The 230,686-nt window shown below is 36.7% G+C and carries 191 protein-coding genes, 1 tRNA gene and 2 pseudogenes (1 of these 194 only partly in view); 80 read left to right on the top strand and 114 right to left on the bottom strand.

What is annotated here, in order from left to right:
- Together uvrC and pgsA are read left to right on the top strand one after the other, a co-directional pair.
- Positions 1-38, top strand: partial view of an excinuclease ABC subunit UvrC gene (uvrC, locus tag WCP78_RS03255; RefSeq protein ID WP_336279056.1) — the 3' portion only. 1,999 nt of this gene lie to the left of the window's left edge; only the last 38 of its 2,037 coding nucleotides appear in the window; its start codon lies off the left edge, out of view; it ends in the stop codon at positions 36-38.
- A gap of 74 nt (positions 39-112) precedes the next feature.
- Complete coding sequence (pgsA, locus tag WCP78_RS03250; protein ID WP_336279055.1) at positions 113-694, top strand: CDP-diacylglycerol--glycerol-3-phosphate 3-phosphatidyltransferase; 582 nt, start codon at positions 113-115, stop codon at positions 692-694.
- Positions 695-791: 97 nt separating this feature from the next.
- Here pgsA and ndk read toward each other — a convergent pair whose 3' ends face one another.
- From ndk to WCP78_RS03235, 3 genes are all read right to left on the bottom strand, one after another.
- Positions 792-1,214 carry a nucleoside-diphosphate kinase gene (gene ndk / locus WCP78_RS03245; protein WP_336279054.1) on the bottom strand — a complete coding sequence of 141 codons (423 nt, stop codon included), beginning with the start codon at positions 1,212-1,214 and terminating at the stop codon, positions 792-794.
- A 356-nt stretch (positions 1,215-1,570) separates the two neighbouring features.
- Entirely contained in the window at positions 1,571-4,261 is a 2,691-nt protein-coding gene (gene bafA / locus WCP78_RS03240; protein WP_336279053.1) for a BafA family autotransporter, read from the bottom strand.
- Between the two features lie 399 nt (positions 4,262-4,660).
- Positions 4,661-6,622: an autotransporter outer membrane beta-barrel domain-containing protein gene (locus WCP78_RS03235; RefSeq protein WP_336279052.1), complete on the bottom strand. Its 1,962-nt coding sequence runs from the start codon at positions 6,620-6,622 to the stop codon at positions 4,661-4,663.
- 2,287 nt (positions 6,623-8,909) lie between these two features.
- Here WCP78_RS03235 and WCP78_RS03230 point away from each other — a divergent pair.
- Positions 8,910-10,199, top strand: a complete 1,290-nt coding sequence (locus WCP78_RS03230; protein WP_336279051.1) for an MFS transporter — start codon at positions 8,910-8,912, stop codon at positions 10,197-10,199.
- Positions 10,200-10,203: 4 nt separating this feature from the next.
- On the opposite strand, the gene WCP78_RS03225 is transcribed toward WCP78_RS03230, so the two are convergent.
- Positions 10,204-10,473 (bottom strand): hypothetical protein, encoded by a 270-nt coding sequence (locus WCP78_RS03225; protein WP_336279050.1) that lies wholly within the window; start codon positions 10,471-10,473, stop codon positions 10,204-10,206.
- Between the two features lie 169 nt (positions 10,474-10,642).
- Positions 10,643-11,089 (bottom strand): DNA polymerase III subunit chi, encoded by a 447-nt coding sequence (locus WCP78_RS03220; protein ID WP_336279049.1) that lies wholly within the window; start codon positions 11,087-11,089, stop codon positions 10,643-10,645.
- A 384-nt stretch (positions 11,090-11,473) separates the two neighbouring features.
- Here WCP78_RS03220 and lptF point away from each other — a divergent pair, with 384 nt between their 5' ends.
- The 6 genes from lptF (at position 11,474) to rsmA (ending at position 18,996) form a co-directional block, all read left to right on the top strand.
- Complete coding sequence (gene lptF / locus WCP78_RS03215) at positions 11,474-12,664, top strand: LPS export ABC transporter permease LptF (protein WP_336279048.1); 1,191 nt, start codon at positions 11,474-11,476, stop codon at positions 12,662-12,664.
- Complete coding sequence (gene lptG, locus WCP78_RS03210) at positions 12,661-13,752, top strand: LPS export ABC transporter permease LptG (RefSeq protein WP_336279047.1); 1,092 nt, start codon at positions 12,661-12,663, stop codon at positions 13,750-13,752. The genes lptF and lptG overlap by 4 nt, the downstream gene beginning before the upstream one ends.
- Entirely contained in the window at positions 13,753-16,101 is a 2,349-nt protein-coding gene (locus WCP78_RS03205; protein WP_336279046.1) for an LPS-assembly protein LptD, read from the top strand. It abuts the gene before it with no gap.
- Between the two features lie 104 nt (positions 16,102-16,205).
- Positions 16,206-17,159 (top strand): SurA N-terminal domain-containing protein, encoded by a 954-nt coding sequence (locus WCP78_RS03200; protein WP_336279045.1) that lies wholly within the window; start codon positions 16,206-16,208, stop codon positions 17,157-17,159.
- Positions 17,159-18,175: a 4-hydroxythreonine-4-phosphate dehydrogenase PdxA gene (pdxA, locus tag WCP78_RS03195; RefSeq protein WP_336279044.1), complete on the top strand. Its 1,017-nt coding sequence runs from the start codon at positions 17,159-17,161 to the stop codon at positions 18,173-18,175. The genes WCP78_RS03200 and pdxA overlap by 1 nt, the downstream gene beginning before the upstream one ends.
- Entirely contained in the window at positions 18,166-18,996 is an 831-nt protein-coding gene (rsmA, locus tag WCP78_RS03190) for a 16S rRNA (adenine(1518)-N(6)/adenine(1519)-N(6))-dimethyltransferase RsmA (protein ID WP_336279043.1), read from the top strand. Before pdxA ends, rsmA begins: the two co-directional genes overlap by 10 nt.
- 36 nt (positions 18,997-19,032) lie before the next feature.
- Here rsmA and gmk read toward each other — a convergent pair whose 3' ends face one another.
- The 7 genes from gmk to WCP78_RS03155 all read right to left on the bottom strand — a co-directional run bounded on the left by gmk (position 19,033) and on the right by WCP78_RS03155 (position 25,197).
- Positions 19,033-19,698, bottom strand: a complete 666-nt coding sequence (gene gmk / locus WCP78_RS03185) for a guanylate kinase (RefSeq protein ID WP_336279042.1) — start codon at positions 19,696-19,698, stop codon at positions 19,033-19,035.
- 77 nt (positions 19,699-19,775) lie between these two features.
- Positions 19,776-20,807 (bottom strand): endolytic transglycosylase MltG, encoded by a 1,032-nt coding sequence (gene mltG, locus WCP78_RS03180; protein WP_442895297.1) that lies wholly within the window; start codon positions 20,805-20,807, stop codon positions 19,776-19,778.
- 173 nt (positions 20,808-20,980) lie between these two features.
- On the bottom strand, positions 20,981-22,246 hold the full coding sequence (fabF, locus tag WCP78_RS03175) for a beta-ketoacyl-ACP synthase II (RefSeq protein ID WP_336279041.1): 1,266 nt from the start codon (positions 22,244-22,246) through the stop codon (positions 20,981-20,983).
- 96 nt (positions 22,247-22,342) lie between these two features.
- Positions 22,343-22,579, bottom strand: a complete 237-nt coding sequence (locus WCP78_RS03170; protein ID WP_317993046.1) for an acyl carrier protein — start codon at positions 22,577-22,579, stop codon at positions 22,343-22,345.
- 258 nt (positions 22,580-22,837) lie between these two features.
- Positions 22,838-23,575: a 3-oxoacyl-[acyl-carrier-protein] reductase gene (gene fabG / locus WCP78_RS03165; RefSeq protein WP_336279040.1), complete on the bottom strand. Its 738-nt coding sequence runs from the start codon at positions 23,573-23,575 to the stop codon at positions 22,838-22,840.
- A gap of 18 nt (positions 23,576-23,593) precedes the next feature.
- Complete coding sequence (gene fabD, locus WCP78_RS03160; RefSeq protein WP_336279039.1) at positions 23,594-24,538, bottom strand: ACP S-malonyltransferase; 945 nt, start codon at positions 24,536-24,538, stop codon at positions 23,594-23,596.
- Between the two features lie 71 nt (positions 24,539-24,609).
- Entirely contained in the window at positions 24,610-25,197 is a 588-nt protein-coding gene (locus WCP78_RS03155; protein WP_336279038.1) for an undecaprenyl-diphosphatase, read from the bottom strand.
- 358 nt (positions 25,198-25,555) lie between these two features.
- Between WCP78_RS03155 and rpsF the strand changes: the two genes are divergently transcribed.
- From rpsF to WCP78_RS03110, 9 genes are all read left to right on the top strand, one after another.
- Positions 25,556-25,963, top strand: a complete 408-nt coding sequence (gene rpsF / locus WCP78_RS03150) for a 30S ribosomal protein S6 (RefSeq protein WP_336279037.1) — start codon at positions 25,556-25,558, stop codon at positions 25,961-25,963.
- Positions 25,963-26,211, top strand: a complete 249-nt coding sequence (gene rpsR / locus WCP78_RS03145; protein WP_336279132.1) for a 30S ribosomal protein S18 — start codon at positions 25,963-25,965, stop codon at positions 26,209-26,211. The genes rpsF and rpsR overlap by 1 nt, the downstream gene beginning before the upstream one ends.
- 149 nt (positions 26,212-26,360) lie before the next feature.
- The gene (locus WCP78_RS03140; protein WP_336279036.1) at positions 26,361-27,341 is read left to right on the top strand and encodes a hypothetical protein; all 981 of its coding nucleotides are present in this window, start codon (positions 26,361-26,363) and stop codon (positions 27,339-27,341) included.
- A 25-nt stretch (positions 27,342-27,366) separates the two neighbouring features.
- Complete coding sequence (gene rplI, locus WCP78_RS03135) at positions 27,367-27,963, top strand: 50S ribosomal protein L9 (protein ID WP_336279035.1); 597 nt, start codon at positions 27,367-27,369, stop codon at positions 27,961-27,963.
- 553 nt (positions 27,964-28,516) lie between these two features.
- Complete coding sequence (locus WCP78_RS03130; RefSeq protein ID WP_336279034.1) at positions 28,517-30,034, top strand: replicative DNA helicase; 1,518 nt, start codon at positions 28,517-28,519, stop codon at positions 30,032-30,034.
- Between the two features lie 6 nt (positions 30,035-30,040).
- Positions 30,041-31,417 (top strand): DNA repair protein RadA, encoded by a 1,377-nt coding sequence (gene radA / locus WCP78_RS03125; protein ID WP_336279033.1) that lies wholly within the window; start codon positions 30,041-30,043, stop codon positions 31,415-31,417.
- Positions 31,418-31,564: 147 nt separating this feature from the next.
- The gene (locus tag WCP78_RS03120; protein WP_336279032.1) at positions 31,565-32,146 is read left to right on the top strand and encodes a CvpA family protein; all 582 of its coding nucleotides are present in this window, start codon (positions 31,565-31,567) and stop codon (positions 32,144-32,146) included.
- A gap of 78 nt (positions 32,147-32,224) precedes the next feature.
- Positions 32,225-33,715, top strand: coding sequence for an amidophosphoribosyltransferase (gene purF / locus WCP78_RS03115; protein WP_336279031.1), 1,491 nt, complete (start codon positions 32,225-32,227; stop codon positions 33,713-33,715).
- Positions 33,716-33,717: 2 nt separating this feature from the next.
- On the top strand, positions 33,718-34,464 hold the full coding sequence (locus tag WCP78_RS03110; protein ID WP_442895296.1) for an SDR family NAD(P)-dependent oxidoreductase: 747 nt from the start codon (positions 33,718-33,720) through the stop codon (positions 34,462-34,464).
- A gap of 83 nt (positions 34,465-34,547) precedes the next feature.
- Here WCP78_RS03110 and pssA read toward each other — a convergent pair whose 3' ends face one another.
- From pssA to cysS, 4 genes are all read right to left on the bottom strand, one after another.
- Positions 34,548-35,387 (bottom strand): CDP-diacylglycerol--serine O-phosphatidyltransferase, encoded by an 840-nt coding sequence (gene pssA, locus WCP78_RS03105; protein WP_336279130.1) that lies wholly within the window; start codon positions 35,385-35,387, stop codon positions 34,548-34,550.
- Between the two features lie 8 nt (positions 35,388-35,395).
- A complete protein-coding gene (locus tag WCP78_RS03100; protein WP_336279030.1) occupies positions 35,396-36,094 on the bottom strand; it encodes a phosphatidylserine decarboxylase in 699 nt (232 codons plus the stop codon).
- A 107-nt stretch (positions 36,095-36,201) separates the two neighbouring features.
- Entirely contained in the window at positions 36,202-38,085 is a 1,884-nt protein-coding gene (locus WCP78_RS03095) for an ABCB family ABC transporter ATP-binding protein/permease (RefSeq protein WP_336279029.1), read from the bottom strand.
- Between the two features lie 815 nt (positions 38,086-38,900).
- Positions 38,901-40,409, bottom strand: coding sequence for a cysteine--tRNA ligase (cysS, locus tag WCP78_RS03090; RefSeq protein WP_336279028.1), 1,509 nt, complete (start codon positions 40,407-40,409; stop codon positions 38,901-38,903).
- Between the two features lie 490 nt (positions 40,410-40,899).
- Between cysS and WCP78_RS03085 the strand changes: the two genes are divergently transcribed.
- Positions 40,900-41,271 (top strand): TIGR02301 family protein, encoded by a 372-nt coding sequence (locus WCP78_RS03085; protein WP_336279129.1) that lies wholly within the window; start codon positions 40,900-40,902, stop codon positions 41,269-41,271.
- Between the two features lie 116 nt (positions 41,272-41,387).
- On the opposite strand, the gene WCP78_RS03080 is transcribed toward WCP78_RS03085, so the two are convergent.
- The gene (locus tag WCP78_RS03080; RefSeq protein ID WP_336279027.1) at positions 41,388-42,716 is read right to left on the bottom strand and encodes a dihydroorotase; all 1,329 of its coding nucleotides are present in this window, start codon (positions 42,714-42,716) and stop codon (positions 41,388-41,390) included.
- Positions 42,717-42,779: 63 nt separating this feature from the next.
- Here WCP78_RS03080 and ygfZ point away from each other — a divergent pair, with 63 nt between their 5' ends.
- Both ygfZ and WCP78_RS03070 read left to right on the top strand, forming a co-directional pair.
- The gene (gene ygfZ / locus WCP78_RS03075) at positions 42,780-43,646 is read left to right on the top strand and encodes a CAF17-like 4Fe-4S cluster assembly/insertion protein YgfZ (protein WP_336279026.1); all 867 of its coding nucleotides are present in this window, start codon (positions 42,780-42,782) and stop codon (positions 43,644-43,646) included.
- Positions 43,646-44,266 (top strand): YfbR-like 5'-deoxynucleotidase, encoded by a 621-nt coding sequence (locus WCP78_RS03070; RefSeq protein WP_336279025.1) that lies wholly within the window; start codon positions 43,646-43,648, stop codon positions 44,264-44,266. Before ygfZ ends, WCP78_RS03070 begins: the two co-directional genes overlap by 1 nt.
- A gap of 424 nt (positions 44,267-44,690) precedes the next feature.
- On the opposite strand, the gene panB is transcribed toward WCP78_RS03070, so the two are convergent.
- The 11 genes from panB to rpoZ form a co-directional block, all read right to left on the bottom strand.
- Positions 44,691-45,512 carry a 3-methyl-2-oxobutanoate hydroxymethyltransferase gene (gene panB, locus WCP78_RS03065; RefSeq protein WP_336279024.1) on the bottom strand — a complete coding sequence of 274 codons (822 nt, stop codon included), beginning with the start codon at positions 45,510-45,512 and terminating at the stop codon, positions 44,691-44,693.
- A gap of 2 nt (positions 45,513-45,514) precedes the next feature.
- Positions 45,515-46,369 (bottom strand): pantoate--beta-alanine ligase, encoded by an 855-nt coding sequence (panC, locus tag WCP78_RS03060; RefSeq protein ID WP_336279023.1) that lies wholly within the window; start codon positions 46,367-46,369, stop codon positions 45,515-45,517.
- Positions 46,370-46,411: 42 nt separating this feature from the next.
- Positions 46,412-47,143, bottom strand: a complete 732-nt coding sequence (gene recO / locus WCP78_RS03055; RefSeq protein WP_336279022.1) for a DNA repair protein RecO — start codon at positions 47,141-47,143, stop codon at positions 46,412-46,414.
- A gap of 1 nt (position 47,144) precedes the next feature.
- The gene (gene era, locus WCP78_RS03050) at positions 47,145-48,050 is read right to left on the bottom strand and encodes a GTPase Era (protein WP_336279021.1); all 906 of its coding nucleotides are present in this window, start codon (positions 48,048-48,050) and stop codon (positions 47,145-47,147) included.
- A complete protein-coding gene (gene rnc, locus WCP78_RS03045) occupies positions 48,043-48,750 on the bottom strand; it encodes a ribonuclease III (protein WP_336279020.1) in 708 nt (235 codons plus the stop codon). The genes era and rnc overlap by 8 nt, the downstream gene beginning before the upstream one ends.
- Positions 48,731-49,543 carry a signal peptidase I gene (gene lepB, locus WCP78_RS03040; protein WP_336279019.1) on the bottom strand — a complete coding sequence of 271 codons (813 nt, stop codon included), beginning with the start codon at positions 49,541-49,543 and terminating at the stop codon, positions 48,731-48,733. The genes rnc and lepB overlap by 20 nt, the downstream gene beginning before the upstream one ends.
- 67 nt (positions 49,544-49,610) lie before the next feature.
- The gene (gene acpS, locus WCP78_RS03035; protein ID WP_336279128.1) at positions 49,611-50,012 is read right to left on the bottom strand and encodes a holo-ACP synthase; all 402 of its coding nucleotides are present in this window, start codon (positions 50,010-50,012) and stop codon (positions 49,611-49,613) included.
- Positions 50,009-50,611 carry a DUF2062 domain-containing protein gene (locus tag WCP78_RS03030; protein ID WP_336279018.1) on the bottom strand — a complete coding sequence of 201 codons (603 nt, stop codon included), beginning with the start codon at positions 50,609-50,611 and terminating at the stop codon, positions 50,009-50,011. The genes acpS and WCP78_RS03030 overlap by 4 nt, the downstream gene beginning before the upstream one ends.
- Positions 50,612-50,734: 123 nt before the next feature.
- On the bottom strand, positions 50,735-51,313 hold the full coding sequence (gene pyrE, locus WCP78_RS03025) for an orotate phosphoribosyltransferase (RefSeq protein ID WP_336279017.1): 579 nt from the start codon (positions 51,311-51,313) through the stop codon (positions 50,735-50,737).
- Between the two features lie 15 nt (positions 51,314-51,328).
- Positions 51,329-53,557 carry a RelA/SpoT family protein gene (locus WCP78_RS03020; protein WP_336279016.1) on the bottom strand — a complete coding sequence of 743 codons (2,229 nt, stop codon included), beginning with the start codon at positions 53,555-53,557 and terminating at the stop codon, positions 51,329-51,331.
- A gap of 93 nt (positions 53,558-53,650) precedes the next feature.
- Positions 53,651-54,049: a DNA-directed RNA polymerase subunit omega gene (gene rpoZ / locus WCP78_RS03015; RefSeq protein ID WP_336279015.1), complete on the bottom strand. Its 399-nt coding sequence runs from the start codon at positions 54,047-54,049 to the stop codon at positions 53,651-53,653.
- Positions 54,050-54,511: 462 nt separating this feature from the next.
- Between rpoZ and WCP78_RS03010 the strand changes: the two genes are divergently transcribed.
- A complete protein-coding gene (locus WCP78_RS03010; protein ID WP_336279014.1) occupies positions 54,512-55,180 on the top strand; it encodes a uracil-DNA glycosylase in 669 nt (222 codons plus the stop codon).
- Between the two features lie 51 nt (positions 55,181-55,231).
- On the opposite strand, the gene smpB is transcribed toward WCP78_RS03010, so the two are convergent.
- Positions 55,232-55,708 carry an SsrA-binding protein SmpB gene (gene smpB, locus WCP78_RS03005; protein WP_336279013.1) on the bottom strand — a complete coding sequence of 159 codons (477 nt, stop codon included), beginning with the start codon at positions 55,706-55,708 and terminating at the stop codon, positions 55,232-55,234.
- 18 nt (positions 55,709-55,726) lie between these two features.
- The gene (dapA, locus tag WCP78_RS03000) at positions 55,727-56,611 is read right to left on the bottom strand and encodes a 4-hydroxy-tetrahydrodipicolinate synthase (RefSeq protein ID WP_336279012.1); all 885 of its coding nucleotides are present in this window, start codon (positions 56,609-56,611) and stop codon (positions 55,727-55,729) included.
- A 231-nt stretch (positions 56,612-56,842) separates the two neighbouring features.
- Here dapA and WCP78_RS02995 point away from each other — a divergent pair, with 231 nt between their 5' ends.
- Complete coding sequence (locus WCP78_RS02995; RefSeq protein ID WP_336279011.1) at positions 56,843-58,948, top strand: lytic transglycosylase domain-containing protein; 2,106 nt, start codon at positions 56,843-56,845, stop codon at positions 58,946-58,948.
- 126 nt (positions 58,949-59,074) lie between these two features.
- Here the strand turns inward: WCP78_RS02995 and WCP78_RS02990 are convergent, their stop codons facing one another.
- A complete protein-coding gene (locus WCP78_RS02990) occupies positions 59,075-59,845 on the bottom strand; it encodes an energy transducer TonB family protein (RefSeq protein WP_336279010.1) in 771 nt (256 codons plus the stop codon).
- Between the two features lie 243 nt (positions 59,846-60,088).
- On the opposite strand from WCP78_RS02990, the gene WCP78_RS02985 reads away from it, so the two are divergent.
- From WCP78_RS02985 to WCP78_RS02965, 5 genes are all read left to right on the top strand, one after another.
- Complete coding sequence (locus WCP78_RS02985) at positions 60,089-62,272, top strand: TonB-dependent hemoglobin/transferrin/lactoferrin family receptor (protein WP_336279009.1); 2,184 nt, start codon at positions 60,089-60,091, stop codon at positions 62,270-62,272.
- A 256-nt stretch (positions 62,273-62,528) separates the two neighbouring features.
- On the top strand, positions 62,529-63,569 hold the full coding sequence (locus tag WCP78_RS02980) for a hemin-degrading factor (protein WP_336279008.1): 1,041 nt from the start codon (positions 62,529-62,531) through the stop codon (positions 63,567-63,569).
- A 15-nt stretch (positions 63,570-63,584) separates the two neighbouring features.
- Entirely contained in the window at positions 63,585-64,487 is a 903-nt protein-coding gene (locus WCP78_RS02975; RefSeq protein ID WP_336279007.1) for a heme/hemin ABC transporter substrate-binding protein, read from the top strand.
- A 4-nt stretch (positions 64,488-64,491) separates the two neighbouring features.
- On the top strand, positions 64,492-65,613 hold the full coding sequence (locus tag WCP78_RS02970) for a FecCD family ABC transporter permease (protein ID WP_336279127.1): 1,122 nt from the start codon (positions 64,492-64,494) through the stop codon (positions 65,611-65,613).
- Positions 65,610-66,404, top strand: a complete 795-nt coding sequence (locus WCP78_RS02965) for a heme ABC transporter ATP-binding protein (protein ID WP_336279006.1) — start codon at positions 65,610-65,612, stop codon at positions 66,402-66,404. The genes WCP78_RS02970 and WCP78_RS02965 overlap by 4 nt, the downstream gene beginning before the upstream one ends.
- A gap of 426 nt (positions 66,405-66,830) precedes the next feature.
- Here WCP78_RS02965 and bgtC read toward each other — a convergent pair whose 3' ends face one another.
- On the bottom strand, positions 66,831-67,817 hold the full coding sequence (bgtC, locus tag WCP78_RS02960; RefSeq protein ID WP_336279005.1) for a gene transfer agent tail collar protein BgtC: 987 nt from the start codon (positions 67,815-67,817) through the stop codon (positions 66,831-66,833).
- 1,926 nt (positions 67,818-69,743) lie between these two features.
- Between bgtC and thiC the strand changes: the two genes are divergently transcribed.
- The 9 genes from thiC (at position 69,744) to WCP78_RS02915 (ending at position 81,101) form a co-directional block, all read left to right on the top strand.
- Entirely contained in the window at positions 69,744-71,576 is a 1,833-nt protein-coding gene (thiC, locus tag WCP78_RS02955; protein ID WP_336279004.1) for a phosphomethylpyrimidine synthase ThiC, read from the top strand.
- Complete coding sequence (locus WCP78_RS02950) at positions 71,573-72,523, top strand: FAD-dependent oxidoreductase (RefSeq protein WP_336279003.1); 951 nt, start codon at positions 71,573-71,575, stop codon at positions 72,521-72,523. Before thiC ends, WCP78_RS02950 begins: the two co-directional genes overlap by 4 nt.
- A gap of 3 nt (positions 72,524-72,526) precedes the next feature.
- Positions 72,527-72,724 (top strand): sulfur carrier protein ThiS, encoded by a 198-nt coding sequence (gene thiS / locus WCP78_RS02945; RefSeq protein ID WP_336279002.1) that lies wholly within the window; start codon positions 72,527-72,529, stop codon positions 72,722-72,724.
- A gap of 4 nt (positions 72,725-72,728) precedes the next feature.
- Complete coding sequence (locus WCP78_RS02940) at positions 72,729-73,502, top strand: thiazole synthase (RefSeq protein WP_336279001.1); 774 nt, start codon at positions 72,729-72,731, stop codon at positions 73,500-73,502.
- Positions 73,499-74,104 (top strand): thiamine phosphate synthase, encoded by a 606-nt coding sequence (locus WCP78_RS02935; protein WP_336279000.1) that lies wholly within the window; start codon positions 73,499-73,501, stop codon positions 74,102-74,104. Before WCP78_RS02940 ends, WCP78_RS02935 begins: the two co-directional genes overlap by 4 nt.
- Positions 74,095-74,838, top strand: a complete 744-nt coding sequence (locus WCP78_RS02930; RefSeq protein ID WP_336278999.1) for a hydroxymethylpyrimidine/phosphomethylpyrimidine kinase — start codon at positions 74,095-74,097, stop codon at positions 74,836-74,838. The genes WCP78_RS02935 and WCP78_RS02930 overlap by 10 nt, the downstream gene beginning before the upstream one ends.
- A gap of 134 nt (positions 74,839-74,972) precedes the next feature.
- Positions 74,973-75,800, top strand: a complete 828-nt coding sequence (locus tag WCP78_RS02925) for a uracil-DNA glycosylase (RefSeq protein WP_336278998.1) — start codon at positions 74,973-74,975, stop codon at positions 75,798-75,800.
- A 75-nt stretch (positions 75,801-75,875) separates the two neighbouring features.
- Positions 75,876-78,503, top strand: a complete 2,628-nt coding sequence (pepN, locus tag WCP78_RS02920) for an aminopeptidase N (RefSeq protein ID WP_336278997.1) — start codon at positions 75,876-75,878, stop codon at positions 78,501-78,503.
- A 270-nt stretch (positions 78,504-78,773) separates the two neighbouring features.
- Positions 78,774-81,101 carry an ATP-binding protein gene (locus tag WCP78_RS02915; protein WP_336278996.1) on the top strand — a complete coding sequence of 776 codons (2,328 nt, stop codon included), beginning with the start codon at positions 78,774-78,776 and terminating at the stop codon, positions 81,099-81,101.
- Positions 81,102-81,378: 277 nt separating this feature from the next.
- On the opposite strand, the gene WCP78_RS02910 is transcribed toward WCP78_RS02915, so the two are convergent.
- From WCP78_RS02910 to WCP78_RS02860, 11 genes are all read right to left on the bottom strand, one after another.
- Entirely contained in the window at positions 81,379-82,215 is an 837-nt protein-coding gene (locus tag WCP78_RS02910; RefSeq protein ID WP_336278995.1) for an outer membrane protein, read from the bottom strand.
- A 1,246-nt stretch (positions 82,216-83,461) separates the two neighbouring features.
- Complete coding sequence (locus WCP78_RS02905) at positions 83,462-84,844, bottom strand: sensor histidine kinase (RefSeq protein ID WP_336278994.1); 1,383 nt, start codon at positions 84,842-84,844, stop codon at positions 83,462-83,464.
- A complete protein-coding gene (locus WCP78_RS02900) occupies positions 84,828-85,526 on the bottom strand; it encodes a winged helix-turn-helix domain-containing protein (protein WP_336278993.1) in 699 nt (232 codons plus the stop codon). Before WCP78_RS02900 ends, WCP78_RS02905 begins: the two co-directional genes overlap by 17 nt.
- 79 nt (positions 85,527-85,605) lie before the next feature.
- Positions 85,606-87,123 carry a Do family serine endopeptidase gene (locus WCP78_RS02895; RefSeq protein WP_336278991.1) on the bottom strand — a complete coding sequence of 506 codons (1,518 nt, stop codon included), beginning with the start codon at positions 87,121-87,123 and terminating at the stop codon, positions 85,606-85,608.
- Between the two features lie 171 nt (positions 87,124-87,294).
- Positions 87,295-87,762 carry a cytochrome c-type biogenesis protein gene (locus WCP78_RS02890; RefSeq protein WP_336278990.1) on the bottom strand — a complete coding sequence of 156 codons (468 nt, stop codon included), beginning with the start codon at positions 87,760-87,762 and terminating at the stop codon, positions 87,295-87,297.
- A 1-nt stretch (position 87,763) separates the two neighbouring features.
- Entirely contained in the window at positions 87,764-89,746 is a 1,983-nt protein-coding gene (locus WCP78_RS02885; protein ID WP_336278989.1) for a heme lyase CcmF/NrfE family subunit, read from the bottom strand.
- Entirely contained in the window at positions 89,736-90,212 is a 477-nt protein-coding gene (gene ccmE / locus WCP78_RS02880; RefSeq protein WP_336278988.1) for a cytochrome c maturation protein CcmE, read from the bottom strand. The genes WCP78_RS02885 and ccmE overlap by 11 nt, the downstream gene beginning before the upstream one ends.
- A 178-nt stretch (positions 90,213-90,390) precedes the next feature.
- Positions 90,391-91,098, bottom strand: a complete 708-nt coding sequence (locus tag WCP78_RS02875) for a tetratricopeptide repeat protein (protein ID WP_336278987.1) — start codon at positions 91,096-91,098, stop codon at positions 90,391-90,393.
- 275 nt (positions 91,099-91,373) lie between these two features.
- Entirely contained in the window at positions 91,374-92,795 is a 1,422-nt protein-coding gene (locus WCP78_RS02870) for an ATP-binding protein (protein WP_336279126.1), read from the bottom strand.
- Positions 92,795-93,460, bottom strand: coding sequence for a response regulator transcription factor (locus tag WCP78_RS02865; protein WP_336278986.1), 666 nt, complete (start codon positions 93,458-93,460; stop codon positions 92,795-92,797). Before WCP78_RS02865 ends, WCP78_RS02870 begins: the two co-directional genes overlap by 1 nt.
- 21 nt (positions 93,461-93,481) lie before the next feature.
- The gene (locus WCP78_RS02860) at positions 93,482-93,718 is read right to left on the bottom strand and encodes a hypothetical protein (RefSeq protein ID WP_336278985.1); all 237 of its coding nucleotides are present in this window, start codon (positions 93,716-93,718) and stop codon (positions 93,482-93,484) included.
- Positions 93,719-94,028: 310 nt separating this feature from the next.
- Here WCP78_RS02860 and WCP78_RS02855 point away from each other — a divergent pair, with 310 nt between their 5' ends.
- From WCP78_RS02855 to WCP78_RS02840, 4 genes are all read left to right on the top strand, one after another.
- Positions 94,029-96,179 carry a transglycosylase domain-containing protein gene (locus WCP78_RS02855; protein WP_336278984.1) on the top strand — a complete coding sequence of 717 codons (2,151 nt, stop codon included), beginning with the start codon at positions 94,029-94,031 and terminating at the stop codon, positions 96,177-96,179.
- Between the two features lie 13 nt (positions 96,180-96,192).
- Positions 96,193-96,789, top strand: coding sequence for a DUF1214 domain-containing protein (locus WCP78_RS02850; protein WP_336278983.1), 597 nt, complete (start codon positions 96,193-96,195; stop codon positions 96,787-96,789).
- Complete coding sequence (locus WCP78_RS02845) at positions 96,782-97,321, top strand: DUF1254 domain-containing protein (protein WP_336278982.1); 540 nt, start codon at positions 96,782-96,784, stop codon at positions 97,319-97,321. The genes WCP78_RS02850 and WCP78_RS02845 overlap by 8 nt, the downstream gene beginning before the upstream one ends.
- A 496-nt stretch (positions 97,322-97,817) precedes the next feature.
- Positions 97,818-98,603, top strand: coding sequence for a DUF1499 domain-containing protein (locus tag WCP78_RS02840; protein WP_336278981.1), 786 nt, complete (start codon positions 97,818-97,820; stop codon positions 98,601-98,603).
- Positions 98,604-98,766: 163 nt separating this feature from the next.
- On the opposite strand, the gene WCP78_RS02835 is transcribed toward WCP78_RS02840, so the two are convergent.
- Positions 98,767-98,841, bottom strand: a tRNA-Gln gene (locus WCP78_RS02835).
- An 822-nt stretch (positions 98,842-99,663) separates the two neighbouring features.
- Here WCP78_RS02835 and WCP78_RS02830 point away from each other — a divergent pair.
- Positions 99,664-100,266 (top strand): superoxide dismutase, encoded by a 603-nt coding sequence (locus tag WCP78_RS02830; RefSeq protein ID WP_336278980.1) that lies wholly within the window; start codon positions 99,664-99,666, stop codon positions 100,264-100,266.
- Positions 100,267-100,345: 79 nt separating this feature from the next.
- Here WCP78_RS02830 and WCP78_RS02825 read toward each other — a convergent pair whose 3' ends face one another.
- Positions 100,346-102,439, bottom strand: a complete 2,094-nt coding sequence (locus WCP78_RS02825; protein ID WP_336278979.1) for a S9 family peptidase — start codon at positions 102,437-102,439, stop codon at positions 100,346-100,348.
- Between the two features lie 876 nt (positions 102,440-103,315).
- On the opposite strand from WCP78_RS02825, the gene WCP78_RS02820 reads away from it, so the two are divergent.
- Positions 103,316-103,753 (top strand): Ros/MucR family transcriptional regulator, encoded by a 438-nt coding sequence (locus tag WCP78_RS02820; RefSeq protein ID WP_336278978.1) that lies wholly within the window; start codon positions 103,316-103,318, stop codon positions 103,751-103,753.
- Between the two features lie 90 nt (positions 103,754-103,843).
- On the opposite strand, the gene WCP78_RS02815 is transcribed toward WCP78_RS02820, so the two are convergent.
- Together WCP78_RS02815 and WCP78_RS02810 are read right to left on the bottom strand one after the other, a co-directional pair.
- The gene (locus WCP78_RS02815) at positions 103,844-104,254 is read right to left on the bottom strand and encodes a SufE family protein (protein ID WP_336278977.1); all 411 of its coding nucleotides are present in this window, start codon (positions 104,252-104,254) and stop codon (positions 103,844-103,846) included.
- A gap of 105 nt (positions 104,255-104,359) precedes the next feature.
- Complete coding sequence (locus WCP78_RS02810; RefSeq protein ID WP_336278976.1) at positions 104,360-104,716, bottom strand: DUF5330 domain-containing protein; 357 nt, start codon at positions 104,714-104,716, stop codon at positions 104,360-104,362.
- Positions 104,717-105,483: 767 nt separating this feature from the next.
- On the opposite strand from WCP78_RS02810, the gene WCP78_RS02805 reads away from it, so the two are divergent.
- Complete coding sequence (locus WCP78_RS02805; RefSeq protein ID WP_336278975.1) at positions 105,484-106,302, top strand: peptidoglycan-binding domain-containing protein; 819 nt, start codon at positions 105,484-105,486, stop codon at positions 106,300-106,302.
- Between the two features lie 184 nt (positions 106,303-106,486).
- On the opposite strand, the gene ppdK is transcribed toward WCP78_RS02805, so the two are convergent.
- Positions 106,487-109,153 carry a pyruvate, phosphate dikinase gene (ppdK, locus tag WCP78_RS02800; RefSeq protein WP_336279125.1) on the bottom strand — a complete coding sequence of 889 codons (2,667 nt, stop codon included), beginning with the start codon at positions 109,151-109,153 and terminating at the stop codon, positions 106,487-106,489.
- A gap of 125 nt (positions 109,154-109,278) precedes the next feature.
- On the bottom strand, positions 109,279-109,929 hold the full coding sequence (locus tag WCP78_RS02795) for a DsbA family protein (protein WP_336278974.1): 651 nt from the start codon (positions 109,927-109,929) through the stop codon (positions 109,279-109,281).
- A gap of 745 nt (positions 109,930-110,674) precedes the next feature.
- Here WCP78_RS02795 and mutY point away from each other — a divergent pair.
- On the top strand, positions 110,675-111,724 hold the full coding sequence (mutY, locus tag WCP78_RS02790; protein ID WP_336278973.1) for an A/G-specific adenine glycosylase: 1,050 nt from the start codon (positions 110,675-110,677) through the stop codon (positions 111,722-111,724).
- 60 nt (positions 111,725-111,784) lie between these two features.
- On the opposite strand, the gene WCP78_RS02785 is transcribed toward mutY, so the two are convergent.
- Positions 111,785-112,915 (bottom strand): site-specific DNA-methyltransferase, encoded by a 1,131-nt coding sequence (locus WCP78_RS02785; RefSeq protein WP_336278972.1) that lies wholly within the window; start codon positions 112,913-112,915, stop codon positions 111,785-111,787.
- Between the two features lie 331 nt (positions 112,916-113,246).
- Between WCP78_RS02785 and WCP78_RS02780 the strand changes: the two genes are divergently transcribed.
- The 4 genes from WCP78_RS02780 (at position 113,247) to WCP78_RS02765 (ending at position 120,685) form a co-directional block, all read left to right on the top strand.
- Positions 113,247-113,948, top strand: a complete 702-nt coding sequence (locus tag WCP78_RS02780) for an HAD family hydrolase (RefSeq protein WP_336278971.1) — start codon at positions 113,247-113,249, stop codon at positions 113,946-113,948.
- Positions 113,949-114,663: 715 nt separating this feature from the next.
- On the top strand, positions 114,664-116,061 hold the full coding sequence (gene thrC / locus WCP78_RS02775) for a threonine synthase (RefSeq protein ID WP_336278970.1): 1,398 nt from the start codon (positions 114,664-114,666) through the stop codon (positions 116,059-116,061).
- Positions 116,062-116,143: 82 nt separating this feature from the next.
- Positions 116,144-117,418: a M16 family metallopeptidase gene (locus WCP78_RS02770; protein WP_336278969.1), complete on the top strand. Its 1,275-nt coding sequence runs from the start codon at positions 116,144-116,146 to the stop codon at positions 117,416-117,418.
- Positions 117,419-117,805: 387 nt separating this feature from the next.
- Positions 117,806-120,685, top strand: a complete 2,880-nt coding sequence (locus WCP78_RS02765; protein ID WP_336278968.1) for an EAL domain-containing protein — start codon at positions 117,806-117,808, stop codon at positions 120,683-120,685.
- 53 nt (positions 120,686-120,738) lie between these two features.
- Here WCP78_RS02765 and WCP78_RS02760 read toward each other — a convergent pair whose 3' ends face one another.
- Complete coding sequence (locus WCP78_RS02760; RefSeq protein WP_336278967.1) at positions 120,739-121,323, bottom strand: YqgE/AlgH family protein; 585 nt, start codon at positions 121,321-121,323, stop codon at positions 120,739-120,741.
- 71 nt (positions 121,324-121,394) lie between these two features.
- Here WCP78_RS02760 and WCP78_RS02755 point away from each other — a divergent pair, with 71 nt between their 5' ends.
- Entirely contained in the window at positions 121,395-122,273 is an 879-nt protein-coding gene (locus tag WCP78_RS02755) for a protein-disulfide reductase DsbD domain-containing protein (protein ID WP_336278966.1), read from the top strand.
- A gap of 24 nt (positions 122,274-122,297) precedes the next feature.
- Here the strand turns inward: WCP78_RS02755 and rnhA are convergent, their stop codons facing one another.
- From rnhA to cyoE, 4 genes are all read right to left on the bottom strand, one after another.
- On the bottom strand, positions 122,298-122,765 hold the full coding sequence (rnhA, locus tag WCP78_RS02750) for a ribonuclease HI (RefSeq protein WP_336278965.1): 468 nt from the start codon (positions 122,763-122,765) through the stop codon (positions 122,298-122,300).
- Positions 122,766-122,770: 5 nt separating this feature from the next.
- The gene (locus WCP78_RS02745; RefSeq protein WP_336278964.1) at positions 122,771-123,730 is read right to left on the bottom strand and encodes a homoserine kinase; all 960 of its coding nucleotides are present in this window, start codon (positions 123,728-123,730) and stop codon (positions 122,771-122,773) included.
- 32 nt (positions 123,731-123,762) lie between these two features.
- The gene (gene ispH, locus WCP78_RS02740; RefSeq protein WP_336278963.1) at positions 123,763-124,785 is read right to left on the bottom strand and encodes a 4-hydroxy-3-methylbut-2-enyl diphosphate reductase; all 1,023 of its coding nucleotides are present in this window, start codon (positions 124,783-124,785) and stop codon (positions 123,763-123,765) included.
- 206 nt (positions 124,786-124,991) lie between these two features.
- The gene (gene cyoE, locus WCP78_RS02735; RefSeq protein ID WP_336278962.1) at positions 124,992-125,909 is read right to left on the bottom strand and encodes a heme o synthase; all 918 of its coding nucleotides are present in this window, start codon (positions 125,907-125,909) and stop codon (positions 124,992-124,994) included.
- Positions 125,910-126,248: 339 nt separating this feature from the next.
- Here cyoE and WCP78_RS02730 point away from each other — a divergent pair, with 339 nt between their 5' ends.
- Positions 126,249-126,791, top strand: a complete 543-nt coding sequence (locus WCP78_RS02730; RefSeq protein WP_336278961.1) for an invasion associated locus B family protein — start codon at positions 126,249-126,251, stop codon at positions 126,789-126,791.
- A 104-nt stretch (positions 126,792-126,895) separates the two neighbouring features.
- Entirely contained in the window at positions 126,896-128,314 is a 1,419-nt protein-coding gene (gene tldD / locus WCP78_RS02725; RefSeq protein ID WP_336278960.1) for a metalloprotease TldD, read from the top strand.
- Between the two features lie 52 nt (positions 128,315-128,366).
- Here the strand turns inward: tldD and WCP78_RS02720 are convergent, their stop codons facing one another.
- The 8 genes from WCP78_RS02720 to WCP78_RS02685 form a co-directional block, all read right to left on the bottom strand.
- Entirely contained in the window at positions 128,367-129,620 is a 1,254-nt protein-coding gene (locus tag WCP78_RS02720) for a class I SAM-dependent RNA methyltransferase (RefSeq protein WP_336278959.1), read from the bottom strand.
- Positions 129,617-130,363, bottom strand: coding sequence for a TlyA family RNA methyltransferase (locus WCP78_RS02715; protein WP_336278958.1), 747 nt, complete (start codon positions 130,361-130,363; stop codon positions 129,617-129,619). Before WCP78_RS02715 ends, WCP78_RS02720 begins: the two co-directional genes overlap by 4 nt.
- A gap of 1 nt (position 130,364) precedes the next feature.
- Complete coding sequence (gene dxs, locus WCP78_RS02710; protein WP_336278957.1) at positions 130,365-132,287, bottom strand: 1-deoxy-D-xylulose-5-phosphate synthase; 1,923 nt, start codon at positions 132,285-132,287, stop codon at positions 130,365-130,367.
- Positions 132,288-132,525: 238 nt separating this feature from the next.
- Positions 132,526-132,780, bottom strand: coding sequence for an exodeoxyribonuclease VII small subunit (locus tag WCP78_RS02705; RefSeq protein ID WP_336278956.1), 255 nt, complete (start codon positions 132,778-132,780; stop codon positions 132,526-132,528).
- A gap of 7 nt (positions 132,781-132,787) precedes the next feature.
- A complete protein-coding gene (gene ribB, locus WCP78_RS02700) occupies positions 132,788-133,900 on the bottom strand; it encodes a 3,4-dihydroxy-2-butanone-4-phosphate synthase (protein ID WP_336278955.1) in 1,113 nt (370 codons plus the stop codon).
- A complete protein-coding gene (gene aroC, locus WCP78_RS02695; protein WP_336278954.1) occupies positions 133,897-135,006 on the bottom strand; it encodes a chorismate synthase in 1,110 nt (369 codons plus the stop codon). The genes ribB and aroC overlap by 4 nt, the downstream gene beginning before the upstream one ends.
- Before the next feature lie 138 nt (positions 135,007-135,144).
- A complete protein-coding gene (gene fabI / locus WCP78_RS02690) occupies positions 135,145-135,963 on the bottom strand; it encodes an enoyl-ACP reductase FabI (RefSeq protein WP_336278953.1) in 819 nt (272 codons plus the stop codon).
- A 121-nt stretch (positions 135,964-136,084) separates the two neighbouring features.
- Positions 136,085-136,984: a DnaJ C-terminal domain-containing protein gene (locus WCP78_RS02685; RefSeq protein WP_336278952.1), complete on the bottom strand. Its 900-nt coding sequence runs from the start codon at positions 136,982-136,984 to the stop codon at positions 136,085-136,087.
- Positions 136,985-137,317: 333 nt separating this feature from the next.
- On the opposite strand from WCP78_RS02685, the gene pdxH reads away from it, so the two are divergent.
- The gene (gene pdxH, locus WCP78_RS02680; RefSeq protein WP_336278951.1) at positions 137,318-137,941 is read left to right on the top strand and encodes a pyridoxamine 5'-phosphate oxidase; all 624 of its coding nucleotides are present in this window, start codon (positions 137,318-137,320) and stop codon (positions 137,939-137,941) included.
- A 424-nt stretch (positions 137,942-138,365) separates the two neighbouring features.
- On the opposite strand, the gene ubiA is transcribed toward pdxH, so the two are convergent.
- Positions 138,366-139,376: a 4-hydroxybenzoate octaprenyltransferase gene (gene ubiA / locus WCP78_RS02675; protein ID WP_336278950.1), complete on the bottom strand. Its 1,011-nt coding sequence runs from the start codon at positions 139,374-139,376 to the stop codon at positions 138,366-138,368.
- A gap of 94 nt (positions 139,377-139,470) precedes the next feature.
- On the opposite strand from ubiA, the gene purD reads away from it, so the two are divergent.
- Positions 139,471-140,754: a phosphoribosylamine--glycine ligase gene (gene purD / locus WCP78_RS02670; RefSeq protein WP_336278949.1), complete on the top strand. Its 1,284-nt coding sequence runs from the start codon at positions 139,471-139,473 to the stop codon at positions 140,752-140,754.
- Between the two features lie 383 nt (positions 140,755-141,137).
- On the opposite strand, the gene WCP78_RS02665 is transcribed toward purD, so the two are convergent.
- The 7 genes from WCP78_RS02665 to WCP78_RS02635 all read right to left on the bottom strand — a co-directional run bounded on the left by WCP78_RS02665 (position 141,138) and on the right by WCP78_RS02635 (position 148,148).
- On the bottom strand, positions 141,138-141,665 hold the full coding sequence (locus tag WCP78_RS02665) for a DUF6101 family protein (RefSeq protein WP_336278948.1): 528 nt from the start codon (positions 141,663-141,665) through the stop codon (positions 141,138-141,140).
- Between the two features lie 148 nt (positions 141,666-141,813).
- Positions 141,814-143,223 carry an FAD-binding oxidoreductase gene (locus WCP78_RS02660; RefSeq protein ID WP_336278947.1) on the bottom strand — a complete coding sequence of 470 codons (1,410 nt, stop codon included), beginning with the start codon at positions 143,221-143,223 and terminating at the stop codon, positions 141,814-141,816.
- A gap of 2 nt (positions 143,224-143,225) precedes the next feature.
- Complete coding sequence (locus tag WCP78_RS02655; protein WP_336278946.1) at positions 143,226-144,188, bottom strand: L-threonylcarbamoyladenylate synthase; 963 nt, start codon at positions 144,186-144,188, stop codon at positions 143,226-143,228.
- A complete protein-coding gene (gene rnhB, locus WCP78_RS02650; RefSeq protein ID WP_336278945.1) occupies positions 144,185-144,850 on the bottom strand; it encodes a ribonuclease HII in 666 nt (221 codons plus the stop codon). The genes WCP78_RS02655 and rnhB overlap by 4 nt, the downstream gene beginning before the upstream one ends.
- 238 nt (positions 144,851-145,088) lie before the next feature.
- The gene (locus WCP78_RS02645; protein WP_336278944.1) at positions 145,089-146,006 is read right to left on the bottom strand and encodes a 4-(cytidine 5'-diphospho)-2-C-methyl-D-erythritol kinase; all 918 of its coding nucleotides are present in this window, start codon (positions 146,004-146,006) and stop codon (positions 145,089-145,091) included.
- Between the two features lie 259 nt (positions 146,007-146,265).
- A complete protein-coding gene (locus WCP78_RS02640; protein ID WP_336278943.1) occupies positions 146,266-147,117 on the bottom strand; it encodes a S49 family peptidase in 852 nt (283 codons plus the stop codon).
- A 242-nt stretch (positions 147,118-147,359) separates the two neighbouring features.
- The gene (locus tag WCP78_RS02635) at positions 147,360-148,148 is read right to left on the bottom strand and encodes a tRNA1(Val) (adenine(37)-N6)-methyltransferase (protein WP_336278942.1); all 789 of its coding nucleotides are present in this window, start codon (positions 148,146-148,148) and stop codon (positions 147,360-147,362) included.
- Between the two features lie 192 nt (positions 148,149-148,340).
- Here WCP78_RS02635 and WCP78_RS02630 point away from each other — a divergent pair, with 192 nt between their 5' ends.
- From WCP78_RS02630 to glyS, 4 genes are all read left to right on the top strand, one after another.
- On the top strand, positions 148,341-149,417 hold the full coding sequence (locus tag WCP78_RS02630; protein ID WP_336278941.1) for a polyprenyl synthetase family protein: 1,077 nt from the start codon (positions 148,341-148,343) through the stop codon (positions 149,415-149,417).
- A gap of 97 nt (positions 149,418-149,514) precedes the next feature.
- Entirely contained in the window at positions 149,515-151,209 is a 1,695-nt protein-coding gene (locus WCP78_RS02625; RefSeq protein WP_336278940.1) for a tetratricopeptide repeat protein, read from the top strand.
- Positions 151,210-151,321: 112 nt separating this feature from the next.
- A complete protein-coding gene (locus tag WCP78_RS02620; RefSeq protein ID WP_336278939.1) occupies positions 151,322-152,266 on the top strand; it encodes a glycine--tRNA ligase subunit alpha in 945 nt (314 codons plus the stop codon).
- A complete protein-coding gene (gene glyS, locus WCP78_RS02615) occupies positions 152,266-154,488 on the top strand; it encodes a glycine--tRNA ligase subunit beta (protein ID WP_336278938.1) in 2,223 nt (740 codons plus the stop codon). Before WCP78_RS02620 ends, glyS begins: the two co-directional genes overlap by 1 nt.
- Positions 154,489-154,688: 200 nt before the next feature.
- On the opposite strand, the gene WCP78_RS02610 is transcribed toward glyS, so the two are convergent.
- From WCP78_RS02610 to WCP78_RS02575, 8 genes are all read right to left on the bottom strand, one after another.
- On the bottom strand, positions 154,689-155,183 hold the full coding sequence (locus tag WCP78_RS02610) for a F0F1 ATP synthase subunit B (protein WP_336278937.1): 495 nt from the start codon (positions 155,181-155,183) through the stop codon (positions 154,689-154,691).
- A 10-nt stretch (positions 155,184-155,193) separates the two neighbouring features.
- Positions 155,194-155,760 (bottom strand): F0F1 ATP synthase subunit B, encoded by a 567-nt coding sequence (locus WCP78_RS02605; RefSeq protein WP_336278936.1) that lies wholly within the window; start codon positions 155,758-155,760, stop codon positions 155,194-155,196.
- Positions 155,761-155,861: 101 nt separating this feature from the next.
- The gene (locus WCP78_RS02600; protein ID WP_004855165.1) at positions 155,862-156,092 is read right to left on the bottom strand and encodes a F0F1 ATP synthase subunit C; all 231 of its coding nucleotides are present in this window, start codon (positions 156,090-156,092) and stop codon (positions 155,862-155,864) included.
- Between the two features lie 54 nt (positions 156,093-156,146).
- The gene (locus WCP78_RS02595; RefSeq protein WP_336278935.1) at positions 156,147-156,905 is read right to left on the bottom strand and encodes a F0F1 ATP synthase subunit A; all 759 of its coding nucleotides are present in this window, start codon (positions 156,903-156,905) and stop codon (positions 156,147-156,149) included.
- 7 nt (positions 156,906-156,912) lie between these two features.
- Positions 156,913-157,338 (bottom strand): AtpZ/AtpI family protein, encoded by a 426-nt coding sequence (locus tag WCP78_RS02590; protein ID WP_336278934.1) that lies wholly within the window; start codon positions 157,336-157,338, stop codon positions 156,913-156,915.
- 571 nt (positions 157,339-157,909) lie between these two features.
- Complete coding sequence (der, locus tag WCP78_RS02585; RefSeq protein ID WP_336278933.1) at positions 157,910-159,340, bottom strand: ribosome biogenesis GTPase Der; 1,431 nt, start codon at positions 159,338-159,340, stop codon at positions 157,910-157,912.
- A 4-nt stretch (positions 159,341-159,344) separates the two neighbouring features.
- Positions 159,345-160,016: a tetratricopeptide repeat protein gene (locus WCP78_RS02580; RefSeq protein WP_336278932.1), complete on the bottom strand. Its 672-nt coding sequence runs from the start codon at positions 160,014-160,016 to the stop codon at positions 159,345-159,347.
- 602 nt (positions 160,017-160,618) lie between these two features.
- Complete coding sequence (locus WCP78_RS02575; RefSeq protein ID WP_336278931.1) at positions 160,619-162,391, bottom strand: SLC13 family permease; 1,773 nt, start codon at positions 162,389-162,391, stop codon at positions 160,619-160,621.
- 377 nt (positions 162,392-162,768) lie between these two features.
- Between WCP78_RS02575 and WCP78_RS02570 the strand changes: the two genes are divergently transcribed.
- Both WCP78_RS02570 and nhaA read left to right on the top strand, forming a co-directional pair.
- A complete protein-coding gene (locus WCP78_RS02570) occupies positions 162,769-164,505 on the top strand; it encodes an aq_1923 C-terminal domain (protein WP_336279124.1) in 1,737 nt (578 codons plus the stop codon).
- Between the two features lie 101 nt (positions 164,506-164,606).
- The gene (gene nhaA, locus WCP78_RS02565) at positions 164,607-165,968 is read left to right on the top strand and encodes a Na+/H+ antiporter NhaA (protein ID WP_336278930.1); all 1,362 of its coding nucleotides are present in this window, start codon (positions 164,607-164,609) and stop codon (positions 165,966-165,968) included.
- Between the two features lie 541 nt (positions 165,969-166,509).
- Here nhaA and WCP78_RS02560 read toward each other — a convergent pair.
- Complete coding sequence (locus WCP78_RS02560; RefSeq protein ID WP_336278929.1) at positions 166,510-167,766, bottom strand: aspartate kinase; 1,257 nt, start codon at positions 167,764-167,766, stop codon at positions 166,510-166,512.
- A gap of 193 nt (positions 167,767-167,959) precedes the next feature.
- On the opposite strand from WCP78_RS02560, the gene ubiG reads away from it, so the two are divergent.
- Entirely contained in the window at positions 167,960-168,706 is a 747-nt protein-coding gene (gene ubiG / locus WCP78_RS02555) for a bifunctional 2-polyprenyl-6-hydroxyphenol methylase/3-demethylubiquinol 3-O-methyltransferase UbiG (RefSeq protein WP_336278928.1), read from the top strand.
- A 17-nt stretch (positions 168,707-168,723) separates the two neighbouring features.
- Here ubiG and grxC read toward each other — a convergent pair whose 3' ends face one another.
- Both grxC and WCP78_RS02545 read right to left on the bottom strand, forming a co-directional pair.
- On the bottom strand, positions 168,724-168,987 hold the full coding sequence (grxC, locus tag WCP78_RS02550; RefSeq protein ID WP_336278927.1) for a glutaredoxin 3: 264 nt from the start codon (positions 168,985-168,987) through the stop codon (positions 168,724-168,726).
- Positions 168,988-168,997: 10 nt separating this feature from the next.
- Positions 168,998-169,782, bottom strand: a pseudogene (locus WCP78_RS02545) (ComF family protein).
- Between the two features lie 178 nt (positions 169,783-169,960).
- Between WCP78_RS02545 and WCP78_RS02540 the strand changes: the two are divergent.
- Entirely contained in the window at positions 169,961-170,845 is an 885-nt protein-coding gene (locus WCP78_RS02540; protein WP_336278926.1) for a methyltransferase domain-containing protein, read from the top strand.
- A 14-nt stretch (positions 170,846-170,859) separates the two neighbouring features.
- Here WCP78_RS02540 and WCP78_RS02535 read toward each other — a convergent pair whose 3' ends face one another.
- From WCP78_RS02535 to WCP78_RS02520, 4 genes are all read right to left on the bottom strand, one after another.
- Positions 170,860-172,215, bottom strand: coding sequence for an L-cystine transporter (locus WCP78_RS02535; protein WP_336278925.1), 1,356 nt, complete (start codon positions 172,213-172,215; stop codon positions 170,860-170,862).
- A 384-nt stretch (positions 172,216-172,599) separates the two neighbouring features.
- A complete protein-coding gene (gene mutT / locus WCP78_RS02530; protein WP_336278924.1) occupies positions 172,600-173,013 on the bottom strand; it encodes an 8-oxo-dGTP diphosphatase MutT in 414 nt (137 codons plus the stop codon).
- A 133-nt stretch (positions 173,014-173,146) separates the two neighbouring features.
- Positions 173,147-174,385, bottom strand: coding sequence for a bifunctional glutamate N-acetyltransferase/amino-acid acetyltransferase ArgJ (gene argJ, locus WCP78_RS02525; protein ID WP_336278923.1), 1,239 nt, complete (start codon positions 174,383-174,385; stop codon positions 173,147-173,149).
- 118 nt (positions 174,386-174,503) lie between these two features.
- A complete protein-coding gene (locus tag WCP78_RS02520; RefSeq protein ID WP_336278922.1) occupies positions 174,504-175,463 on the bottom strand; it encodes a peptidylprolyl isomerase in 960 nt (319 codons plus the stop codon).
- A 410-nt stretch (positions 175,464-175,873) separates the two neighbouring features.
- On the opposite strand from WCP78_RS02520, the gene secA reads away from it, so the two are divergent.
- The 4 genes and pseudogenes from secA to prmC all read left to right on the top strand — a co-directional run bounded on the left by secA (position 175,874) and on the right by prmC (position 181,114).
- Positions 175,874-178,558, top strand: a complete 2,685-nt coding sequence (gene secA, locus WCP78_RS02515; protein ID WP_336279123.1) for a preprotein translocase subunit SecA — start codon at positions 175,874-175,876, stop codon at positions 178,556-178,558.
- Positions 178,497-178,990, top strand: a pseudogene (locus WCP78_RS02510) (Fur family transcriptional regulator). Before secA ends, WCP78_RS02510 begins: the two are co-directional and overlap by 62 nt.
- A 182-nt stretch (positions 178,991-179,172) precedes the next feature.
- Positions 179,173-180,252 (top strand): peptide chain release factor 1, encoded by a 1,080-nt coding sequence (gene prfA, locus WCP78_RS02505; RefSeq protein ID WP_336278921.1) that lies wholly within the window; start codon positions 179,173-179,175, stop codon positions 180,250-180,252.
- Positions 180,245-181,114 (top strand): peptide chain release factor N(5)-glutamine methyltransferase, encoded by an 870-nt coding sequence (prmC, locus tag WCP78_RS02500; RefSeq protein WP_336278920.1) that lies wholly within the window; start codon positions 180,245-180,247, stop codon positions 181,112-181,114. Before prfA ends, prmC begins: the two co-directional genes overlap by 8 nt.
- Here prmC and nrdF read toward each other — a convergent pair.
- The 4 genes from nrdF to nrdH are packed head-to-tail and all read right to left on the bottom strand — an operon-like array spanning position 181,111 to position 184,850.
- Entirely contained in the window at positions 181,111-182,085 is a 975-nt protein-coding gene (gene nrdF / locus WCP78_RS02495; protein ID WP_336278919.1) for a class 1b ribonucleoside-diphosphate reductase subunit beta, read from the bottom strand. The two genes, prmC and nrdF, sit on opposite strands and share 4 nt — an antisense overlap.
- Positions 182,086-182,095: 10 nt before the next feature.
- A complete protein-coding gene (gene nrdE, locus WCP78_RS02490; RefSeq protein WP_336279122.1) occupies positions 182,096-184,246 on the bottom strand; it encodes a class 1b ribonucleoside-diphosphate reductase subunit alpha in 2,151 nt (716 codons plus the stop codon).
- The gene (nrdI, locus tag WCP78_RS02485; RefSeq protein WP_336278918.1) at positions 184,228-184,626 is read right to left on the bottom strand and encodes a class Ib ribonucleoside-diphosphate reductase assembly flavoprotein NrdI; all 399 of its coding nucleotides are present in this window, start codon (positions 184,624-184,626) and stop codon (positions 184,228-184,230) included. Before nrdI ends, nrdE begins: the two co-directional genes overlap by 19 nt.
- Positions 184,626-184,850, bottom strand: a complete 225-nt coding sequence (gene nrdH, locus WCP78_RS02480) for a glutaredoxin-like protein NrdH (RefSeq protein WP_336278917.1) — start codon at positions 184,848-184,850, stop codon at positions 184,626-184,628. The genes nrdI and nrdH overlap by 1 nt, the downstream gene beginning before the upstream one ends.
- Positions 184,851-185,410: 560 nt before the next feature.
- On the opposite strand from nrdH, the gene WCP78_RS02475 reads away from it, so the two are divergent.
- The 7 genes from WCP78_RS02475 to WCP78_RS02445 all read left to right on the top strand — a co-directional run bounded on the left by WCP78_RS02475 (position 185,411) and on the right by WCP78_RS02445 (position 192,580).
- The gene (locus WCP78_RS02475; protein ID WP_336278916.1) at positions 185,411-186,163 is read left to right on the top strand and encodes an ABC transporter ATP-binding protein; all 753 of its coding nucleotides are present in this window, start codon (positions 185,411-185,413) and stop codon (positions 186,161-186,163) included.
- 3 nt (positions 186,164-186,166) lie between these two features.
- The gene (locus WCP78_RS02470; protein WP_336278915.1) at positions 186,167-187,048 is read left to right on the top strand and encodes a metal ABC transporter permease; all 882 of its coding nucleotides are present in this window, start codon (positions 186,167-186,169) and stop codon (positions 187,046-187,048) included.
- Between the two features lies 1 nt (position 187,049).
- Entirely contained in the window at positions 187,050-187,967 is a 918-nt protein-coding gene (locus WCP78_RS02465) for a metal ABC transporter solute-binding protein, Zn/Mn family (RefSeq protein WP_336278914.1), read from the top strand.
- A gap of 393 nt (positions 187,968-188,360) precedes the next feature.
- A complete protein-coding gene (gene ugpB / locus WCP78_RS02460) occupies positions 188,361-189,686 on the top strand; it encodes a sn-glycerol-3-phosphate ABC transporter substrate-binding protein UgpB (protein ID WP_336278913.1) in 1,326 nt (441 codons plus the stop codon).
- 107 nt (positions 189,687-189,793) lie between these two features.
- Complete coding sequence (ugpA, locus tag WCP78_RS02455; protein ID WP_336278912.1) at positions 189,794-190,678, top strand: sn-glycerol-3-phosphate ABC transporter permease UgpA; 885 nt, start codon at positions 189,794-189,796, stop codon at positions 190,676-190,678.
- A 10-nt stretch (positions 190,679-190,688) separates the two neighbouring features.
- Positions 190,689-191,540: a sn-glycerol-3-phosphate ABC transporter permease UgpE gene (gene ugpE / locus WCP78_RS02450; protein WP_336278911.1), complete on the top strand. Its 852-nt coding sequence runs from the start codon at positions 190,689-190,691 to the stop codon at positions 191,538-191,540.
- A gap of 2 nt (positions 191,541-191,542) precedes the next feature.
- Entirely contained in the window at positions 191,543-192,580 is a 1,038-nt protein-coding gene (locus WCP78_RS02445) for a sn-glycerol-3-phosphate import ATP-binding protein UgpC (RefSeq protein WP_336278910.1), read from the top strand.
- A gap of 111 nt (positions 192,581-192,691) precedes the next feature.
- Here the strand turns inward: WCP78_RS02445 and WCP78_RS02440 are convergent, their stop codons facing one another.
- The 3 genes from WCP78_RS02440 to WCP78_RS02430 form a co-directional block, all read right to left on the bottom strand.
- Complete coding sequence (locus WCP78_RS02440; RefSeq protein WP_336278909.1) at positions 192,692-193,429, bottom strand: glycerophosphodiester phosphodiesterase; 738 nt, start codon at positions 193,427-193,429, stop codon at positions 192,692-192,694.
- Positions 193,430-194,329: 900 nt separating this feature from the next.
- Positions 194,330-195,886 (bottom strand): glutamine-hydrolyzing GMP synthase, encoded by a 1,557-nt coding sequence (guaA, locus tag WCP78_RS02435; RefSeq protein WP_336278908.1) that lies wholly within the window; start codon positions 195,884-195,886, stop codon positions 194,330-194,332.
- Between the two features lie 131 nt (positions 195,887-196,017).
- Positions 196,018-197,304, bottom strand: coding sequence for an RsmB/NOP family class I SAM-dependent RNA methyltransferase (locus tag WCP78_RS02430; protein ID WP_336278907.1), 1,287 nt, complete (start codon positions 197,302-197,304; stop codon positions 196,018-196,020).
- 467 nt (positions 197,305-197,771) lie between these two features.
- Here WCP78_RS02430 and WCP78_RS02425 point away from each other — a divergent pair, with 467 nt between their 5' ends.
- A complete protein-coding gene (locus WCP78_RS02425; protein ID WP_336278906.1) occupies positions 197,772-197,921 on the top strand; it encodes a hypothetical protein in 150 nt (49 codons plus the stop codon).
- Between the two features lie 174 nt (positions 197,922-198,095).
- Here WCP78_RS02425 and guaB read toward each other — a convergent pair whose 3' ends face one another.
- The 3 genes from guaB to WCP78_RS02410 form a co-directional block, all read right to left on the bottom strand.
- Positions 198,096-199,595 (bottom strand): IMP dehydrogenase, encoded by a 1,500-nt coding sequence (gene guaB / locus WCP78_RS02420; protein WP_336278905.1) that lies wholly within the window; start codon positions 199,593-199,595, stop codon positions 198,096-198,098.
- Between the two features lie 142 nt (positions 199,596-199,737).
- Positions 199,738-201,255 (bottom strand): phospholipase D family protein, encoded by a 1,518-nt coding sequence (locus tag WCP78_RS02415; protein WP_336279121.1) that lies wholly within the window; start codon positions 201,253-201,255, stop codon positions 199,738-199,740.
- Between the two features lie 394 nt (positions 201,256-201,649).
- Positions 201,650-203,032: a sigma-54-dependent transcriptional regulator gene (locus tag WCP78_RS02410; RefSeq protein ID WP_336278904.1), complete on the bottom strand. Its 1,383-nt coding sequence runs from the start codon at positions 203,030-203,032 to the stop codon at positions 201,650-201,652.
- Positions 203,033-203,287: 255 nt separating this feature from the next.
- On the opposite strand from WCP78_RS02410, the gene omp10 reads away from it, so the two are divergent.
- Positions 203,288-203,659, top strand: coding sequence for an outer membrane lipoprotein Omp10 (omp10, locus tag WCP78_RS02405; RefSeq protein WP_336278903.1), 372 nt, complete (start codon positions 203,288-203,290; stop codon positions 203,657-203,659).
- A gap of 258 nt (positions 203,660-203,917) precedes the next feature.
- Here the strand turns inward: omp10 and WCP78_RS02400 are convergent, their stop codons facing one another.
- On the bottom strand, positions 203,918-204,913 hold the full coding sequence (locus WCP78_RS02400) for a KpsF/GutQ family sugar-phosphate isomerase (RefSeq protein ID WP_336278902.1): 996 nt from the start codon (positions 204,911-204,913) through the stop codon (positions 203,918-203,920).
- 39 nt (positions 204,914-204,952) lie between these two features.
- Positions 204,953-205,843 carry a UTP--glucose-1-phosphate uridylyltransferase gene (locus WCP78_RS02395; RefSeq protein ID WP_336278901.1) on the bottom strand — a complete coding sequence of 297 codons (891 nt, stop codon included), beginning with the start codon at positions 205,841-205,843 and terminating at the stop codon, positions 204,953-204,955.
- 250 nt (positions 205,844-206,093) lie between these two features.
- Here WCP78_RS02395 and WCP78_RS02390 point away from each other — a divergent pair, with 250 nt between their 5' ends.
- Together WCP78_RS02390 and WCP78_RS02385 are read left to right on the top strand one after the other, a co-directional pair.
- Positions 206,094-207,350, top strand: coding sequence for a lytic murein transglycosylase (locus tag WCP78_RS02390; RefSeq protein ID WP_336278900.1), 1,257 nt, complete (start codon positions 206,094-206,096; stop codon positions 207,348-207,350).
- A 15-nt stretch (positions 207,351-207,365) separates the two neighbouring features.
- On the top strand, positions 207,366-208,433 hold the full coding sequence (locus WCP78_RS02385; protein WP_336278899.1) for an SGNH/GDSL hydrolase family protein: 1,068 nt from the start codon (positions 207,366-207,368) through the stop codon (positions 208,431-208,433).
- Between the two features lie 119 nt (positions 208,434-208,552).
- Here WCP78_RS02385 and WCP78_RS02380 read toward each other — a convergent pair whose 3' ends face one another.
- Positions 208,553-210,580: a M3 family metallopeptidase gene (locus tag WCP78_RS02380; RefSeq protein ID WP_336278898.1), complete on the bottom strand. Its 2,028-nt coding sequence runs from the start codon at positions 210,578-210,580 to the stop codon at positions 208,553-208,555.
- Positions 210,581-210,924: 344 nt separating this feature from the next.
- Here WCP78_RS02380 and mgtE point away from each other — a divergent pair, with 344 nt between their 5' ends.
- The 3 genes from mgtE to ppa all read left to right on the top strand — a co-directional run bounded on the left by mgtE (position 210,925) and on the right by ppa (position 215,000).
- A complete protein-coding gene (gene mgtE / locus WCP78_RS02375) occupies positions 210,925-212,301 on the top strand; it encodes a magnesium transporter (RefSeq protein ID WP_336278897.1) in 1,377 nt (458 codons plus the stop codon).
- A gap of 279 nt (positions 212,302-212,580) precedes the next feature.
- Positions 212,581-214,407 carry a translational GTPase TypA gene (typA, locus tag WCP78_RS02370; RefSeq protein ID WP_336278896.1) on the top strand — a complete coding sequence of 609 codons (1,827 nt, stop codon included), beginning with the start codon at positions 212,581-212,583 and terminating at the stop codon, positions 214,405-214,407.
- Between the two features lie 68 nt (positions 214,408-214,475).
- Positions 214,476-215,000, top strand: a complete 525-nt coding sequence (gene ppa, locus WCP78_RS02365; RefSeq protein WP_336278895.1) for an inorganic diphosphatase — start codon at positions 214,476-214,478, stop codon at positions 214,998-215,000.
- Positions 215,001-215,040: 40 nt separating this feature from the next.
- Here ppa and WCP78_RS02360 read toward each other — a convergent pair whose 3' ends face one another.
- The 15 genes from WCP78_RS02360 to WCP78_RS02290 all read right to left on the bottom strand — a co-directional run.
- Positions 215,041-215,391: a DUF167 domain-containing protein gene (locus tag WCP78_RS02360; RefSeq protein WP_336278894.1), complete on the bottom strand. Its 351-nt coding sequence runs from the start codon at positions 215,389-215,391 to the stop codon at positions 215,041-215,043.
- A 23-nt stretch (positions 215,392-215,414) separates the two neighbouring features.
- Positions 215,415-215,708: a YggT family protein gene (locus tag WCP78_RS02355; protein ID WP_336278893.1), complete on the bottom strand. Its 294-nt coding sequence runs from the start codon at positions 215,706-215,708 to the stop codon at positions 215,415-215,417.
- A 350-nt stretch (positions 215,709-216,058) separates the two neighbouring features.
- Positions 216,059-216,634, bottom strand: coding sequence for an invasion associated locus B family protein (locus WCP78_RS02350; RefSeq protein WP_336278892.1), 576 nt, complete (start codon positions 216,632-216,634; stop codon positions 216,059-216,061).
- Between the two features lie 116 nt (positions 216,635-216,750).
- Entirely contained in the window at positions 216,751-217,272 is a 522-nt protein-coding gene (locus WCP78_RS02345; protein ID WP_336278891.1) for an RNA pyrophosphohydrolase, read from the bottom strand.
- A 40-nt stretch (positions 217,273-217,312) separates the two neighbouring features.
- Positions 217,313-218,623 (bottom strand): S41 family peptidase, encoded by a 1,311-nt coding sequence (locus WCP78_RS02340; protein WP_336278890.1) that lies wholly within the window; start codon positions 218,621-218,623, stop codon positions 217,313-217,315.
- A complete protein-coding gene (locus tag WCP78_RS02335) occupies positions 218,613-219,905 on the bottom strand; it encodes a murein hydrolase activator EnvC family protein (protein ID WP_336279120.1) in 1,293 nt (430 codons plus the stop codon). Before WCP78_RS02335 ends, WCP78_RS02340 begins: the two co-directional genes overlap by 11 nt.
- A gap of 88 nt (positions 219,906-219,993) precedes the next feature.
- The gene (gene rlmH, locus WCP78_RS02330) at positions 219,994-220,476 is read right to left on the bottom strand and encodes a 23S rRNA (pseudouridine(1915)-N(3))-methyltransferase RlmH (RefSeq protein WP_336278889.1); all 483 of its coding nucleotides are present in this window, start codon (positions 220,474-220,476) and stop codon (positions 219,994-219,996) included.
- A 1-nt stretch (position 220,477) separates the two neighbouring features.
- On the bottom strand, positions 220,478-220,921 hold the full coding sequence (gene rsfS / locus WCP78_RS02325; protein ID WP_336279119.1) for a ribosome silencing factor: 444 nt from the start codon (positions 220,919-220,921) through the stop codon (positions 220,478-220,480).
- A gap of 53 nt (positions 220,922-220,974) precedes the next feature.
- Positions 220,975-221,568: a nicotinate-nucleotide adenylyltransferase gene (locus WCP78_RS02320; protein ID WP_336279118.1), complete on the bottom strand. Its 594-nt coding sequence runs from the start codon at positions 221,566-221,568 to the stop codon at positions 220,975-220,977.
- A 35-nt stretch (positions 221,569-221,603) separates the two neighbouring features.
- Positions 221,604-222,860, bottom strand: coding sequence for a glutamate-5-semialdehyde dehydrogenase (locus WCP78_RS02315; RefSeq protein WP_336278888.1), 1,257 nt, complete (start codon positions 222,858-222,860; stop codon positions 221,604-221,606).
- A 44-nt stretch (positions 222,861-222,904) separates the two neighbouring features.
- Entirely contained in the window at positions 222,905-224,044 is a 1,140-nt protein-coding gene (proB, locus tag WCP78_RS02310; protein WP_336278887.1) for a glutamate 5-kinase, read from the bottom strand.
- A gap of 14 nt (positions 224,045-224,058) precedes the next feature.
- Positions 224,059-225,069, bottom strand: coding sequence for a GTPase ObgE (gene obgE, locus WCP78_RS02305; protein WP_336278886.1), 1,011 nt, complete (start codon positions 225,067-225,069; stop codon positions 224,059-224,061).
- Between the two features lie 174 nt (positions 225,070-225,243).
- Positions 225,244-225,972, bottom strand: coding sequence for an RlmE family RNA methyltransferase (locus WCP78_RS02300; protein WP_336278885.1), 729 nt, complete (start codon positions 225,970-225,972; stop codon positions 225,244-225,246).
- A 523-nt stretch (positions 225,973-226,495) separates the two neighbouring features.
- On the bottom strand, positions 226,496-227,092 hold the full coding sequence (locus WCP78_RS02295; protein ID WP_336278884.1) for an invasion associated locus B family protein: 597 nt from the start codon (positions 227,090-227,092) through the stop codon (positions 226,496-226,498).
- Between the two features lie 1,252 nt (positions 227,093-228,344).
- Positions 228,345-230,686: Vomp family autotransporter (locus tag WCP78_RS02290; protein WP_336278883.1), on the bottom strand; the 2,342-nt coding region annotated here is incomplete at its 5' end.

Raw genomic sequence — 230,686 nt, 5'->3', positions numbered from 1 at the left:
TTGCACAAAAAATTTACAACCATTTTAATGAAAAATAGGACTTGTTTCATAATCTTTGCCTTGTTACGTTTATAAAATAAATTGTCTTTCACAAAGAACTGAAAATAGCTCTATGAAAAATCATACTTTTTCTTTTCCTAATATTCTGACTTATGCTCGGATTGTTGCAGTTCCAATGGTTGTTGCGTGCTTTTTTTTAGAAGGACGGCTACAATCAAGCGATATCACACGTTGGGTTGCTGTTTCCATTTTTGTGATTGCATCCATTACTGATTTTTTTGACGGATATCTTGCCCGTATTTGGGAACAAACATCCAATATCGGTCGCATGTTAGATCCAATTGCAGATAAACTTCTCGTATCTGCTTGCTTACTACTGCTTGCCGCAGACAGCACTATTGCTGGGTGGACACTGTGGGCAGCCATTATTATTCTTTGCCGAGAAATTCTTGTGTCAGGATTACGTGAATATTTAGCTGAATTAAAAGTAAGTGTTCCTGTCTCTCGTCTTGCAAAATGGAAAACTTTTGTACAAATGGTAGCTATTATCTTTCTTTTAGCAGGACCAGCTGGCAACAAAATTATCCCTTACACAATAGAGTTTGGGATCACTATGTTGTGGATTGCAGCTCTTCTCACATTATGGACAGGATGGGATTATTTTCGTGCAGGATTAAAACATGTTATCACATAAAAGAATGATCTCCACGCACTTTTAAAGCATTTTATAACTTTTTTAAAAAATCCCGAAACACACTGCTCGGGATTTTCTGCTTTTTATTCTATTTCTGTCAACCAACAATTTCCATCTCGGAAAACCAGAAAGCAATTTCTATTTTTGCAGTTTCAGAACTATCTGAACCATGAACAGAATTTTCGCCAATCGACAAAGCGTGTATTTTACGAATTGTCCCTTCCTTTGCATTCATAGGATTTGTATCACCCATCACTTCACGGTTTTTTGCTATTGCATTTTCACCTTCTAAAACTTGCACAATAGTTGGACCAGAAGACATAAACTCAACCAATTCGCTAAAAAATGGACGTTCTTTATGAACAGCATAAAATTTTTCAGCTTCGCGTTGGTTCATCCATACACGCTTAGAAGCTACAACACGTAACCCTGTATCCTCGAGCATTTTGGTAATTGCTCCTGTCAAATTACGACGTGTTGCATCCGGTTTAATCATTGAAAAAGTACGTTCTACAGCCATTTGATCACCTTTATTTATAATAATCTGGCCGTTCTATAGCGAGCAGGCAACCTCTTGCCAAGTAATTAGAACAAAAAATCCGCACTAATTTTAAAAAGTATAGAAATTATAGAGAAAATCTCAATCAGAATCACCAATCCAACACTATGATTATTGGCCTATCGTAGTCAGATCAATACACCTTCTGCAAAACAATATTACATCCTTTATCTTATCCCAAAGTTTTAAAACAAAAAATGTAGTATAAATAAACTCTCCCCGTACAAACAGAACTTACCTCCCCAAAATGCTTTCCAAATACTGTGAGCTTAAGCCCCCTAATCAATTACACATTAAGCTTTAACAAAAAACAAGCATTAAAAACTATAGCGTACGCCCAAAATACCTTGAAGTGACTGTTTAATTTTATGACCTTTTGCATAATTAGCTTCCACATAAAACGATAATTTATCATTTATAAAGCTACTTAAACCAATTCCTAATTTGCCCGCATTTCCAGATAAGTCTGTGATAAATTTATGCTCTTTATTGATCGTCGTGTGATTTTTATCTATATTCTCACGTAACCACGCTCCCGTAATATAAGCCATTGATGGAGTATTTGAACCCGATCCAAATTCATACCCTATAGATAACCCAACCTCACTACGCAACGAAGTCGATCGACCCATATTACCTATCATTCTATTAGAAAGCTTTATTTCCTTCCCATCAACTTGCAGCCAAGTTAATTGAGCATAAGGCTGCATCCAACTGCTCTCTGCCATCTTAAAGCGATAACCCGTTTCAAAGGATGTACCCACTGCCCACTGATTATAATCACCTTTAATAGCCGAACCATTCGTTGAAACAGCCTGAAGATTATTTTGATAATAATTATATTTTATAACACCATCTAAATACCATCCACTGTGATCAAAATACGTTACATAAGTCCCTATACTATAACTTTTTATACCACTTGTACCACCTCGTGCATGAGCAACACGTGCCTGATCATAACTACCAAAACCACCAATATAAAGCTCTCCACTTATCAGTTCACTTAAACCATTAATACCTAACACGACTCCCGTCTGCTCAAGCTTGAAATCTGTATGAGCTGTCGCAATATGTTCTTTATGCTTGATCGCTTGTGTCCACAAAGCAGAATTTTTCTTACTTCCGCTTAAAACTCCTCTCCCAGCACGAACAGCTTGTAGCTCATTACCAAAAATAAGACCAGGATTCACAGACATAGATAACACCGCATCCGTAGAGGGAGTTGTTAAAAAGCCAGACCCCTGAATCTCCTGCTTTGCTTGTGAAAGACGTTGATCCTGATCATCTGAACGCTTCACAACTTGATCAAATAAAGATGTAGGAACTGGTGGCCGTTTTGAATTTGAAGACTGAGAGCGACTATCCACACCCGATGCTTCATGAACTTGATCTCTCAGAGGTAAAATAATAGGAGGAACAGGAGGTATCTGCTCCAAATCAGGATATTTATAACCACCGTTTATATGTGACGCTTCATCAGTCTGACCTTCCGAAGAAAGAGAAATCATAGAAACAGAAGGATGCTGATCTTCTTTTAAATGCCGTGGAGGACGCTTCTTCTGTGTTGACGTGTTACCGTATGCACCACTGTTGTTATTTTTTTCCTGAGAACGAGAAGGTGATTTTCTACGAGATCCCTCACTCTTACCTGCACCAGAAAGAACAGTAGGAAGACTTCTCTCTCCTGTACTCACACGCCGAGAACGACTATCCAAAGAATCCGACCCATGGCTTTTTAAACCCAAATACCAAATCGTATAACGGCTACTACCACCTCCTCCGTTTTTAATCTCTTCCTCTCTACTATATAAACCATACATAAAAGTCCCACCATCAATAGCTGTAGTTTTTTGACCAAAAGAATTCGCTAAAGAAAATTGAGCTCTTCCATTTCTGCTTCTATCAGTAATTAAAACAAGAGGATGCTGGATATCTGTGATTTCAGAACCAGAATCTGTAACACTTATTTTGTGATCACCACTCCCATTACCTATCAATAAATAATTCCTGTGTTGATGACTTCCTTTAATGACATCTAAATTAAAATGCAGACTACCTGAAAGGTTCTCAATACGAAGCGGAAAATGGCGCTTATCATATTGAACAGAAGGAAAACTAACATCTCCTTGACCATCTAAGTTTTCAATCAAAAACCAAGGAGCATTCTTGCCACTCCGCACACCAACAAAAAATAAGTTTTCATCACTCCGGCCATTTATGGAAAGTTTGCCTTTTGTAATGCGATTTGTGTCATCTCCGGCATACAAATATAAATGCCCACCACTCTCAACCTTGACCTTCCCATGTGATAAATTTGCTCCCAGATATATCCAAGAGCTTGCACCGTTGCCAATTGTAAGACCATTGACTATCCCACCAGGATACACAACCTGAATAGAACCATCACCTTGCAAAGTAGTATCCTCAGCTTTTCCTCCGTCTAAAACGTTTTGCCTACCACCTACAATCTTAGTACCCGATGCAAAACCACCCTCTTTTTGACTTCCCTTATAAAGATTTTGTTCTCCTCCCTTCTTAACTTCTGTAGACCAAGACTGCCCACCATCATACACATTTTGCTGTCCCCTCGTCTCATCCGTCCCCAAGATTTTAGTATTATAAGCAGAGCTTTTCCTCCCAGTACTGATACCTAAATCCATATCACCCGTTTCCTCAAAAACAAATTGCCAACCGCCATTGATAGTAGCGTTTATGGAAGACCCTCCGCGCGTAATCACCTGCATACCTCCTTCCTCAACAGCAGTTCCCGTTGAGCTCCCTTCAACAATCTCAGCAGCACCGTTCAAAATCTTCACATTCTGACTTACCGGCTTACTGATCAATGCTGATCCCTTCTCCACCGTGACTCCGTTCATCATTCCGACATTATTCGATATATTTTTTAATCCCTCATTCCAATTTTTGCTTTCATCAGCGCCCGCAACTTGCACTAAACAACTGCTGACCATTAATATTGAAAAACCTAATTTGCATTCACACCGCATAATCCACACTCCATGTTAATAAAGATAAGAAGCCTGCAACTCTACAGGTGACTGCAATTAGTTTCTGTTATAATGTGTTTTATTTATGTCGTATAAAATACATTTGTATCTTAATGTATTTTATTCTGCAACATCATAATCTCTAATTATCCGGTATAAATGTGTGCATGAATAGCTTAATATGCGATGAAAACTTAATAAAAATGCAAATTATGTCCTCTACCCAAAACATAATTTGCAAAAATTTAAAATAGTAAAAAAAATTAGATTGTCTTTAAAGAATGAGAGCATAAAATTATTTTCGATATCTATGCGCTCTCAAGAAATATAGCCTAAATATTTTCAGCTTTAGCTCATAAAAATAATTATACTTTCAGATCACTCAGAAAGTGAAACATATTAAAAACTATAGCGTATGCCTAAAATCCCCTGAAGAGATTGTTTAATTTTATGTCCTTTTAAATAATGAGCTTCCGTATGAAGTGTTAACTTATCATTTATGAAACTATTCAAACCAATTCCTAATTCCCCCGCATTTCCAGATAAATCAGTGATAAATTGATTCTCTTTATTAATAATCGTATAATTATTATTCATATTTTCACGCAAAAAAGCTGCAGTAATATAAGCCGTTAACGGAATACCTGTACCAACAATAAACTCATGCCCCGCAAATAATCCAACTTCACTACGAAGTGAAGTAAATGGGTTTATATCACCTATCATTCCATTGGAAAGATTGATTTTTTTACCTTCAACCTGTAACCCAGTCATCTTAATATAAGGCTGCATCCAACTGTCTTGAGAAGCCTTGAAGCGATAACCTGTTTCAAAGGATGTACCCACTGCCCACTGACCATAGTTTCCTTGAATAGCTGAGCCATTTGTCGAAATGGCCTGAAGATCATTTTGATAATGATTATATTTTAAAACACCATCTAGATACCATCCGTGATCATCAAAATAAGTTGCGTAAGCTCCAATACTATAAGTATTTAAATTGCTCAAACCACCCCGTGCATGTGCAACACGAGCTTGATCATAACTGCCGAAACCACCAATATACAAGTCTCCATGCATTAATTCATTTAATTTATCAGCTCCTAACATTACACCTGTTTGTTCAAGCTTAAAGTTTGTATGACCTGTAGCAACGTTTTCTTTGCTCATAATTGCAGATGTCCACAAAGCAGTATCTGTTCTGCTTTTATCCAGAAATCCTCTACCATTACTACCGCCACCCATAGTAGTATCTATTCTGCTTTTATTCAGAAGCCCTCTACCGGCACGAACAGTTTGCAGCTCATTATTGAAAATAGCTCCGGGAGATACTGCTGTAGAAAGTACTGCATCAGTTGAAGGAGTTGTTAACAAACTATTAGAAGAGGAAACTGCTTGATTAGGAATAAAAGGTTTTGGCTGATTGACATAGTCCGCAGACAAAAACCAAGTTTTTCCATTGTCATCCTCTCTATTTTTAAAACTATACATATAGGTTCCACCATCGATTGCATTAATTTCTGCACCCGAAAAATCTGTTAAAATAAAATGAGCGCCCCCACTTTGATCAGTAATTAAATCACGCTTTTTTGAAACAGGATCTGTAATTTCAACTCCAGAATCAGAAACGCTCACTGTGTGGTTACCTTCCCCATTTTGAATAAAGAGATAATCACCACGATCATGAGCAATAGTAGTATTGAACTTGAAATGTAAATTCCCTGAAAGGTTATTAACATAAAGCTGAGAGTAATAAGGATCAGATCCATTAAATGAAAAAATAACACTGCCTTTACCACTTAATTTCTTAATCAGAGAACGTTTCCCATCAGATTCACTGGTAACAGAGTACAGTTTTGTATCTTTTCCCTTTAAAATGACTTCTTCTGCTGTAGTATGATTCAGCTCACTTCCAGCATCAAGATAAAGCTCTCCCGACCTGTTTATCATTGTCGTGCTTTTTAATACAGCACCAGAACGTACTAATAATTTTTCTTTATCATTAACCATCAGATTTTGTATTTGACCATAAATCACAGCATCAGGGGAAATGCTACTTTTGGCCTCTTCTCCAATATTAATATCTTTTAAAATATGCTGTTCATCACCATAAATTTTGGCTCTATCTGCTGTTCCTCCATCACGAACAGTTTGCTTCCAATCTTTTTTGACTACAGCATTTTTTGAAAAATCTTGTTTTCCTTTTTGTGCCTGAATAATTTTAGTTCCATCATTTTCAATTTTTCTATTTCCACTGAAGCCTTTTGCATCACCATAAATTACCGCATTATTCTTAACCGTGTTATCGCTGTATTTTTCTGCATTCTCTGTCTTACCATTACCCGCAACCGCGGACTGCATAAAACAGCTGCTGAGCATGATAGCCCAACAATTTAATTTCCATTTATGTTGCATGGCTATATTTTTTCCCCTTCATATTTAGGCTAAAGCGTCATTAGCTTTGCAAAATGCACCTTAAATCTAAAATTTTAAAAATTAATTCTAATAAATTGTTAAAATTGAAAAAATAAATTTTACATTATACCAAATTTCTCGTTTTTTAATAAAAACAACACTTACATTGCTTTTATTAACATTCCCCAAAAATTTTAAATCAAATGAAAAGGGGAAAAAAGCTGATGGTTGTTTTAACTTGAGAACTGAGAACGACTGCCCAAACCGAATACCTCTCTCAGCTTGATCCTTCCAGAGATAAGATAATAGGCAAACAGGAAGTTCCTGCTTCAGATCAAAATATCTATGATCATCACTAAAAGATTTATCCCTCTATTCTCTTCAGAAGAAGAAATAAAAGTAGAATCCAGCAGATTTAAATACCGTGATAATCATCTCTTGAGTTTTTATTTTAGAGCTATCATTATTCTGTACGTCATTTATTCTACGATTTTTGTCCTAAAAATGAAGAGACTTTCTACAAAACTCTTACCTTCTCTTACTTACACAGAGATAAAACAGGAATCTTTCCTATATCCACGCACCTAAAACAAGCATTAAAAACTTCAAACCAGTCTTTTTACCAAATGTCAGATTGTAGAATTACCATTAAGATTATGCCTTTATTTCTTTTGCAAATTCTACGAGTACCAACATCGACAACTACGATTTGTGGTTCTAAGAGAATTGCCAAAGTAAATGCAATTCTTCACTTTTATCAATAATTAAATCGTGATTTATTCTAATAAACAGAATTGTCAATCTCATTACTCAATTCTGTTACAGCACTGTATCGGTACCGAAGCTATCCTGGATAAAGAAATATTTTTTTGCAAGACTAGCATTAAAACCAAAACGTATATTTCTTGAAAGATCGCTAACATAAATTTAAGGATAGTACTATCAAGAATCATCCTATAAAAATAAACTCACCCACACCGCCAGTTTCTCAATCTTATACATTTTGTCATCACACTAACAGAAATAAAATATAGTGAATAATCCCTCTATTTAAATCATTGTTTTTACTATAATTTGATAATTCTTTTTCTCCCGCGTAAAGATAGGGATAACTCCAATCATAAATTTTCACGTTTTTTTCTAATATAGGATCAGTAAAATTGATAAATCAATTTTATATTCAGTCATTAAATTTTTTGCATAAAATCTGTATATTACATTATTTGCCTTTTTCCTGTAATGATATCATAGTTTATCGCCAGAAAATTTAGTACTTTATGACAAAATACTATTTTTGATAATAAAAACATTAGATCTAAAACCATATCTCGTAAGATTTTGTAGCTCTCCGCTCATAATCTTCACCCGCCAATTCTACCATCATAAAAAACGCGGCTATTTTATCATAAGTTATCGCATTATAGGTACAAGCCATTCTCCTTAAGACAAACAGTTTACCATCTCCATAAATTTTATCATTTTTTTCTCATTCATATTTAATATTTTGCAATTCATATACGTAATAAAGGCACCAGTTAAAATAGTTTCATCCTTGAGAATCTCAACTTTATTACTCTCGGTATGAGATTTTTTTATTTCTCTTAGCTATTATATTAATAATGTTGATAACTTTTCTGATAAGCTATCTTTATCTCATACCTACAGCCTATACAAAAAATTACTGGTCGTTAATATTATAAAATCAATGTTAAATACGTATTGTATTATTTTGTTTCATATTCTAAAGAGAGTTTCGTATATTCGCATACTTAAAATTTTAAAGTTGCATATATAAAAATAATGTATATTGCGTGTGTACTTTAAAACTTAAATACAACTAGTGGTGGAAAAATTTCAAAAAAAACTAAAAAGTGTTTTAATTACACTCGTAAAATTCTAGACATTTTAGAGATACAAAAATCTACGAAACTAAGATTAATCTTTAACAGATAAAAATAGTGTCGTGTACTAAAGAAGGAAAAAACATTAGATTAAAGGAGTTATTGCACCGTCTATAAGAATATATTTTATTTTTCATTATATTAAATACAGCGTCTTTATTGCACTCAAATCAGGCAGTCTATAGCACAATTATCCGCGCTTAGTACATTGTAAATTGCTTTAATGCGCTGGAACCATGATAACATTGACTCGACACTCATATGAAGTTTTTATAGTTAGGATGTCGGTTTTGTAATTTGATTTGTTATACATTTAAAGGGACATTATATTCATGTCTACAAACTTAGAAAGACAAGACACAAACAAGAGAAATTCTCCTTATCGAATTTTGTTTGCAAGCCTTATTGGCACAACAATCGAATATTTTGATTTTTATGTTTTTGGAACCGCCGCAGCTATTATATTTCCCTATTTATTTTTTCCAGCTGAACGTGATGAATTAGCCATTTTACAATCTTTCCTTATTTTCGGAACAGCTTTTTTTTCGCGCCCATTTGGATCAATTCTTTTTGGACATTTTGGAGATAAAATTGGAAGAAAAGCAACCCTTATAGCCGCTCTTCTCACGATGGGTCTATCAACAGCTGTAATTGGTATTCTTCCTACTTATGAAACAGCTGGTTGGTGGGCACCTATCCTTTTAACGGTATGTCGTATTGGACAAGGAATAGGATTAGGAGGCGAATGGGGTGGAGCTGTTCTTCTTGCAACAGAAAATGCTCCGCCAGAAAAACGCGGCTGGTATGCGATGTTTCCTCAATTAGGCGTTCCAATCGGTTTGTTTTTATCTGTTATAGTGTATTTAGGTCTTATGTACTTCCTTGATAAGGATGAACTTTTAGCATGGGGATGGCGCATTCCATTTATTTTTTCAATCATTTTAATGATTGTAGGGTTATGGGTTCGTCTTTCAATCAATGAAACAGCAGAATTTAAAAAAGCTGTTATACGTCAAGAACGTGTTAACTTACCTGTAATAGACGTCTTTTTTAAATGTTCACGAATCTTATTTCTTGGCACATTTGCAGGCATGACAACATTCGTTTTATTTTATTTGGTCACCGCATATTTGCTAAGCTATTCAACGCACCATTTAAAATTGCCGTTTGAGGAAGCTCTTAAAGTAGAAGGAATTGGTGCTATTTTTTGCGGAATTTTTACCATCATAACTGGGAAATTTTCTGATCTTATTAAGCGAAGAACTTTGATGATTTGGGTTACAATAATTACTGGTATCTACTCTTTCGCAATTCCTTATTTCTTAAATTCTGGAATTTTGGGAGTTTTTGCAATGTCTGCCATTGGTCTATCGATCATGGGTATGATATATAGTCCTTTAGGTGCTGTTTTGGCTTCACCATATCCAACGTCAGTTCGGTACACCGGTTCCTCTATAACCTTTAATTTAGCTGGCATCTTAGGTGCATCTCTTGCACCCTATATCGCAGAATACCTGGTACAACATTTTGATACCTCTTATATCGGTTATTATTTGCTTCTTTCTTCTTTTATTTCACTAATTTGCTTCATTGGATTTACAGATGATGAAATATCCAACTAAGCAACTAAAAGTATGCAATGAAGAAAAATAAAATAAATGCTGGCGGCAGAAATGCTGCCAGTTTCATTTTCAAAGACATAGGTTGAGGTACACTCCACCACAATATTCCGGAAAATAGCGCGCTGAGAACAAAAAATAACGTATCCGCAATGTTGCTAATATATGCAACAGAGAAGATTTGTGATAGAATATGCGTTGTACCCAACCACGAAACGCATAAAAAGGCTAATATCACAGCCCATGAAATAAGCAAAATTCGATCAATGATTATCATTATTCTACTCAAACGTTTTGATTATAGATCACACATTGTTTCTTCCAAAGATAAAATACTAAAAAGACTCTATCACTTTCCAGACACTCTTCAGATTTTTCTCGATAAAGGCGGTGTCAACTTCATCGTTTCTATTTAATAAAAATTAAAATAATAGATGTGATGTACATCAAATTTGCTTTTTCCAACAGCGATCTTCAGTCTGCTGCCAATAAGTTAAATTATAATTTTCCATTTTATATTTTTTCCATTGCATACGAGCCAAGTTCAACTGCTCATCATTTCGGCCATCAAATATCACCACAAGCCGTTGATAAACATTGATATCAGAACAAATTGCCCCTTCTACTAAAAAGCGTATCTTTGAAACATTAGGATTGTCCTGTGTTGTAGTAATGAATACGGGCTGCAAATCTGGATATTGATCACACTCAGTCCCATGCCCGATGAATGCATCATCAGCATAGATCCATAAACGAACATCTATAGCATCACGTTGCTCTTTACTTACACACTGTATTGTTGCCCTACCAAAACATGCCAATGCACGTTCTACAAGTTTTGGTAAAATATCTTCCAACGTTGATTGCATCATATGATAAAAAAGAATATCCACCCTCTTCACCCTTATCAATCTTTATAAATTAGCCAACATCCTAAACAAGATTCTATATCCCCAATATAAAAAATTGTTACAATAGATGATTCCTTCTTTTCTAATTATTGATATGTATCACATTTCATGTGCATAAAGATGGAACAATCACTATTTTCAAGTTAATAACAGAGCTCTTTCCGAGCTTTTCTGTGAACTACACTTGAAAATACAATAATATCTGGCAAAATGAATTACAATCGGTTGGTTGTCTTCCATTACTTTTTGGCACAAACGTGCACCGTATATAAAAGCAATTTTAATTTGTTGTATTTTTAAACCAAAGAGTTAACCTAAGACGTTTTTAGAGTATTAGTTTTTAAGATTGAGGATGTTACCTAATCTATGCGTATTATTGAGTTATACATCCTGAAACGTATTTTTATTTTGTTTAGTGCCGTAATGATTGTAGCAATTGCTATTAGTTGGACTATACAAATTCTCGCACGCATTGATTTTCTTACAACAAGCAGACAGACATTCCTAACAGTTTTGCACTTTTCATTTTCATTGGTTCCTTCTGTTATTTTTCTTGTTATCCCATTTGCATTGGTGATTGCGATCACAACCATCCTTTCAACAATGAATCAAGATTCAGAGCTTGCTATCATTAGTGCCTCTGGTCTTCCTAAAAGTACCATTTGGAAACCAATTCTTCTTCTTGCTATTATTGCATCGTGCACATCCTTTTTTATAGCAAATTTTGTTGCTCCTCAAGCACGTCTTAATATGCGACAAATGCTAGCGAACGCTAACTCTGACCTCATTAATATTTTTATTCGTGAAGGAAGCTTTCACAAATTAACAAATAACCTTTACATAGAAATTGGTGAACGAAATCCAAATGGAACCATTGAACGTCTCTTCATTGTTGACCAACGCGATCCCAATATTCATACCTTTTATTATGCAACAAAAGCATCCATTGTTAATAATAAAAGCGGTAGTTTTTTACTCCTTAATAATGGTGAAATAGAGAGAGTTAATTACCACAATGATAGTGCTTCAATTATTCAATTTAGCTCTTATACATTTAGCCTAAGTGAATTTATCCCCAATGATAAAACAGCTACTATTTATCCTAAAGATAGACCTCTTTCTTATTTGCTACATCCTGACCCAATGGATTCCTACTATCAGCGCAAACCACTCCAATATAGAGCCGAGTTCCACCGCAGACTTACGGAATGGCTTTATCCAATTGTTTTTGCATTAATTGCAATAGCAGCAGCAGGAGACACAAGTTCATATCGACAAGCGCGTATATCTGCAAATTTTTCTGCGATTGCTTTTTCTTTACTAGTTTATTGGGTAGGGTATTTTTTTTCTGAAAAAACAAAAAGTGATCTAGCGTATGTCCCTCTTCTTTATATGACTCCAATAGGGGTGAGTGCGATAATTTTTTTCATGCTCTTAACAAATCGCAGAATTGATATCTTCACAACACTTAATGAAATTATTCAAAACATTTTTCAGAAAATGCTGAAAAAATTTAAACAACGTAAATCTCAATATCCACCGAGTGATCTATCATGATTGGATTGACGCTTGGGCGATACTTTTTTATACGTTATTTAAAGGTGACTTGTTATTTTTTCTTAGGTACTTTTATTCTTGCTTTTCTAATAGATTTTACAGAAAATTCCGGTCGATTAGCCTATCTTCCCTACTATACGGCAAAAAATGCGCTTTTTATCTCACTTTTGCGAACTCCTTTTATCATGCAAAAAATTGTCCCCTTTATTGCGCTATTTTCAGCAATGGCAACATTGATCTCATTTAATAGGAAATTTGAACTTGTTGTGACCCGTTCAATTGGTATTTCTGCATGGCAATTTCTTATGCCGTTTTGCTTTGGTGCTTTCCTTTTTGGATTATTTTCTATTGTTCTTATTAATCCGCTTGCCGCATGGGGATCTTCTCAAGTAGAAAAAATGATGGCTCAGTTACGCAGTAATAGTACATTAACATCTCGTCATAACCCTCGCATCCCGTGGTTAACGCAACGTACAAATTTAGGCAGAACAACTATTGGTGCTAGATCTATCGCAGATCAAGGGCTTTCTCTTATCGATGCAACCTTTGTACAATACAACGATAATGCAACTATCAAAAATTGGATTAATACCAGAAAAGCAACCCTAACAAACGGTGCTTGGCTATTAACCAACGGAACAATCTATAAAACAGGTCATGCTCCTAAAAAATTTGATAAATTGCAAATAAAAACAAATCTTAAACCAGAATTCTTAACTGAATATTTAGTGGATCCCGCAACGATCCCATTTTACCAATTGCCAACTAAAATTATGATTGCACGCTCATTTGGCTATTCTGCTAATAGCTTTGATATGTATTTACAATCTTTGATTGCATTACCAGCATTGCTTGTAGCAATGACTCTCATCGCAGCGACTGTATCCCTAAATTTTACGCGCTTTGGACAATCTAAGCTATTGATTCTTGGTGGAGTAATAGCAGGATTTATACTTTATGTCATTTCTGTACTTGTTCAAGCTTTTGGTAATGCTGGATACATTCCACCGATCATAGCTGCCTGGTCACCAGTTTTTATTGCATTATTCTTGGGAATCTCCTTTTTACTTCATAAAGAGGATGGCTAAATGAGATTACCAATAAATAAGAGAATCACAAAGAAACTGAGCACTTTAACTTTTAAGAATTTTATTGGCTTTATATTGCTAAATGTTTTCTTGTCCTGCTATGCATTCGCACACAACCCTACTCCTCTTAATCAAAGCTTAATTAAAAACCCTATAAGCCCCTTCTTACTCGCTGCAGATGAACTTATCTACAATCGCGATACCAATATTATCTCCGCACAGGGAAATGTTCAAATCGAATATGACGGCAATAAAGTTGTCGCCAAAAAGGTCACTTATAACCAAAAAACAGGCCGTATCATAGCGCAGGGAGATGTTGAAATTATCCAAAAAAATGGAAATAAGATCTATTCTAACCAGATTGATATGACTAAAGATTTTGGTGAAGGATTCGTAAGTTCTTTGCGCATTGATACAGCCAGCAATATTCATTTTGCAGCAGAAAGCGCTAGACGTAATAATAGCCAAATAACAATCTTCGATAATGCTAGCTATACAGCGTGTGAACCTTGTTCATATAAAACAGATAAAGAAATCTTGTGGAAAATTAAAGCAAGAAAAATTATATGGAATGGTGCTGTCAAAAAAATCCGATTTGAAAATAGTCGTTTTGAAGTTTTCGGTACACCAATTATAAAACTTCCTACTTTTGAGATCTATGATCCGACTGTGAAGCGGGCTAGTGGTGTTCTCATTCCTCATTTTTTTTATACTGACTATCTCGGCATAGGCATAAAAAATTCTTATTTTTGGAATTTAACTCCTCATTATGATTTTACGCTTTCCTCGACAGTCTATACCCAACAAGGGCTTTTAACTGAGGGTGAATGGCGTCAACGTTTAGAAACAGGCAATTACAATATTCGTTTCGCGCATATATATCAAATCAGACCTCATAATTTTGACAATAACGCGATCGATGCACAATATAAAAACCGTTATATGCTAGCAACAAAGGGTGATTTTCGCATTAATTCACGATGGACTTATGGATGGAATATTCTGACACAGTCCGATCGAGATTTTAGTCGGACATATAAACTTGAAAACTATAATAACCCTACGCAACTTTCTCAGCTTTATTTAAATGGTCTTGCAGGTAAAAACTACTTTGATATGCGATTTTATCACTTTAAGATTCAAGATATGTTAAACAATACCTACAATGAACGTAGCTCTCAACAAGCGCGGGTTTTTCCCCGCATAAACTATTCTTTTATCCCAAACGATTCGGTTTATACTGGATTGCTTAGCTTTCATAGCAATATGCAATCAATTTACCGTCGGCATACGGATCCCAGCTCTATTGACTGGAACAATCATCCGATTCAAGCTGCTCGACTATCTGGTATAGCTAGAAATAATTTTCGTTTAACAAGTGAACTCGAATGGAAAAAGCGATTCAATACCCACAGTGGATTAATATTAACCCCTATTTTAGCTTTACGTACTGATATTATTACAACAAATGCACACGAAAACCATGCTAATCATACCATAAACAGTTCTTCATCAACTATTCGCGGCATGGCAACTGCAGGTTTAGAATTAAGATATCCCTTCCTTATTACATCTAGCAGCTCTACGCATATAGTTGAACCAATAGTACAAATTTTTATACGCAACAATGAACAAAATATTGGGCAAGTTCCAAATGAAGATGCACAAAGCTTTATATTTGACGCAACTACTCTATTTCAACGCGATAAATTTTCTGGTTATGATCGTGTAGAAGGAGGAACAAGAACCAATATAGGTCTGAGATATTCCGGAAACTTAAACCATGATTGGTCTCTTAATGGCCTCATTGGACAATCCTTTCATCTTGCAGGAAAAAATTCTTTCTCAAGAAAAAACTTTATTAATGTAGGGATTCATTCTGGTCTTGAAGCAACACGTTCAGATTATGTTGCAATGCTTGGTGCAAACCATAAGAGTGGCCTTTCTCTGGAGTTTCGTGGACGATTCGACCACAAAACAGGAAAAATCCGCCGTAGTGAAATTGAAGCGTCGCAAAAATGGAAAAATTTTTGGGCATCTGCACAATATGCTTATATTCCAGGCCAACATAATTATGAATATTCACAAAATCGCCAAGAAATTTCTTTTCAAACCGGTATTAAATTGGCAAACTATTGGTCTATAGGTAGCAATGCTGGTTACGACTTGGTCTCCGGTAATTTTATTAAAAGGGGAATAAACTTAAATTATGCAAATGAATGTTTCGATTTGACATTAGGCTATCAGCAAGTAATCAATCCAGGAAAAACAACGCCTTTGCAAAATTTTAATTTTTCTCTTTCATTACGTACTATTGCAGATATTGGAAAAAAGATACCAAATTTATAAAAAGAGGATATATAGAGAATTTAACTTATCATTGTTTTTATACAAAAAAACATATATCTTAAGGAACCAATAAGAATTGATAAGCACTGCGAAAGTTTACTCACATGAACAAATTTAAAAAAGGCGTTCTTGCTTTATTTTATGTCGCCACTTTTAGCATAAGTGGTTTAATGGTGAATAATTTTATCTTGCCGGTTTCTGCGCAGGTCACAGTCGTTGCTACTGTTAATGGCAGTCCTATCACAAATTACGACATTCAAAGACGTGTTGCTTTTCTAAAATTGCAACAAAAGCAAGGTAATCTCACTATACAAGCTAAAGATGAGCTTGTTAATGAAGTGCTTAAAAGTAACGAGGTAAAGCGCCGTAATATTGAGGTTAGCAATAACGAAGTTGATAATGCTTTTGAGAATTTTGCAATGCAAAATAATATGACCATTGATCAACTCAGTCAGATTCTGATTCAAAATGATATCACAGTGCAGCACTTTAAAAATTACATTCGTGGACAAATAGGATGGGGACGTCTTATTAATGCTCGTTACCAAGCTGAAACTGGTATGATTAGTGAACAAGAGGCTGTGCGTAGAATATTAAAAAATGGTGGTGTAAAACCTTCAACAAATGAGTATACACTACAACAAATTATTTTTGTCATTCCTTCACATCGCCGCTCACAAATCTTTGAAAGACGTCAGAAAGAGGCAAATAATTTTCGCGCACATTTCCAAGGATGTGCTAATACCAAAAGACAAGCAAAAGGTATTTTAGATGTTACTATACGCAATTTAGGAAGATTTTTGGAGCCCCAACTTCCTACGGAATGGGAACAGGATATCCGAGCAACAGCTACTGGACAAATGACCAAACTACGCGAAACATCATACGGCATTGAAGCTCTTGCTATTTGTAAAATAAAAAGAGTTTCTGATGATCATGTTGCCCAATTAATATTTTCAATTCAAGATAATAAGAAAAAGGGTGTAAAAGAACTTGAAAACTTAAGCGAAAAATATTTGAAAGAATTGCAACGTGAAGCCCATATTCAAAGTTTATAATGGCTATACTTGTCGTTAGTAGTGGCGATCCTGCTGGTATTGGTCCTGAAATAGCTTTAAAAGCATGGAGCTTACGCTCTATGTACCAGGTTCCTCCTTTTGTTCTTTTAGCTGATCCAGATGTTATTCGCTCGCGTGCTCGCCTTTTACAGATTCATGTTGAACTCGAATTATCTGTTTTTATGGATAATGCTGTAAAAAATTTTCAAACAGCTCTTCCAATAATACCACTAAAAAATAGGCAAAGTCATCAATTAGGCATGTCTTCCCCGAACAATGCTGCTGGAATAATTGAAGCAATTGAACGTGGTGTTCAATTGGTTCAAAGTAATCATGCATGCGCGCTCGTTACTTGTCCTATTGCAAAAAAAAGCCTTTATGAAGCTGGATTTGAATTTCCAGGCCATACAGAATTTTTGGCTCATCTAGCTCATAAAACCTATGATAAATACTATCATCCAGTCATGATGTTATCTGGACCTCAATTGAAGACAGTTCCAATTACTGTTCATATTCCTTTTAATGAGGTTCCTTCACGTCTTACTAGTAACTTCATCATTCAGACTGCATTTATTATTGAAAATGATTTGAAAAAACGATTCAAAATTGCTTCACCACGACTAGCTGTTGCTGGTCTTAATCCCCATGCTGGAGAAAAAGGTGCTATAGGAAAAGAAGATATAGAAATTATTACTCCTGCTATTGAATATCTTAAAAATAAAGGGCTAAATATTGTAGGCCCACTGCCTTCTGATACAATGTTCCATGCATGTGCGAGAAAAGCATATGATGTTGCGCTTTGTATGTATCATGATCAAGCTCTTATCCCTGTTAAGACATTAGACTTTGATACTACTGTCAATGTCACTTTAGGATTGCCTTTCATTCGCACTTCTCCAGATCATGGAACTGCTTTTGATATTGCTGGTAAAGGTATAGCCTCTCCAAAAAGTTTCATTGCTGCTCTTAAACTTGCAAACCAACTTGCAGAAAATAGTTTGATACCATGCCAATAGATAACTTACCGCCTCTCCGTGAAATAATTAATGTATATGGATTGCGAGCGCATAAATCTTTGGGACAAAATTTTCTTTTTGATCTTAATTTAACCTCTAAAATTGCTCATCAAGCAGGAAATATAGAAGGAAAACACGTTATTGAGGTTGGGTCAGGACCTGGAGGACTTACACGTGCCTTGCTTGCAAAGGGTGCTATTGTAACGGCGATAGAACGAGATGAACGTTGTTTACCAGCCTTATTGGATATAGAAAAGCACTATCCGAAAAGACTAAAACTTATTTGCAACGATGCGTTAAAACAAGATTTTTCACAGCTTTTTAAAGCATATCCAGAAAAACCACATATTATTGCAAATCTTCCCTATAATATTGGAACACAACTTTTGTTAAATTGGCTTTTGGTTGAACCATGGCCTCCTTTTTATGAATCAATGACATTGATGTTTCAACGTGAAGTGGCAAAGCGTATTATCGCCACGCCTAAATCTCATCATTATGGGCGTCTTAGTGTATTAGCCGGTTGGCGCACTATTGCTAAAATTACTTTTGATGTACCTCCTCAAGCCTTCATACCAGCGCCTAAAGTAACTTCTTCTGTTGTTCATATCATTCCACGCACACACCCTCTTTCTTGCTCTACACAAAAATTAAGCTTTATAACAAAAATTGCTTTTGGACAAAGGCGAAAAATGCTGCGTCAAAATCTTAAAATTATCGGAGGTGAAATGCTTTTAAAAAAAGCTGGAATCGACGGAACACGCCGAGCCGAAACACTATCGATTTCTGAGTTTGTGACTTTAGCTAATTTAATGACTTAAAAAGTCGAAATCTCTTTTTTTTCAATAATAAATATATTAATCAATCTTTTCAGTAATAAGCCCATCAACGAAGGGTTTAAGGAAATAACACCGCTCACGCTTCATTGTTTCTGCTAAATAAATTGATTTAATAAGTGATACGGAGAGATTTAAATCTTCATTAACCACGACATAATCGTAAGAATTCCAATGCTGCATCTCCTTTCGAGCATTTTTTAATCGCAGATCAATGATATCTTGGCTATCTTCTGCCCGACGATGCAAACGAGAGGTGAGCTCTTTCATTGATGGTGGAAGAATAAAAACAGATACAGTATCCCTCGGCATCTTATTTTGAAGCTGCTCAGCCCCTTGATAATCTATGTCAAATAACATATCTCGGCCGGCAGCTAAAGCATTTTCAACGCTTTCACGTAAAGTTCCATAATAATTTCCGTGGACTTCTGCCCATTCAATAAACTCATCTCCATTACGCCTACGTTCAAATTCTTTTTTTGAAACAAAGTGATAATGAAGACCATCCACTTCACTAGGACGTCTTTGTCGTGTCGTCATACTCACAGAAAGCTCTAATTGCCCATTTTTCAGAAGTAATCGAGAAAGAGTTGATTTACCAGCTCCTGAAGGTGAAGAGAGAATAAATAAAAAACCACGACGTCGCTCTGTTTTTTTTACATTCAACCCACTCTCAAAGAATGTCATAACACCACTCTACTCTTCTAAAATTCTCTCTAAAACTATACATCCTAACTTTACTCATCAATTTTCTTTATCAAAATTTAATGTGCTCGCTTAAATGCACGCCATTTACGAACATTCGTATTATGTTCCTCCAAAGTTTTAGAAAAAACATGACCTCCTAAACCATTAGCTACAAAGTAAAGTGCATCACTACTCGGTGAATGTGCCACTGCTTTTAAAGAATCTCGACCTGGATTAGCAATAGCTGTTGGTGGCAAACCATCAATTTTATAAGTATTATATGGTGTTTCCTTCTCAAGATCTGAGCGATAAATCGCACGACCTGAAGGCTTCCCTTTTCCACCAAAGAGACCATAAATTACTGTGGGATCGGATTGAAGACGCATATGTTTAGCCAGTCGATTATAAAATACTGCAGCAACCTGCGATCTTTCCGCTGCAATCCCCGTTTCTTTCTCAACAATCGACGCCAATATAACAAATTCATCAATGGATTTTATAGGCAAATCAGGAGAGCGAGTAGCCCATATTGCATTAATTAATTTTGTCTGTCCTTCACTCAATCTCTTTATAATTTCTTTACGCGTTGTACCCCTAATAAAACGTACAGTATCAGTCATTAAACTGCCTTCCGGTGGCAAAACTTCTGGAAGATCTCCAACCAACACTTTATTAGCAGCTAATCGATCAAAAACCTGCTGAACCGTCAAACCTTCTGGTACCGTAAATGTATGCTCAATAGACTTTCCTTTAACAAAAATATCCATAATATCCCGCATTGAAGCGTGTGCTGGAATTAAATATTCACCAGCTTTCAAATGCGTTGTTTTTTGATGGTAACCAACTCCATAAACAAAAATATCTGCTGATCCAATGAGTCCATGTTTTTCAAGAAGTGAAGCAATTTTACGAATTCCCATCCCAGGAGAGATAAGAACAACTTGTTCTTTTTTAGCTGTCCCCTCCCTTTCAAAGATACTTTTTCCAATATAAAGGGGAATACCTATGCCTAACATAACCACCACAATTAGCATCAGAAAAAAATGACTAAGAATGACTAGTGGATTGCGTACTATATATGAATTTTTTCTTTTCTTATGCGTCGACATATCATTATTATCCACCAAATACCCCGGAAAGGAATTATTTATGCCCTTTTATGGCTGCTTCATTTATATCGGATATAACCATCAACCTCAAAGACTTTCGGATACTATACTATAATTTTACCCAAACTATAAATAAAAAGAAAACTAAAAAGCAGAGAAAAAGACTTAAATAACTATTTTCCCTCAAAACGTCGAAACACCAAAGACGCATTCGTCCCTCCAAAACCAAAAGAATTGGAAAGAGTCGTATCAATTTTTCGTTCACGCGGTTTATGCGGAACAAGATCTATTTTTGTTTCAATAGATGGGTTATTTAGGTTAAGCGTTGCCGGAGCTATATTATCTCTTATAGCTAAAATACAAAAAATAGCCTCAGCCGCACCAGCAGCACCGAGTAAATGACCAATAGACGATTTTGTTGATGACATAGACACTTGTGATGCATATTGTCCAAAAATATGCTCAACAGCTGCCAACTCTATGGTATCAGCCATCGTTGAAGTACCGTGAGCATTAATGTAATCAATATCGCTTACATTTACTTGCGCGCGCTCAAGAGCCGCCATCATACTGCGCATTGCACCTTCACCGCTCTGTGGAGGAGCTGTAATATGGTAAGCATCGCCAGATAAACCATAGCCTATAACCTCAGCATAAATACGAGCCCCCCGTTTTTTTGCATGCTCAAGCTCCTCTAAAACAACAATCGCAGCTCCCTCCCCCATAACAAAACCATCACGATCAATATCATAAGGGCGAGATGCCTTCTCAGGATCATCATTACGACTCGTAGAAAGAGCTCGACAAGCAGAAAAACCAGCAAGGGATATTCGATTTATTGGAGATTCAGTGCCTCCTGCAACGATTACATCCGCATCACCAAACGCGATCAAACGTGCTGCATCACCAACTGCATGCGCACCCGTTGAACAAGCTGTCACAACCGAATGATTAGGACCGCGTAAACCATATTTAATAGAAACATAGCCGGAGGCAAGATTAATTAAACGCCCAGGAATAAAAAAAGGAGAAACACGCCGTGGACCCTTATCACGAAGCGTATAACCAGCCTCCACAATGCCTTCAATACCGCCAATCCCCGAACCAATTAATACACCTGTACGAATTTGATCCTCATCGCTCTTTGGATGCCATTCAGCGTCTGCAAGCGCTTGATCAGCAGCAGCCATCGCATAAACAATAAATGCATCAACTTTACGCTGTTCCTTTGGATCCATATGCAAATCAGCGTTATATGTACCATTTGTCCCATCCCCCAAGGGGATACGCGCTGCAATCTGACACGGTAAATCAGATACATCAAATTCACTAATACGCCGAACACCACTTCTTCCTTCAAGAAGCCGTTTCCAACTGTATTCAACATCACCAGCTAATGGAGATACCAACCCCAAACCAGTAACAACAACACGCTTCATACTTCCACCCCTGAATCGAGAGTATATACCTCTCAAAGCTATATTTTTAAAAACTCTAAAGAATACAAGCAAGAGTGTCTTATGATTTTTCCTTAATCATGCGGAAGCTTTATCAATAAACTTGACTGCATCACCAACTGTGAAAATTGTTTCAGCAGCTTCATCTGGGATTTCCACACCAAATTCTTCTTCAAAAGCCATAACGAGCTCAACCGTATCAAGGCTATCAGCTCCTAGATCATCAATAAAGCTTGCATTTTCCACTACCTTATCCGCATCAACTCCAAGATGCTCCACGATAATCTTTTTAACGCGCTCTTCTGTATCACTCATGTTGAAATCCTCAAAATTTTACATTATCTTTCTATAATTGGTTATCTATATCGGGTCACCTAATCAAGCGATAGATGCATTGCTTTTAAAAAATCCAGTGGTAATTAGAAACATCCTGTGGATATCCTCTACAAAATGAATTAGCCTGATATTCTGACATAATTAAACTACCAATAAAAAAACAGACGCACCCTTTCATTTTATTCGTTATTACTAAAATAATACGAACTATAAATCAATGTAGAATAAAGCAAATACTTAAATCATTGCCATACCGCCATTGATATGCACTGTTTGGCCAGTCACATATGCAGCTTCATCACTCGCTAAATAAACAGCAGCAAAAGCTATATCTTGCCCCATTCCCATACGTTTCATTGGAATTGCTGCCATAATGCTTTCTTTTTGCTTTTCATTAAGTTTGTCGGTCATTGCAGATTTAATAAATCCTGGAGCAATACAATTGACAGTAATATTTCGTGATGCAATTTCTTGTGCCAATGCCTTAGAAAAACCTATTAAACCAGCTTTTGAAGCACAATAATTTGTCTGCCCATGATTGCCAACAACACCCACAATAGATGTTATATTAATAATCCGCCCATAGCGACGCCGCATCATAAATTGTGCCAGTCCACGTGTCAAAAGGGCAGTAGCAGTCAGGTTAATTGCTAATACATCATCCCAATCTTTATCTTGCATACGCACCAAAAGACCATCTCGCGTGATTCCAGCATTGTTCACGAGGATATCGACACCGCCCATTTCTTCTTCCGCTGTTTCAGCCAACTGCTTAATGGATTCGTGCTCAGAAAGATTAGCAGGAAAAACAAAAACGTTTTGCCCTAACTCTGTTGCTATTTGTTTTAATTTATCTTCATGCGTTCCATGGAGCCCAACAATTGCTCCTTGCGCATGGAAGCAACGCGCAATTTCCTGACCAATTCCTCCCGATGCTCCTGTCACAAGAACTTTACGACCTGTTAATTTAAACATTTTTAAACTCCTTACAGATTAAATGCCGAGTATTTGTAATGCCCCTTCTATCTCCTCAGCCGTACTAATTGTTAATCCCTTGATATTTTTATTAATACGACGAGCTAAACCTGTTAACACTTTTCCAGAACCAACTTCAAAAAGCGTATCAACTCCATTGGCACTGACCCACTCTATTGTTTCACGCCACCTAACTCTTCCTGTTACTTGCTGAACAAGAAGCATAGCAATACGCTCTGGATCACTTTCTGGTGTAACAGAAACATTTGCCACCAAAGGAACAGTAGGAGCCATCTTCTTAACAGACAAAAGAGCATCCTTCATGACATCAGCAGCAGGCTGCATTAAAGACGAATGAAAAGGTGCAGAAACTGGAAGAAGAAGAGCACGTTTAGCACCTTTTTCTGATGCAATCTGTACTGCTGCATCCACTGCTTTTTTTTCACCTGAAACAACAATTTGCCCGCCACCATTATCATTCGCGATTTGGCATAACCCATCTTTCAAAACAGCTTCACAAATTTCTTCAACGTCTTGTTCATCTAAACCAATAAGTGCGGCCATAGCTCCTTCACCAACGGCAACAGCATTCTGCATAGCATTTCCACGAATCCGCAAAAGCCTTGCAGTATCAGCAAGACTAAATGTGCCAGCAGCACAAAGAGCCGAATATTCTCCTAAAGAATGACCTGCAACAAACTTTACCTTTGATTCTAAATTAAGACCTAAATTTTCCATTACACGAATGATCGCCATGGATACAGCCATTAATGCTGGTTGCGCATTTGCAGTTAATGTCAAAATATCCCCTGGTCCTTCAAAAATAACATCTGATAATTTTTCATTTAAAGCATCATCTACTTCCTCAAAAACCATACGCGCTACAATAAATTGCTCCGCAAGCATTTTGCCCATGCCAGCTAATTGACTCCCCTGCCCTGGGAATGTAAACGCTGCAACCATCAATCATCTCCTAAATTGTTTATTTAATCATGTGCTTTTTTATTCATAAGCACGAATCAAGACAAAGTAGCTTATTTAGAACGGATATCTATTTTGAAATTATATCTCAATGGCGGGATTTGATACAAAAACTTTGGAAAATACGGTGCTATAAACCGGATAACTCCCCAACTTATAAAAACTCCTAAAACCACACCAGCTAAAATATCAAACGGATAATGCACACCTACAAAAATACGAGCCCAACAAATTAAACACAAAAATACCACTGCAAATTTAGAGGCAACTTTATATCGATATAAATAAAGGTTTGCCATATAGGAGGCAATAGTCAAAGCATGATTACTAGGAAAAGAAGCTGTTGCACGATGCCTAATTAACGGTGATGTCAAGCCCACAACAAATGGGCGTGGATGAAAATAAACAAGAGAAATAAGATAGCCTACGAAAAGAGCTGCACAAATACTTACGCAAATGCTCAACACTACGCGTCGTTCCATATTTTCTCCACAAAACCACAACACACAAAGATGTATAGGAATGCTGTAAATCAAAAATTTTGCACAAAAGATACCAAAAGGAACTAAAATTGACCATGATTGATGATTACTAGAGAGCACTTCAAAAAGCGCAACATCAATCTTGTTTAAAAAACTCATTCTTATCTCCTTAATCTCACAGTTACATCATCATTCTCTGGAGAAATCGTACAACGCATAAAAATACATCAGAATTCAATAAATCATATTTAAAATCACATTTTTTATAAGGGTAAACTTGCTATTTTAAAAGATAAGCTGTAAGTATCAAATGTTCGTTACCGGTGTTTTGGCTGGGGGTTGAACGGAGGACTGAAAAATAATCAGTAGGAAGTACAATGCTTCCGGCCTCCCGTGTCTCCGCTCTCGAATGTCTCGAATCGCAAAAGCATCCTTTCTTCTTTGGATCACCAAAAAGACAAGTTGCAGAGGCTTTGCGCTGAACTCGGTAAAGTTTAATTTGAAGAAAGGAAAAATAATGGCTCTTTATGAACATATGTTCCTTGCTCGACAAGATATTGCACCGCAGCAAGTTGATGAAATTGTGAGTGTTTACAAGGGTGTTATTGAAGCGCATGGTGGAAAAGTTGGGCGTGTAGAAAATTGGGGTCTTCGCTCCCTCGCTTATCGTATTCGCAAAAATCGTAAAGCTTATTATGTATTAATGAATATTGACGCACCAGCAGCAGCAATTTTCGAGGTTGAACGCCAAATGCGTATTAATGAAGATATTTTGCGTTATATGACTATTCGTGTAGAAAAGCATGAGAAAGAAAAGTCTGCTATGCTTTCACGTATTGATCGCAATAATCATATTGGTCAAGATGAAGAGCGGTCTCGTTATTCGCGTCAGCAACGTGAAAATGTCGTAAAAGGAGTAGAATGATGACTGAGATTAATCAAACTGCAGTGCGTCGCCCTTTTCATCGTCGCCGTAAGATATGTCCTTTTTCCGGTGCAAATGCTCCAAAGATCGATTATAAAGATGTCAAATTATTACAGCGTTATATTTCAGAACGCGGAAAAATTGTTCCTTCACGGATTACAGCTATCAGCCAGAAGAAACAACGCGAATTAGCTAATGCTATTAAACGTGCTCGTTTTCTTGGCTTGCTCCCATATGTTGTAAAATAAACTATGAAGTACATTGAGCAACGAAAGTATCTTTTTAGCTATTTTTCTCTGGTAGTTCAAAAGTATATTGGTTAGTTGTATATATGTTCTAAGATATTAGAGTTGGGGCATTACAGTGCCCCTAACTGCAGTAAGCAGGACAGCGGCGGATGGAAAATTTTAATGCTTATAAGATAATGGCCGGTATTTTAGCGGGGCTGTTTGTTGTTGTTATCAGCATGGCAATCGTTAGCATTGCAAATATTGCGCCTTATTTCTCTTTCCTTCTTGGTTGCTTTCTTTCACTACCAATCTTTATTGTTGCATTTTGTTACGGAACTTTAGCCAGCATTATTGCCTTAATAAGTGCCACTCTTGTTCTTGTCATAACTACTAATGCTTATTTTGGTTTTGGCTTTATGTTACTGCTTTTTCTCCCCGCAGTCTATGCCTCTTGGCTTCTGGGGTTGGCAAGACCTGCACAAAAAGAAAATTCATTGATATGGTATCCGTTATCATCGGTTATTTTTCATTTAACCAACTTTATCGCTCTTATATCAAGCCTTATCGGACTCTATATTCAGACTCGCCCATCCACGCCTGTAATTGCAAAAAAAATCGTTGCAAACATAGTACAAGCGATGCAACAATCTCAGTCTATAAAAGAAGTTGATATACTTGCCTTTAGCGAACTTTTAATGATGCACACCGCGACTTTAACGGCTATTGCGCTGACTGTTTATAGTTTAATTTTTCTCATTGGTAATCTTTATTTTTCTACGATAACAGCACAACATATAAAATGGCTGAAAAGACCCCGTGATGATTGGAGATGCTCTTTCCATCTCCCAATTTATGGGCTTATTATTTTTATCATTGTTTGTATAGCATCAATGATTGAATTGGGGTTTGCCCTTAATTTAGGGGTGCGAGTTTTTACCACCGCATATACTGTTGTAATATCAATCAGCGGATTAGCATATCTCCATAACATTACAAAAGGGGTAAGTGGGCGGATCATTATACTTTCTCTTGTATATATTGCTATTTTAACAGTTATTTTTGCTCCACCTATTACTTTCATGATGCTGTTAATGGGGATTTGGGCAACTATTCAATCTAAATTTCAATCACCTAACAAACTTCGCTAAATTCATTTATTCGAAAGGAAAAACTATGGATGTTATTCTACTTGAGCGCATTCCCCGTCTTGGTCAGATGGGTGATATTGTCTCAGTTAAAGATGGTTATGCACGCAACTTTCTTTTACCTCAGGGGAAAGCTTTACGCGCCAATGAAATTAATAAAAAACATTTTGAAACACAGCGTGTACAACTCGAAACTCGTAATCTTGAACGTAAAAATGAAGCACAAAAAATTGCTGAAAAACTTGATGGTAAATCATTTATTGTCGTCCGTTCAGCTGGTGAAACGGGACAACTTTATGGATCTGTATCAACACGCGATATTTCTGAAATTATAACAGCTGAAGGCTTTTCTATTGGACGCAATCAAGTTGAGTTAAATCAGCCCGTAAAAACTATCGGTCTCCACGCTATCACTATTCGTCTCCACCCTGAAGTTCAAATTTTTGTTACAATCAACGTTGCACGCTCAGCCAGTGAGGCACAACGTCAAGAAGAAGGTGAAACTCTTACATCGGCTGAAGCAATATATGATATTCATGATGACTCTTCAACCAAGAATCAAGAAGAACTATTTTCAGAAAAAACAACTGACAAAGATGCAAACGTCGTTAATGAAGATTCCTAATTGCTGTTTTTTTTGTCTGTTTTCGATTTTTTATTTTTTCGTCTAACATATTAGCAATATATCAAAAATACTCAGCTCACAGAGTTGAGTATTTTATGTGCCCACAATCCAAGAACTGAATTTTGTAGAAAAATTGGTACTTCTTGTACCTATAAAACATTATAAAAAATGGTGAAATTTTTTAATATATTACTTCCTCAAAGAAGAAAAAAGAATCGCTCATAATCCTAAAATTAAGAAGAATAGATTTTTACATACTATAATTTTTATATTCCCACATCAAATATGATTTAGATTATAAAAAACCTTATTAGCGCTAATATTGAAATTTTGAAATCACGTAGTACCAAGATATAATATGTGCTCTTAAAGACTTAAATGCAACTTTCAAAAATCACTCTATAAAATGTAAAGGAATATGTTACATATAGACAGTAGACATATTATCAAATGAGTGGTTGGATACAAAATCCTGAAAAATTAAAACTGTAATTTTAATTTCAAACAAAGATTTCTAATCCTATCCTTTTAAAATAATGGTGGAAAAACTGTTATGGAAGAAACAAGCGTTATCAATTTCAGCTCTTCACAAAAAGAAGATCCCCCTTCTTTTCAACAGCTTCCACATAATATTGAAGCTGAACAAGCATTGCTTGGTGCAATTCTCATTAACAATGATGCACTTGATCTTGTTTCGGATTTTTTGAAACCAGTGCATTTTTTTGAACCATTACATCAAAAAATCTACGATATTTTGTCGCAAATTATTGAAAAAGGAAGGCTTGCAAATCCGGTCACTATAAAGCCTTTCATTCCAGCTGAAGAAAAAATTGGGGATATCACCGTATTTAATTATGTTATTCGTTTAGCCAAAGAAGCGATAACAATCATTAATGCTGAAGATTATGGACGGGTCATCTACGATCTTTTTATCCGACGATCTCTGATTAATCTTGGCAACCAAGTGGTAAATACAGCCTTTGATGTTTCTACAGAACTTACCACAGCTCAACAAATTGAAACTATTGAACATCACTTGTTTGAATTGGCAGAAAAAGGAAAATACGGTGGTGGATTTGAGAATTTTGATGAAGCTATCAAAAAAGCCGTTGACATGGCAGGTTCTGCAAAAAAACGTTCTTCACGATTATCAGGAATAGCCACCCACATTAAAACTCTTGATGAACAAATGGGAGGATTACAGCCATCTGACTTGATCATCTTAGCTGGACGACCTGGCATGGGGAAAACCTCACTTGCTACCAACATTGCCTTTAATATTGCCAATGCTTATAATCGTAGTACAAAAGCCAACGATTCTTCACAAACAAACGAAGGAGGCATCGTTGGTTTTTTTTCTCTTGAAATGTCATCAGAACAACTTGCAACGCGTATTATTTCTGAACAAATAGAACTTTCTTCTGCTGATATTCGACGCGGTAATATTTCGGATGAACAATTTTCAAAAATAATCCGTGCAATGCATCGCTTACAAAAAGCACCTCTTTATATTGATCAAACAGGAGGGATATCAATCGGGCAATTGGCGGCACGCGCACGGCGTTTGAAAAGACAACATGGTTTAGATGTATTGATTATTGACTATATACAGTTAATGACAAGTAAATCGAAGCGTTCATATGAAAACCGTGTTCAAGAAATTACAGAAATTACTACAGGTCTCAAAGCATTAGCTAAAGAACTCAATATTCCCATTATTGCTCTCTCACAGCTTTCACGCCAAGTTGAAAATAGGACAGATAAACGACCACAACTTTCAGATTTAAGGGAATCTGGTTCCATTGAGCAAGATGCTGATGTTGTTCTTTTCGTGTATCGTGAAGCATATTACTTCAAAAATGAAGAACCTAAAATAGGAATTACCGAACATGAAAAAACAAAACACGAAGCATGGCAAGATCAAATGGATCTCCTTGAGCGACAAGCTGAAATTATTATTGCAAAACAACGTCATGGGCCAACTGGATTAATTAAGCTTGCTTTTCAGCCTGATTTCACGCGTTTCAGCGATTTAGCAGACAGTAAATACCTTCCAGAACAAATTGGTTAAATCACTATGGCACGTATACGTATTCAATTTATCTGCCAAAATTGCGGTACTGTTCATTCACGATGGGCTGGAAAATGTAACTCTTGTGGAGAATGGAATTCCCTTATAGAGGAAGATACAAATAATGGTATAGGCAGTGGGCCTGTACAAAATGCTCGTAAAGGATGTGTAATCACTCTTACATCCCTTTCTAAAGGTGTTGAAGATGTTCCACGCATCCAATCTGGTATTGCTGAGCTTGATCGTGTTACTGGAGGTGGCTTTGTTCGTGGATCAGTATTGCTTGTTGGTGGCGATCCAGGTATTGGTAAATCAACATTGCTAACGCAAGCAGCAGCCGCTTTATCTCGCAGTGGACACCATGTCATTTATGTTTCAGGTGAAGAAGCCATTGCTCAAATCTGCTTACGTGCACAAAGGCTTGGTGCAGCAAATACAGAAGTTAAACTTGCAGCTGAAACAAATGTCGAAAATATTCTTGCAACTTTAAGCGAGCATAAAAAACTTGATATGGTTATTATTGATTCAATTCAAACCCTATGGTCAGATGCGGCAGATTCAGCACCTGGTACCGTCACACAAGTGCGCATTAGCGCTCAAGCAATGATCCGATTTGCAAAAAAAACAGGAGCGGCTGTAGCTCTTGTCGGCCATGTTACAAAAGATGGACAAATCGCTGGGCCTCGAGTTGTCGAACATATGGTTGACGGTGTTTTTTATTTTGAGGGTGAAGGTGCTCACCATTACAGAATCCTTAGAACTGTAAAAAATCGCTTCGGTCCAACTAATGAAATTGGTGTTTTTGAAATGTCTGACAAAGGATTACGTGAAGTTGTCAATCCATCAGAACTTTTTTTGGGTGAACGCAATGAAAAAGCGCCTGGAGCTGCTGTCTTTGCAGGAATGGAAGGAACACGTCCAATATTAGTAGAAATTCAAGCGCTTGTTTCTCCTTCATCACTTGGAACACCACGGCGCGCTGTTGTTGGGTGGGATGGAAATCGTCTTTCAATGATTCTAGCTGTCTTAGAAGCTCATTGCGGCGTTCGCTTTGTGCAACATGATGTCTACCTTAATGTTGCGGGTGGATATCGCATATCAGAACCAGCAGCAGATTTAGCCGTTGCAGCAGCTTTGGTTTCTTCTCTCGCAAACATCCCTCTACCAACTGATTATGTATATTTTGGGGAAATAGGTCTTTCAGGATCTATTCGCACCGTTGCTCATTCAGGACAGCGTATCTATGAAGCACAAAAGCTTGGCTTTCAAGGATCTGTTCAACCTACAGCAACAACTACAATGGAAAAATTACCAGCTTTTCAACAAAAAACATTTTCTCACCTTGCTGAACTCGTTGCCTCTATTGCTGCAAATAAAAAATAACCCTGCGCCTATGCGCGTGATAGTACTGAAAAAACTCTACAAACTACAAAATATCCTTGCTATAAGATTAGAAAATAGCATAACCGGAATATATTTGTATGCTAACTGCTCAAATAAAACGCAATTTTAGGTATAAGGAATAAACAAATGACTGTAACAATCCTTGATGGAATTGTCGTAGCGATCGTCCTGTTGTCTGCTTTTCTTGCTATGCTCCGAGGATTTTCACGCGAAGTGTTATCGCTAATTTCTTGGGCAGTTGCAGCTGTTGCCACGTTATTTTTATTTAAACCCGTATTACCCTTCTTTGAACAATATCTATCTAATAAAACGATTGCATTAATCGCAACACTGTCTACAATTTTCGTTATTATTCTGATTATTACTTCTATTATTACAGTAAAAATCTCCGATTTTATCATTGATAGCCGAATTGGTATACTTGACCGCACTATCGGTTTTATTTTTGGAGCGCTACGTGGCTTATTAATTATGGTTATTGGCATGTTGCTCATTAATGCACTCATTAAACCTGAACAACAAGCTGATTGGCTGAAAAATGCAAAAACAAAATCCATTTTAGATTCGTTGGGCACACAAGTTTGGAATATACTTCCCAAAGATCTCGACTATATCCTCGAACAAGCAGAGAAACTTTTTAAAAGAAATAGTGTAAGCATAAATGATAAACACTTTCATGAAAATATATCTCTGCAGAACAAAAAATAGTTTATTTTAGGACAAAAGTTCAAATAATTGTACAATAATGATATTAACCGTTCGCTACATCATGACAGAAAGAATATAATGACAGAAATCAACATTCCCTCTCATGAATTTTCATTGGATGACGATACTCTTCATGAAGAATGTGGGGTTTTTGGGATTCTTGGGCATGAAGATGCAGCAACGTTAACAGCTCTTGGGCTTCATGCACTTCAACATCGTGGACAAGAAGCAGCTGGAATCGTCTCCTATCATAATAAAATATTTCATCAAGAAAAACATCTTGGTCTTGTTGGTGATCACTATACAAACCCCTCAACACTCGCTCGTTTACCTGGCAATCTCGCTATTGGGCATACCCGTTATTCTACAACTGGAGAAGTAGCGTTACGTAATGTACAGCCTCTTTTTGCTGAGCTAAAAGCTGGAGGTATCGCTATTGCTCATAATGGTAATCTTACAAATGGTCTTACATTACGTCGCCAACTTATTGCCTCTGGTGCTATTTGTCAGTCAACATCAGACTCTGAAGTTTTTCTTCATCTTATTGCCCGCTCACGTTATGAATCGTCATCTGATCGCTTTGTTGATGCCATTCGACAAGTAGAGGGTGGATATGCCATGCTGGCGTTAACGCGCACCAAACTTATTGCTGCACGTGACCCGACAGGGATTAGGCCTCTCGTAATGGGTGAGTTGGATGGCAAACCAATCTTTTGTTCAGAAACCTGTGCACTCGACATCATCGGAGCTAAATATATTCGCGATATTAAAAATGGAGAAATCATTATATGTGAAATACAAAAAAATGGGGAAATCACTAAAAAAGTGATAAAATCAGAGATAGAAAAACCAGAAAAAATTTGTATTTTTGAGTATGTTTACTTTGCTCGTCCTGATTCAATCGTTGGGGGGCGTAGTGTTTACACGGTACGTAAAAATATGGGAATCCATTTAGCACGGGAAGCACCCTGTGATGGTGATGTTGTGGTTCCTGTTCCTGATGGTGGAACACCCGCAGCGATTGGCTACGCACAAGAAATTGGAATTCCTTTTGAACTTGGGATTATTCGTAATCACTATGTCGGCCGTACTTTTATTGAACCAACACAACAAATTCGTGCTTTTGGAGTTAAATTAAAGCATTCTGCAAATCGCCCAATTATCGAAGGGAAACGCGTTATTCTGATTGATGATTCTATTGTACGTGGAACAACGTCCGTCAAAATTGTCCAAATGCTCCGAGAGGCAGGGGCAAAAGAAGTTCATATGCGTATTGCTAGCCCTATGATTTTTTATCCTGATTTCTATGGTATTGATACACCTAAAATGGAAAGTCTTTTAGCTAATCAATATCCAGACTTAAAATCTATGTGCAATTTTGTAGGAGCAGATTCATTAGAGTTTCTTTCAACAGATGGTTTATATCTTGCTGTAGCAGGTGAAAAACGGAATAATGCAGACCCACAATTTACTGACCATTATTTTACTGGACACTACCCTACGCATCTGGTTGATCAAGAAAGCATCCCGAGAATTAGTCAATCATCTGTTCTTAAAACAAGAGATTAATATTGATAAAAGATTTTAGTCTTCATAACCGTGTTGCTCTGGTTACAGGTGCTTCAAGAGGAATTGGCTATTATTTAGCCTTAGAGCTTGCAGCGCGTGGTGCTCACGTTATTGCCCTTGCAAGAACAGTCAGTGCATTAACTGAACTTAATAATCAAATCCAAGCAATAGGTGCTTCTGCAACGCTCGCCCCACTCGACTTACACAACATGGAAGGTATTGATACTCTTGGTATTTCTATTGCTGAACGCTGGAAAAAACTCGATATCATAGTTGCAAATGCAGGAATCCTTGGATCACTCTCACCAATAACTCACATTGAAAATACGGCTTTTGAAGATATTTTTCAAATAAATCTTATCAGCCAATGGCGCTTAATGAAAATAGTTGAGCCGTTATTGCGTCAGTCTGATGCTGGACGAGCTGTTTTTTTGTCCTCAAGCGTTGCCCATATTGCACGTGCTTTCTGGGGACCTTATGCAGCCTCTAAAGCTGCTTTAGAAATTATTGCTCGCTGCTGGGCAGAAGAACTAAAACACACTCATATAAAAGTTAATTGTGTCAACCCAGGTGCAACACGTACTGCCATGCGTGCACAAGCCGCACCTGATGAAGACCCTCAAACCCTGCCCTCACCGCAAGAAGTTGCAGCAAAGATAGTCCACTTATTATCACCTGATCTAAATGAAACAGGGAAGCTCTTTAATGTCCGAAAAAATCGGTTTACAGATTATCACGCACCCGACTAATTTACAGCTGTAATAATCGCTGTTCTAAATTATTTCTAAACCTTTATCCTTCTTTATATTTGTACAAGAAAAATATAAAGACTTTATGATTCTTGGATAGCTTTCACATTTGTCTTTTCTTCTTCCAAAGCAGCTCGTTTATTATATGCTAAAACACTACAGGGTAGAAAAATCATATAGCCAATAGCCGTGATTAATAAAGTATACCATGTATAAGTTGCGAGAAAACCTACATAAATCACAATGATCAACATGCAGGGTATAACGATATCCCGCCTCAGATTTTGATCAATAGTTTTTGCATTCCATACTGGCAAGCGACTGACCAAAAGAAAAGCAATAACCACAGTATAAAGACTAAAAAATAGCGCCCACCTCCAACTTGGTATCAAACCAAGAGCTCCCAGATAGACAGGAAATAAAAGTAATAATGCCCCTGCTGGCGCAGGAACTCCGACAAAATAATTGCCCTGCCATTTTGGTATATCAATATTATCCAACATCACATTAAAACGCGCTAGCCTCAAACAACAAGCAACACAATAAACAAGTGCTGCAATCCAACCAACATGGTGAACCTGAGTCAAAATAAATGAATACACAATAAATGCAGGAGCAACGCCAAAATTTACAACATCAGCAAGAGAATCCATCTGCGCTCCAAAAGATGAACTTCCATCCATTAAACGAGCAATACGACCATCAGCACCATCTAAAATGGCTGCCAACAATACCATTAAAATAGCAGCTTCATAGCGATGTTCAAAAGCCAAACGGATACTGCTCATCCCTGCACAAATAGCCAAAATGGTAATAATATTGGGAATAACATACCGCATTGATGTAGATGAACGCCATCGATTTGCAATATCATCATGATGTCCTTCAGGATTAAATGAAGAAAATGGCGAAAAATTTTTCATCATCCACCTTAATCAAATCTGAAATTAATTGCAGCGCTCTTATCGTCAAAAGATCCTAAAACAGTTTCTCCAGCAATTGCCGTCTGGCCAACTGCAACACGCAGATTAACTTCGATTGGTATATAAAGATCAAGCCGAGAACCAAAACGAATCAACCCAAAGCGTTGTCCAGTAATCACAGAATCATTTTCTTTTGACCAACAGACAATCCGACGAGCAATCATTCCTGCTATTTGTACCATAGCAATTTTACCATGTTCGCTGTTAATAACCACGCCATTCCGCTCATTAAACTGACTGGTTTTATCAAGCTCTACATTAGCAAACTTACCCGGATGATAAACAACAGACTCTACTGTACCACCTATAGGAATACGGTTTATATGACAAGAAAAAACATCCATAAATATAGAGATACGGATCATTTCTTCATTACCCAATCCTAACTCTTCAGGTGGAACGGATGATCCAACAAATGAGATACGCCCATCAGCAGGAGACATAACCCAATTTGAATTAAGAGGGATTACACGATCTGGATCACGAAAAAAGTATATACACCAAACCGTTAAAACAAGACCGAACCAAAACAAGGGACCCCATACCCAACCAAGAATAAGAGAAACGACAAAGAACAATACAATAAAAGGGTAACCTTCTTTATGAACTGGCACAACACTATTATGGATAGATTGTAGAATACTCATATAATTTCCTATTCACAGATATAAACTAACAAGTAATAAATTTTTGTTTTTCCCTCTCCCTTTATGTATTGCATTAACTACTCCATATAAAGGCCGTTTTATGTGACTTATTTTTTACGATCAACAACACCTAACTCATCTTCTTCACGCATTTTACGTAATTTTTCTTCAGCCTGCGATGCCTCAAGTTGTTTATTCCACATTGAAGCATATAGACCTTTCTTATATAAGAGCTCATCATGCGTTCCATTTTCAATAATACGACCATTTTTGAGAACCAAAATTTCATCAGCATTAATAACAGTAGAAAGACGATGAGCAATAATCAATGTCGTACGTCCCCGACTTACTATGTCTAATGCCTGCTGAATCTCTTGCTCCGTCGTTGTATCAAGAGCTGCAGTTGCTTCATCCAGGATAAGAAGTGGAGGAGCTTTTAATAATGTTCTCGCGATAGCCACACGTTGTTTTTCACCACCAGAGAGTTTAAGACCACGCTCACCCACCATAGATTGAAAACCTTCTGGAAGCGTCTCAATAAATTTCGATATCTGTGCCATGTCAGCAGCTTTGCGCATTTCCTCATCTGTAGCACTTGGGCGCCCATAACGAATATTATATGCAATTGTATCATTAAATAAAACTGTGTCCTGTGGCACCATGCCAATGGTTTCACGTAAACTTTTCTGAGTTACATCACGAATGTCCTGTCCATCAATTGTGACTGAACCCTCATCAACATCGTAAAATCTAAAAAGTAATCGAGAAATAGTTGATTTACCAGCACCCGATGGACCAACAATTGCTACTGTTTTACCTCCAGGAACTTCAAAATCAATATCTTTGAGAATCTGGCGGGTCGAATCATAAGAAAATCTTACTTTATTAAACCGAATAGTTCCAACATCTACCGCTAATGGTTTGGCATCTGGTTTATCAACGATTTCTTGCCGAACATCTAAAAGATCAAACATAGCTTCAATATCAGTCAAACCCTGTCGAACTTCACGATAAATTGACCCAATAAAATTCAGAGGCATGGAAAGCTGCATTAAAAGTGCATTAATAAAAACAAAATCTCCTAAAGTTTGCGTTCCACGAAGAACTTCATAAGCCGACATCACCATCAGGATAGTCATTCCAATACCAAAAATAAGAGCCTGACCAAAATTAAGCCAACTTAATGATGTCCAAATTTTTGTAGCAGCTTTTTCATAATCTGCCATAGCCGAATCAAATTGATGTGATTCTAAATTTTCATTGCCAAAATATTTAACTGTTTCAAAATTCAAAAGAGAATCAACAGCACGCGTATTAGCTTCAGTATCTGCTGCATTCATTTTTTTTCGAATACCGATGCGCCAATCACTAGCTTTGATTGTAAACAAAGTGTATAAAGCAATCGTTATCACAATTATGAGAAAATAATGCCATCCATAGCTTATGTAAAATACAAGTGCAGTCAGCAAAAACTCCAAAATCGTTGGTACTGTATTAAGAATTGAAAATCTCACAATAGCTTCAATTCCTTTTGTACCACGTTCAATTACACGGGAAAGCCCACCGGTTCGTCTTTCTACATGAAATCGTAAAGAGAGCTCATGAATATGCACAAAGGTCTTATAAGCTAAGCGACGAATAGCGTGTTGACCAACGGTTGCAAAAAGGAAATCGCGTAACTGATCAAGTCCACTCTGAATAATACGTGCAATATTATATACCAAAACCAGCATAATGGGTACAATCCAACTGGATGGTAACCATGTAGACAGATGAGATCTCGCATCAAGTGTATCCGTGGCGTATTTAAAAAAATACGGAACAGATACGAGAATCATTTTAGCTAAAAGAAGATAAAACATTGCCCACATAACGCGCATTTTCAGATCTCTCCGATCTGCTGGCCATATATAAGGCCATAAATTATAAATTGTGCGCAAAGTCTGACCTGTATCTGACGACACAGTCTTCATCATTTTATTCTGTTTCATAAAGTCCTTACTTCTCTATCATATACTTAACAGACATAACGAGCCTCCCCTTAGCATCTTTACAGATCAGAACACTCTTTTATACGTTTCCAGAAAGCTATGCTTATATTACTAATATCTCAGGTTAGACTGTTTTTAAAAAAGGGACAAGAATTAATCTGCTATAATACATTACTCTGCCTGTACACTTATGCTATTTGTTAAAGACAAACTCTTATTTTACATACCTTTTTTCAGGATTTTTTAATTTTTTTTGAAACAGTTTTTTGACTTACTAATCCCTTTAAGGTGTTTGTAAATTTTTGCATCCTGTACCAGAGACGCGTCTTTTTTATTTTCTCCCTTTTTATAATAAAACAATCGCCATTATTTCTAAACAAGCAAGAGCAGATTCATGTATGCTCACCTATTAATCAAATTTTTTAAGTGAACCTACAACCCTTAATCTGATTATTTAAAACACAACACCTAAAACCAATCGACATTTTTCTTTACAAATGAGATTATTAAACACGATGAATAAGACTGTTAAAAAACATAAGAATGCCATCAAAATTTGACTAAATAGACAGTTTTCACAGTAATTTAAATGCTGTGAACATTTGGATCTATAAACAATACCTTCAATAATATGACTCATCACAAAAATTTATCAACCCAATCACTGCTATTCTGAAAAATATTACTATGATCTACAGTTCTTAAAGTTTTAAAATAGGCAAGTAAAAAACTTAAGCGAGATATACCCGTATTGATATGAAATGCTATTAAAACTTTTTCCTTTATGTATTATAAAAGCCGTCGGAATATGGAAACTAAAACCGTCTTATTTCCCACACAGTTATACGCTCACCAGTTTTAGGATCTTTACTGTCTTTTAGAGAAATTCCTTCAACTGCAAGCTCATCACGAATTGTATCTGCAGCTGTCCACTCTTTATTATGGATAAGCCGTAATCTTTCGGCAATGCGTTGATCAATAAATTGTGCATCAAGGGAAATTTTCTTCACAAATAGTGGACATTTTACTTCTTTAACCCATTCCTGTCGCAATAACCCCAATAAATTCATCCCATTTGCGAGAGATACAGAATTACCTGCTTTATAAAATTTTCGCAAAAGAGCAAGTGCATTGGGAGTATTAAGATCATCGCTTAATGCTTTTATGAAAGAGGCATCAAGACTTTCATTCTTATCCAGGCACTCTTTTTCACAACGCAAAAATTCATACCAACGATACAGTTCGCTACTAGATTGAGCTAAACGTTGAGCTGTCCAATTTAACGGTTCACGATAATGCGTTTGTAGCATCGAAAAACGCGCAGATAAACCAGCCCAGTTTTGCTTCAATTCATCTATTACAGCATCATTAAATTCAAGAAAATTACTCTCTAAAATAGAACGAATAGTGATGAAATTGCCAAGGCTTTTTGACATCTTCTTACCTTCAACCTGCAAAAAGCCGTTATGCATCCAAAAATTTGCCATTCGCTCAGTCCCAAAAGCTGAACAACTCTGTGCAATTTCATTTTCATGATGAGGAAAAATCAAATCAATACCACCACCATGAATATCAAAAATATTTGCTGTCGGATTATCACACATTAAACCGCCACCATAGGGAGTTAACAACTTTGCCATTGACATTGCAGAACATTCAATATGCCAACCTGGACGACCTAAAACAGAAATTCCTGCAGGTGATACCCAACCTGGCTCTCCTTCTGCAGAAGGTTTCCATAAAACAAAATCCATCTCTTCCCTTTTATAAGCCGCAACATCAACACGCGCACCCGCTCTCATTTCATCTAACGATCGTTTCGCAAATGTACCATAATGAGGATGTTTTTTTATGCTGCTTACAGAAAACAATATATGATTTTCCACTTTATAGGCGTGACCTTTTTCAAGCAACCTCTCAATCAAAGAGCGCATCTCCTCTAAATGATCAGTTGCGCGTGGCTGGCTGGTTGGGAATAAACAACCAAGTGCCTGTGTATCTTGTTGAAATTGAAAATATGTACGCTCAGTCAATTGGCGAACAGCATCGTTAAGAGCTAAATTGGGATACTCACAAGCTGCTCGTGCAATAATCTTATCATCTACATCTGTAATATTACGAATATATATAACATGATCATTACCATAGGTATAACGCAATAAACGAAATAGAACATCAAAAACAATTACAGGACGTGCATTACCTATGTGAGCATAATCATAAACTGTCGGACCGCAAACATAAAGACGCACCTTCATAGCATCTATTGGTTTAAAATTTTCCTTTTTACGTGTTAGCGTATTATAAAATCGCAGCTCTTTCATAATTATACTCCATTAGCGATATTCTTCGCTGCTTTTCTAATTAAACCTCATCTAAGGCCATTGAGTTACACCGGCTCAGATCAAAATTTATATATCTCTTATGTCAAATTTTTATAACCATTTTACTTTATTTATGCTGTATCCATCTCATAAAAGTAATTTTGTTTTACTCTTATTAAGTAAAAATCTTCTATTGGTAAAATTTATACCACTCTTCTTTCTAACAGAATTATTAAAGAAAAAAATCTTCATGCTAAAATACGAGGTAAATTTACTCAAAAATGGATTGCGCGCAAAAAATTAAAATTTTTAATTTCCCATGAGCATTTTTTACCGCCTCGCATGACCTATCTTTAGTATATCTGCTATTAAGTAATGATGCACAGATCATTCGCGTCATATCCTCAACATTGTAGCTCAATAGTAAGATGATTTTGTCTGCGATAATAACCGCACAAAAATTTAAAAAATAAACGGGAATAATAAAATGATGCGCAATAAATTAATTCAAATCAATATCTTAATATTATTCTTAACCTCAACGCCAACTTTTTCACAGCAATATCCACCATATGATACAAAATTATTAAGACTGGCAGAAATTTTGGGCTCCCTGCACTATCTGCAAAACCTTTGTAGTATTCCAACAAACAAATGGTATGATCACATGGCTACACTAATCGAAGCAGAAAAACCAACTCCACAAAGACGCGCTTATTTTTATGAAGCGTTTAACGAAGCTTATCATGCCTTCTCAATAAATTATCATCATTGTACACTATCAGCAATTGAAGCAAACCACAGATACATTAAAGAAGGTAGATCCTTATCCGAAAACCTTCTTACGCACTTTAGCAATTAAAAACATAAATAAAATTATCAAATTCTCAATCATCCATATTCATGAGCGATAAAGCTCATTACAGCATCTTTAGGCTCACAAAATCATTTCGTAAGGCACATCTATTTTCAATCTGATTACGCCAAAGATTCTATAAATTTAACAGGTTCTCCCTGTGAAGGTGTGACAACTTCACCTTCCCACATAACACGCATACCACGAATGATAGTTCCAACGGGCCAGCCTTTAACCTTTTTACCATCATAAGGTGTCCAACCTGCACGCGAACCAACCAATGCATTCGTAATAGTCTCTTCCCGCTTAAGATCAACAATAGTTAAATCAGCGTCATATCCAACAGCAATACGCCCCTTGCGGCTTATGCCAAAAATGCGACTAGGACCATGTGAAGTAAGATCAACAAAGCGTTCAATAGATAGTTTTCCGGCATTGACATGTGTCAGCATAATTGCTGCTGTTGTTTGCACACCTGTCATCCCTGAAGGTGAAAAAAAATAAGGTTTACTCTTTTCTTCAAGTGTATGGGGAGCATGATCAGATCCTATTACATCAACAATACCTTGCTGAACCCCATACCAAAGTGCTTCACAGTGATAACTCTCACGGATAGGTGGGTTCATTTGAACCAACGTGCCAAGCCTCTGATAATCATCAGCAGTTAGAGTCAAATGATGTTGAGTAACTTCAATCGTTGCTACATCCTTATGATTTTTTAGAAAGTCAACTTCTTTTGCTGTAGAAAGATGTAACACATGGATGCGTGCCTTCGTTTCGTGTGCTATTTTAACCAAACGTTGAGTACATTTTAATGCTGTGACCTCATCACGCCAAACTGGGTGCGATGATACATCCCCTTTAATACGCAATACCTTCCGCTCATTGAGTCTTGCCTCATCTTCAGAATGAAAAGCTACACGGCGGCGTGTATTCTGTAAAATAAGACGCACACTTTCATCATCATCCACTAAAAGATCGCCTGTAGAAGATCCCATAAAAACCTTAATTCCTGCAGCACCAGGAAGTTTTTCTAACTCAGCCAATTCGTGTATGTTCTCACGCGTTCCTCCAACCCAAAATGCAAAATCACAATGCATCCGATGAAATCCGCGTTTAACTTTATCGGTCAATGCTTCTTCTGACGTCGTTAATGGATTGGTATTAGGCATTTCAAACACTGCTGTAACCCCTCCTAAAACCGCAGAGTATGAACCACTTTCCAAATCTTCCTTATGTTCATAGCCTGGCTCACGAAAATGAACTTGACTATCGATGATACCGGGTAAAATATGAAGACCTGTACAGTCAATTATTTCACCAGCAGATGCATATGTAAGATCGCCAATTTCAGCAATACGACCATTCGTGATACCAATATCACGCTTGCTATTTCCATCGTGATTTACAAGTGTTGCACCTTTTAAAATTGTATCAAATGTTTTAAACATAATCGTACTCCTACATATCTCCTCGTTACCGATTATGTAACTTTGGGCAGAAAGGCAATAACCATGAATGAAAAACAAAATGCCATTCGCTTACAAAACCGTAAAATTATTAGGGTTACGGGGGAAGATGCAACAAGTTTTTTACAAGTTCTTATAACAACAGATGTAAAAAAAATCGGTCTACAAGAAACTTTTCCTGGCGCTCTTTTGTCTCCACAAGGAAAAGTTATCGCTGACTTTTTAATAGGTAAAATAAATGATGGCTATCTAATTGATATCACTTCTTCTTTAGCTGATAGCTTACAAAAACGCCTTCTTCTCTATAAGCTACGTACAAAAGTAGAAATTACACAACCCCTGCAAGAAATTGTTACGATTTTTTGGAATAAAGAAACAGATCTTCTAAATTGTGATTCAATTTTTACTGATAAACGATTTCCACAAAAAGAAAAAATATTACGATTCTATGGAGAAATACCTTCTTTTGCTCCTGAATATAACGATAATTGGAACCTGTTGCGTATCCGTTATGCAATCGCAGAAAGTGATCAAGATTATGAAATAGGAAAAGTCTTCCCTCACGATATCAATTACGACCAAATTGGCGGATTAGCATTTAATAAAGGTTGTTATATTGGACAAGAAGTTATTTCACGAGTTCATCATCGTCGCGCAGCGCGTCGTCGTGTCTTGAAAATAAAAGGACAAAATAAATTAAACCCAGAATTTAATGTTCAAGCAGGAACCAAAGTACTTGGTAGCTTAGGAACATGTGTTGGAAATGAAGCCTTAGCTCTCATGCGCATTGACCATATTCAAGATGCTATGAATAACAATATTCCATTTACAGTAGAAAATACTCCTGTCACAATAAGCATTCCTGAAAATGTGAACTTTACCTTTCCTGAAAGTAATATGGAAACTAACTAATGGCTAAAGCTGAATTATCACCAAATGGAGAAATACGTGCTTGGCAAAGAATGCTTTCTGGCCGACGGCTTGACTTGTTAAACCCCTCTCCTTTTGATGTTGAGATTAAAGATATTGCTCATGGACTGTCCCGTGTTGCGCGTTGGAATGGGCAAACATTAGGAGAACATGCTTATTCTGTCGCACAACATTCACTTTTAGTGGAACAAATATTTCAAAACCTTTATCCACAATCGCCTAGCAATGAATGTCTTTGTGCTCTTCTCCATGACGCACCAGAATATGTTATTGGTGATATGATTTCTCCCTTTAAAGCTGTTATAGGAAAACAATATGAGCTCATCGAAAAACGTATACAAGATGCTATCCACATGCGCTTTTCTCTGCCTATTGATCCTTCTCAGAAACTTTTAAAAAAAATCAAACAAGCTGATCGCATTGCTGCATTCCACGAAGCTGTTACTCTTGCCGGCTTCAGTTCAGAAGAAGCCCTTCATTATTTCGGATCTCCAAGTCATAGCTTATCCGATCAACTTGATCTACAACCGAACTCCACACAACAAATTGAAAATGCTTTTTTAACCCGTTTTTATGACCTTGACTCTCAAAGAGCATACTAGTTTTCCTTGTCGTTATCCTTTGCACTGCAGATAAAGATTATGAATATATTTGAGTTATCTATTGCTTTTCCCCATTCATATTTACTTGAGTATAGTAATAACAAAAATGCAGAAAGTATATTTTTTTAATAATGATCATACAAATTGCAAATATTGATACTTTACAATCGCTACCTTTTAAAATGAATCGCAGCTCAAAACCTGCAAAAGAGCGGTCATAGCTAAATTAAAACACTAACCTGTAATGAACTTCAAAAATATACCAAAAAATTTCTAAATTTATTGATGACATACAACTGAAACAAAGCACAAAAAAAATAACTTACGCTGTGCACAAATAAAATATCTATAAAGGAATATAACTAATTCCTAAGCTTCATAACAAATACTCTTTCTTTTCAAAATTGTATATTCAATTAAATTTTTATTTAAGTTTATAAATTTCTGTATCTCCTGGGAAAGTACGTAATTTAACGTCATTTGCATAATTTTTGATCGCAGTATGTGCTGCTTGTTCAAGAGCACCATAACGGCGCACAAACTTAGGCACATAGGAACCATAACCCAACATATCTTCCATAACCAATATCTGTCCATCACACTGATTAGACGCACCAATACCAATAGTTGGAATAGAGAGTTTTTCTGTAAGCCTTACCGCTAAGGGTTCAACAACCCCTTCCACAACAACAGCAAAAGCACCTGCTTCTTCAATCGCCATCCCATCAGCTTCAATCTTTTGCCAATCACTCTCCTTACGACCTTGTGTTTTAAAACCACCAAGACTATTCACCGCCTGTGGAGTAAGACCAATATGCCCCATAACTGGGATACCGCGTTTACACAAAAAAGAAACTGTTTCTGCTATATAAACACCACCTTCAAGCTTAACTGCGCCACACCCTGTTTCTGCAAGAATCCTTGACGCACTAGAAAAAGCTTTTTCTTGACTTCCCTCATAAGAACCAAAGGGCATATCAACAACAACAAGCGCCTGCTGAGATCCACGCATAACTGCCTGCCCGTGTAAAATCATCATATCTAAATTAACAGGAATCGTTGTATCAAACCCATGTACAACCATCCCAACGCTATCGCCTACCAAAAGTATATCGCAATATGGATCAGCAATCCGTGCAGTATAAGCCTGATAAGCTGTAAGAGAAACGATCGGCTCTTGCCCTTTTCTTGATCTTATTTCAGAAGCAGTAGTACGCTTTATGATTTTATTTTTATGCACACTCATTTTCAGTCTTTCTGTTGCAATATATATTGATCAATAAGCCGAACTTCACCAAAGCGAACAGTTAATAATAAAACTGCAGGTTTATTCAGTTTTCCTTTGATCACACATAAAGTTCTCATATCCCGTATATCTATCGATTCAATGATCGCACGTGATTCTTGTTGTAAAATATCACGAACAATTTTGCATAATTTATCAACTGACCGTTCCCCTTGGTAATAAAGTTTCCCAGCAGCTTTACCACTCTTAGGAATAATTCTGGCAGCTTTGCGATCTTCTAATGTTAAAAATTGATTACGTGAAGAGCTGGCAACACCGTCTGCTTCTCGTAAAATGGGCACTCCAACAATTTCAACAGGAAAAGCCATATCTTCTACCATACGACGAATAATCAAAAGCTGTTGAAAATCCTTTTCCCCAAAAAAAGCCTTATCTGGCTGAACGATATTAAAAAGCTTAGCAACAACACTGGTAACACCATAAAAATGGCCTGGACGTAATCTTCCCATCAAAGTACGCGACAATTTTTCTACTTTCACAACTGTCTCATTCCCTGGTGGCCACATTTCTTCTGTAGAAGGTGCAAAAACATATTCAACACCCACCTTTTTCAATAAGGCGCAATCACCTATCAAATCTCTTGGATATTTATTAAAATCCTCATGAGGACCAAATTGCTTCGGATTGACAAAAATAGAAACCAATATTCGATCACACATTTTCCTTGCTTGTTGTACTAAGGCGAGATGACCATCGTGCAATGCTCCCATAGTTGGAACAAAACCAATCGAAAATCCTAAACTTCGATCTTGTGCTATATAGTGGCGTACTTCAGAAATTGTTCTTAAAATTTGCATTTTTGCATTCTATTTATTTTAGTTAAGTCAATATGAAAATTCTTACATACAAAATCGTCGTTTAAATAACTGCATCAAATTAACGCGTACTGATGGTTGTTGTATATTACGTGGTTCCCAAACATGGCGCATCAAAAAAAAACCTGTTAAAATAAAACCATCTATTACATCATTAAAATCAACGGGATAAGCAGTTCTTTGTACGAGAAACTGTGGTAAATTTAGAAGCTTTTTTTTCCAAGGACGTCCTGCTTCCTCACATATAGCACGTCCTGATTTTGGCGATACATAACAAAGCTTTTCTTGAGTTCCTGTTGCAGCACAATGAGATAAGTCAAGTCCGAAGCCAAGCTCTTCTAGAAGCCGCATTTCAAAACGTACAAGTAATACCGCATTTACAAACGGCTCACTAAAGTCTTGCATAAAAATATGTAAAGTATCATATAGAATGGGATGCGGATCACGCTCAGGAAGAAGACGTAAATGAAAAGCTATCAACTGCAAAGTATAAAGCGCTTCTGGTATGAGGATTAATCGTGCAGCGTGCAAATTAAGTGCTTCAATCCGAAAAAGTCCCAAATGTTCATCTAAACGTGCCCACCATTCAGCTTCTACTAAATTACCAGGTTGAAGAATCGCCGCCATACGGCGCGAACGCCCTCCTTTTACCACTCCCATATAACGACCATGTTGACGCGTCATAATTTCAAGAATAACACTCGTTTCACCATGCTGGCGTGTACCAAGGATAATAGCTTGTTCTTTCCATTTCATTTTATTTTAAAAAATCTAGCCCAATTTCGCGGTAACGTTCTGGATCGGTATCCCAATTATCACGCACTTTTACAAATAAAAAAAGATGAATCTTTTGACCCGTAATTTCCATTAACTCTTTACGTGATGCCTGACCAATTGCTTTAATTGTATGACCTTTTGCTCCTAAAACAATCTTTTTCTGACTATTGCGTTCTACATAAATAACTTGATTAATTTTAACCGAACCATCTGGACGTTCTTCCCAATTTTCTGTTTCAACTGTTGAAGAATAGGGAAGCTCATCATGGAGACGAAGAAAAAGCTTTTCACGTGTAATTTCAGCAGCGAGCTGACGCATGGGCATATCTGAAATCTGATCCTCTGGATAATACCACGGTCCCAGCTGCATCATTGCACTTAACGCGGAAAGCAAATCCTTGCAACCAGAACCGTTGAGAGCCGAAATCATAAATGTTTGCAAAAAACTCACCCGTTCATTAATTTTAGCCGTCAGTGCTAAAAGGGATGACTTCTCAACTGTATCAATTTTATTCAGAACAAGAATTTTATCCTGTTCGATATTTTGTACAATATCTAACATCGTACAAATCTCATCTGAAAGACCACTTTGAGCATCGATCAAAACCAAAAGGATATCCGCACTCTTAGCGCCACTCCAAGCCGCAGATACCATAGCGCGTTCTAATCGTTTATGGGGACGAAAAACACCTGGTGTATCAATTAATACAATCTGTGTATCATTATGAATGACAATACCGCGAATCAAAGTTCGTGTTGTTTGCACCTTATGTGTTACAATTGAAATCTTTGTTCCAACTAACTGATTAACCAATGTCGACTTACCAGCATTAGGCATCCCAATAAGCACAACAAACCCGGAACGTGTTTTGATAGCATCATCCATTATCATTTTTCCCCACAGTTTCCCATACGCCTTCTCGTCGCAAAATCTTCTCAGCAGCCATTCTTTCAGCATACCGCTTAGAGCTGCCCTGCCCAATTTCCGACGCAAAGCCAGAAATGCTTACCTCTACCATAAAAACAGGATCATGATCTGGACCGTAGCGTTTTATAACTCGATAATGTGGCTGTGCACCACCCTGTATATGAGCCCACTCTTGCAATTCTGTCTTAGCATCACGACGACCGGCTTCCATCTTTTTCGCACGATTTTGCCAATATCTTTGAATAAAGGGCTTAACGCTTTCCAACCCTCCATCGAGATATATTACAGCAATTAAAGCTTCAACTACATCAGCATGCATATTCGTAAGCCGACGACCCTCTAAGTTTTTTACCTCAAAACCAACGTGAATCATATCAGGTAAACCAATTTCTAGTGCGATATCAGCACATGTCTGTGCATTTACCAAACCATTTAAGCGTACTGATAGTTCTCCTTCACTTGCCTGAGGAAAAAACTGATATAGCATTTCTGCAATTAAAAGCCCAAGAACCCGATCGCCTAAAAATTCCAACCGTTCATAGTTTCCTCGCTTAAAATCTTGCACACTAGAATGCGTTAATGCTCTTTTTAACCTATCTTCATTTTTAAAACGATGTCCCGTTAGTCTTTCAAGTTGATCAATGACTGAACGATTCATTGTTGATCTCCTGCTTATCAAGCGGTAAATCATGAACAGTGTTAATAAAAGAAAACAAACGATTCCAACGCACATCAAATGGCCAACGCCAAACTTGCCAAGCACTTGAACCATTACTGATAGAGAAAAAAATTAAACTTGCTCGACCAACAAGATTTTCCTCTGGAACATAACCAACATCCAAACGACTATCATCTGAATTGTCGCGATTATCACCCATCATAAAGTAATGCCCTAAAGGAACTTCAAAGACTTTTGTATCATCAACTTGCGGGAAAAAACCTAAATCAAGTGTATCATAACTCATACCATTAGGCATTGTTTCGCGATAAACATCAACAGGATAATTGACTTCTGTTATATCGGGATTATTAACCTTTCCCATAAAGTGACGCGGAACAGCCTTATCATTAATATACAGAACACCTTGACGAACCTGGATACGATCACCCGGCAAGCCAACAACACGCTTTATGTAATCAATATCTGGATTGCTCGGTAAGCGAAAAACCACAACATCTCCACGCTGAGGCTGAGAAGACAAAATACGTCCCGAAAAAATAGGAGGAGAAAAGGGTATAGAGAAACGAGAATATCCGTATGCATACTTAGAAACAAACAGATAATCACCAACTAACAAAGTAGGACGCATTGAACCAGAAGGGATGCTAAAAGGCTGAAAAAAAAGCGTACGAATGAGCGCAGCCAAAAATAGAGCCTGTATCAAAACGGAAATAAATTCAATAATTCCGCCTTTTTTTTTCTGCTTATGAATTTCTTCTTTCTGGATCATTACAGACTACCTTCCCATCAAAGATATAACCAGCTTTTCATCGTAATATTATACTCTTCCACAATATCTATCCACGTGGAAGAGCTTCAATAATAATAAATGCCTGCGCCCAAGGAAAATCATCCGTCAAACTGAGATGAATGACAGAATGATAATCAGGAGGCAACAACTTTTGTAAATGAAGTTGTGCGCGATTTGTTAATTTCATAACTGGTTTGCCAGATGGTAAATTAACCACCCCCATATCCTTCCAACTCACACCACGAGCGATTCCTGTGCCTAAAGCTTTAGCACATGCTTCTTTGGCAGCAAATCTTTTGGCGTAAAAAGAAGATTTTTTTTGGAGATTTTTAGATTTACTCTGTTCAATATCCGTAAAAATACGTTGAACAAATCGGTCACCATGACGAATTAACATTTTTTCAATGCGCCTTATATCAATCAAATCATTTCCAAGACCAACGATCATACGATAAGATCCGAATTTTCTTGCCATAAACGCCTTTTTTTCATAATCTTTTGACGTCGTTTTTGTTGAAAACGAGCTATCGCTCTATAAACGCCTATATAAGATAGACCACCACAAATAAAACCTAAAATAGTTCCTCCTACAATCATCGGCCTCATAATCGAATTCCAAGCATTCTTAAAAAGTAAAGGCATATTCGAAAGCGTTAAACCATCAAACACAGTACGGATTTGAGAAAGAGAAATTTCATCCACATTGCTGAAAAATGATAAACATAAATAGCCTATCTTATAGTCTGCCATAACGATGAATAAAAATGTAAGTGGATTAGAAAAAATAGTTCCGATGATTGCTGCCGCAAAATTTCCACGCAAAACCCAAGAAAAAAACACTGCTAAAATTATATGAACCCCAAGAAAAGGAGAACAAGCTAAAAAAATTCCAATAGCAAAACCCAACGCCACTTTATGAGGCGTTGCTGATATACGCAAAATACGTTTACGTATATAACAAAATGAGCGAGAAAATGAACGACGTGGCCACAACCAAAGTCGTATACTCTTTATAAAACCTATTGATTTTCGACGACGAAAAAGCATATGATTCTCACTACACACCTTCTTAAAATAAAATATCCGCGTAACTTTAATTAATCGTATTAGTTTAATTAATCGTATTAGTTTTTTGCACCAAAACAGACAACTGTAACGTCATTAAAAATTTTAAATATTTCGACTTCCTGGCTTGACTGGTGGAAGCTTAGCAAGCTCAGCAGGAAGTGCATCACTAGCATAAGATTCTATCTCATATTCAGCAAGTGCAATCAACGGAACTCCGACATCAACCTTACCGTTAGAACGATCAAGAATACATGCACTGGCCACCACATCTGCTTCAACTGCAACCAAAGCATCAATTGTTTCACGAATTGAAAGACCTGTTGTCACAATATCTTCAACGATCAAAACCTGCGCGCCTTTCTCAATTTCAAAACGACGTAATTGAAATATACCATTTACACGTTCTACCCAAAGAGAAGGAACACCAAGATGACGTGAAGTTTCGTATGATAAAATAAGACCACCAATCGCAGGACCAACTACATAATCAATTTTTTTCTTAACACATCTCTTAATTTTTTCAGCTAACCCACGACACAATGTTTCTGTTAAGTCAGCATGCATAAATACTTTCGCTTTCTGCATATAAATAGCACTATGGCGGCCTGATGTTAAAATAAAATGCCCTTCCATAATAGCATCTGCCTGTTTAAAAATATCAATCACATCTTGTGTATTCATTGGCAAATCCCTCATTTATCCATAAACTCGGCGTACTGAACTAACCGAATCGGCCTCTTTTAACTGAGAAAAAATACGATTTAAATGTTTTAAATCCCAAACTTCCAGATCAATCATGATTTCTGTAAAGTCTGGCGCAGTACATATAAAAGATAAATTTTGGATATTAGCGTCATTTTCTGAAATAACTTGAGTAATTTCAGCCAAAGAGCCAGGACTATTCACAGCCAAAATATTCACCCGAGCAGGAAAACGTTCACTCATTTGAGCATCGATGTCCCAGCGTACATCAATCCATCGCTCTGGCTGATCATCATACGCCATCAAGGCTGAAGACTGTATCGGATAAATAACAATTCCTTCTCCTGGTTGTATAATACCAACAATTCGATCTCCTGGTACAGTTCCCTCAGGAGAAAACCGAACTGAAACATCCCCGCGGATTCCCCTAATAGGTAATGCTTTGTATTGGTGTTTATTATCTGAAATTGCACTCTTTTGATTTTCTGGAACTTTGAAAATCATACCTTGAGCATTTTCAATGTTAAACCACCCTTCTTCTGCAGATTTAAAAGACAACTTTTGTACTGTACGGTGATCTTGATATTCAGGATCAATAGCTTTAATTACATCTACAGAAGGCACTTCACCACGACCAACAGCTGCTAATACATCTTCTACATCTTTATGTGCCAAACGTGGTAAAACTTGCTTAAGAAGATCTTTTGAAAATTGTTTTCCCATATATTCAAACGAACGCTCAAGAATACGATATCCCAAACCCGAATATTGCTTACGAACCTCTGCTCGAGTTGCTTTCCGAATGGCTGAACGTGCTTTTCCAGTTACAACCAAAAACTCCCATGCTGCTGGCGGAATTTGAGCTTGTGAACGTATAATATCGACTTCATCCCCATTTTTTAATTTGGTTACTAAAGGCATAATGCGGCCATTGATTTTTACCCCTACACAAGAATTCCCAATATCGGTATGGACTGCATAAGCAAAATCAATAGGTGTAGCACCTTTAGGAAAGGCAATTAACCGACCCTTAGGGGTAAAACAGAAAACTTGATCTTGGAAAAGCTCAAGCTTTGTGTGTTCTAAAAACTCTTCCGGATTGTCTCCATCTGATAAAGATTGAATCGTCTGACGCAACCATGCATAAGCATTGGTTTCGTTTGATAACTTTGAAATCGAGTAATTAGAACCACGATCTTTATAAATGGAATGTGCTGCAACACCGTATTCAGAAACTTCATCCATAGCAGCAGTTCTAATCTGTAGTTCAACGCGTTGTCCCGAAGATCCTACAATTGTTGTATGGATGGAGCGATAATCATTTTGTTTTGGGATAGAAATATAATCTTTAAAACGACCAGGAACCATCGGCCACGTGGTATGGATCACACCAAGAGCACGATAGCAATCATCTACTGTTTCAACAATAACACGAAATCCAAAGATATCAGATAATTGTTCAAAAGATAATGCTTTACTTTCCATTTTACGAAAAACTGAATAAGATTTTTTCTGACGGCTTTTAACATAAGCTTTAATACCATTCTCAGAAAAAAGTTTTGTCAATTCATTTTCAATAGTGGAGAGTAAATCACGATTGCGCTTCGATAATTCAGAAAGCCGGTTAGTAATAGCACGATAACCTTCTGGATTTAAATGAAAAAAAGAAAGATCTTCTAACTCTTCGCGCATATCCTGCATACCCATACGTCCAGCAAGCGGCGCATAAATATCCATTGTCTCTTCTGCAATTCGTCGACGTTTATCATCACGCATAACCGAAAGGGTACGCATATTATGAAGACGATCTGCAAGTTTGACTAGAAGAACACGAATATCATCAGAAATTGCGATAAAAAGCTTACGAAGATTCTCTGCCTGTACTGTTTTTTTCGACACAAAATCAAGCTTATTAAGCTTTGTAAGCCCTTCAACTAACTTACCAATTTCAGACCCAAAAAGATGATCAATTTCTACCCGCGTAGCACTCGTATCTTCAATTGTATCATGCAAAAGAGCAACAGCAATTGTTGCTTCGTCTAATCGCATATCTGTTAAAATAGCGGCTACTTCTAAAGGATGGGAAAAATAAAGATCGCCTGAAGCACGCTTTTGATGACCATGCTTCCGCATCGCATAATCATAAGCCTTATTTAGCAGATCCTCATCCACGTCAGACTTGTAACGCTGAACACGCCCAACAAGTTCACACTGACGCATCATATCAGCATATCCCTTATATCGTCAAACCTTAACCCTTGAAGACGACTATTCCATCACAACGTACACTAATCTCATAATAATGAGCTGCAAAAATTAATAATCGTCACTTTTCTCCGGAACAACCAAACCTTCAATACCTGCTAACAGATCTTCTTCGGACATATAATCAAATGAAGATCCTTCTTCCTCTGATGAGACACCAAAAACACCTTCAGATTCACCTGAGTGAGAGATAAATTCACTCGCTACTTCTGGCTCATCAACTTCCACATGCTTTTGCAATGAATGAATAAGATCCTCTTTTAAATCGGCAGGTGATAACGTTTCCTCAGCTATTTCACGTAAAGCAATAACTGGATTTTTATCATTATCACGATCAACTGTAATTTGCACACCCTGTGAAATTTGACGTGCTCGATGGCCAGCTAAAAGCACCAATTCAAAGCGGTTATCAACTTTATCAATACAATCCTCTACCGTTACGCGAGCCATTTATGCCTCTTTCTGAAGGTTTAAAAATTTCAATGGGTACGCAGTATATACAACAATCAAAATAAAACACAAGAAAAACAGTATGATTATCAATATTTTTTTTGCGAAAGCAACTTAATTTTATAACTCTTAAAATATATGAAAGACACTTATCCCACTGAAATCGACCACGAATGCTGATTTTAAACAAAAGGTTCATAGTCTGGATTCAAACAAAAAACTCCCCGCACACTTTTTATGTCATAAATTAGAAATCAAAAATTTTAATTCTATTACATACGGTATCAATTAATGCTTTTTCCTCTAATAAATGCTAAGAATTGCATCTTTTTGCACAATAATCAGCAATGATTTTATGTTTAAGCTATGTTATAATTTGTTTATATTAAGATGAGATCGTTTAAAAAGGTAATGTCTCATAAGAATTTCAAAAAAAAATTTTAAAAATTTATGCCTGCCACTATGAATAGCCAATTAACATCGCTTTGCCCAGAACCTCCTAAAAATTGCAACTTATGCCCCCGCTTAAACAAATTTATCGCTGACTGGCGCACAAAAGAACCAACTTGGCATAACGCACCAGTCAACCCATTCTTTCCTTATAAAGGCGCAGTTACAACACGCCTGTTGATTATCGGCCTTGCCCCTGGATTACGTGGAGCGAACCGAACTGGGCGTCCCTTCACTGGAGACTATGCTGGACACTTACTCTACTCTACATTAAAGAATTTTGGGTTTGCCAGAGGCACCTTTGAAGAAAAAGCAGATGATAATCTTGAATTAATTGATACAGCAATTGTCAATTCAGTCCGTTGTGTTCCGCCAGAAAATAAACCCACTGGTGCCGAAATTAACACTTGCCGATATTTCTTTTCTCCTCTTTTAACAAGCCTTCCTAAACTTAAAGCCGTTATCACTCTCGGCACCATAGCACATCATTCAACCATCCGCGCTTTAAATGCAAAAGTTTTAGATCATCCTTTTGGACATGGAAAAATAAGTAATATCGGCAAATTACGTATTTTTTCGAGCTATCATTGTTCACGCTATAATACGAATACTGGTCGATTGACAGACGCTATGTTTCATCAAATTTTTCAAGCAGCAAAAACGTATTTAGATCAATGCTAGCACCCTCCTTTTAGCAACCCTATAAAATCAGGGATGTATAGACTCAATTCGTTACCCATATCTTTTTAAAAGTCTTGCTTTTTCACGCCCCCAATCACGCTTTTTTTCCGTTTCTCGTTTATCATGAAGCTTTTTCCCACGCGCCAAAGCAATCTCTAACTTAGCACGCCCCTGCTTATTAAAATAAAGCTTGAGTGGAACAAGCGTCATTCCTTCACGAGAAGTCGCATTAAAAAAACGCGCCATCTCACGTTTTGAGATTAACAATTTACGCAAACGACGTGGTTCATGGTTAAAACGGTTAGCTTGTGTATATTCAGGAATATAGCTATTAACTAACCATAATTCTCCATTTTCAAAGCTCGCATAACTCTCAGCAATATTAGCGTTATTGGAACGCAAAGACTTCACTTCTGCTCCCTGAAGGACAAGACCGGCTTCAAAATTATCAAGAATTTCAAAATTGAAACGAGCCTTACGATTATCAGCAATTATTTTATATACTGGAGCACTCTTTTTTTTGTTCATGGCTACATTAATTATATTTTACTCTTTAATAAGACCCGCATACCGTAGAGCTGAATCAATAAGCTTCTTTGTATCATCCGTTAATGGCACAATTGGTGAACGAACAGTATCACCACAAAGCCCTAGTTTTGCAGCAGCATATTTAATACCTGCAGGACTTGGCTCAATAAATACTGCACGATTAAGGGGCATCAAACGATCATTTAATTTTAGCGCTGTTTTATAATCACCATAGGCACAAGCAGTATGAAGTTCTGCACAAAGCTTGGGAGCAACATTAGAAGAAACAGAAATGCACCCTACACCCCCATGTGCATTAAAGCCTAGTGCTGTACGATCATCACCGGAAAGCTGTATAAAATCCTTGCCACATTTTTCACGCTGTTCAGTGACACGCTCGATTCTACTTGTCGCATCTTTAACACCAATAATATTTCTAAAGTCTCTACGAAGATTTCCCATAGTTTCTACGGACATATCGATAACAGAACGCCCAGGAATATTATAAATTATAATAGGGATAGAAATAGCCTTCGCAATAGAAGAAAAATGCGCGTATAAACCAGACTGATTAGGTCTATTATAATAAGGCGTTACAGCCAAAACCATATCCGCCCCTGCCTTTTCTGCATGTTGAGCAAGTTCTACAGCTTCACTTGTACTATTCGATCCAGCTCCAGCAACAACAGGAACACGTTTGGCCACCTGCTCAACACATAATTCTATAATCCGCTTATGTTCTTTATGACTTAAAGTCACCGATTCACCCGTTGTCCCAACAGGACTTACGCCGTTAATACCTTGTGCGATCTGCCACTCAATAAAATTGCAAAATGCCTGCTCATCAATAGCTCCATTGTCATCAAACGGTGTGATAAGTGCAGTCACGGCTCCTCTGAGCATGATGAACTCCCTTGTAATAGTTAGCTTTATTCTAAAATGGCCTTAATAGAACATAATCTCGCTCTATTATTGAAGCAAGATGAATTTCAAAAAAGTCCCAACAAGATTTAGCATGTGTTTTATTCAATTTTTAACTTAAAGATATTAGTCATAAATTAACCCGTTCTTCATGCTTCTACTTTAAGCATTTTAGAGTGTTCACAAAAAGCAAGGTCTCAAGGTCTTTTTTCTATGCGTGCATTCTTCACCCTCTTTTTCGTACCAAATTTTACTGCATTTATGCTGATAATAACACCTTTGTTTTCAAATGCATTTGCACAAAAAATACTTTTGCACGAAAAAGCACCAATCCCTTTGGATAGGCCTAGTACATTTCCTACCCCCAAAAAAATTCAAATACCACGAAAACAGATTCTCAGGATAACTTATAATACTCCTACGATCGGCAATATTACTACACTTACTCAACTGAAAGCTGGCCTGGATGCACTTTCAAATAATAATATCACAAAAACAATAGCTCTTCGTAATTCAATGCAAAGAGATAACCTCGATCGTCATATTTTAACATGGGCAATCGGTCTATCAAACAAGGACAACATACCGAGTACTGAAATATTCAATGCAATTAATGAGCTACCAGGATGGCCAGCTATAACCGTTATGCAGCGCAATGCTGAACGCGCTTTTATTAATGAAACCCGTTCTGCGCACGCAATCATCCAAAAATTTTCTCACCATCCTCCCCTTACAGCAGAAGGTATGGTGGTTTTCACTAAAGCCCTTATTATAACGAGGCAAATCACACGTGCGCGACAAATCATCGCACCATGGTGGCATAAAACGAAGCTCAATGAAAAAGAAGAAGAGCTTATTCTTAACAATGTAAGTTCTATATTAAAACCTATTGACCATTTGAAACGCATGAAATTTATGCTTTATGCAAAGCGAATAGATTCAGCAAAGCGAGTTGCCAAATTGGCTCATGCTCAATCTCTCTTTAACGCATTTGCTGCCGTTGAAAGAAATGATCCTAATGCTGCCCAAAAATTACGATCTGTTGATCGCTCATGGCGAAAAGATCCTCTTTTACAATTTGCTCAAATTCGCTATCTTCGAAGAGCTGGGCAATATAGTGCTGCAGCAGCACTTATGATGAAAGCACCAAGAGATGCATTAAGCTTAATTAACCCTGATGCATGGTGGGTGGAACGGCGTGTTCTTTCTCGTGAAACACTTGATTTAAATAAACCCCAAATTGCTTATCAACTTGTTGCAACGCATATTGATACAACATCTTCGTTAACTATTGATGCTGAATTTCATGCAGGATGGTATGCACTACGATTTCTTCATAATCCTAAATTGGCAATGCGCCATTTTTCACGCATCCCTCAGTTATCCTCCACACCTATCTCAGCATCTCGTGGATACTACTGGATGGGCAAAACAGCAGAAATCTTAGGAGAGCATAAAAATGCCCAATATTATTTTCACCGTGCCGCCCATTTTGACACAACTTATTATGGCCAATTAGCTGCTTCACGTCTTAACCGAAAAAAGCTCAACATCTCTTTCCCCAAACCAACAACCACTGAACGCCAGAATTTTAATGCACGAAAAACCATTAAAGTAATTAAACGGCTTGAATTAGCTGGCTACGGAAATCTTGCCAAAATTTTTTACAAAGATCTTGGAAAAAAAATAAAAAGTCCTGGAGAATTAGCTCTTCTGGCTGTCATGGCAGAAAAAAATGGTGACTATTATACCAGTCTTAAAATCGGGAAAACTGCTGTTTTCCAAGGTAAAAACGTCGGTGCACTTGCTCATCCGATTGGTGCCATTCCAACGTCAGCAAATATTTCCACAACAAAACAAGCTCTTGTTTATGCTATTGCACGCCAAGAAAGCGAATTTAATCCGAGAGCTATATCGAGAGCAGGTGCACAAGGTATGCTACAATTGCTACCTTCAACGGCAAAAGAACTTGCAAAAAAATATTCTATCGCGTGGTCACCTCAAAAGTTTAGCAGTGACGCGGATTATAATATTACATTAGGTGTTCATTTCCTCGGCGAACAATTGGAACATTTTAATGGATCCTATATATTAACTCTCATCGGTTACAATGCAGGATCCCGCCGCGCCAGTGAGTGGATAAAGCGTTATGGTGATCCTCGGGGGCAATCTCTTGATCAAGTCATCGATTGGATTGAGCGCATCCCCTATCCAGAAACACGTAATTACGTAATGCGTGTCATGGAGAATTATGAGGTTTACAAAGCTAGACTTACAGGAATAACAGATATAAAGGCTGATCTTATTGCTGGCCGATAAAAAATTATAAAGCATCTTCTTTCACTAGGAAAATGCTTTAATTTTTCTGTCTATTTATCAACCACCGTGTCATAACAATTCACGAAATGAGCAGTAACAAATTAAGCAAAAAAAATCTTGCACGAATTAGCTAAATATCAAGGATATTCTCATAATTTTATTTACCTTTGAAGGTGGTGGAAATGGAAAAGTTCCGACACGTTTTAGTGCTGCCATAGCTAACCGATCAAGTTCTTGGTTACCAGAAGAAAGTGAAATACGGCTAGAAAAAATACCCCCTTGTTCGTGCACTCTAAACTCTAATTGTACCGTTCCTTTTGCTCGGCTGGTATACTGTCGCACAACATAGTTTTTTTGTTTTTCTAATTGTGCCTGTACTTTTGCCAACCATTCCGCTAACAGTGCACTCTCGAGAGCCGCAGTATCTCCACCACGACTAAAAGTAGACTGACTTATTACTTTTGCATTGAGCTGTTTTACGACAGGTTTTGGTTTCTGTGTAGTTTTTTTGATACGCTTCTTTTTTTCTATTTTAGGAATAGACATTATAAAGTCATTTTTTTCTGCAATACTTTGAGATTCTTCTTGAACTTCTTCTTTCGGTTCCAGTACCTCTGGATCTTGTTCTGAAAAATCAGAGGGTAATGCTTTTGAATCTGAATCAGCATTAAATATATTTTCTGTATCGGTGTTTTCTGAAGTTATATCAGTATCTGGATATGCTATTTCTTGATCTTGTGCAAAAGTCAGCATAACCGTCTGCGAAAGCATACCATTACTTACACTAGGATTATCCCAAAAATAAAACTGTGCTCCCAATCCAATATGCAGAGAAAAAGCGCCAAGAAAAGAGCCAAACCAAAGAGTTAATGATCGCCCAATATTTGCAAAGTTCATAGTTTTTCACCGCTAACCCAAGCTTAAAACTAGTATTCACTACTATTAAAACAAGCTGTCTCGAAATTGCAATTTTTTTCTTGATTGATTTCCTCACGTTTAATATGGTTTTTTAGTGATTTTGTATTAATTTCAAATCATTCCGCTTGACTGGCTAATTTTATCATCGGCAAGTCAAATGTTTTGTATGTTAAAATTTTAAGCCCATGGAGGGGGGCGTTTAAGAAAAGGTTATGATGTATCATGCTAATGAAACGAAAAAATATCTACAGAAATTACGTGATTTTAAGTGCACTGTCGGTCTGTATACCTTCATTTGCTTTTGCACAAGGTAGTGATAAGGATTCTGTAACTGAGCTCAAGCCAATTATTATTGAGGGAAAAAAAACAGAAGACGCTTTTGGTTCAGTGACCATTCTAACTGATCGTATAACTGCTAAGGATATTAATGCAAAGCAAATAAATGATATCTATGATATTAATCAGCTTGATCCATCTGTATCCTACAATCCCAAAAATAATAGTATCGTGATTCGTGGTTTGGATGCAGACCGTATCCTCACAACAATAGATGGCATTACTCTTCCATGGTTTGCAGATATAGTGCGTGGGCAAGGTGGAAATACAACATTTGACTTCAATGCGCTTTCTACCTTTGATATTATTCAAGGATCAGATTCTAGTCTTTACGGGTCTGGTGCATTAGGAGGAGTTGTTGCTTTGCGCACCCTCAACCCTGAAGACCTTATTACAGGAGAAAAGAATTGGGGAGGTCTTATAAAAGGGGGTTATAATTCCGTTGATAACAGTTGGCGTGTAGATCAAGCTGTTGCAGTGCGTAGCCACCAAACGTTCTTGCTTTTCCAAGGATCTCGTTCAGAAGGACACGAACGCAAAAATATGGGAACCATAGAGGGTTATGAAAATCGGTCACGTAAAAACCCCGCTAATTTTAACCAAAATAATTTGCTTTTTAAAGTTCACCAATACTTTGGAGACGATCATAGGCTTGGTTTTACAGCAGAACGTTTTGGCTATAGTAATAACACCCACTCATTAAATGCGTCTACAAGATATGCCCCAGGTTCCGTTTATGATCAAGACCATAAACTCCGTAGCCGCCTTTCTCTTTCTTATGATTATAATGGCAATGAAGACACTATTTTTGATGCTTTTCATGGACAGATTTATTGGCAAAAGCAATCAAATAACCATATCCTGAGCGGGCATCGTGTTAGAGCTCCCAAAGGAGAATACCTTAGAGATAATATTGTGCATGATACTAATTATGGTTTAAATGCAAATACTCTTAAAACAGTGAATATTGGTACTGTTACTCATACAATAAAGCTAGGCATAAATGCTTTATCATCTAAATTTCACCATTACATGTTAGGTAAAGATAATTGTCATTTACCAGAAAATGCTCAAGGATGTGCTTTTTTGCCAGCCAACCAATCAGAGTCACCAGATACCGATAGCTATAACTTTGGTTTAGCTTTCGAAGACAAAATAGGCTTTGTGGATGACCGTTTCCGTATAACGCCTGGGATCCGTTATGATTGGTATAAGCACACCCCTCAAAAAACAGCATCTTATGAAAAAGCCCTTGTTACTGATGGATATCCTCCAGAAAGAGATGGCTCTCATTTTTCTCCTAAATTACGTGTAGAATGGGATGCTCGTGATAAAGTGACATTTTTTGTTCAGTGGGCACAAGCTTTCCGCGCACCACGCGTCTCTGAACTTTACCTTTCTTATATCAAACCTGGTCTTTATTATGTGAAGGGAGCTTCTGATCTTAAACCAGAAACAAGCAATGGCTATGATGTCGGTATAAAATATGGAGATAAAAATTTTGGTGGTTCTATCAGTACCTTTATCAATCAATATAAAGATTTTATCGACACTCTAGATAAAGGACCATCAGAAGAATTTAAATTTTCACGCCGACACTACATGAATCGTGCAAGTGTCCGTATTTGGGGTATTGAAACAAAAGCGCATTGGGTCTTGCATAGTGGTTTTCATAGCAACTTCTCCGTTTCCTATTCGCAAGGAAAAGATCTTGATAAAAATGAATATCTGAACTCTATCCCACCGTTGAAAGCAATCGTAGGATTAGGATATGCAAAAGAAGAATCTTGGGGAGCAGATGTTATGCTTACTTTCGCGGCTAAACGTGATAAGGTTGCTGCTAAAGAATCTGAATATCATCAAATTCCAGGATATAAAGTAGTTGATATCTCAGGTTGGTGGAAACCATTCGGTGAAAAAGGGCTTATTATAAGAGCGGGTGTTTATAATCTATTTAATCAAAAATATTGGAATGTATCAGATTTTCCTAGTAGCAAAGGAACAACACCAAAGGATTATTACACCCAACCTGGTCGGAACTTTAAGGTATCGTTTGTGCAAAGATTTTAGTCTTTATTCTTCAACCATTCGACTATTTTAAAAAATCATACCGATGAAATAAGTTGACTGTGTTTTTGTCATTTTTGTAGCTACAAAAAATTGAGACAAAAGCTTTAGTTATTCTTGATTTATCGGTTCCTGGTTACTCTGCTGTTGATAGTAGTATTTGTGATAGGTTGAACTGTTAGTTAATAATAGTTCAACTTGTTATTTTTGAATTATAACATTAAAAAGTTAATTCTTGTAATAATATAAGGGAATGCTTATGTCATATACAGCTGAGAAAATCATTAGCCTGCATAAAGAAAAAAAAGAAATGCGTAACCGTGATTTTGCGGTGTCGATTGGCATATCTGAAGCAGAGCTTATTGCAGCCTATTGTACAATTGGGAAAGCAAAAAGACTAGACGTTGATGTCAACACTCTTTTAGAAAATGCGCCTAAACTTGGAACAGTTATGGCGTTGACACGTAACGAACACGCCGTACACGAAATAACAGGATGTTTTGAAAAAATTGTTCAAAGCCAACATGTTCCCCTCACGCTTGGTGAAATTGACTTGCGTATTTTCCTAAAACAATGGAAATTTGGTTTTGAGTACGACATGATGATCCTTGGAAAGCCTACGAAAAGTTTGCAATTTTTTGATCCATATGGTGTAGCTGTTTTCAAACTTTATTCCAAAGACACAACCAATATGGAAGAGTGGAACTACATTGTTAACAAATTGCTTCATAAAGAGCAATCATCTGTTCTAAATATATCTTCTCCTCCTCAAACACAGTATAACACAACAAAATTAGATGTTGAAAAATTCCGAGATTCCTGGCGAAACATGACCGATGTGCACCAACTTCATGAAATTATCTCTCAACTAAAAATTAACAGACACGATGCTGTAAAATATGTTGGAGACGAATTTGCCAACGAAGTAAAAATAGACGCTATTGAAACTATGCTCAATCAGGTTGTGCGACAGGAAATACCGATTATGTGCTTTGTTGGAAACAAGGGATGTATACAAATTTTCAGTGGACAAGTCAAAAACATTAAGAAAATGGGATCTTGGATTAATATTCTGGATGAAAAATTTCACATGCATTTATTGGTTTCTGAAATTGAGAATGTCTGGTGTGTTCGTAAACCTACACGTGATGGCTATATTAGCTCACTTGAAGTTTTTAATAAAAATGATGAGATGATTATTCAATTCTTTGGCATTCGCAAGGAAGGTCAAAAAGAACGTGAAGATTGGCGCTCTTTATTAGATAGTTTTTCAAAAAGCCAAGAAATAGCAATAACTTAGAAAAGGAAACCGGATATGTTCGCATCTCTTTTGCATAGATCTTCTAGCCTTTTTTTTGTTTGTGCGCTCTTCTCTTTTGCTTGCTTTTCCAAACAAGCGATTGCTGAACTCACAGCTCATTTTCCTGAGAACGCACGAATCGTTTCTATTGGTGGATCACTGACAGAAATTGTCTATGCATTAGGAGCTCAAGATCGGCTTGTAGCTCGTGATAGTACAAGTGTCTATCCACGAGAAGCACTCAAGCTTCCTGTACTTGGCTATATGCGAACCCTTTCACCTGAAGGAGTTTTATCCCTTGCTCCAGAGGGTATATTGCTTGTAGAAGGAAGTGGCCCTCCTTCAACAATCGATATTCTCAAAAAAACGTCTATCCCTATGGTTATTGTGCCAGAAAATTATTCCCGTGAAAGTGTAATAGAAAAGATCCGTATCGTTGGAAAAGCAATTAACCGAGAGGTGCAGGCAGCTGCATTAATTGAAAAAGTGAATCGCGATTTTTTGGATAACGATACACTGTTGGCAAAAGTAACCAAACCAAAACGTGTTCTTTTTATTTTATCTGTACAAAACGGGCGCGTCATGGCATCTGGAACAGGAACAGCGGCCGATGGTATGATTAGACTTTCAGGTGGTATCAATGCTATATCAGATTATAAAGGATATAAACTCTTAAATAATGAAGCATTATTGAAAGCAAATCCTGATGTTATTCTTCTTACAAAATATGGTGGAAAATCCACTAATATTGATAAAGTTTTAGCTATACCAGCAATTCAAGCAACAACTGCAGCAAAAAATCATGCCATTAAACAAATGGATGCTATGTATCTTTTAGGATTTGGTCCACGTACTGCAAATGCATCGAAAGAAGTTATTAATATACTTTATGGCGTAAATGAAGACGGTAAGAGCTAATAAAATGGCAGATGGTACATCGATGGTGCGTACACCTGAAATACGAGAAAATAAAAGGATAGATCGTGCAAATTCAGGAAAAGTTTTATTATTAAGCTTAATATTATTTTTGACTTTTAGTATTTTTAGCGGGCTCCTGAATGGTGCATCAAATGCTTCTTTTATTGATCTGCTTCGTGTAATGCTTACGCAAGACTTTTCAGTAAGCAGTAAAACTCGTGATTACCTCATACTTATTGAGATAAGGCTTCCCCGTATTATTTTAGGAGTATTAGTTGGCGCAGCTTTGGCTGTCTCTGGGGTTCTCATGCAGGGTCTTTTCCGTAATCCCCTTGCAGATCCTGGCATTGTAGGTGTATCAGCAGGAGCAGGTCTTGGAGCTGTTTTAGCGATTGTCGTTGGTATTACTTTTTCCTCTTCATTTATATCTTTTCTTTCCTCTTCATTTATATCTTTTCTCGAGTCATATAAAGTTGTCATAGGTGCCTTTTTAGGTGGGCTTTTATCAACAATCACTCTCTATGCAATAGCTACGCGTCATAATTGCACCTCTATTGCAACAATGCTGCTTGCAGGAATTGCGCTTGGTTCTTTAAGCAGTGCTGTTATCGGCATATTAATTTTTATGGCAAATGATCAGCAATTACGTGATATTACCTTTTGGAATCTTGGCTCTCTTGCGGGTACAACATGGTTGAAAGTTTGGCTCGTTTTACCTTTTATCTGTGTTGGTCTTCTTTTTTCTCCTTTTTTATCACGAGCGCTTAATGCTCTTACTCTTGGAGAAGCCGTTGCTGGTCATATTGGTTTCCATATTCAGCGCATTAAAAATATTTCTATTCTTCTTGTTGCACTTATGTGTGGTAGTGCAGTTGCGGTCAGTGGTGGTATTGGTTTTATAGGAATTGTTGTTCCACATATTTTACGTCAACTGATTGGCTCTGATCATCGCTACCTTATTCCCTGTTCTGCTCTTTTGGGAGCATCATTACTTATTTTTGCTGATACGTTTGCACGCTTAATCGTTGCCCCTGCAGAATTGCCAATTGGAATTGTTACAGCACTCTTTGGTGCACCTTTTTTCCTTTGGATCCTCATATGCAAACGAGAGGCAAATTCTCCATGATAGAAGCAATTGATATCTGCGTTCAACGCGGAAAAAAACAAATCCTTAATAATATTAATCTTCACGCTAAAAGTGGTGCTCTTACCATCATTATTGGTCCTAATGGATCCGGTAAAAGTACTTTTGTTAAAGCGCTCAGTGGAGAAATTCCTTATAGCGGAAAAATGACCTTAAATGGCCATGATATCATCCTGACAAAAACTTATAAAATGGCAATGATGCGTGCAGTGCTACCGCAATCAACAACATTAGCATTTCCATTCTTAGTTCATGAAGTAGTAGAACTTGGCCTCTCCACAAATCAATTTACTATAGAAAAAACTGAATTGCGAAGCCTCCCCCAAAAAGCTTTAGAGCATGTTGGCCTAGCTAATTATGGTAACGAATATTATCATAAGTTATCGGGTGGAGAACAAGCTAGAGTACAGCTTGCTCGTGTACTGTGCCAAATATGGAAACCTGTTTATAATGGGATCCCCCGTTGGATGATATTAGATGAGCCTATTGCTAATCTCGATATCCAGCATCAGCTCATTGTTATGGATATCGCTAAAAACTTTGCCCGTTGTGGCGGTGGCGTTCTCGCTGTGCTGCATGACCTTAACCTTTCTGCACATTATGCAGATAAACTCATATTATTTAGGGAAGGAAAAATTTACTGTGAAGGCAATGTCTCTGATGTTTTAACAACGAAAAATTTGCGCGATGCCTATCATTGTTCTTTAAGAGTATCTGAATTACCCAAAGAGGATATTCCTTTTATATTGCCACAGACAGCATCCTTTCTATAGAGTGAAAATCTGTTCAATGTCAAAAAATAGTCTTTCATATAAAAATGCAACCTAGGTTGTGTTATTTTAAACTTAACCCCTTCCTTCTTTATAACAACGTTAATATTATAAAAAGTGTGCTTCTTTTATTTTATAGCTCTAAGAAATACACTATCCAAAAAGAAATCTTAAACGAAACATTTAGTGCTAAATTTTCAATGATTTCATTAATCTCTCCCCATGACATTACAAAAAATAACTTTCTACTGTTCATTCATAAAATTACATTCACCATTATAGATATTTCCAGTTTTCAATTGCAAAAAATACTGAAATATCGTTTCATAAGATTAAAAGCGCATAAATCTTTATGCGCTTACATAAAAATAACGCGAATTTGCTCCGCGTTAATAATCTCAACAGCCAATAAATTATTAATCAAAAAACTCATGATTTTATAGCATAAACAACCGTTGCATTCACAGGTCGTGTTTCTTCTCCACCTGTTGAAGAAATGGTTGCTTTATGCGTATGGGTACCAGAAGAATGTGTTTCCTTTGCCCACGGGCTGTAGTTAAAAGCAGGATTTCTCCCACCAAGTGGACCACCGAATTGGTTACGACTAATGTTCGTGTCACTATAGTCGTGTTTATGCTCTCCCTCCTCTTCAATGGTACAATCATGTGTATGTGATTTTATGCTATCTTGTTGCTCATTTGCAAAGTTTCTATTTGGATCTAAACCCCGACCATCATCAAAGCCACGTAAAAACATCCCTCTAAAATCAGGAACTTTAAAAGTTGTATCACTGTCTTTACCCCATTGATCACCTATTGCCTTGAAAAGCTCCGGATAATCTTCACGTTCATAGGTAGCACCGTTGCATAAAAGCCAGCCTCCTGGCACTTCTTGCATAGCAAATGTGGCAATAAATCCAGAAGGAAAAATTTTTATTTTGGGTAATGGAATAGGCGTAGGATTTAATAAATACCAACCATCATGATCTTCCATTGAAGCATTATCATTATATACCATTTCATAAATACCACCTGCCTGTAGTTCACCTCCTTTTAATGGTATAACACCTGTATCGGTTGCTTTATAAATAGGCTTCTCCCCTAAATTATTAACGGCGACTGTCGTCGTACCAATATTTTCTCCACTTGCCTTAAAACGTACAATGATATCATTTTTATATTGAGCTATAGGTGAAACCGTTTTCAAGATGATCGATGTTGTCTTCTCTTCCGTATTAATCATAAATTTTGAGTCAATAGAACCGCCATTATCTGCAAGATATTCACGCACACGCTGCATCATCGCACGTGCACTATCATTGACAGAACTAGGCGGCTGACCCTCTGCCCAATTAATGATATCATCTGAATTAGCATTTTTATCAGCCATCAGCGACCAATCGTAAATATCAGACATTATAAAAGCCCCCGTTCTTCTTAATAATTCTCTAATAACTTTTTTCTGATTATATGAGGCAACCAATTGCCTTCTTAGTAGATAAAAAATAATAGCGTTTACTCGAAAATACGCATCAAAGTGCAAACACTTCTTCTCTTATTGGTTTGTGGTATATCATTCTCTGTCATACCGAGTATATTATTGGTTTATTTTTGTTCTCTTCGATAAATAATACTAAGCTCATCTCCCCCTTTTTTACTAAAATTAATATGAATATATTCGTTTACAATATAATCGTCTCATTTTGTATTTACTTCTTATTATTACCTCACTGGAGCTACATAGTAGCATTCTGACATCTTCTAATCTTGTTGTAAAACTTATCAATATGGCTTATAAAATTCCTTGCTATAACAATATAATCATCATTGTATGTATTTTTCTATGATCCAAATAAGAAGCTTTAATACATTGGTACAATCTTAATGAAGTTACTTGTATTACTGACATTTTTAATGCTTCAAAAACTATTTAATCAATAATATCTTGGCGCCGTCTGTGCGTATGTTTTACCTATATACTTTGAAAATTATATAAATAACCCGCTCTCTTGACTTTGCATAACAAGACTTTCATGAGTTATTTCGCTTTGTCTTTATCAAAACAGCTTATAACTTTTATTGACAATTATTTGGATTAAAAAATCTAAGAAAATTTTCTTCAGCTTTTTAAATTACCACTGATCACATTTGCTTCTACACGCAAATATCTCTTTCAAATATATCCTTTTTTCATTAAGCCTATTTCCTAAGGGCTAACTTCCACTTGGTTTACACCCTCTTGAACGCTTCTTTCTCTTCGATCTAACAGATACCGAAGAAACCTTATAAGTAAAGCACACTTATGGAAATGATGCACTTAACATTTGAAAGACACATCACACGTTTTTCCTCTTAAACTAAAAGTATTTGATTATAATGATAAACGCTTACCCAATACTAATCTTGTAAGAAATAGATATGCCTCTTCTCCCCGAAGATTAGCTTACCACACCTATTCATCCTACATCTCGCTCATCATTTGTAAGTATTCTACTATATTTAGAATTTTTTTGCAAGGGAAATAAACCAATTCTTTTAAGTAGCATCTGCAGTTATTGGAACTTTTCCTAATCACATAATGTTGAAGTAAATGCTTACCAAACCATCCTTATAACTGCTTCTACCGTTATTAATCTAGAAACACAAAATGAATTTATAAAAATGCCATAAAGGGAAACAAATAACCAGGAAATTAAACCTATTTTTAAGTCAAAAGATTTTATACCTCTGTTTTGACTTTCCAACGCAGCATTTTGATCTCTATCTTTTTTATTATTTTCACGACTTATAAAGATCCCAATGATATCTCTTTCGATCAGCTTACTTTCACGTTTCAAATTAAATTTTTTACACAACAACAGCTGCAATAACTGTCGCTTGATTAACTTTTAATATTTTTGTGATGTTTAACGATATTTTGATAATATCTTATAAAAACAAAAGAAAGCGACTCCACGCTTCCCTTCTTTTCAATCTAACTCTTTTTACTTAAGAAAACAGACATTTTTTTGAATATTTTAAATATCTTTTAAACCACACAATCACTTTTTTTACAAAAGTTCATCAAAATCGTTTAAAATGTGTCTTTGTGATTGACAATATAGGTATTTAAGCCAAACATGTCAGTACTAACAAAATTTTTAAGGGGGGGATGTTAATGCAAATACTATTAAAACTATTGCATCTATTTTCAGTGAAATTTCTTAGACTTTATAAAGTATGTTCTTGCATAGTGAGATATTTATTCACTTTTAAGCCCAAGCACACATGATCGATATTTTAAATATATTTCCATTAACATCTTAACCTGTTTTTGAACTATGTGTCTATAAGGAAAAAGTTTGTGCAAAAAAATACTCCATCAATCAGTTGCAACCCCTTTCCCGCTTCACGCAAAATTTATCAACAGAGTCTTCTCTTTTCTGATGTACGCGTCCCATTTCGTGAAATTTCATTAACCGATAATAGTGGTGAAAAACCTTTAAATATCTACGATACTTCTGGCCCCTACACTGATAAAAATATAATAATTGATATTACAAAAGGTTTGCCAGCAATTAGCTCATCTTGGCTCTCTAAGCGTGCTGATACTGAATCTTATCCTGCTCGAGTGGTCAAACCTGAAGATAATGGATTTGCCTATAATAAAAATTCTACACCAACTTTTGAACAAAATCGACCTATTTTACGAGCAAAAAAGGGTAAAGCTGTTACACAAATGGCCTATGCACGTGCAGGCATTATTACCGCAGAAATGGAATATGTTGCTATCCGAGAAAATGAAGGACTAGCAGTAAAAGACCAGCAAAAAACACAATCATCTGAAATATATAATGGATCAATTCCAGAAATTTACACTGCAGAATTTGTTCGCAATGAAATTGCTTGTGGACGCGCCATTATCCCCCAAAACATTAATCATCCAGAATGTGAACCTATGATTATTGGGCGCAACTTTCGTGTTAAAATTAATGCCAATATTGGAAATTCAGCAGTTACTTCATCTATGGCAGATGAAGTAGATAAAATGGTTTGGGCTATTCGTTGGGGAGCAGATACAGTTATGGATCTTTCAACAGGTCGAGGGATTCACAATATTCGCGAGTGGATTATTCGAAATTCTCCTGTTCCCATTGGAACTGTTCCAATTTATCAAGCACTTGAAAAAGTACAAGGTATTGCTGAAAATTTAACATGGGATATTTTTCGTGATACCCTTATTGAACAGGCAGAACAGGGTGTTGATTATTTTACCATTCACGCCGGATTAAGATTACCTTTCATTCCTCTTACCATTAATCGCACAACAGGGATCGTTTCACGAGGTGGTTCTATTATGGCAAAATGGTGCCTGCACCATCACAAAGAAAGTTTTCTGTATGAATATTTTGATGAAATTTGTGACATTGCACGCATGTATGATATTTCTCTTTCATTAGGAGATGGATTGCGCCCTGGCTCCATTGCTGATGCAAATGATGAAGCTCAATTTGCCGAACTTAAGACATTAGGAGAATTAACAAAAGTTGCATGGGAAAAAGACGTACAGGTTATGATTGAAGGGCCAGGCCATGTAGCAATGCACAAAATTAAAGAAAATATGGATAAACAGCTAGACCTCTGTCATGAAGCACCTTTTTACACTTTAGGCCCCCTTACAACTGATATAGCTCCAGGATACGATCATATTACCTCAGCAATTGGTGCAGCTATGATTGGGTGGTTTGGCACTGCCATGCTGTGTTACGTAACGCCTAAAGAACATTTAGGACTGCCCGATAAGGATGATGTTAAAACAGGTGTGATAACTTATAAAATTGCGGCTCATGCTGCTGATCTTGCTAAAGGCTTGCCTAGAGCACAATTGCGCGATGATGCTCTCTCACGCGCACGATTTGATTTCCGATGGCATGACCAATTCAACCTTTCTCTTGACCCAGAAACAGCCTGCGCTTTTCATGATGAAACAATGCCTAAAGAAGCTCATAAATTAGTACATTTTTGTTCTATGTGTGGTCCAAAATTTTGTTCTATGCGCATTTCTCACGATATTCGTGATGCAGCAGCAAAAAAAACAAAAGATGAAGGTATGGTTGCAATGGCCGAAAAATATAAAAAGAATGGTAAACTTTATGTAGAGACTGTTCCTACTCAAAAAGAGAACATAAACAATTGAAGAAGATTCTTATCAAAGGTGCAGGTGTAGGTGGTTTAACAGTTGCCTTTATGTTACAACAAAAAGGTGTTTCTGTTACTGTATCAGCTCCACCTCATTCTCCTATTGGCACTGCGAGTTGGTATGCAGGAGGAATGCTAGCACCTTATTGTGAAAGAGAAAATACTGAACAAATTGTTGAAGATCTTGGTATACAAGCTGTGCAATGGTGGAGCGAAATACTTCCCAATCTTGTAGAACAAAAAGGCACTTTGGTCGTTGCACCTATGCGGGACATGATAGAACTCGAACGATTCTCGGCACATACACACAATCATAGAACCATAAATAATACAGAAATAGCTCTTCTTGAACCAGATCTTGCAGAACGTTTCAACTGTGCTCTCTTTTACGAAAGTGAAGCACATATTGATCCTCGCAAAGCGCTTATCACTCTAAAAGAGAATCTCATAAAAAATGGAGCGTATTTTGTTGATATAGAAGTATCTGAAACAAATTTTGATATTATCATTGATGCAACGGGTATAGCGCGTTTAAAGAAAGATAAAAATATACGAGGTGTGCGTGGGGAAATGTTACTCGTCCGCAGCACAGATATTAAAATTTCTCGTCCAATTCGCCTTCTTCATCCACGTATTCCACTCTACATCGTACCCCGACAAGATAATATTTTTATGGTTGGGGCTACAATGATTGAAAGTGATTTCAATGGTGCTATTTCGGTGAGATCCATGATGGAATTACTTAATGCTGCCTACACTTTACACCCCGCTTTTAGTGAAGCAGAAATTATTGAATCTGGAGTTGGCATACGACCCAGCTACCCTGATAATTTTCCTCATGTATACAAACATGATAACCATATTTTTATTAATGGATTTTATAGACATGGTTTTCTTTTATCTCCAGAAATGGCAAAACAAGCGATAAAATTGGCATTGGAGTAGAACATGCAAATATTTGTCAATGGTGAAATAATTCAAACAGAAATTATTTATCTCAATTTATTGCTTGAAGAATTGGGTTATGAAGGGGATTGGCTGGCCACCGCTGTTAATTCTGAAGTTATTTCCGTAGATGCACGACGCCAATTTATCTTGCATGAAGGAGATAAGATTGAAATTTTAAGTCCAATGCAAGGAGGCTAAAATTATGCTAAATCTTTATGGATGCAAATTTTCTTCCCGTCTTATGTTAGGTACAGCTCAATATCCTTCACCCAAAGTTCTTCGTGAAGCCATTCATAAATCTGGTACAGAAATTGTGACAGTTTCATTACGCCGGGAAACTGCAGGAGGAAAGCAAAGTGGACAGTTTTGGCAATTTCTTGCAGAACTTAATGTTACAGTACTTCCCAATACTGCTGGTTGTTACACCGTTAAAGAAGCTGTTACAACCGCCCAATTAGCACGAGATCTTTTTAAAACGGATTGGATTAAACTTGAAATTATAGGAAACTCCGATACCTTACAGCCGAACGTCTTTTCCTTAATTGAAGCAGCACAAATTTTAAACAAGGAAGGTTTTAAAATTTTTGCTTATACAACAGATGATCTCATTGTAGCGGAAAAACTTTTAGATGTGGGCTGCCGAGCTATTATGCCTTGGTGTGCTCCTATTGGTTCTGCTAAAGGTCCTCAAAATACTGATGGACTGCGTTCTATCCGCGCTTATCTTCCAGATATTACCCTTGTTATTGACGCTGGTATTGGGCGCCCATCGCATGCTGCTATTGCTATGGAACTTGGTTATGATGCAGTACTACTAAACACTGCAGTTGCTAAAGCAAATGACCCTGCCCTAATGGCTGAAGCCTTTTCTAAAGCTGTTCAAGCAGGACGTATGGGATATAAAGCAGGCATTCTTGAAGCGCGCAATATAGCTGTTCCTTCAACACCAGTCATTGGCAAAGCAGTGTTTTCATGAAATTAGATCCTTTTTATCTGATAGTTGATAATGCTGATTGGGTTGAACGTTTAGTTCCTTTTGGTGTCAAACTCATACAATTACGTATGAAAAATGAAAGTCACAAAACTATCAGTCAACACATCAAACGAGCTCAAAATATATGTGATAAATTCAAAGCACAATTAATTATTAATGATCATTGGACTATAGCAATTGATGAAAAATGCAATTTTATTCATCTCGGACAAGAAGATCTTAAAAATGCTGATCTTTCCGCAATTCGTAGAAATGGTATAAAATTTGGCCTTAGCACACATGATGAACATGAATTAGATATTGCATTGTCTGTTAATCCTGCATATATCGCACTAGGTCCTGTTTATCCAACAATTTTAAAAAAAATGAAATGGATGCCTCAAGGCTTAGAAAAAATCAAAAAATGGAGAAAACGGATCGGTGTTTTACCTTTAGTTGGCATTGGTGGTTTAACACCGGAACGCGCAATTGGTGTTTTACAAGCAGAGGCAAATAGCGCTGCTGTTGTAACTGATATTATTCTTCATAAAAAACCTGAAAAACGTGTCCAACAGTGGATAAAGGCAACACAAGCATGGCGATAATGCCTTCCATTCTTATTGTAGCAGGTACTGATCCAACAGGGGGAGCTGGTGTTGTTCGTGATATAGAAACAGCTGCCCACTTTCAAATAAAAGCAAGTTTAGCTATAACTTCCATTAACGTACAAGATGATAATCATGTTGTTGAAATTGTTCCAATGAGTGGAAAACTTATTGCCGCGCAAATGCGCATAGCTCTAGAAGCTAATCCGATCAGTGCAATAAAAATCGGTATGACAGGTACCCAAGAGATTATAGAAGAAATCTGTAATGTATTAAAAGACTATCCTCATATTCCAGTTATTTTTGATCCTGTGCTTGTCGCCTCTTCAGGAGGAAAACTGACAACAGAAACAATTATAGACGTTATAATTAATGAACTTCTTCCTCACGTTGATCTCTTAACACCCAATATGGGAGAACTTGCCCTCCTCAGCCAAAACTCATTAGCATTTCATCATGAAGAAGCGATACAACAAGCAAAAAAACTTCTGTCATTTGGTTCACGCTATATATTGGTAAAAGGTGGACACGCAAATGATCCTCTTGCCATTGATAGTTTAGTTAATAAATCTGAGGTGATAAACATTTCTACTCCACGCTTAACAGTAACAATGCGTGGAACCGGTTGCATTTTATCAAGTGCTATTGCAGCACATTTAGCTTTAAATGAATCTATAATTGAATCCGTAAAAAAAGCAAAAACATATGTTCATACATTGCTTTTAAACCATTAAATTAGCGTCATATCTCTTCTTAATGCATACTTTATTAGTTATTCTCATTAAAGATTGGTAATAAACTATCATAAGACTTGAAGAATAGTTCTGTCTGGTCTATTCATTGATGGATTGATTATCAAAAAAATGCAATGTTAAACCAAACACAGTCCACGATTTCCTATGAAGAACTTTTAAGCTTTTATAAAGAAAGTGGTGTTGATGCTGTCTTAAGTGATACACCTATTAACCGCTTTGGCCAAGCTGTTTTTTCCGAAAAAAAATTCAAACCAGCAATTAATATTTCCCATCATCAACAAGCTCCATCAGCCATAAAAAAGCATAATGATCTGCCGCATAAGCCCGATATTAAGCAGCACACGCTTTCAGCTATAGAGATGGCAAAAAATGCTAATACACTTGATGAATTGAAATCTGCACTTCTTGCCTTTAATGACTGCTCATTAAAATTAACAGCCAAAAATACCTGTTTTGCAGATGGAACAGCAGGAAGCCCACTTATGCTTATTGGAGAAGCGCCAGGACGCGAAGAAGATATACAAGGTATTCCTTTCGTAGGAAAAGCAGGTATATTGCTTAATAAAATATTGGCATCAATTGGTCTAACAAGGCAAAATGTTTACATAACAAACACTATCCCATGGCGTCCACCAGGAAATCGCACACCAACACCAAGAGAAGTCGCCTTATGTCGCCCTTTTGTTGAACGACATATTCAACTCGCTAATCCTCGTATCCTTATAGCATTAGGGGGAGTTGCTACACAGTTTCTTACTGGAGCTCAAACTGGAATTATCCGAACGAGAGGAAAATGGCTCACTTATGTAGGAGAAAGAGAAATAAAAATTCCTGTTATGCCAACCTTTCACCCAGCCTATCTTCTACGAACGCCCAGTCAAAAAAAGCTAACCTGGATAGATTTTTTAGAAGTAAAAAATTATTTAAATGAGCTCTCATAATTATCTAATCTTACTTTACCTCAAAATATAAATCACTTTTTTATTTATACTCTTAAAATATAGTTAGGAAATATTATGGAACAAGTTAAAACACCTGTTTATCGTTTGGAAGATTATCAGCAAACCCCCTATGTTATTCCAAAAACAAAGCTTCGCTTCTGTTTAGAACCAACAAAAACTTATGTGACAGCAACATTACTGATTGAACCTCGTCAAAACACAAAAGAAACAAAACCTCTTGTCCTTTCTGGTGATGATCTTACATTAATTTCTGTCGCCATTAATGGGCAAAAACTAGATAAAAGCGCTTATAAAAGCACTCCTTCAAATCTAGAAATTACATCTCCACCCGAAACTCCTTTTACATTGGAATTGGTCACAGAACTTAATCCTGAACGCAACCGTAAACTTATGGGACTTTATCTTTCAAATGGTGTCTATTGTACACAATGTGAATCAGAAGGGTTTCGTCGTATTACTTATTTTTACGATCGCCCAGATATTCTTTCTACTTACACAGTAGAAATTGAAGCAGATTCTCAAACAATCCCCATTTTGCTTTCCAATGGTAATCTTATCAAAGCGGGAAATCTTGATAATAACCGCCATTTTGCTGTCTGGGAAGATCCTCATCCCAAACCATCCTATCTTTTTGCATTAGTTGGCGGAAACCTTGATAAATTGGAAGATCATTTTACCACTGTATCTGGCCGCCGTATCAAACTTGGTATTTACGTGGAAAAAGGAAAAATTAAACGAGCAATCTATGCAATGGATGCACTCAAACGTTCCATGCGTTGGGATGAACAGTGTTTTGGACGCGAATATGATCTTGATGTTTTCAATATTGTTGCTGTCTCAGACTTTAATATGGGTGCAATGGAGAATAAGGGACTTAATGTCTTTAATGATAAATATATTCTTGCAGATTCTGAAACAGCAACCGATCAGGATTATAGAAATGTTGAACGCGTCATTGCACATGAATATTTCCATAATTGGACTGGAAATCGCATTACCTGCCGTGATTGGTTTCAACTTTGTTTAAAAGAAGGACTAACAGTTTATCGTGATCAAGAATTTTCTTCAGATCAAAATGTCCGTAGCCTACAGCGCATTGAAAACATAAGAACATTGAAAGCTACACAGTTTGCCGAAGATGCTGGCCCCCTCGCTCATCCCGTACGTCCTCGTCAATATAGCCAAATCAATAACTTTTATACCACGACTGTCTATGAAAAAGGAGCCGAAGTCGTCCGAATGATACACACTATCTTAGGTTCCACTTTATTCCGTAAAGGTATGGATCTCTATTTTAAACGTCATGATGGACAAGCTTGCATAATTGAAGATTTTATAGCCTGTTTTTCTGAAGTCTCTGGTAAAGACTTCTCACAATTCATGTTATGGTATGAACAAGCTGGCACACCCCATGTGAAAATAGATAGCCATTATAAAGATGGTGTTCTAACGATTCATGCACAACAACATATACCAGCAACACCACAACAAAGCATAAAAAAAGCGATGCTTATCCCTATTGCGTTTGGTCTATTAGGACATAACGGGGAGCCACTAATTTATGAATCTGATACAGATATTGAATCAGATGTTATGCTTCTATCCAAAGAAAACCAGACATTTACATTAAAAGGACTTCGTGAAAAACCTGTTTTATCGCTGCTCAGAGACTTTTCTGCACCTATCATTCTAGAAACCCCATTTAATGAAAGCGAGCTGATCTTTCTTGCTCAAAATGATAGTAATCAAGTTAATCGCTGGCAGTCGCTTAACCGTTTAATGACACAAGCATTAATTCAAGTCATTCAAGATAAAACGCTAGAAAAAGCGGCCATGCCCTCTACTTTGCTAAAATTGATTGAAACTATTGTCACAGATGAAAGACTTGAGCCAGAGTTTCGCGCATTTTGCTTAAGCTTACCTAGTGAAGTTGAGCTCGCTAACATAATTAGTGAAAATATTGATCCAGACCGCATTCATTATGTGCGCAATCAGTTTTTAGTTTCTATCGCACATACCCATCAGGAGCTTTTCACAAAAATTTATGCACAAATGCAGATTACAGAGCCCTATTCACCACACACTGTGCAAGCTGGGAAACGAGCACTACGAAATATTATACTTGATTATCTTTCTATTGCAGAATCTAAACCAAATCGTGCTGCCACACAATATGCGATAGCTGATAACATGACTGACCGTATGGCCAGTATAACCATTTTAATGAAGCACTTTAGTGAAAGTGAGCAGGCACAAAATGCCTTAAATGATTTTGAAAATCGATATAAACATGATCCTTTGGTTATGGATAAATGGTTTTCTATTCAAGCAATGGTTGCTGGAGCATCAACTCTTGACCGTGTTAAAAAACTTATGCAGCATCCGCTTTTTTCACAAGATAATCCTAATCGTGTACGCGCTTTAATCGGTGTCTTTGCATCTAATAACCCCACAGGCTTTAACAGAGTTGATGGAGCATCTTACCATTTTCTTTGCCAAATTATTTTAGAAATTGATAAAAAAAATCCACAGCTTTCTTCACGATTGCTAACAATGATGCGCTCTTGGAGACAATTAGAACCTATTCGGCGACAAAAGCTTGAAACTGCATTAAAAACAATTGCAGATACTTCTCATTTATCAAGTGATGTGGCAGATATAGTCAGTCGTATACTCGCTTAAAAAATATTTATAATCAATATGTTATAATATTACTTTGAAAGTTCTTAGATAACAGTAAACCCATAAACAGGAATTTTAAACTTGTTTATGGGTCACAGTTGATGTTTGTGTCTATTTTCATATATCATATGCCCATAAGGGTAAAATTATTTTTCCCAAAAAAAAGACTGGACAGAAGACTCCTGTTTTGATTCATTATACCTATGGAGTTACTAATAAATGTTGAAGCAGTCTTTTAGTCACATTATTTTATAATTAGAGGAACCAGAAATGGCTAAATTGGACGCATATAATGCGCCAACAGAATTGCATGCCGCTTCAAAATCGAGCGCTCAAAACCGCAAGATGCGGGCAGCATACGTCAATCTGCTTTTTGGTTCAGCTTATAAAAAACTTTTATTTATTGAGCCTTGGCTGCGGCGTTCTATTCCAATCGTAATTATTTTATTCCTTGTTGTGCTCGCAATTATACGTTTTGTTCTAATCTATGATTGGCGCCATACAATTGATAAAAATACGCACTCGACCATAGCACTTTTAGCTACTCATGTTGCTAACCTAATTGACCGCGACTTACTTGCTACTCCTCAACCAGAAAAGGCTGCTGTTCTTTCTCACAATCATTTGCAGAGTATCCTTACTAATTTTTATAATCAAGGCCTCATTAATACCAGCATTGTTATCGCTATAGTAGATAAAAAAGGGATCGTTTTAGCGTCATCAAACTCAGAGATAATTTTAGGAAAACCTTTACAAGACTTTATCTCTGATAGTATTGCTTTACGATCTTTAGGGAAACATGCTGGCACAATGCAAATCACAATCGAAAAGGATAATCCAGTACTCGCTTCTTTTAGCCAAACAAAAAATGGACAATATGGTGTATTTGTCGGTGAAAAAACGCAACATACCTATATGGAATGGCGCAAAACTTTTTCATTAAATATGACCCTCTTCATAGCAACTGCTGGTATTATTCTGGCTCTTCTTTATGCTTATTACAATCAAATTGTACGAGCACGCAATACGGATATAATTTCAGAAAAAATCCAAAACCGCATTGATATGGCAATGATGCGTGGACGCTGTGGACTATGGGACTGGAATATGGCAAGTGGACGTGTGTATTGGTCACGGGCAATGTACGAAATGCTTGGCTATGTGCCTCAGGATGCACTACTATCAATTTCCCAAATTACCGCCATTATTGATCCAAATGATGCTGATTTTTTTGATCTTGCTCAAGAATTAATGAGCGGTAAAAAAAGACATATCGATATTAATGTTCCCATGCGTCATGCTGATGGTCATTATGTATGGATGCGTATCCGTGCCGAAGTTACTGAAGAGGAAGAGCCACATTTAGTTGGTATTTCCTTTGATATTAGTGAACAGCGTCAATTAGCTGAACAAACAGCACAAGCTGACCTCCGTATACGCGATGCTATTGAAAATATTTCAGAGTCTTTTGTATTATGGGATTCAGAAAGACGCTTAGTTATGTCCAATAGCAAATTTTGCGAATATGCAGCTATCCCTAAACAAATTTTACAATCAGGTATTCAACGTGCAACCGTTGAAGCCATGGCGCGCCCTGCAATCAGTGAGCATCTCCTTAAAGATGATGGTGCTGGTAACTTAACCAGTATTCGCCAAACTGCAGATGGCTGTTGGCTTAAAATTAATGAACGACGTACACAGGATGGAGGACTTGTTTGTATTGGCACAGATATTTCTGAACTTAAACAACAACAAGAAAAATTTGAAGACAGTGAAAAGCGCCTTTTTTCTTTTATTCAAGAACTGAAACGTGCGAGAGGAAATGCTCAGCAACGTGCAACAGAAGTCGAAAAACTTAACAAAAGCTTGAAAGAAGAAAAAGAGCGCGCAGAAAGTGCAAACAAAGCAAAATCAGAATTTTTGGCTAATATGTCTCATGAATTGCGTACTCCACTTAATGCCATTCTTGGTTTCTCGGATATCATGTTGCAATCCACTTTTGGTTCTCTTGGCTCACCACGTTATAAGGAATATGTACATGATATTTATAGTTCAGGAACCCACCTTCTAACCCTTATCAATGATATTCTTGATATGTCAAAAATAGAAGCTGGAAGATTTACCCTTGATTGTAAAAATATAGATCTTGAACCCATCATAAGTGAAGCAGTACGAACACTCACGCCACAAGCACAAGAGAAAAATATTTCCGTCACAACTAATATTGTTCCAGAATTGCATGCTGAAGTTGATAGCCGCGCCATGAGACAGATTTTTCTTAATATCATCTCTAATGCTGTTAAATTTACACCTTCTGGTGGCAGTATTGATGTCTGCGCTTTTCAGAAAAAAAATAATCTTATTTTTATAATTAAAGATACAGGTGTTGGCATCCCTCAGTCAGCAATCAAAAAACTCGGTCAACCATTCGAGCAAGTTGAAAATCAGTTTACTAAAACTCACACCGGTTCAGGCCTTGGACTAGCCATTTCACGCTCTCTGTTAGAATTACACAAAGGAAGTCTAGAAATTACCTCTAAAGAGATGAAAGGAACAACTGTAACCATTACCATGCCAATTCAACAAAATACATCTTAAAAAAAAATTACATTTTTTTATTATCATGGTATCTATTACATAACGCTAAAATAATAACTTAAAATTATCTCAGATTCACTCTATCTTAAGCCATATAATCAAATTTTATCTGAATGAATAAGCCACCATCTACAGTACTGATATAAATAAAAGGATACCTTGTGGAAGTAGATAATAAATTTATAAACGTATTGGTTTACTCTCTTTTCCACCTTCAAAAATAAAAGCCCCATTGAAATGGGACTCTTTAAAATCTTATCCTGTTGTAAACAAACTACTAAAATTTATAAGCTACACCAATACGAAAATCATTCGTTTTGTAGCCAATTTTCATTTTTTCATGCGAAAATTTTTTCTTACCAAAATCTGAATAGCGATATTCCGCACGTAAAATAACGCTATCAGTCATTGCAAAATCAACACCACCCCCAACGGTATAACCAACCATTGTCTTTTTCTCATCATACAATGTATCAGAAAAATCAGCTGCTCTGTTTACTGCATCGGATTCTACTCCATAGATACTTTGAAGATGCGTATAGGCAACACCTCCCGCAATATAAGGCATCATACGATCAGAAACAAAACCAACGCGCACCCGTGTGGCACCAAACCATTTTTGTTTTAAAGTATGATGTATCATCCCCAACGGTAATGGTACCGGATCACCATTCTGAGGTTTTACTTCTAACTCCGCATTATCATCAGCTCGCACCAATTTTTTTTGATTTTTTTGATTCACTTCCACAAGATTGATATTCTTTGTATCTTTTTTATCAGACCACATTATATCTGTATCGACACCGATAATAAAATTATTATCAATATCAATATTAGAGCCTACATAAATACCACCTATAATACCAGAAGGTTTTGGTACAATCTCCTTTTTAGCTGAATCCCATTTCTCTGTATTTTCATTTTTTAGGTAACTTAAAGTGGTCTTACTTGAAAAACCACCCAATTGCCCCCCAAGATACCATCCTGTCCAAGAAAAAGATGGAGTTACAACGACAGGCACTAAGTGTTCAGGAACTGTAATATCCGCTGCTTGTGCTACAGAAACTAAAATTAAAGATACAATAGATGTTGTACTTAAGTATTTTGTAATCATAATTGCTCCCCAATAGCTAATGACACATATTGAAGAATATTTTCATATTTTTTTCAAAAAATCTATAGTAAAAATGGTACAGTTATAAAAAAATAAAACCTAATTTAAAATATCAATTAAACGTTAAGATATCATATTGTATAAATCAGTCACATTTTTTGTATATTATAAAAAAGTTATCGTGTTATAAGATTTTATAAACATTATATTTATCATTAATACTTAAAAATATATAAATATTTTAATATAACTTAGGTAATAAAATTATATTTTTTACTTAAGTGAGAAATATTTTAGATAAATTTGCTAAATATTCTTCTGTCATTAATTATTAAAAATATTATATATCAGAATGATATTTAAATCATTTCATATAAATTTATCATAAAAAGATAAATACTTGTTCTATTATGAAAAAAACTCTGTATCAGCTTTCTAATATATATGAATCTGCCTGATCTGATATGACCTCTATATAAACATATGATATGTGTTATTATGGCTCATTTCAAATTTTAAAAAATCTCATTTTTATATTTTTAAGCTTGAGAATTTAGTATGATAGTACTGCCTTAATTAACTATAAAAACTTATTGAAAACAGCTTTAATCATCTCTTTCTGTAAGATAGATGACTAGATAAAAGTTAAAAAAATAAATAATATTTTATTAATAAGTATCAAAAATACATTTACTGTTTCAGTACCTTCGTAAAATTGAAGATAGCGACTCTCCTGTTTCTTTAATTCAATTTTTAAACAAAGAAAACCATGTTCTTCCAACACTACTTATTAGAATAGAAATTGTTTATCATGCAGATTATTTCATAAGGTCAACTAGAAATAAATATTCATGAGTGGATTCACTCATATCAATAAGACATACCGTCTATAATTTAATCTCACATCTATATCAGCATTTAAGAAAAGACTAAGATAATACAATTTAGAAATCAAAGTTTCATCAAAAAACAATGAGATTATAACTGCACTTATAAAATTAATCTGCTTTTTTCTTTATGAAAAGCCAATAAGTTACTATTCACTATTCCTGTATTTTTTTACTTATTCCTCAATTTCCTCTAGTCAATGAAAGCTAACTTCAGCAAAAGAATATATAGAAAACTCTGTTTTACAAAATAGGCTTTACACCTAAATTTCTTTAAAGAAACATTATACCTTCCATTTATTATATTAGCTCGCTCCTAAATAGTCGTTACGTTTACAAATAAAAGGAAGCAAATATAATTAAGGAAATAATAAAACAGCTCTGAGCCCTGGATTTGCACTTTCAAGCAACAGTTCACCTCCATGAAGTTTCATGACAGCTTTTGTTATACTTAAACCAATGCCAAAACCAGGCTGTGTACGACTTTCTTCAAGACGAACAAATCGTTCTGTTACTTTTTCAAACTTATCCTCCGCAATTCCCGGGCCGTTATCACTAACAACTACCAATAAATGTTCGCCACGACATTCCATCGATAAACAAACCTCTGCATCTCCTTTATCTTTAGATGCATATTTAATAGCATTATCAATAAGATTAAAAATTGATTGTGCAATGAGCTCACGATTCAACTTAAGCTCTTTATCAAATGTATTTCCTAATCGAAGCAGAACTCCTGATTCTTCAGCAAAAGGTTCATAAAGCTCAACAGCATCTTCAAGAATGAGCTTCATATTCATAACCTCAAGATGTTCAATTGCACTACTCGCTTCAATGCGCGAAATCATTAAAATAGCATTAAAAGTGCGGATAAGTTGGTCTGATTCAGTAATGACACCATCAAGAGCCTGTCTATATTCAAGCTCTGTCTTTTTCCCAGAAAGAGCTTCTTCAGCTCGATTTCTAAGACGCGTTAGTGGTGTTTTGAGATCATGAGCAATATTATCTGATACTTGGCGCAAACCAATATTTAATTCTTCAATGCGATCTAACATAACATTAAGATTAGCCGATAATCGATCAAACTCATCACCTACCCCAGAAACGGGTAGACGTCCACTAAAATCACCTTCCATCAAACGCTGAGAGGCAGCTGTTACACGATCAATCCTCTGCAATGCTCTTCTGCCAACAAAAAACCAAATTAATAAAGCTCCACCAACCATTGCTGCGAGAGCAATCATAACTGCTTTACGAATAGCTACTGCAAAACGTTCTGGCTCATCTAAATCACGCCCGACAAGAATCTTCATGGCATTTGGTAAATCAACAATAATTGCTAAAGCACGATGTTCACTTGTTTTGTCATGTTCTCCAAAACGCGAATACAGAAAAGAACTCGAAAGAAAACCATTATTATTCAAAAGACCAACTTCGATGCGTGCAACATTACCTGCTAAAATGCGTCCCATAGGATCAGTAACAAGATACAGAAAAGCTCCTGGCTGTCGCGAACGATAATCAATAGTACGCATCAATAAAGGCAACCCACCATAGTTATAAGCATTTTCAACCCGTCTTAACTCTTCACGCAAAGCTTGCTCAGTTTGTTTTGTTAACAATGAGGCAGAAAACGCCGTCATATAAATAGAAAGCCCTATTGCAACTAACCCAAACAATAAAATATAAAGTGCTGAAAGTCTTAGCGCAGTTGTGCGCATTATATTAATCAAACGATTCATGTCTATTATCTGGTGCTTTCAGCATATATCCAGCTCCACGCACAGTATGGAGAAGTGGCGCATCAAAATCTTTCTCAATTTTTGATCTTAACCTCGATATATGAACATCAATTACATTTGTCTGCGGATCAAAATGATAATCCCATACATTTTCTAACAGCATAGTTCGTGTCACAACTTGACCAGCATACCTCATCAAATATTCAAGCAAACGAAATTCGCGTGGCTGCAATGTAATATTCCTATTACCACGCTTTACTGTATGCGCTAATCGATCAAGCTCAAGATTTCCTACACGATAAACGGTTTCTGGTTTTTGATGATTTTTCCGTCGCTGCAATACTTCAACACGAGCAAGAAGTTCAGAAAAAGCATAAGGCTTCGTTAAATAATCATCACCTCCTGCACGCAAACCCGTCACACGATCATTAACCTGCCCCAAAGCAGAAAGGATAAGAGCTGGGGTTTTATTACCTTTAGCGCGCAACTCAGAGATAATAGAAAGACCATCACGATGCAAAAGCATCCTATCAACAACCATCACATCGTAATTTTCCGTTTCAGCTAAAGCATACCCCGTATCTCCATCATACGCAACGTCAGCTAAATGCCCTGCCTCTAAAAAAGCTTTTTCTAGGTAACGCCCCGTTTCACGATCATCTTCGATAACAAGTATCTTCATAAAGCGAGTCTCCGTTTTATATTAAACAGAAATATAGGATAGAAACTTACAAAGCTTCCATCCTATTACTCAATGAGTGCTATTTTTTAAAAATTGGAAGGACAACAAAACGATTTAGATCATTTGTTCGCATTTGCAAAAGTACACTAGGTCGTCCTAGCTTTTGTGCATGATTAATCATATCGGTAATATCAGATGCCTTTTTAACAGGTTTATTATTTACTGTCACAATCACATCACCAGGACGTATTCCTTTATCTGCAGCATCTGAATCTGGATCTACGTCAGTTATGACTAAGCCTATACCATCATCGGAAGGAGCAACAATTAAACCATAATCTTCCAATGTCTCATCTGCATCACCACGCTCACTTGAATCCTTAGAATTCTTTTTGATATCTTCATCTTCAGGCATTGAATCAAGCTTTACCTTGATCATATTCTCTTTTCCAGATCTAAAAACACCTAAAGTCACTGTTTCCCCTGGTTTAATATTTGCAATACGTTTTGCTAAACCACGAACATCATTAACGACTTCGCTATTTATTGAAAAAATCACATCACCGGCTTTAATCCCTGCTTTTTTTGCTGGGCCATCTAAAGGATCAGTAACTAAAACACCTTTAGCTTCTTTTAAACCAATTGAATCAGAAATTTCCTTTGTTACTGACTGAATCTGAACCCCAAGCCAACCGCGCTGAACTGAACCTGTTTCAATAAGTTGCTGCACGACCTGTTTAGCTGTTTCTGCTGGAATAGCAAAAGCAATACCCACATTGCCTCCAGAAGGAGAAAAAATTGCTGTATTAACTCCAACAACCTTTCCATTAAGATCGAAAGTTGGACCACCAGAATTTCCCTTATTAACAGCCGCATCAATCTGAATAAAGTCATCGTAAACACCAGCGCCAATATCACGTCCACGCGCCGAAACAATACCTGCTGTCACAGTTCCACCTAAATCAAATGGATTACCAATAGCAACAACCCAATCACCAACACGCAACTTGGAATCATCACCAAAATCAACATATGAAAATTTTCTTTTGTCATCTACTTTCAATACTGCAAGGTCAGTCCGCGGATCTTTCCCAATAAGTTTTGCACTTAGTTCTGTACCATCATCAAGAATAACAGAATAACTAGTACCGTTAGCAATTACGTGATTGTTAGTCACAACATAACCATCAGACGATATAAAAAATCCCGATCCAAAAGCGACAGGACGCAGCTTACCTGAGTGCTGTGAAGACCTGTTGCCCTGCTTACCATGCTCATAAAACTCTTTAAAAAACCTTTTTAACGGATGATTATCTGGTAATAATTCAAAACTTGGGCCGCTAAACAAATCACTCAAAAAACGCTTTTCTTTCTTTTTAGTACCCTTCACCTGCACTGAAACAACAGCTGGTTTTACTTGAGCCACAATATTTGCAAATCCCTGCTGTTGCACTAATGAAGTAAATATAGAATTTGCATGAGCCGCTGTCGTCCCCAACTCTAAACTTGAAACACCTCCGCTAAAGAACAATGCCGCCTCTAAAACCGCATAAAAACCTGCTGCAGCGAATGTTCTAGAAAAAGTTTTTTTTACCATTTTCTATGCGCTCCTATTCCGTTAGTAATCTTTTGATTGCGCTTAATATAAAATAATAGACCTTACCGTTTTCTGTCTAAATTGTTAAAGTTTTGTAAGGTTAGATAGACAACACTCATAACTATAAATATAGTTAAGTAATTGATTTAAATGTATTAAATTTTAATTTTTTTATAAATTTTTATTACCTGAATGATCTTTTTGCCCATCTTTATTAGCATTCCAGTGATCACTTTTAAAAGCTCTTATCATTCGTCCTCTCCAAAGTACAACGCTTATACTAAGGAGAAGAATAATCAAAGGTGAGAGCCATAAGAACCACGTTATTTTATTAAAAGGCGGTTTTAATAAAATAAATTCACCATATCGCTCAATAAGAAAATCAATAATCTGCTGGTTACTATCGCCCATTTTCAATCTTTCACGGATCAAAATCCGCAAATCACGTGCCAATGGAGCATTAGACTCATCAATTGATTGATTTTGACAAACGGGACAACGCAAATTTAATGAAATATCACGTGCACGCGCTTCAAGAACTGTATCTTTTAAAACTTCGTCTGGTTCTACTGCTAGTGCTAACGACAGAGAAAAGATAGTAATTAAAAAAGGCAAAGTCCTAAATAGTATCTTTTTCATTTTAATGCCTTTTTAGAGCAAGTTTAAAGCGGGAAGCTATTTGTTGATGCAACCCAACGCGAGACAAAGAACTTAAAAGGGATAGACATCCACCTATAGCCATCATTAATGCACCTAACCAAACACAAATTACGTAAGGCTTCCACCATATATGAACAGCAAGTCTTTGATCATCTAAACGTCCCGGCACAATATATAATTGAGATAAGCCATGACTTTGTATACCAACTTCCGTTGTTGACGTATTTTGACTTGGATAAAACCGCTTTGATGCAGTTACATTGCGTACAGTGTTTCTATTTTCATATACTGCAAAATTAAATTCTATTTCAAAATAATTTGAACCAGCGCCTTCATGCACTTTCTCAAAGCGAATGACTTTATCCGCTATTGTAATGACGTCTCCTACGCGCATAGTTAAAATACGCTCTTGCGCGAAAGTCGAAACACTAACAATACCAAATAACGTAACACCTAACCCCATATGCGCCATTGCTGTACCAAAAGCTGACCATGGCAACCTAACAAATCTCTTAATCCGTATAAAGAAAGCTGTCTTGTGATATCCGCTCTTTCCCCAGAGATCAGCCAAACTGCCTAAAACAACAAAAGCTGAAAGTCCAACTCCTAAAGCTGCAGAAATATCACGTAAAGATACTACATAAAATGTTATAAAACAGATGATAAAAACTAATGCAAAAACGAGCCACAACCGCTCAAAAACTGCGAGAAAATCACCGCGTTTCCATGCCATCATCGATCCAAATGGAACCAGCAACAACAATAACACCATTAAAGGCCCACAGGTAAGGTTAAAAAAGGCAGCACCGACAAAAATTTTTTCCCCAGTTAAAACCTCAATACAATAAGGATAGAGTGTACCAATTAATATTGTTGCTGCTATTACTGTCAACAATAAATTATTTAGAACAATAAAACCTTCACGCGAAATTGGCTGAAATAATCTGCACATTTTTAAAACAGGCGCTCGCCAAGCAAAAAGAATATAAGCCCCTCCTGTAAAGAAAAATAGAATAGCAAGAATTGCCCACCCACGCGCTGGGTCAAGAGCAAAACTATGAACAGACATTAAAAGACCTGAACGCACAAGAAAAGCGCCCATAAGAGAAAGAGAAAAAGTAAGAATAGCTAAAAATAAAGTCCAGTTTTTCAATGCCTCGCGCTTTTCGAGAATGAGAGTAGAATGCAAAAGAGCTGTTCCTGAAAGCCAAGGCATAAACGAAACGTTTTCAACTGGATCCCAAAACCAATAACCTCCCCACCCTAGCTCATAATAAGCCCAGTAAGATCCAACCATAATCCCCAATGTCAAAAAAAACCAAGAAAGGAGGATCCAAGGGCGAACCCAACGCGCCCACATCCTACCGACATGACCCATCACCAATGCAGCTATTGCAAAAGAAAAACAAATAGAAAAACCAACATAGCCCAAATAAAGAAGTGGTGGATGAATTGCTAAAGCGATATCTTGCAAAAGAGGATTAAGACCATTTCCCTGCAACGATGGTGGGGTAGCACGTAAAAACGGATTAGATAAAAAAAGAAGAAATAAAAGAAAAGCACTTGTGATCAAATTTTGGCAAATTAAAATTAATGACTTAAACTGTGTAGGCAAATGCTGGCTAAATAAAACCACCAATGTATTTAAAAAAGCTAAACTTAAAACCCATAAAAACATGGATCCTTCGTGATTACCCCAAACGCCAGTAATTTTATAAAGTATTGGTTTTTCCGAATGGCTATTCTCGACAACAGTTAAAACAGAAAAATCAGACTCCATATAAGCAAAAACAAGGATTAAAAAAGACAATAAAACTAATATGAAGGTAATATACGTCAGTGGTTCTCCTATCTTCATTAATGCATAATCTCTACGCAAAACACCCAAAGTAGATAAGATGACCTGTAGAAAACTAATTGCAAACGCTGCAGCTAAAAAAATATGACCTAATTCAACGAGCACAATCTAATTGCCCTCCTCTATTGCAGCGTTTTTTAGGCATATAAGTTTCATCATGTTTTGCCAAAACACGTGTACCAATAAAAATCTCTCGCTTATCAAAATATCCTTCCACTATAACACCCTGTCCTTCACGAAAAAGATCCGGCAAAATACCATTGAACACAACTTTTTGGTGTTTTGTATGATCAGTAATGAAAAAAGTCACTTTCATATTATCAATATGCTGAACTGTTCCCTTTTCAACAAAGCCTCCTAAGCGTAAAGGACGCCCCATTAAGATATCTTCTTTTGTGATTTCAGACGGAATTCGAAAAAAATTCACAGTATGGCGCATTGCATACATAATAAGACCTGTCGCAACGAACATAATGAAAAGGCATAACAAGACCATCAACAACCGCTTTCTTTTTCGCTGCGTTAAAATTAAATTCAATGAAGAACTGTTTTTAAAAGATTGACTGTTCATAGACTATCTACAAAAATCATTATAAATATCAATTCACTATTGATATGCTTCATCTTTTAGAGAAGAGCTTCGCATATCTTACATATAGACACAAATTCTTACCCAATATTTCCACCCTCCCCAATAATTTCCTATGGCTTAATAATCATAAACTAGTAACAATCCTTTTCTAAGCATTTTAATTAGGTGAATCACGTAACCGAATGATCATTGCTTCAACACGTGATCGGCCTGTAAAATCCTCAGGCATTGTATCAAGGAAATTTTGTAACAACTCTACCGCCTGTCTAGATTTTCCAGCTTGGCGAAATGCATCAGCTAATAATAACCGAGAGTAAAAATCATTTGGCTCCAAATCCGCCGCTTTTTGAAAAGCATTTTGAGCTTCTTGTGTAATTGTTCCTTCTTCATAACCAACCAATGCTAAACCATATCCCACAAGTCTTGGAGCCGACTCTCCATTCAAACGAAGCGCATCTAAATAAATATTTACTGCATCTTGAAAGCGACCTTCTTCAAGGTATCCTACCGCTAACTCATCAGCTAGCTTACCATCATGAGGTGTACGAAAAAAAAGAACTTGTAGACGAACAAGCTTCTCATGCCTATTCAGTATATCTGGATCTTTATCCATTAATTCTCTAAAAAAATAACTTTTAGCTTCTGGATTACCCGTCAAACTGTAAATGCCCAACGTCATAAGAATAACAAACAAAGCACTAAAAACTTTAAGAGCATATTTATTTTCAAAATGTATATAACTTCCACCAATATCAATGGCTGAATTGCATCTGTCTTTTTTTGGTTCACAATTAGAACTCAGCAAAAAAATAAGAACAATTGCTAAACATAAAAGAAAAATTGCAGCCAAAATTAAAAATAGCATATCACTTTAATACCAAAACAAAATAAAAAGTCAGATCCCACCATCCCAACCATTATTCGCAAAAACACGATGAAAATGATAAAAAGTATTTTTCATGTATAGTATTGTAAATGTTTATCATATTTTTAAAAGATGTATAAAGGCACAAAAACAAAACTTTGTTTTTATATTTTGATTACAAACATGAAATAATTTTTTCTGTACGTTTTATATACAGACATAACTCCTAGTTTATCAGTTTTAATATATATTGCGCTCTTAGAAAAGAAAAATATCTATTGCCTTGGTAAAACAACTTTTGCATATAGACCACCTAAGTCAGAACGCGATAAGAAAAGACTTCCACCATATTCATTGGCCATATCTAAAACAATTGCTAAGCCTAAACCTGCTCCTGGCTTACTTTCATCAAGCCGACGACCTCTTTTCAAAGCTTCATCAATTTGTTCTTCTGTTAAACCAGAGCCATCATCTTCTACGATAATACTAAAAAATTCTTCTTTACTATTATCTGATAAGCGGCAGGATATCACTACCTTGGTTCGAGACCACCGAGCAGCATTTTCAATCAAATTACCCACCACTTCCTCTAGATCTTCTCTTTCACCAGAAAAAATAATATCATCAATATCCATTACAAATTGAAACTGTTTTTCAGGATTAAGCTTTTTCATAACCCTCACTAAACGGTCAACCGCTTCGCGAACAGATGCATGATAAACGATACTATCGCATTGTGCTGCAATCCTAGCGCGTTGCAAATAATGATTTATTTGATCCTGCATCATTTTGGTCTGTTCTCTCAATAAAACGGCCTGTTCTCCGCACATCTTATCGGCCTCATTCATAATAACTGACAAAGGCGTTTTCAATGAATGAGCAAGATTACCAACCTGCGTTCGAAATCGTTCAATAATATTCTGGTTATTATTAATAAGAGCATTCATTTCCCGTACTAACGGCATGACCTCACTTACTAAATCCGTATTCACGTAATTAACTCTACCCTCGCGAATATCATTCAAAGCTTGTCGAATAAGCCTCAAGGGTTGAAAACTAAAAAAAATGACAGCAATGTTGATAAAAACACTACCTATACCAAAACACCAGAGAAAAATTTGCAAAATTTGTTTAAATTCCTGCACTTGTGCATGCACTTCATCTATATTCCCCACAAGATGAAAACGCGCAATATGGTTCTGATCGTCAAGAACAACATCACTCTCAATCACTTGTAAATTCTGATTATTTTTTCCCTTTATCCGATAAAATCGAAAGAACTTGTTATCAAAAGATATATCAGATATATTAGCATCGCTGGATGATAATATTGTTCCATCTCCTAAAGATGGGGATGTCAAGCTCCCCTGTAAATTAGGTGATATAGCAACCACTTCCCAGTACCAACCAGATGCGGGATCTGAATAACGAATATCATTAACTCCAAATCCTCCCCCTCTTAAATTTCCATCAAGGGACACAGTCACTGTTGCGATGAGACTATAAAGCTGAGCAGAAAGGATATGCTTTAAACTTTGTTCACTTGAGCGCCGATAAAATAATATACTAACTGTAGAAATTGATGAAAGAGAAATAACAACCCACAGTGTTGACAAAATCATAACGCGTAAACTGAGAGATCTACCGACAAGAAATAATATCTTCCTCAACCAGTTATCTTTCTTCAGAACCATTATTAATCACCCAGAGATCTTGCTCGATAGCCCATTCCCCGAATAGTCTCAATTAAATTGACCCCAAGCTTTTTACGCAATCGTCTTACAAAAACTTCAATAGTATTAGAATCTTTATCAAAATCCTGATCGTAAAGATGCTCAATAAGTTCCGTTCTTGATACCACCCTATTACAATGATGCATCAGATATGATAGAAGTCTGAATTCGTGTGATGTTAGCTTAATCAAATGATCATCGACAAAAACACGGAAAGTTTTGGTGTCTAACGAGACATTACCGCAATGTAATATATTTGTTCCGTGACCTGCGGTGCGACGGATTAGTGCTCGTAGCCGTGCTATTACTTCCTCTAAGTGAAATGGTTTAACAACATAATCATCAGCTCCTGCATCAATACCGAGAACCTTATCAGACCAGCGATCTCGTGCTGTTAACATTAAAACAGGCATGAGATACCCTTCTTTACGCCATTTTTCCACAACACAAATTCCATCTAAACGGGGCAAACCAATATCGAGAATCACAGCATCATAAGATTCTGTGATCCCTAGAAAATGCGCTTCTTCACCATCAAAAGCACTATCTGAAACATAGCCAGCATTTTTTACAGCTTCAACTAACTGATGATTGAGCTTCCTATCATCTTCAACAATCAAAATACGCATTACATTACCTGCTCAACACGATTAATAGACGGGGACAGAAATTTCAACACGACGCAACTTTTCACCATCATGAGCAGGCACAATAACTACAACCACACAGACATTTCTTCCATTCTGAATCACAGGTGTTGAACGCACTAACACTCCACGCCGTTGGGAAGCAATCTTGCTGCCAATTCTAGCACACTCAGAAGCTAGGACAGAATTTGCACCTAATAAAATGACTATAATTATAAACAATAAAGCTTTTTTCATCATAGATATCTTATAATCTATTTTAGATGAACATAAAATGAATAGCATTTTGTATGTCTATTCAAAAATCATACAAGAGAATAACATATCCTTATGTAACAGGATAATGAATATATAAATTTAACAATAAGATTTTTTAAAGTATTGCACAGTAATTAAAAAAAAATTTTAAAAATCATAAGATATGGGAAAGATTTGTAATTATAAAATAAGTTATTTCTTTGTTAAGACTATAGCAAAAAAATAATTTTACTCCATATAGTTACTTTAGATTTATTAGTGCACCATTTTATCATAGGCTTGTTCTCTTTATATGTTTGATTTTTTTAAAAAAAAGCAAGCACAATACAATAAGCTATTCCGCAGTCCTACGCTTATTGAATTAGATGCGCGATTAGATACAGCACTCTATCACATCCGATCTGCCAACAGTTGCTTCTGGAATAAAGCAAAAATTATCTCACAATATCTTCATATACGAGGATGGAAACGATTTATAGTCGAAGTTCTTGATGAAACACTGACCTTAGGATTGATTGGATTTATTCTTTTTACCATAGGTGGCATTTCTATTTTTAAATTAACTTCAAAAGATTGGTACTTTCCTAAAGATTTTTCCATTCTTTTTTTAGATCGATATGGCAACCCCATCGGTCATCGTGGTGCACGATCAGCTGCCCCTGTTCCTATTGAAGAAATGCCTGAATACCTTATTAAGGCGGTTCTCGCAACAGAAGACCGCCGTTTTTTCGATCATTGGGGTATAGATCCGTATGGCCTTACCCGAGCAATTTTACAAAATATGCAAGCCAAAAATGTTGTTCAAGGTGGCTCAACTATTACACAACAGTTGGCTAAAAATTTGTTCTTAACAAATGAAAGAACCATAACACGTAAAATTAAAGAAGCCTATCTTTCCCTTTGGCTAGAAGCAAATTTCAGCAAAAAACAGATTTTGCAACTTTATCTTGATCGCGCATACATGGGAGGAAATAATTTTGGTGTCGCAGCAGCTGCACAATTTTATTTTGGTAAAGATATACGTAATGTATCCCTTAGTGAATCCGCCATGTTAGCAGGACTCTTCAAGGCTCCAACAAAATATGCTCCTCATAATAATCTGCTTGCTGCCCAACAACGTGCCAATGTAGTGCTTTTTAACCTTGTTAATAGCAAATTCATGACAGATAGCCAAATTATCAATGCTTACCGTCACCCTGCCAGAGCTATTACAAAAATAGAAAATAACCAGTCTGGTTATTTTCTTGATTGGGCATTTGACGAAATCAAAAAAATGAGCAATCAATTTCCCACTCGTACTTTGATTGTTCAAACCACTCTTGATCCGAATATCCAAAAAGCAGCAGAAGAATCAATTACATATTATCTACAAAAATATGGTCAACAATATCGTGCAACACAAGCAGCTACCGTTATTATAGACAATAATGGAGCTGTACGTGCAATTGTCGGAGGACTAGATTATAGTAAAAGCCAATTTAACAGAGCAACACAAGGAGGACGGCAACCTGGTTCTTCATTCAAACCTTATGTTTATGCAGCTGCAGTAGAACGTGGTCTGTCTCCCTCAACAATAGTTCTAGATGCTCCTATACACTGGGGAAATTGGTCACCTAGAAATAATTCTGGTCGCTATCTCGGAAAAATCGATTTAGCAACTGCTTTGGCATTTTCTATCAATACAGTGGCTGTCTATATTACACATCAATATCTTAATCGGGATACCCAACCAATCATAAATCTGATCAAAAATATGGGTATTAATGCTCATATTTTATCCCATAAAACTATGGTTCTTGGAACATCTAATATGACACCAATGGATCAAGCAACTGGCTTCAATGTCTTTGCAAATGGTGGCATGGCTGGAAATCGCCATACTTTTATAAAAATAAGCACAACAGATGGGCATGTTTTGTGGGATTGGGAGCATAACGGCAATAAGCCACATCGGGTTATAAGCAAACAATCAGCAGCCTATATGAACCAAATGATGGTTGGCGTTACAACACGAGGATCAGGTAAACGTGCTGCTTTACCTATGACTCTTGTGGCTGGAAAAACTGGAACATCACAAGCTTATCGTGATGCATGGTTTGTTGGTTTTACTGGTAATTACACTGGCGCTGTATGGATGGGGAATGATGATTTTTCATCAATGAATCGTGCTTTTGGCGGCGGCGTTCCAGCCATGATATGGAACCGTATCATGCTCTCTGCACATAAAAATATAATGATTAAACAGCTTTATGGAGTCAAAGATTCCCTGCTTCCTTATAAACCAGAAACACTTCACTTTAATAATGATTCCGAACTTACACCCCAAATATCCTACACGCTTTCACCTGAAACATTGAAGATTGTTCGATTGATTCACAAAGATCTAAAAGAGCTATCTACAATTTCTTTTAAGACAGAAACTATTGGAGCTTCAACATTTTAAAGTCGAGATAATAATGCTTCTTAATATTCATGTACTCTTTTTAATCTTTGTATTTTCCATTTTATGTGGAACACTTAGCGTCAATTATATGCTCAATTCCTTCAGCAATTTTGAACGATTCACAATTGAGGGATGGAATGCTTATCCATACTTAGGAACCATTAAAGGTGATCCCTATACCCGAGCATACGCTGCTAAACGAGGCCATATTTCACTTGGACGTACAGAAGGTGTTATTTTTCAAATTTGGAAAGATAGCCACGGACATCCACTGTCCTCCCATTGTAATTATTTGCTTAAAGGTAATATTCCTAAAACCCGTCTTTTTACTCTTTATACAGCCAATAAATTCCTCAGACCCTATACTTCATCAAAAGCAATCCCTTTTGAACTTCACACCAACAATATTATCTATGAAAGTGATGGCTCATTCCGCATCAATATCTCACCACAACCGCAAATCGGCAATTGGCTTGCAACGGTTAGTCAAAAAAAATTCGGACTTATTCTAACGTTATATGATACCTCAATTATCTCTGCGACATCATTAAAAAGCCTCACGATGCCATCTATAGAAGCAATTCCATCAGGACAGAAAAACTGTGACTAAGTTTATTTATGCCATACTTCTTACAAGCATTGGCACTCTTATTGTTCATATTTGTGTTTTATTTTTAATTCCTTATTGGACACAAAATGACATATGGATACCGCTAAAAAAATCAGGAGTTCCTTATCAATTTTTTGATTTGAATCCCAATAACCCTATTCAACAATCGGCTGATCCGCTCTTTCTTCTTAAGGTTTGCAGATTTGATCTCAAAGATGGCCCTGTTCATTTAAAAACTTTCAAGACAACACAATTTTGGTCACTAGCAGCCTACACACGTAATGGGATTATTTTTTATAGCCTTAACGATCGAACAGCTCCTCATTCTAAACTCAATCTTATCATCGGAAAACCTGTACAAATAATAGAGCTTAAGAAATTAAAACCTAAAAATAATTCGGATTCAATTTTAGTAGCCAAAAATTTGAATGAAGGTTTTGCTATCTTACGTGTCTTTACCCCTTCTTTACTTGCAAAGAAAGAAAGTGAATCCTTCCTTGAATCTGCAACTTGTCACATATTCAATGGATAAAAATCATTCCAGCCTTTAATTGTCCACCTATTTCATTGCTCCATAAAATGAAACGGAAACTTTAACCTTAATCAACTGAACATCGGGGATTAAGACGTACCGTCATTTAAACTTTTAGAAAGATAGTTTTCATTGAGAAAAAAGCCATTTAAATGATTTTCTGTTAAAGCATAAACCTGCTGAAATACGTAATAACTGTACATATAAAATAGCTTCATAAATTCAATATCAAAGTTATTAATCTCAATAATTTATTTATCCTAGATTCAATACTATTCCTCACAAAATTTAATTCAGTTACATGATAAGTCTGATAAAGAAGATTAAGTTTCTCACATAAATTAGATAAAATAACCACTAGCAATTAATGTAATCAGAGTTCCTTGACCTAAAAAATAAGTGCTTTACTTTTGTTATATAACCAGAAACTTCCTGCAAGATATAAAATCTGAGGAGAACTTTTCTTATGATCTATAGTTGAGGAAAAAAGAGTTTAATGAGAAAGCAATATGTTTGGTTAATCTCAAGAGCAGCGATATGGTCACCCCGGTTTGGTGGTCTTGCGTTCTTGATTTTGTTATTTTCTGCACTTTTAAAGCATTTTTCTATAATTTACGTAGCTGATTTTATGATTTTAATAGCAATCTCTACTTTCTTTGTTGGTGTTTCTATTTTTCTTGCTGTAAAAGCACTTTACAATTTATGGATGTATGGTGCTCAAGGAGGAATGCAAGCTTTAAAAGGTATCATTTATTCATCAATAACTGCCACGCCATTGGTATTATTTTGGGGACTTTGGCTTACTTTACCAGCTATTCATGATGTTTCTACAGATACTCAGAGACCTCCAGCTTTTTTCCGTAATATACGTCCCAGCAGTGCTGTACCAATTAAAAGTGTTTTACTTGAACAAACAGCATTACAGCTGTCAAAATGGCCTGAAATGTCAGGACGTCGTTATGATGGCTCATCTGATTATATTCGCCAATCGGTTCTTAATGTTTTAAAAGCTTATGATTGGCCTGTTTTAGCTCAGCAGGAGTTCAAAAATAAAGAAAATGAGCTTTACATTGCAGCAATAGCAAAAACTTTTTATCTTGGCTTTATTTCAGATATTGTAATTCGTTTAATCGATGAAGGGAACACAACATTTGTTGATATGCGCTCTACTTCACGTTATATGTCAAGAGATCTAGGTGTAAATGCTGCCTTCATTATTAATTTCATGAACGCACTTGATACGGAAATGGCTTCTCTTCCCCTTTCTCAAGATAATGAGTAAAAAACGGAAACTATATGGCATACTAACTTATTACGATATCTTACTTTAAAATTCGATAACACCCAAAATAACAAAATAATAAGATTAGTTCTCATCCATTAAGTACACTGAATTGATTCCTATCAATCACAAAACAACCTACTAATGCTTGATCCATGAAGCTTGGCTGGGGTACCTGGATTCGAACCAGGGAATGCCGGTACCAAAAACCGGTGCCTTACCGCTTGGCTATACCCCAAAAAAGAACGTGCTTATTCTAACGTTTTGCACCTTATAGCGATTCCCGTAATCGTACGCAATATCTGAAAATAACAGCTTTTACTTTTTATTGTAAAGCTTTGAAAGCTTGTTAGTGTCACATCGATATACAATTTGCAACAGGTAACAGATATTTCTCACATAATAAACTAAAAAAGTGCTGATTATCCAACAGTTATTGTAATTTTTTTTGTTATTATATTTGTTTATTTCATTAACAATATGAAATATAAGCTTTACACTTTACCCATGGGCTTAACATATCATCGGTATAAGCTATCACAATATATTTTCCTTTCAAACCCTGTAGTCGTTCAAATGAAGCGAAGAAACGACTGAAAAAAGCCTTTTATGCGTTGATGTTTTGCACCTTCTTTGATTTAGCGTTTGTTTTTAAGCTACTCAACATACAGTGATACATGACTCTAAATTTATAAATTAGGCAGATAGTGCATAATCAACATAATCATATTATCATGGGGAACAAGATTTTTGCCTATAGGACAAACTGTCAATTACAATTTCCCTGATGAAATATTGCTAAAGCCTGTGTAAAAAATCAAAAATCTTTGCGAAAAATAGTCTCCTATACCTTTATTTCTAACTACAGGTGAATAAGAGCAATAACGCACTTAGAGAAGAATTTATGTAAAGTAAATGCATCCAGAAAAAGCTATTTGAAAAATAGAATCATTAAAATTAATTAACGAAAATCAGTATTCAACATTTGCTTTTAAATGTCGTAAGTGGCAGATTAAGTTTATAGAGTAAGCTTAATAATCAGAATCGAGGAGATTTTTAAATGGCTTTTCAATTGGCTGAACTGCCTTATGATTACGACGCACTTGCGCCTTATATGTCTCGCGAAACGCTTGAATATCATCATGATAAGCATCATCTTGCTTATCTTCTTAAGACCAACGATTTGGTAAAAGAATTAGGTTTAGAAAATGAAAGTATTGAAAATATTATAAAACAAAGCTTTGGCAAAAATATTGGTTTGTTTAACAATTCAGCTCAATATTATAATCATCATCATTTTTGGTATTGGATGAAAAAAAATGGTGGTGGTCAAAAACTGCCAGAAAAATTAGCAAAAGCTATTAAATCTGATTTAGGTGGCTATGATAAGTTCCGTGCAGACTTTATTAATGCTGCTAGTACCCAATTTGGCTCTGGGTGGGCATGGGTTGCGGTTAAAGATGGCAAGCTTGAAATTATGAAAACATCTAATGGTGAAAATCCTTTAGTTTATGATGCTCAGCCTATTCTGGGTGTAGATGTGTGGGAACATTCCTATTATATTGATTATCGCAATGCACGTCCCAAATACCTCGAAGCTTTCATGGATAATTTAATTAATTGGGATTATGTTTTAAAACTTTATGAAGAGTGCGGATTTTAAGCTCTCTGCATAGTTTTGTACTGCATTAATAGCTCCATAATTAATAGATTATGGAGCATATATAAAGAGATTGTTCGAGTTAACAGAAATTTTTTCCTACTGTTTTTAGAATATATGCGTAAATATATGCGACTTCTTCTAACTTTGAAAAACGTCCAGATGCGCCTGCATGACCTGAATCCATATTAATACGTAATAAGATCGCATTATCATCTGTTTTTAAATCGCGCAACTTTGCTACCCATTTTGCAGGTTCCCAGTAAGTTACACGAGGATCAGTTAATCCAGCTATGACAAGAATAGAGGGATATCTTTGAGCTTTAACGTTATCGTAAGGTGAATAAGATGCGATAAGATCGTAGTCTTCTCGTGATTCAAGAGGATTCCCCCACTCAGGCCATTCTGGGGGTGTTAATGGCAATGAAGAATCCAACATAGTTGTTAAGACATCAACAAAAGGCACATTAGCAACAATTCCAACAAAATCCTGTGGAGCTATATTAGCAACAGCTCCTGTCAACATCCCTCCTGCCGAGCCACCATAAGCAATAAGCCGATCATGAGAAGTGAATTTATTATTTACAAGATAGCGGCCACAGGAGATAAAATCTGTAAAAGTATTATATTTAAATAGATGTTTTCCTTTTTCATACCACTCAACTCCTTTTTCTTTTCCTCCACGAATATGGGCAATTGCATAAATAAAACCTCTATTAACCAAAGAAAGGATGTTGCTATTGAAATTAGCAGGTACGGAGATTCCATAGGCTCCATAACCATATAGCAAGCACGGTGCACTGCCATCAAGAGGAGTAGTTTTATGATAAAATAGCGAAATAAAGATTTTTTCACCATCATCTGCAGTTGCTGTAATACGTCGTGTTATATACTCATCCTTATTATGCCCAGAAGGAATTTTTTGCGTTTTTAAAAGCATTCGTTTGCGGCTTTTCATATCATAGTCAAAAACTTGATCAGGTGTTGTCATAGATGAATAGGAAAAGCGAATAGTTTGGCTATTATATTCTGCAGCACCTTGTAAACCTAAGGAGTATGCCTCTTCTGTAAAAGCAATAGAATGAATTTGCTTTGTAGTACGCTCCATCACTTGGATACGAGGTAACCCCTCAAAGCGTTCAAGCCAAATAAGAAAGTCTTTATAAGCATCATGAGATATGATCAAGCGTCCAAGCTGATGTGGCACAAGCTCAGACCAATTTTCTGATTGTGGAGATGAGCAAGGCACTACCATAATTTTAAAGTCTTTGGCATTATCTAAATTGGTGAGAATATAAAAGACATCCCCACCCTCTATAAGTGAATATTCAATACCTTTTTGTCTTTTCCGTACACATTGAGGAGTACTAAGAGGCGATTCAGCAGGAATAAGCCAAACTTCTGAGGTTTCATGATCATGAATACTAATGTAAATAACATCATTAAGCTTAGAACCGCTTACATGTAAAAAAAATCCTGGATTATCTTCACGAAAGATCAACTTATCCTGAGATTGATCAGTACTTAATCGGTGATAATACAGCTCAGATGGTCGGTGATTTTTATCCATCTTGATATAAAAAAAACCTTCAGATTTAGCATCCCACGCAATCTGTCCGGATGTATCGGTAATTATATCTGTGCAATCAGACAATGTTTCTAAGTTGCGAACTTTAGCTATGTAAAACTCTGACCCTTTATCATCATAGGTCCACACAGCATGGGTATGATCAGGAGATGCTTGAACCATCCCAAAGTTAAAATATTCTTTACCTTCAGCCAAATCATCACCATTAAGATAAAACTTTTTTTCTCCTCCATTTCTTGGCATACGAAAATAATGTGGCTGTTGCCCTCCAGTAACATAAGAGAATCCATAGGCAAAAGATCCATGTTTTATAGGAACTGAATCATCATTTTCTTGAATACGGCTTTTCATTTCAGCAAAAAGCAAATCTTGTAATGGTTTTGTATCAGCCATCTGAGCAGCTTGATACGCGTTTTCCTTATCAAGATAATGCCTAATATTTTCATCAAGATAACTTGGATTTTTAAAAACATCTTGCCAATTAGATGCACGAAGCCAATGATAAGGATCTTCACGACAAATTCCGTGATACATTTCCTTATGAATGATTTTGCATGCTTTAGGGGGAAGTACAGAAAGACGGATCATACATAGTCCTATGTAAAAAATGTTTATGGTTTCGTTTATATTTTAGAATCATGCCATCATTACACAATAGTGTAAATTTATAAGTTTCACTTACTTATAGAAATATGGTTTCTATAATTCCTAAACCACACTATGCTCTTCTATTTATCTAATATCACCAAATAGCTACGCAACATGATGCAAATTTCATAAATAGTTTTTTAAGTCAATCTTTTTGCAATAGCATGGAACTTTTCAAACACTAGAATCGATTATTGAGTATACATAACAAAATGTATTTAAGATAGCTTTGCTAAAAGCTGAAAAGGAAAAGGTCTTTCAATTCTATTCTGATATGTGGTTATATATTATCCACTGTTAATTTTTTTATGATATTTTGTGTCTATTATACACATTTTGATCTTTTATGTTGTTGACTGTATTTTTTGCTAAGTTTTAAAACTCGTTTAAGATATTTTTATGCTCATAAAAGATTATCTCATAATATAAAAATTAAAAATTTGTAAAATAAATAATTAAATTGTAACATTATTAACATATAAAACCTAAGACTTATTTTATATGTTACAGTTTTTAATTTAATAAATTCATTTCTAAATTTTATATAATATAACTCAGTTTACGATATATTCTATTTTTATATGTTATATACTGTAATAAAAAACTATACTTGAATAAAAATAGTTCAGTTTTTCTTATTATATATTATGACAAAAAAGAGGAATTTATTTGATTTTTTTGTGTTTAAGCAATTTTATAGAATAATTGAATTGACAAAAAAGATTTTTGTACAATATGAAACCTACGTGCATGGGATCTCTGTATCATGAGTATGAATGCGAATGATGTATCGACTTTAAATTAAAGGAAATAAGAATGGAACATCGTCCAGTCTTAGAGACTGAAAGCAATTTAATTATTACATTAGTTGCTGATATTGTTGCTGCTTATGTGAGTAATAATTCGATCCGACCGACTGAAGTGCCAAGTTTAATTGCTGATGTTCATGCTGCTTTTCTCAAAGTAGGTAATATGGAGTTGGCAGAAGTTGAAGCTGAAAAGCAAAGACCTGCTGTTAATCCAAAACGCTCAATCTTTCCCGATTACCTTATCTGTCTTGAAGATGGAAAAAAGTTTAAATCTTTAAAGCGGCACCTTATGACACATTATGGAATGTTGCCTGAAGAATATCGTGAAAAGTGGCAATTGGATAGTTCTTATCCTATGGTTGCACCTAATTATGCAAAAGCACGTTCAGCTTTAGCAAAAGAAATGGGGCTTGGACGCAAAAGCCAACAGAAAAAAAACAAATAATATTTTTTAAGAGTTGCATAATTTAGTATGTCAAGGTGTTTTTAATAGGTGTGTTTCTTGTTTTGTATAATTTTTATGAGAATCTGGTATTCAAAAGTGACTCTCGTTACGAATTTGTTCAATCATCGATTTAAGACCATTCGACCGTTGTGGTGTGAGGTTTTCACTTAAACCAAGAGTTTCAAGAAGTCCTTCAGCATCGGCGTCACGGATTTCAGAAGCTTTTTTACCTGAATAAAAGGCGAGAAGGATATAAATAAGCCCGCGCACAATATGGGCATCCGAGTCACCTTGAAATGTTAATGTTGGGTTTTCTGAGTTATCACGTGAAGATAAAAGCCAGACTTGACTAACACAACCAGGTACTTTATGGGCATCATTTCGAGCGCTTTCCGGGAAAGGCGATAATTCACGGCCAAGTTCAATCACATAACGATAACGATCTTCCCAGTTATCTAAAATAGAAAAGTTTTCTATAATATCATCAATCGTTTCTGCCATAATTTCAGCCTCATTTAATTTTATGATTATTAATTTTTAAGGTTTACTCTTAACATAAAGCTAGTAAAAAATGTTCAAAACTTTTTCTTTTAAGATAATATGTTTTTATTGAAGTTTTAGTTTTTGTGCGTTGGCTTTAAAGGAGCTATTTTCAGGGGAGTTTTTATTTTTATCATTCGAGACGCGTCTAAAATATTCGTAAACCGCTTTTGCACCATAACGTGCACGTTCACTCAATGAATTAAAAAATGATTTTCCAATTTTGCAGGTTTCTGTATTACGTTCACAGAATGTTCCAAAGTCACTTATAGTTTCCTTAAAAGCAATAATTACGTCACTTATTGTTGTATTTTTTTCTATTGGTGTAGAAAAATGATGTCCATTTGGCTTTTCTGAAAAGAATGAAATGGCTAAAAAAATAAAAAACAAAAAAAATGATAATTTAATTAAAAGACGTATCATGAGCAGCTAACATACCGCAGTCGTAAATAAAACTAAATTAATAATCTATGTTCTTTCTATTTATAAAAGATTTATAAAGTTAATATTTTATAAAATAAAACATACATTTACTAGAGCTGTGTCATTAGTTATATGTTGCAAAAATACACGACAAAGTTGCGCACAAGCGGAATATATTATTTTTGAACATCAAAAAGATCATAAAATATGTCACTTCTCTGAAAGCTTATGAAGAACCATAAAAGATCAGATAAAATCTCATTTTTCTTTAAAACAATTAATAAATTAATAAAATATAGTGGAAAAAAATCCATTTATGTAAAACTGTATTCATTACACAGATAGTCATTTAAATAAATTAATAATTTTTAAAACATAACGGGTTTATATCAAGATATGATGCAACTCCGCGCTGACCATACTGTTTGTATGAGCACCTAAATTCATTTGTATAGAGCATATGCTGTTATTAACTTTGCCAATGATAAAGTATCTTAATTAAAATTTCAAACGTTTAGGTATATGAAAAAGGGTATGATAAGACAGTGTATGTACCATTATTTAAGTAATTATGTGCAATAATATAATTGGAAGTGGAAAAATGGTACTGTGCCATTCGGTGCTTTACATTTTGTGCACATTGAAAATGTATGCAGAATATGAGATTAAGCAAAATGAATGAAAAGCTATTATTTCTTTATAACTTTATGCACTGACAAAATAATCTTATTTATTTCAACATTCGAAATTGGAAATAAAAATAAATAATGAAAAAAAAACCAAAGACACGAAAATCAAAATCTGCAAAACGAAGTAAACATTATAGTATTGTTATAATATTTTTTCTCATAATTTTTCGCTTTATTTTTTGGTTAGTAAGACATCTCTATTTTTATACGCGAAAAAATACTTCTCTAGTTATTGGATTAATTATTTTCACTCTTAGTTTTATATTTGTGTCATTTAATGCTTTGTTTTTACAAACAGAAATGCGTCAAGATGTATTCCCTCCCATAAAGTTTACATCTATTTCAAGCATAGAGCAAGATCTCACTTTGTTTCCTCCAAGAACAAAACTTCAAGGGAATGCTCACATTACTCCTATATCTACTCAAAATGATTTGCTCAAAAACTCATCTTCAAGTTCTCTGTCAGAAAGCACGCTGAAGATGCAAAAAAAATTGGCAAAATTAAAATTTTACGATGGTTCTTTAGATGGAGTGGACGAACCTAAAACACGCCGTGCTATCTGGAAAAAACAAACTACCAATGAAAAACAAAACACTACTTTATCAAAACCCGAAACAGATGAAATTGCAATATTAATTAAACGCAGTGAAAGAGAAATGGCTAAAGATTTAGCTCATTCAAAAACAGCTGTTTTAAAGCCTCGTGTTGCAGACATTGTACGAGTACAAAAAGCTTTACGCCTTTTTGGAAATCAGGAAGTAATTGTCACAGGAGTAGAAGATCCAAAGACAATAGATGCTTTAAAACAGTTTCAAAAAATGTTTCATCTTCCTATCACTGGTAAAATTGATCAGCAAATTTTACTAAAAATGCGTGAAGTCGGTCTGTTGAATTGAAAATAAATTTCTTTTTATAATACATTAAATTTATGAATAGCATACGTCATGCACTATTTTCTCTTCTCTGCATACAATATCTAACAATGTATTTTAAAAATCTCCTTTTCTCTTTTAAAAAGATCAATAAAAAATAATTTTTTAATCATATACCCGTCACATAATAACAATGATCTCAAAAACTTTATGTCCTTTTTATAATTGCTGACTGTGCAGCAGCTAAACGTGCAATTGGCACCCGAAAAGGAGAACAAGACACATAATCTAGATTATTTTCTTCACACAAAGCAATCGAAGCAGGATCGCCTCCATGTTCACCACAAATTCCCAATTTAATTTTCGCACGCTGTGAACGCCCACGCTGCGCAGCAATAGCAATCAGTTCCCCTACTCCATCACGATCAATGGATATAAAAGGATCTTGCTCTAAAAGTCCCTTTTGAAAATAAGTTGTCAAAAAAGGAGCAGCATCATCACGCGAAATTCCAAAAGTTGTTTGCGTCAAATCATTCGTCCCAAATGAAAAAAATTCTGCAGTCTCTGCAATTTCACCTGCCCGAAGTGCGGCTCTTGGAAGCTCAATCATCGTCCCAACCATGTATTGAATATTGATTCCCTTTTCCTTCATCACCTTATCAGCAACCTGGTCAATACGTGCTTTCACAAAATCTAGCTCGGACTTAAGTGCAACAAGTGGCACCATAATTTCTAGCATAACAGGAGACTCAGATTTTTGAGAAGCTTCCACCGCTGCCTCAAAGATCGCCCTTGCTTGCATTTCTGCAATTTCGGGATAAGTAATAGCTAAACGGCATCCCCGTAACCCAAGCATAGGATTAAACTCATGCAACTGCTGAGCACGCTCTATAAGTGCTTCAGCAGAAACTCCCATAGCTGTTGCAACCTCAAAAATTTCTGCATCTGTTTTGGGTAAAAATTCATGTAATGGTGGATCCAAGAATCGTATAGTAACGGGAAGACCACACATAATTTCAAATAACTCAGTAAAATCTGAGCGCTGCATTGGCAAAAGCTTATCTAATGCTTTACGACGCCCACTTTCATCATTACTTAAAATCATTTCACGCATAGCGACAATACGCTCATTGGAAAAAAACATATGCTCCGTGCGACAAAGACCAATGCCTTCAGCTCCAAAAGAGAGCCCCATACGTGCATCAGATGGTGTTTCAGCATTGACACGAACTTTTATACGCCGCATTCCATCAGCCCATTCTATCAATTTTGCGAAATCTCCGCAAAGCTCAGGTTGCACCATTGCAATCTTTCCTTCACAAACCTCCCCACTTCCACCATCAATCGTAATGATATCTCCTTTTTTAAAGCTATGCCCTGAAGCAAGCATTGTGTTCGTATTATAATCAATTCGTATATTGCCTGCACCTGAAATACACGGTTTTCCCATACCACGCGCTACAACAGCAGCGTGACTTGTCATACCACCACGTGTTGTTAAAATTCCTTCTGCAGCATGCATCCCATGAATATCCTCTGGGCTTGTTTCTATGCGCACTAAGATAACTTTACGACCTTCCATTGATGCAGCTTCAGCTTCTTCAGAAGTAAAAACAATCTCACCGGTTGCCGCTCCAGGAGAAGCAGGCAAACCACAGGCTACAACAGAACGCGTCGCATTAGGATCAAGTGTCGGATGTAAAAGTTGATCAAGTGACTTTGGATCAATTCTCATTACCGCTTCTTCACGGCTAATCAACCCCTCCTCAACCATTTTAATCGCCATCTTTAATGCTGCACGTGCTGTTCGCTTTCCAGAGCGAGTCTGCAGCATCCACAATTTACCTTTTTCAATTGTAAATTCAAGATCTTGCATATCACGATAATGCTGCTCAAGCTTCTGCGCGATTTGACATAATTTCAAAAAAGCCTCTGGCATAATTTTTTCCAAAGATGGTTTATTTGAACCCGCAACAATACGTGCACTTTCCGTAATATTTTGGGGAGTCCGAATGCCTGCCACAACATCTTCGCCCTGTGCATTCACTAAAAATTCACCATAAAGCTCTTTTTCCCCAGTCGATGGATTTCGTGTAAAAGCAACACCTGTTGCGGAATCCTCACCCATGTTTCCAAATACCATTGCCTGTAAATTAACTGCTGTTCCCCAATTTTCAGGAATATTATGTAAACGACGATAGGTAATTGCACGTGCTGCCATCCAACTCGAAAAAACCGCTCCAATCGCACCCCATAGCTGTTGTTCAGGATCTTGAGGAAAAGGTTTTCCTAACTTGTCTTCAACATATGCCTTATAAGAAACAATCACACCCTTCCAATCAGCTGCTGTCATTTCTGTATCTAAATCGTAACCATTACGCAGCTTTGATTCATCAAGAATTTTTTCAAAGTGCAAATGATCCAATCCTAAAACAACATTAGAATACATTTGGATAAAACGGCGATAACTATCATAAGCAAAGCGCTCATTATTAGTTTGTAAAGCAATCGCTTGCACAGTTTCATCATTCATACCAAGATTAAGCACCGTATCCATCATTCCTGGCATAGAAACTCGAGCACCTGAGCGAACAGAAAGTAGAAGTGGCCTTTTTTTGTCACCAAATGCGCGTCCTGTTTGTTCGCCAATGCGCTTAAGAGCCTGTTTTACAGTTTCCTGTAATTCTTTTGGATACGCCCCTCCATGTGCATAATAAAAATTACAAACTTCTGTTGTAAGAGTAAACCCAGGAGGTACAGGCAATCCAAGATTACTCATTTCTGCTAAATTAGCTCCTTTCCCACCGAGAAGATTACGCTCATTCATACTTCCTTCAGCATTGCCATCACCAAAACTATAAACCCACTTTGTCATCATACAACTGCTCCCATATCAAAACATCATTTGATCTGAACTAATCGTCAACAGCAATGATGCACAAAACCTATTGTTCTTGTAGAAAAAAGCATCAATATTTATCTTCTAAAAGAAAATTGCTTTTAAAGAAAACTATCAATAATCGAAGAAAAGGTTTCTACTGACATTGCGCCTTCATATTTATTACCATTAATGAAAAAGGTAGGCGTAGCAGAAATACCAAGCTCCTTCCCACGTTCAAAAGATGCGTTAACTTCATCTAAAATGGACTGGTTTTTTAAGCAAGCATTAAAACCTTCATCAGTAAGGCCTGCCATTAAGGCAATTCTTTTTAATGGTTTCAGAGCATTTTGCCTCCAGGCCCACTCCTGCTGCTTCTGAAATAAAACCTCTATCAAAGGAAAATAACGATCTTCTGACACACATTTTGCCAACATAAAACCTGCAGTTGCCCGAGGATCAAAAGCAAAATCCCTAAAAATGAATCTTACTTTTCCTGTTTTGATATATTTTTTACGAATCGCGGGGAGTATATTGTTATAAAAATGCGCACAATGGATACAAGTTAATGAAGCATATTCAACAATTGTTACTGGTGCATTTTCTTCTCCCTCAATCTTATCCTTAACCTTGGTGGATTGAAGAACCTTACTCATATCAACAGTTGCAACTGGCTTAGGTTTACTAGCTAAAGCAGCTGTTGTATTAATTTGTACAGTTATCATCAAAATAACAATTATCGTGGAAGATAAAAAAGTACGACAGTTTATCATAAAAATAATAATTCTCTTTTCTTAATTAAATGAACAAAAACTCAACGCCTTCTCATCTATAGTATAAACGTGCTAGAGATTCTATTTTATTTATTATTCTTTTCTGTAAAAATGCAATAACCAAATTTGTAAAGTGGGTTAGTACAAATTTTCGTTTTTAATCCTCTCAATATTTTCTCATACGTTTTTTGTCTTTTTCGCTTATAATTTTTCCAAACCCATGAAAATGAGTGTATATTTTTGTCCGATCTTAATGAAATTGATAGTAATATCTACCCCAAAAACATTAATTCTACGAGGTATTGATTTCATAAATCACTTTTAATATCGTATGCTTTTTACAACCTGTAAAAAATATTACATGTTAAAGAATTTCATTTTAATTTACATGATTTTTCTAAATAATTTGCAGCAGGAGTAGTGTAATGACCTTCTATATCATGCCCTGCAATCTGTGATTAATGTTTTAAACGTTACATTAAAACCGCTCACTTGTGACAACTAGTTCAAGCATTTAAGATACAGCTTTAATACAAATTAAGAATGGAATTTTAAAATTGTGTACTCATTTTATTTCGTTACCAAAACACTTATTAAATTATCAAAATTCCATTTTAAGAATTATCATCCTAAAAAATTAATCCAAATATAGATACAATTAGTAATCATACAAAAAGGATCATAAACCACATATCAAAACAAATACTTTTTTTGCATTTTATATTCTCTATGATTAAAGGTAATCATGCATAAGATTTCATCACGCCTTCTTTCTTGGTACGATCAAAAGCACCGGCATTTACCGTGGCGGATTAGCCCTAAAGAACAAATGAAAGGGATCAGCCCTGACCCTTATCGAGTTTGGTTGTCTGAAATTATGCTTCAACAAACCACTGTCGAAGCCGTAAAATCTTATTTTCAAAAATTTTTGAACCTTTGGCCCGATCTGCCTTCTTTGGCAAAAGCTTCACAAGACGATATTATGAAAGCATGGGCTGGTCTTGGATATTACTCGCGTGCACGCAATCTTAAAAATTGCGCTCAAAAACTTATGAACGATTATGGAGGACAATTTCCGCAGTCCGTCAAGATACTCCGTACTCTACCAGGTATTGGAGACTATACTTCTGCAGCCATTGCTGCAATTGCTTTTAACCATCCTGTAGCCGTTGTTGATGGAAATGTTCAACGCGTTATAACTCGTCTATTTGCTATCTCCTCGGTTTTACATAAGGCAAAAACTGAAATTAAAGAAAAAACGCAAAAAATTATTGCTTTAAATCGCCCTGGCGACTTTGCTCAAGCCATGATGGATTTGGGAGCGACAATTTGTACGCCGAGGAAACCATCTTGCCTACTCTGTCCTCTTCACAGTTTATGTCAAGCAGCGAAAATGCAAGCTGTAGAATCTTTCCCAGTAAAAGCTCCTAAAAAAGAGCGCCTTTCAAAAACTGGTGTTGCTTTTGTTGTCCTTAATGAAAATAACCAAATTTATTTGGAAAAACGACAGAATAAAAAACTACTTGGTGGGATGACCCAAATACCTAATAATATCGGGAGCAATGATGAAAATGGACTTCAAAACGCACCCTTTCCTGCCAATTGGCAATTCAAAGGGCAAATTACACATGTTTTTACTCACTTTTCTCTGAAACTTGATATTTATTATGTCAATGGTATCTACGAAATGAAAAATGAAAATGGCTGGTGGTGTGACATCCAACACCTTGCAGAAGAGGCACTTCCCACTGTTATGAAAAAAGCCATTTCTGTAGCAATCCCCAATTCCTTTTAGAGTTAGAATACCCCTACTGTAACAATAAAATTAGCCAATTTAAAGAAAACTAATTTATTTTCACATGACACCAGTTTTTAACATCTGTGAGCGTATTATCATCCTTAACTCATCTATTGATTTTAACTGTTTGTTGTCTTCATAATACCAAAATGTCCAACCATTACAGCTTTGTGAATCTTGAGCCTTTCGTCCCATTGCATGAATAGAACCAGCTTCACCACCATGCATAATAGTACCATCAGCTCTTACAATAGCGGATACTTGCTTTTTCCTGTCATAAAGTACTTCTCCAGCACGAAGTAAACCAGATTCAAGTAAACTATTGAATGCTACACGCGGCTCTGCTTTTTTTCTATCAAAAATCGCTAATTCTGATTTATTTAAAGGTTTAACTGCAGTGATCCTCTTATGTGCTGCATCAATGTAGCGTTGCTCACGTTCAATACCTACAAAATCGCGTCCCAGAAGTTTAGAAACAGCTCCTGTTGTTCCTGAACCAAAAAACGGATCAAGAATAACATCACCTGGCTTACTAGAAGCCATAATAATACGCGCCAATAACGTTTGTGGTTTTTGTGTTGGATGCAATTTTCGTCCTGCTTCATCTTTTAAACGCTCAGCACCAGTGCAAAGAGGAAAAAGCCAATCTGAACGCATTTGTACATCTTCATTTGCAGCCTTTAAAGCGTCATAATTAAATGTGTACTTTTTATCCTTTTGATCTCGAACAGCCCAAATTAGTGTTTCATGAGCATTTTGAAAGCGTCGCCCCCGAAAATTAGGCATGGGGTTATTTTTACGCCAAATGATATCATTAAGCACCCAAAAACCTAAGTCTTGTAATGCCGTACCAACCCGAAAAATATTATGGTAAGATCCAATAACCCAAAGTGTTCCGTTGGGTTTTAATACACGGCGACAAGCAAGCAACCATGCGCGCGTAAAAGCATCATAAGCAGCAAAATTTTCAAACTGATCCCATTCATCATTAACTGCATCAACAAGTGAATGATCTGGACGATATAAAGTGCCATCCAATTGTAAATTATAAGGAGGATCCGCAAAAATCATATCAACTGAATGTTTTGGAAGTTTTTCCAATACTGCGACACAATCGCCTTTTAAAATTTTATTACGCCACGGCATTTGTGAGGAAACTAAATCTTTTTGAATCTGAACAACTGTCATAAAATACCCAACGAGACAAAACAAAATTGCCTTATAATCAGAATGATATAGGCCCGCATTATTGATTTTATATTTACAAAAATAGAGTAAATGGATCGTTAAACTCATACAAAATTGATACTTGTTTTTTCTTCTTCAGAAAAAATAAAACAATGTTCTACGCACAAATTTTTATTTTTCTTTCCTTAAACACCTTGTCACATATCCCTTTTCTTTGTTCTATTAAGTGAATAGAAATCATTTTCGAAATATATATTTTATGAATAAAGTCTTTTCCGCATCCTTATTCACAAAAGCTTCAAGCTATAAGCAACATATAAAGGAATATTTAATGCCTCAGATAGATCTCGTTATTTTTGATTGCGATGGAGTTTTAGTAGATTCTGAATATCTCTCAGTAAAAATTGGATCTCAATTGCTAAAGCAAATAGGTTATGAAATATCACCTGAAGAATTTAGTAAACACTATGCAGGATTAACCTTTATTGATCTTCTTAAAAAAGTTGAACAAGAAACAAAAAAAATAATCTCTGCTCATCTTATAGACCAAATGTCAGAACTTTTTCGAGCACAAATAAAAACTGAATTACGTGCCATCGATGGTATAAGAGAAGCGTTAGAAGTTATTAAATCTCGCTATCCTTATTGCATTTGTTCTAATTCAGGAAGCGTAGATATACAAGAGATGCTTACCATCAGTGATCTCTATGATCTTTTTGATGATAAAAACAAAGTATTTTCTGCACCTGAAGTGGGAACAAAAAAAGCTAAACCTGCTCCTGATGTTTTTCTTTTTGCCGCACAGCAATTGCATGTAAAACCAACAAATACTATCGTTATAGAAGATTCTATTCATGGTGTAACTGCTGCGAAAACGGCAGGCATGCGTGTTGTTGGTTTCACTGGAGGATCACACAGCTATCCTAGCCATTCTAATGCACTTGTAGATGCTGGAGCAGAAACATCTATCACCACACACGCTCATTTACCAGAAGTCTTAGAAGCAATGGCTGTATGGCAAGATTTATCATAATTTCTTAGATTTAACAGCTAACGTATAAGCTCTATTACTTAGCAACCACTTCTTAATCAATATATTGATTGGAATTTAAATATATCTTTAACATAGTCAATTGGTAAGGTAGGATTGCAACCGTGGAAAATCACTTTTAATATCGCCTGATTTTGATTAGATGAAAAGTAGATTATCAAGCTATAAATCGTGTTATTTATTCACTGACTGTACTATATTACAGAAATCAACTAACTTTAAACTGCGATCTGAAAGCACATATCCTACAGTAAACTCTTACGTTAGAAAGAGTCTATAAGATGTATGATATGTACATTATGAATGCGATGCCTTATACGTTTTTATCCAAACCATAGAGTTGAGGTTGAAAAAATTATTGTAATAAATTGTTACCGTATAAATAACACGAGATTCTAAAAGTTAAACCTATGGCGAAGAAACCTCTGTGAAATCATTATTATCTTATGACATAAATTTTAAAGAAATCTGATGAATTATAACAAGACCCCACAATAAACAAAAAATAAATCGCTTGAAACTAAGTTATTCATGAAACTTCAGTAATCTATATAGAACACTGGGCAATTTTAATATCATCATTTTTTATAATAAAAATAAACAGACAAAACTTCCATTCATGAAATAATTTTTATATCGTTAAAGACGTGAAAAATAACTTCACCAACTTACAAAAAATAAACAAAGGAAAAAATACATGAAGTATATTAGCACGAGAGGTGAAGCTCCTGCTTTAGGATTTACTGAAACTATCATGGCTGGATTAGCCAGTGATGGTGGCCTTTATCTTCCTGAAAAGTTTCCTCAATTATCACGAGAAGCATTACGAGCACTTCGCGGACAATCCTATACAACAATCGCTAAAACCGTTCTTTGGCCTTTCGTGGACAATGAAATCGAATATGCATCTTTTGAGAATATAATTGCAGAATCTTACGCCTCTTTCCGTCATCCAGCAACTTGTCCGTTACTGCAAACTGACTCCGATGAATTTATCCTCGAGCTTTTTCACGGCCCTACTTTGGCATTTAAGGATATTGCAATGCAATTTCTTGCTAGGTTGATGGATTACACGCTAACTAAAAAAAACAGATGCGCAACAATTATTGGAGCCACATCTGGTGATACAGGTGGTGCAGCGATTCAGGCCTTCGCGGGAAGAACACACTCAAACGTTTTTATTTTGTTTCCTAAAGGACGTGTGTCACCAGTTCAACAACGACAAATGACGACCAATCAGAGCTCGAATGTGCATGCTATAGCAATTGAAGGAAATTTTGATGACTGCCAAGCGCTTGTTAAAGCAATGTTTAATGACCATGACTTCCGTCAAAAAAGATCGCTTTCAGGAGTTAATTCTATAAATTGGGCGCGGATTATGGCGCAAATTGTTTATTATTTTTCATCCGCACTTGCCTTAGGTGCCCCTGATAGGCCTATCTCATTTACTGTCCCTACTGGAAATTTTGGCGATATTTTTGCTGGTTATGTTGCTGCTCGTATGGGATTACCCATTGCAAAATTGGTTATTGCAACGAATGATAACGATATCCTCGTACGCACATTAACCAGCGGTATTTACGAAACACAGCCTATAATCCACACAATATCACCTTCTATGGATATTCAAATTTCTTCTAATTTTGAACGCTTACTATTTGAAAGTAATAACCGTAATTCAACGTGGATTTGCAATGCGATGAAAAATCTACAAGAATCAGGACATTTTAGTCTTGATGAAAATCAACTCAAAAATATTCGTTCCCTGTTTTCTGCTGGGAAAAGTAGTACTGCTGAAACAACGCAAACAATTCACAATATTTATCAAGAAAACGGCTATCTTGCCGATCCACATACAGCTGTGGCTCTTAAAGTAGCTCGTGAAAATAAGCAACAGCATATTCCTATGGTCATTCTTGCTACTGCCCATCCCGCCAAATTTCCTGATGCAATGAAAAGTGCCTGTGGTCTTTGTGCTCCATGGCCGTCTTGTTTAAAAGATTTAATGAAACGTGAAGAAAATTTTATAAGTCTTGCGAATGACGAAAAAATAGTAAAAGATTACATTTCTTTGAAATCGCACGCATCTTATTAAAGTTAGCTGCGTTAATTCAAATAAAAATATTTCAATGCTCTTGCAGTAAAGCATTTGACGTATTTAATGGAGTCGTTAATACATGAGTGTAGATATTAGTCGCCTTAGCAATGGTTTGACCATCGCCACACACACAATGCAACAAATAGACAGTGTAGCACTCGGGATATGGGTTAAAGTCGGCTCACGCAATGAATCTTTCACACAACATGGTATCGCACATCTTCTTGAACACATGGCTTTTAAAGGAACAGAAAACCGCACAGCCTTTCAAATTGCGGCTGATATTGAAGATGTAGGCGGTGAAATTAATGCTACTACCAGCGCTGAAACAACAGCCTATTTTGCGCGTGTACTCAAAAATGACCTTCCACTTGCCATTGATATTCTGGCCGATATTTTGATGTATTCAAAATTTGATGAAAATGAATTAGAACGAGAAAAACAAGTAATTTTTCAAGAAATTGGTGCTGCTCGTGACACTCCTGATGATATTGTGTTTGATTATTTTACAGAAACAGCCTTTCGTCATCAATCTCTTGGTCGCTCAATTTTAGGAACACCCAAAACAATTCAATCATTTACATCTGCAGATCTTCATAATTTTATGAATAATCAATATAGTGCAGATCGTATGATCGTAGTTGCTGCAGGAGCTGTACAGCACACAAACTTTCTACAGGAAATTGAAAGCCGTCTTAGCACTTTTCGCTCTCACTCAACGGCACCTCTCACCAGTCTTGCTAACTATGTCGGTGGAGATTTTCGTGAATATCGTGATTTAATGGATACACAAGTTGTTCTTGGTTTTGAAGGACGCGCTTATCACGCACGTGACTTTTATGCAGCTCAGCTTTTATCAATTATTCTTGGCGGCGGCATGTCATCGCGCCTCTTCCAAGAAGTAAGGGAAAAACATGGATTATGTTATTCTATCTATGCTTTTCACTGGGGTCTTTCAGATACTGGGCTCTTTGGCATCCATGCCGCAACTGGACAAGAAGGGTTGAGAAAACTGCTTCCTGTAATTATTGGTGAACTCTCTAAAATAGGTAAAAACATCCATATCAATGAACTCCAACGAGCACAAGCACAATATCGTGCTAGCCTCATAATGTCACAGGAAAACCCCTCTAGTAAGGCTCACCTCATTGCCCGCCAAATGCTCCTTTATGGTAGACCAATTCCAATATCTGAAACAATTGAACGCTTAGAGCTTATTACTCCTACAAGGTTAACTGACTTAGCTAACCGCCTTTTTATCAATTCCGTTCCAACATTAGCAGCTGTTGGCCCTGTTGGCCCTCTCATTAACTTTGATGATTTAACATCAAACCTTTCATATGGTACAAAATAAGATTAAATACAGTTTGTCCAAATATTTTAGTGCGCGTCTGGCATATGAAAAAATTCTCCTTATTGAATAAATTTTGGAAAATATTTCTCAAAAAGATATACAGAACTATCTAATTTACACTTCATATGATAAATAATCTGATACGGAAAAAATATGTATGCAAAATCTGAAAATTAATAGTTTTATTTTAACCTTTCAAAGTATAGAATCTGTTAGTTTTAAGCTTCATTAAGATAAATGGATATTTGCTCTGCCTTTATTAAATTATATAAACTATTCAAAAAATAATAGCCGCTTGTTATGTAAAGTGAATTATAAAAAGTGGACACGTTTTTTCGAAAATCTAAATAAAAGTATAACATCCTAAGATACTGAAAGTGGTACATTGTGAAGAGTTTGCGTAAAATAATTGACATCATTTTTGTTGTAGTTGTTACCTCTTTTGTCCATATTATATCAGCACAAGCAATTGAACCAGTTAAAATTTCTTCTCAGGATGCTGCTCTTGACCTTTCAAAAGCAATAGAAATTCATCATACTAATAATTCCATTTTTCAAACAAGTACGGCGCCAGGACCAGATGGCATTGTATGGCGTATTGAAGTAAAAGCAAAAAATGAAAATTTTTCTGGGAACTGGGCAGTATTTTCTCTTGCAAATCCAACAAACGAACAGATTGATCGTCTCATCGTTGCACCCCATTACCGCATGGCTCATTCAGGATTTCTTTGGCCAGACCTCGGATCAGCACGGATTCAATCTATCACACCAAGCGAGGGTTTTTCTCTCGACCGCCAATCTAGTGCAAATTCAGATATCTTTAGTATTACGCTTAACCCTGGTGCTGTTGTTACATTTGTTGCTGAACTTAACTCAGAAAATCTACCACAAATTTATTTATGGAAACCTGAAGCTTATAAAGATGCAATCAATTCTTATACACTTTATCATGGTATCCTTCTTGGGATATCAGGTCTTTTAGCACTTTTGTTAACTGTTCTTTTTGTTGTTCGTGGGACAGGTCTCTTTCCTGCAACCGCCGCTGTCGCTTGGGCGGTTCTTTTTTATATTGGTATTGATTTCAATTTTTTAAATAAATTCTTTGCAGTGACACTAACAACGCAACCAATCTGGCGTGCTAGTACAGAAGTAGCACTTGCTGCTACACTTTTCATTTTCCTTTTTACCTACCTACGTCTTAACCGTTGGAATTATCATTTCAGCTATGGTGCAATTGCATGGACCATAGCTCTTTGCAGTCTTGGAGCATTTGCTATTTATGATCCAACAAGAGCAGCTGGTATTGCCCGTCTGTCAGTTGGTCTTACTACCATAATTGGTATGCTTTTGATTGGTTATTTTTCAATACGCAACTATGATCGAGCCATTATGCTTATTCCAACATGGTTATTAATTAGCTTCTGGTGTCTTGGAGCGTATGCCTGCATAGCAGGATATTTAAATAACGATATTATCCAACCAGCCTTGGCAGGAGGACTAGTACTTATTGTTCTTCTCATCAGCTTTACTGTTATGCAACAAACTTTTTCTAATGATGCTTTCCATGAAGGTATATTCTCCGACCTTGAACAACAAGTTCTTGCAGCAAAAGGAGCAGGAAATATTATTTGGGACTGGGATATAGAACGTGATAAAATTGTTGTTCACCCAAACATGGCAACCCTTTTTGGAACTGAAGCCCATAAACTCAATGGTACTATGCGCAACTGGATTTCAGCCTTGCACTACGATGACCGTGAGCGCTTTCAAGCTGTATTAGATATCATTCTCAAAAATAAAAAAGGACGTATTGACCAAATTTTTCGACTTTCTTCTGGGGGAGGCTATTATCATTGGTTTTCTCTTCGTGCCCGCCCAGCTATGCAAAAAAATGGAAAAATTACGCGTATCATTGGAACCATTGTTAACATTACCAACCACAAAAAAGCTGAAGAACGCTTATTGCATGATGCAATTCATGATAGCCTAACTGGTCTACCTAACAAACAGATTTTTTTCGATAGATTACAAAATTATACTTCGTTAGCAAAAGCAAATATACAAATTAGGCCAACCGTCTTTATGATCGATTTTGACAATTTCCGTCAAATTAATCGCAAATTGGGCATAGCGGTTGGTGATACTGTGCTGCTTATAATTGCACGCCGTTTAAATCGTCTCATTAATTTTCAAGATACCTTGTCACGCCTTTCTGCAGACCGTTTCGCAATCATTTTACTCAGCGAAACTGAACCGCAAAAAATTGCAATATTTGCAGACCACCTACATAAAACAATATCAGCACCTATTTCACTTTCAGAGCAAAAAATAACACTTTCAACATCAATTGGCCTGGTTACATGGAATGAAAGTAGATCAACTGCAAAAGATATTTTAAATGATAGTGAATTGGCCATGATCCACGCGAAACAAAAGGGGGGTAATTATATTGAACCTTTTCGTCCTAATTTTCGCACTTTTGGTCTTGAGCACAATAGTATGGAACAAGATATTCATCACGCTATAAAGCGTAATGAAATGAAAATCCTTTATCATCCTATTCTTAACTTATCAGATGGACAGGTTATAGGTTTTGAAACAATTATAGAATGGCATCACCCTAATTATGGGAATTTAAATGTCAGTGATTTTATTAAAACAGTAGAAAATGAACAGATCGTTATGGATTTAGCGCAATTCATCATCGATAATGCTGTTGTTGATCTTATAAATATACAAGAAAAATTTTTCCAACAATCTTTCTTCACTTCGATCAATTTACCAAGTACAGAAATGGTTCATCCCAGTTTCATAAGTCAACTACGCTCTACTCTACTGCGCCACCCACTTAACAAGGGAAGCTTAATGATAGAGATATCTGAATTTGTCTTAAGAAAAAACCCTGAACAATCAGCACATTTTTTTGAACAAATTAAAGCACTTGGAATAAATCTTGCACTGGATAATTTTGGAACAGATTATTCGTCACTTTCTTACTTGGTTCGTTATCCATTCGATATGGTTAAATTGGATCGCTCACTTATCTCAATCGATTCGCCTAAGAAAAAACTCGTTCTCAAATCTATTATTAATATGGCAACTGATCTTAATTTACAAATCATCGCAGAAGGCGTTGAAAATGAGAAAGCAGCTATTTTCCTACGACAAGAAGGCTGTAAATATGTCCAAAGTACTCTTGTCACCAAACCAATCGCTATCGAAGAGTTAATCACTCTTATTCAAAACCACTTTCCTTATAAAAATTAAAGTATAATCAATAGATAATTGCAGAGTATTAAAAAGAAAAATAGTACAACCCTTTATGCATGCCCCATTTCAGAAACAAGATAAGTAGGGTTAATTCCCATGCGCGTTAGGCTTTCATCATATTTACGATCTAAGTTGCTTTCAAAAAGAAAGCTAGGAGATGTGTGGCTAATCAACCAACTGTTCGCGGAAATTTCAGCTTCAAGCTGTCCGGCTTTCCATCCAGCATAACCTAATGCTATAAGTGCATGTTGAGGACCTTGCTTACAGCTTATCGCTTTTAAGATATCAATAGTTGCAGTAAAGCAGACCTTGTCTGCAACAGGAATGGTTTCTTCGCTAATATAATCATCTGAATGGAGAACAAAACCGCGTGAAGGCTCAACAGGCCCACCATAACGCACAGGAAAATTTTTTATTGGCTCAGAAAGATATCTTTTTTGCGCACTATTTATTACACCGAGATGAAGTAAAAGTTCTGGAAAATTAATATGGTGCAGTTGATTAAGAATAATCCCCATAGCACCGGCGTCAGAATGCTCACAAACATAAATAACAGAACGAATAAAGTATTTGTCATTCATTCCAGGCATTGCTATGAGTAATTGTCCACCCAAAAAGTCATCACACTGATTCATTAATCTGCTATTCTCCATACTTTACATGTTCAAATTCAACTCAATTAGTACAAAAAGAAAATAAAGCTCAAATGAAAAAAACTCAAATCTCTATAAATTCACAAAGGATTTCAATTTTTTTTTATAAAAAACTTTTAGCTGCCTTAAGCGTAACATTTATATTTTTAGGATTACTTAATTCCTCTGTAAGTGCTCAACAAAACCAAAACTCATATCTTTTTGCAACACCTTGGTATAAATCAGATGGTGGACAGGTTAGATTAGCTATAACCAAACCATCTTTTTCTGGAGCAAGAGATGGTATCATTAAAATTGTTCTTAAACCAGGATGGAAAACATACTGGCGTAATCCAGGAAATTCAGGTATGGCACCATTTTTTAACTTCAATCAACAGGTTTCTTACGAAATATTTTATCCCGTACCACAACTTTATGAAACAGAAAATGACTGGTCATTAGGCTATAAAGGGGAAGTCACCCTCCCCTTTACTATCTCTGATTCAAAAGAAAATTTAAATGGCTCTTTAACTCTTGGATTATGTAATAAAATCTGTATTCCATTTACTGTGAACTTCGATTTTTCATCATCTGCTCTCAAAAATGAACGTCTTCCTATATCCTTATTAAAAGACGCTCGAGATTCCCTTCCCTATACAACGCATCCTCAATTTAAAATAAGTGCTGAAAAAGATTCAAATACCCTTTTCATAAAAATACAAAATAGCAATGATACTATCCCCTCATCTCTTTTTTTAGATGGAGGAGAAATGCAACTTGGACCAGCAAAAAAAATCAATGATAACGTAAAATATACGCTCTTTAGTGCGCCCATCCATTTCATACCAGATCAAATAGATCAAACAGTTTTTTATACAGTTTCTTTTAAAGATTACGCTTTAAGTGGAACATTCACCTTCCATACACAATCAAATAAAACTGCTAATCCATAAAAAAGAAAGATTTTTAAACAAAAACTATGCTGAAAAATATCCATTCTCACGATATTCAGCAATTGCTTTGCGTGCAAGTGCATCTGCACGTTCATTATCAGGATGGCCAGCATGCCCTTTTACCCAGTGCCATCTGATAGTGTGACGAGAACAAGCCTTTTCAAGATCTTGCCATACTTCCATATTTTTAACAGGTTTTTTTGATGCGGTGCGCCAATTGTTTTTTTTCCAACCTTCGAGCCACACAGATATACCGTTGCGCACGTAAACTGAATCCGTATAAAGATCAACCGAACAAGATTCTTTAAGTGCCTTCAATGCACAAATTGCTGCCATCAGTTCCATTTGATTATTAGTCGTATACGCTTCTCCACCATAAAGTTCACGTTCATGACCATTCCAGCGCAAAATTGCTCCCCACCCTCCAACTCCAGGATTACCTGAGCAAGCACCATCTGTATAAATTTCAACAACTTTCTGTTGCTTTAACATACAATTCAAAAACCTATTTCATTCAGCAGACTTATATTACTAAAAAAATAAAGCTTGTGCCAATATTCCCATGGATCTTTCTTAACCACAAAGCCATCAGATGGTGTATTGAACCAATCATAAAGGCGTGTCAGTAAAAAGCGCAAAGCAGCACCACGCGCCAATAGAATTATTGCATCCAATTCTAGAAGCACCAATGGCCTTATTCTTTGATAATTTTCCAACAATTTACGTGCTTTTGTAAGATTATAAGAATGATCATGCTCAAAGCACCACGCATTCAAACAGATCGCTAAATCATAAGCCCAAAAATCATTACAAGCAAAGTAAAAATCTATCATCCCAGAAAGACGATGGTTTAAAAAAAATACATTATCATTAAATAAATCAGCGTGAATGATACCTGTTGGTAAATTTGATGGCCAATTTTTTTCTAAAAAATCTAACTCTGCATTAATTTTTTTTCTAAACTTTTCAAGCAACTTATCTTCCACCATTTGGCAACGTTTCCACAATAGTTTCCAATCTACGAGAGAAAGAGTATTTCTACGGCTAAGTGGAAAATCCTGCCCTGCTAAATGCAATCGCGCTAAACTACTCCCTACTTCGCAACAATGATACACATTGGGTTGACGCATCCAAACTCCTTCCAAGAAAGTAATAATAGCAGCAGGACGCCCTGCTAATTCACCGATCATCGCTCCATCATTTTGACTTACTGGTTGAGGACATGGAATTTCACGCTGATTCAAATACTGCATAAGACTACAAAAAAAAGGCAAGTCATCTTTTGAAATACGCTTTTCATAAAGCGTTAAAATGAACTTTCCCTTTGTTGTATGCAGAATAAAATTAGAATTTTCTATACCATCCTCTATACCTTGATAAGATAAAAGTGAACCTATTGAATAACGTGTCAAAAATTCCTTCAAATCATTTGGGTGAATATCTGTATAAACCGCCATTATTTTTCTTTCGTTTTAGGCATTTATATATCCTAATTTTTATTCTTTATTGTCTCAGCCCCACCATTAACAAAAGCCATATCTTGAGGAGTTAAGATAACGTCACGTAATTCTCGATTAACCAAAAATGTTTCCATTTCTACCACTGTTTCAGCCAACTCGATTGTAACATCGTAACGCTCACGAAAAGCTGCTATAATTTCGTCGACAATTATTTCAGGAGCAGAAGCTCCTGCCGAAAGGCTCACAACAGAAAGAGGCCCTAAGCTATCAAAATCAATTTCATTAGCTCGCTGAACTAAAATAGGCTGCCGTGCACCAAACCTCTCAGCAACTTCTACTAGGCGTCGTGAATTAGAAGAATTCGGCGCACCAACAATCAAAAATAAATCACTTCCCTGTGCCGCTGCTTTAACAGCATTCTGGCGATTCGTAGTAGCGTAACAAATTGATTCTGCAGCTGGCGCTTGCAACGCAGGAAAGCGCTTTTGTAACACATCAAGAATCCCTGCAGTATCTTCAACAGAAAGTGTTGTTTGTGTTACAAATCCCAAAAGATCTGGGTCATCTGGCTGATAATGCAAAGCATCTTCTATCGTTTCAATTAATGTAACAGCACCTTTTTCAAGCTGTCCCATAGTTCCTATTACCTCAGGATGACCAGAATGGCCAATCAATATAACATGACGACCATGGCGCTGATGCCGTAATGCTTGTTTATGGACTTTAGAAACCAAAGGACATGTTGCATCAAGATAAAACATATTATAGTAACGCGCTTTTTCTGGTACAGATTTCGGCACACCATGAGCAGAGAATACCACAGGTTGATTACGATGTTCTTCTGGAATCTCGTCAAGTTCTTCCACAAAAACAGCTCCTCGTTGCCGCAACCCCTCAACCACATAGCGGTTATGTACAATTTCATGACGAACGTATACTGGAGCACCATATTTTTTTAAAGCAAGAAGCACAATCTGAATAGCTCGATCAACTCCTGCACAAAATCCACGCGGACCACAAAGACGCATTGTTAAAGAAGGAAGTACAGACATACACCATCCTTAATATCTATAACTCTAACCATATATCTAACATCGTTATTACGATATAAACAGCGCATAAAACAGCTGTAAATACGGGTTTTCTCCTATCATAGAACTGCATATATGCAGTGCACCCTTATAATATTTATGCAGGTGAAGCTATCCAAAATTTACTCTTTAATCTTACTATACGAGAGTTAGAGGATGATAAAATACTAAATAAGGGATTCAATTAGCAGGATTCCGAATATAGCAGCCAAATAACATAGCGAAAAGAAAAACATCTTTTTTGCAAAAAAAATAGTTTCATCTTGTGTATCAGTTTTCCACAAACGATAAGCAAAATAAACGAAAATAACGCTTAAAATCGTCGAAAAAACACCATAGAAAATTCCTGAAAAACCGATGATATAAGGACCTGCAGCACATATTGCCGTAATAATGGAATAAAATAAAATTTGTTTTTTTGTTGAATACTCACCTCGCACATTAGGCAACATAGGAATACCTGCTGCGTCATAATCAAGAGATACAAATAAAGAAAGAGCCCAAAAATGGGGGGGAGTCCACATAAAAATAATTAAAAATAATAAAAAACTCTCGAAACTTACTGTACCTGTTGCTGCAGCCCATCCAACCATGGGTGGAAAAGCTCCAGCAGCACCACCAATAACAATGTTCTGCGGCGTTATACGCTTGAGCCAAATTGTATAAATCACAATATAAAAGAAGATTGTGAATGCAAGAAGAAATGCCGAAAACCAATTAATAAAAGTGCCCATAACCAGCACAGACAGCACAGAAAGAACCATGCCAAAAACAAACGCCTTCTTAGAACTGATTTTACCAGTAGGAATGGGACGGTTTTTTGTACGTTCCATTACTGCATCGATATCAGCATCATACCACATATTAAGTGCTCCCGCACCACCACCACCTATAGCAATACACAAGATTGCTAAAAACCCATATAATGGGTTCATAGAAGTAGGTGACACGATCAATCCAACTAAAGCTGTAAACACAACAAGTGACATAACGCGCGGTTTTAATAACGTTATATAATCATAAACACCCGATTTTGGCGGGGTCGATTTACCACTTGCAGCTGATAATTTTCCTGAAATAGACATTCCGCTCAAAGACCTTTTTATCTCTATCAATATAAGAAAAATATTGTTTGGCATATGGAACAACAAAAATGCCTATCAATACTCTTTAAGACTACAGACTTTTAGCACATATATAGTACCCCTCTTACACGCACCTATTTATATTGCATCATAAAATAATGCCAAAAGCTTTGTCTCCTACAAAATATTGTTTTTTTCACCTTATTCTTTTTATTTGTGCATATGAATTAATATATTTGGGTAAATAATGGTTTTGTGTTATACTTTTCGTTTTGAAATTTGCTTTTTATGAAAATCTATGCATAAGAATGCGGTATTGATTCGGATAGGGACTTTTCTGTGGTAGTTTGTCAATTTTTTAAAAAAACTTTCCTTGTTGGTCTTGCTATTCATGCACTTTATAATGTCTTTATCTCCCATGCTTTTGCACAAACACCCAATACGGAAGATGTTCCTGCTCCTCAAACCTATGGTGCGTGGACAAAAGTTTGTTCTCTACCACCCGGAACGCCTAATATACAATGTGAAGTTGTGCAAAATGTGCACACAAAAAATCGTAATGATATTACTCTTCGCGTTACATTTTATAAACTCCCCAAAAACCAAGGAGCTTTGATGCGTGTTTTCGCTCCTATTCGAGTTGAATTGCGCCCTGGAGTTGGTATTAAAATTGATAATAAAGATATAGGAAAAATAGAGTATCGGCGCTGCCTTGGTGATACTTGTGTTGCGGAATCTCTTCTTAAAGAAGATACATTGCGACTCTTTTTAGAAGGTAAAGCGGCAACCTATTTTATCTTTACAACGCCTGAGCAAGGTATTGGAGGTCTTGTTGACCTCCATGGTCTTAGTGATGCCTATACAAACTTACCAACGTGGTAAAATTTAAACAGGTTAACTAATCAAAAAAGCTCACAGCTTATTGTACAGATTCTTAAACAAAACAAATAGAAATTCTAGACACCAATGAAAATAGGATAACCGTTATGAAATCGCTGATTGACCATTTTGATATTTCTTCATCTAAGGTACAGTCTCTCGTACAAGAGTCACTCCATCATGCTGATGATGGTGAACTTTACCTCGAGTATACAGAAAGCGAAACACTCTTATTTGATAATGGACAGCTTAAAAACGGCTCATTTCAGCAAGATATGGGGTTTGGTTTACGTGTTGTTGTAGGAGAATCTACTGGATATGCGCACTCTAGTGAATTATCAGCTGCTGCACTTAAACGCTCTAGTGAAGCTGTTAAAGCTGTTACCTATAATAATCACGCAAGATCTTATAGCGCAGCTCCTCAAAAAACAAACAAAATACTTTATCAACCACATAATCCTCTTGATACTCCATCATTCGAGGAAAAAAGTATACTTTTACAAACGATTGACGCTTATTTACGCAAAAAAAATGATAAATTACATCAAGTTACAATTTCACTTTCAGGTTCATTACAGCATGTTGAAATTTTACGTGCTGATGGATATCTTGTTCGTGATATCCGTCCTCTTGTTCGACTTTCTATATCTGTAGTTGCTGCCAATGGTAACCGACGTGAAAATGGCTTCTATGGATGTGGTGGACGGCAAACATTTAGCCAATTCATTAGTGAAGAAAACTGGAAAAAAGCCGCCGATGAAGCGCTGCGTATGGCTTTAATAAACTTAGAAGCAGCACCAGCACCAGCAGGAACATTTGATGTTGTCCTAGCTAATGGATGGCCAGGTGTTATGCTTCATGAAGCCGTAGGACATGGCTTAGAAGGTGACTTTAACCGTAAAAAAACATCTGCTTTTTCTGGACTTTTAGGAAAACAAATTGCAGCAAAAGGTGTTACGGTCGTCGACGATGGAACAATTCCCCAGCGCCGTGGTTCACTCACTGTTGATGATGAAGGAACTCCATCAAGATGCAATGTTCTTATTGAAGATGGAAAGCTTGTTGGTTTTATGCAAGACAGGTTAAATGCTCGACTTATGGGTGTCAATCCAACTGGAAATGGACGGCGTGAATCTTATGCACATGCGCCAATGCCGCGGATGACCAATACGATGATGTTGGGAGGGGATAAAACGCCTGAGGAAATTTTATCCTCACTAAAAAATGGTATTTATGCTGTTTCATTTGGTGGAGGACAAGTTGACATTACTTCAGGAAAATTCGTATTTGAATGTACTGAAGCATACCGAATAGAAAATGGCAGAATTGTAGAACCAATTAAAGGCGCCACTCTCATTGGGAATGGACCAGAAGCAATGAAACGTATTACAATGATCGGTAATGATAGCAAACTTGATAATGGTATAGGCATGTGTGGAAAAGCTGGGCAAAATGTTCCTGTTGGCGTCGGACAACCCCACTTACGAATCAATAATATGACAATTGGTGGAACAGCACTTTCATAAAAGTAATCTAACATATTTCATTTGAATGATTTTTCGCTTCTTCCCCCATGAGCTAAAGCTTCCAGCCTCCCTTCACTCTTTGTTTTCTTAAAATAGCGACAATCTCAACATGTGGAGACCATAAAAACTGATCAATCGGTATAACCTTCTCTAGTGTATAACCACCTGCAATAAGAATAGATAAATCACGAGCAAATGTAACAGGATTGCACGAAATGGCGACAACATATGGAATAGCTGTTTTTGCTAGTTCACGCACCTGTTCTTTCGCACCAGCGCGTGGAGGATCAAAAACAACCATATCAAAAGATTTAAGTTCCTTCACAGAAAGTGGACGACGAAAGAGATCGCGTTTTTCACAAGTTACTGTTTTTAAATTGGTTGCAAATCGTGTTGCCCGATTTAAGCTTGCTAATGCTGCTTCATCATTTTCTACTGCGTGAACATTCACCTTTTTTGCCATACGTAACGCAAATGTTCCCACTCCTGAAAATAAATCAACAGCATTCTTTGCTTTTTTTAAATGGGCTAAAATAATATTGCCCATAATACTTTCTGCCTCAAAAGTTGCTTGGAGAAACCCGCCTGTGGGAAATTCAATACAAACATCTCCAAAGTGAATCAGTGGTTTTACTTGTTCAACTAAAACTTCACCCCCAACAGATAAGCGCGCAATTCCACGTGAAAGAGCTATATGAATCATTTTTTGACGAATGTGTTCATTTTGAATAACACACCCATTTAAAGCAACATCTAAGCCATTTTCAACAGATGTTATCGTCACATGAAACCGTTTGATATTATTGCTTATAAGAGCACAAAGCATCTTAATATCATTTAGTTTAGACATAATCTCTAAACGCGTAACCGGACACTCCTCAAGCTCTATAACATCATGAGATAGATAACGATTAAAACCAATGATATGGCCTTTGGGAGTTGCAATAACTGTTAAAGTGATTCGTCGACGACTGTGATAGCCACATTCAATTAAAGGTGAAACAAAAATATCAATTCCAAACTTCTTAAGAGCATCAACAACTAATTGCCTTTTCCAAGAACGATAAGCATCAGCGCGCCAATGCTGAAGCACACACCCTCCACAATTCTCAAAGTGCTGACAAATAGCATCGACCCGTTCTGGTGAACTCTTTTCTAAAGTAATAAGTTTCCCATATTTACCATGGAGAGCAATGGTAGCAATTTCTCCTGGTAAAGTAAAAGGAACATAAACAGAGTCACGGAGTGTATTGGAAATACCAAAGCCATTCACTTCAATATGGTCAATTACCACCCTGTTGTTCACTCTTCTTTTTCTCCGAATAGTAAATATTCCAAATTGCCATCACTGCCTGCAATTGGTGAAGGAAGTAAACCTTTCGCAGTCCACCCTGTTTGAATATTCAACCAATCAAATACTCCTTCAGCAGTTTTTTGAGCGACTGATAAATCTCTTATTAACCCACCCTTACCAAGACCTTCTCGACCAATTTCAAATTGTGGCTTTACCAATAAAACCGCTTGAGCTCCTTTTCTAGCTAAAGCCAAAGGAGAAGGTAATGCAAGTTTAAGAGAAATAAAGCTGACATCCGATACTATGAGATCAATTTTTCTACCACCTAAATGTTCCTGTTTTAAGTCCCTAACATTTAGACCTTCTAATAAGGTTACAGTACTATTCCCAGATAAACGTGTATCAAATTGATTATGACCAACATCAACAGCGATAACATGAGCTGCTCCACGTTCTAAGAGAACTTGTGTAAAGCCACCTGTCGATGCACCAATATCAATAGCAGTTACTTTATCCGTTATAACCGGAAACACATCAAGTGCACTCATCAATTTTAACGCTGCACGTGAAACATAATTCCGTGCTGGATCACAAACTACAATTTTCGCGTTATCATAAATAGCTTGTCCAGGTTTTAAAATTATTTCACCGTCAATTTTAACAGTCTGGCGCATAATGGCGTCACGTGCCCGTGAACGGGTCGTAAAAAACTTTTTTTCAACCAAAAGAACATCAAGTCTTTTTTTAACGACCATCTCATACTCGAACTTTGCGCATTGTCCGTACTTCGCATCCCAAAGCGGTGAAAACGGTATTAACAATACCAATAGAATCAAGCCCTATACGTGAAAGAACCTTTTTTTGTGAACCATGGTTTAAATACTCATCAGGCAATTTTAATGTACGTATTTTTAAACCATGCTCTAAAAGTCCCTCTTGCGCTAAAAATTGTAATAAATACGCTCCAAATCCGCCCATTGCCCCTTCTTCAATTGTTACCAGTACTTCATGCTCACGCGCTAAACGACGCATTAAATCTTTGTCTAAAGGTTTCGCAAATCGTGCATCCGCAACAGTTGTAGATAACCCCTCTGCTTCCAACTTTTCTGCTGCTATTAGCGCTTCAGATAACTGCGTTCCAAAACAAACGAGAGCTACCCTATTTCCCTCACATAAAATGCGCCCTTTTCCAATCTCGAGTAACTCACCTCGTTGTGGTAATTCCATACCAATACCTTCACCGCGAGGATAACGAAAAGAAATAGGCCCCTGATCATAAGCTGCTGCAGTGCGCACCATATGCATCAGTTCAACTTCGTCAGAAGGAGCCATCACCACGAACTCAGGAAGAATCGTTAAAAAAGCAATATCAAAACTTCCAGCATGTGTCGCACCATCTGCACCAACAAAACCTGCTCGATCAATCGCAAAACGCACTGGTAATTTTTGAATCGACACATCATGAACAATCTGATCATAAGCACGTTGCAAAAAAGTAGAATAAATTGCAACAAAAGGTTTATACCCTTCACAGGCAATACCTGCGGCAAAAGTTACCGCATGTTGCTCAGCAATACCAACATCAAACATCCTATTTGGAAATTGTTGAGCAAAAGCATCAAGACCTGTCCCCGTTGGCATTGCCGCAGTTATGCCAACAATTTTATCATCATTCCTAGCTTCTTCTATTAAAGCATTAGAAAACACTTTAGTATAAGGAAGCACTGTGCTTTGCGCTTTAACCTGTTTTCCTGTAATAACATTAAAACAATTCACTCCATGATATTTATCAAACGCTGCTTCTGCAGGTGCATATCCTTTCCCTTTATGAGTAATAACATGAACTAAAACAGGACCTTTGGAATATTCACGAACATTTTTCAAAACAGGCAACAAATGATTTAAGTTATGACCATCTATCGGTCCAACATAATAGAAACCAAGCTCCTCAAACAAGGTTCCTCCCATCAAACAAATCCTTGCAAATTCTTCTGAACGATGTGCTTGATCCAAAAAGAATTTTGGCAATTTTTTGCTAAACATCTTCACCCGTTCACGCAAACTACGGTAAGAAGGATGCGAAACTAATCGAGCCAGATGTGCACTCATAGCACCAGTAGGAGGTGCAATAGACATGTCGTTATCATTAAGGATAACAATCAAACGTGCATCCAAAGCACCAGCATTATTCATCGCTTCATAAGCCATACCAGCAGACATAGCACCATCACCAATTACAGAAATGATGTTCCGCTTTTTTTCTTCTTTCAAAGCACTAACCACAGCCATACCAAGGCCTGCTGAAATAGAAGTAGAAGAATGCCCCGCACCAAATGGATCATAGACACTTTCTGAACGCTTTGTAAAACCTGATAATCCCCCCTCTTGGCGTAATGTACGAATCCTATCTCTACGACCTGTTAAAATTTTGTGTGGATAAGCTTGATGTCCTACATCCCAAACAATTCTATCTTCAGGCGTATTAAAAACATAATGCAGCGCAATTGTTAATTCAACAACGCCAAGTCCTGCCCCAAGATGTCCACCTGTTACAGAAACTGCATCTATTGTTTCAGCCCGTAATTCATGAGCTAACTGTACTAAATCAGCCTCTGGCAACGTTCGCAAATCTTGAGGGAAAGGAACACGATCAAGTAGTGGAGTTAATGTGTAAGACAAAAAAAGCTCCTTGTACTATCTCTTACAAAGAGAGTAAAATAGTAAATATATGATTTTTACTCTTTCGTTCATAGTGTGGTGCATTTCTAATTGTGTAATACTTTATCTACGTAAGATTATCTACAAATTTTCTTATTTTAAATTTATTTGATGAAAAAGAAACAAACAAAACCTATTTTATATAAACTAAATTACTTGACCTCTTATCTTTAAACAAATATCCACAAATTACTTAATATTATTCAGAATCGAGCGGCTCTACCCCTTCTGGAGAATTGTTCTCTGAAAGCTGAATTTTTTCAACTTTTGCTTCAGCTGCTTTCAAAAGTTTATCGCAATGCTTCTTAAGAGCCTCACCACGCTCATAAATATCAATTGATTGCTCTAAAGGGACATCGCCACGTTCTAAACTTTCAACAATCACTTCGAGCTGTTTAAGCGCTTCTTCAAAACTTAATGTTCCTACATCGTCCTTTTTCATCTCTTGTTTCATGTGATCCTCACAAAATATCTGTTCTAGATATACGAATTCCAAAGCCTTCTAATCCTACATAATGACATTCTTTAGAATCATAAACAATGACAGAACTAATCCCTAAATGTCTTAAAATTTGAGATCCTAAACCAATTTGACGCCATTCTTTTTCGCGTTCAATCGCTTGAATATGGTTTTCTGAGGCTATTTTTGCAATTTCCTGATCATCAATAGCTGATTGAAAATCAACACCAACAGATCCTTCTCGCAAATAAACAAATACACCACGTTTCTCGTTTTTCATCATATGCTGCATGATCGCTGCTATATTTGATGATTGACAAAAAACATCGTTTATAATGTTTTCATGATGCAAACATACAGGAATATTCTCACCATCCCGGATATCACCAAAAACGATTGCAATATGCTGAACTACTTCCCAAGGAAGCTGATAACTTTGAACAACAGCTGATCCAACCGATGTTTCAATATGCACTTCTCCAACATGCTTGATCAACATTTCTTTACGCTGGCGATAAGCAATCAGATCTGCAACCGTTATCATATGCAAGTGGTTATCTTGGGCAAATCTTGTAACTTCATCTCCATGTTTAACGGTACCATCATCATTAACCAACTCACCGATAACTCCAACTGGTGGTAAACCAGCTAATTTACATAAATCAACCGCCGCCTCAGTGTGACCTGAACGCATAAGAACACCTCCTTCATGCGAAATCAAAGGAAAAACATGTCCCGGGCGGATAAAGTCGCTCGCACTGGTATTGACATCAGAAAGCTTACGAACTGTCAACGTGCGATCGCGCGCTGAAATACCTGTCGTTATTCCATGTTTAAAGTCAACAGTAACAGTAAATTGAGTATGGTGTACTGAATTATTATTTGATACCATAGGAGAAAGATGAAGCCGTTGTGCTTCTTCTTTTGGCATAGGTGTACAAACAATACCTGTTGTATGGCGTATAATAAATGCCATTTTCTCTTCTGTACAATGAACAGCCGCAGTAATCAAATCACCTTCATTTTCACGGTCATCATCGTCTGTAACTACCACAATTTCACCGCGTTCAAACGCCTGAATAGCAGAAACAATCTTTTTTTGATCATATGTCATTGCTCACCTTTTAAACCACCAACCTGACCTCGATGCCTTAAATAATGATCAGCAATAGCACAAGCAACCATCGCTTCACCAACAGGAACTGCACGAATTCCAACACACGGATCATGACGCCCCTTCGTTACAACATTCACATCATTACCATCAACATCAATCGAATGACGAGGAATCAAAATTGATGAAGTAGGCTTAACAGCAAAACGGGCAATAATTGGCTGTCCACTCGATATTCCGCCTAAAATACCACCGGCATGATTAGATAAAAAAAGTGGTTTCCCATCACTTCCCATATGTATTTCATCTGCATTTTCTTCTCCCCTCAAGCGAGCTGCTGCGAATCCATCACCAATTTCAACCCCCTTAACCGCATTAATGGACATTAATAGTGATGCAATATCCTGATCCAGTTTTGCATAAATAGGAGCTCCTAACCCTGCCGGAACATTTTCTGCAACAACCTCAACAATAGCACCAATAGATGAACCATTTTTGCGTAATTCATCGATGTAATCACCAAAAATCTGCACCATTTCTGCATCAGGCGAAAAAAAAGGATTGTTATCAACCTCTGACCAATCCCAACGATCACGATTAATATTATACGAACCAATCGCTATCACAGCTCCACGTACAATCAATCCAGGAACAACTTTACGTGCGATAGCGCCTGCTGCGACACGCGCTGCTGTTTCACGTGCTGAGGAACGTCCTCCACCTCGAAAATCACGAATGCCATATTTAACATCATAAGTATAATCTGCATGACCTGGACGATACTGATGAACAATTGAGCTATAGTCTTTAGAACGATGACCCTCATTTCTAATAAACATACAAATTGGAGCACCAGTTGTTACCAATGCCTTAGAATCATCATCCTGAACAATAACCCCTGATAATACCTCTACTTGATCCAACTCTCGACGTTGCGTTGTATATTTGGATTGTCCTGGTCTACGTTTATCAAGATAACGTTGAATATCTGAAAGAGTAAAAATGATCCCCGGTGGACAACCATCAATAACACAACCTAGAGCAGCTCCATGACTCTCACCCCATGTTGTTACACGAAATAGATGACCAAACGTATTATGCGACATAAAAAATGACCCGTTGCTCCGTCAAATATATACAGCTACAATGTATACTGCGCATAATATAGTCTTTATTTCCTAATATCGTTGGTTATTTTAAGTTTGATTAAATCACCACTATAATTAATTTTTATAAACCAAATCTTATTCTTTAACGACGGAAATGTCTGGTGCATCAACAGCTTTCATGCCTATAATATTATAACCTGAATCAACATGATGCACCTCACCTGTAACAGAACGCGATAAATCCGAAAGAAAGTAAAGAGCAGAATCTCCAACCTCTTCAATTGTCACCGTACGGCGTAAAGGAGCGTTATATTCATTCCATTTTAAAATATAGCGAAAATCACCAATGCCAGAAGCGGCTAACGTTTTAATAGGTCCAGAAGATATAGCATTAACACGAATATTCTTAGGACCTAAATCCACTGCGAGATACTTCACGCTGGCTTCAAGAGCCGCTTTAGCAACTCCCATCACGTTGTAATTTGGGACAACCTTTTCTGCACCATAATAACTCAATGTTAAAATTGAACCACCATCCAACATCAATTTTTCTGCACGCTGAGTGAGAGCTGTTAAGGAATAAACTGAAATATTCATTGTCATCATAAAATTTGATTCGCTAACGTCAACATAACGACCGCTTAACTCATCTTTATTAGAAAAACCAATAGCATGAATTAAAAAATCTAATTTGCCCCATTTATCTTCTATTGTCTTGAAAACTGCATCAATAGATGCACTATCAGAGACATCACAATGACCGCAAACTATCCCCTTTACTTCTTCAGCTAAAGGCTCAACACGCTTTTTCATTGCCTCACCTTGATAAGTAAAAGCAAGCTTTCCACCCGCTGCACTAACCGCCTTAGCTATTCCCCAAGCGATAGAGCGATTATTGGCAAGCCCCAAAATTAGACCACGCTTTCCGCATAATAAACCATTACCATTAGCCATTAGCACTGCCCCGTTGCTACTTAAAATCAATATTATCTATCTGCCTATGACATAGGTCGACTTTTTCTTCAAGTAATTGGTTTAAAATCAAACAAAAACTACGCTTTTGCATAATTTAAAATCAACCTTTTTGCGTTTGCAAGAATTGTTTTAATGCAGTATCCTCACCTTCCGGCAACATAATACGTACATGCACATAAAGATCGTCTCTTGTGCCACTTTTTAAAGGAAGTCCCTTCCCTTTCAGCCGCAAAATACGATCAGAACTAGACCACGCAGGAATAGTTAAGACAACACGTCCATCTAAAGTTTCAATTTCTTCTTTTGCTCCCAAAACAGCGTGTTTAAGAGAAACCGGCAAATCAAAATGAAGTGCTCTTCCCTCAACCCGTAAACGAGGATGTTTTTGAATATGGATAGTTACTAACGCATCACCTGCCCTACCATAAGCCCCCTCTTCTCCCTGACCTTTTAAACGAATAGTTTGCCCATCTTCAACATAATCTGGAAGCTTAATTTTTAATTTTTTGCCATTAGGGAAAACAGCTTCTACCCTTTCTGCACCAACCATCTGCTCCAATGTTATTGAAAGACTAGCTCGAATATTATTTCCTTGTTGAGGCTGATGATATTGTGCAGAATCTGAAAAGCTACTTCCTTTTCCAAATAGATCGCGAAAAATATCACTCGCATCAAAATTTGCACCGCCTGAAGAACCAAAACCAAATCCCTTTGCTCCTGCAAAAGGATTGTGTCTGCTGCTAAAGTTTTCACCACTGCCATAGGCTTGATGAATCGGTCTTCCTTCCATATCAATTTCGCCGCGATCAAATTGCGCCTTTTTGTCCTTATCACCTATAATTTCATAAGCTTGATTAATTTCAGAAAACTTTTCTTTAGCTTTTGTATCATTCATATTATGATCTGGATGATATTTTTTTGCCAATTTTCTAAATGCAGACTTAATCTCTTGCGGTTTTGCACTACGTTCCACACCCAGAACTGTATAGGGATCACGCATGTTTTCCTCTTTTCAGCCTTTTCGTTTTTAAAATATCAACTGATACGCTATTCAATATCCCTCACAGTTTTATCAATCTTTATATAATTATATAGTATTTTTTTTCTATTTATATGTTTATGAAAGAACTAAAACACCAGCTAAATAGATATTTTATATTTAATATAGTCTATTGCATTATAGACTAAAGACAAAAATTATTAAAACACCGTAAAAATAATATGATGACACTATTTTTTTGAAAAAAATATCAGCATCTGACCCCTTGCTGATAAAGTAACTAAAAATAAAACAAAAACAGCTTATTCCTACTCTCTGACTTCTGGAGATATTATGCAAGATAAAGTAAAAATAGAAGATGATTTTATGCAAGAACAAGAACCTTTTGCGCTTTTTGCTAATTGGCTTGAAGATGCAACAGTGAGCGAAATAAATGATCCTAATGCTATGGCATTAGCAACAGTTGATGAAACAGGATTGCCTAATGTTCGTATGGTTCTTCTCAAAGACTTCAGCTCTCAAGGATTCGTCTTCTATACCAACTACGAAAGCTGTAAAGGACAAGAAATTTTAAAATCAATGAAAGCATCATTAGTTTTTCATTGGAAATCACTTCGCCGTCAAATTAGAATTAGAGGAATTGTCGAAAAAGTTAGTTCTCAAGAAGCAGATGCATATTTTCAATCGCGACCACGTGGTAGCCGAATTGGTGCATGGGCATCCAAACAATCTCAACCATTAGAAAACCGCTTTATCCTTGAAAAGGCAATCGCTAAATATACTACATGTTATGCAGTAGGCAATATTCCACGCCCACCTTATTGGTCTGGTTTTCGTGTTAAACCTCTTTCTATTGAATTTTGGCGTGATCGCCCATTTCGTTTACACGATCGCGTAATTTTTACACGCGATTCGGTTAAACGCATCGATTGGAAAAAACAGAGGCTTTACCCCTAATCATTCAGATTTAAAGTGTGAAGTTTTTCACTCTACAGCGATTAAAAGACTCTCTTTACAAAATGAAGTTTTAAAAAGAAATTTTGGAGCTGTTATCCTCTTAAATGGATATTAAACCACGAGACATTTAGGTGAGCATGTTATGTTTAGCAATCTCCCAAAAAAAATAAAACATAAAAAATCAAATGAGTCCTATACATTTTTTGCTTCTACCAAAATACGAAAAATTCATAATTTTAATTAAACGAGAATAATTGTTTTAGATACCTCAACAAATACCTGCTTCTGCTTTATCTTTGATAATCGTTGAAATTTAATGCAAAAACGGGTTTGTATTAAAGAGAACTTGCGAGTTAAAAAACTTCAACCATAGACTGCAAATAGATCTCTTGATGTTAGACGCTTCATAACACATGGTGTTATTTTATCGCCAAACAACGGGACTAAGTGCCATCCATATACCACTACACACCAAACCAGCAAAAATCAAAAAACCAACAAATGAATTAGATTTGAAAAGCCTTAAGCATTGTGAGCTATCATCTATATCAATTACTTTAATTTGAATAAACATGTGAATACTTGCAACAAAAAGTCCTAAAAAGCCGAGAATAGGAACTTGCGCCAAATAAAACGCTAAACCAACTAATATCACAAAACCACTATATAAAAACATCAGTGCAAGCTTGGTACCTTTACCAAAAAGAAGTGCTGTGGAACACACACCAACGGTAGCATCATCCTCCTTATCTTGGTGCGCATAAATTGTATCATAGCCTATCGTCCATAAAATTGATCCCACATAAAGTAGGATAGGTGCCCAACTTAGACTTCCATAAATTACCGCCCATCCCATTAATGCTCCCCAATTAAATGCAATGCCTAAAAAAAATTGCGGCCAATATGTTACACGTTTCATAAAAGGATAAACTGCAACAGCAACTAAAGACGAAATCCCTAGAAAAAAACTGAACGTATTAAATTGTGATAAAACACCTAAACCAACCAAACATTGCAGCAATATAAAGATTTTTGCTTGAAACCGACTCACATGACCCGTTGGCAATGGACGAGAACGTGTCCGTTCTACCTGAGAATCAATTCTATGATCAACAAGATCGTTCCAAGTACATCCTGCACCCCTCATAGCTATAGATCCTAGAAAAAAAAGAAAAAGATACCATAACCAGTGAGCCAACGTTGTTAAAAGAGATAATTGAAGCATTTCATGAGAAAGAAATGCTATGGTTATTGACCAGAAACAAGGCCACATCAGCAAAAGCCATCCAATAGGTCTATCCCAACGTGCCAATTGAGCATAAAACCACAAAGAACATGGAAGAAAATTGTAAACCCATTGTTTTGGAGAGGCATCCATAACCCGTCCATGACTTTCACAGGACTGAATACGTGTTGTATTTTTATTTTTTTTCATCAAATGATTTCACCTTTGGGCTTGCGATAGAAGAATTTCATTCTTATGACAAGAAAGCTAGTTTAATTACCTTCTTTTGTGGTAGGAGCAAACAATGAACATTCTTCTTATTGGTTCAGGTGGACGAGAACATGCTTTAGCATGGAAAATAGCAGCATCACCACTGCTAACAAAATTATATTGCGCTCCTGGAAATCCTGCAACAATGGAATTAGGTGAAAATATTAATCTAAACATTGATGACCATCCTCTTGTTATCAATTTTTGTAAAACACATTTTATCGACCTTGTCATCGTTGGACCAGAAGCACCATTAGTTTCAGGTATAACAGATTCCCTAAATAGTGCTGGAATCTGTGTATTTGGACCTACTCAAAAAGCTGCTCAGCTAGAAGGTTCAAAAGCTTTTACAAAGGATTTATGCTATAAGAATAATATTCCTACAGGAACCTACCGATGCTTTAATGATGCTTTAAAAGCTAAAGCCTACATTCGTCAACAAGGTGTTCCCATTGTCATTAAAGCTGATGGTTTAGCCGCCGGTAAAGGTGTAGTTGTTGCAACTACAATAGAAGAAGCATATAATGCAGTCGACGTATGTCTTCAAAGAGGCTCTAGCGATACAGAAAGAAAAATCGTTGTAGAATCTTTTTTAGAAGGTGAAGAAGTAAGTTTTTTCTGTCTTTGTGATGGTAAAATCGCCATTCCCTTTGGATCTGCACAAGATCATAAACGTGTTGGTGACGGTGATACTGGAGCTAACACTGGAGGTATGGGAGCGTATTCACCAGCTCCCATCATGACAGAGGAAATGGTTAATCGTACCCTCAAAGAAATTGTTGAACCGACTTTATATAGTATGAACGAGATGGGAGCTCCCTTTAAAGGCATCCTCTTCGTTGGATTAATGATAACACAAAAAGGACCTGCATTAATTGAATTTAATGTACGATTCGGTGATCCTGAATGTCAGGTCTTAATGATGCGCCTAAAAGAGGATCTCCTACCTATTCTTTTTGCTGCAGCTAAAGGGAATCTTGAAAGAAAATCCCTTCAATGGTCTAAAAAAACTGCTCTGACTGTTGTAATGGCCGCTAAAGGTTATCCAGATTCTCCACAAAAAGGCACTGTTATCCGTAATATTGATAAGGCAAATGCTTTTCACGATGTAAAAATTTTCCAAGCTGGTACAGCATTGCATAATAGAGAATTAATTGCTAATGGTGGACGTGTTTTAAATATAACGGCAACGGGTGAAACCGTTACACAAGCACAGAAACGTGCCTATGAAGCTGTTGATTGTATAGATTGGCCAGAAGGATTTGTTCGACGCGATATCGGATGGCGTGCTATTGAGCAAGAGAACTTAATTCTTTAAATACTCTTTTCTGTCATTTTAAGTAACAATATGGTGCGCAAACTTGCTTGTTGTTCTACTTCACATAATTTTTATTACAATTTGAAAAGTTCATACCAATCACAACTCAAAAAACGAAAACGATAATTTTTTCTGGATATGAACTTTAAACCTTGATCACGCAATTATCTCTTATTACGCATTGGCTTCATATTATTCACTCATCATTTTTCATAAACAGTCTTTTTTACAGAACATAAAGAAAATACCACCCTACCACTATCGCCTTATAAGCAAACCATAAAAATTTTTCTATTACAATCGGATATCGCTAAACAAAGCGTGAGTATACAGCCATAAAAAAATACACTCGTAAAATATGTGAGATTAACATGTCATCGATATTATGATATCTCAATCCGATTAGCAATCATTAAACGTAAACCTAATGGATTATTATAACGAAGTAAAAAACGCTTTTGTTTATAGTGCAATGTCCTACAAAAAAAACGACGTAAATCAGAGCGATCTTTCACAATCATGATACTGTCATCTTCATTGATCATAAGCATAGGAAGATTGTAAGTATCGGCCCATAATCTCCAATCTAAAAGAACATTATTCAAGTCTCTAGAAATTAAAAGCGGGATGCAAGCCTCTTCATGAACATGAAGCAACTCTAATGCAACAGCTCTTTCTCCTGAAAAAGTTTTCACTGCACGCGCTGAAATCCCTCTGAAATGATAAGCCGGCACCAAACTCGATAAACTTGAGGAGATATCGGTTTTAAAAAAAACACCGCGTTCATTTAACGAGCAAACCATTTTATTGCCCGTTTTCGATGAAAAATACGTGATCGCTTGTGGCAAATGGCATGGATCTAGGCGAAATTCAAACCCCGCTTTTACCTGATTAAAGCATTGATTAGCCATAACAGTGTCCCAATTTATCTTAATACTATGTACTCTCTAGCAGTTTTTTCTCACTGGATTATTAAAAGATTAAATAAAAAACAACAGGTTTATTTTTTGGTTAGTGAAATCTAAACAAAAACATACGGCAAAGTTCATTGTTTCTAAATTATAATATTTTTCCAGGATTCATAACTCCTAAAGGATCAAGCATTTGCTTAATCTTCCGCATGAGATCCAATGCAATAGGTGATTTGAAGGCACGAAGTTCTTCGCGCTTAAGCTGACCGATTCCATGCTCCGCAGAAAATGTGCCTTGATAGCGCATCACTAAATCATGAATGCGATGGTTCATTTGTGGCCATAATTTCAAAAACTCCGCAGTATCAGCTCCAACGGGCTGCGTAACGTTATAATGCAGATTTCCATCACCCATGTGCCCAAAACAAACCACCTGAGCACCTGGAGAAATATCTTGAACAATAAGATCGGCTTCAGCAATAAAATCAGGAATGGAAACAATAGGCACGGCAATGTCGTGCTTAATAGATCCTCCTGCTAATTTTTGTGCATATGAAATACTTTCACGTAATTTCCAAAAAAAATCCTGCTGCTTTAATGATTGAGCAATAACCGCATCTTCTATCACAGTATTTTTTAAAGATTCTTCTAAAATAACACTTAGCACCGATAATGCCTCATCATCACCCTGCAATGATGAAATATCAATCAACACATGCCATTCATGTTCATATTTTAAAGGAAAACTCTTACACATGTTATAGCTTAAAGCCATTTGTAAGCTAAGTTTTCCCATGAGTTCAAAACCGGTTAACATCTGCCCCCCATGACATTGGGCAAGAGATAAAAACTCAAGAGCTTTAGCCGGACTGCGTAATCCCACAAAAGCGATTGCTTTTCCTTTTATTTTTGGAAAAAGCTTTAAAACTGCTGCCGTTATAATTCCTAGAGTGCCCTCTGCACCAATAAAAAGGTTTTTCAAATCATAGCCGCTATTGTCTTTCTTCACAAAACGTAAATCATCCAAAATACGGCCATCAGGTAAAACCACTTCCAAACCAAGACACAGCTCACGCATATTACCATAAGCTAAAACAGCTGTTCCTCCAGCATTAGATGAAAGATTTCCCCCTATCTGACAAGAACCTTCTGATCCTAAAGAAAGAGGGAAAAAACGACCAAATTCATCTACTTTTTTCTGTAAGCTATGTAAAATAACACCAGCCTCTACTACAGCAAAATTACCTTCAATATTAATACATCTAATCTTATTCAATCGTTCCATAGATAAAATTACGCTACACCCATTTTTATCAGGCTGTTGACCACCCACAAGGCCTGTATTTCCGCCTTGTGGCACAATCGGTGTACAGGTTTGACTGGCTAATTGCATAATCAACGATATCTCCATTGTAGAAGATGGTCGTAAAAGCAACGGTGTTTTTCCGTGGAAAATCCTGCGCTCTTCAAGCAAATAGGGTGCAATTAACTCCTGATCTGTTATAGCATGTGGAGCACCAACGATTTGTCTAAATCTTTCAATTAAACACTGCTCCATCTTCATTCCTCCTTTGGAGCTGCAGCGCGTATTAAACGATCATTAATCGCTTCACCCAATCCGTGCGATGGAATAGGTTCTACAGCAATAGATCTCACTTTAAGTGAATCTAATTGTTTCATATATTGAAACAAATGAGCAGCAGCTTCTTCCAACAGCCCACTCTTGCTCAGATTTAAAATAAAAACTGCATTTTCAGAACCCATAATGCGCTTGGAACCAAATGCTAAAAGAGCTTCACCACACTCCACTTTTTGCACATTTAAACGAACTGTAGCATTGGGCGCATAATGCGACTTTAACATTCCTGGTGCCTCAAATGCTGCGCACTGATCCAACCGTTTCAGCGACTTTTTTGCGACTTTTTCAATTTCTTCAGCAGCAAGCCCCCCAGGACGCAAAAGATAAATATTTTCATCAAAAATCTTAATGATCGTTGATTCTAACCCTATTTTGCACGACCCCCCATCAATAATCAATGGAACAGACACCCCTAAAGATGCGAAAACAGCTTCAGCCGAAGTAGGACTAATGCGTCCTGATTCATTTGCGCTAGGAGCAGCCAAAGGCCTACCAAAACATTTTACAACTTCTGAAAAACTACTATCCGGACAACGGACAGCCAATGTATTAAGACCAGCAGTTGTTAAAGGGTGAATATTATGATGTGCCTTTAAAGGCAAAACTAATGTCAAAGGACCTGGCCAAAACGCCTCCATTAACCGACGTGAGAGAGAATCAATTTCAACGTAGCGTTCTGCCATAATAATGCTGCTTACATGAGCAATAAGAGGATTGAACTTCGGCCGTCTTTTTGTGGAAAAAATAGACGCTACGGCCTTTCCATTGGTTGCATCACCAGCCAGTCCGTAGACAGTTTCTGTCGGCAATGCGACTAACCTCCCCTGACCAAGAAGCATGACTGCTTCTTTTATCGAATCACTATTTAGAGGCAGAATTGTCATGACATATCATTCCTGTAGCGCTCTTTGAGTGGTGAAAAACTATAACGATGCAATCCTACAACCGGCCCATGTTTATCAAGAGCCGTACGATGCACTAGCGTTGCATAACCTACATGCTTTTCTAAACCATAATCTTTATAAACCTGCCCAGCACATTCCATCATGCGGTCACGCGTTACTTTGGCAATAATAGATGCTGCTGCAATTGAAACTGAACGCTGATCGCCTTTGACCAAAGCAGTTGCTGGACACGGCAGAGAAAAAGGAATATCACGTCCATCAACCAGCGCATAGTGAGCTGGCACTGCTAACCCTGTAATACAACGACGCATTGCTTCTAAAGTTGCTTTTCTAATATTAGAATGATCAATAGTACGAGCACAAATACCAGCAATCGAGACTGCTAATGCACTTTGTAAAATCTCATAATAGAGCTCATTCCGTCGCTTAGTAGAAAGTTTTTTTGAATCATTCAATCCATCTAAGATATGATCCTTATCCAAAATGACTGCTGCTGTTACTACAGGACCAGCGAGAGGACCACGTCCAACTTCGTCAACACCTGCTATATGAAGGAATCCTCGCTTTTGTAAATCCAACTCGCACAAAAAATTTGGCTTAAGTGGTAACTTAAATGATGAGTGATTAATATAATTAGACATGCACCTATTTTTACACCACCGCTTGTTTTCCGCAAGTAATCCTATAGTAAAAATAATGCATCTAAATTCCTATACTTTTCACACAAATACAAAAAAGACTAGACTATTAAAATATCATTGCTTACTTCATCTTATATGCCACTATATCAATCTAAAACACACAAACTCTAGAAATTATCCAGCTCAGCTATTGCACGCAGTGTTATTATTGACTGAAAGAACACCTATTTCATACTGCTTACTCAGAGTGTTCCCCTAACGTGACAATAGGTTTAACAAACCAATCTGGATGTATCGACTTTATAAAGAGAGCTGCCTGCTGTGCTGCTTGCTTATTTTTAAAAATACCAAAGCAAGTAGCGCCAGTCCCAGACATGCGAGAAAAAAGAGATCCACTCTCATCTAACACATCTAAAACTTCAGATAATCGAGGCGCAATTTTTAAGGCAGGAGCAAAAAGATCGTTTCGCGTTTCTTGTAAAGCTTCAACCAATGAATAAACAGTCTTTAAAGATTCTAGATTAATTTTTAAGGAAGAATGATTATGATTTTCTAAAGTCTTAAAAACAGATTTCGTTGTAATTTTCTGACCATGATTAACCAATACCATTGCAAGAGAACAAGCACCTTTTAGCCGTGTTATATCTTGCCCAATTCCCTTAACGAAAAGTGGCTGTTGATACTCCAGTGCCAAAAGACACATTGGGACATCAGCACCAAGCACTAAGCTGATCTCCGCTAATTTTTCATAAGAGCAATCAAGACCCCACTGATGATACAACATTCTTAAAACACCAGCAGCATCACCCGAACCACCACCAATCCCCGAAGCAACTGGCAATGTTTTAACAAGCCGAAAAAAAGCAGGCTGAATATGTTTAGGAAATGCTTGACACATAAAATCATGTGCGCGAACAACTAAATTGTCTTCTACATCAGAAATAAGCCCATCGGCAAAAGGACCTGTTAAAACAAAGCGGTCACCCCCAAAGACAGTATAACTCAAACAATCACCACTGAGACTAAAGTAAACTAAACTTTCTATTAGATGATAACCATCTGCACACTGACCGACCACATGTAAAGCTAAATTCAACTTAACGGGCGTAAATACATAAGTATGCCCTTTGAGTGGAGCTTGTACATCCAATATCATCTGCAGTAATATTCACCAGTACGAGAATCTTTTACCAATGTACCTCTTACACTTATATGTGGCTTATGTTTTGCACAATAAGAACACCGTACGATCTTCTTTAACCATTTCTTCAACACACAGTAAGTGTAGAGAACCATAATACAAATTAAACTCAGTACAATCGTTTTCATTTAAAGTCTTATTCCTTCTAATAGCCGTTTTTTAGGAAACATTATCGACTAAATCCAACTATACAGAACATTGCTCTCATCACAAATCACAAACCATAACGCTGCCAAAGCGCCCGTTCTTCCGCTATCATCGCCGCACTATCAACCGCTGTATAAATTGCATTAGCAGAAATTCCTGAAAGAGCTTTAGACCCTAAAAAATGTTTAGGGGGAGTAATTAACCGAAGTTTGGCATCATGACCAAATCTCTCTTTAACAACAGAACGCACATCATTTAATCCATCAATTAAACCAAGTTCAACGCTTTTCTTTCCACTCCAGAACATTCCTGTAAAAATATCTGGATCATTTGATAACTTTTCTGCACGTCTCTCTTGAACTAAATCAATAAAAGTTTGATGGACTTCAAGTTGTAGAGATTTCAAATGCTCAATACCTGTTTTCTTTTCTGGCTGAAATGGATCTAATACAATCTTGTTTTTTCCTGCTGTATACACACGACGTTCCACGCCGATTTTTTTCAAAAGCTCAGGAAAACCAAAAGAAGCTGAAACAACCCCTATAGAGCCAACAATTGAAGAAGGATCAGCAAAAATTTCATCCCCAGCACAAGCAATCATATAACCACCTGATGCTGCTATATCTTCAACGAATATAAGAACCTTTTTCTTATTTTCCTCTGCCAAATCACGAATACGCTTAAAAATAAGACGCGACTGCACGGGCGAACCCCCAGGAGAATTAATGATAATAGCAACAGCCGGCGCTTTTTTATACGCAAAAGCCTTATCTAAAAGATTCGCACATCTGCTTAGTGAAAGAGTACGTGCTACTAATGACGTTGAATCCATAATCGCTCCGTGAAGGCGCAAAACAGGAATTTCAGGCTTACTGGAACAAAAGCAGCGTCGAACAGTGTTTTTGATAACGTTAATCAAAATGAGACTTCCTTATACATTAGGGGTAACCAGGTTTTATACACTAGGGATAACTAAGTTTTATACATTAAGGATATCAAAATAAGCAAGGAAAACAAAAAGGCAAAATATAACTGTACACAAAAGTACCAATGCAAGAAAAAATCACAAACCCAAAATTAAAATCATCCATTAAAATCTCCCTGTAAAAATTAAATATTTGATCCAAATTTAAGTAATAAACTGGAAAACACAAGATAGCATTAAAAAAGTTCCCACAAACTTATAAGCCCATTGTTAACTGCATCAATACGCGGTGAGAAAGCGTGACTATTTCCCTCATGCATCACCAGTGGAGGCAGTATAGATAAAGCTGCTTTACTTCCTCGTCTTGCATAAAATAAAACACGAATTGCAGCTGTTGCAGCACGTGCGTGAATAGGAATTATACAAATGCCTCCAAAACGCCCTTCCAAAGCACGTAGTATATCAATCAACGATTGTGGACGTGCAATTAATCCTAAATATCCACCTGGCTTAATAATTGCTGCAGCGCTTCGTAACCAATTATCAAACATGGCTTCTGGCATAACATGTGCATCAAACTTTTGTTCATCAGGTGTTGTGCGATCTACAGGATTATTAAAGGGAGGGTTCATAATTGCAAAATCAAAACTATTGTCTCTTAAGCCCGCTTCTAATCGAGCCTTCCCCCTGCATGTAACATCTGCTTCTAACAAGCAAACCCGATCTGCAAATTCCTCATTTTGTTTTAACATAAGCGTTTTTTGGGCGTAAGACACCATAAAAGCTGACCGTTCAACCAATGTAACATGAACTTCTGAACAACGTGAAGCTACCGCCAGTCCAGCAGCTCCAGCCCCAGCTCCCAAATCAACGACCTTACCCTTAAAATTACTGGGGACTAAACCGGCTAATAACATAGCATCCATGCCAGAACGATGGCCACGTAAACGTGGCTGGATTAAATAAAACCTTCCACGATGAAAGCCATCAACGGTTTCATCACTATGATTCGTTATATTATTCATTTTCAAGTCCAATATTCATCCTCACCGTTTGGACTCACGCCTATTAACTTGTGCCTAGACAAGACTACTGCGAACCTTTCCCGTAATCTCGTAACAAAACATTACCAAAGTTAAAAACATTCTTTGTAAATATCCTGTAGGACTCGTGCTTCAACGTGTTATCAAAGCTTGAGTCAAAGCAAAACCCTCTTTATGCTAATGACAAAAATAAAATTCTTATATGTTCATTTCAATACTCTGGGAGTAAACACATTGAGTTCTGCCACAAAATCAGATCAGATACACAATAATAAAATTTCTCTTCAATCCCTCATTGACCTTACCAAGGATGATATGGAGCATGTAAATCAATTAATTCTTTCTATGGCAAAATCAAATGTTAAAATGATTCCTGAAATTTCTAACCATCTTATTTTATCAGGTGGGAAGCGATTGCGTCCAATGATTACGTTAGCTTCGGCTCATATGTTTGGTTATCAGAATGATGGACATATAAAACTGGCAACAGCAGTTGAATTTATGCATACGGCAACCTTACTCCACGATGATGTGATAGATGAAAGCAATTTAAGACGTGGCAAATCTACTGCGCGAATGATTTGGGGAAATCAGGCAAGTATACTTGTTGGTGATTTCTTATTGGGGCAAGCTTTTAAAATGATGGTTGATGTTGGTTCTATGGAAGCACTCTCTGTCTTAGCAAATGCTGCGGCAATTATTGCTGAGGGAGAGGTTATGCAACTTGCTGCCACAAAAAACATAGAAACAAGTATTTCAGATTATCTCAAAATTATTAACGCAAAAACAGCCGCACTTTTTTCAGCTGCTGCTGAAGTTGGACCAATTATTGCTGGTTATGAACATGAAGAGCGTTTTGCATTGCGTGAATATGGAACATTGTTAGGATTAGCTTTTCAATTAATTGATGATGCACTTGACTATGGTGGAACTGCTAAACATCTGGGGAAAAACATAGGGGACGATTTCCGAGAAGGAAAAATTACAATGCCTGTTATACTCGCATACGAACGAGGGAATACCGCAGAAAAAACATTCTGGAAACAAGCTCTTGAAAACGAAAATAACGATGATGAATCCTTCGTATACGCACAACACTTAATGGAAAAATATGACAGTCTTGTAGACACAATAGATCAGGCACGCACCTATGGGAAACGAGCAATTGATGCTCTAATCTCAATGAATGCAAGTCCTGCTCACAATGCTCTAATTGAAACTGTTGACTTTTGCATTGCTCGCATAAACTGATTTTTTTTGCAAAATAATACTATTTTTTTAACAAAATAACAGGATATGGTTTATAAGCCATACTTATCGGTTATTATATTCAAGAAGGATTAGCTCTATGCGCAGTGCAACAGTATCCTGCTTTTTTACTCTATTTGTCGCGGGTATTATACTGGTGCCATCCCCCAGTTATAGTAAAACTGGTGCTACTCTCACTGCAAGCTCATTTACAGGTGCTTATTTAGCTGGAAGGGTTGCAAATCACGAAAATAAAGCAGATCTTGCTATAGATTATTTCAAAAAAGCACTCACTTATCAACCTAATAACATTGAAACACAAAAAGAAATCCTCGAAGTTATGCTCTCTGTAGGTAACTTTAAGGAAGCTGTCAAACAGGCTTATAAATTAAAAAAGCAAAATGTTATAACCCCTTTTGTTTCTTTAACGTTAGCAGTAGAAAACCTCCTCAAAAGAGACTATAAAAATGCAAAGCATATTCTGCATTTAAAAGCTCCTCCTGCTGCTAACAATCCAATTTCTGAGCTAATTGGAGCCTGGGCTACATTCGGATCTGGATATAGATCCCAAGCAATCGCGAATCTAAAAAAAATCCAGGGGCCTGATTGGTACAACCTTTTTATATACTACCATCTTGCACTCATGAGCGACCTCGCAGGACATACAAAGAATGCAAAAAAATATTTTACTCAAGCACTCAACAATGAACGGGATGCCCTCATAGCTCCTAATACATATGAACGTATGATCATAGCGTATGCCTCATTCCAGTTACGTCATAAAATGTACAACCAAGCTATTCAGACAATCAAGCATGGCGAAAAAGTACTGCCAAACCAAAAAATGCTTACGCATATCCGAAAAAAAATAGAAAAAGGAGCTTCATTAGAAAGGCTCATCAAAACATCTCTACAAGGAGCCGGTGAAGTATTATATGATTTTGGAACAGCACTTAACCATAAAAGCCCAGGACAAATTGTACGTATCTTTCAACAATTGTCTTTGATTTTGTACCCTCAAAATGATGCAACACTCTTTCAGTTAGCAAATACTTCCTTAAGATTGAATGACCTTAATCAGGCAGCTAAGTTCTACCGTGCTCTACCACTTAGCTCTCCTTACTATAAAGATGGGCAGCTACGGCTTGCACTCATTCTTGCAAATAACAATAATCACAATGAAGCAGTCAAATTGCTCACGTTATTGAAGAAAAAATTCCCCAATGATCGCCATATTTTAATAACGTTAGCAGCTGTTTATATGCAGGAAAATAAATTTATAGAAGCAGCACAAATTATGAATCGTGCTATTTCACGAATAAAAAATTTTCAGAAAGACGATTGGAAACTGTTTTATCAGCGCGGTATTGCTCTTGAGCGTTTACAGAAATGGCCAAAAGCCGAAATGGATCTGCGAAAAGCACTTGAGTTTTTTCCTGATCAGCCACAGGTACTTAATTATTTAGGTTATTCACTTGTTGATCGTGATCAAAAACTTGAAGAATCGCTTCGCATGCTGCAAAAAGCTTCTGCTTTACAATCTCAAGATAGTCATATCTTGGATTCTTTAGGGTGGGCCTATTATAAACTTAAGCAGTATAATCAAGCTGTTCAAATATTGGAAATTGCTGTCAAATTACAACCTGAAGATCCAACATTAAATGATCATTTAGGTGATGCTTATTGGAAAGTTGGACGTAAGCGTGAAGCAGTATTTCAATGGAATCATGCAGTTGATGGGGAATCAGAAGACTCCCCAAAAATCAAAGAAAAGTTAAAATTTGGTTTGAAATAAATGACTGTATTTGACCATAAGCATAGAGAGCAATAGAAAGTAATGAAAGCTTGATTTTTTTTCGTTACTGTCTATTGATTGAGCATTATAGTATATTTAAAGAGTATAAAGCGTGAAATTGCCCGAATATCTCAATCCTACACGTTCTTTTCAGGGTCTTATTTTAACTTTGCAAAACTATTGGGCTCATTATGGATGTGCAATTCTGCAACCTTACGACATGGAAATCGGAGCAGGAACTTTTCATCCAGCTACAATCTTGCGCTCATTAGGGCCACGCCCTTGGAAAGTAGCTTACGCACAACCTTCTAGACGCCCGGCAGACGGTCGATATGGTCAAAATCCGAATCGTTTACAGCACTATTATCAATTCCAAGTGCTGCTCAAACCTTCGCCTTTAAATTTACAGGATCTTTATCTCAAGTCATTACAGGCCATTGGTCTTGATACTAAACTGCACGATGTTCGCTTTGTTGAAGATGATTGGGAAAGCCCAACACTCGGTGCTTGGGGATTGGGATGGGAATGCTGGTGTGATGGGATGGAAATCTCTCAATTCACTTATTTTCAACAGGTCTGTGGTATTGAATGTGCTCCAGTTTCAGGAGAACTCACCTATGGCCTTGAACGTCTAGCAATGCATATCCAAGGTGTTGATAACGTTTATGATCTTAACTTTAATGGTCTAGATGATGAAAATAAAATAAGCTATGGAGATATTTTCTTACAATCAGAACGGGAATATTCATACTATAATTTTGAACTTGCTAATACAGAATTGCTACACAGGCATTTTATCGATGCAGAATGCGAATGTATTGCACTCCTTGAAGCCGGAAAGTCAAATAACGAAAATGGCTTACATTTGTGCGTTTTCCCAGCTTATGATCAATGTATTAAAGCTAGCCATATTTTTAATCTTTTACAAGCACGTGGTGTTATTTCTGTAACTGAACGACAAAGTTATATTCTTCGCGTTCGCGATCTTGCTCGCCGCTGTGGAGAAGCATTTTTGCTTACTGAATCTGGAAAAATATACACAAATGGAGAAACCTAATGTCTGATCTTCTTCTTGAACTTTTCAGTGAAGAGATCCCTTCTCATATGCAGAGCAAAGCTGCTGCCGACCTCAAAAGATATGTTACGGATAAACTTATCACTGCAGGCCTAACCTATAAAGCTGCACGTGAATATTGGACACCTCGTCGACTAACACTAGATGTACGAGGTCTTCCTATACGCTCAAAAGATATTCATGAGGAACGTAAAGGGCCAAATGTAAAATCACCACAACATGTAATTGATGGTTTTCTACGTGCGACAGGACTCAACAATATTTCTGAAGCAGACATTGCGCATAATAGTAAAAATGGTGATTTCTATATCGCAAAGATCATCAAAAAAGGTCGAAGTGTAGAAGAAATTATTGCCGACATTTTACCAGATATTATTTGTAATTTTCCATGGCCAAAATCTATGCGTTGGGGCAAAGATTCAGAAAAAAGTGGAGCATTAAAATGGATTCGACCTTTACAAAATATTCTCTGCGTTTTCGGGCCAGAAATTGGTGAAACACATGTTGTTCCGTTTACGATCGGATCTCTTAAGAGCAATAATATAACATATGGTCATCGCTTTTTAAGTGACAGAGAACCTATCCATGTTCGTCGCTTTGATGATTATATTACTCAACTTGAGGCTCATAAAGTTATTTTGGATGCAGAAAGGCGAAAAAATATTATTTTAGCAGACGCTCAAAACCTTTGCTTTGCAAATGGCTTAGAAATCGTTCAAGATAATGCTCTCTTAGAAGAAGTCTCAGGACTCGTTGAATGGCCTGTTGTACTTATGGGTAATTTTGACAAATCTTTCCTTGATATTCCTCCAGAAATTATTCGCCTGACTATTAAAGCCAATCAAAAATGTTTTGTAACCCGCAAACAAGGTGAAAAAACAAACCTTTCTCATAACTTTATTTTGGTTTCTAATATTTTTGCAAGCGATGAAGGCAAAGAAATTTCTAAAGGAAATAGCAAAGTTGTACGTGCTCGTCTTTCTGATGCACTCTATTTCTGGCAAACAGATCAACATGATTTGCCTGACATAAAATACTTGAAAGACTCTGCCGAAAAATTTGATCTTGACTTGAATAAACCTCTTGATCAAAGAATGGCACGACTTGATTATTTAAATGTAACTTTTCATGCAAAATTAGGCACGCAAGGTGCAAGAGTGAAACGAATTGCCGCCTTAGCACAAAAAATTGCACCTTTGGTACAAGCAGATCCTTTATTGGCTAAACGCGCAGCTGTACTCGCAAAAGCTGATTTACAAACAGAAGTTGTTGGAGAATTTCCTGAGCTACAAGGAGTAATGGGGCGAAAATATGCACTTCTTCAGGGAGAAGATCCGCGTGTAGCTGAGGCAATAGAAGATCATTATAAACCTCAAGGTCCCAAAGATCATATTCCTCAAGAATCTATTTCTGTAACAATCGCACTAGCCGATAAAATTGATACACTCGTCGGCTTTTGGCTTATTAATGAAAAACCAACCGGTTCAAAAGATCCATACGCATTAAGGAGAGCAGCTCTAGGAGTGATTAGACTTGTACTTCATCATAACTGGAACATTAACTTTATGCCACTTTTTAATTTCGCAACAAATCTTTTTTTACAACAGAAAGCTGAAGGTGAAGCACCTCTTATAAAATATGAGCAATCTCAGGGTATCTTTTTAAATAAAACAGAACATATTTTATCAGATCTATTATCCTTTTTTCATGAACGTCTTAAAATTTATCTAAAAAAAGAAGGCATTCGTTATGATGCTATTCAAGCAATCCTAAACAATGATGATGATGATTTTTTATTGATTGTGCATCGTATCAAGTCACTTATCACATTTATCAATACAAACGATGAAAACAGTTTCTTAACAGCTATAAAACGTACTGTAAATATTCTGGAGACTGAACTCCAAAAAGGTACAATAATAACGACCGAAATTAATCCTGAGTTTTTTATTGGAATGGAAGAGAAACAACTTTATCAAGCGATTATTGAGACCGAAAAAAAGATCTATGATCATATTTATGCAACAAACTTCTCACTTGCACTCAGCGATCTGGTACCACTTGGAAAATTTATAGACACATTTTTTGAAAAAATATTGATAAACGATAAAGATTCTAATATTCGTAATAACCGTCTTGCTCTCCTTAAACGCACTCATACTATTACACAAGTAGTCGCAAATTTTTCGAAACTTATAATCTAGAACTTAATTGCTTTGTTTATTGAAAAATAATGAGAATAGAGTTTTGTTATTTTTTAGCTTTTAGAGTCGCAATATAAATGATTCTCTATAAAAAATTGACAAACTCATTCAAGATGAGAATAAAAATAGGTAAGTAAAGGCTACAAAATTTCTATTACTTCTGAAAAAAAATTAACTTTTTCAAAATTACCCGAAAGTTATCAATTAAGATATGCCTTCATTTTGGTTAAAGATTCTTCCGTAAGAGTTTTCTTAATAAGCTTATCGGCTCTTTCAGAATCTAGTTCCTTCGCAATGAGTGTACGGGCAGCAGAAATCGCTAAATCAACAGCAGATGAAGAAACCATACGTATTGCATCAGCTTCTGCTTGAGCAATTTTTTGTTCTGCCAATTGATTACGATGCTTTACGTATTCTTCTGCTTTTCTACGAGCCTCAGCAATTACAGTTTCAACTTCATGCTTAGCTGCAGCAATAATTTCTTGTGCATCCTTCTCAGCTTCTGCGTGCTTACGTTGGTATTCAGCTAGTACTTCTTGTGCCTCTTCACGAAGACGAAGAGCTTCATCCAGCTCATCTTCGATACGTTTTGCTCGCGCGTCAAGATAACGTACAATCATCTTTGGAACTTTGAAATAAACTAAAAGAGCTAAAAAAAGAACTAACCCTAAAAAAGCTCCGAAAGTATCAGTCATTTTGTAATCCTCAACAATCTACGGCTCTAACAGCTGAATTAACAGACTCTTTGCTTACCTCAACATCAATCAACTTCTTTACGATTTCAAGAGCTACTTCTTCAGCAATCGAACCGACATTTTGCATAGCTTCATTCCGAATTTTTTCTATCTTCTTTTCTGCATTTTTTAGCTTTTTTTCTACACTTTGTTCAATTTCTTTTCGCTCGATCTCGGCTTTTTCTTTTATTTCTTCACCAGCTTTCTGCGCTATAGCATGGGCTCTGAAACGAGCCTCTGCTAATTTCTTCTCATAAGTTTCAACCACGCTATCTGCTTCTTGCTTCATCCGCATTGCCTGATCCAAATCAGAAGCGATTCGATCCCGACGTGTTTCAATAACACCACCAATCCTCGGTACAATTACACGAGAAATAAAAAAGTAGAAAAACCCGAGAGAAATTGCTAACCAAAAAACGTGTGAACTAAAGTGCGCCAAATCAAAAGGCGGAAATACACGCTCCGCATGCTCTGCCGCATCCTTGATACGCTCTATCGGTGTCTCACTAGACTGTGCATAAGCGCTGGAAATAAACACCCTATTTACCTTCAAACAATCTATTAAAGTTCTTTTCTTTAAGAAACAAAGGGAACATCAGTCTCTTGTACACAAAACAGATATACCCTTTTAAAAAGTAATTAAACCGCAAAAAGAAGTAACAAAGCAACAAGTAATGAAAAAATACCTAAAGCTTCTGTCACAGCAAAACCAAAAACTAGACGGCCAAACTGACTATCTGCTGCTGATGGATTCCTTAATGCACCAGAAAGATAACTACCAAAAATATTTCCAAGACCCAAAGCCGTCCCCGCCATACCAAAGCAAGCAAGACCAGCACCAATATATTTTGCTGCAAGCACTAATTCCATATTATTCTCCTTTAAAGCGAAATTGCACTATTTGATAGAAAACCGTCAATTTTATTAATGTCCTGGATGAACTGCATCATTAAGATACATACAAGTTAAAACCGTAAAGACGTAAGCTTGAAGAAATGCAACCAAAAATTCAAGAGCAGTAATCGCTACGGTCATGATAAGCGGCAAAATTGAACCGCCAATGCCTACAACTCCCATCCCAATCATCGAAACAATAAAGCCAGCAAACACTTTGAGAGTGATATGACCAGCGAGCATATTAGCAAAAAGACGGAGAGAGAGACTGATAGGGCGAGAGAGAAAAGAAATAATCTCGATCATTGTAACCAAAGGTAAAATAACGACAGGAACACCACTGGGAACAAATAATTTTAAAAAACCGACTCCGTGTTTATAAAAACCATAACCAATTACTGTCAGAATCACTAACATCGCTAGCGAAAAAGTAATCATAATCTGAGAGGTAATCGTATAAAAATAAGGGAAAAGACCAATAAAATTGGCAACCAAAATAAAAGTAAACAGCGAGAAAACTAAAGGAAAAAATTGCATCCCCTGCACACCTGATGATTCTCTCAAAGTTGATGCAACAAACTCATACGCCATTTCTGAAATGGACTGTATCCTCGTTGGAACCAATCCACGGCTTGATGATGATATGAATAGAAAAACCGAAGTAATAACAACAGTCATCACTACAAAAAATGATACATTCGTAAATGATAAATCCACATTTCCAACGGAAATATTAATCAACCGAGATACTTCAAACTGATGGACAGGATCTGGAGCGTGCGATGTCACTTCAACCTCACTTATCGAACCTTTTATTGGCCCTCTTATCTTGGCGCCACGCGCCACCTTTCCCTAACTGACTAGAGGTAACGTACCCCATAGATCGAAGAATATTTAATATACCAGCAGCAAATCCTAAAAAAAGAAAAAATACTAATCCCCATGGCAATGAACCTGCTAGTTTATCAAACCCCAACCCCAACACAACGCCTACAAAAACACTTGCCAAAAATTCACTGGAAAGCTTAATCGCGTACGCCATATTTCCTTGTGGCTCTTCTCCTTCTCTCTTAAATTTTAACTTTAATGCTGTTTGCTTACGCATTAAAGCTAAACCTAAATTCTGACTACGACATTTTAAATCCTCTGAGTTCAAACATACTCTTTGCCTTTTTCTCTCGGCTTCCTCTTGTGGCACAACAAACTCGCCACCTTCTGCCATAATTAGCTCCTTAGTCAAAAAGCAAAATCAAAATGTGTATTACAAAACCGTACACAACATATTGTTACTGCATTTATTCGTCAAGTCGACAAAAGAAATCTCTCACAATTTATCTTATAAAAACGTGTGTTTAAACTTTGTTAACTGTTGTCGTTAATGTGCTTAAGATAACCACCATACTCTGCAAATAATATGGTTGCTGCTTCACCTAAAAAGTCATCATTAACCTTTATGTCACAACCTTAGCAACATATTAAATAAACATCCATTAAAGTGGATCAAGTGTCGTGTATTTTATTATCGCAAGTAAATAAACATAAGCGAACTTTTAATATAACCAACAACTTGCTTGTGGAACCGTAATTAACTTTTTTGCCTTTTCTCTCCGCGCCCGAAAATAAAAGTGCGTGAATTTATTTTCCTTTGTCTTTCATAGACAATTATACATAGCAGCACTTCTGCTCAAAAGTTATTCTTACCTTTACAAGCTTAATTAGTATTTTTTACGTATCAGAAATAGTTTTCTCTCTTAATATTGGTGAAATAATCTGTTCTAAAGAACATAAAACGATCATCCCTTTTTGGAATGTACTGAAAAAGGATTGTCAGAAGTCCGTAATGATATACGAATTGGTATACCCAGCATATCAAACGTATCACGCAATCCATTAGAAAGATAACGCAAATATGATTGAGGCATAGCTTTTGGTCGCGAGCAAGAAATCACAAACGCAGGAGGACGTGTTTTAACCTGTGTTATATATTTAACCTTAAGCCGACGCCCTGAAACTGTAGGCGCTGGATGGTGAGCAACAACAGCTTCAAGCCATCGATTCAATTTACCTGTAGAAATACGACGATTCCATACACGATGCATTAACATGACATTTTCCATGAGTTTATCAATTCCTTGACCATATTGGCCAGATAAAGGAATCGCTCTCAAGCCACGAACTTGAGGAAGTAGGCGAGCACATCTTTCATGCAAATCAATTAATTTGGTTTGGCGATTCTCTACGAGATCCCACTTATTGAAAGCAATAATGGGAACCCTCCCTTCACGAATCACAAGATCAGCAATTTGTAGATCTTGCTTTTCAAAAGGCGCGGTTGCATCAAAAACGATTACCACCACCTCCGCAAAACGAATCGCACGCAAAGTATCTGCAACAGAAAGTTTTTCTAATTTTTCTTGAACTCTTGATTTTCGACGTAAACCTGCAGTATCAAAAAGTTTAATATGGCGACCACACCACTCCCAATCCACTGCAATAGAATCACGCGTAAGACCTGCTTCAGGACCTGTTAATAAACGATCTTGTCCCAACATACTATTGATAAGAGTTGATTTTCCTGTATTAGGGCGACCAGCAATTGCAATCCGAATGGGTTTATTTGCATCATAAGCAGCCCCCCCCTCTTCCTCAAAATTATCTATATCTTTATCTGCATATGCAGACTGCACAATAATATGTTTTTCTTCATTCTCATTTTCAAACACTTTATCTTTACTAACAGCATCCATGATTGCATCGCGAAGATCTGTAAGACCCAAACCATGTTCAGCAGATATTGAACAAGGATCACCCAAACCTAACGACCAAGCCTCATATTCGCCCACTATTGATGCTTTTGACTCAGATTTATTAGCAACAAGCACAATCGGTTTTCCCGATTTACGCACCAATGAAGCAAAATTTAAATCACTTGGAGTTATTCCAACCCTAGCATCAAACATAAATAAAATAAGATCCGCTTCATCAATTGCAGCTTTTGTATGAGAACGCATACGACCTTCAAGTGTCTCATCACCCGCCTCTTCCAACCCAGCTGTATCGATCACATCAAAACGCAAATCTTGAAGCTTAGCCGCATGAATACGTCGATCACGCGTCACACCTGGCTTGTTATCAACCAAAGCCAATTTTTGCCCAACCAAACGATTAAACAGTGTTGACTTCCCAACATTGGGACGACCAACTATAGCAATGGTAAGGCTCATAAATTTATCCTCTATTTACCTTGCCTTCAGACTGAATGAGCTCAAGCATAATTCGTGCCCGATCTGCTATTTTTGACCCTAAAGCATCTTCTTCAACAATTTTCTGGAAGTAATAAATCGCATCGCTCATCTTGTCAGCTTTATACGCGGCTAAGCCTAAAGCTTCCCTTGCGGACATTCGCATAGGATCAATATCATTTGCCATATCCTCAACACGTTTTTTGACCTCATCCAATGTTCCTGTATCAACCAAAATATATGCTGCTCGGATTTTTGCAACTTTCTGTAAAATTAGTGGCGCTTTTTTATCAGCTGCAACAAAATCAAAAGTCTCTACCGACTTAACAGTATCCCCTTGCTCCATAAGTAAAGAGGCTTCACGCAAACGAGCAAGAGAAGGATATCCTCCAAAATCAGTTGCTTTAACATCCTCCAACTGTTTAAGTGCTTTATCAAAATGGCGTGTATCCGCAAAATCAAGACCTTTTATAAGCGCCTCACCAATAAGACCAGCTTTCTTCATTTGTTCATGGTGATAAATTTGGTAAATGGCTACTCCCAGTACAAAAATAACGACTGCAGAAATAATCGAAAAACCATAACGCTTCCAAAAAGCTAGAGCTTTTTCTTGACGAAATTCAGCGTTAACTTCAGCAATAAAACTATCATACGACATGTATCATACCTTGGAAAAAATTTAATTTCTGTGTTGTACGCATAAATAAATAAAGATGATAGCCCCAATTAACTAAAAATTTCAAAATTGTCAGCTTATTAGTTTAAAAAGCAATATGTATCCGTATTTACTAATTCTTCACAACTGAATTAGCCCAAAACGATATAATAGCTTTTTGATACACATTACAATTTTTACATATCTTCAATTTTGCATAAATGCAATTTGACTACCTTTAAGTATCTTAGCTCTAAATTTCAGCTTAGAAGCCAAATAGTGCTATCTACAACCCTATAAAATATATGTACAAATCAATCTTTTTAAAATCTAAAACAGTGTTATATTGTACTTTTCAAAGCATTCATTTACAAAATTGCAATGAAAAATCTTCAAAAACTCCACAAAAAGATATAGATCAGTTTGCATGGTTGGATACACCAAAACTAAATAAACAAGTGGTGCACCCAGCATAAAAAACTGATGAGACTTTATAATGGAGCTTAATCATTAATCAAGTTTCCAACAAAATTCGATTTTTTTAGCTTGCCTTCAGTCAATTAAAAATTTTACTGCAATTTACATTTTAAGATTACAAAAATGTTCTACTGTAGCGGCCAAATCCACATCAGCATTGGAACAGCAACAATAACTACCAGCACCGCTAATGGAGTGCCCAAACGTGGATAATCACTAAAACGATATCCCCCTGGAGCCATTACAAGCATATTACATTGATGTCCAATAGGCGTAAGAAATTCACAACCAGCTCCAATAGCAACAGCCATTAAAAAAGCCTCTGGCTTATAATGAAGGGAATGAGCAAAACTTGATGCAATTGGTGCGACCATCATTACTGTTGCTGCATTATTTAAGAATGGAGTTACCAACATTGCTGTAATTAACATGAGTGCTAATGCACCAGATGGAGGCAAAAATACAGCTAATTGACTAAGCCAATGCCCTATAAGATCCGTACACCCTGTCTTCTCTAACGCCTCACTTACTGGAATAAGAGCTGCTAATAACACCAATATTTGTCCATCTAATGCCTGATATAAATCACGTGCTGGTAAAACACGAAAAATAACCATGGCAGCAGCTGCAGAAAAGAAAGAAAATGCAACTGGAACAATCTGAAAAGCAGTACAAATAATAGCTACAAATAAAATAGCTAAAGATACGAAGCCATGTCGTAAATTACCAAACGTGATATTACGTTTTGCTAGAGGCAGGCATTTTAATTCCCGTAATAAATTTGGAATAATCGTATCCTGTCCCTGTAAAACAATCACATCACCAAGATGAAAGTCAATATCTCTAAGTCTTCCTCTAACCCTTTCATGCTGCCGACTTAACGCAAGCAAATTTACATCATCGCGATCAAATAAAGAAGACTCTTTCGCATTGATCCCAATGAGAGGCGAATTGTATGTAATGACAGCCTCAATAATATCAATATCGCTGTCTTTATCACCCGCTGGAATAATTCGGCCAATAGAAAATTCTAAACGGGCAGAATTAATCACACTATCCAGTCCTGTATGTGAACCTTCTAGCAAAATAATATCGTTTTCAGAAAAAATAAAATCCGGCAGTGGTGAAATAGACACCTTATTTCTAATAACTTGCACTACCATCACTTCACCACCTGATGGCTTAACCAAATCAATAATTGTTTTCCCGATAATCGGTGAATTTACTGGAATGCGTACTTCCGAAATATAATTACGGATATCAATAGCATCATCAAATGATGATCCTGAACGCACACGCACAGGCAAACGCCAATAAAAAAAAACCAAATATAACACACCAGTAGTAGCAACTGCCATACCAACCGGCGTAAAATCAAACATAGTAAAAGGAGATCCAGATAAACGCTCTTGCATAGCTGAAATAACGACGTTAGGTGAAGTTCCTATCTGTGTCATAAGACCACCTAACAAGGAACCAAACGCCATTGGCATCAAAAAAACAGAAGGCGAAACTTGAGATCGACGAGCAAACTGAAACGCAATCGGAAGCATGATCGCCAAAGCACCAATGTTTTTAACAAACATTGATAAAAATACCACAGAAAAAACTAAAATAGCCAATTGAAGACGCACCGATTTTACATCTGGCCATATCCGTTGAATAATAAACTCCATTATACCAGAGCGTGATACAGCAGCACTGACAACAAATACACTGCCCACAATAATAACAATATCATTACTAAAACCGCTAAACGCTTCCTTGGGGCTGACAAGACCAACGAGACAAGCAATCAATAATGTACAAATCGCGACAATATCATAACGAAATCGATCCCAAATAAATACAACCATCATGAGACCAATAATTAAAAAAGCTATTATTTGATCTTCTGTCATAATACCCATCCTCTCCCCATTAAATTACAATAAAAAATAGCACATCTTTTATTTTTTTTAAAAATGTTCTTGTAAAAGCAACAAGACCAAAAGAATATGAGTACGCTTCAAAAGTGATTGCACATCATAAATAAATTATGATCAGCACATATTATTCATCTGTTATGATGGCTTTTTATGAGATACTAAAATCAAAGAAAATTGGTAACTGTTGATAAAAGTATATCGAAAAAAAGGCTAAAATTACTTTACATGAACAGGGAAGAAAAATAGGATAGCTTTTGAGATCAGCGCACGCCATATCTGAACCTTTGTCGTTGCCTTAAAGATATTTATCTGGACATTCATATATAGAAGCAAAAGCGAAAGAAAAAATGATGATCAATTTTAATAGCGGATATAAAGATAATTTAAAATACTGGATAGCATATCTTATAGGATTTATAGCCATTTTAGCAATCATTGTTACCGGTGGTTTTTATATGGTCAGACCCCACCTGGACAGTTTCGTAAAAAAAGAAATGAAACGCCATTCTATAAAGGCAGAGACATCCGGAGTCAGCATTTTAGGAAAAGTTAACTTAACAAATGTCACTGTTCCAGTCTCTTCTGGTGTATCACTTAAAATTGGCGCTATTTCAGCTCGTCCTCCTATCTCCTTTATTCCTGGAACTTTTACACTTTATAATGTCGATCTAAAGTACAATAATACTCATGTACAAATTCCTAAAATCTCTCTTGGTGGTGTATCTCTAAAGAAAAAAGATCCCACAATCACTTTTAAACCTTTGCAATCGGTTATGCGCGTTGAACTCTCATCAGTTGTTGCACCAAATATACTGCTTTCTATGGCAAATGGAAATAAACAAACTGAAAAAATTGAAATAAAGAATTTTCAGCTTTATAATTTTAAAAATGGTCGTATTAACTCTGTTAGCCTTCAGAAGATGGATCTTGAAAAAGACGTGAATGGTCTCACACCAATGCATCTGATTGCTAAAAGTAAGGCAATTGAAGCTCGTGATATTGACATCCTTTATGCCTATTCTGTCATTTTTGGCAAAAACAAAGTCACCAATAAAGGAAAGGTCGTCATGGGTGCCATTTCTCTAGATGATACAATGGTGAATATTTTTGCAGGAACAGAAAAAAATGCTTCTTTCTCTACTGGCAAATTTAAGATATCAAATCTAGCAATAAAATCTCCCGAAAAAACATATGGAGAATTGTTTCAAGCTTACCATAACGCTAAGAAAGGAAATAATCAGGCAGCCCCTAAAGCTCTACTGCGCGCTCTTGCCATAAACAATTGGTTATTCCACATTACTTCAGTTGACGCTCAAATAAATAAAGCTTCCATTGACATACCGCAGCTAAAGGTTACGTTTGAATCATTCCGATTTAAGCCAGGCCAATGGGAACAGTGGATACCCCAAAAGCTTCTGTTTTCTATCAAAAATCTTTTAGTTCAGCCTAAAAGAATGAAAGAAAAAGACTTAAATATCTTCTCAGCAATGTACTCTGAACCCCTTGCTTTTTCAGAAAATCTTGATTTTTCTTACAATGAAAAAGAGCGTACGCTCTTCCTGAATGGATTATCCAATGTGGAAGACCTTTTTTCAGAAGAAATGTCTGTGAAAATTATTAATGTTGACCCAAGACTCTTCTCTGCTCTACATCTACAGGGTGAAATGGGTTCTGCTCTTAGGAATATCGGTGTAACCGAAATGATGATCCGTTATACAGATTCTGGCTTCATTGATAAGATTTTTTCTCATGCTGCGCAATATCTTAATGACAATAAACGTGACCTCAAAGAGGAACTTTATCAAAATTTAGACCTAATTATGACACAAAGTCCAAAAATATTACTAAAAAATCATGACAAGGCTGAAATGATTTCAAAATCTTTGGGTGACTTCGCTAAAAAGTTGCGAACTAAAGGAGCACACACATTAACAATTAAAATGATGGCGCAAGATAAAGAAGGAATTACAATGGCCGATTTTGACAATGCTATGCGGAGTGATCCGTTATCGATTATTAGAAAATTAAGTCTCACTATCAATAATGAAACATCAACGTTCACCCTTAAAAGTGATGACTTAATTTAAAGGCAATAATTTATTTCTATTTCTTATGCGTTGCAATAAAATCCACGCATATAGTTTACGCAAAATATATTTAGAAAAACTGCTGGTACTTGGAGTTATTTATGTCTGATTTATCTTCAAATCGTTTACCAAATCGTGCTTCTCGTGTAACAAATCAAGCACTTTCAGCTATTGAACGTTTTCTTCATATAGAAGCCCTCAGCGGTGTTTTTCTTTTACTGGCAGCAGCTGCCGCACTCATTTTTGCGAATTCTCAATATTCTTCTTTTTATGAGGCTTTTTGGCATACACCTCTTGGCTTTCATTTTGGCCATTTCACCCTTTCTTGGGATTTACATTTCTGGGTTAATGACGTTCTCATGACAGTTTTCTTTCTTGTAGCAGGAATGGAAATTCGACGAGAAATTCATGAAGGTGCTCTAGCTGACTTTAAACAAGCAATTTTACCAATTATTGCTGCGATAGGTGGTGTTTGCCTTCCTGCAATTATTTACCTCATCTTCAACTTAAATGGTGGGCATGTTTATGGTTGGGCCGTGCCAACTGCCACCGACATCGCTTTTGCTCTTGGTATTCTTGCTCTTCTTGGAAAAAAAATTCCTTCAAACCTCCATATTATTCTCTTATCCTTAGCAATTATTGATGACATCATCGCTGTTCTTATCATTGCTTTCTTTTACTCAACCAATCTTGATCCTAGCGGTTTAGCTATCGCAACAGCGGGTATCGCTTTAGTATTATTTTTTCAATGGATTGGACTTGCATCGGCATGGCTTTACATTATACCTGGTGCAATCATCTGGTGGGGTTTAATGGTAACAGGTGCTCATCCATCATTGGCTGGCGTAATTTTAGGCATGATGACGCCAGTTTTACCTACCCGTACCCTTATAGCTCCGCTTACAATATTGAGCAATGCAATGCAAATCCTTCAAGAAAAAAATATAAAGACAGACTTGCATCATATCTCGACCGCATTGAAAAAAATGAGCAAAGGACAGCGCGATATGATCCCACCGGTAACGCGTGTTCAAAAAATATTACATCCATGGGTTGCGTATGTCATAATGCCAGTTTTTGCTTTTGCAAATGCTGGAGTTAGTTTTGCAAACTTTGATCTTTCTTCTAATAAATCATTTTTGATTGTACTTGGTGTTGTTATTGGTCTGTTTATTGGAAAACCTTTTGGCATTATCGCTGCAAGCTATTTAGCAGTAAAATCAGGATTATGTAGATTGCCTCCCAATACGACATGGTCAGGCATATTGCTGATTGGATTTTTAGCAGGAATTGGCTTTACAATGTCAATATTCGTTTCTATGCTTGCTTTTAAAGACATTGTTTTGCTTGACTCTGCGAAAATTGGTGTACTTTGTGGATCCGGTTTATCTGCTTTGCTTGGTCTTGGGTATGGGATAATTTACATCAAACGTCATAAAAAGATGCCAAAACATTCTCAATGAACCCAATAGTAATTTTGTTATATTGATTTTTTTAAGTAATTTGGATTGTTTAGAGTGTTATAGTTGTACTATGAGGGGAATTTCAATGTTACTGGAAAACTTATGTAACTTATCAATAAATTGCATAAGAAGAACTAATTATAAATCGTGAGAAAAAATGTAAGCTGCAGTTTTCATAACGAAAGTGTTTCCAATTCATCTCCCCTATAAATTGGTATACTAAACAAAAAGGAAAAGCTTCATCACGTAATCAAATTGAGAGAACCTTTCTACAGTAATTTACTTACTTTCTGCTCTAAGATGCCTACTTTACCTTATAGGCATCAAATTTAAATCAATAAGATACATAAAAATTCTCAATAATCGCTAAAAATGCAAAATAATATCAAATGAAGCATTATATTCATGAATCTGTTATAGTTCCATGTTTAAGTCTGTGTGATATACTTTTCCCACTTCGATATGCTTTTTGCATCGTCCTTCATTCCCCTGCATATTAAACGCACCTTGTATTATTTAAAAACTCTTAAGTAATAAATACTTATCCCTTATCGAGTCCATAAACAGCATGCAATGTTCTTACTGCAAGCTCAGTATAAGCGCTATCAATCAAAATGGAAATCTTAATCTCTGAAGTAGTAATTGCCTGAATATTAATGCCTTTTTCAGCCAAAGCCTTAAATGCTGTAGCTGCGACACCTGCATGGCTGCGCATTCCAATACCAATAACAGATACTTTTGAAAGATCACTTTCAAATTGGAGCACATCAAACCCAATTTCTTGACGATTTTTCTCGAGAAGCGCAACAGCTCTATCTACATCTGCTGATGGAACAGTAAAAGTCATATCAGTCTTTGAACCATCTTCAGAAGTATTTTGTACAATCATATCGACATTAATTCGTTCCTCAGCCAACGGACCAAAAATTGCTGCAGAAATCCCAGGGCGATCTGCAAGTCGACGTAGTGAAATTTGTGCTTCATCCTTAGCAAAAGCAATACCAGTAACATTCTGTTGTTCCACAATTTCATCCTCATCACAAATAAGTGTTCCAAATAAACTCATTGAATCACTCGTGCTTAAAACATCAGGATTCTCAAAACTTGAACGCACGAAAACACGAACTTTATGAACCATAGCTAATTCAACAGAACGAACCTGTAAAACTTTTGCTCCAAGAGAAGCCATTTCAAGCATTTCTTCAAAAGACACTTTTGTCAAACGGCGTGCCTTAGGTTCTGTACGCGGATCAGTTGTATAAACACCATCCACATCTGTATAAATATCACAGCGATCAGCTTGTATAGCTGCTGCCACTGCAACAGCACTTGTATCTGATCCGCCACGTCCCAAAGTAGAAATCCTATTATCTGGAGCTAACCCTTGAAAACCAGCAATAACTGCTACCTGACCTTCTTGAAAAGGCTGTATTAAAAAAGATCCATCAATATCTATAATACGTGCACCACTATGCGTACTATCAGTATGAATAGGAATTTGCCAACCAAGCCACGAGCGAGCGTTCACTCCTATTGCTTGAAGTGAAAGAGCTAATAAACCTGCCGTTACCTGCTCCCCAGAAGCAACAACAACATCATATTCATAAACATCTTCATGTGTTGGTGCAGCATCACGTGTCCACTGCACAAGCTCATTGGTTTTACCTGCCATCGCAGATACTACAACTGCAACTTCATTGCCTGCATCTACCTCTCTTTTGACATGTCGTGCAACATTATGAATACGCTCAATGTTTGCTACAGATGTTCCGCCAAATTTCATAACAATACGCGCCATCAATAACACTCTTATTATTTTAAATTGTTTCGTATTTTTCAAGCGACAGCAAGAATAAAGCCTTACTACGATGTCAACAAGATACTTTTGACATATCTAATATCTATCATATGTGCAAGTCTAATATGTTTATGTTAATTTTCCTTGACTTTGGATCAACCTGACTTAACCGTTAAAATAAAAGGAGAGTAATATGAGAGATGATGAGGCACACACCACAATTGATCAAAGTGAAATTGATCACTTTTCACGTATTGCTGCTGAATGGTGGAATCCACAAGGAAAGTTTAGACCACTTCATCAATTCAACCCAACACGTCTTGCTTACATTAAAGAAAAAATCTGTCTAGCATTCAATCGCGACCCTCTTGCACTTATGCCCTTCGAAAATTTGAGGATTCTCGATATTGGTTGTGGAGGTGGTTTATTATGCGAACCAATGGCACGTCTTGGAGCTATGGTTGTTGGAGCTGATGCTGCGCGCACGAATATTGAAGTCGCAAAAATCCACGCAACCCAAAGTGGCCTTTCAATTGATTACCGTACCACTACTGCAGAAGCACTTTCCAATGAAGGAGAGCAATTTGATATAATCCTCAATATGGAAGTTGTTGAACATGTGGCTGATGTTAATCTCTTTATTGCATCCACAGCAAAAATGCTCAAACCACAAGGACTGATGTTTGTCTCAACGCTCAACCGCACATGGAAAGCATGGGGATTAGCTATTGTAGGTGCTGAATATATTTTACGTTGGCTTCCTAAAAAAACCCACGATTATAACAAATTTCTAAAACCTTATGAACTTAAAAGACTTTTATCAAAAAACAACCTCGCTGTCATTGATGAGATAGGTATCACCTATAATCCATTCACTGACAGCTGGAATCGCTCAAAAAATATGGATGTTAATTATACACTTCTTGCCGAACGATCTTAATAATCAATATCATAGTCTCACGGCTGTTGTGCATCTTTTAGCAAAGAATTTAGCTTGCCCTCAGCCTCTAAAGCGTAAAGATCATCACATCCTCCAACATGATAATCACCTATAAAAATTTGTGGAAACGTATTACGTCCATTTGCTCGTTGCACCATTTCTTGACGCAGGGAAGTTGATGCATCAATATCTGTATATTTTACGCCTTTTTTATCAAGTAAATCACGTGCTTTCGTACAATAAGGACAGTGAGGGCGCGTATAAATTGTTATTTTTTCCATATTATATCTTTCAAGAATTAGGAACAATAGAGATCTCTTCCATAGCTCGCGAAAATGTTAGAACATCAACTTGTCGTGCACCTGCATGTTTTAATGTTGCAGCCGCAGCTGTAACTGTAGCACCCGTTGTGAAAACATCATCAATTAACAAAATAGAATAGCTCTCTAAATATCTTTTAACCTTACGAGGTATCTTAAAGGCATTTCGCACATTCAATTTTCTTTCCCTAGCAGATAAACTAACCTGTGGACGTGTATGTCGACAGCGAACAAGCCAATCGGGTTTAAAAACTTTTTTCTGTGTTGCTGCAATATAACGAGCAAGTTCTGCAGATTGGTTATAACGTCGTTTCCAAAAACGGCGAAAATGCAATGGAATAGGAATAATGACATCACAATTATCGATAACCTCACGCCCCGCAGTCACCATCCAATTGGCCATAAAAGGTGCTAATTCTAAATGATCACCATATTTCAAATGCGTTACCAAAACTTGAGCTATCCCCTTATGAACAACAACTGAACGGGCACGCGAAAAAGGAGGAGGATTTTGAATGGCTTCTCCACTAAGAAAACCATCTCCCATATCGCAAACAAAAGGAATTCCCATAACAGGGCAGTAAGGTTTCGTAATAAATTGCAAATCTTTCCAACATTCAGAACAAACAGTACCATAAGCAGAAACTATCTGCTTACATCCGATGCAAATCGGTGGATATAGAATTTCTAGAAATCTCTTAATTAACTTTTTCAATCATTCCCGCCATTTAAAGCTATTTTTTGAAAGTACAGTATCACAAGTGTAAACCCTTGATAAATTTGTATATAAGAAAATTTAACATTTTAAAATTTAATTCTTACAAAAACTCTTACCTTTTATAAATCTGTTTTTTCACATTATAGACTTGACATAGTTTCTACAAAAATGAACTTTCCCAATATACTATATTATATAATGGAAGTACTCAACAACGTGTCACATTCTTTAGTTTTTGATTATACTCTTATTGAAAAATACCGCAAAAGAGCTTTCCAAAAAGCAAATAGCGGGCATGACTTCTTACTATCCCACATGGCGGAAGATTTATATAAGCGTCTACGAACTGTTAATCGTTTATTTGCATTAGGACTAGATTTACATAGCCATACAGAGCTCGCTACGCAAGCTCTGATAAAATCTGGTAAGGTTTGTTCTATAGAAAGGGTAGAGACAGATATCCTCTATCAGAGTCATGACAAAAAATTCCATTTACGTCATAGAGAGTTTCTTGATTTTCCTAAACATTATTGTGATCTTATCGTTTCGCTTCTTTCATTACAATTAACAAATGATACTCCTGGTGTTCTTAGCCAAATAAAAAACATTCTTAAACCAGATGGTTTATTTCTTGCTGTCATGGCTGGATCTGGTACACTAGCTGAATTGCGAGAATGCTTACTACAAGCTGAAATAGAAATCTATGGCGGAGCAAGCCCTAGGGTCTATCCCTTTGCAGATATTCATGATGCAGGCGCTCTTTTACAGCGTGCTGGTTTCACTTTCCCTGTAGCAGATGTTGAGGATATCACTATACGCTACAACACCATGTTTGATCTTATGCATGACCTTAAAGCTATGGGGATGCAAAACGCTCTTATCAATCGTTCCCGACGTCCTGTATCTAAGCGCTTTTTCCTTCACGCTGCTGAAATTTATGCAAAACGATTTAGTGATCCTGATGGACGCATTCGCGCACACTTTTCTTTCATCTGGCTTTCTGGTTGGGCTCCTCACAAAAATCAACAAAAGCCTATGCAACCAGGCTCAGCTCAAATATCTCTTGCAGATTTTTTAGGAAAACAATTAGAAAAGCCATAACCTCCACATGCAAATTATTTTTCAAAAGTGTTCTTATCCGTTGTACGCAACATCTGACTTGTTATAGTTCCTGCTAGCATTGAGCCACTGACATTTAAGGCTGTGCGACCCATATCAATTAAGGGTTCAATAGAAATAAGTACAGAAACCAAAGAAACAGGAAGCCCCATAATTGGTAGAACAATCAATGCAGCAAAAATAGCACCACCTCCAACACCAGCAACCCCGATAGAACTCAATGTTACAACACAAATAAGCGTAGCAATCCAAGTAAAATCGAGAGGGTTAATCCCTACCGATGGTGCTATCATGGTCGCAAGCATCGCTGGATAAAGTCCTGCACAACCATTTTGTCCAATTGTTGCCCCAAAAGAAGCTGCAAAACTTGCAATTGATTGAGGTATACCAATCGACTGTGTTTGTGCATCAATATTTAAAGGAATACTTGCAGCGCTTGACCGACTACTAAAAGCAAATGTCAAAACAGGCAATACTTTTTTGAAAAAGCGAAATGGATTAATTCCTGATATACCAAGTAATATACCATGAATTCCAAACATGAGTATAATACCAACATAGGAAGCAATGACAAAAACCAACAGTTTTACAATATCTGCAATATTCGAAGTCGCTCCTAACTTAGTCATAAGTGCAAAAATACCATAAGGCGTTAGAGAAATCACAATACGGACTAACCGCATAATCCAAGCTTGTGCAACTTGAATAAATAAAAGCGCTTTTTCTCCTTTTTCCGGATCATCTTTCTTTAAAAGGGTAACTGCAGCACCTAAAAACGCTGAAAAAATAACAACACTAATAACTGACGTCCGCTTTATCCCACCTAATTCAGCAAATGGATTCTTGGGAATAAATGATAAAATCATCTTTGGCGCACTCATACCCTCTAATTGCGCAACATGTGGCAAAAGAATATTAGAAACACTTTCCTCTCCATGTACCAAACCATTCGCTGTTAATCCAAAAAAGTTGGCCACCAAAACACCAATTAATGCTGCAAGAGCAGTTGTAATAAGCAACATGGCAATTGTTACAACACTAATTTTACCAACATCATAAATGGAATGTAAATGAGCGACTGCTAAAACAATAGAAATAAAAACCAATGGCATAACAATCATTTGTAATAATGCAATATAACCATCTCCAACAATATTAAACCATTCAACAGATTTTAATAGAGTGGCTTCACCCTCACCATAAATCGCCTGCAAAACACTTCCAAAAATTAAGCCAAAAGCCAGACCCAACATAACACGTAGTGAAAGACTCCATTTCATTTTATGACTTTGAGCAAGCCATACCAGAAATATAATAAACAAAAATAAATTGATAAAAAACTTAAATGTCATTGGTTTTGCCTATTATCCTTCGTTTTTAATATTAAAGATAACGTATAGTTTGAAAATAATATGTAATATCTAGAAAATATAACGCCTGCCGTAATTTTAACAAAGTCATACTAAAATCTTTCGCTTTAAATATTGTTAGTAACTGCTTTTAAAATAAATCATTTTCCTGTCATTCAGAAGATTTACTCTAAATTCAAATATACTGAATAAAATATGAAATGCTAAGAAGTTCCACTGGATTTCACTATAAAGTGAGAGAGTGTAATGATTTGTTATAATGAGAATACGCGATCCATCGTGCAAAAATCTCTTTCCCTTCAGCTTTCGCATTATAAAAGCCGAAAATCCTCCTCGAGGAACATTGCTTTTTTTTCACAAACAGAACTACTGAAAGAGATTTTTCAATACCTTAATCAATAATTTATCAGCATCAGGCATACGGTAGTTATCTAGATCGCCAACAAAAACCCACTTTAAATTTTGCCCTTCTCGCCCCTGCACAACGCCCTTATAACGATAACAAAGATATAAAGGCATTAAAAGATGAAATGTTTCATAACTATGGCTCGTAAACGTTAAAGGTAATAAATCATTTTGTTGAACATGAATACCAATCTCTTCCTCTAACTCGCGCACCAACGATGCTTCTGGAGTTTCACCTTTCTCAACCTTTCCACCAGGAAATTCCCATAAACCAGCCATTGATTTCCCTTGAGGACGCTCTGCAAGCAAGACACAATTATCTTTATTTAACAATGCACATGCAACAACAAGAAGAAGTGAACTTTTTATATGCATACTACCCTTTAATATGGAAACAACAATGATAATTTCTTCTATCGGACTCTTCTTATTCTAAGATAAAAGAATACAACTTTCTACTTTTCTTAAAATATAAAGAGATCCAGATGTTACACTTGCAGTGAACTACTCAATTTCTGTAATCTCCGTTTATCATAACGTACTCTTTTGTCAAATCACAAGACCAAATCGTCGCCTTACCACTGCCTAAACCAATATCAACACAAATCGTAATATGTTTACCTTGCATATAAGCGCTAATCGCCTCTTCACTATACCCAGGATCACGCTCGCCATTTATAGCAACACGATGTTCACCAAACCAAATAGTCAATAAATCACGATCTACTTCAACACCTGCTTTACCAACTGCCATAACGACTCGCCCCCAATTAGCATCTCCACCAGCAATAGCCGTTTTTACAAGTGGTGAATTTGCAATTGATTGAGCAATAATCTTAGCAGCATGATCCGTCGTAGCTCCAATCACATTAACCTCAATTAAATGACGAGCTCCTTCACCATCACAAACAACTTGTAATGCAAGTTCATGCAAAAGTTCACTTAATTGCTTTAAAAACACCTCATAACGTGGATCAGATTTACTTGTAAGACAGGGGAAAACTCCCTTTATTTTTCCTGTCGCAAACAGCATAAGTGTATCTGATGTTGAAGTATCGCTATCAACAGTGATCGAATTAAAGGAGCCCTGCACTGCTTCCAATAACATGGATTGCAATATATCCGAAGAAATTGCTGCATCGCTCACTACAAAGGATAGCGTCGTTGCCATATCTGGTGCAATCATGCCAGCTCCTTTTGCAATCCCGTTAATAGTAACAGTCCTTCCCCCACAATTAAATCTGCGTGTAGCAAGTTTTGGAAATGTATCGGTTGTCATAATGGCTTTTGCAGCCTCTAACCAATTCCCTTCTTTTGCGGTTTCCGCCATATTTGGTAAAAGCTTCACAATACAAGATGCATCCATCGGCTCTCCAATAATACCGGTAGAAGCTATAAAAATTTCCTTTTCTTCAACCTTCAAAGCACCTGCTGCAGCACGGATTATGGTATCTACTGTTTGCTTTCCTCTGCGTCCGGTAAAAGCATTTGCATTCCCAGAATTAACAACAACGCCCCTCGCAATTCCATGAGGGAGCGATATACGACAATGATCAACAGGAGCAGAAGGGCATTTTGAGCGTGTGAAAACACCTGCAACACTTGCTGATTCGTCAAAAATGATGAAAAGAAGATCCGTACGATCTTTATATTTAATCCCAGCTTCAGCTGTTGCTATCCGTACACCAGATAATGGTGGAAGCTCCTGTATGTCAGGGGGGAATAAAGGCAATATTTTTAAAGCCACAATATATTGTCCATAAAAATAAAGAAAACCCTCACAATTATAATATTGTGCAAAAAACAGCTGGGCTTCTTTAATAAAATCAACGTATTAAATTGCCCAGCTTTAAGAAATCTGATTACTATTCTGCGTCTTCTTCTTCTTCGTTATGTGCCTCACCTAGCAATGGCATACCATTTTTGTTAAGTGATTTCATGAGTTCTGCAATATGTGCATCAGGATATTTTACATCTATCTTACTGCGCAAATCAGTAATAAGTTTTTGGTAGCGCTCTTTTATAAGCTGTGTACGCAGCATTTCTTTTACATCATCAAATACAGGAGGTTGTTTTAAACGACGATCTTCTACCTTTATAATATGCCAACCGAAAGGACTTTCAACAGGATGCTTAGTGTATTGTCCAACTTTTAGACTAAACGCAGCATCTTCAAAAGGCTTAACCATTTGGCCATGGCTAAAATAATCAAGATCACCTCCAACAGAAGCTGAACCATCTATTGAACTCTTTTTTGCAATCTCTTCAAACTTTTCCCCTTTATTTAAACGCTTAATGATATTTTCTGCTTCTTTTTTTGTTTTAACTAAAATATGACGAGCCTTAATTTCATCTTCTTTAGGTAAAGCAGCAACTTCTTTATCATAAAGCTTTACCAAATCAGCGTCTGAAATTTTATCAACAACCATCTGTTTAAAATAAAGCTGCTGAAGAACATTTTCACGCATAATTGCCATACGTTTATTATAAGCTTCGGTCTTATCAATACCCTTGTTAATGGCTGCCTTAGTCAGTACCTGCATATCTAAATAGGCCTTTAAGACTGTTATACGGCGTTGTTCCTCAGGAATACTTGCTAAATTAGGATTTATTTCAAGCGCTAACTCATCTAATTGTCCTGCTGTAATGTCTTTTCCATCAATAACTGCCATAACGTGAGAAGGAGAAACTGTTTTTCCAGAATCTTTCTCCAAAGTTTTTAAATCATTCGATGCAGACTTCACGCTCTCTTGAGCCATAACTCCTAAATTTGTACTCGCCAATAAAGCCGATGTCAAAAATAGCGCGATAAAGTTGAATTTCATAAATATGCTCCTTAAGGATGAATGCACGTCTTAAATCTAATTTTCTATCATAGCATTTTAAATCTCTAAGCATAGATAAATTAATAATTTTGTTAAAAAAACATAAATTTTTTCTTTTATTTAGTTTATCCTGCTCAACTTCGGGACACTAAAAATATGACAATATAATAAAATATCATATTATACTCTAAATTACTTTGCAATGCGCCAACTAAATAGCATTACTAAAGTTGACACGGTGCACTTATCCCCTTATCTCTACTTTAATAATTAAAGTGAAAAATTACGCACAAATAAGTATAATAGTATTATCTTGCATCTAATCGTATTAAATCCCTTGGAAGATGCAAAAGATGGGGATAATATATGAAGTACCCTGTAGTGATAATAAACAAAAGAAAGGGCCAGGAATGGTCGGTTTAGGTGTTTTTGTACGTAAGTTTTTTGGTTCAGCTCATGAGCGTCGCCTCAAAGTTTTTCGCCAGAAAGTCGTAAAAATTAATGCTTTGGAAGAGCAATTTCAAAAATTAAGTGATACGCAACTCTGCAAAAAAACCGATGAGTTCCGTAAACGGTTAAATGAAGGTGAAACCATTGATGCGCTCCTACCAGAAGCTTTCGCAACTGTTCGTGAAGCAGCAAAACGTGTTTATGATATGCGTCTTTTTGATGTACAACTCATTGGTGGAATGGTTCTTCATAATCGAGGCATTGCTGAAATGCGTACCGGGGAAGGTAAGACATTAATGGCAACACTACCAGTTTACCTCAATGCGTTAGAAGGAAAAGGTGTTCATGTCGTTACAGTCAATGATTATCTTGCAAGTCGTGATGCTGAAACTATGGGGAAACTCTACAATTTCTTGGGTCTAACAACAGGGGTGATTCTCCATAATCTTGATAATGATGCCCGCCGAACAGCTTACGAGTGTGACATCACCTATGCAACAAATAATGAATTAGGCTTTGATTATCTTCGCGATAATATGGCTTTTGATCGTAGTCAAATGGTTCAGCGCGGACATCATTACGCAATCATCGATGAAGTTGATTCAATCCTTATTGATGAAGCGCGTACCCCTCTTATTATTTCTGGCCCTTTAGAAGATCGTACTGATTTCTATAATCTCATTGATACGTTCATTCCTGCGTTAACTCCAGAGGACTACGAAATAGATGAGAAACAAAAAACAACAACCTTTACTGAAATAGGCACTGAAAAAATTGAGAAAATGCTCAAACAAGCTGAACATCTTAAAGGCGAAAGTCTCTATGATATAGAAAATGTTGCTATTGTTCATCATATCAACAATGCTCTAAAAGCTCATAAGCTGTTTGTTCGCGATAAAGATTACATTGTTCGGAATAATGAAATTGTTATAATTGACGAATTTACAGGTCGTATGATGCCAGGGCGGCGCTATTCTGAAGGGCTTCATCAAGCATTAGAAGCCAAAGAACATGTTGCTATTCAACCGGAAAATCAGACATTATCTTCCATCACTTTTCAAAATTATTTCCGTATGTATAAAAAATTGTCCGGAATGACTGGCACCGCCACAACAGAAGCTGAAGAATTTAGTAGTATTTATGACCTTGATGTTGTTGAAGTTCCAACAAATTTACCAATACAGCGCCGTGATGAAGATGATGAAATCTATCGAACGGCAGAAGAAAAGTATCGTGCTATTGTACGTGATATTCGTCAAGCACATGAAAAAGGACAGCCTATTTTAGTTGGAACAACCTCTATTGAAAAGTCAGAACAACTGGCAGAACGTTTGCGAAAAGAAGGTATTACCGATTTTAGAGTTCTAAATGCCCGTTATCATGAGCAGGAAGCATATATTATCGCACAAGCAGGTGTTCCTGGAGCTTTAACTATTGCAACAAATATGGCTGGTCGCGGGACTGATATACAGCTTGGTGGCAATGTTGAGATGCGCATTCGACAAGAGTTACAAGCCATGCCTGAAGGCTCAGAGAGAACCGCTAAGATTGAAGAAATAAAGAAAGATGTCAAGCAACTCAAAGAAAAAGCGTTAGCTGTTGGTGGTCTCTATGTCATCGCTACTGAACGTCACGAAAGTCGTCGTATAGATAACCAGCTCCGTGGCCGTTCTGGTCGCCAAGGCGATCCCGGTCGCTCAAAGTTCTTTCTCTCTCTTCAGGATGACCTTATGCGTATTTTTGGCTCAGATCGTATGGATAGCATGCTGCAGAGACTTGGTCTGAAAGAAAATGAAGCTATTATTCATCCATGGATTAATAAAGCACTCGAAAAGGCTCAAAAAAAGGTCGAAGCACGAAATTTTGAAATTCGTAAAAACTTATTGAAATACGATGACGTGATGAATGATCAACGTAAAGTTATTTTTGAGCAACGTATGGAGATCATGAAGGCAGATGATTTATCTGAAATGATCTTTGAGATGCGCGATGAAGTAGTTGAAGACTTAGTAGAGGCCTATATTCCATCTGGAACATATTTTGAAAAATGGGATGTAAAAGGTCTACAGGAGGAACTTCATCAGCTCTTTAATATTGAGTTGCCATTGGAAGAATGGGCAAAAGAAGATGGAATCACCAAAGAAGATATCTTAGAACGTATATCAGATGCTATTATGCAATTTGAAAACGAACGTACTGAACGCTATCCTAAAGAAATTATGGCTTATTTCCATAAAGCTATATTGCTTGAAACTATTGACACGTTGTGGCGTGAGTACCTAGTAAACTTGGATCATTTGCGTTCTGTAGTCGGTTTTCGTGGCTATGCACAACGAGATCCACTCAATGAATATAAGACAGAATCATTTGAACTTTTTCAGGCTATGCTCAAAAATTTGCGTAAAATCGTTGCTTCTAAACTGATGCGTTTTGAGATTGCTCAGCAACCTGAAGAATCACCAACACCTTTACAGACTGATACTGATTCCTCAATCTTCAATAATCAAAATAAAGAAAATAAGCTCCCTTCACCTAAAGATCGTGACCCCAATGATTTAACGACATGGGGAAAAGTTGGACGCAATGAGCGTTGTCCTTGTGGTTCAGAAAAAAAATACAAACACTGCCATGGAGCCTTCGTCTAAAAAGTAAATATTAAGATGAATAAAAAACAAAATTATGAGAAAGAATTACGCACTGCTGGTTTAAGAGTTACACGTCAAAGACGCATTATTCTTGATATTCTAGCACAAAAAAATGATCATCCAAATGCGTTTGAGATTTTTCAGCGCGTCAACAAGGTAGATCCTAGTATTTCATTGTCAACTGTTTACCGAACCATGAAAACATTAGAAGACAATGGGACAGTTCATCGCCATACTTTTAGTGGTGATCCATCTCGTTTTGAACGAGCGGATGGGCAACATCATGATCATCTCATCGATGTAGAAACAGGAAAGGTTATTGAGTTTCAATCCGATATCATTGAAAAGCTACAAGTGGAAATTGCTAAATCTCTTGGATATGACATCGTTCACCATCGTCTCGAACTTTACGGGAAAAAACGCCATTCTTAAGTATGATTTTCCACGTATAATCAAAAAAGTTCTGCATGAAAATTGGATATTATATAAATTTACTCTAAGAATTTACAGTTTTTGTTGGTAATAAAGTTTCTCCTGCTTTATTACCTCTTTTTGTATGATGCTAAAAAGCAAACAACCGCTAATTATAATTAACAAATTAGGCCAATATTATCATGGTTTCTCTGCCACAAGATCGTATGAGACAGCTTGAAAAGCGTTTTGAAATAATTGAGAGTCAAATGGCTCAAAACCCAAATGCTGAGACTTATGTAAAGTTAGCTTCTGAATATGCAGAATTGCAGCCAATTGTTACCTCAATACGAACATTAAACGCTCTTGATATAGAAATTACAGAATTGGAAACTATCATCAGCGATAAATTGACAGATGAAGAAATGCGGGATCTTGCCCAAGAAGAATTACCATCGTTATTTCAGAAAATGGAACAGCTTGAAAAAGAGCTTCAAATTCTTCTTTTACCCAAAGATATTGCTGATGAAAAAAACGCTATTATTGAAATTAGAGCAGGAACAGGAGGTTCAGAAGCAGCGCTTTTTGCTGGCAATCTTTTTCGCATGTACGAACGTTATGCTAATACTCATAATTGGAAAGTTGAAGTTGTTTCCCTCAGTGAGGGTGATGTTGGTGGATATAAAGAAATTATTGCTACTGTTTCAGGAAAAGGCGTATTTTCTAAATTAAAGTTTGAATCAGGAGTTCATCGTGTGCAACGTATTCCTGAAACGGAAACAGGAGGACGCATTCATACGTCTGCCGCGACTGTTGCAGTGCTTCCAGAGGCTGAAGAAATTGATATCGAAATCCGTACAGAAGATATTCGCATCGATACAATGCGTGCATCTGGTGCGGGAGGACAACATGTCAATACAACTGATTCAGCTGTTCGTATCACCCATATCCCAACAGGGATTATGGTTGTGCAGGCGGAAAAATCACAACATCAAAACCGAGCACGTGCTCTCCAAATTTTACGCGCACGCTTATTCGATATCGAACGACAAAAAATAGAAAGTGAACGCTCAACATCCCGTAAAAACCAAGTTGGCTCTGGTGACCGATCGGAACGTATTCGTACCTATAATTTTCCACAAGGGCGGATCACTGATCATCGTATTAATCTTACATTATATAAGCTCGACCGTATCTTAGAAGGAGATCTCGATGAGCTTGTTAATGCCCTTATATCAGATTACCAAACTTCTCTTCTTACAGAAAAAGATGGCAATGAATGAACAGTATTCTCTCAATAATCTCATTCAAGACACTCAAGAAAAATTACGTTCTCAAGGAATTTCTGAAGCTAACCTTGATGCAAAAATACTCATTGAATGGGTAACAGGTACAAATACATGTGATAGAATTTGCAAACCCTATATTTGTTTGTCTCCTGAGCAAATCTTACAATTAGAACAGATTATTCAGCGACGTATTGCTGGAGAACCTGTCTATCGTATTATAGGAGTTCGAGAATTTTACGGCATACCCTTTGAGTTATCTCAAGATACATTAGAGCCACGCCCTGACACAGAAACGCTGGTAGATCTCGTGTTACCACTCCTTAAAAAACAAGTAAAGAAATCAAAAAAAACAGTACTACTTGATATGGGGACAGGAAGTGGTGCTATTGCCATTGCAATTCTTAAACAAATCCCTCAGTCTTATGCAGTGGCTGTCGACATTTCTAAAGATGCTCTCAAAACGGCCACAAAAAATGCAAAAAATGCGAAAGTAATGCATCGCTTTACACCGCTTTTCAGCGATTGGTTTAATTCTGTCAGAGATCGATTTGATCTCATTATTTCTAATCCACCTTATATTCCAGAAAAGGATATCAACAATCTTGCAAGGGAAGTACGTCTCTATGATCCGCTGCGCGCTCTAATCGGTGGAAAAGATGGCCTTAATTTTTATAGAAAACTTGCATATGAAGCAGCACACTACTTAAAAGAAAGAGGCCACATAGCTATAGAAATAGGCCATTCTCAAGAAAAAGAAGTCTGTAATTTGTTTGAAAAAAATGGTTTCAAATGCCTGGAAATGCGCAGAGATCTGAATAATATACCCCGTGCACTTCTCTTTGCATACAACCATTAAAATTCCCAATCGTCATCCGTGGTAGCAACAGCCTTTCCAATGACATAGGAAGAACCAGCACCTGAAAAAAAGTCGTGATTTTCATCTGAATTCGGTGATAAAGCCGCTAAAATAGCTGGATTAACACGACAAACTTCAGGTGGGAAAAGAGCTTCAAATCCCAGATTCATTAATGCCTTGTTCGCATTATAATGAAGAAAAACTTTAACATCTTCTGTTAATCCAATGGCATCATAAAGATCCTCAGTATATTTGCATTCAATATTATAGAGATCGAAAAGTAACTCAAAAGCAAAATTTTTCATTTCCTGCTTCTGCGCTTCATCAAGTTTTGCAAACCCTAATTGAAACTTATAGCCTATATAATAACCATGTACAGCTTCATCACGAATAATAAGCCGAATTAAATCAGCTGTATTGCTTAACTTAGCGCGACTAGCCCAGTACATAGGTAAATAAAAGCCAGAATAAAATAAAAAGCTTTCAAGCAAAGTAGAAGCAATCTTTTTCTTTAGTGGATTATTTGCTTCATAGCGCTCAAGCACTAATCTAGCCTTTTTTTGCAAATGAGTATTTTCTTCTGACCATCTAAAAGCATCATCAACTTCTGCTGTAGAACATAAAGTTGAAAAAATAGAAGAATAAGAACGTGCATGAACCGCTTCCATGAACGCAATATTTGTTAATACTGCCTCCTCATGCTCTGTTATTGCGTCAGCCATCAGAGAAATAGCTCCTACAGTGTTTTGAACTGTATCTAGGAGAGTTAGTCCTGTAAAAACACGAATTGTTAACTTTCGTTCTTCTTCTGTTAAACTTGCCCATGAAGGAATATCATTGGAAAGGGGAACTTTTTCAGGTAACCAAAAATTTCCAGTTAAACGGTTCCACACTTCAAGATCTTTTTCATCATGCAACCTATTCCAATTAACAGCACAAACAACAGGGTTTTTGGTTGAAATCTTTGTCATAGACTATCTCCTATAAACTGCACGAAACACAGCCATCAACTTCTGTTCCACTTAACGCCATCTGCCGTAACCGTATGTAGTAAATACTCTTTATACCCTTTTTCCAAGCGTAAATTTGTGCACGGTTAATATCACGCGTAGTGGCCGTATCAGGAAAAAATAACGTTAATGAAAGACCTTGATCAACATGCTGTGTAGCAGCAGCATAGGTATCAATAATTTTTTCAGGACCAATCTCATAAGCATCTTGGTAAAAATTTAAATTTGTATTATCCATATAAGGAGCAGGATAATAAACGCGCCCAATTTTTCCTTCTTTGCGAATCTCAATTTTTGCAGCAATCGGATGAATCGAAGATGTCGCATGATTAATATAGGAGATAGATCCTGTAGGAGGCACAGCCTGAAGATTGCGATTATAAAGACCGTATTCAACAACTAACTCTTTAAGTTCCTGCCAATCCCTTTGATTTGGTATAACAATGCCATTACGTGTAAAAATGTCTTGTACAAGCGAGAATTGCGGTTTCCATTCTTTCTCAATATATTTTTCAAAAAAGCGTCCATCTGCATAAGCCGACTTTTCAAACCCTGCAAACACTTCTTGACGCTCACGTGCAATTAAATTGGAAGCACGTATTGCATGGTATGTTACAGTATAAAAATAGATATTGGTGAAATCAATTGCTTCTGGAGCTCCATAATAAATTTGTTCACGCGCTAAAAAACCATGCAAATTCATTTGTCCTAAACCAATAGCGTGGCTTTCTGCATTGCCTTTTGCAATAGAAGGAACGCAAGCAATATCGCTCATATCGGAAACAGCAGTAAGAGCACGAATAGCAACTTCCACCGTTTTTCCAAAATCACGGCTTTCCATTGCTTTTGCAATATTCATTGAACCAAGATTACAAGATATATCAGTTCCGATAGTACGATAAGTTAAATCCGTCTCCAGTTCGCTCGCCTCACTCACCTGCAAAATTTCTGAACATAAATTGCTCATACTGATACGTCCAGCTATCGGATTATTTCTATTGGCGGTATCTTCAAACAAAATATATGGATAACCTGATTCAAATTGGATTTCCGCTAATGTTTGGAAAAAGACGCGTGCACTTATTTTCTTTTTACGAATCTTTGCATTATCAACAAAAGATCGATAATGCTCCGTCAAAGAAATATCACTAAAGGGCTTTCCCGTGACGCGCTCAATATCATAAGGAGAAAAAAGGTACATATCCTCATTATTACGCGCAAGCTCAAAAGTAATATCAGGAATAATTACACCAAGTGAAAGAGTTTTGATTCTAACCTTTTCATCAGCATTCTCACGCTTTGTATCTAAAAACTTCATAATATCCAAATGATGTGCATGCAAATAGACAGCACCCGCTCCTTGCCGTGCACCAAGTTGATTAGCATAGGAAAAGGAGTCTTCTAAAAGCTTCATAACGGGTAAAACACCTGAGGACTGATTTTCTATTTTCTTTATCGGTGCTCCTGCTTCCCGCAAATTAGTTAAACAAAGCGCAACCCCTCCACCGCGTTTTGAAAGTTGTAAAGCCGAATTAACTGAACGACCTATCGATTCCATACTGTCTTCAACTCGCAATAAAAAACACGATACCAACTCACCGCGCTGCTTCTTCCCCGCATTTAAGAATGTCGGTGTTGCAGGCTGAAACCGCCCTGTAATAATTTCATCTACGAGGCTCTCAGCAAGAACCTTATCCCCTTGTGCTAAATATAAAGCTACAATACAAACACGATCCTCATACCGCTCAAGATAGCGTTTTCCATCGAAAGTTTTTAGCGTATAGCTGGTATAGTATTTAAACGCACCCAAAAAAGTAGAAAAGCGAAACTTAAATGCATAAGCATGTTTAAAAAGCTTTTTGATAAAGGAAAAATCATAAAGCTCAAATAATGCTTCCTCATAATAACCTTCCTCTATCAGATAATCTATTTTTTCCTTGAGGTTATGGAAGAAGACTGTATTTTGATTCACATGCTGGAGAAAATATTGCCGTGCGGCAAGTCGATCCATATCAAATTGAATACAACCCTTCTCATCATAAAGATTAAGCATTGCGTTTAGCGCATGATAGTCCGTAACTTGATCCGGATTTTTCAGCCGTTCTACACCGATTGTTTCCAAAATTTTTCCAATCCCTTTTTTACACAAATAATATCTTCCTCGCTTCCACGCAACTCAAAACGATAAAGGCAAGGCACACAACACTTTTCAGAAATGATCTTGCTGGCTAAACCATAATTGCGACCAAAATTACGATTTCCACCACCAATGACACCACGAATTAATTTGCGGTTTTCCGTTTCGTTGAGAAAATGAATAACCGCCTTCGGCACAGCCATCCTACCTTCCCCATCTGCATATGTGGGAACAGCTAATACATAGGGCTCATTAACTAACACACACGGTTTTTTTTTATCAATTTTGAAAAGCCGTTGGTCAATTTGAGAAACAAAATGCTCAGTATTGCCCGTCTTACTTGAATAATAAACAATAAGCCCCATTAATCACAAAGACCACTAATCATATCTGGTCTAAAACCTGACCAATGACTTTCGCCACAAACGACTACAGGAACCTGACGATACCCCAGAGATTGAACAAAACTGTACGCTCGTTCATCACATGAAATATCAACAACATGATAATCGATACCTTTAGCATCAAAGGCACGTCGCGTAGCATCGCATTGGACACAAGATGGCTTGCTATAAATAGTAATCGACATTTTCAACTTCCACAATTTCCAAAACCAGCAACAAATTAAATTTATGCAAATATACGCAAATACGTGTAGTTATACTCTAATTCAAGCAACACACAGCTTCTCAAACATAACCGAAATCCCCTTAGCCTTAATCAATTAATTTAACGGCGAGAATATATGCTATTCTATAACTTATAGTGATATTCCTAATTATAAAGCTTGCTTGAACTGCATTTCCCTCCTGTCGTCTTACAAAATAATTACAAAGATAAAAAAGAATCTTTACTAAAGATACTTTAGTGAAAATACTATTTTACTCTTAAATATAATCATTTTCCATTATGGAAATAGCTCAGATATCAAACAAAATGCCCGTACACTCATTTTGTGCTATCAACACCATAATATTTTTAATATTTTGTTACAAAAATTCAACTCTTGTTTTGAACTTTCCACGACCTTTTTATTTATCAGAAGCTAAAAATTTTTAGCTTCTGATATGTAATAGTATAACATTTTATTGACATATGTAATTGTATAACATAACTATCTTGAATAAAATAATGACGATGGTATGAATTATGGACTTGCATTTCGATAATGCAACATTAGGCTACGTAGGTAGGACAGTTGTAAAGAACTTTTCAGCAAAATTGATAGCTGGTTCGTTAGTTGCAATAACTGGTGATAATGGCTCTGGAAAATCTACCCTGCTTAAAGCTATTGCTGGCTTAATTAAACCCATTAGTGGCAAAATTACGAAACTAAAGCAAAGGCGTATAGCTTATCTTTCCCAGCAATTCGAAATTGACAGAACATTTCCAATTAACGTAGAAGCTCTCATAAAAACAGGGTTATGGTCTTTCTGTGGATTGTGGAAGAGTCAGCGCCCCTATCGCGGTAAAATTCAAAATGCGCTTGAAATGGTTGGACTCACAGCACTGGCTAACCAATCACTTGACACGCTATCGTCTGGTCAATTACAGCGCGCTCTTTTTGCGCGGATCATTATACAAGATGCTGATATTATCTTGCTTGATGAACCTTTCAATGGTGTAGATCGTAATACCCAAAGGGATCTTCTAATGTTGATCACTCACTGGCAACAACAAGGTCGGACAATTCTTACAGCACTACACGATCCTCTCATTGTGCAAAAATATTTTCCCCAAATGATACAAATTAATCAACAACATGCCTCTTATAGAAAAACAAAACAATTTTTTAATAATCGTGCTCATCATATCATATCACCTCTACGATCCAACTCTCCCGAGATAAAATTGCTAAAAGCATATCCTGACATTAATGGTTCTAACTACATTGGATCGTAATACGTGTACGCATTTTTTCTTGCACCCTTCATCGATTTCCACTTTATGCAAAGTGCTCTAATCGGTTCAATTCTTCTCTCTGTCAGCTCCTGTCCAATTGGTGTATTTTTAATGCTGCGTGGCATGAGTCTAACCGGTGATGCTATATCCCATGCCATTCTTCCTGGTGTTGCAGTTGCTTTTCTTTTTTGTGGATTCTCCCTCATATCTATGACACTTGGTGGCATTTTAGCTGGTATCGTTGTTGCGGTAGCAACTATCTTAATTTCACGAAATAGTGTCCAGAAAGAGGATGCATCGATGACAGTATTTTATCTTATTGCACTAGCAGCAGGAGTGGTTATCATTTCACTGAAAGATTCAACTATTGATCTTCTTCATCTCTTATTTGGTTCAGTACTTGCTATTGATACACAAGCCCTTTGGCTAATCATTACTGTAATGCTGATTACAGTGTGTAGCCTTTGCATTTTTTGGCGCGCTCTTGTAGTAGAAAGCTTTGATCCTTTATTTTTTAAATTACTTTCTCCATTAAGCAAATATGTTCATGTAGCTTTACTCGGACTTGTGGTATTAAATCTCGTTGGTGGTTTTCAATCTCTAGGAACATTGCTCTCTGTTGGTATTATGATGATTCCAGCCATTACGGCACGTTTTTGGCTTTCGCGTCTGGGATCTATCTGTATACTTTCTATCTTTTTTGGAATTGTTGCTAGCACATGCGGTCTACTTCTTTCTTTTCACCTATCACTTCCTTCTGGCCCCGCTATTATTATGGTTGCAGGGTTTATTTATCTTTTTTCCTGTTTCATTAGCCCACGCGGCTTTATTGTGGCACGGTTTCCACGCCTCCTTTTATACTTCCCTCTTATTTTAAGGAAATAATATGCCTCAGTTTGTTTTGATTGGAGCTATCTTGTTATTTACTCTTCTCCCATTTTCTGCTTTTGCCCATGACAAAATCAAGGTTGTTACAAGCTTCTCCATTCTTGCAGATTTAGTAAAAAATGTAGGAGGCGATCACATTTCTATGACCACTCTTATCGGACCAAATGCTAATACACACACATATGAGCCTACCCCTCATGATGCCCAAGCTCTTAAAAGTGCTCATATCATTTTCATCAACGGTCTTCATTTGGAGGGTTTTATAGATCGGCTCATCACAGCAAGTGGCACAAAAGCGCTTCTTGTAGAAGTTAGCGCTCACATCTCCCCTCTTAAAACTAAAAAACAAAAATATGGTATCAAAGGGTATCATCATCATCATAACAGTATTGATCCACATGCTTGGCAAACTATTCCCAATACCAAAATTTATATTCAAAATATCGCTACTGCTCTCTGTAACATCGACCAGCAATCCTGCACAGTTTACAAAAACAACGCCGATGCCTATATTCAAAAGCTCAACAAAGTGCAGAAAATTATCACAACACAGATTGCTACTATTCCAAAGGATGAACGTATTATTATCACGTCTCATAACGCTTTCGGCTACTTTGCTCAAGAATATGGTTTTACTATTCTCTCACCCCAAAACGCTTCAAAAGAAGCTGAAGCCACCGCTGCTGATGTAGCCAAGCTTATCAAACAAATTACAACGAATAAAGCAACAGCATTATTTATTGAAAATATCTCTAACCCTCATCTCATAGAGCAGATTTCAAGAGAAACAGGTTTAAAAATTGGTGGAACACTCTATTCCGATGCGTTATCAAACAAAAATGGCCCTGCAGCAACTTATCTCGACATGATGAAACATAATGTTAATACGATCATCGATGCGATAACAAAACATTAAAGTACATTTATAAAATAGAGTGCGAATAATTTTCACAAGATTATACAAAAATTATAGGAAATAATAAACAAATTTTAAAATACTACCTTTTGCTCAACCTTTTGCTCAACACAAATCCAAATATTATACTACTGAATGAAGTTTCCTGTTTTAGCCTTAAATTTTCTTCGTAATATTCCTCTTTCTTATTATTACTTAGTTATTAAAGATTTGCGAGATCCCTGTTAACGTCCAAAAGGAAATCTAAATCAATAAAACAAATTTATTTGACCTTTTTATGCTTCCTGTTTAAATGAGTCAGCATATTTCTGAAAAAAAACCTTCGTGGCATATTCAGATGTGATACTAAATTTAGGGGGAATCTGTGTTCCATCACTTCAGAAAGGGTGAACCATGAGTCGTTATTATTTTTCCATAGCTATATTTACTATTGCTATCGCTATAGCAACTTCAAGTTTCGCACAAACAGAAATTAGCTTTTGGCACTCTATGAGTGGTGAACTAGGAAGTCAAACTGAAAGTTTCATTAACGACTTTAATGCAAGCCAATCCGAATATAAAATTGTTCCCTCATTTCGTGGTGAGTATGAGGAAAGTATGATTTCACTTATTGCCGCGTTTCGTGGAAAACAACAGCCAGTTCTTGCTCAAATTTACGAAGTTGGTACTGAAACTATGATGGCCACTAAAAATGTGGTTTATCCGCTTTATCAACTTATGGCCGATACAAAACAGAAATTTGACCCAATAGATTATTTGCCTGCTGTCAGAGATTATTATTCTGATTCTCAGGGACAGATGTGGTCACTGCCGTTTAACGCTTCAACACCAATCCTTTTTTACAATAAAAATATCTTTAAAAAAGCTGGTCTTGATCCGGAGCAGCCACCCAAAACATGGCAAGATATTGAAAAATTTTCAAAAAAAATTCTTGAAACTGGCGCAGCAAAATGTGGCTTTACAATGTCTTATGCAGCTCAATGGACTGGAACAGAGAATTTTTCAGCCTTGCACAATATTCCTTTTGGAACAAAAGAAAACGGCTTTGGTGGACTTGATTCAGAGCTCACATTTAATGGACCCTTACAAGTGCGTATGTGGACTGATCTAAAAAAATGGTTTGATCAAGGTATTTTTCGTTATGGTGGCCCTGCTGGCGCATTAGATGCTGCGCCAATGTTTATGGCACAAGATTGCGCAATGTTTATACAATCTTCAGGATCGCAAATTGGTATTGTTTCCACAGCTCAATTTGATACCGGACTCGGTATGCTACCCTATTACAAGGATGCCAAAGGTGCACCACAAAATTCAATTATTGGAGGTGCTTCTATTTGGATATTAAAAGGCCATACCAAAAAGGAATATGCTGGAGCAGCGGCTTTTCTAAAATTTCTTTCAAGAGCAGATAATCAAGCAAAGTGGCATCAAAAAACAGGTTATCTCCCAATCACAAATGCCGCTTATGAATTAAGTAAAAAACAACATTTCTATGATCAAAACCCAGGCGCGGATATAGCTATAAAACAGATCAATCTTAATCCACCAACTGCTAACTCAAAAGGGGTGAGGTTTGGTAATTTACCGCAAATTCGTTCTATTCTTGATCAAGAATTGGAAGCTGTTCTTAATGGCTCTATAACTCCAAAAGAGGGATTAGACACAGCAGTTAAACGTGGTAATAAACTTCTCCGTGAATTTGAAAAAGCCCATCATTAAATTTTATGATTGTTGTTAATAAAAGACCCAATCTGAAATTGGGTTTTTTAAATTTTCTTACTTATTGATCTTTCAATTCAATACCCTTTCGCTAAAGAATTTTGAAAATGCAAGAAAAACATGCATATTTTAGAAATAACCTACTCCCTTATTGGCTGCTTTTTCCTCAACTTGCAATCACTTTTCTGTTTTTTCTGCTGCCTGCTGCTCAAACGATAAAACTATCTTTTGAACGTGAGGATCCTTTTGGTTTTACAACAACGTTCATTGGCTTTGAAAATTATATAACGGTTTTTTCTGATCCTATTTATATTAAATCGCTAATTACCACTGTAATATTTTCTGTTTCTGTCACTGCTGTTGCAATGACTATATCACTTCTTTTAGCTGTTTCTGCAGATCGTGTTATCCACGCAAAAAAGGCGTATACTATGCTTTTGCTTTGGCCTTATGCAGTTGCTCCTGTATTGGCAGGTGTATTGTGGTTATTTATTTTTCACCCTACTATTGGAATTTTTCCTTTTCTCCTTGAAAAGGTAGGTATTATATGGAACCATCGCATCAATGGTACTCAAGCGATGATCCTTATTGTTATTGCTGCCAGCTGGCAACAGATTTCTTACAATTTTCTTTTTTTCCTCGCGGGTCTTCAATCTATTCCACGCTCTCAAATAGAAGCAGCAGCAATCGATGGTGCTGGCCCCTTTAAACGATTTTGGACAGTGATCTTTCCGCAAATTTCACCGACTAGCTTTTTTCTTCTCATCATAAATATTCAATATGTCATGTTTGATACATTTGGTATTATCGATAACATGACTTCTGGTGGACCAGCTAACACGACAAGTACTCTCGTTTATAAAGTGTATGAAGATGGTTTTAAAAATCAAATGATTGGTGTATCAGCAGCACAATCAACCATATTAATGCTGATGGTTATTGTCTTGACATTTGTTCAATTTCGCTGGATTGAGCGTCGCGTACAATATTAGGAGAAACGTCATGGTTGAAAATCGTCCTGTTTTAAGATTTATGACTCACCTGATCTTAATTGTTGGTATTATCATTATCTGTTTTCCAGTTTATGTCGCTATTATTGCCTCAACCCATAGTTCAGCTTCATTTAGTGCGGGATCACTTCCTCTCCTTCCAGGAAAATATACTATAGAAAACTATACGGCAATCTTCGGCGATAAACTCATGCAACTCGGTCTTCCACGATTAGGACCACTTTTAATGAATTCATTCATTATGGCATTTGGTATTAGCATTGGAAAAATTATTATTTCACTTCTCTCTGCTTATGCAATTGTCTATATGCGCTTTCCTTTCCGAAAAACTGCTTTTGCTCTTATTTTTATCACGTTGATGCTTCCTGTCGAAGTTCGCATTATTCCAACATATATTGTCGTTGCAAAATTTGGTATGATAAACACCTATAGTGGAATGATTATTCCACTCATTGCATCAGCGACCGCTACTTTTTTATTTCGTCAATTTTTCCTGACTGTTCCCGATGAACTCTTAGAAGCTGCACGTGTTGATGGTGCAGGACCATTTAAATTTTTTAAAGATATTCTTTTACCCCTCAGCAAAAGCAATATTGCTGCTTTATTTATTATCATGTTCATTTATGGATGGATACAGTATCTCTGGCCTCTTATCGTAACAACAGATCAAAAACATCAAACTGTTCTCGTGATACTCAAACAACTTATAGTAGAATCCCTTCAGCATGATCCTCAATGGAATATCCTTATGGCAATATCAGTCGTTACAATGATACCGCCCGTCCTAATCGTTATTTTTATGCAGAGGCTTTTTGTTAAAGGCCTCATTGAAACGGAGAAGTAACTGTGGCCACAATTCAGTTATCTAATATAAAAAAACAATATGATAATGATATTTTGATTATTAACGATCTAAATTTAACTGTCGCTGACCATGAGCTTCTTGTTCTCGTTGGTCCTTCAGGATGCGGAAAATCAACCCTATTACGCATTATTGCAGGACTTGAACAAGTTACATCAGGAAAACTTTATATTGATAATGAATGTGTTAATGATCGTGAACCAGCTGATCGTGATATCGCTATGGTTTTCCAAAATTACGCTCTCTACCCACACATGACTGTCCGTGGAAATTTAGAATATGGTCTTAAAAACCGTAAAACCCCCAAAGAAGAAATTAAGAAGCGTGTCGCGCATGCTGCAAAGCTTTTGCAAATAGAGTCATTTTTGGATCGTAAACCAAGACAGTTATCAGGAGGACAACGACAACGTGTCGCAATGGGGCGTGTTATTGTACGCCAACCACGCGTCTTTCTCTTTGATGAACCACTTTCAAACCTTGATGCAAAATTGCGTGCACAAATGTGTATTGAAATTAAAACGCTACAGCGTTCTTTAGGAACAACTAGTCTCTATGTCACCCATGATCAACTAGAAGCGATGACATTAGCTGATCGAATAGTCGTTCTTAATAAAGGACATATCGAACAAATCGGAACTCCTATAGAAATTTATGATCATCCAGCAACAACCTTTGTCGCTGAATTCATCGGATCTCCTTCTATTAATTTTCTAGATCGTCAAGTTTTAGAACAACATTTGGGTAGCTCATTTTCTTATAATCAAGACACTGATCTTTTAGCATTTAGACCAGAAAAAATTTTGTTAGGTGAATATCCAGATAAAGGATATGTTTTTCATACAAAAATTGAACTTATCAAGCCTATTGGAACAGGATGCCACATTTTAACCCGTTGGAATGGTACTATTTTGACCATAGAAACAAAAGAGCGTCTTACAAACAATCATGGACAAACATTAAGCTTTACTGTTGCACATCAAAATTTCCACACATTTAACAAGAAGACAGGAAAACGCACATAATTGTCACAGAAAAATTTAGGCTTCATAAACTGTATTAATTAAATTATTAATAATCCCCCCTTTAGCATTTACCATCTTCACAAAAATGTAGGTCTTATCTTTATAATAATATCAAGTCGTTTTTTTATTTTTCTGTGCACGCAATCGTAAAGCAAGATCGGGCTGATCTGTTGTAATATAATGAACTGGCATATCAAGCCAATATGATAATCGGCTTACTCCATTGATTGTCCACACTCCTACCGTAAAGCCAGCATCAAGCGCGGATTCAATAAAGTTTTGTGAGACAATAGAGCCATTTACACTGAGATCACGATAGCCCAACTGCTTCCATTCAGAAAAATAACGACACATATCGCCATTAAAACTATCAATACACGGACCAGATGATACTCCTGCTTCAATGAAGGGACGAAGGCTTGCAGGATCAAAACTAATTGCAGAAACCCGCTCTACCAAATTTCTGCTTTTTATTAATGCAAGCGCTTTTTGGGATAAAAGATGTTCACGTTCAACTTCACCACATGTTTTAATTTCAAGATGTAACGCAACATTAGTTGGTTTCAAAATATCAAGTAGTTCTTCTAATAAAGGTGGTGCTTCAGTACTTCCTTTCACATGAAGTCTTTTACGTATCTCATTATCAATATCATGGATATATTCTTTTTTTCCAACCAATTGTTCTAGATAAAAATCATGAAATATAACCACTTCACCACTTTTAAGAAGATGAACATCACACTCAATCTCATCTACTCCCAATTCAATTGCATGACGAAATGCTGAAAGTGTATTTTCAGAATAAAGATTAGCTCCACCACGATGCGCAACAATTTTTTTTTCAGACATGAAAAATTTTACACTCTTAAATTTTAAATGATAGCGAATAACATATGATAAGATAGTACTTTAAAACTATATAAGATATACAACAATTATTTTAAGATATCTTCTCTTTTTTAGTCACTTTAATATCAAATTCTAAATAGCACAATGTTCTTCAAATCAGCAATTTATTCTTTCCCTTACATTTTTTTATTTCAATAGGTGAGTGAAATAACAATACCGAAAAAAGTTTTATTTAGGATAACTATTAACGACAGATATTTAAAAATCACAAGCATTAAATCACTCTTCTCAGCTATTAAGACTGCTACTATCGTATAAAACTGATATTGCACTAACTTGCTAATACAGAAAGCGATACCGTCGATAAAAAACGCTGTTGAAATCCTAAAAATACAGGAAAATACGATTATACAGTACAAACGGACTTACACAACTTTATCCATCCCCTACTATTATATTAGTGAAAAGTAAATGAATACTCCTGTTTGTAAAAAGCATTTTCATAGTACAATTTCAAAACTATGAATTATTATGATAACTTATTCTATATTTTACAACTGTCCCTGAACAAAGGAACAACCTCACTTTTTTAGTTTAATACATGCAATGGTTTTTCCATTATGAAACCGAGAAGCTGAAAATATCATAATTGTACCCTACACAAGTTACAGTGAAACTGATATAGAGTACAACAGTTCTGATTACATTATCTGTATTATCAGCATGAAGCTCTTAGGCTTTGTAACTTAAAATCGATAACAGAAATAAAAGACAAAATTATCACCTCCCACAGAGCTTTCCTGTTTAATCTTCTCAGTCATGCTATTGAAATGCATATCATGCGATTCTAAGTCTGCTATAATCTTTTGCAACTCATGTTATGCTAGTACCTAAAAGTTGTCATTCCCACTCAATGGTACCAGGAGGCTTCGAAGTGATATCATATACAATACGATTAATACCTCTAACTTCATTAATAATACGCGCTGCTACCTTGCCTAAAAACTCCATATTATAAGGATAAAAATCAGCAGTCATACCATCTACAGACGTTACAGCACGAAGAGCACAAACAAATTCATAAGTGCGTCCATCTCCCATAACACCAACAGTCTGAACAGGAAGAAGAACAGCAAAAGCCTGCCAAATTTCGTCATAAAGACCAGCTTTACGAATTTCATCAAGGTAAATGGCATCAGCTTCACGCAAAATTTCTAATTTTTCATGAGTGACTGCGCCTGGACACCTAATTGCAAGACCAGGACCTGGGAAAGGATGACGGCCAATAAATTGCTCAGGTAACCCTAATTCTTGCCCTAAAGAACGCACTTCATCTTTAAACAGCTCACGTAACGGTTCTATAAGTTTCATATTCATCCGTTCGGGCAGTCCTCCCACATTATGATGACTTTTTATTGTTACCGATTCACCAATAGCTGATACACTTTCAATGACATCTGGGTAAAGCGTTCCCTGTGCTAAAAATTCTGCACCCCCTATCTTTTTGGTCTCTTCTTCAAAAACTTCAATGAAAAGACGACCTATCGTTTTGCGCTTTTTCTCTGGATCTTCTTCACCTTTTAAAGCGTTGATAAACAGATTGGCAGCATTAACATGAATAAGCTTTATATTATAATGATCTCGGAATAATGTAAGAACTTCTTCAGCTTCATTTTTACGCATCAACCCATGATCTACTAAAACACATGTCAATTGATCTCCTATTGCCTCATGGAGAAGTACCGCTACAACTGATGAATCAACCCCGCCTGAAAGACCACAGATGACGCGATTTTTTCCAACTTTTTTGCGTATGTCAGAAATTGCGCGATCACGATAAGCTGCCATTGACCAATTACTTTTAAGACCAGAGATTTCGTGAACAAAGTTTTGCAATAGCTTTGCACCATCTGGTGTATGCACGACTTCAGGATGAAATTGCACTGCATAAAAACGACGTTCTTCATCAGCAATGGCAGCATAAGGAGCTCCTTTTGATGTTCCGATAATACGAAAGCCTTTTGGCAAAGCTGTCACACGATCACCATGACTCATCCACACTTGATAGGAAGACCCTTTTTTCCAAACACCATGAAAAAGTGCGCTCTCTTCTTTTATCTCCAAAAAAGCACGCCCAAATTCACGTTCATGACCAACTTTAACTTCTCCCCCAAGCTGAACACACATAACTTGTTCACCATAGCATATTCCGAGAACAGGAATACCAGCCTCAAAAATTTCCATCGGTGCACGTGGTGAACCATTATCAATAACTGAATGAGGACTGCCTGATAAGATGATAGCATCAGGCTTCATTTTCTTCATCCATTCTGAAGCTAGCTGAAACGGAACAATTTCAGAATAAACACCCATTGCCCGCACCCTTCGAGCAATCAATTGTGTTACTTGTGAACCAAAATCAATAATAAGAACAATACCTGAACGAGATGTACTCATAAAAAACCAATCAATCATTGCAAAAATTAGTAAACGAGATTTATTATTCAATCTTTCGTTGTTCACAACCTATCTAGCACAAGAAAAACAATATTCTTATAAAATTTTAATAAAAAACATGAAAATGTAAATTAATGCTTCTGTTGTAGAATAGATAAAAAAAAGCCATCCGTTTTCGTTGTTGCTGGAGATAAAGTAAGTCCATAATTTGAAAATATCGGTTGTACAGTTGAAAGACTAAAATGTTTCTGCCACAGTTTTCGCATATTTATGGGATAAAAATTAGAATGCTGTTCAAGAAAGCAGGAAATTTGCTCCTCATTTTCATCGGCAAAAAGAGAACACGTAATATAAACCAGACGCCCACTCAATTTCAGGTAATCCAATACCATATTTAAAATGCCATGCTGTTCTCTTTGACGCCTTTTTACTTGTTCTAATGTTAAGCGCCATTTTGCATCTGGGTGACGACGCCATGTTCCTGTCCCACTACATGGAGCATCTAATAAAACAATATCCATCTGACCTACTAAAGGCTTTAATTCTTCTATCTTCTCTCGTGACTGTACATTATGAACACCAGCTCGTCGAAGACGATTAAAAATAGGGGTTAAGCGCCTTTTATCTACGTCATAAGCATAAATTTTCCCCTGATTATTCATATTAGCAGCTAAAGCCAATGTTTTTCCCCCAGCACCAGCGCAATAATCCAACACCTGCATACCGGCTTTTGCCTCAATAAGGTGAGCAACAATCTGTGATCCTAAATCTTGTACTTCAAATTGTCCTTCGCGAAAAGCAGATTCTACTTGCACGTTAGGGTGACGGCCAAACATTTCAATTGGTGCAATCCTTAAAGCCTGTGGAAACCATGACAGAGACTGCACATCAACTTTTGCTAATTTCTTAATTACCTTCTCAGGTGTCGCCTTTAAACTATTCACACGTAAATCTAAAGAAGGACGTGTTGCTAACGCAGCAGCTTCAACCACCCAATTATCTGCAAACAAAGGAAATAGGTGAGCTTTGCACCATTGGGGAATATCACCACGAATATAGTCTGGAGCATCAATTAATTGCCGTTTTTGCCACGACTGGCGCTTCTTAACTTCCAATAACTGTGGTGAGAATCTATCTCCTTCTAACTCACTATCGATTTGTTCAATCGTCATTTTTCCAGCATCTAATAAAGCACCGAAAGCAATATCTCGAACATCATCGCTATCCATACGCCATTGTAAAGAATAACGTCGTCTTAAGACATCATAAATGATTGTACCAATTGCTGCTCGATCACTTGCTCCAGCAAAGCGATGAGAAAGTCCCCAATCTTTTAAAGCTTCACCTGCAGGACGATGCCGAGTTTCTATCTCTTTTAAAACATCTATTGCCGCCTGCAAGCGCCCGCCTAATCGCATTCATTTCTCCCATTATATTTCTATAAAATTTTAATAATTTAAGTAAAAAATAAAATTACTTTTCTCATTCTCACTACAGCGGATACACCTTAAAATTATCAAAAAACTGCATTACTAGAAGCAGAATAATTTTTGATAGCGTGCAAACTTTTCATCTCATAGATTCCCCATTTACATTTTCCATTGCTTTTAGATACAGGAAAGTTTAGCTGATGTTGTAGATAAAGATCACCAATATAAATCTATCTTCCAATTTACGAATACACAATTAAAACTCTTACGACTTCTTTTAGTTAAATGTTCTAGTCTTATATCTCAAATCTTATTTTCTCTACCAAAACTAGAAAAATTAATCTTACTCCCGACAAAACATAAGGTAATTTTTTATAAACGCTTGGAACTACTATTTGGCACGACCGTTTTCACTATACTTGGCTTATGCCAGATAATTTAATAAGGAGAAAATAATGAACACTCATAATAATGGGAAAACTACTTCATCTAAAAGCTGTCGCACTACGATGTCTTCAAATAATGGGAAGAAATCCGGTCAGAATGATCAGACTCATACTCGCCAACGTGCATCAAAGGTGGGACATAAAACTACCAAAAATTAATCTCTTTAATTCTTTGTAACCTATCGAAGAGATTGGAGTGCTAGCCTCCAATTCTCTTTTCTTTGCGCTTTTAAGCTAGAAACTACTGTAAGAAAAAAAGTACCGAAAAAAATTTTAATTCCCAAATATTTTTAAGCTTTTTACCATGGTAAAATAACTCTAAGTTTTTACATATCAAACAGGTCTCTGATAATTAGGACTTTCCCGTGTGATAGAAACATCATGTGTATGGCTTTCGTAAAGCCCAGCATTGGTAATACGGACAAATGTTGCTTTTTCATAAAACTCGGCTAAATTTTTTGCTCCAACATAACCCATTGAAGCGCGTAACCCACCAGCCAACTGATGCAAAACCGATGCTATAGGCCCTTTATAAGCAACTTGACCCTCAACACCTTCAGGAACTAGTTTAAGCTCATCACGAACTTCGTCCTGAAAATAACGATCTGCTGATCCCCTTGCCATAGCACCAACTGATCCCATTCCACGATATGCCTTAAAAGACCGCCCTTGGTACAGGTAAACTTCGCCAGGGCTTTCTTCTGTCCCCGCTAAAAGAGAGCCTATCATTGCAGCAGAAGCTCCACCTGCCAAAGCTTTAGCAAAATCACCCGAAGCTTTAATCCCGCCATCAGCAATCACAGGGATACCTGCTTTATTAGCGACTTCTGCTGCACTCATAATAGCTGCAAGCTGAGGAACACCAACACCTGCAACAATTCGCGTTGTACAAATAGAACCAGGGCCAATACCAACTTTTACTGCATCTGCACCACAATCAATTAATGCCTGTGTTGCTTGCGGAGTCGCCACATTCCCAGCAATAACAGCTGTAGAAAGCGCCATTTTTTTTATATGCTCAACTGTTTCCAAAACACGCTGAGAATGTCCATGAGCTGTATCAATTACCAGCACATCAACACCAGCATCAATTAATCGTTCAGCCCGCTCAATCCCATCATTTCCTACACTACTTGCAGCAGCAACACGCAAACGACCTTGAGAATCTTTAGCAGCATTTGGATTTAATTGTGCTTTTTCAATATCTTTGACGGTCACCAAGCCAACACAGCGACCTTGTTCATCGACAACCAATAACTTTTCAATACGATGTTGATGTAAAAGACACTTCGCTTCATCTAGTTGAACATTTTCACGCACTGTGATCAAATTTTCACGCGTCATCAACTCATAAATTTTTTGTTTTGGATCTGATGCAAAACGCACATCTCTATTCGTCAAAATGCCGACGAGCCGCCCAGCAGTCTCACCTTTAGCACCACTTTCAACAACTGGAATTCCTGAAATACCATGAAAATGCATCAACGCTTTAGCTTTTTCAAGTGTTGCATCTGGATCAATTGTTACTGGATTAACAACCATACCAGATTCAAATTTTTTTACCTGACGTACTTCTTCAGCCTGCTCTGCGGGCGACATATTACGATGGATAACACCAAGACCACCAGCCTGAGCCATAGCAATTGCCAAACGAGCCTCTGTCACAGTATCCATTGCAGCAGAAAGCAATGGCAAATTCAGCTCAATATCGGCTGCGATACGTGTTTTAAGATCTACTTGGCTAGGCATAACAAAAGAGTGGCCTGGCTGCAAAAGCACATCATCAAAAGTCAGTGCCAATGCACCCGTTTTTGTTTCAACAATCTTTGCCATATCCAAATTCCTTTAATAACAAAATACCGCAAGTAGCTTAAAAAACAATCACGGTTCTCATATGGATTGGCGATAAATTATGCCATGTTTACAATAAAATGAAAAGACGAATAAAACAATTTTTTGATATATGATTTTTTATCTATAATTGCGATTCAATAGGTAACCAACTCATTATTTTTGCAAATATACGACGTCCCAAACGACTTTCTGGTTCATAATCAATACTGCATTGTTTGTCATTTTTAATAAAATCCCAGTAAATGCGGTTATTATCACCAAGGCGAAGATGATAACTCATTTCACCAGTCGTTTCTTCTGAAAAAAGCAAATCTAATCTTTCTGCAATTGGAGCACATTCAAAAAGAATTCCCATTTCTGTATTCAATGCAGCCGATCGAGGATCAAAATTGAACGATCCAATAAAAGCAGTTTTACGATCAATTAAAAAAGCTTTGGTATGTAGACTTGCCCTACTGGATCCAAACAAGCGCAATTTCTGAGTACCACCATCTGGTTTTAACTCATAGAGTTTAACACCACTTTCTAACAACGGCCTACGATACGGTACATAACCACCGTGTACAAGCGCTACATCTGTAGCTGCCAAAGAATTAGTAAGAATTTTAACATCAACACCTTTTGAGACTAAGTTACTCAAATTCCGCGTACCGATCTTCCCCGGAACAAAGTAAGGTGATGTAATCTGAACTGTTTTCTTGGCATTTCTAATAACTGGGAAGAGTATCTTCATAAGCCAATTTTCTGTCTTTTTGCGCAATGCTTTTTCTGGAGGATCAGAAAGAACAACAACTTTATTTGCTAAAAATAATCGCTCTCCTGTCTTAATAAAACTCTTAAAATTAATATGCTCGTTAACATAATTCAAATAAACTTTAGCAATACTAGAATCACGAGATTTTCGTAACTTATCCCTCCAATAAGAAAAATTGTTCACATTTTCAGCAACAGCCAAAGCATGAATTGGAAAAACTACGGCACTATTCCAAAAATTATCAAAGATAGCTTCCACATTTTTAACCGATGGACCGATTAACATCAAATCCAAATCTCGGAAACGTGATTTTTTACCTGCATCAAAATAAGAATCTGCAAGATTCCGTCCTCCAACAAAAGCCACTCGACCATCTACAATAAAAGCTTTATTATGCATTCTACGGGTTATATTAATTGCACGCAATATAATCTCTAAACCACGACGGAAACTACCTTTACGTGCTCGTCTTGGATTAAACATTCTAACCTCAATGTGAGGGTGTTTATCTAGTGCAATATAAGCGGAATCACGTGCTTGAGCATTAATATCATCTAAAAGAAGTCGCACCCGAACACCACGATCAGCCGCCTCCACTATTTCACTCAATAACAAGCGACCTGTTAAATCATCATCCCAAATATAATACATTAAATCAAGGCTACGACCCGCCTGTGCTGCTGTTATTGCACGAACATAAAACGCATCCAAGTTGCTGATGATAAGCGAAAGAGCATCTTTTTCAATTCCTAATCCATCCGTTTCTTCCGCTAATTGACTGATTATATGATCAAGTTCGGTTTCATTTTTTTTAATATCAAACGCGTAAGAACGCTTCCCCCTAGCACTTTTCACGAAACAACCATATGTATAAATCGCCAACATAGATGTAACAAAAAAATATGACGGAACTAATAATAATCTGGACAAAAATCAAAACAGCTACTTTCTATATAAATACAAGCCACAATACTAAGATCAATGATCCCTATTTTAATTGTGTAATGGGCAAAATATTATCCTTTACTTAAAAGAAGATAAAGCTTTCATAGTTTTGACTCAGTGGTAAAAAACATAATAATTTCTACTACTATATTAATAAAATTTAAATAAAATGTGAAAAAAAGAAAATTTGTATCAAATACGCTTTTAATATTGCATTTAAAATATCTCAATCATAATTATATTCTTTTAAGATATAAATCCATCCACTTTTTCTACTAAAAATTAATCCAAATTTTTTGAAATTATACTTATCCTCAATAAATATTCTGTTATTTTACTTCTGATCTTGGCTTTTTAATGCTTTCAATTCATCTATCTTACGATAAAGAGTAGAGCGCCCAATGCAAAGGCGGCGAGCAATCTCACTCATACGTCCTTTATAGTGCTTAACTGCTTTCTCAATAATGTCACGCTCCATCTCAACAAAAGTACGAACATGCCCATCAGCATTAAAAAATTGTATTGCTTCTTTTTCATGACTTTCTTTAATATCATCAATAATATTTGGAGCAGTTATTAACGAATTCCCCATTAAGTGTGGAAAATCACGAACGGTTAACAATGGCCCTTCGCTAAGTAAAACCGCGCGAAATAGACAATTCTCAAGTTCATTTAGGTTACCAGGCCAATCGTACTGCATGAGCAATGAAAGAGCTGACTCCGCCAAACCATGCACATGTGTTCGTCTTGTTTCAGCAATAATGCGATCAATTATACGTTGTGTAAGCTCTGTAAAGTCATCTCTTAATTCTCGTATAGCAGGAACACTAATGGATAATTGAGAAAGTTGTTCAAATAAATTACGTGAGAAAAAGCCTTCGTTAACCAAATCTGCGAGCCGTGACGTCGAAATAGCCATAATCCGGAAAGGAGGAACTTTTTCCCTTGTAGCTTTTTCTCTCTCTTTAAGATAGCGTGAAAAACGTTTTTGCTGTATAGGCTCGAGTCTATCAACATCACAAAGACAGAGCGTTCCCTCTCCAAGAGAAGAAACCAGTGATAAAAATTTGTCAAACCATTGGCGATTCTCTTCTTCTGAATTAGAAATTGCTGAACACTGAAAGCGAATAAAAGCCTTTTTCGATACTAAACTTTCATGATGAATTATACATGCTAATTCTTCACGACCAGTCCCAGCCTCACCTTCTATTAAAAGGTTTTGGAAAGAAGCTGCTGCTCTCTTTGACTGTTCTAGAACCACCTGCATGACCTTACTTTTTATGCAGAGATCAGAAAAGCATAAATGATTTTTATTTTTCCGTCGAGTATAATGAATCTCACGCTCCAATACAGAGACAAAAAAAAGAGTATCCAGGGTAACTCTCAATCGTAGTGGTGTAATCGGATGAATCCAATAATCAATAGCTCCGGCCGTTAAAGCTTTCTGGAGTAATTCCTGATTATCTTGTTGCGCTATCACAACAACAGGAATAGAAACACCCGTAGCTCTAATCATTTTAATCAAATCACTTATATTCAAATCACTCATTATAATATCAAGGAGAGCAAGCACAATGTTTTTACGTCTGTGTAAAAGATCAACAGTACGCAGGCCATTTTCGGCTTCAATAACACGATAACCAAGGCCTCGCAGCATAACAGAAAGCTCTACACGTTTCCCGTAATCTTCACTTGCAACAAGAATGGGACCAACCATAACTTTAATAATCTCCTTTAAGATTATTAAATGGCTTAACGTAAGAATTGTAGCAAACCATAAGAATATATCTCACCTCTTGTGCTTCACATACGAGCTCCATCAAGTTGTCAATAAAATACAACATTAAGGCATTTTTTTCCAATTTTTTTGCTTTTTTATTGCTTTTCATCAAAATTCTCATATTAACTAATGAAAGAATTTAATGATGTAATAAAAGTTAGAAAACAAAGAAACACAAATTAGAGTAAAAAAATGAAACGTACCTGCCGTATTTTATGTCTTACAATCACCGCTCTGGCTTTAGTAGCTTGTGGTTTTTCGCAATATTATGGACAAAATATATCGGCTGGAATTGATGGTAAATGGGTTGATGAGAACGGTATTATTTCCTCTTTTCAAAATGGAGCTTTTGAAACAAGAGCTGCAGACACAGAAGAAAAACTATCAGAAGGCACATATCAATATATTAGTACTCAGCTTGTAGAAATTGAAATACACTCTATTCTACGTGGGACAATATCTCGAGTGAGTTGCATAATATTGCATAATGCAACACAACTTTTTTGCACCTCACGTGAGGGATTACCGTTTTCTCTTAAGCGACAAATTGAAATGAAAGCGTAAAATCATAGATGTATTCGGGTATAGTCTATAATAGAAGCTATGTTATTTAGTGATTTTTTTCAGATATGCTAAAATACTGACATAGCTACCCTATTAGAGGGATGTACTACACTATAAAATGCGTAAAATAACTATCTTTCCAATAAGCATCTTAATACAGCTTTTCTACGAAATAGATTTTATTTCGACTTGTAAATTTAAATTCACTTTTTAATCAAATAAAATGAAATTTCATTCGTATTTGCACTTATCACAACCTCAAGCAGCACCAATACGTAAAAGGTCATGAAAATGAACAATGCCTACGGGCTTCTTATCTTCAACCACGAAAACAGCACCTATGTGATGATCATTAATAAAAGCCGTCGCAGCACCGACCAATGTATCTGGATCAATAATTTTAGGATTTCTGGTCATCACCTCATCAACATTACATTCCGAGAAATTAAAGTGAATGTTGCGGACAAGATCACCATCAGTCACAACCCCGATTAATTCACCCTTTTGATTCACAACACCAACGCAACCAAAATGTTTTTCAACCAAAATATTCATGGCCTCCGTCATAGCGGTGCCTTGCATGACCAAAGGAACGTTCTCACCCCAATGCATAATATCACGCGCATATTTAAGACTTGCACCAAGAGAGCCGCCAGGATGATAAATTTTAAAATCCGTTGCAGTAAAGCCCCGCATCTCTAAAAGAGCGACAGCTAGCGCATCTCCCATCGCCAATTGCATAATTGTTGAGGTTGTAGGAGCAAGCCCATGGGGACAAGCCTCTTCTATTTTGGGCAATAACAATACAATATCAGCTTGTCGTCCTAATGCAGAGTTCCCACCTGATGTCATGGCAATAAGTGGAATACGAAAACGCGCAGCATGGTTTATAACGCCATTTAATTCTAATGTTTCGCCTGACCATGACAAAGCAAGAATAACATCGTCAGATCCGATCATACCAAGATCACCATGATTGGCTTCTGCAGCATGTACAAAAAAAGCAGGCGTCCCTGTTGAAGCTAAGGTTGCAGCAATTTTCGTACCTATATGGCCACTTTTACCAAGGCCTGTAATCACTACATGACCTTTGGCGTTTCTAATAGCCTGAACAGCGGATATAAAAGAGGAAGAAAGATCCCCAAGAAGAGCCGCTTCAAGAGCTTCAATCCCCTGTTTTTCAATCGCAATAGTTTTAAGCGCAGATGCAACAGCACCCTGCAAAGCTGATATATAGGAAAGCTGTTTTGTCATAATCCGGCTTGATAAATGAAATTAAACAAGAGATCTATATTATTTTTCAACTTTAATAACTTTAAGTAAATTTTTCAATGAAGCAGAAACTTGCCTGTGCATATCAGAACGTGCTAATGAAAATGCTATGTTAGCTTCAATAAAGCCCGTTTTAGAACCACAATCAAAAGTGCGCCCCTCTGGCTGAAAACCAAAAAAGTCTTGCTCATTTGAAAGCCGAACCATCGCATCTGTCAGCTGAATCTCACGACCTGTTCCTCGGTCTTGATTAGAGAGAATATTAAAAATTTCTGGTTGTAAAATATAGCGTCCATTAATGTACAAATTTGACGGTGCTGTTCCTTGTATCGGTTTTTCTACCATTTTTGTGATTTCAAAACCGTTTGCAATCTGTTTTCCTTTTCCCACAATCCCATATTTATGCGCCTCTTTAGGAGAACACTCCTGAACGGCAATAATATTTCCTCCACCGATTTTTTCATAAAGACTAATCATCTCAGAAAGACATCCCTTTTTAGCTTGTATTAGCATATCTGGTAATAACAAAGCAAAAGGTTCGTCTCCCACTAATTCACGTGCACACCAAAGAGCATGCCCTAACCCTAAAGGCTGTTGTTGCCTCGTAAAAGAAGTTGTTCCAGGTAAAGGCTGTAAAGCATGTAAATGCTCGAGTTCTTCTTTTTTTCCACGTTCAGCAAGTACTGTATATAACTCAACTTGCTCATCAAAATAATCTTCAATGACAGATTTATTGCGGCCAGTAACAAAAATAAAATGCTCAATACCAGCCTCACGTGCCTCATCTACAACATATTGAATTACAGGCTTATCAACAACCGTCAGCATTTCTTTAGGAATTGTTTTTGTTGCAGGAAGAAAACGGGTACCAAGACCTGCTACAGGAAATACTGCTTTACAAATTTTACGCACTCTTACCCTCCTGATTAAATGCACAATTTTCTAACTTCATTTACCATATGATTAACTAATTGTTTTAATTGCTATTATAATAAACTAAAGAAAGAATACAAATCTAAGATAATGTATTAAATATATGCCTTAAAAATACATAATCTACTTCAGCATTTATTTGTTCACTTGAAAACATAACCGCTTAATCCAAATACAAAAATAAATTTATAGCATATAAAAATACTTGAACGTTTATGGAAATTGAAAAATGCAAAAGACAAGATCTACAACTTTTTCTTCTTCAAAACAATCTATAAATCAGAACATTATTATTATTGCTTCAGCTATTATTTTTTATGCTTTTTTAATGTTTTTTGCATCACTTTCACACGCTGATAGCGGTTTTCAAAACTGGATTAAGGAATTTAAAAAAACGGCTCTAGCCAACAATATTTCACCATCTACGTTTGATATGGCTTTTAAAAATATAAACGAAATTGATCCAGAAGTTTTAAAAAGAGCCGCATACCAACCAGAATTTGTCGATCCTTCATGGATCTATTTCGATAATCGTATCCATCATATTGCAATTATGGAAGGACGGCGCCAAGCTCTAAAATGGAAAAAGTGGCTTCCCCAAATTGAAAAACGTTTTGGTGTTAACCGCTATATCCTCCTTGCCATTTGGTCAATGGAAAGCAATTATGGAAAAGTTTTAGAAAATAAAAGTGTAATGCGTGATACCATTCGCTCACTTGCAACTCTAGCCTATGCTGATACAAAACGCGAAAAATATGCTCGTACACAACTAATTGCTGCCATGAAAATTCTACAAAGTGGTGAAATTGAACGTTCTCAACTTATGGGATCTTGGGCTGGTGCATTAGGACATACACAATTTATTCCAAGCAGTTATCTAGCCTATGCGGTGGATATGGATGGAAGTGGACGACGTGATATTTGGACCTCTATTCCAGATGCACTCGCTACTGCTGCTAATCTTCTCCACATGAATGGCTGGAAACCTAATCTTCCTTGGGGAGTAGAAGTCAAACTACCACATAAGAAAAATTTTTCTAATGATTGGCGCTCCTTTGAGCAATGGAAAAAGCTAGGCGTAAAACGCATAACTGGTCATCATTTTCCTTCATCATCTGAATTAGCAATATTAAAATATCCAGATGGACCAAATGGACCGATTTTCCTAGTAACGAAAAACTTTTTTGTCATTAAACGTTATAATAATGCAGATCGTTATGCCTTCGCCGTTGCCCTTTTAGCTAACCGTATTGCAGGACATCCAGGATTGGTTAAAGATTGGAATAGACCATTTCAACCTCTTAACCTCCAAGAACGCAAAGAACTGCAATATCGTTTAGCTGCACTTGGTTATTACACAGGAGAAGTTGACGGTAAAATCGGAACTACTTCTAAAAAAGCAATTAAAGCTTTTCAGCTACGCTACAGCTTAGAGGCGAATGGCTATCCATCCCCTGAAGTTCTTTTTCTTCTTCGAAAACAATAATCTGGAGTACGGTGTTTGTTCTATTTTCGCCCAATATACTGTATTTTCCTGCTTTGTTTTACTTCTACCCTTACTGTCATGCAGCAAAGCCCAAGCAAGGCACATAATTTCCTCGAATTGTTATTCAAACCCAAAAGACAAGAACAGCAACCACCGCACACTCTAGAACAAAAAGTGTACAGGTTACAAAAATCTACACACAAGCTAAAAGAAAAAAATGCAAAGCGCGTTCTTGTAATAGGAGATTTTACGGCTTCTTCTGTTGCTGATGCATTGAAGAAGTTTTTTAATAACAATACCATCATCATAAATAATACAATTCCTGACTCTGGATTGATCCGGACTGATTACTATTCTTGGGAAAACAACATTGCTGAACTTATTAATAATAACAGACCTAAAGCTATTATTATAATGATCGGTGCAAATGATAATCAACCAATCACAACAAACCAAGATATACTGAGCACGGATCAGCCAATATGGATGAATACCTACAAGCAAAAAATTTTCAAAATTACTGAAATCCTTCATAATTCTAGAATACCATGGATATGGGTGGGTCAACCTCCTTTTAAAAATAACAATTTAACACAAAAAATGCGCACCTTTAATAAGCTGTATAAAAATGCAACAGAAGCAGCAGAAGGGTCTTTTATTGATATTTGGGATGGTTTTATTGATGCTCAAGGTCAATTTTCTTTTTTAGGTTATAATACCAATGGAAAAACAGTAAGGCTTCGTACAAATGACGGTGTTAATTTTACTTTTGAAGGAAAGAAAAAACTTGCCTCTTACCTAGAACAAAAGTTAAAAACTATTTTAAATTTTCATTCATCATTCTATGAAAGTATAGATCTTAACAATAGTACTGCGCAATTTAAACAAGAACTAAATCATATTGAGCGTCAACCTCCAATGAGTCTCTACGACAGAGCGCAACAAAATACCCGTTTATTAGGTATAATAGATCCACACTCCATAAAAAAATCATGGCTCCCCCCAAATGGACACCAAATAGATCGAGCTGATAATTTTTCTTTCCATACTGTATGTAAAAATAGAGAGCTCAATTTAAATTAAGACGATACAATAAAAGTCTATTTTTCTATGATGATCCTGCATTGAGAACTTATTCAAATCTCACCTATAAAAAATACCATAACAGTATGGCACAAGCAGCCATACCGTTTATCTTATAATCACAATCCCCGCTTTTTAATCATTGCTTCTGGTGATGGCAATCGTCCTCGAAAAGCTTTATAAAGCTCCTCAGGATCGCGACTTCCCCCAGCAGAATAAATAAAACGCTTTAACCGATCAGCGAGTTCTGAATTAAAAACATCCCCTGTTTCTTCAAAAGCCTGAAAAGCATCTGCGTCAAGGACTTCCGACCACATATAAGAATAATAACCAGCAGCATAACTATCACCTGAAAATATATGCGTAAAATGTGAAGGACGATGACGCATGATAATTGTACTCGGCATTTGCAACTTTTCTAATTCCTGATCTTCAAATATTATTGGGTCAGTTACTTTTTCTCTTTGATGAAAAGCCATATCAATTAAAGCTGACGAGAGAAATTCAACCGCGGAAAAACCTGCGTTAAATGTTTGTACAGCCAAAAGCTTATCCATCAATGCTTGCGGCATAGGAAGCCCTGTTTTAACATGTATAGCATAAGATTTTAATACCTCTGGAACGGTTAACCAATGTTCGTAAAGTTGAGAAGGAAGTTCAACAAAATCATGCGAAACCGATGTTCCTGATACAGATGGCCATGTCACATCAGAAAGTAAACCATGTAATGCATGTCCAAATTCATGAAAAAGTGTACGTGCATCATCAAGGGATAAAAGAGCAGCCTCCCCTTTGGGTGGCTTAGCAAAATTACAAATATTGTAGATAATAGGCTTTTGGCCACCACCCAATTTGTATTGCGACTGCAATCTGCTCATCCATGCACCAGATCTCTTTGATGAACGTGCAAAATAATCACCAATAAAATACCCAAGCAAGCTTCCATCAGATTTTCTTACTTCCCACAAGCGTGCATCAGGATGCCAAAGTACAACAGCCTTTTTTTCTTCAAATGCAATCCCAAAGAGCTTTTCTGCCACGGAAAAAGCAGCCTCAATCACGCGATCAAGCTGAAAGTAATATTTAATTTCTGATTCATCGAAAGAAAACTTTTCGGTGCGCAACTTTTCAGTATAATAGCGCCAATCCCAAGCTGCTAAAGATTCATTGCTTCCCTGATTTTTTGCAAAATTTTGTAATTCAATCTGTTCGCTAGCGGCCTTAGTTTTTGCTCGTTCCCATACAGGCATAAGCAAATCCATAACTGCATCCACACTTTTCGCCATAGTATTATTATCAAGCTTTAAATCTGCAAAAGATTTATACCCTAGCAATTTAGCCTGCTCATCTCGAAGCTTAATAATTTCTACAATAATCGCTCGATTATCATTATCGTTATTATTTTCACCGCGTTTAACCCAAGCTTGGAATGCTATTTCGCGTAAATCGCGACGATGAGAAAATTTCAAAAATGGTTCCACAATTGAGCGTGCCAATGTTAATGCATACGTTTTTTCATTTCCTCTTTCACGAGCAATTTCATTCATTGAAGCAATAAGATCATCAGGTAAACCAGATAAATCCTTTTTCTCTAAAAATAAAATCCACTCAGCTTCATCCTTAAGAACATGTTGACCAAAAGTAGCACTTAGAAAGGCGAGCTTTTCATTAATTTCAGCAAGTCGTTTTTTACCTTTTTCATCAAGTTTTGCACCACTATAAATGAACTTTTTCCACCACACTTTAAGAACATGTGTCGTTTCACTGTCATACACATTTTGCTGCGACTGTTTATAGAGCACTTCTATTTTCTCAAATATCCGTGCATCCATCATAATTTTTGAAGAATAGCGAGAAAGTTTTACAACAAACTCTTGTTCTAACCGCTGAATCAATGAGTTACTATAAGCACCTGAACGCAAGAAAAATATTGAACATACGCGATCTAGAGCTTTGCCAGCAAGCTCAAAAGGCTGCAAAAAATTCTCAAGTGTTGGCGGCTCTTGTACCATTGCAATTGCCTCTATTTCTTCTTCTGCTTCCTGAAGAGCTTGTTCAAAAGCGGGCTGAAAATCATCATCACTTATTAAAGAAAAATCAGGAAGTCTTGAAAATCCTTTCCAGTCTAGCACTGCGTCTTTTGTCATAATACTAAGTCTCTCCATTAATAAAGTTTAAGGTGTAACAATGATCTTAACGGTAAACATTGATAATAATGCAAATTATCTAATAGCTTTAAAATAGTCTTTTAGATCTATATATTGATATCAGAAATGTTAAAGATGACTTTACCATGAAAGAGATAAATGAAAATCCCCATCCTTCTTAATGCATGAAATTGTTTATAGTTTGTGATTTATACTTGACTTTATTTAAATATTAACTTGAAAACATAGGTGGGAGGGATCGTGTAAGCCTTCTATAGTTTTTGGTTGATCTCATCCATATATCTGGATTTATAATTCTCCAACCCTCCGGAAGGTGCCTTATCATGACTGAAATCAAAACAGCCTTCGACTGCAAAAATTTTTCTCCTGAGGTTCTCGCTGAAGAATTAAAAAATCGGCATTTTGCCGATTCAATTGATATTATTAATGATCTCGATATTATGGAACGCGTAACTGTTCTTAGTCTTCTGCCTCTTGATTATGCTATTGAACTTTTTGATAAACCAGAGCTTGAACAACCTGCAGCTATTCTTGAACTTTTGCCTGTGAATCGCTCTGTTGAAATTCTTGACGGTATGTCCGCAGATGCTGCTGCAGATGTCTTTCAAGAGATGGATAAAGAAACCAGAACACGGCTTTATGCTTTGCTCAAGCCATTAACTCGAGCTGAGTTAAAAAAACTCACCAGTTACCCTGATCACACAGCAGGTGCATTAATGACAACGGAGTTTATAGCAGTTCCAGCAAACTGGACTGTAAAAAAAACTCTAAATCACATTCGTGCCGTAGAGCGAACACGTGAAACAGTCTATACAAGCTACGTTATTGATCCCAAAAAGGGAACTCTTCTCAAGGCTGTTTCACTTCGCAACCTTATTCTTGCCCAATCTGATGAAGAAATTCTCAACGTTCCCACGCGTGATACACCCATTACAATATCTCCCTTCACAGATCATGAAGATATTGCCCGTCTTTTCCAACGTCATGATCTTCTTTCTGTTCCAGTTGTTGATGAAAACAACCATGTCATTGGGATCGTAACCGTCGATGATGTACTTGATGCTATGGTCGATGAAATGAGTGAAGATGCCTATAAATTTGGGGGAATGGAAGCTCTTAGTAAACCATATATGCAGATCAATTTTCTTGAAATGATGAAAAAACGCGGAGGCTGGCTAGCCTTACTTTTTATCGGTGAAATGTTAACAGCCAGCGCTATGCAGTATTTCGAAACAGAGCTTGAAAAGGCTATTATCCTGACACTATTTATCCCTCTCATTATGAGCTCAGGAGGAAACTCTGGCTCACAGGCAACATCCCTTATTATCCGTGCATTAGCTTTGCGCGAGCTCACACTTAAAGATTGGTGGAAAGTTATCATTCGTGAAATTCCAACAGGGCTATCTCTTGGCCTTTTACTTGGAATGATTGGTGTTATACGTATTTTTGCCTGGCAACAGTTGGGTATCTATAACTATGGTGAACATTGGATTGCTATTTCTATGACCGTAGGCACAACTTTGGTAGGAATTGTCACATTCGGTTCTTTATCCGGCTCAATGCTTCCTTTTGTCCTTAAAGTTTTGAAATTTGATCCAGCAAGTGCCTCTGCCCCCTTTGTGGCAACCTTGGTAGATGTCATGGGCATTGTGATTTATTTTTCTGTAGCTTCTCTTATCTTATCTGGAACCTTACTGTAACAAATGAAAAAAAATGCACCTTCTACAACCTGAGATACTTTCTATTAAAAGAGAAAAAGTTGCATTATTTGTTTTCTATATGTACAGTACCAATATTGTCAAACTTTTTGAAAACCTCACTTAATTAAATTCAATAAAACACTACAAACCTTGAGGACATTTTTTCATAAAAATATTTACTCCTCTTCCAAAATTACGAAAAACGTGTAAAAGGTTTTTGAGTAGGTAAAGAAGAGATTAAAGCGCTCTATCTTAATTAGAAAGAAAAGAAGAAAATTTATGCAATTGCGTAACATTGCCATCATTGCCCATGTTGATCATGGGAAAACAACGCTCGTAGACGGACTTCTCAAACAATCAGGAAATTTCCGTGATAACCAACGTACCAGTGAGCGTATGATGGATTCGAATGATATAGAAAAAGAACGCGGAATTACAATCCTAGCAAAAGTGACATCCGTTGTTTGGAAAGATACCCGAATTAACATTGTTGATACACCAGGCCATGCTGATTTTGGTGGAGAAGTTGAACGTATTTTGAATATGGTAGACGGAGCAATTGTGCTTGTAGATGCCGCTGAAGGTCCAATGCCTCAAACAAAATTTGTTGTTGGTAAAGCACTAAAAGTAGGATTACGCCCTATTGTTGTCGTTAATAAAATTGATCGACCGGATGCACGCGCTAATGAAGTTATCAATGAAGTTTTTGATCTTTTTGCTGCTCTCGATGCCACTGATGAACAACTTGACTTTCCTATTCTTTATGGATCAGGTCGCGATGGATGGATGGCTGAAACCCCTGAAGGATCAAAGGATCAAGGATTAAGTCCTTTATTTGATCTTGTAACTCGCCATGTTTCTTCTCCTATCGTAGCGGAAGGCCCATTCCGTATGATCGGAACTATCCTTGAGGCAGATCCATTTTTGGGGCGAATTATTACAGGTCGCATTCATTCAGGCTCTATAAAACCAAACCAAAATATCAAGGTTCTTGGACAAGATGGAAAACTTTTAGAGACTGGGCGCATTTCAAAAATTTTAGCATTTCGTGGGCTAGAGCGGCAACCAATTGAAGAAAGCGCTGCTGGCGATATTGTAGCAATTGCGGGTCTACAAAAGGGTACTGTTGCTAATACTTTTTGTGACCTTGCCGTCAATGAACCACTGACTGCTCAACCAATTGATCCCCCCACTGTTACAATGAGCTTTCTTGTTAATGATAGCCCCCTTGCTGGGACTGAAGGAGATAAAGTAACAAGTCGTGTTATTCGTGACCGTTTGTTGAAAGAAGCAGAAGGTAATGTAGCTCTTAAAATTGAAGAATCGGCTGATAAAGACTCTTTCTATGTTTCCGGAAGAGGAGAATTGCAACTTGCAGTTCTTATTGAGAATATGCGCCGTGAAGGATTTGAGCTTAGTGTTTCGCGCCCACGTGTTGTTATGCAAAGCGGTGAAAATGGGATAACCCTTGAACCGATTGAGGAAGTTGTAATCGACGTTGATGAAGAATATTCTGGAACTGTCGTTCAAAAGATGTCTGAACGTAAAGGAGAAATGGTTGAACTACGCCCCTCAGGCAGCAATCGTATACGCCTTGTTTTTTATGCGCCAACCCGAGGGCTTATTGGCTACCAATCCGAACTTTTAACTGATACACGCGGCACAGCAATTATGAATCGCCTTTTTCATGCTTATGAGCCTTATAAAGGAGATATTAGCGGTCGTGTTAATGGTGTGATGATTTCAAATGATAACGGTGAGTCTGTCGCTTATGCTCTTTTTAATCTTGAAGATCGTGGACCTATGATTATTGATGCTGGCGTTAAAGTTTATCAAGGCATGATTGTTGGTATACACTCACGCGATAACGATTTGGAGGTGAATGTTTTAAAAGGGAAAAAGCTAACCAATATGCGCGCTTCCGGAAAAGATGAAGCTGTAAAATTAACTCCTCCTATCAAAATGACATTAGAACGTGCTTTATCATGGATACAAGATGATGAACTTGTAGAGGTAACTCCCCAAAGCATTCGTCTACGTAAACTCTATTTAGACCCCAATGAACGCAAGCGCTTTGAAAAAACACGCTCATCAATTTCAACCTGACTTCATAACTCCGTCGGTAAAGTCTTCCATGCTATCAGGCTGTATCATACCCTTGAAAGGATATTTGTATGAATATTAAGGAAATACCTATTGGAAAAAATCCCCCAGAAGATATCAATGTTGTTGTTGAAGTTTCTCTTGATAGTCAACCAATAAAATATGAGATGGATAAGAAATCTGGCGCGTTGTTTGTTGATCGCTTTCTTTATACATCGATGGCTTACCCTGGAAATTACGGCTTTGTACCACATACTCTTTCAGAAGATGGAGATCCGATCGATGTTCTTATCTGCAATACCCGTCCATTAATTCCTGGTTGTGTTATCAATGTTTGTCCAATCGGTGCCCTAATTATGGAAGATGATGGTGGTAAAGATGAAAAAATTATCGCTATCCCTACTCCCAAATTAACACAAAAATATATCAACATTCATGATTATACAGATCTTCCCGAAAGCACACTCAAGAAAATTGAGCATTTCTTTGAACATTATAAAGATCTTGAACCAGGGAAATGGGCTAAAATTAAAGGTTGGCGCGATAAAGATTTTGCATATGAATTAATCAAACAAGCTATTGAGCGTAATAAATAAAAGAATATAATTATCCTAATAACTAAATGAGGCCTGTTTTTTAGCAGGCTTTTGTTTTTGATTTACTTTTTTGCACAGAGTTACAATCCTCTCCTAAAGATTGTAATGTATTTTTTATCTTGTCTAAATATCCTGAAAAATGAAGTTGCTTGTGGCGGGATGTCGCTCCACTTTTTAGAAAAATGCAAGAAGAAGGAATCTTCCATTGCTTTGCTAGAAACTTAATTAATGCTTTATTTGCCTTTCCATCTTCAGGAACAGCGCGAAGTCGTATAACCAAATGCTTCTTTCCATCATCCCTACATTCAACTCCTATTATTTTATCAAGTGAGGCCTTTGGAATTAGATACACAAATAGAATCAAGCCATTAGTGTTAACTTGATAAAACATATCTATTTTCCTAATGCAACATCTCAAAAATACATACCATAATAAACACGCCACATAAAGGTATGAATAAAATAAATAGCTATAAACACTACAATAGGCGAAATATCAATCATTCCAAGATTTGGTAAAAACCGCCGGATACGCCCCAGAATTGGCTCAGTAGCTCGATAGAGAAAATTTCCTATCAAAAAAACAAAGCGATTACGCATATTCACAATATTAAATGCACAAAGCCAAGAAAAGACCGCACTCGCAACTAAAATATAAACATAAATATCCAAAATCCGATCTATCACCTGAAGCAATGCATAAATCATTTTTTATTCCTCTTTCAATCAACGGAATAGAAACCTTATTAAAAAAATGCTTCCTGAATGGGGAATTGATACTCACACACTAACATTCCTTTTTTCATAAAATAGAAAATCAAACATTTTAGTTCTTTTCCTATATTATAATCAGGCGACCACTTCCAATAGATAAATATCAGAATGAAAACAGTTCATCAAAGCAGAAGCAACAATAAACAACTTTAGAAATCTTTAAAAGTTCTTAACATCCTCCGCTCAACAATCTTGCTTCTCTTAATTTGTAAGCTCACTTCCCCAAATTGCTTTTTCAAAAAAACTAAAACGATCTAAAAGACCGTTTTAGCTTATCTTCAAAATTATTTTTGCAACGCAGTTAAACGGTTAAGTGCATTACTAAAACCATTCAACTGGACAAATAAGTCATTAAAAGCAGGTTCGTCTTGAGCAGCAATTGTCATAGATAGCTTCAGTTTTTTTCCAGCACGTAAAGCCGCTACAAAACTTTTGTCAAAAGCTACAGGAACCGCACAACCAGATGGGAAACATGTCCGAATACCAGTCTCTAGAACAGCCTTTCCTTCATCGACTTGTAAATGAACAGGTTTGGAAACCAGCATACCAAAAGGCACCGTCAAACTTCCAGATAGATTGCCATCATTATTGAGAATAACGGTCATAGCTACAACAACACGATTCTGATCATTCACTTCTTGACGGTGCATAAAACAAACTTTTTTTCCGTCCTGTATACCACAGTTAATACTCCACAAACCATAGGTCTCTACCAAAGAAGAAGCACCATTTGGTAATGTAGCTGTTGCAGATTTCGTTGCTGCAGGCTTAGTTGCTGGAGACTTTGAATCTACCGCAAATGCTACAGAAGAAATACTCAAAAAAATAGAAATTATACATAACTTAAATAATTTTTTCATTTTATATTCCAATTCTTTCAATAAAATAGAATTACTTTTATTATTCTCTTAATCACACAATGCTAAAGAATCTTATAAAAATAGCTTTCGACGATTATATAGCTTTTATATAACTCTTATAAGTCTTTAAGGCTACCTCGAAATTCGTTAACAACTTTCATATAAACTTGCTTTTTAAAAGAAATAATGATCGAGGGTAAGATTTCTAAATCAGTCCACTTCCATTGATCGAATTCTGCTGTATTACCATCTGGTGGTGGATTGATAGAAATTTCAGAAATCTCTCCCGTAAACTGAAAAGCAAACCATTTTTGCATTTGCCCGCGGTATTTATTGTTTAACACGTATCCAACAAGTTCTTGTGGAAAATCATAATGAAACCAATCTTTTGCTTCTTTAATCAATTTCACAGATCGGATACCAGTTTCTTCATAAAGTTCGCGCCGTGCTGCATCTAATGGCTTTTCATCTTCATCAATTCCCCCTTGAGGGAGCTGCCAACGATCAGACATCCTAGAGCCTACATGGGCACACGTTCTTAAACGGCGCCCAACCCAAACCTTACCTTCACAATTAAATACAAGGATTCCAACACTTTTTCGATAAGGAAGATTTTTAAGATTAATAATTTTATCCATTCAATTATCTTTCAAAAGCATAATCTGTGCAAGTCCCTCCTTATTTTAGCACATTTTTATTAGGATCTGGTGGGAATGCTGCATTCGCCATTTCACCTCGTAAAAGTTTATAAGCCTCATTTAACTGAAGATCATCCTTAGGATCCTGTGGAACAAAAGCTGCTGAACCAGATCCTTTATTATTTTCTCTTTTCCCTTTAATATGTCCTTTTAACTCAGATTCACCAAGCCTTACATCATAACCCTTATACTTTTCAGGCAATGGTTGCTCTACAGTAATATCTGGTGTAATCCCAGTTCCTTGAATTGAGGTTCCCGATGGCGTGTAGTAAAGTGCTGTTGTTAAGCGTAAAGCACCATTTTCACCCAAAGGAATAATGGTTTGAACAGATCCTTTCCCAAAAGATTGTGTCCCTAAAATTGTAGCACGACCATGATCCTGCAACGCGCCTGCAACAATCTCAGAAGCACTTGCCGAACCACCATTAATGAGCACAATGAGAGGCTTTCCGTTGATAATATCGCCTGGTTTAGCATCAAATCTCATCACATCGTTCTTTTTGCGACCGCGAGTTGATACAATTTCACCTTTATCAAGGAAAGCACTTGAAACACTCACTGCCTGATCCAAGAGACCACCAGGATTAAGCCGCAGATCAAGTACATATCCTTTTAGCTTATCTTGAGGAATTTTAGATTTAATATTTTCAATTGCAGCTTGAAGATTATCAAAAGTTTGCTCAGAAAACTGAATAAGTCTCAAATATCCAATATCGCCTTCGACACGATACTTAACCGCCTTCACCTTAATGATATCACGAACGACTTTAATTTCAATCGGCTTATCAACACCAGAACGAATAATTGTCAATGTAATTGATGTTCCAACAGCTCCTCGCATTTTATTAACAGCTTCATTTAAGGTTTGACCATTCGTCTGAACACCATCAATTTTTGAAATGAGATCCCCTGCTAAAATCCCTGCTTTTGAAGCAGGTGTATCATCCATTGGAGAAACAACTTTAATTAAATTTTTCTCCATAGTTACTTCAATACCAAGGCCTCCAAATTCTCCTTTAGTAGAATCACGCATATCCTTAGCTTCTTGAGCATTCATATAAGATGAATGTGGATCAAGCGATGTGAGCATACCATTGATAGCATTTTCAATCAGCTTTTTATCATCTGGAACCGTCACGTACTGCGCACGTACACGCTCAAAAACATCGCCAAATATGGACAGCTGCCTATAGATATCGCCTTCATTATTCGCAGCAACAGACTGCACCATAACCATTGAACTGGCGCCGAGCAATACCCCAGCGACCAAAAGAATAACTTTACGAATCATTTTGGTTCCTTCTCGATTTTCCTGTCTGCCACCAAGGAGTTGGATTTACAGATTTTCCCTTTTTCCTAAACTCAATGTAAAGTATTGGAGCGCTTTTGCCTATATCCAATGCAACACTGTTTTCAATAAATTGCATTCCCATCATACCAAGAGGCTCACCTGAAAGAACGAATTGACCTTGAGTTACACTAATCTTAGACATCCCTATAAGAATGATATGATAGCCATTTCCAACATTAAGAATAATTAACTGTCCGTAAGAACGAAATGATCCAGCAAAAGCAACAAAAGCATCAGCAGGTGCTATAACAACAGCTTCTGATTCTGTTTCAATCATTTCACCAAAGCGTGTAATATGCGAATGATTGCCAACATGTCTAATTTTTTTCCCAGAAACTGGGAAAAGTAAAGAACCTTTTCTACTTTCGAAATTGCGTTTATCTAACAATTGTAATTTTTTTCGTACCTGTACTAATGTACTAGAGCTGAGCTGTGACTGACGATCAAGTTCTAAAATCAATTCTTCTAAGGAATGAGCTTTTTTAGCAAGAGCAATATTTTTTTGTCGCTGCGCTATAAGTTCTTCTTCTGATGTTTTTTGTAATTTGGCTTTTTGGGTTAATAAAAGTTCCAAATGTTTTCTCTGCTCCGCTTGATTTTGCATTTTAATTTTTAGAGCTGAATATTCTGTTACAATTGAGTCTTTTAAGTTGGTTAATTCTTTAAGGTTTTCTGTCAAAACCCGTGTTTTCTCCTGCATCTTAAAAGTAATGTCTCCTAATAAAACAGAACTACGTACAGAAGCTAACACATCCTCAGGTCGTACCATAAGAGCAGGAGGTGGATTTAATCCAATACGTTCTAAAATGGCAAGAATTTCTACAAATCTCGCTCGACGATTTTTTAAATTCTGGCGAATTTGTGTCTGTTTCTTTATCATTTTTTCAAGTTTTTCTTCTTTCTCAGCAATTTCATTCGCTATGATACGTTCAGCTTTAGCAACTTTTATTAACGCATCGGTTAAAACATATTGATCTTTTTTTAAACGTTCAACTTGATTAGTGAGAAAAGCAACACGCTCACGCGAAACAGAAATATTTTGGCGAATTTCTACCAGCGCTTTATGTGTTTCTACACTCTCCGCTGTGTCTTCAGCATAAGACGCAGATGATAAAAGCCCCATGCTCAATAGCAGTAGTACGATGACAAGCACCACGTATTCCCCATATAAACATCGCATCTTTTTATGAAGAAGCTTCTTCATCGTCCAACCATTAAGCATAATCACATAAACTAGAGATTCCTTAAATGATGTCACCTAAAACAATATTAATAGTGCATAAATAAGCAGTAAAAATTGCACAAAAATGTTAAACACGATGATAAGGATGATTATTTACAATAGTTACAGCTCGGTAAAGCTGTTCTGTAAGCAATATACGCGCAATTTGGTGCGGCCACGTCATAAAACCAAAAGACAAAAGAAAATCAGCACGACTTCTTATCTGTTCATTATGCCCATCAGCTCCACCTAACGCAATTATTACATCACGAACACATTCATCACGATAAAATATCAACTTTTCAGTAAAAGCAGATGATGAAATAGATTTTCCACGTTCATCCAACACAATTAATCGACACTTTTCAGGCAAAAATTCAATAAGTTTCCTCCCTTCTTCTTCCATACGCTGACATGCTGTTTGAGCACGGCTTTCTGGTATTTCCTGTAGTGTTTTAAAATGGAAACCAACAGCTCCAGAACTTTTAGAAAAACGATCTAAATAATGGTTAACCAATTCGCGCTCAGCTCCTGTCTTCATGCGACCAACAGCAAAAATAGAAATTTGCATGTCAATGATCTCCGAAAAGAACCGACTGTGTATTGTTTAAACCCGGAGTGAGCCAGATTTTTTCTAAATTATAAAAGAGACGAATTTCTGGACGAAAAAGATGAACGATAATATCGCCTGTATCAATCAATACCCAATCACCCTCAGAAAGTCCTTCTATACGTGCTCGACCACATCCATTATTTTTCCAAGTAGACAATAGATAAGCAGCAATAGCAGAGATATGGCGCTGTGAATGCGCCGAAGCTATGACCACGTAATCAGCTAAAGACGACTTACCCTGAATATCAATGGAAACAATATCTTCCGCTTTTGTATCCTCTAAGCTCTTTAAAATAATTTCCAACCTTTCAGCTATCGAAAAGATTTTTTTTTCTGCTGAAAGTGCAATATTATGAGGTCGTTTTTGTGGGGAGTTTTCCAGACCAATATCCTTTCTTGTTATTTGAAATGTAGAAAAAACTTTTTCGAAGAAAGAAGCAAAATCTTATAAAATATTCAAGAAAAATTATTCTCTTTTAAGCGAAGATTTGTTGAAGATTGAAAAGACAAAGGTTCATGCAAATAAGTCCAAACTGGTGGTTTTATAAAAGGTAATCGTATACTTTCTTTTTCATTCAAACGAAAGCGGCGATAAATGGATGCCATAGGAGAAGAGAGCGCTGGTATCCCTACCAAAGGTCGATCGACAACCGCAATAGGAAGCATCGATACAATATCATGCCACCGACACCAATGATGAATTGTTGCAAGACTGTCCGCCCCCATAACCCATACAAAACGCACTCCACTGTAACGGGAAAGAATATAAGAGATTGTATCGACTGATGTTGTACTGCCTATGGTCTGCTCAAAACCGGTTACGCGAATCTTTGGATGATCAATAAGTTCAAAACTTAATCTCATTCTTTCATCTAAAGATGGTAAATGTATCCAATCTTTTAAAGGATTCCCAGGAGTTACCATCCACCATAACTGATCAAGATATAAACGCCGGATTGCAACTTTTGCAACCATAAGGTGCCCCAGATGCGGCGGATTAAAAGATCCACCGAAGAGACCCACGACACTAGATCTTTCAACATGCGGCATGCGGCTCTTCCACATCCACGGGAAACCTGTCTTTTTCAAGGTCTGACCTGCCCATTTCCTCTAATATGATACTGAAATGATGTCAACTGCTCAACACCTATAGGGCCGCGCGCATGCATTTTTCCTGTTGCGATACCCATTTCTGCTCCAAAACCAAATTCACCTCCATCAGCAAATTGTGTAGACGCATTATGAAGTAAAATAGCCGAATCTAAACGATTAAAAAATATCTTCACCACTTTCATATCCTCAGCGATAATCGATTCAGTATGTCCAGATGAATAACGTTCAATATGCGCAATGGCTCCCTCAATACCATCAACTGTTTTTACCGAAAGAATTGCATCAAGATATTCACATGCCCAATCTTCTTCAGATGCTAATTTAATATTTGGCATAAGAAAAAAGATATCTTCTGTTCCACGAATTTCACACCCATTTTCCTGCAAAGCAATCAAAACAGGAATAAACTTTTTTAATGCCTGACGGTCAATTAAAACTGTCTCAACGGCACCGCACACACCTGTCCGCCGTAATTTTGCATTCAAAACAATATCCCGCGCCATACCTAAATCTGCTGAGCAATCAATATAAATATGGCACAACCCCTCTAAATGTGCAAAAGTAGGAACACGTGCATCAGACTGAACACGTGCAACAAGGTTTTTCCCCCCACGGGGGATGATAACATCAATCGTACCATCCAACCCCTTAAGCATTTCTCCAACAGCACCCCGATCTGTCGTTTCAACCATTTGAATAGCATCTTTAGGAAAACCAACCTTCTCCAACCCTGTTACTAACGCTGAATGAAGCGCATGTGCAGAGTAAAAACTATCTGAACCACCACGTAAAATTGCGGCATTTCCAGCTTTTAAACATAAAGCACTTGCATCAATTGTAACATTTGGTCGGCTTTCATAAATGATCCCAATTACCCCAAGAGGTGTACGAACACGACTGATATGAAGTCCGTTAGGACGCGTCCATTCGCTCATTACCTGCCCAACAGGATCAGGTAAGTCAGAAATTTGGCGAACACTATCAATGATTGCACACAAACGTACTTCATCCAACTTGAGTCGATCGATCATCGCTGCTTTCAAATTATTTTGAACAGCCTTTTCTAAATCCTGACGATTAGCCTCTAAAATTTTAGAGGACTGATCCTCTAGACTCAAAGCTATCATTTTCAGTGCTTCGTTCTTTTGTTCAGAAGAAACTACAGCAAGTTCTGAAGCGGCATGACGTGCTTTCCTCCCCATGTTCTTCATCTGTTCTTCTAAAGTCATATAATCATTAACTCCGCTAAATAATAATAAGATAAAATAACTTCTTAAGAAACATCCGTTAGACAGTGAAAAACCATATCATTACGGTGCACCATAGCAGAACGTGCTTCATACCCAAGGATAGGTTCAATTTCTTCACTTTTACGCCCCATAATGCGCACAGCTTCATCTTTACCATAACTTACAAGTCCACGAGCAATTTCGATCCCATTTTCATCAACAATTGCAACCGTATCTCCACGATGAAATACTCCATCAACAGCTATAACTCCTGCAGCTAATAATGATTTTCCAGCTTTAAGAGCCTTAACAGCTCCTTGATCAATCGTTAAAATACCAGATGGATCTAAATGACCGGAAATCCAAACTTTCCAAGCATTAACAGGCTTTTCACTAGCAGCAAAAAAACTCCTGCGCTCCCCTCTATCAAGTGCAGCAAGGGGGTTCATACGCTTGCCTGAGGTAATAACCATAGCTGTTCCAGCTGAATTCGCAATTTTTCCAGCATCAAGCTTGGTCTTCATTCCTCCTCGAGAAAACTCTGAAGAAGCAACATCTGCCATTTTTTCAATATCATTTGTGATTGATACAATAAAGGGTATAAACTCAGCTGTTGGATCACGATGAGGAGACTTCGTATAAAGACCATCAACATCTGATAACAGTATCAAAAGATCTGCTCCCATCATCGTTGCCACACGCGCTGCTAAACGATCATTATCACCATAACGAATTTCACTTGTCGCAACAGTATCATTTTCATTAATAACCGGCACTGCTCCAAAACGTAAAAGGACATTAATCGTAGCACGTGCATTGAGATAACGCCGTCGCTCTTCCGTATCAAATAGAGTAAGCAAAATCTGACCAGTTTTTAGTCCATATTTGGATAATGCATCGCCATATGTTTTCGCTAACTCAACTTGTCCTAAAGCAGCACACGCCTGACTCTCTTCCAATTTCAAAGAACCCTTAGGAAGTTGTAACAATGTTCTCCCTAAAGCAATTGCTCCAGAAGACACCAATAAAACTTCAACACCACTTTGATGCAACTCAGCAATATCATCGACCAAACTATTAAGCCATTCGGTTCGCAAACCTGTCTGAGGATCAACCAAAAGTGTGGATCCAACTTTTATAACAATGCGTTTATAATGTACAAGTTTTTGCAATCCAACCATCATCTTACTCAATCCTGTTATTCATCGATATCCCCTTTGCATGCTATTTCAATAATGTGCGCACCAGCACGCAGCACATTTTCTAAACCTTCGCGATTGACAGCAGAAAACATCATAACAGATTTACCAGTTACTTTTTTCAATACCTCTTGTTTAGCCTTACACTCTTCAACAGTAAGAGTATCTACTTGACTTAAAGCGACAATTTCAATCTTTTCACTTAGATTATGTCCATATGCATTAAGTTCATTACGAACAATTCGATATGCATTTGCCACATCTTTTTCTTGAGCAGAAATTAAATGAAATAAAACACGGCAACGCTCGGCATGTCCTAAAAAACGATCTCCAATCCCCACGCCTTCATGTGCACCTTCAATTAAGCCAGGAATATCGGCAAGAACAAACTCATGGGAATCAATGCGTGCAACTCCAAGATGAGGATGCAAAGTCGTAAAAGGATAATCTGCAATTTTGGGTTTTGCAGCTGTTACTGATGCTAAAAAGGTTGACTTTCCAGCATTCGGTAAACCAATAATTCCTCCATCAGCAATTAACTTCAAGCGCAGCCACAGCGTACGCTCTTCCCCAGCTAAACCCGGATTTGTACGGCGAGGTGCTCGATTTGTAGATGTCGTAAAGTGAAGATTTCCAAAACCTCCATTACCTCCTTTGGCAAGGCGATAACGTTGCCCAACCTCCGTCAAATCACAGATTAACGTTCTATTATCTTCTTCAAAAATCTGTGTCCCAACCGGCACTTTAAGGATGATATCAGCACCCTTTTCACCCGTCATATTACGCCCCTTACCGTTCTCTCCTGCTTTTGCTCTAAAATGCTGCTGGTAGCGATAATCAATCAGTGTATTAAGTCCATCAACAACGAGTGCCCAAACATCACCACCACGTCCTCCATTACCTCCATCTGGACCCCCAAATTCAAGGAATTTTTCACGACGAAATGATACTGCTCCCGCCCCTCCATTGCCAGAACGAATATAAACTTTAGCTTGATCAAGAAATTTCATGGAAACACCCGCTGAGGAATCAATTCCTTACCTCTATAGGCAACTTATTCATTTTACCAGTTTTTCATCATCTACAAAAGAAAAACTGTAAATGATATCACTCATAATTGCTTAGAAATATCTGCATGTTTAAGTGTATAAGTAAACGAAAGCCTTTTTAAAAGAAGAAACTATTTATTTATTGGATTTTGTTTTACCCTTAAACTTAAGAGCTAAAAGATAAAGCTCAACTGATTCTGTTCGACTTGCAGGTGGCTTAACATGGTAAACTGTTGCAAAATGCTGTTTCAATGTAGTGAGAAGAGCGTTCTGTGTACCTCCTTGAAAAGTTTTTGTTAAAAAATGTCCTCCAGGCTTGAGAACAGAAAGAGCAAAATCAGCGGCAACTTCACATAAATATGTTGTCTTTAAATGATCTGTCTGACGGTGACCTGTTGTCGGTGCAGCCATGTCAGAAAGAATTACATCTGGCTTTTTCCCTAAAGCATCAATTAATTTCTGCGGTGCCTCTGCACACAAAAAATCCATTTTTAACACTTCAACTCCAGGCAACGGATCAACATGCAAATAATCAATCCCAACCACATTAGGCTTTTGACTGCTTACCCCTACTATACGTGCAGCCACTTGACACCACCCTCCAGGTGCAGCTCCAAGATCAATAACTTTCTGTCCTTTTTTGAGAAATTTATAACGCTCATTAATTTCGATCAGTTTATAAGCAGAACGCGAACGATAACCATCCACTTTTGACTGATGGACATAGGGATCATTTAGATGCCTCTCTAACCACCGACGCGATGATGCTTTAATGCTCCCTGCTTTTTTCTTTACACGCTGGTATAATTCATTCGATCCTGAACCGCCATATCCACCAGTTAACACTTTTGTTGTTTTTTTCATAGTTATTATTCTTCTCTCCGTATTCTGACAGCTGCTAGCGCTTAAAGCTTCTCCCCTTGCTATAATAATAGAGCAAATTTATCAGCTTCATCCACTTTTATCTCAACCCAAAACTAGGAGCTCTTAACCGTTGGCTGGATTACGTCTTAAGTAACTTTTTACACCATATAGCCAGCTCAAGATAAATCTACTTTCTCTTGCTCTGTACTAAAAAATGATTACTCGTTTTTATATCCCATCATAATAACCCTTTCGTTATGAAAGTAATGATAGCAACCTTTATTCAATATATCACCAAAAGATGCGAATATCCAATTTATAATCTAGAAAAATATTTCAGATCATTACTGTTCTGAATCAGAATATAAATTATCTAAAAATAAATACGTCTTGTGATATCTCTACTCAACTTTTTACCAAAACAAAATTATAATAACCCGCTTATATAGAATAGATAAAACTATAAATTGATAGAATATTTGATATTACAAAATAGTAGTTTTGCTAAAATTTCCTATACACCTTATCGTTGTAAAGATTGAACTGCTGCGCTAAGCCCTTTAAGTGGTACAGTAAAAGACAATAATTTTCCGCCTTTAACTTTATAGGCAATACGTATACTTTTATTCTGCTCTATTTGTTCCCTTAAAATCGATCCCATAGATAATTGTGCTAAACAAACCTTCTGATTACACTGTGTATAACGAATGAGAATAGGTTTTTTAACACCATCTATAAACATTTTAATAGGTACACTTTTATCAACTTTTGGCAACGTCCGAAAAAGCATCACAGCTTGACCACTTTTCGTAGAAACAAGAGACCAACTAAAAATAGTATGATCCTCTTGGTCATGAATCGCTTGTGTAACATTACATATACCCTGATGAAGCGATTTTTTTTCATCGCAAATCAAGGTCCAATTATAAAATTGAGTAATAATTCGACGCGTTTCACCAGGAGCTCCTCTAGGAACAGATAACCGTGGTGGATGCACCGTATAAATACTGTTCTTTGTATCAGCAAAGCTTCCATTTTCGCATAATAAGACAAAAATAAATAGAACTTTTGCTAAAATATTTTTATTTTTTATAATTTTACTAATTTTTTTTGTTGTCATTTTAAATTTCAGGATGATCTCCACTCCCACAACACCCTAATTATTGTATATTCTACCACCTAATAATCATGCAATTGATCGCTATTTACTATTTATTTTAGACCTAATTTAATATAATGATGATCGTCTTATATTGGGTAATATTTCTTAATCATTTATTATGACAGTATAACATAGTTTTGTATGTTCATTCCAATTTTAATCATTAGACAATACATTCTTTCAATATTACCTATACAATTAATACAACCCATTTATACATCATCTCTTTATTGATAGCATTATAGTTCTTTTTTCACAAAAATAATCATATTATTATTGAATTTTAACCTCTTAAATTTTAAGAAATTCATTGCTGATTATATCTGATGCTCCCTACTAAATATGTAACAAGCACATTGCTCGTCAAACACAACTATAAATCATTCATGAGCTAGTACAAACTTTCAAAAAGTATTCTAGCCTTATGCTTTTTTATCTTTCGATTTTTATGATCAATATAATCAGTTGTCATTTTCAAACCATCAATCATTATTAAACTATTGTACTCAAGATATCACTTCCTCTTTTTACACCATTTAGTGTAACAGTTTCCTTCTAGATATATCTTCACTGTATTATCTTGATCGGCTTTTGTAAAAAACATTGTCTAAAATCATGCATCTAAAGCGCTGACTCTTAGTGTAATATTCATACTTAATACTTTAAATAAACAACTTCCTGAATAAACTGATATCAAGAAATATATCTATATCACTACCATAGTCGTCATAAGGTAATACTCTGCAAACAAACTACAGAAATTTATGAATTATTTTTCTAAACTTTCTAAAGACTCGGGAAACTCAATAAACTGTAACCATCTCCATAATATAATATATATACACCAAAAGTAGAAAATACACTATACGACATCACATGTAAAAAACATTCATTTATGTGAAAGAAAGTGTACTTTCCAACTTCTGTGTATACCCTAAGTACAGCAGAAACTTATAGCTCGCCGATAATAGATCTGACATGATTTTTATCTTGTATTTTAATCTCTAAAAATATGAATGAAATAACAAGAATTAAAAATAAAATTTTTTTAGCTTTATAAAAATAAATGATAATAAAACAGCTTTTTTACGAGAAGCATGGAACTTCTATTATATTTATTCATTATACTTGCATGCATAGCTTTTAAAAAAATCTACTTGCCCTCACCTCAATTAAGGTAAGGACAAGTAAGGAGTTTCGGAGTTTTATATCAATTTAATGTAAAAGTGATTCCTACACCCACACCAAAATGACCACCTGCACTAGTTACTGATAAGTTAGAACGGATACTTCCATCTTCAGATGTATAACCAGCACCAACAGCAAAGGCAGATTGGCTACGCCATATACCACTACCTAATGAGACACTAAGCTTTCCTGGCGTATCATCATAACGTAAGTTAGATACTGCCAAGCCAATGGCCGCAGCCTGTCTTGCTTCTTTCCGAACACTTTCAATACCATAATTTAACGCTTCAAACTTCATATCTGTATATTGTCTAGCCTCATTAAGAGTATCAAGGACGATATTATTGAATCGTTCATCTGTGTATTTTTTAGCATCATCAAGAACAATGCTTATCTGTTGTTTTGTATAATCATATAGCTGACCACCATTGACGGCTTCTTTTGAACCTTCTTCAACTTCACCATTAGCTACATTATCAATTAACACTGGATCACTTTCGTCTCCACCAACTAAAGTAATAGTATTGGTCTTATTCCCAGATGCATCCTGATCATAGCTAATAACACCATCTTTGATTGTACTTTCAATATTATCTACTTTCTTTTCGACTGCTGTCACCTTCTCGTTTGTTTCCCAAAGCTGTCCCCCATTCACTACATCGGTAGAATCTTGTGCAATTTCACCAGCAGCTACATTGGTAATCTTGTTTGACTCCCCATTATAGCCAGCATCATATGCGCCTTTTTCTTCATTCCAATTTAGACTATTAGACGGTGCCTTGTTTTCAATACCATCAATACGATCATTGAGATTAGACATGCTATCATTAACAGCCTCAAAAGCATCAGAAACAGTATTATAGCTCTTCTTTTCAATAGAACGATTATTGCTAGAGAATTGCGCAATATTGAATTCTGGAGCAATCCACTGTCCATCCTGATACCCAGAACCACCTCCTAAATACGCAGCAAATGCATTGCCCATTAAGTAGAGCTGGTTTCCTGTCACGGCCTCGGTTGAACCTTTTGAAATATCTCCATCCATAAGAAACTTAAGTTTACTTTTTTCTCTTATATCTCCTGTTCCATGAAGGGCAACAAACGCTTTATCATCGTCGCTCCATAACAAAGAATTCTGATCAATGTTGTTAAAAACTTCACTACGAAGATTCGTAAGCGAATTGCTTACACCTGCAAACGCAGTTGCAACATTTGTATAGCTCCCCTCTTCAGAAGTACCATCATCATTGAATTTTACAACTTTGAAATTTGGATTAACCCAATTGCCATTTTCATACTGAGCACCGCCACCAAAATACGTAGCAAGCGTATTACTCATTGAATAGAGCTGAGCACCATTAACGGCTTCTGTAGATCCTGCTGAAAGAGCGCCTGCCTTCACACCAGAGATACTACGCGATACACCATCAACGTTTGCAACTGTAATTGCTGTACCACCAGTTTCTGAACCAATCTTGATTGGGTCGCTTGTATCACTTTGCTTAACAAGGCTATTTTTATTCACATTGGTAATTGCAGTAGTAAATTCATTCTTAATATTCGTGAAAGAATTGCTTACTCCTGTCAATGCATCTGCAACAGTGTTATAATTTCCCTCCGTTGCATTTCCTTCAGCATCAAATTTTACAACTTTAAATACTGGAGCTGTCCATTTTCCATTCTCATACTGAGCACCACCACCAAAATATTTAGCGAGTGTTTGATTCATCGAGTAGAGCTGAGCACCATTAACGGCTTCTGTAGATTCTTCTGCAACAGATCCTGCCTTCACACCAGAGATACTACGCGACATACCATTACTGTTTGCAACTGTAATTGCTGTACCACCAGTTTCTGAACCAACCTTGATAGAACTAGTCACGTCATTTTGCTTAACAAGAAGCGCGTCTTCCACATCGTTAATCTTACCATCAAGACCTTTGAAAGTATTATTAACTCCATCAAAAGCGCTAGCAACATTACTGTAACTCTGTGTTCCACCGGTTAACCCACGGGATTTAAATTCTGCAACCTTAAACTCCGGCGCTATCCATTGCTCATCCTTATACTGAGCACCACCACCAAAGTATTTAGCGAGTGTATTACTCATTGAATAAAGCTGAGCACCATTAACAGCTTCTGTAGATTCTTCTGCAACAGATCCTGCCTTCACACCAGAGATACTACGCAATGCACCATCAACGTTTGCAACTGTAATTGCTGTACCACCAGTTTCCGAACCAATCTTGATAGAACCAGTCGTGTCATTTTGCTTAACAAGGCTATCGTTCTTCATATTAGTAATTTCACTGGTAAGTTTATCATTAATATTTGTGAAAGATTTGCCTACTCCTGTAAATGCTT

The sequence above is a fragment of the Bartonella occidentalis genome (assembly GCF_037070875.1).
In the GTDB taxonomy this organism is placed as follows: domain Bacteria; phylum Pseudomonadota; class Alphaproteobacteria; order Rhizobiales; family Rhizobiaceae; genus Bartonella.
The sequence above is the reverse complement of the archived record's forward strand: the minus strand, read 5'-3'. Positions and strand labels throughout refer to the sequence as shown.

Bases quoted from the DNA above. Each gene is read 5' to 3' on its own strand.
- WCP78_RS02630 (WP_336278941.1), top strand. From the start codon at position 148,341: ATGCTAATGACAAAAATAAAATTCTTATATGTTCATTTCAATACTCTG.
- fabI (WP_336278953.1), bottom strand. From the start codon at position 135,963: ATGGCTAATGGTAATGGTTTATTATGCGGAAAGCGTGGTCTAATTTTG.
- mutT (WP_336278924.1), bottom strand. From the start codon at position 173,013: ATGCATATAAAAAGTTCACTTCTTCTTGTTGTTGCATGTGCATTGTTA.
- WCP78_RS03230 (WP_336279051.1), top strand. From the start codon at position 8,910: ATGTCTACAAACTTAGAAAGACAAGACACAAACAAGAGAAATTCTCCT.
- WCP78_RS02360 (WP_336278894.1), bottom strand. From the start codon at position 215,391: ATGTTTTATCAAGTTAACACTAATGGCTTGATTCTATTTGTGTATCTA.
- grxC (WP_336278927.1), bottom strand. From the start codon at position 168,987: ATGGAAAAAATAACAATTTATACGCGCCCTCACTGTCCTTATTGTACG.
- WCP78_RS02560 (WP_336278929.1), bottom strand. From the start codon at position 167,766: ATGGCGCGTATTGTTATGAAATTTGGCGGAACATCTGTAGCAAACATT.
- WCP78_RS02915 (WP_336278996.1), top strand. From the start codon at position 78,774: ATGGCTAAATTGGACGCATATAATGCGCCAACAGAATTGCATGCCGCT.
- era (WP_336279021.1), bottom strand. From the start codon at position 48,050: ATGGATGATGCTATCAAAACACGTTCCGGGTTTGTTGTGCTTATTGGG.
- WCP78_RS02410 (WP_336278904.1), bottom strand. From the start codon at position 203,032: ATGGTTGGTCCCATTCTTGTTGCAAGTGAAGATTACGGGAAACGTGTA.
- WCP78_RS02705 (WP_336278956.1), bottom strand. From the start codon at position 132,780: ATGAAACAAGAGATGAAAAAGGACGATGTAGGAACATTAAGTTTTGAA.
- WCP78_RS02575 (WP_336278931.1), bottom strand. From the start codon at position 162,391: ATGACAGAAGATCAAATAATAGCTTTTTTAATTATTGGTCTCATGATG.
- WCP78_RS02860 (WP_336278985.1), bottom strand. From the start codon at position 93,718: ATGATGAAAAAAGCTTTATTGTTTATAATTATAGTCATTTTATTAGGT.
- thrC (WP_336278970.1), top strand. From the start codon at position 114,664: ATGAAGTATATTAGCACGAGAGGTGAAGCTCCTGCTTTAGGATTTACT.
- WCP78_RS02745 (WP_336278964.1), bottom strand. From the start codon at position 123,730: ATGGCGGTTTATACAGATATTCACCCAAATGATTTGAAGGAATTTTTG.
- pgsA (WP_336279055.1), top strand. From the start codon at position 113: ATGAAAAATCATACTTTTTCTTTTCCTAATATTCTGACTTATGCTCGG.
- WCP78_RS02875 (WP_336278987.1), bottom strand. From the start codon at position 91,098: ATGCTATTTTTAATTTTGGCTGCAATTTTTCTTTTATGTTTAGCAATT.
- WCP78_RS02770 (WP_336278969.1), top strand. From the start codon at position 116,144: ATGAGTGTAGATATTAGTCGCCTTAGCAATGGTTTGACCATCGCCACA.
- rpsR (WP_336279132.1), top strand. From the start codon at position 25,963: ATGACTGAGATTAATCAAACTGCAGTGCGTCGCCCTTTTCATCGTCGC.
- WCP78_RS02320 (WP_336279118.1), bottom strand. From the start codon at position 221,568: ATGCCGCATGTTGAAAGATCTAGTGTCGTGGGTCTCTTCGGTGGATCT.
- ispH (WP_336278963.1), bottom strand. From the start codon at position 124,785: ATGTCTGTACTTCCTTCTTTAACAATGCGTCTTTGTGGTCCGCGTGGA.
- cyoE (WP_336278962.1), bottom strand. From the start codon at position 125,909: ATGTCTATTTCAGGAAAATTATCAGCTGCAAGTGGTAAATCGACCCCG.
- WCP78_RS02430 (WP_336278907.1), bottom strand. From the start codon at position 197,304: ATGCGATTAGGCGGGCGCTTGCAGGCGGCAATAGATGTTTTAAAAGAG.
- mltG (WP_442895297.1), bottom strand. From the start codon at position 20,807: ATGTCGACGCATAAGAAAAGAAAAAATTCATATATAGTACGCAATCCA.
- WCP78_RS02610 (WP_336278937.1), bottom strand. From the start codon at position 155,183: ATGACTGATACTTTCGGAGCTTTTTTAGGGTTAGTTCTTTTTTTAGCT.
- WCP78_RS02900 (WP_336278993.1), bottom strand. From the start codon at position 85,526: ATGAAGATACTTGTTATCGAAGATGATCGTGAAACGGGGCGTTACCTA.
- WCP78_RS02335 (WP_336279120.1), bottom strand. From the start codon at position 219,905: ATGCTTAATGGTTGGACGATGAAGAAGCTTCTTCATAAAAAGATGCGA.
- ubiG (WP_336278928.1), top strand. From the start codon at position 167,960: ATGAGAGATGATGAGGCACACACCACAATTGATCAAAGTGAAATTGAT.
- WCP78_RS02665 (WP_336278948.1), bottom strand. From the start codon at position 141,665: ATGGCTAATCAATGCTTTAATCAGGTAAAAGCGGGGTTTGAATTTCGC.
- WCP78_RS02990 (WP_336279010.1), bottom strand. From the start codon at position 59,845: ATGAACTTTGCAAATATTGGGCGATCATTAACTCTTTGGTTTGGCTCT.
- WCP78_RS02755 (WP_336278966.1), top strand. From the start codon at position 121,395: ATGAAAAAAACTCAAATCTCTATAAATTCACAAAGGATTTCAATTTTT.
- ppa (WP_336278895.1), top strand. From the start codon at position 214,476: ATGAATATTAAGGAAATACCTATTGGAAAAAATCCCCCAGAAGATATC.
- fabF (WP_336279041.1), bottom strand. From the start codon at position 22,246: ATGAAGCGTGTTGTTGTTACTGGTTTGGGGTTGGTATCTCCATTAGCT.
- proB (WP_336278887.1), bottom strand. From the start codon at position 224,044: ATGATGGTTGGATTGCAAAAACTTGTACATTATAAACGCATTGTTATA.
- WCP78_RS02970 (WP_336279127.1), top strand. From the start codon at position 64,492: ATGGCAGATGGTACATCGATGGTGCGTACACCTGAAATACGAGAAAAT.
- lepB (WP_336279019.1), bottom strand. From the start codon at position 49,543: ATGATCCAGAAAGAAGAAATTCATAAGCAGAAAAAAAAAGGCGGAATT.
- WCP78_RS02780 (WP_336278971.1), top strand. From the start codon at position 113,247: ATGCCTCAGATAGATCTCGTTATTTTTGATTGCGATGGAGTTTTAGTA.
- WCP78_RS03155 (WP_336279038.1), bottom strand. From the start codon at position 25,197: ATGAGTTTTTTAAACAAGATTGATGTTGCGCTTTTTGAAGTGCTCTCT.
- WCP78_RS03235 (WP_336279052.1), bottom strand. From the start codon at position 6,622: ATGCAGTCCGCGGTTGCGGGTAATGGTAAGACAGAGAATGCAGAAAAA.
- panC (WP_336279023.1), bottom strand. From the start codon at position 46,369: ATGCAAATTTTAAGAACAATTTCTGAAGTACGCCACTATATAGCACAA.
- nrdH (WP_336278917.1), bottom strand. From the start codon at position 184,850: ATGTCGATTACTATTTATAGCAAGCCATCTTGTGTCCAATGCGATGCT.
- WCP78_RS02315 (WP_336278888.1), bottom strand. From the start codon at position 222,860: ATGACTTTAGAAGAACAGATGAAGAACATGGGGAGGAAAGCACGTCAT.
- WCP78_RS02830 (WP_336278980.1), top strand. From the start codon at position 99,664: ATGGCTTTTCAATTGGCTGAACTGCCTTATGATTACGACGCACTTGCG.
- WCP78_RS02380 (WP_336278898.1), bottom strand. From the start codon at position 210,580: ATGACAAAAGACGCAGTGCTAGACTGGAAAGGATTTTCAAGACTTCCT.
- rnhA (WP_336278965.1), bottom strand. From the start codon at position 122,765: ATGTTAAAGCAACAGAAAGTTGTTGAAATTTATACAGATGGTGCTTGC.
- WCP78_RS02925 (WP_336278998.1), top strand. From the start codon at position 74,973: ATGTTAAACCAAACACAGTCCACGATTTCCTATGAAGAACTTTTAAGC.
- WCP78_RS02520 (WP_336278922.1), bottom strand. From the start codon at position 175,463: ATGAAATTCAACTTTATCGCGCTATTTTTGACATCGGCTTTATTGGCG.
- rlmH (WP_336278889.1), bottom strand. From the start codon at position 220,476: ATGCAAATTTCTATTTTTGCTGTTGGTCGCATGAAGACAGGAGCTGAG.
- aroC (WP_336278954.1), bottom strand. From the start codon at position 135,006: ATGTCGCATAATACGTTTGGTCATCTATTTCGTGTAACAACATGGGGT.
- WCP78_RS03170 (WP_317993046.1), bottom strand. From the start codon at position 22,579: ATGAGTGATACAGAAGAGCGCGTTAAAAAGATTATCGTGGAGCATCTT.
- WCP78_RS02820 (WP_336278978.1), top strand. From the start codon at position 103,316: ATGGAACATCGTCCAGTCTTAGAGACTGAAAGCAATTTAATTATTACA.
- rnc (WP_336279020.1), bottom strand. From the start codon at position 48,750: ATGAATCGTTCAGTCATTGATCAACTTGAAAGACTAACGGGACATCGT.
- WCP78_RS03140 (WP_336279036.1), top strand. From the start codon at position 26,361: ATGGAAAATTTTAATGCTTATAAGATAATGGCCGGTATTTTAGCGGGG.
- dapA (WP_336279012.1), bottom strand. From the start codon at position 56,611: ATGCTCAGAGGAGCCGTGACTGCACTTATCACACCGTTTGATGACAAT.
- bgtC (WP_336279005.1), bottom strand. From the start codon at position 67,817: ATGTCTGATATTTACGATTGGTCGCTGATGGCTGATAAAAATGCTAAT.
- nrdF (WP_336278919.1), bottom strand. From the start codon at position 182,085: ATGACAAAGATTTCAACCAAAAACCCTGTTGTTTGTGCTGTTAATTGG.
- WCP78_RS02785 (WP_336278972.1), bottom strand. From the start codon at position 112,915: ATGACAGTTGTTCAGATTCAAAAAGATTTAGTTTCCTCACAAATGCCG.
- WCP78_RS02350 (WP_336278892.1), bottom strand. From the start codon at position 216,634: ATGAAAAAATTATTTAAGTTATGTATAATTTCTATTTTTTTGAGTATT.
- WCP78_RS02810 (WP_336278976.1), bottom strand. From the start codon at position 104,716: ATGATACGTCTTTTAATTAAATTATCATTTTTTTTGTTTTTTATTTTT.
- WCP78_RS02635 (WP_336278942.1), bottom strand. From the start codon at position 148,148: ATGAATAATATAACGAATCATAGTGATGAAACCGTTGATGGCTTTCAT.
- purF (WP_336279031.1), top strand. From the start codon at position 32,225: ATGACAGAAATCAACATTCCCTCTCATGAATTTTCATTGGATGACGAT.
- WCP78_RS02910 (WP_336278995.1), bottom strand. From the start codon at position 82,215: ATGATTACAAAATACTTAAGTACAACATCTATTGTATCTTTAATTTTA.
- pepN (WP_336278997.1), top strand. From the start codon at position 75,876: ATGGAACAAGTTAAAACACCTGTTTATCGTTTGGAAGATTATCAGCAA.
- WCP78_RS02660 (WP_336278947.1), bottom strand. From the start codon at position 143,223: ATGGAGCAGTGTTTAATTGAAAGATTTAGACAAATCGTTGGTGCTCCA.
- WCP78_RS03030 (WP_336279018.1), bottom strand. From the start codon at position 50,611: ATGCTTTTTCGTCGTCGAAAATCAATAGGTTTTATAAAGAGTATACGA.
- WCP78_RS03070 (WP_336279025.1), top strand. From the start codon at position 43,646: ATGGCTAAAGCTGAATTATCACCAAATGGAGAAATACGTGCTTGGCAA.
- omp10 (WP_336278903.1), top strand. From the start codon at position 203,288: ATGAAACGTACCTGCCGTATTTTATGTCTTACAATCACCGCTCTGGCT.
- WCP78_RS02840 (WP_336278981.1), top strand. From the start codon at position 97,818: ATGAGAAAGCAATATGTTTGGTTAATCTCAAGAGCAGCGATATGGTCA.
- WCP78_RS02655 (WP_336278946.1), bottom strand. From the start codon at position 144,188: ATGACAATTCTGCCTCTAAATAGTGATTCGATAAAAGAAGCAGTCATG.
- WCP78_RS02825 (WP_336278979.1), bottom strand. From the start codon at position 102,439: ATGATCCGTCTTTCTGTACTTCCCCCTAAAGCATGCAAAATCATTCAT.
- WCP78_RS02865 (WP_336278986.1), bottom strand. From the start codon at position 93,460: ATGCGTATTTTGATTGTTGAAGATGATAGGAAGCTCAATCATCAGTTA.
- fabD (WP_336279039.1), bottom strand. From the start codon at position 24,538: ATGGTTGCAGCGTTTACATTCCCAGGGCAGGGGAGTCAATTAGCTGGC.
- pyrE (WP_336279017.1), bottom strand. From the start codon at position 51,313: ATGAATACACAAGATGTGATTGATATTTTTAAACAGGCAGATGCTATT.
- WCP78_RS02685 (WP_336278952.1), bottom strand. From the start codon at position 136,984: ATGCGTGATCCCTATACAGTTCTGGGTGTGGAACGTAGTGCAAAACCG.
- ygfZ (WP_336279026.1), top strand. From the start codon at position 42,780: ATGAATGAAAAACAAAATGCCATTCGCTTACAAAACCGTAAAATTATT.
- WCP78_RS02930 (WP_336278999.1), top strand. From the start codon at position 74,095: ATGGCGATAATGCCTTCCATTCTTATTGTAGCAGGTACTGATCCAACA.
- WCP78_RS02425 (WP_336278906.1), top strand. From the start codon at position 197,772: ATGAACACTCATAATAATGGGAAAACTACTTCATCTAAAAGCTGTCGC.
- prmC (WP_336278920.1), top strand. From the start codon at position 180,245: ATGAATGAACAGTATTCTCTCAATAATCTCATTCAAGACACTCAAGAA.
- radA (WP_336279033.1), top strand. From the start codon at position 30,041: ATGGCACGTATACGTATTCAATTTATCTGCCAAAATTGCGGTACTGTT.
- WCP78_RS02475 (WP_336278916.1), top strand. From the start codon at position 185,411: ATGGACTTGCATTTCGATAATGCAACATTAGGCTACGTAGGTAGGACA.
- smpB (WP_336279013.1), bottom strand. From the start codon at position 55,708: ATGAACAAAAAAAAGAGTGCTCCAGTATATAAAATAATTGCTGATAAT.
- WCP78_RS02890 (WP_336278990.1), bottom strand. From the start codon at position 87,762: ATGAAAAAGATACTATTTAGGACTTTGCCTTTTTTAATTACTATCTTT.
- WCP78_RS02570 (WP_336279124.1), top strand. From the start codon at position 162,769: ATGATCAATTTTAATAGCGGATATAAAGATAATTTAAAATACTGGATA.
- WCP78_RS03020 (WP_336279016.1), bottom strand. From the start codon at position 53,557: ATGATGCGTCAGTGTGAACTTGTTGGGCGTGTTCAGCGTTACAAGTCT.
- WCP78_RS03100 (WP_336279030.1), bottom strand. From the start codon at position 36,094: ATGAGTATTCTACAATCTATCCATAATAGTGTTGTGCCAGTTCATAAA.
- WCP78_RS02795 (WP_336278974.1), bottom strand. From the start codon at position 109,929: ATGATAAACTGTCGTACTTTTTTATCTTCCACGATAATTGTTATTTTG.
- WCP78_RS02965 (WP_336279006.1), top strand. From the start codon at position 65,610: ATGATAGAAGCAATTGATATCTGCGTTCAACGCGGAAAAAAACAAATC.
- bafA (WP_336279053.1), bottom strand. From the start codon at position 4,261: ATGCGGTGTGAATGCAAATTAGGTTTTTCAATATTAATGGTCAGCAGT.
- nhaA (WP_336278930.1), top strand. From the start codon at position 164,607: ATGTCTGATTTATCTTCAAATCGTTTACCAAATCGTGCTTCTCGTGTA.
- rsmA (WP_336279043.1), top strand. From the start codon at position 18,166: ATGCCAATAGATAACTTACCGCCTCTCCGTGAAATAATTAATGTATAT.
- WCP78_RS02715 (WP_336278958.1), bottom strand. From the start codon at position 130,363: ATGGTCGTTAAAAAAAGACTTGATGTTCTTTTGGTTGAAAAAAAGTTT.
- tldD (WP_336278960.1), top strand. From the start codon at position 126,896: ATGAAATCGCTGATTGACCATTTTGATATTTCTTCATCTAAGGTACAG.
- WCP78_RS02980 (WP_336279008.1), top strand. From the start codon at position 62,529: ATGTCATATACAGCTGAGAAAATCATTAGCCTGCATAAAGAAAAAAAA.
- WCP78_RS02355 (WP_336278893.1), bottom strand. From the start codon at position 215,708: ATGATTTATGCATTGCTTCAGGTGATAGATCGGATTTTGGATATTTAT.
- WCP78_RS02600 (WP_004855165.1), bottom strand. From the start codon at position 156,092: ATGGAATTAGTGCTTGCAGCAAAATATATTGGTGCTGGTCTTGCTTGC.
- der (WP_336278933.1), bottom strand. From the start codon at position 159,340: ATGAGCCTTACCATTGCTATAGTTGGTCGTCCCAATGTTGGGAAGTCA.
- recO (WP_336279022.1), bottom strand. From the start codon at position 47,143: ATGAAATGGAAAGAACAAGCTATTATCCTTGGTACACGCCAGCATGGT.
- fabG (WP_336279040.1), bottom strand. From the start codon at position 23,575: ATGTTTAAATTAACAGGTCGTAAAGTTCTTGTGACAGGAGCATCGGGA.
- WCP78_RS02580 (WP_336278932.1), bottom strand. From the start codon at position 160,016: ATGTCGTATGATAGTTTTATTGCTGAAGTTAACGCTGAATTTCGTCAA.
- typA (WP_336278896.1), top strand. From the start codon at position 212,581: ATGCAATTGCGTAACATTGCCATCATTGCCCATGTTGATCATGGGAAA.
- WCP78_RS03085 (WP_336279129.1), top strand. From the start codon at position 40,900: ATGCGCAATAAATTAATTCAAATCAATATCTTAATATTATTCTTAACC.
- guaB (WP_336278905.1), bottom strand. From the start codon at position 199,595: ATGGCAAAGATTGTTGAAACAAAAACGGGTGCATTGGCACTGACTTTT.
- gmk (WP_336279042.1), bottom strand. From the start codon at position 19,698: ATGACATTCTTTGAGAGTGGGTTGAATGTAAAAAAAACAGAGCGACGT.
- WCP78_RS02340 (WP_336278890.1), bottom strand. From the start codon at position 218,623: ATGATTCGTAAAGTTATTCTTTTGGTCGCTGGGGTATTGCTCGGCGCC.
- WCP78_RS02645 (WP_336278944.1), bottom strand. From the start codon at position 146,006: ATGATATTGGATGTACAAGCTCCACTCAAAGGGCATACTTATGTATTT.
- WCP78_RS03200 (WP_336279045.1), top strand. From the start codon at position 16,206: ATGAACAAATTTAAAAAAGGCGTTCTTGCTTTATTTTATGTCGCCACT.
- secA (WP_336279123.1), top strand. From the start codon at position 175,874: ATGGTCGGTTTAGGTGTTTTTGTACGTAAGTTTTTTGGTTCAGCTCAT.
- rplI (WP_336279035.1), top strand. From the start codon at position 27,367: ATGGATGTTATTCTACTTGAGCGCATTCCCCGTCTTGGTCAGATGGGT.
- pdxH (WP_336278951.1), top strand. From the start codon at position 137,318: ATGCAAGATAAAGTAAAAATAGAAGATGATTTTATGCAAGAACAAGAA.
- ribB (WP_336278955.1), bottom strand. From the start codon at position 133,900: ATGACATATGATCAAAAAAAGATTGTTTCTGCTATTCAGGCGTTTGAA.
- acpS (WP_336279128.1), bottom strand. From the start codon at position 50,012: ATGATCGTTGGTCTTGGAAATGATTTGATTGATATAAGGCGCATTGAA.
- WCP78_RS02805 (WP_336278975.1), top strand. From the start codon at position 105,484: ATGAAAAAAAAACCAAAGACACGAAAATCAAAATCTGCAAAACGAAGT.
- WCP78_RS02855 (WP_336278984.1), top strand. From the start codon at position 94,029: ATGTTTGATTTTTTTAAAAAAAAGCAAGCACAATACAATAAGCTATTC.
- WCP78_RS02975 (WP_336279007.1), top strand. From the start codon at position 63,585: ATGTTCGCATCTCTTTTGCATAGATCTTCTAGCCTTTTTTTTGTTTGT.
- WCP78_RS03205 (WP_336279046.1), top strand. From the start codon at position 13,753: ATGAGATTACCAATAAATAAGAGAATCACAAAGAAACTGAGCACTTTA.
- WCP78_RS02815 (WP_336278977.1), bottom strand. From the start codon at position 104,254: ATGGCAGAAACGATTGATGATATTATAGAAAACTTTTCTATTTTAGAT.
- WCP78_RS02300 (WP_336278885.1), bottom strand. From the start codon at position 225,972: ATGAAAAAAACAACAAAAGTGTTAACTGGTGGATATGGCGGTTCAGGA.
- ugpE (WP_336278911.1), top strand. From the start codon at position 190,689: ATGGTTGAAAATCGTCCTGTTTTAAGATTTATGACTCACCTGATCTTA.
- rpsF (WP_336279037.1), top strand. From the start codon at position 25,556: ATGGCTCTTTATGAACATATGTTCCTTGCTCGACAAGATATTGCACCG.
- WCP78_RS02895 (WP_336278991.1), bottom strand. From the start codon at position 87,123: ATGGTAAAAAAAACTTTTTCTAGAACATTCGCTGCAGCAGGTTTTTAT.
- WCP78_RS02390 (WP_336278900.1), top strand. From the start codon at position 206,094: ATGCAAAAGACAAGATCTACAACTTTTTCTTCTTCAAAACAATCTATA.
- WCP78_RS03080 (WP_336279027.1), bottom strand. From the start codon at position 42,716: ATGTTTAAAACATTTGATACAATTTTAAAAGGTGCAACACTTGTAAAT.
- thiS (WP_336279002.1), top strand. From the start codon at position 72,527: ATGCAAATATTTGTCAATGGTGAAATAATTCAAACAGAAATTATTTAT.
- WCP78_RS02935 (WP_336279000.1), top strand. From the start codon at position 73,499: ATGAAATTAGATCCTTTTTATCTGATAGTTGATAATGCTGATTGGGTT.
- WCP78_RS03120 (WP_336279032.1), top strand. From the start codon at position 31,565: ATGACTGTAACAATCCTTGATGGAATTGTCGTAGCGATCGTCCTGTTG.
- glyS (WP_336278938.1), top strand. From the start codon at position 152,266: ATGTCTGATCTTCTTCTTGAACTTTTCAGTGAAGAGATCCCTTCTCAT.
- rpoZ (WP_336279015.1), bottom strand. From the start codon at position 54,049: ATGGCTCGCGTAACGGTAGAGGATTGTATTGATAAAGTTGATAACCGC.
- WCP78_RS03095 (WP_336279029.1), bottom strand. From the start codon at position 38,085: ATGAAACAGAATAAAATGATGAAGACTGTGTCGTCAGATACAGGTCAG.
- WCP78_RS02345 (WP_336278891.1), bottom strand. From the start codon at position 217,272: ATGGATAAAATTATTAATCTTAAAAATCTTCCTTATCGAAAAAGTGTT.
- mutY (WP_336278973.1), top strand. From the start codon at position 110,675: ATGCATAAGATTTCATCACGCCTTCTTTCTTGGTACGATCAAAAGCAC.
- ubiA (WP_336278950.1), bottom strand. From the start codon at position 139,376: ATGAAAAAAAATAAAAATACAACACGTATTCAGTCCTGTGAAAGTCAT.
- nrdI (WP_336278918.1), bottom strand. From the start codon at position 184,626: ATGGGGCTTATTGTTTATTATTCAAGTAAGACGGGCAATACTGAGCAT.
- WCP78_RS02535 (WP_336278925.1), bottom strand. From the start codon at position 172,215: ATGACATTTAAGTTTTTTATCAATTTATTTTTGTTTATTATATTTCTG.
- WCP78_RS02985 (WP_336279009.1), top strand. From the start codon at position 60,089: ATGCTAATGAAACGAAAAAATATCTACAGAAATTACGTGATTTTAAGT.
- WCP78_RS03225 (WP_336279050.1), bottom strand. From the start codon at position 10,473: ATGATAATCATTGATCGAATTTTGCTTATTTCATGGGCTGTGATATTA.
- ndk (WP_336279054.1), bottom strand. From the start codon at position 1,214: ATGGCTGTAGAACGTACTTTTTCAATGATTAAACCGGATGCAACACGT.
- ppdK (WP_336279125.1), bottom strand. From the start codon at position 109,153: ATGACAAAGTGGGTTTATAGTTTTGGTGATGGCAATGCTGAAGGAAGT.
- WCP78_RS02625 (WP_336278940.1), top strand. From the start codon at position 149,515: ATGCGCAGTGCAACAGTATCCTGCTTTTTTACTCTATTTGTCGCGGGT.
- mgtE (WP_336278897.1), top strand. From the start codon at position 210,925: ATGACTGAAATCAAAACAGCCTTCGACTGCAAAAATTTTTCTCCTGAG.
- guaA (WP_336278908.1), bottom strand. From the start codon at position 195,886: ATGAGTACATCTCGTTCAGGTATTGTTCTTATTATTGATTTTGGTTCA.
- pdxA (WP_336279044.1), top strand. From the start codon at position 17,159: ATGGCTATACTTGTCGTTAGTAGTGGCGATCCTGCTGGTATTGGTCCT.
- ugpA (WP_336278912.1), top strand. From the start codon at position 189,794: ATGCAAGAAAAACATGCATATTTTAGAAATAACCTACTCCCTTATTGG.
- panB (WP_336279024.1), bottom strand. From the start codon at position 45,512: ATGAGTGTGCATAAAAATAAAATCATAAAGCGTACTACTGCTTCTGAA.
- WCP78_RS02850 (WP_336278983.1), top strand. From the start codon at position 96,193: ATGCTTCTTAATATTCATGTACTCTTTTTAATCTTTGTATTTTCCATT.
- prfA (WP_336278921.1), top strand. From the start codon at position 179,173: ATGGTTTCTCTGCCACAAGATCGTATGAGACAGCTTGAAAAGCGTTTT.
- lptG (WP_336279047.1), top strand. From the start codon at position 12,661: ATGATTGGATTGACGCTTGGGCGATACTTTTTTATACGTTATTTAAAG.
- WCP78_RS02905 (WP_336278994.1), bottom strand. From the start codon at position 84,844: ATGAATCGTTTGATTAATATAATGCGCACAACTGCGCTAAGACTTTCA.
- WCP78_RS02760 (WP_336278967.1), bottom strand. From the start codon at position 121,323: ATGAATCAGTGTGATGACTTTTTGGGTGGACAATTACTCATAGCAATG.
- WCP78_RS02440 (WP_336278909.1), bottom strand. From the start codon at position 193,429: ATGTCTGAAAAAAAAATTGTTGCGCATCGTGGTGGAGCTAATCTTTAT.
- WCP78_RS02995 (WP_336279011.1), top strand. From the start codon at position 56,843: ATGCGTGCATTCTTCACCCTCTTTTTCGTACCAAATTTTACTGCATTT.
- WCP78_RS02295 (WP_336278884.1), bottom strand. From the start codon at position 227,092: ATGACAACAAAAAAAATTAGTAAAATTATAAAAAATAAAAATATTTTA.
- ccmE (WP_336278988.1), bottom strand. From the start codon at position 90,212: ATGAACAGTCAATCTTTTAAAAACAGTTCTTCATTGAATTTAATTTTA.
- WCP78_RS03130 (WP_336279034.1), top strand. From the start codon at position 28,517: ATGGAAGAAACAAGCGTTATCAATTTCAGCTCTTCACAAAAAGAAGAT.
- rnhB (WP_336278945.1), bottom strand. From the start codon at position 144,850: ATGTCTAATTATATTAATCACTCATCATTTAAGTTACCACTTAAGCCA.
- WCP78_RS02415 (WP_336279121.1), bottom strand. From the start codon at position 201,255: ATGTTGGCGATTTATACATATGGTTGTTTCGTGAAAAGTGCTAGGGGG.
- ugpB (WP_336278913.1), top strand. From the start codon at position 188,361: ATGAGTCGTTATTATTTTTCCATAGCTATATTTACTATTGCTATCGCT.
- WCP78_RS02590 (WP_336278934.1), bottom strand. From the start codon at position 157,338: ATGGCAGAAGGTGGCGAGTTTGTTGTGCCACAAGAGGAAGCCGAGAGA.
- WCP78_RS02465 (WP_336278914.1), top strand. From the start codon at position 187,050: ATGCCTCAGTTTGTTTTGATTGGAGCTATCTTGTTATTTACTCTTCTC.
- pssA (WP_336279130.1), bottom strand. From the start codon at position 35,387: ATGAAAAATTTTTCGCCATTTTCTTCATTTAATCCTGAAGGACATCAT.
- lptF (WP_336279048.1), top strand. From the start codon at position 11,474: ATGCGTATTATTGAGTTATACATCCTGAAACGTATTTTTATTTTGTTT.
- obgE (WP_336278886.1), bottom strand. From the start codon at position 225,069: ATGAAATTTCTTGATCAAGCTAAAGTTTATATTCGTTCTGGCAATGGA.
- cysS (WP_336279028.1), bottom strand. From the start codon at position 40,409: ATGAAAGAGCTGCGATTTTATAATACGCTAACACGTAAAAAGGAAAAT.
- purD (WP_336278949.1), top strand. From the start codon at position 139,471: ATGAACATTCTTCTTATTGGTTCAGGTGGACGAGAACATGCTTTAGCA.
- WCP78_RS03010 (WP_336279014.1), top strand. From the start codon at position 54,512: ATGAATAGCCAATTAACATCGCTTTGCCCAGAACCTCCTAAAAATTGC.
- WCP78_RS02400 (WP_336278902.1), bottom strand. From the start codon at position 204,913: ATGACAAAACAGCTTTCCTATATATCAGCTTTGCAGGGTGCTGTTGCA.
- WCP78_RS02940 (WP_336279001.1), top strand. From the start codon at position 72,729: ATGCTAAATCTTTATGGATGCAAATTTTCTTCCCGTCTTATGTTAGGT.